211 protein-coding genes, 3 tRNA genes and 8 pseudogenes (1 of these 222 cut by a window edge) are annotated in these 224,716 nt (G+C 63.0%); 116 read left to right on the forward strand and 106 right to left on the reverse strand.

The window, feature by feature from the left end; genetic code table 11:
- A pseudogene (locus tag CFE42_RS15600) lies at window positions 1-96 on the forward strand (integrase core domain-containing protein); the annotation flags it as partial.
- 611 nt (window positions 97-707) lie between these two features.
- On the opposite strand, the gene CFE42_RS15605 reads toward CFE42_RS15600, so the two are convergent.
- The 4 genes and pseudogenes from CFE42_RS15605 to CFE42_RS15620 all read right to left on the reverse strand — a co-directional run.
- Window positions 708-1,349: a hypothetical protein gene (locus CFE42_RS15605; RefSeq protein ID WP_004631299.1), complete on the reverse strand. Its 642-nt coding sequence runs from the start codon at window positions 1,347-1,349 to the stop codon at window positions 708-710.
- Window positions 1,306-3,624 carry a hypothetical protein gene (locus tag CFE42_RS15610; RefSeq protein WP_004631298.1) on the reverse strand — a complete coding sequence of 773 codons (2,319 nt, stop codon included), beginning with the start codon at window positions 3,622-3,624 and terminating at the stop codon, window positions 1,306-1,308. The genes CFE42_RS15605 and CFE42_RS15610 overlap by 44 nt, the downstream gene beginning before the upstream one ends.
- 27 nt (window positions 3,625-3,651) lie before the next feature.
- Entirely contained in the window at window positions 3,652-5,559 is a 1,908-nt protein-coding gene (locus CFE42_RS15615) for a hypothetical protein (protein WP_004631297.1), read from the reverse strand.
- A 77-nt stretch (window positions 5,560-5,636) separates the two neighbouring features.
- A pseudogene (locus CFE42_RS15620) lies at window positions 5,637-5,954 on the reverse strand (peptidogalycan biosysnthesis protein); the annotation flags it as partial.
- A gap of 55 nt (window positions 5,955-6,009) precedes the next feature.
- On the opposite strand from CFE42_RS15620, the gene CFE42_RS15625 reads away from it, so the two are divergent.
- The 3 genes from CFE42_RS15625 to CFE42_RS15635 are packed head-to-tail and all read left to right on the forward strand — an operon-like array spanning window position 6,010 to window position 8,636.
- Entirely contained in the window at window positions 6,010-7,647 is a 1,638-nt protein-coding gene (locus tag CFE42_RS15625; RefSeq protein WP_004631295.1) for an NAD+ synthase, read from the forward strand.
- 9 nt (window positions 7,648-7,656) lie between these two features.
- Window positions 7,657-8,283: a class I SAM-dependent methyltransferase gene (locus CFE42_RS15630; protein WP_004631294.1), complete on the forward strand. Its 627-nt coding sequence runs from the start codon at window positions 7,657-7,659 to the stop codon at window positions 8,281-8,283.
- Between the two features lie 14 nt (window positions 8,284-8,297).
- Window positions 8,298-8,636: a P-II family nitrogen regulator gene (locus CFE42_RS15635; protein ID WP_004631293.1), complete on the forward strand. Its 339-nt coding sequence runs from the start codon at window positions 8,298-8,300 to the stop codon at window positions 8,634-8,636.
- A 44-nt stretch (window positions 8,637-8,680) separates the two neighbouring features.
- Here the strand turns inward: CFE42_RS15635 and CFE42_RS15640 are convergent, their stop codons facing one another.
- From CFE42_RS15640 to trxB, 3 genes are all read right to left on the reverse strand, one after another.
- Window positions 8,681-9,304: a trimeric intracellular cation channel family protein gene (locus tag CFE42_RS15640; RefSeq protein WP_004631292.1), complete on the reverse strand. Its 624-nt coding sequence runs from the start codon at window positions 9,302-9,304 to the stop codon at window positions 8,681-8,683.
- A 45-nt stretch (window positions 9,305-9,349) separates the two neighbouring features.
- Window positions 9,350-10,015 carry a Smr/MutS family protein gene (locus CFE42_RS15645; protein ID WP_004631291.1) on the reverse strand — a complete coding sequence of 222 codons (666 nt, stop codon included), beginning with the start codon at window positions 10,013-10,015 and terminating at the stop codon, window positions 9,350-9,352.
- 129 nt (window positions 10,016-10,144) lie between these two features.
- The gene (gene trxB / locus CFE42_RS15650) at window positions 10,145-11,101 is read right to left on the reverse strand and encodes a thioredoxin-disulfide reductase (RefSeq protein WP_004631290.1); all 957 of its coding nucleotides are present in this window, start codon (window positions 11,099-11,101) and stop codon (window positions 10,145-10,147) included.
- A 209-nt stretch (window positions 11,102-11,310) separates the two neighbouring features.
- On the opposite strand from trxB, the gene CFE42_RS15655 reads away from it, so the two are divergent.
- From CFE42_RS15655 to CFE42_RS15665, 3 genes are all read left to right on the forward strand, one after another.
- Window positions 11,311-13,656 (forward strand): DNA translocase FtsK, encoded by a 2,346-nt coding sequence (locus CFE42_RS15655; protein WP_004631289.1) that lies wholly within the window; start codon window positions 11,311-11,313, stop codon window positions 13,654-13,656.
- 109 nt (window positions 13,657-13,765) lie between these two features.
- Window positions 13,766-14,413 (forward strand): outer membrane lipoprotein chaperone LolA, encoded by a 648-nt coding sequence (lolA, locus tag CFE42_RS15660; RefSeq protein ID WP_004631288.1) that lies wholly within the window; start codon window positions 13,766-13,768, stop codon window positions 14,411-14,413.
- A gap of 35 nt (window positions 14,414-14,448) precedes the next feature.
- Window positions 14,449-14,874, forward strand: coding sequence for a hypothetical protein (locus tag CFE42_RS15665; RefSeq protein ID WP_004631287.1), 426 nt, complete (start codon window positions 14,449-14,451; stop codon window positions 14,872-14,874).
- 17 nt (window positions 14,875-14,891) lie between these two features.
- Here CFE42_RS15665 and CFE42_RS15670 read toward each other — a convergent pair whose 3' ends face one another.
- Complete coding sequence (locus CFE42_RS15670) at window positions 14,892-15,800, reverse strand: LysR family transcriptional regulator (protein WP_004631286.1); 909 nt, start codon at window positions 15,798-15,800, stop codon at window positions 14,892-14,894.
- Between the two features lie 26 nt (window positions 15,801-15,826).
- Between CFE42_RS15670 and CFE42_RS15675 the strand changes: the two genes are divergently transcribed.
- From CFE42_RS15675 to CFE42_RS15690, 4 genes are all read left to right on the forward strand, one after another.
- The gene (locus CFE42_RS15675; protein WP_004631285.1) at window positions 15,827-17,134 is read left to right on the forward strand and encodes a replication-associated recombination protein A; all 1,308 of its coding nucleotides are present in this window, start codon (window positions 15,827-15,829) and stop codon (window positions 17,132-17,134) included.
- 80 nt (window positions 17,135-17,214) lie between these two features.
- On the forward strand, window positions 17,215-18,531 hold the full coding sequence (gene serS, locus CFE42_RS15680) for a serine--tRNA ligase (protein ID WP_004631284.1): 1,317 nt from the start codon (window positions 17,215-17,217) through the stop codon (window positions 18,529-18,531).
- 82 nt (window positions 18,532-18,613) lie between these two features.
- A tRNA-Ser gene (locus tag CFE42_RS15685) sits at window positions 18,614-18,703 on the forward strand.
- A gap of 51 nt (window positions 18,704-18,754) precedes the next feature.
- A complete protein-coding gene (locus CFE42_RS15690; RefSeq protein ID WP_004631283.1) occupies window positions 18,755-19,345 on the forward strand; it encodes a recombinase family protein in 591 nt (196 codons plus the stop codon).
- On the opposite strand, the gene CFE42_RS15695 is transcribed toward CFE42_RS15690, so the two are convergent.
- Both CFE42_RS15695 and CFE42_RS15700 read right to left on the reverse strand, forming a co-directional pair.
- Window positions 19,296-19,853, reverse strand: a complete 558-nt coding sequence (locus tag CFE42_RS15695) for a DUF2726 domain-containing protein (protein ID WP_004631282.1) — start codon at window positions 19,851-19,853, stop codon at window positions 19,296-19,298. The genes CFE42_RS15690 and CFE42_RS15695 overlap by 50 nt on opposite strands.
- On the reverse strand, window positions 19,850-20,899 hold the full coding sequence (locus CFE42_RS15700; protein ID WP_004631281.1) for a hypothetical protein: 1,050 nt from the start codon (window positions 20,897-20,899) through the stop codon (window positions 19,850-19,852). Before CFE42_RS15700 ends, CFE42_RS15695 begins: the two co-directional genes overlap by 4 nt.
- A 672-nt stretch (window positions 20,900-21,571) precedes the next feature.
- Between CFE42_RS15700 and CFE42_RS15705 the strand changes: the two genes are divergently transcribed.
- Window positions 21,572-21,775, forward strand: coding sequence for a hypothetical protein (locus CFE42_RS15705; protein ID WP_238563801.1), 204 nt, complete (start codon window positions 21,572-21,574; stop codon window positions 21,773-21,775).
- Here CFE42_RS15705 and CFE42_RS15710 read toward each other — a convergent pair.
- The 7 genes from CFE42_RS15710 to CFE42_RS15740 form a co-directional block, all read right to left on the reverse strand.
- Window positions 21,740-22,894 (reverse strand): zonular occludens toxin domain-containing protein, encoded by a 1,155-nt coding sequence (locus CFE42_RS15710; RefSeq protein WP_004631279.1) that lies wholly within the window; start codon window positions 22,892-22,894, stop codon window positions 21,740-21,742. The two genes, CFE42_RS15705 and CFE42_RS15710, sit on opposite strands and share 36 nt — an antisense overlap.
- Before the next feature lie 10 nt (window positions 22,895-22,904).
- Window positions 22,905-23,222, reverse strand: coding sequence for a DUF2523 domain-containing protein (locus tag CFE42_RS15715; protein WP_004631278.1), 318 nt, complete (start codon window positions 23,220-23,222; stop codon window positions 22,905-22,907).
- The gene (locus CFE42_RS15720; RefSeq protein WP_238563800.1) at window positions 23,222-23,524 is read right to left on the reverse strand and encodes a virulence factor TspB C-terminal domain-related protein; all 303 of its coding nucleotides are present in this window, start codon (window positions 23,522-23,524) and stop codon (window positions 23,222-23,224) included. The genes CFE42_RS15715 and CFE42_RS15720 overlap by 1 nt, the downstream gene beginning before the upstream one ends.
- Before the next feature lie 1,273 nt (window positions 23,525-24,797).
- A complete protein-coding gene (locus CFE42_RS15725) occupies window positions 24,798-25,046 on the reverse strand; it encodes a major capsid protein (RefSeq protein WP_004631276.1) in 249 nt (82 codons plus the stop codon).
- Window positions 25,043-25,282 carry a hypothetical protein gene (locus tag CFE42_RS15730; protein ID WP_004631275.1) on the reverse strand — a complete coding sequence of 80 codons (240 nt, stop codon included), beginning with the start codon at window positions 25,280-25,282 and terminating at the stop codon, window positions 25,043-25,045. Before CFE42_RS15730 ends, CFE42_RS15725 begins: the two co-directional genes overlap by 4 nt.
- Before the next feature lie 100 nt (window positions 25,283-25,382).
- Window positions 25,383-25,535 carry a hypothetical protein gene (locus CFE42_RS15735; RefSeq protein ID WP_004631272.1) on the reverse strand — a complete coding sequence of 51 codons (153 nt, stop codon included), beginning with the start codon at window positions 25,533-25,535 and terminating at the stop codon, window positions 25,383-25,385.
- Between the two features lie 55 nt (window positions 25,536-25,590).
- Complete coding sequence (locus tag CFE42_RS15740; RefSeq protein ID WP_004631270.1) at window positions 25,591-25,944, reverse strand: hypothetical protein; 354 nt, start codon at window positions 25,942-25,944, stop codon at window positions 25,591-25,593.
- Window positions 25,945-25,994: 50 nt separating this feature from the next.
- Between CFE42_RS15740 and CFE42_RS15745 the strand changes: the two genes are divergently transcribed.
- Entirely contained in the window at window positions 25,995-26,369 is a 375-nt protein-coding gene (locus CFE42_RS15745) for a hypothetical protein (RefSeq protein ID WP_238563799.1), read from the forward strand.
- A gap of 355 nt (window positions 26,370-26,724) precedes the next feature.
- Here the strand turns inward: CFE42_RS15745 and CFE42_RS15750 are convergent, their stop codons facing one another.
- Window positions 26,725-26,880, reverse strand: coding sequence for a hypothetical protein (locus CFE42_RS15750; RefSeq protein ID WP_004631266.1), 156 nt, complete (start codon window positions 26,878-26,880; stop codon window positions 26,725-26,727).
- A gap of 113 nt (window positions 26,881-26,993) precedes the next feature.
- Between CFE42_RS15750 and CFE42_RS15755 the strand changes: the two genes are divergently transcribed.
- The 7 genes from CFE42_RS15755 (at window position 26,994) to gloB (ending at window position 31,829) form a co-directional block, all read left to right on the forward strand.
- Complete coding sequence (locus tag CFE42_RS15755; protein WP_004631264.1) at window positions 26,994-27,389, forward strand: c-type cytochrome; 396 nt, start codon at window positions 26,994-26,996, stop codon at window positions 27,387-27,389.
- 97 nt (window positions 27,390-27,486) lie between these two features.
- Window positions 27,487-28,095 carry a twin-arginine translocation signal domain-containing protein gene (locus CFE42_RS15760; protein WP_004631262.1) on the forward strand — a complete coding sequence of 203 codons (609 nt, stop codon included), beginning with the start codon at window positions 27,487-27,489 and terminating at the stop codon, window positions 28,093-28,095.
- Window positions 28,096-28,215: 120 nt separating this feature from the next.
- The gene (locus CFE42_RS15765; RefSeq protein ID WP_004631260.1) at window positions 28,216-29,784 is read left to right on the forward strand and encodes a GMC family oxidoreductase; all 1,569 of its coding nucleotides are present in this window, start codon (window positions 28,216-28,218) and stop codon (window positions 29,782-29,784) included.
- A 38-nt stretch (window positions 29,785-29,822) separates the two neighbouring features.
- Window positions 29,823-30,170 carry a ribbon-helix-helix domain-containing protein gene (locus tag CFE42_RS15770; protein ID WP_004631258.1) on the forward strand — a complete coding sequence of 116 codons (348 nt, stop codon included), beginning with the start codon at window positions 29,823-29,825 and terminating at the stop codon, window positions 30,168-30,170.
- Between the two features lie 3 nt (window positions 30,171-30,173).
- Window positions 30,174-30,569, forward strand: a complete 396-nt coding sequence (locus CFE42_RS15775; RefSeq protein WP_004631256.1) for a VOC family protein — start codon at window positions 30,174-30,176, stop codon at window positions 30,567-30,569.
- Between the two features lie 59 nt (window positions 30,570-30,628).
- The gene (locus CFE42_RS15780; protein WP_004631254.1) at window positions 30,629-31,042 is read left to right on the forward strand and encodes a glutamate--cysteine ligase; all 414 of its coding nucleotides are present in this window, start codon (window positions 30,629-30,631) and stop codon (window positions 31,040-31,042) included.
- A 13-nt stretch (window positions 31,043-31,055) separates the two neighbouring features.
- Window positions 31,056-31,829, forward strand: coding sequence for a hydroxyacylglutathione hydrolase (gloB, locus tag CFE42_RS15785; protein ID WP_004631252.1), 774 nt, complete (start codon window positions 31,056-31,058; stop codon window positions 31,827-31,829).
- A gap of 336 nt (window positions 31,830-32,165) precedes the next feature.
- On the opposite strand, the gene CFE42_RS15790 is transcribed toward gloB, so the two are convergent.
- The 5 genes from CFE42_RS15790 to CFE42_RS15810 form a co-directional block, all read right to left on the reverse strand.
- The gene (locus CFE42_RS15790) at window positions 32,166-32,549 is read right to left on the reverse strand and encodes a DUF3489 domain-containing protein (protein ID WP_004631250.1); all 384 of its coding nucleotides are present in this window, start codon (window positions 32,547-32,549) and stop codon (window positions 32,166-32,168) included.
- A gap of 211 nt (window positions 32,550-32,760) precedes the next feature.
- A complete protein-coding gene (locus tag CFE42_RS15795; protein ID WP_004631248.1) occupies window positions 32,761-33,318 on the reverse strand; it encodes a TlpA disulfide reductase family protein in 558 nt (185 codons plus the stop codon).
- Window positions 33,308-34,369 carry a hypothetical protein gene (locus tag CFE42_RS15800; protein ID WP_004631246.1) on the reverse strand — a complete coding sequence of 354 codons (1,062 nt, stop codon included), beginning with the start codon at window positions 34,367-34,369 and terminating at the stop codon, window positions 33,308-33,310. Before CFE42_RS15800 ends, CFE42_RS15795 begins: the two co-directional genes overlap by 11 nt.
- A gap of 129 nt (window positions 34,370-34,498) precedes the next feature.
- Window positions 34,499-34,885, reverse strand: coding sequence for a DUF2946 domain-containing protein (locus CFE42_RS15805; protein WP_004631244.1), 387 nt, complete (start codon window positions 34,883-34,885; stop codon window positions 34,499-34,501).
- A 510-nt stretch (window positions 34,886-35,395) separates the two neighbouring features.
- Entirely contained in the window at window positions 35,396-35,860 is a 465-nt protein-coding gene (locus CFE42_RS15810) for a hypothetical protein (protein ID WP_004631242.1), read from the reverse strand.
- A gap of 28 nt (window positions 35,861-35,888) precedes the next feature.
- Between CFE42_RS15810 and CFE42_RS15815 the strand changes: the two are divergent.
- Together CFE42_RS15815 and CFE42_RS15820 are read left to right on the forward strand one after the other, a co-directional pair.
- Window positions 35,889-36,314 (forward strand): annotated as a pseudogene (locus CFE42_RS15815) (M20/M25/M40 family metallo-hydrolase); the annotation flags it as partial.
- Complete coding sequence (locus CFE42_RS15820; protein WP_004631238.1) at window positions 36,287-36,940, forward strand: trimeric intracellular cation channel family protein; 654 nt, start codon at window positions 36,287-36,289, stop codon at window positions 36,938-36,940. The pseudogene CFE42_RS15815 and the gene CFE42_RS15820, both read left to right, overlap by 28 nt.
- Before the next feature lie 238 nt (window positions 36,941-37,178).
- Here the strand turns inward: CFE42_RS15820 and CFE42_RS15825 are convergent.
- Window positions 37,179-37,664: pseudogene (locus tag CFE42_RS15825) on the reverse strand (integrase core domain-containing protein); the annotation flags it as partial.
- A 16-nt stretch (window positions 37,665-37,680) separates the two neighbouring features.
- A pseudogene (locus CFE42_RS15830) lies at window positions 37,681-37,914 on the reverse strand (integrase); the annotation flags it as partial.
- Between the two features lie 260 nt (window positions 37,915-38,174).
- Here CFE42_RS15830 and CFE42_RS15835 point away from each other — a divergent pair.
- A pseudogene (locus CFE42_RS15835) lies at window positions 38,175-39,509 on the forward strand (molybdopterin-dependent oxidoreductase); the annotation flags it as partial.
- A gap of 526 nt (window positions 39,510-40,035) precedes the next feature.
- Here the strand turns inward: CFE42_RS15835 and CFE42_RS15840 are convergent.
- From CFE42_RS15840 to CFE42_RS15890, 11 genes are all read right to left on the reverse strand, one after another.
- Window positions 40,036-40,305, reverse strand: a complete 270-nt coding sequence (locus CFE42_RS15840; RefSeq protein ID WP_004631230.1) for a DUF2249 domain-containing protein — start codon at window positions 40,303-40,305, stop codon at window positions 40,036-40,038.
- 49 nt (window positions 40,306-40,354) lie between these two features.
- Complete coding sequence (locus CFE42_RS15845; protein ID WP_235201987.1) at window positions 40,355-40,960, reverse strand: hemerythrin domain-containing protein; 606 nt, start codon at window positions 40,958-40,960, stop codon at window positions 40,355-40,357.
- A gap of 677 nt (window positions 40,961-41,637) precedes the next feature.
- A complete protein-coding gene (locus CFE42_RS15850; protein ID WP_004631224.1) occupies window positions 41,638-42,396 on the reverse strand; it encodes a membrane protein in 759 nt (252 codons plus the stop codon).
- A gap of 16 nt (window positions 42,397-42,412) precedes the next feature.
- A complete protein-coding gene (locus CFE42_RS15855) occupies window positions 42,413-42,865 on the reverse strand; it encodes a hypothetical protein (RefSeq protein ID WP_004631222.1) in 453 nt (150 codons plus the stop codon).
- A 25-nt stretch (window positions 42,866-42,890) separates the two neighbouring features.
- A complete protein-coding gene (locus tag CFE42_RS15860; protein ID WP_004631220.1) occupies window positions 42,891-43,664 on the reverse strand; it encodes a membrane protein in 774 nt (257 codons plus the stop codon).
- 86 nt (window positions 43,665-43,750) lie between these two features.
- The gene (locus tag CFE42_RS15865) at window positions 43,751-44,086 is read right to left on the reverse strand and encodes a PepSY domain-containing protein (protein ID WP_004631218.1); all 336 of its coding nucleotides are present in this window, start codon (window positions 44,084-44,086) and stop codon (window positions 43,751-43,753) included.
- Window positions 44,087-44,412: 326 nt separating this feature from the next.
- Window positions 44,413-45,324: an acyltransferase gene (locus CFE42_RS15870; RefSeq protein WP_004631216.1), complete on the reverse strand. Its 912-nt coding sequence runs from the start codon at window positions 45,322-45,324 to the stop codon at window positions 44,413-44,415.
- 189 nt (window positions 45,325-45,513) lie between these two features.
- Window positions 45,514-46,644 (reverse strand): porin, encoded by a 1,131-nt coding sequence (locus CFE42_RS15875; RefSeq protein ID WP_004631214.1) that lies wholly within the window; start codon window positions 46,642-46,644, stop codon window positions 45,514-45,516.
- Between the two features lie 261 nt (window positions 46,645-46,905).
- The gene (locus tag CFE42_RS15880; protein ID WP_004631212.1) at window positions 46,906-47,835 is read right to left on the reverse strand and encodes an MBL fold metallo-hydrolase; all 930 of its coding nucleotides are present in this window, start codon (window positions 47,833-47,835) and stop codon (window positions 46,906-46,908) included.
- Between the two features lie 40 nt (window positions 47,836-47,875).
- Window positions 47,876-48,823, reverse strand: coding sequence for a quinoprotein relay system zinc metallohydrolase 1 (locus tag CFE42_RS15885; RefSeq protein WP_004631210.1), 948 nt, complete (start codon window positions 48,821-48,823; stop codon window positions 47,876-47,878).
- Window positions 48,820-49,596 (reverse strand): quinoprotein dehydrogenase-associated SoxYZ-like carrier, encoded by a 777-nt coding sequence (locus CFE42_RS15890; protein ID WP_004631208.1) that lies wholly within the window; start codon window positions 49,594-49,596, stop codon window positions 48,820-48,822. Before CFE42_RS15890 ends, CFE42_RS15885 begins: the two co-directional genes overlap by 4 nt.
- Window positions 49,597-49,881: 285 nt before the next feature.
- On the opposite strand from CFE42_RS15890, the gene CFE42_RS15895 reads away from it, so the two are divergent.
- From CFE42_RS15895 to CFE42_RS15920, 6 genes are all read left to right on the forward strand, one after another.
- Window positions 49,882-51,402 (forward strand): aldehyde dehydrogenase family protein, encoded by a 1,521-nt coding sequence (locus CFE42_RS15895; RefSeq protein WP_004631207.1) that lies wholly within the window; start codon window positions 49,882-49,884, stop codon window positions 51,400-51,402.
- A 248-nt stretch (window positions 51,403-51,650) separates the two neighbouring features.
- Window positions 51,651-54,272 carry a TonB-dependent receptor gene (locus tag CFE42_RS15900; protein WP_004631205.1) on the forward strand — a complete coding sequence of 874 codons (2,622 nt, stop codon included), beginning with the start codon at window positions 51,651-51,653 and terminating at the stop codon, window positions 54,270-54,272.
- Window positions 54,273-54,292: 20 nt separating this feature from the next.
- Window positions 54,293-55,366: a beta-propeller fold lactonase family protein gene (locus CFE42_RS15905; protein WP_004631203.1), complete on the forward strand. Its 1,074-nt coding sequence runs from the start codon at window positions 54,293-54,295 to the stop codon at window positions 55,364-55,366.
- Window positions 55,353-55,928, forward strand: coding sequence for a cytochrome b/b6 domain-containing protein (locus CFE42_RS15910; RefSeq protein ID WP_004631202.1), 576 nt, complete (start codon window positions 55,353-55,355; stop codon window positions 55,926-55,928). Before CFE42_RS15905 ends, CFE42_RS15910 begins: the two co-directional genes overlap by 14 nt.
- Window positions 55,929-56,142: 214 nt before the next feature.
- Window positions 56,143-57,897 carry a PQQ-dependent methanol/ethanol family dehydrogenase gene (locus tag CFE42_RS15915; RefSeq protein ID WP_004631200.1) on the forward strand — a complete coding sequence of 585 codons (1,755 nt, stop codon included), beginning with the start codon at window positions 56,143-56,145 and terminating at the stop codon, window positions 57,895-57,897.
- Between the two features lie 71 nt (window positions 57,898-57,968).
- A complete protein-coding gene (locus CFE42_RS15920; protein WP_004631198.1) occupies window positions 57,969-58,301 on the forward strand; it encodes a c-type cytochrome in 333 nt (110 codons plus the stop codon).
- A gap of 75 nt (window positions 58,302-58,376) precedes the next feature.
- On the opposite strand, the gene pqqE is transcribed toward CFE42_RS15920, so the two are convergent.
- From pqqE to pqqA, 5 genes are all read right to left on the reverse strand, one after another.
- Window positions 58,377-59,579 carry a pyrroloquinoline quinone biosynthesis protein PqqE gene (pqqE, locus tag CFE42_RS15925; protein ID WP_004631196.1) on the reverse strand — a complete coding sequence of 401 codons (1,203 nt, stop codon included), beginning with the start codon at window positions 59,577-59,579 and terminating at the stop codon, window positions 58,377-58,379.
- Window positions 59,551-59,823 (reverse strand): pyrroloquinoline quinone biosynthesis peptide chaperone PqqD, encoded by a 273-nt coding sequence (gene pqqD / locus CFE42_RS15930; protein ID WP_004631193.1) that lies wholly within the window; start codon window positions 59,821-59,823, stop codon window positions 59,551-59,553. Before pqqD ends, pqqE begins: the two co-directional genes overlap by 29 nt.
- Window positions 59,804-60,514: a pyrroloquinoline-quinone synthase PqqC gene (gene pqqC, locus CFE42_RS15935; RefSeq protein ID WP_004631191.1), complete on the reverse strand. Its 711-nt coding sequence runs from the start codon at window positions 60,512-60,514 to the stop codon at window positions 59,804-59,806. The genes pqqD and pqqC overlap by 20 nt, the downstream gene beginning before the upstream one ends.
- Window positions 60,511-61,428: a pyrroloquinoline quinone biosynthesis protein PqqB gene (pqqB, locus tag CFE42_RS15940; protein WP_004631190.1), complete on the reverse strand. Its 918-nt coding sequence runs from the start codon at window positions 61,426-61,428 to the stop codon at window positions 60,511-60,513. Before pqqB ends, pqqC begins: the two co-directional genes overlap by 4 nt.
- A gap of 143 nt (window positions 61,429-61,571) precedes the next feature.
- Window positions 61,572-61,646 (reverse strand): pyrroloquinoline quinone precursor peptide PqqA, encoded by a 75-nt coding sequence (gene pqqA, locus CFE42_RS15945; RefSeq protein ID WP_009277446.1) that lies wholly within the window; start codon window positions 61,644-61,646, stop codon window positions 61,572-61,574.
- Between the two features lie 103 nt (window positions 61,647-61,749).
- Here pqqA and CFE42_RS15950 point away from each other — a divergent pair, with 103 nt between their 5' ends.
- On the forward strand, window positions 61,750-62,694 hold the full coding sequence (locus tag CFE42_RS15950; RefSeq protein WP_004631188.1) for an alpha/beta fold hydrolase: 945 nt from the start codon (window positions 61,750-61,752) through the stop codon (window positions 62,692-62,694).
- Here the strand turns inward: CFE42_RS15950 and CFE42_RS15955 are convergent.
- Window positions 62,680-64,698 carry a sigma-54-dependent Fis family transcriptional regulator gene (locus CFE42_RS15955; protein WP_004631186.1) on the reverse strand — a complete coding sequence of 673 codons (2,019 nt, stop codon included), beginning with the start codon at window positions 64,696-64,698 and terminating at the stop codon, window positions 62,680-62,682. The genes CFE42_RS15950 and CFE42_RS15955 overlap by 15 nt on opposite strands.
- Window positions 64,699-64,965: 267 nt before the next feature.
- Here CFE42_RS15955 and pedF point away from each other — a divergent pair, with 267 nt between their 5' ends.
- Window positions 64,966-65,451 carry a cytochrome c-550 PedF gene (gene pedF / locus CFE42_RS15960; RefSeq protein WP_004631184.1) on the forward strand — a complete coding sequence of 162 codons (486 nt, stop codon included), beginning with the start codon at window positions 64,966-64,968 and terminating at the stop codon, window positions 65,449-65,451.
- Window positions 65,452-65,546: 95 nt separating this feature from the next.
- On the forward strand, window positions 65,547-66,428 hold the full coding sequence (locus CFE42_RS15965; RefSeq protein WP_004631182.1) for a transporter substrate-binding domain-containing protein: 882 nt from the start codon (window positions 65,547-65,549) through the stop codon (window positions 66,426-66,428).
- Between the two features lie 89 nt (window positions 66,429-66,517).
- Here the strand turns inward: CFE42_RS15965 and CFE42_RS15970 are convergent, their stop codons facing one another.
- Complete coding sequence (locus CFE42_RS15970; protein WP_238563796.1) at window positions 66,518-66,958, reverse strand: hypothetical protein; 441 nt, start codon at window positions 66,956-66,958, stop codon at window positions 66,518-66,520.
- Between the two features lie 327 nt (window positions 66,959-67,285).
- A complete protein-coding gene (locus CFE42_RS15975) occupies window positions 67,286-68,107 on the reverse strand; it encodes a MipA/OmpV family protein (RefSeq protein ID WP_004631178.1) in 822 nt (273 codons plus the stop codon).
- A gap of 222 nt (window positions 68,108-68,329) precedes the next feature.
- Here CFE42_RS15975 and CFE42_RS15980 point away from each other — a divergent pair, with 222 nt between their 5' ends.
- Window positions 68,330-70,057 (forward strand): alkaline phosphatase family protein, encoded by a 1,728-nt coding sequence (locus tag CFE42_RS15980; protein WP_004631177.1) that lies wholly within the window; start codon window positions 68,330-68,332, stop codon window positions 70,055-70,057.
- Between the two features lie 61 nt (window positions 70,058-70,118).
- On the opposite strand, the gene CFE42_RS15985 is transcribed toward CFE42_RS15980, so the two are convergent.
- On the reverse strand, window positions 70,119-70,391 hold the full coding sequence (locus tag CFE42_RS15985; RefSeq protein WP_004631175.1) for a hypothetical protein: 273 nt from the start codon (window positions 70,389-70,391) through the stop codon (window positions 70,119-70,121).
- Between the two features lie 410 nt (window positions 70,392-70,801).
- On the opposite strand from CFE42_RS15985, the gene CFE42_RS15990 reads away from it, so the two are divergent.
- The 3 genes from CFE42_RS15990 to CFE42_RS16000 all read left to right on the forward strand — a co-directional run bounded on the left by CFE42_RS15990 (window position 70,802) and on the right by CFE42_RS16000 (window position 72,096).
- Window positions 70,802-71,026: a hypothetical protein gene (locus CFE42_RS15990; RefSeq protein WP_004631173.1), complete on the forward strand. Its 225-nt coding sequence runs from the start codon at window positions 70,802-70,804 to the stop codon at window positions 71,024-71,026.
- A 139-nt stretch (window positions 71,027-71,165) separates the two neighbouring features.
- On the forward strand, window positions 71,166-71,723 hold the full coding sequence (locus CFE42_RS15995; protein WP_037044188.1) for a MerR family transcriptional regulator: 558 nt from the start codon (window positions 71,166-71,168) through the stop codon (window positions 71,721-71,723).
- A complete protein-coding gene (locus tag CFE42_RS16000) occupies window positions 71,626-72,096 on the forward strand; it encodes a carboxymuconolactone decarboxylase family protein (protein ID WP_004631171.1) in 471 nt (156 codons plus the stop codon). The genes CFE42_RS15995 and CFE42_RS16000 overlap by 98 nt, the downstream gene beginning before the upstream one ends.
- On the opposite strand, the gene CFE42_RS16005 is transcribed toward CFE42_RS16000, so the two are convergent.
- Window positions 72,036-73,352: a hemolysin family protein gene (locus CFE42_RS16005; protein WP_004631169.1), complete on the reverse strand. Its 1,317-nt coding sequence runs from the start codon at window positions 73,350-73,352 to the stop codon at window positions 72,036-72,038. The genes CFE42_RS16000 and CFE42_RS16005 overlap by 61 nt on opposite strands.
- A 484-nt stretch (window positions 73,353-73,836) precedes the next feature.
- On the opposite strand from CFE42_RS16005, the pseudogene CFE42_RS16010 reads away from it, so the two are divergent.
- The 9 genes and pseudogenes from CFE42_RS16010 (at window position 73,837) to CFE42_RS16050 (ending at window position 89,619) form a co-directional block, all read left to right on the forward strand.
- Window positions 73,837-76,675 (forward strand): annotated as a pseudogene (locus tag CFE42_RS16010) (bifunctional glycoside hydrolase 114/ polysaccharide deacetylase family protein).
- Window positions 76,662-80,693, forward strand: coding sequence for a tetratricopeptide repeat protein (locus CFE42_RS16015; protein ID WP_004631163.1), 4,032 nt, complete (start codon window positions 76,662-76,664; stop codon window positions 80,691-80,693). Before CFE42_RS16010 ends, CFE42_RS16015 begins: the two are co-directional and overlap by 14 nt.
- Before the next feature lie 82 nt (window positions 80,694-80,775).
- On the forward strand, window positions 80,776-81,336 hold the full coding sequence (locus CFE42_RS16020) for a hypothetical protein (protein ID WP_004631160.1): 561 nt from the start codon (window positions 80,776-80,778) through the stop codon (window positions 81,334-81,336).
- On the forward strand, window positions 81,336-82,811 hold the full coding sequence (locus tag CFE42_RS16025; protein ID WP_004631159.1) for a PelD GGDEF domain-containing protein: 1,476 nt from the start codon (window positions 81,336-81,338) through the stop codon (window positions 82,809-82,811). The genes CFE42_RS16020 and CFE42_RS16025 overlap by 1 nt, the downstream gene beginning before the upstream one ends.
- A gap of 26 nt (window positions 82,812-82,837) precedes the next feature.
- Window positions 82,838-83,824 carry a hypothetical protein gene (locus CFE42_RS16030; protein WP_004631158.1) on the forward strand — a complete coding sequence of 329 codons (987 nt, stop codon included), beginning with the start codon at window positions 82,838-82,840 and terminating at the stop codon, window positions 83,822-83,824.
- Window positions 83,821-85,434: a GT4 family glycosyltransferase PelF gene (gene pelF, locus CFE42_RS16035; RefSeq protein WP_004631156.1), complete on the forward strand. Its 1,614-nt coding sequence runs from the start codon at window positions 83,821-83,823 to the stop codon at window positions 85,432-85,434. Before CFE42_RS16030 ends, pelF begins: the two co-directional genes overlap by 4 nt.
- Window positions 85,434-86,804: an exopolysaccharide Pel transporter PelG gene (pelG, locus tag CFE42_RS16040; protein ID WP_004631154.1), complete on the forward strand. Its 1,371-nt coding sequence runs from the start codon at window positions 85,434-85,436 to the stop codon at window positions 86,802-86,804. Before pelF ends, pelG begins: the two co-directional genes overlap by 1 nt.
- Before the next feature lie 510 nt (window positions 86,805-87,314).
- Entirely contained in the window at window positions 87,315-88,583 is a 1,269-nt protein-coding gene (locus tag CFE42_RS16045; RefSeq protein WP_004631153.1) for a D-amino acid dehydrogenase, read from the forward strand.
- 112 nt (window positions 88,584-88,695) lie between these two features.
- Entirely contained in the window at window positions 88,696-89,619 is a 924-nt protein-coding gene (locus CFE42_RS16050; protein ID WP_004631150.1) for a glutamate/aspartate ABC transporter substrate-binding protein, read from the forward strand.
- 71 nt (window positions 89,620-89,690) lie between these two features.
- Here the strand turns inward: CFE42_RS16050 and CFE42_RS16055 are convergent, their stop codons facing one another.
- The 6 genes from CFE42_RS16055 to CFE42_RS16080 form a co-directional block, all read right to left on the reverse strand.
- Window positions 89,691-90,440, reverse strand: coding sequence for an amino acid ABC transporter ATP-binding protein (locus CFE42_RS16055; protein WP_004631149.1), 750 nt, complete (start codon window positions 90,438-90,440; stop codon window positions 89,691-89,693).
- Entirely contained in the window at window positions 90,437-91,129 is a 693-nt protein-coding gene (locus CFE42_RS16060) for an amino acid ABC transporter permease (protein ID WP_004631147.1), read from the reverse strand. Before CFE42_RS16060 ends, CFE42_RS16055 begins: the two co-directional genes overlap by 4 nt.
- Window positions 91,130-91,131: 2 nt before the next feature.
- Window positions 91,132-91,827, reverse strand: coding sequence for an amino acid ABC transporter permease (locus tag CFE42_RS16065; RefSeq protein WP_004631145.1), 696 nt, complete (start codon window positions 91,825-91,827; stop codon window positions 91,132-91,134).
- Window positions 91,828-91,875: 48 nt separating this feature from the next.
- Window positions 91,876-92,721, reverse strand: a complete 846-nt coding sequence (locus tag CFE42_RS16070; protein ID WP_004631144.1) for an ABC transporter substrate-binding protein — start codon at window positions 92,719-92,721, stop codon at window positions 91,876-91,878.
- A 356-nt stretch (window positions 92,722-93,077) separates the two neighbouring features.
- Window positions 93,078-93,656: a hypothetical protein gene (locus CFE42_RS16075; RefSeq protein ID WP_004631141.1), complete on the reverse strand. Its 579-nt coding sequence runs from the start codon at window positions 93,654-93,656 to the stop codon at window positions 93,078-93,080.
- An 89-nt stretch (window positions 93,657-93,745) separates the two neighbouring features.
- Complete coding sequence (locus CFE42_RS16080; RefSeq protein ID WP_004631139.1) at window positions 93,746-94,537, reverse strand: IclR family transcriptional regulator; 792 nt, start codon at window positions 94,535-94,537, stop codon at window positions 93,746-93,748.
- A gap of 324 nt (window positions 94,538-94,861) precedes the next feature.
- Here CFE42_RS16080 and CFE42_RS16085 point away from each other — a divergent pair, with 324 nt between their 5' ends.
- From CFE42_RS16085 to CFE42_RS16130, 10 genes are all read left to right on the forward strand, one after another.
- A complete protein-coding gene (locus CFE42_RS16085; protein ID WP_009277455.1) occupies window positions 94,862-95,551 on the forward strand; it encodes a 3-oxoacid CoA-transferase subunit A in 690 nt (229 codons plus the stop codon).
- A complete protein-coding gene (locus tag CFE42_RS16090) occupies window positions 95,548-96,210 on the forward strand; it encodes a CoA transferase subunit B (RefSeq protein ID WP_004631136.1) in 663 nt (220 codons plus the stop codon). The genes CFE42_RS16085 and CFE42_RS16090 overlap by 4 nt, the downstream gene beginning before the upstream one ends.
- A gap of 22 nt (window positions 96,211-96,232) precedes the next feature.
- A complete protein-coding gene (gene pcaF / locus CFE42_RS16095; protein ID WP_004631135.1) occupies window positions 96,233-97,435 on the forward strand; it encodes a 3-oxoadipyl-CoA thiolase in 1,203 nt (400 codons plus the stop codon).
- A 7-nt stretch (window positions 97,436-97,442) separates the two neighbouring features.
- Window positions 97,443-98,804, forward strand: a complete 1,362-nt coding sequence (locus tag CFE42_RS16100; RefSeq protein ID WP_004631133.1) for a 3-carboxy-cis,cis-muconate cycloisomerase — start codon at window positions 97,443-97,445, stop codon at window positions 98,802-98,804.
- A 22-nt stretch (window positions 98,805-98,826) separates the two neighbouring features.
- A complete protein-coding gene (pcaD, locus tag CFE42_RS16105) occupies window positions 98,827-99,639 on the forward strand; it encodes a 3-oxoadipate enol-lactonase (protein ID WP_004631131.1) in 813 nt (270 codons plus the stop codon).
- Window positions 99,632-100,030: a 4-carboxymuconolactone decarboxylase gene (pcaC, locus tag CFE42_RS16110; RefSeq protein WP_004631130.1), complete on the forward strand. Its 399-nt coding sequence runs from the start codon at window positions 99,632-99,634 to the stop codon at window positions 100,028-100,030. The genes pcaD and pcaC overlap by 8 nt, the downstream gene beginning before the upstream one ends.
- An 80-nt stretch (window positions 100,031-100,110) precedes the next feature.
- Window positions 100,111-100,980 (forward strand): branched-chain amino acid ABC transporter permease, encoded by an 870-nt coding sequence (locus tag CFE42_RS16115; protein WP_004631127.1) that lies wholly within the window; start codon window positions 100,111-100,113, stop codon window positions 100,978-100,980.
- Window positions 100,977-102,011, forward strand: coding sequence for a branched-chain amino acid ABC transporter permease (locus tag CFE42_RS16120; RefSeq protein ID WP_004631125.1), 1,035 nt, complete (start codon window positions 100,977-100,979; stop codon window positions 102,009-102,011). The genes CFE42_RS16115 and CFE42_RS16120 overlap by 4 nt, the downstream gene beginning before the upstream one ends.
- The gene (locus tag CFE42_RS16125) at window positions 102,008-102,781 is read left to right on the forward strand and encodes an ABC transporter ATP-binding protein (protein WP_004631123.1); all 774 of its coding nucleotides are present in this window, start codon (window positions 102,008-102,010) and stop codon (window positions 102,779-102,781) included. The genes CFE42_RS16120 and CFE42_RS16125 overlap by 4 nt, the downstream gene beginning before the upstream one ends.
- Window positions 102,774-103,475, forward strand: coding sequence for an ABC transporter ATP-binding protein (locus CFE42_RS16130; protein ID WP_004631121.1), 702 nt, complete (start codon window positions 102,774-102,776; stop codon window positions 103,473-103,475). The genes CFE42_RS16125 and CFE42_RS16130 overlap by 8 nt, the downstream gene beginning before the upstream one ends.
- 3 nt (window positions 103,476-103,478) lie before the next feature.
- On the opposite strand, the gene CFE42_RS16135 is transcribed toward CFE42_RS16130, so the two are convergent.
- Window positions 103,479-104,645 carry an ABC transporter substrate-binding protein gene (locus tag CFE42_RS16135; RefSeq protein ID WP_004631120.1) on the reverse strand — a complete coding sequence of 389 codons (1,167 nt, stop codon included), beginning with the start codon at window positions 104,643-104,645 and terminating at the stop codon, window positions 103,479-103,481.
- Between the two features lie 137 nt (window positions 104,646-104,782).
- Complete coding sequence (locus CFE42_RS16140; protein ID WP_004631118.1) at window positions 104,783-105,760, reverse strand: LysR family transcriptional regulator; 978 nt, start codon at window positions 105,758-105,760, stop codon at window positions 104,783-104,785.
- 119 nt (window positions 105,761-105,879) lie between these two features.
- On the opposite strand from CFE42_RS16140, the gene pobA reads away from it, so the two are divergent.
- Window positions 105,880-107,106, forward strand: a complete 1,227-nt coding sequence (gene pobA, locus CFE42_RS16145; protein ID WP_004631116.1) for a 4-hydroxybenzoate 3-monooxygenase — start codon at window positions 105,880-105,882, stop codon at window positions 107,104-107,106.
- Here the strand turns inward: pobA and CFE42_RS16150 are convergent.
- Window positions 107,084-108,193 (reverse strand): endo alpha-1,4 polygalactosaminidase, encoded by a 1,110-nt coding sequence (locus tag CFE42_RS16150; protein ID WP_004631114.1) that lies wholly within the window; start codon window positions 108,191-108,193, stop codon window positions 107,084-107,086. The genes pobA and CFE42_RS16150 overlap by 23 nt on opposite strands.
- A gap of 305 nt (window positions 108,194-108,498) precedes the next feature.
- On the opposite strand from CFE42_RS16150, the gene CFE42_RS16155 reads away from it, so the two are divergent.
- From CFE42_RS16155 to CFE42_RS16165, 3 genes are all read left to right on the forward strand, one after another.
- On the forward strand, window positions 108,499-108,792 hold the full coding sequence (locus CFE42_RS16155) for a hypothetical protein (protein ID WP_004631110.1): 294 nt from the start codon (window positions 108,499-108,501) through the stop codon (window positions 108,790-108,792).
- Between the two features lie 347 nt (window positions 108,793-109,139).
- On the forward strand, window positions 109,140-109,358 hold the full coding sequence (gene infA, locus CFE42_RS16160; RefSeq protein WP_004631109.1) for a translation initiation factor IF-1: 219 nt from the start codon (window positions 109,140-109,142) through the stop codon (window positions 109,356-109,358).
- Between the two features lie 471 nt (window positions 109,359-109,829).
- Window positions 109,830-110,825 (forward strand): hypothetical protein, encoded by a 996-nt coding sequence (locus CFE42_RS16165; RefSeq protein WP_009277459.1) that lies wholly within the window; start codon window positions 109,830-109,832, stop codon window positions 110,823-110,825.
- A 131-nt stretch (window positions 110,826-110,956) separates the two neighbouring features.
- Here CFE42_RS16165 and galU read toward each other — a convergent pair whose 3' ends face one another.
- Together galU and CFE42_RS16175 are read right to left on the reverse strand one after the other, a co-directional pair.
- The gene (galU, locus tag CFE42_RS16170) at window positions 110,957-111,829 is read right to left on the reverse strand and encodes a UTP--glucose-1-phosphate uridylyltransferase GalU (protein ID WP_004631106.1); all 873 of its coding nucleotides are present in this window, start codon (window positions 111,827-111,829) and stop codon (window positions 110,957-110,959) included.
- Window positions 111,830-111,862: 33 nt separating this feature from the next.
- Entirely contained in the window at window positions 111,863-114,739 is a 2,877-nt protein-coding gene (locus CFE42_RS16175) for a valine--tRNA ligase (protein WP_004631104.1), read from the reverse strand.
- Window positions 114,740-114,889: 150 nt separating this feature from the next.
- Between CFE42_RS16175 and CFE42_RS16180 the strand changes: the two genes are divergently transcribed.
- A complete protein-coding gene (locus CFE42_RS16180) occupies window positions 114,890-117,250 on the forward strand; it encodes a UvrD-helicase domain-containing protein (RefSeq protein WP_004631102.1) in 2,361 nt (786 codons plus the stop codon).
- A 24-nt stretch (window positions 117,251-117,274) separates the two neighbouring features.
- On the opposite strand, the gene CFE42_RS16185 is transcribed toward CFE42_RS16180, so the two are convergent.
- From CFE42_RS16185 to CFE42_RS16200, 4 genes are all read right to left on the reverse strand, one after another.
- Entirely contained in the window at window positions 117,275-118,072 is a 798-nt protein-coding gene (locus CFE42_RS16185; RefSeq protein WP_004631101.1) for a BPSS1780 family membrane protein, read from the reverse strand.
- Window positions 118,063-119,067: a homoserine kinase gene (locus CFE42_RS16190; protein ID WP_004631098.1), complete on the reverse strand. Its 1,005-nt coding sequence runs from the start codon at window positions 119,065-119,067 to the stop codon at window positions 118,063-118,065. The genes CFE42_RS16185 and CFE42_RS16190 overlap by 10 nt, the downstream gene beginning before the upstream one ends.
- A gap of 85 nt (window positions 119,068-119,152) precedes the next feature.
- Window positions 119,153-119,587, reverse strand: a complete 435-nt coding sequence (locus CFE42_RS16195; RefSeq protein ID WP_004631096.1) for a hypothetical protein — start codon at window positions 119,585-119,587, stop codon at window positions 119,153-119,155.
- 94 nt (window positions 119,588-119,681) lie between these two features.
- Window positions 119,682-120,635 (reverse strand): TIGR00730 family Rossman fold protein, encoded by a 954-nt coding sequence (locus tag CFE42_RS16200; RefSeq protein ID WP_004631094.1) that lies wholly within the window; start codon window positions 120,633-120,635, stop codon window positions 119,682-119,684.
- Between the two features lie 4 nt (window positions 120,636-120,639).
- On the opposite strand from CFE42_RS16200, the gene polA reads away from it, so the two are divergent.
- From polA to CFE42_RS16220, 4 genes are all read left to right on the forward strand, one after another.
- Window positions 120,640-123,453, forward strand: a complete 2,814-nt coding sequence (gene polA / locus CFE42_RS16205; RefSeq protein ID WP_004631092.1) for a DNA polymerase I — start codon at window positions 120,640-120,642, stop codon at window positions 123,451-123,453.
- Between the two features lie 207 nt (window positions 123,454-123,660).
- Entirely contained in the window at window positions 123,661-124,995 is a 1,335-nt protein-coding gene (locus tag CFE42_RS16210; RefSeq protein ID WP_004631090.1) for an NAD(P)/FAD-dependent oxidoreductase, read from the forward strand.
- 108 nt (window positions 124,996-125,103) lie between these two features.
- Complete coding sequence (locus CFE42_RS16215; protein ID WP_004631088.1) at window positions 125,104-125,982, forward strand: dienelactone hydrolase family protein; 879 nt, start codon at window positions 125,104-125,106, stop codon at window positions 125,980-125,982.
- A 149-nt stretch (window positions 125,983-126,131) separates the two neighbouring features.
- Window positions 126,132-126,938 (forward strand): ZIP family metal transporter, encoded by an 807-nt coding sequence (locus tag CFE42_RS16220; protein WP_004631086.1) that lies wholly within the window; start codon window positions 126,132-126,134, stop codon window positions 126,936-126,938.
- Window positions 126,939-127,009: 71 nt separating this feature from the next.
- Here the strand turns inward: CFE42_RS16220 and CFE42_RS16225 are convergent, their stop codons facing one another.
- The 3 genes from CFE42_RS16225 to CFE42_RS16235 form a co-directional block, all read right to left on the reverse strand.
- On the reverse strand, window positions 127,010-127,897 hold the full coding sequence (locus CFE42_RS16225; RefSeq protein WP_004631084.1) for a sulfurtransferase: 888 nt from the start codon (window positions 127,895-127,897) through the stop codon (window positions 127,010-127,012).
- A gap of 21 nt (window positions 127,898-127,918) precedes the next feature.
- Entirely contained in the window at window positions 127,919-128,908 is a 990-nt protein-coding gene (locus CFE42_RS16230) for a DMT family transporter (RefSeq protein WP_004631081.1), read from the reverse strand.
- A gap of 98 nt (window positions 128,909-129,006) precedes the next feature.
- A complete protein-coding gene (locus CFE42_RS16235) occupies window positions 129,007-130,104 on the reverse strand; it encodes an aromatic ring-hydroxylating dioxygenase subunit alpha (protein WP_004631080.1) in 1,098 nt (365 codons plus the stop codon).
- Between the two features lie 414 nt (window positions 130,105-130,518).
- Here CFE42_RS16235 and CFE42_RS16240 point away from each other — a divergent pair, with 414 nt between their 5' ends.
- From CFE42_RS16240 to folE2, 4 genes are all read left to right on the forward strand, one after another.
- Window positions 130,519-130,803: an exodeoxyribonuclease VII small subunit gene (locus CFE42_RS16240; RefSeq protein ID WP_004631077.1), complete on the forward strand. Its 285-nt coding sequence runs from the start codon at window positions 130,519-130,521 to the stop codon at window positions 130,801-130,803.
- Complete coding sequence (locus tag CFE42_RS16245) at window positions 130,800-131,711, forward strand: polyprenyl synthetase family protein (protein ID WP_004631076.1); 912 nt, start codon at window positions 130,800-130,802, stop codon at window positions 131,709-131,711. The genes CFE42_RS16240 and CFE42_RS16245 overlap by 4 nt, the downstream gene beginning before the upstream one ends.
- A gap of 56 nt (window positions 131,712-131,767) precedes the next feature.
- On the forward strand, window positions 131,768-133,678 hold the full coding sequence (dxs, locus tag CFE42_RS16250) for a 1-deoxy-D-xylulose-5-phosphate synthase (RefSeq protein ID WP_004631073.1): 1,911 nt from the start codon (window positions 131,768-131,770) through the stop codon (window positions 133,676-133,678).
- Between the two features lie 249 nt (window positions 133,679-133,927).
- Window positions 133,928-134,734 carry a GTP cyclohydrolase FolE2 gene (gene folE2 / locus CFE42_RS16255; protein WP_004631071.1) on the forward strand — a complete coding sequence of 269 codons (807 nt, stop codon included), beginning with the start codon at window positions 133,928-133,930 and terminating at the stop codon, window positions 134,732-134,734.
- Window positions 134,735-134,780: 46 nt separating this feature from the next.
- On the opposite strand, the gene tsaD is transcribed toward folE2, so the two are convergent.
- Window positions 134,781-135,824: a tRNA (adenosine(37)-N6)-threonylcarbamoyltransferase complex transferase subunit TsaD gene (tsaD, locus tag CFE42_RS16260; RefSeq protein WP_004631068.1), complete on the reverse strand. Its 1,044-nt coding sequence runs from the start codon at window positions 135,822-135,824 to the stop codon at window positions 134,781-134,783.
- A 95-nt stretch (window positions 135,825-135,919) separates the two neighbouring features.
- Between tsaD and CFE42_RS16265 the strand changes: the two genes are divergently transcribed.
- The 3 genes from CFE42_RS16265 (at window position 135,920) to dnaG (ending at window position 139,578) form a co-directional block, all read left to right on the forward strand.
- A complete protein-coding gene (locus CFE42_RS16265) occupies window positions 135,920-137,143 on the forward strand; it encodes an NAD(P)/FAD-dependent oxidoreductase (protein WP_004631066.1) in 1,224 nt (407 codons plus the stop codon).
- Between the two features lie 132 nt (window positions 137,144-137,275).
- Window positions 137,276-137,725 (forward strand): GatB/YqeY domain-containing protein, encoded by a 450-nt coding sequence (locus CFE42_RS16270; protein WP_037044215.1) that lies wholly within the window; start codon window positions 137,276-137,278, stop codon window positions 137,723-137,725.
- A 41-nt stretch (window positions 137,726-137,766) separates the two neighbouring features.
- On the forward strand, window positions 137,767-139,578 hold the full coding sequence (gene dnaG / locus CFE42_RS16275; protein ID WP_004631061.1) for a DNA primase: 1,812 nt from the start codon (window positions 137,767-137,769) through the stop codon (window positions 139,576-139,578).
- A gap of 108 nt (window positions 139,579-139,686) precedes the next feature.
- Here dnaG and CFE42_RS16280 read toward each other — a convergent pair whose 3' ends face one another.
- Window positions 139,687-140,067, reverse strand: a complete 381-nt coding sequence (locus CFE42_RS16280) for a hypothetical protein (protein ID WP_235201989.1) — start codon at window positions 140,065-140,067, stop codon at window positions 139,687-139,689.
- Between CFE42_RS16280 and rpoD the strand changes: the two genes are divergently transcribed.
- From rpoD to CFE42_RS16315, 7 genes and pseudogenes are all read left to right on the forward strand, one after another.
- The gene (gene rpoD / locus CFE42_RS16285; protein ID WP_232295854.1) at window positions 140,060-142,381 is read left to right on the forward strand and encodes an RNA polymerase sigma factor RpoD; all 2,322 of its coding nucleotides are present in this window, start codon (window positions 140,060-140,062) and stop codon (window positions 142,379-142,381) included. The genes CFE42_RS16280 and rpoD overlap by 8 nt on opposite strands.
- A 108-nt stretch (window positions 142,382-142,489) precedes the next feature.
- Window positions 142,490-142,577, forward strand: a tRNA-Ile gene (locus CFE42_RS16290).
- A 739-nt stretch (window positions 142,578-143,316) separates the two neighbouring features.
- Complete coding sequence (locus tag CFE42_RS16295; RefSeq protein WP_004631057.1) at window positions 143,317-144,912, forward strand: DUF2957 domain-containing protein; 1,596 nt, start codon at window positions 143,317-143,319, stop codon at window positions 144,910-144,912.
- 90 nt (window positions 144,913-145,002) lie between these two features.
- Complete coding sequence (locus tag CFE42_RS16300; protein WP_004631055.1) at window positions 145,003-146,262, forward strand: DUF2957 domain-containing protein; 1,260 nt, start codon at window positions 145,003-145,005, stop codon at window positions 146,260-146,262.
- Between the two features lie 74 nt (window positions 146,263-146,336).
- Window positions 146,337-147,161: an OmpW family outer membrane protein gene (locus CFE42_RS16305; protein ID WP_004631054.1), complete on the forward strand. Its 825-nt coding sequence runs from the start codon at window positions 146,337-146,339 to the stop codon at window positions 147,159-147,161.
- 112 nt (window positions 147,162-147,273) lie between these two features.
- Window positions 147,274-147,763: pseudogene (locus CFE42_RS16310) on the forward strand (hypothetical protein); the annotation flags it as partial.
- 214 nt (window positions 147,764-147,977) lie between these two features.
- Window positions 147,978-148,988, forward strand: a complete 1,011-nt coding sequence (locus CFE42_RS16315) for an MBL fold metallo-hydrolase (RefSeq protein ID WP_004631051.1) — start codon at window positions 147,978-147,980, stop codon at window positions 148,986-148,988.
- Window positions 148,989-149,004: 16 nt separating this feature from the next.
- Here CFE42_RS16315 and CFE42_RS16320 read toward each other — a convergent pair whose 3' ends face one another.
- The 3 genes from CFE42_RS16320 to CFE42_RS16330 are packed head-to-tail and all read right to left on the reverse strand — an operon-like array spanning window position 149,005 to window position 155,335.
- Entirely contained in the window at window positions 149,005-150,282 is a 1,278-nt protein-coding gene (locus CFE42_RS16320) for a branched-chain amino acid ABC transporter substrate-binding protein (RefSeq protein ID WP_004631049.1), read from the reverse strand.
- Between the two features lie 23 nt (window positions 150,283-150,305).
- Window positions 150,306-153,617 carry a carboxyl transferase domain-containing protein gene (locus CFE42_RS16325; RefSeq protein ID WP_251471160.1) on the reverse strand — a complete coding sequence of 1,104 codons (3,312 nt, stop codon included), beginning with the start codon at window positions 153,615-153,617 and terminating at the stop codon, window positions 150,306-150,308.
- Complete coding sequence (locus tag CFE42_RS16330) at window positions 153,614-155,335, reverse strand: AMP-binding protein (protein ID WP_004631043.1); 1,722 nt, start codon at window positions 155,333-155,335, stop codon at window positions 153,614-153,616. Before CFE42_RS16330 ends, CFE42_RS16325 begins: the two co-directional genes overlap by 4 nt.
- A gap of 202 nt (window positions 155,336-155,537) precedes the next feature.
- On the opposite strand from CFE42_RS16330, the gene CFE42_RS16335 reads away from it, so the two are divergent.
- Window positions 155,538-156,248 (forward strand): TetR/AcrR family transcriptional regulator, encoded by a 711-nt coding sequence (locus CFE42_RS16335; protein WP_004631041.1) that lies wholly within the window; start codon window positions 155,538-155,540, stop codon window positions 156,246-156,248.
- Here the strand turns inward: CFE42_RS16335 and CFE42_RS16340 are convergent.
- Window positions 156,232-157,047: an MBL fold metallo-hydrolase gene (locus CFE42_RS16340; protein ID WP_009277467.1), complete on the reverse strand. Its 816-nt coding sequence runs from the start codon at window positions 157,045-157,047 to the stop codon at window positions 156,232-156,234. The genes CFE42_RS16335 and CFE42_RS16340 overlap by 17 nt on opposite strands.
- Before the next feature lie 239 nt (window positions 157,048-157,286).
- Between CFE42_RS16340 and CFE42_RS16345 the strand changes: the two genes are divergently transcribed.
- A complete protein-coding gene (locus tag CFE42_RS16345) occupies window positions 157,287-158,783 on the forward strand; it encodes a DEAD/DEAH box helicase (RefSeq protein WP_037044181.1) in 1,497 nt (498 codons plus the stop codon).
- A gap of 39 nt (window positions 158,784-158,822) precedes the next feature.
- On the opposite strand, the gene gluQRS is transcribed toward CFE42_RS16345, so the two are convergent.
- Together gluQRS and CFE42_RS16355 are read right to left on the reverse strand one after the other, a co-directional pair.
- Complete coding sequence (gluQRS, locus tag CFE42_RS16350) at window positions 158,823-159,767, reverse strand: tRNA glutamyl-Q(34) synthetase GluQRS (protein WP_004631038.1); 945 nt, start codon at window positions 159,765-159,767, stop codon at window positions 158,823-158,825.
- A gap of 62 nt (window positions 159,768-159,829) precedes the next feature.
- The gene (locus CFE42_RS16355) at window positions 159,830-160,732 is read right to left on the reverse strand and encodes a LysR substrate-binding domain-containing protein (RefSeq protein WP_004631037.1); all 903 of its coding nucleotides are present in this window, start codon (window positions 160,730-160,732) and stop codon (window positions 159,830-159,832) included.
- Window positions 160,733-160,838: 106 nt separating this feature from the next.
- On the opposite strand from CFE42_RS16355, the gene CFE42_RS16360 reads away from it, so the two are divergent.
- Together CFE42_RS16360 and CFE42_RS16365 are read left to right on the forward strand one after the other, a co-directional pair.
- Window positions 160,839-161,537, forward strand: a complete 699-nt coding sequence (locus CFE42_RS16360) for a pirin family protein (protein ID WP_004631036.1) — start codon at window positions 160,839-160,841, stop codon at window positions 161,535-161,537.
- Window positions 161,538-161,615: 78 nt separating this feature from the next.
- Complete coding sequence (locus CFE42_RS16365; RefSeq protein WP_004631035.1) at window positions 161,616-162,188, forward strand: flavodoxin family protein; 573 nt, start codon at window positions 161,616-161,618, stop codon at window positions 162,186-162,188.
- Between the two features lie 186 nt (window positions 162,189-162,374).
- Here CFE42_RS16365 and CFE42_RS16370 read toward each other — a convergent pair whose 3' ends face one another.
- Window positions 162,375-163,223 (reverse strand): sulfurtransferase, encoded by an 849-nt coding sequence (locus CFE42_RS16370; RefSeq protein ID WP_024972423.1) that lies wholly within the window; start codon window positions 163,221-163,223, stop codon window positions 162,375-162,377.
- A gap of 150 nt (window positions 163,224-163,373) precedes the next feature.
- Between CFE42_RS16370 and dnaE the strand changes: the two genes are divergently transcribed.
- On the forward strand, window positions 163,374-166,892 hold the full coding sequence (gene dnaE / locus CFE42_RS16375; RefSeq protein WP_004631033.1) for a DNA polymerase III subunit alpha: 3,519 nt from the start codon (window positions 163,374-163,376) through the stop codon (window positions 166,890-166,892).
- On the opposite strand, the gene CFE42_RS16380 is transcribed toward dnaE, so the two are convergent.
- Together CFE42_RS16380 and CFE42_RS16385 are read right to left on the reverse strand one after the other, a co-directional pair.
- The gene (locus CFE42_RS16380; protein ID WP_004631032.1) at window positions 166,883-167,668 is read right to left on the reverse strand and encodes a glycosyltransferase family 2 protein; all 786 of its coding nucleotides are present in this window, start codon (window positions 167,666-167,668) and stop codon (window positions 166,883-166,885) included. The genes dnaE and CFE42_RS16380 overlap by 10 nt on opposite strands.
- Complete coding sequence (locus CFE42_RS16385) at window positions 167,619-168,914, reverse strand: O-antigen ligase family protein (RefSeq protein WP_296158745.1); 1,296 nt, start codon at window positions 168,912-168,914, stop codon at window positions 167,619-167,621. Before CFE42_RS16385 ends, CFE42_RS16380 begins: the two co-directional genes overlap by 50 nt.
- 269 nt (window positions 168,915-169,183) lie before the next feature.
- Here CFE42_RS16385 and CFE42_RS16390 point away from each other — a divergent pair, with 269 nt between their 5' ends.
- Genes CFE42_RS16390 through CFE42_RS16400 form a run of 3 tightly spaced genes read left to right on the forward strand, consistent with a single transcriptional unit; the run spans window position 169,184 to window position 172,525 of the window.
- Window positions 169,184-170,044, forward strand: coding sequence for a glycosyltransferase (locus CFE42_RS16390; protein WP_004631030.1), 861 nt, complete (start codon window positions 169,184-169,186; stop codon window positions 170,042-170,044).
- Between the two features lie 54 nt (window positions 170,045-170,098).
- Entirely contained in the window at window positions 170,099-171,874 is a 1,776-nt protein-coding gene (gene msbA / locus CFE42_RS16395) for a lipid A export permease/ATP-binding protein MsbA (protein WP_004631029.1), read from the forward strand.
- Window positions 171,875-171,925: 51 nt separating this feature from the next.
- Entirely contained in the window at window positions 171,926-172,525 is a 600-nt protein-coding gene (locus CFE42_RS16400) for a peroxidase-related enzyme (RefSeq protein WP_004631028.1), read from the forward strand.
- Between the two features lie 32 nt (window positions 172,526-172,557).
- Here CFE42_RS16400 and rng read toward each other — a convergent pair whose 3' ends face one another.
- The 8 genes from rng to CFE42_RS16440 form a co-directional block, all read right to left on the reverse strand.
- Window positions 172,558-174,027, reverse strand: a complete 1,470-nt coding sequence (gene rng, locus CFE42_RS16405) for a ribonuclease G (RefSeq protein WP_004631026.1) — start codon at window positions 174,025-174,027, stop codon at window positions 172,558-172,560.
- 141 nt (window positions 174,028-174,168) lie between these two features.
- Window positions 174,169-174,792, reverse strand: coding sequence for a nucleoside triphosphate pyrophosphatase (locus tag CFE42_RS16410; RefSeq protein WP_004631024.1), 624 nt, complete (start codon window positions 174,790-174,792; stop codon window positions 174,169-174,171).
- Window positions 174,789-175,259 carry a 23S rRNA (pseudouridine(1915)-N(3))-methyltransferase RlmH gene (gene rlmH / locus CFE42_RS16415; protein WP_004631023.1) on the reverse strand — a complete coding sequence of 157 codons (471 nt, stop codon included), beginning with the start codon at window positions 175,257-175,259 and terminating at the stop codon, window positions 174,789-174,791. Before rlmH ends, CFE42_RS16410 begins: the two co-directional genes overlap by 4 nt.
- A 21-nt stretch (window positions 175,260-175,280) precedes the next feature.
- Complete coding sequence (gene rsfS, locus CFE42_RS16420; RefSeq protein WP_004631022.1) at window positions 175,281-175,898, reverse strand: ribosome silencing factor; 618 nt, start codon at window positions 175,896-175,898, stop codon at window positions 175,281-175,283.
- Between the two features lie 71 nt (window positions 175,899-175,969).
- Window positions 175,970-176,680, reverse strand: coding sequence for a nicotinate-nucleotide adenylyltransferase (locus tag CFE42_RS16425; RefSeq protein ID WP_004631021.1), 711 nt, complete (start codon window positions 176,678-176,680; stop codon window positions 175,970-175,972).
- Entirely contained in the window at window positions 176,677-177,585 is a 909-nt protein-coding gene (hemF, locus tag CFE42_RS16430) for an oxygen-dependent coproporphyrinogen oxidase (protein WP_004631020.1), read from the reverse strand. The genes CFE42_RS16425 and hemF overlap by 4 nt, the downstream gene beginning before the upstream one ends.
- A gap of 155 nt (window positions 177,586-177,740) precedes the next feature.
- Window positions 177,741-179,009, reverse strand: a complete 1,269-nt coding sequence (gene purD / locus CFE42_RS16435) for a phosphoribosylamine--glycine ligase (RefSeq protein WP_004631019.1) — start codon at window positions 179,007-179,009, stop codon at window positions 177,741-177,743.
- Window positions 179,010-179,104: 95 nt separating this feature from the next.
- Window positions 179,105-179,830 carry a YebC/PmpR family DNA-binding transcriptional regulator gene (locus tag CFE42_RS16440; RefSeq protein WP_004631018.1) on the reverse strand — a complete coding sequence of 242 codons (726 nt, stop codon included), beginning with the start codon at window positions 179,828-179,830 and terminating at the stop codon, window positions 179,105-179,107.
- Between the two features lie 173 nt (window positions 179,831-180,003).
- Here CFE42_RS16440 and CFE42_RS16445 point away from each other — a divergent pair, with 173 nt between their 5' ends.
- Complete coding sequence (locus CFE42_RS16445) at window positions 180,004-181,566, forward strand: helicase HerA-like C-terminal domain-containing protein (RefSeq protein ID WP_004631017.1); 1,563 nt, start codon at window positions 180,004-180,006, stop codon at window positions 181,564-181,566.
- 69 nt (window positions 181,567-181,635) lie between these two features.
- Here CFE42_RS16445 and upp read toward each other — a convergent pair whose 3' ends face one another.
- Together upp and CFE42_RS16455 are read right to left on the reverse strand one after the other, a co-directional pair.
- Window positions 181,636-182,286 carry a uracil phosphoribosyltransferase gene (gene upp / locus CFE42_RS16450; protein ID WP_004631015.1) on the reverse strand — a complete coding sequence of 217 codons (651 nt, stop codon included), beginning with the start codon at window positions 182,284-182,286 and terminating at the stop codon, window positions 181,636-181,638.
- Between the two features lie 65 nt (window positions 182,287-182,351).
- On the reverse strand, window positions 182,352-183,830 hold the full coding sequence (locus CFE42_RS16455; RefSeq protein ID WP_004631013.1) for an NCS1 family nucleobase:cation symporter-1: 1,479 nt from the start codon (window positions 183,828-183,830) through the stop codon (window positions 182,352-182,354).
- A 184-nt stretch (window positions 183,831-184,014) separates the two neighbouring features.
- Here CFE42_RS16455 and CFE42_RS16460 point away from each other — a divergent pair, with 184 nt between their 5' ends.
- Genes CFE42_RS16460 through CFE42_RS16475 form a run of 4 tightly spaced genes read left to right on the forward strand, consistent with a single transcriptional unit; the run spans window position 184,015 to window position 187,195 of the window.
- Window positions 184,015-184,932 (forward strand): DMT family transporter, encoded by a 918-nt coding sequence (locus tag CFE42_RS16460; RefSeq protein WP_004631011.1) that lies wholly within the window; start codon window positions 184,015-184,017, stop codon window positions 184,930-184,932.
- Window positions 184,933-184,975: 43 nt separating this feature from the next.
- Window positions 184,976-185,767, forward strand: a complete 792-nt coding sequence (locus CFE42_RS16465; protein ID WP_004631009.1) for an SDR family oxidoreductase — start codon at window positions 184,976-184,978, stop codon at window positions 185,765-185,767.
- 10 nt (window positions 185,768-185,777) lie between these two features.
- A complete protein-coding gene (locus CFE42_RS16470; RefSeq protein WP_004631008.1) occupies window positions 185,778-186,218 on the forward strand; it encodes a methylglyoxal synthase in 441 nt (146 codons plus the stop codon).
- Window positions 186,215-187,195, forward strand: coding sequence for a quinone oxidoreductase (locus tag CFE42_RS16475; RefSeq protein WP_004631007.1), 981 nt, complete (start codon window positions 186,215-186,217; stop codon window positions 187,193-187,195). Before CFE42_RS16470 ends, CFE42_RS16475 begins: the two co-directional genes overlap by 4 nt.
- Window positions 187,196-187,204: 9 nt before the next feature.
- Here the strand turns inward: CFE42_RS16475 and CFE42_RS16480 are convergent, their stop codons facing one another.
- The 5 genes from CFE42_RS16480 to CFE42_RS16500 all read right to left on the reverse strand — a co-directional run bounded on the left by CFE42_RS16480 (window position 187,205) and on the right by CFE42_RS16500 (window position 192,452).
- Window positions 187,205-187,501 carry a YkvA family protein gene (locus CFE42_RS16480; RefSeq protein WP_004631006.1) on the reverse strand — a complete coding sequence of 99 codons (297 nt, stop codon included), beginning with the start codon at window positions 187,499-187,501 and terminating at the stop codon, window positions 187,205-187,207.
- A gap of 163 nt (window positions 187,502-187,664) precedes the next feature.
- Window positions 187,665-188,822, reverse strand: a complete 1,158-nt coding sequence (locus tag CFE42_RS16485) for a BMP family ABC transporter substrate-binding protein (protein WP_004631005.1) — start codon at window positions 188,820-188,822, stop codon at window positions 187,665-187,667.
- Window positions 188,823-188,901: 79 nt separating this feature from the next.
- Window positions 188,902-189,822: an ABC transporter permease gene (locus tag CFE42_RS16490; RefSeq protein ID WP_004631004.1), complete on the reverse strand. Its 921-nt coding sequence runs from the start codon at window positions 189,820-189,822 to the stop codon at window positions 188,902-188,904.
- 13 nt (window positions 189,823-189,835) lie between these two features.
- Entirely contained in the window at window positions 189,836-190,945 is a 1,110-nt protein-coding gene (locus CFE42_RS16495) for an ABC transporter permease (protein ID WP_004631003.1), read from the reverse strand.
- Window positions 190,938-192,452: an ABC transporter ATP-binding protein gene (locus CFE42_RS16500; RefSeq protein ID WP_037044209.1), complete on the reverse strand. Its 1,515-nt coding sequence runs from the start codon at window positions 192,450-192,452 to the stop codon at window positions 190,938-190,940. The genes CFE42_RS16495 and CFE42_RS16500 overlap by 8 nt, the downstream gene beginning before the upstream one ends.
- 487 nt (window positions 192,453-192,939) lie before the next feature.
- Here CFE42_RS16500 and CFE42_RS16505 point away from each other — a divergent pair, with 487 nt between their 5' ends.
- The 8 genes from CFE42_RS16505 (at window position 192,940) to pcp (ending at window position 200,532) form a co-directional block, all read left to right on the forward strand.
- Window positions 192,940-194,154 carry a multidrug effflux MFS transporter gene (locus CFE42_RS16505; RefSeq protein ID WP_037044177.1) on the forward strand — a complete coding sequence of 405 codons (1,215 nt, stop codon included), beginning with the start codon at window positions 192,940-192,942 and terminating at the stop codon, window positions 194,152-194,154.
- 275 nt (window positions 194,155-194,429) lie between these two features.
- On the forward strand, window positions 194,430-195,077 hold the full coding sequence (gene pxpB / locus CFE42_RS16510) for a 5-oxoprolinase subunit PxpB (RefSeq protein ID WP_009277474.1): 648 nt from the start codon (window positions 194,430-194,432) through the stop codon (window positions 195,075-195,077).
- Entirely contained in the window at window positions 195,074-196,123 is a 1,050-nt protein-coding gene (locus tag CFE42_RS16515; RefSeq protein ID WP_004630996.1) for a biotin-dependent carboxyltransferase family protein, read from the forward strand. Before pxpB ends, CFE42_RS16515 begins: the two co-directional genes overlap by 4 nt.
- Before the next feature lie 19 nt (window positions 196,124-196,142).
- Window positions 196,143-196,886, forward strand: a complete 744-nt coding sequence (gene pxpA, locus CFE42_RS16520) for a 5-oxoprolinase subunit PxpA (protein WP_004630994.1) — start codon at window positions 196,143-196,145, stop codon at window positions 196,884-196,886.
- Window positions 196,887-196,941: 55 nt separating this feature from the next.
- Window positions 196,942-197,679, forward strand: a complete 738-nt coding sequence (locus CFE42_RS16525; protein ID WP_004630992.1) for a DUF969 domain-containing protein — start codon at window positions 196,942-196,944, stop codon at window positions 197,677-197,679.
- A 3-nt stretch (window positions 197,680-197,682) separates the two neighbouring features.
- The gene (locus CFE42_RS16530; RefSeq protein WP_004630990.1) at window positions 197,683-198,639 is read left to right on the forward strand and encodes a DUF979 domain-containing protein; all 957 of its coding nucleotides are present in this window, start codon (window positions 197,683-197,685) and stop codon (window positions 198,637-198,639) included.
- Between the two features lie 141 nt (window positions 198,640-198,780).
- Window positions 198,781-199,806 carry a TRAP transporter substrate-binding protein gene (locus CFE42_RS16535; RefSeq protein WP_037044174.1) on the forward strand — a complete coding sequence of 342 codons (1,026 nt, stop codon included), beginning with the start codon at window positions 198,781-198,783 and terminating at the stop codon, window positions 199,804-199,806.
- Between the two features lie 78 nt (window positions 199,807-199,884).
- Window positions 199,885-200,532 carry a pyroglutamyl-peptidase I gene (pcp, locus tag CFE42_RS16540; protein WP_004630986.1) on the forward strand — a complete coding sequence of 216 codons (648 nt, stop codon included), beginning with the start codon at window positions 199,885-199,887 and terminating at the stop codon, window positions 200,530-200,532.
- A 25-nt stretch (window positions 200,533-200,557) separates the two neighbouring features.
- Here pcp and CFE42_RS16545 read toward each other — a convergent pair whose 3' ends face one another.
- The 4 genes from CFE42_RS16545 to CFE42_RS16560 all read right to left on the reverse strand — a co-directional run bounded on the left by CFE42_RS16545 (window position 200,558) and on the right by CFE42_RS16560 (window position 203,454).
- Window positions 200,558-201,283 (reverse strand): ribonuclease E, encoded by a 726-nt coding sequence (locus tag CFE42_RS16545; protein WP_238563794.1) that lies wholly within the window; start codon window positions 201,281-201,283, stop codon window positions 200,558-200,560.
- A 195-nt stretch (window positions 201,284-201,478) separates the two neighbouring features.
- Entirely contained in the window at window positions 201,479-202,111 is a 633-nt protein-coding gene (locus CFE42_RS16550; RefSeq protein WP_004630982.1) for a DUF2968 domain-containing protein, read from the reverse strand.
- A gap of 35 nt (window positions 202,112-202,146) precedes the next feature.
- A complete protein-coding gene (locus CFE42_RS16555; RefSeq protein ID WP_004630980.1) occupies window positions 202,147-202,554 on the reverse strand; it encodes a hypothetical protein in 408 nt (135 codons plus the stop codon).
- Between the two features lie 315 nt (window positions 202,555-202,869).
- On the reverse strand, window positions 202,870-203,454 hold the full coding sequence (locus CFE42_RS16560; protein ID WP_004630978.1) for a PAS domain S-box protein: 585 nt from the start codon (window positions 203,452-203,454) through the stop codon (window positions 202,870-202,872).
- Window positions 203,455-204,243: 789 nt separating this feature from the next.
- Here CFE42_RS16560 and CFE42_RS16565 point away from each other — a divergent pair.
- Window positions 204,244-204,561 (forward strand): hypothetical protein, encoded by a 318-nt coding sequence (locus CFE42_RS16565; RefSeq protein WP_080633382.1) that lies wholly within the window; start codon window positions 204,244-204,246, stop codon window positions 204,559-204,561.
- 281 nt (window positions 204,562-204,842) lie between these two features.
- On the opposite strand, the gene CFE42_RS16570 is transcribed toward CFE42_RS16565, so the two are convergent.
- Window positions 204,843-205,766, reverse strand: coding sequence for a hypothetical protein (locus CFE42_RS16570; RefSeq protein ID WP_004630974.1), 924 nt, complete (start codon window positions 205,764-205,766; stop codon window positions 204,843-204,845).
- 75 nt (window positions 205,767-205,841) lie between these two features.
- The gene (locus CFE42_RS16575) at window positions 205,842-206,129 is read right to left on the reverse strand and encodes a hypothetical protein (protein ID WP_152458813.1); all 288 of its coding nucleotides are present in this window, start codon (window positions 206,127-206,129) and stop codon (window positions 205,842-205,844) included.
- 205 nt (window positions 206,130-206,334) lie between these two features.
- On the opposite strand from CFE42_RS16575, the gene CFE42_RS16580 reads away from it, so the two are divergent.
- On the forward strand, window positions 206,335-206,547 hold the full coding sequence (locus tag CFE42_RS16580) for a hypothetical protein (protein WP_004630970.1): 213 nt from the start codon (window positions 206,335-206,337) through the stop codon (window positions 206,545-206,547).
- 3 nt (window positions 206,548-206,550) lie between these two features.
- Here the strand turns inward: CFE42_RS16580 and CFE42_RS16585 are convergent, their stop codons facing one another.
- Together CFE42_RS16585 and CFE42_RS23945 are read right to left on the reverse strand one after the other, a co-directional pair.
- Window positions 206,551-206,832 (reverse strand): excisionase, encoded by a 282-nt coding sequence (locus tag CFE42_RS16585; RefSeq protein ID WP_353057383.1) that lies wholly within the window; start codon window positions 206,830-206,832, stop codon window positions 206,551-206,553.
- Window positions 206,833-206,893: 61 nt separating this feature from the next.
- The gene (locus CFE42_RS23945; protein WP_353057384.1) at window positions 206,894-207,247 is read right to left on the reverse strand and encodes an AlpA family transcriptional regulator; all 354 of its coding nucleotides are present in this window, start codon (window positions 207,245-207,247) and stop codon (window positions 206,894-206,896) included.
- Here CFE42_RS23945 and CFE42_RS16595 point away from each other — a divergent pair.
- From CFE42_RS16595 to CFE42_RS16645, 11 genes are all read left to right on the forward strand, one after another.
- Entirely contained in the window at window positions 207,166-209,040 is a 1,875-nt protein-coding gene (locus CFE42_RS16595) for a hypothetical protein (RefSeq protein ID WP_004630968.1), read from the forward strand. The two genes, CFE42_RS23945 and CFE42_RS16595, sit on opposite strands and share 82 nt — an antisense overlap.
- Window positions 209,037-209,438, forward strand: a complete 402-nt coding sequence (locus CFE42_RS16600; protein ID WP_004630966.1) for a hypothetical protein — start codon at window positions 209,037-209,039, stop codon at window positions 209,436-209,438. The genes CFE42_RS16595 and CFE42_RS16600 overlap by 4 nt, the downstream gene beginning before the upstream one ends.
- A 3-nt stretch (window positions 209,439-209,441) precedes the next feature.
- A complete protein-coding gene (locus tag CFE42_RS16605; protein WP_004630965.1) occupies window positions 209,442-210,716 on the forward strand; it encodes a hypothetical protein in 1,275 nt (424 codons plus the stop codon).
- Between the two features lie 308 nt (window positions 210,717-211,024).
- Window positions 211,025-211,498: a hypothetical protein gene (locus CFE42_RS16610; RefSeq protein ID WP_004630962.1), complete on the forward strand. Its 474-nt coding sequence runs from the start codon at window positions 211,025-211,027 to the stop codon at window positions 211,496-211,498.
- 10 nt (window positions 211,499-211,508) lie between these two features.
- Complete coding sequence (locus CFE42_RS16615; RefSeq protein ID WP_004630959.1) at window positions 211,509-212,249, forward strand: hypothetical protein; 741 nt, start codon at window positions 211,509-211,511, stop codon at window positions 212,247-212,249.
- A gap of 21 nt (window positions 212,250-212,270) precedes the next feature.
- The gene (locus CFE42_RS16620; RefSeq protein WP_004630957.1) at window positions 212,271-213,707 is read left to right on the forward strand and encodes a N4-gp56 family major capsid protein; all 1,437 of its coding nucleotides are present in this window, start codon (window positions 212,271-212,273) and stop codon (window positions 213,705-213,707) included.
- Window positions 213,707-214,015, forward strand: a complete 309-nt coding sequence (locus CFE42_RS16625; RefSeq protein ID WP_004630955.1) for a hypothetical protein — start codon at window positions 213,707-213,709, stop codon at window positions 214,013-214,015. Before CFE42_RS16620 ends, CFE42_RS16625 begins: the two co-directional genes overlap by 1 nt.
- 20 nt (window positions 214,016-214,035) lie before the next feature.
- A complete protein-coding gene (locus tag CFE42_RS16630) occupies window positions 214,036-214,488 on the forward strand; it encodes a hypothetical protein (protein WP_004630953.1) in 453 nt (150 codons plus the stop codon).
- On the forward strand, window positions 214,488-214,868 hold the full coding sequence (locus tag CFE42_RS16635) for a hypothetical protein (protein WP_004630950.1): 381 nt from the start codon (window positions 214,488-214,490) through the stop codon (window positions 214,866-214,868). The genes CFE42_RS16630 and CFE42_RS16635 overlap by 1 nt, the downstream gene beginning before the upstream one ends.
- 1 nt (window position 214,869) lies before the next feature.
- The gene (locus tag CFE42_RS16640; protein WP_004630949.1) at window positions 214,870-215,559 is read left to right on the forward strand and encodes a hypothetical protein; all 690 of its coding nucleotides are present in this window, start codon (window positions 214,870-214,872) and stop codon (window positions 215,557-215,559) included.
- Window positions 215,560-215,562: 3 nt separating this feature from the next.
- Window positions 215,563-217,050: a hypothetical protein gene (locus CFE42_RS16645; RefSeq protein WP_004630946.1), complete on the forward strand. Its 1,488-nt coding sequence runs from the start codon at window positions 215,563-215,565 to the stop codon at window positions 217,048-217,050.
- Here the strand turns inward: CFE42_RS16645 and CFE42_RS16650 are convergent.
- The 7 genes from CFE42_RS16650 to CFE42_RS16680 form a co-directional block, all read right to left on the reverse strand.
- Window positions 216,955-217,215 (reverse strand): Arm DNA-binding domain-containing protein, encoded by a 261-nt coding sequence (locus CFE42_RS16650; protein WP_310722620.1) that lies wholly within the window; start codon window positions 217,213-217,215, stop codon window positions 216,955-216,957. The two genes, CFE42_RS16645 and CFE42_RS16650, sit on opposite strands and share 96 nt — an antisense overlap.
- 149 nt (window positions 217,216-217,364) lie before the next feature.
- Window positions 217,365-217,454: transfer RNA gene (locus tag CFE42_RS16655), tRNA-Ser, on the reverse strand.
- 74 nt (window positions 217,455-217,528) lie between these two features.
- Window positions 217,529-218,797 carry a radical SAM family heme chaperone HemW gene (gene hemW / locus CFE42_RS16660; protein ID WP_004630944.1) on the reverse strand — a complete coding sequence of 423 codons (1,269 nt, stop codon included), beginning with the start codon at window positions 218,795-218,797 and terminating at the stop codon, window positions 217,529-217,531.
- A gap of 7 nt (window positions 218,798-218,804) precedes the next feature.
- Window positions 218,805-219,410, reverse strand: coding sequence for an RdgB/HAM1 family non-canonical purine NTP pyrophosphatase (rdgB, locus tag CFE42_RS16665; RefSeq protein ID WP_004630942.1), 606 nt, complete (start codon window positions 219,408-219,410; stop codon window positions 218,805-218,807).
- 11 nt (window positions 219,411-219,421) lie between these two features.
- A complete protein-coding gene (gene rph, locus CFE42_RS16670) occupies window positions 219,422-220,138 on the reverse strand; it encodes a ribonuclease PH (protein WP_004630940.1) in 717 nt (238 codons plus the stop codon).
- Between the two features lie 96 nt (window positions 220,139-220,234).
- On the reverse strand, window positions 220,235-221,149 hold the full coding sequence (locus CFE42_RS16675; RefSeq protein ID WP_004630938.1) for a PP2C family serine/threonine-protein phosphatase: 915 nt from the start codon (window positions 221,147-221,149) through the stop codon (window positions 220,235-220,237).
- Between the two features lie 105 nt (window positions 221,150-221,254).
- Window positions 221,255-222,280, reverse strand: coding sequence for a serine/threonine-protein kinase (locus CFE42_RS16680; protein WP_004630936.1), 1,026 nt, complete (start codon window positions 222,278-222,280; stop codon window positions 221,255-221,257).
- A 151-nt stretch (window positions 222,281-222,431) separates the two neighbouring features.
- Here CFE42_RS16680 and CFE42_RS16685 point away from each other — a divergent pair, with 151 nt between their 5' ends.
- From CFE42_RS16685 to rpoZ, 3 genes are all read left to right on the forward strand, one after another.
- Window positions 222,432-223,367 carry a YicC/YloC family endoribonuclease gene (locus CFE42_RS16685; protein ID WP_004630934.1) on the forward strand — a complete coding sequence of 312 codons (936 nt, stop codon included), beginning with the start codon at window positions 222,432-222,434 and terminating at the stop codon, window positions 223,365-223,367.
- 22 nt (window positions 223,368-223,389) lie between these two features.
- Complete coding sequence (gene gmk, locus CFE42_RS16690; RefSeq protein ID WP_004630931.1) at window positions 223,390-224,055, forward strand: guanylate kinase; 666 nt, start codon at window positions 223,390-223,392, stop codon at window positions 224,053-224,055.
- 136 nt (window positions 224,056-224,191) lie between these two features.
- Complete coding sequence (gene rpoZ, locus CFE42_RS16695) at window positions 224,192-224,395, forward strand: DNA-directed RNA polymerase subunit omega (protein ID WP_004630929.1); 204 nt, start codon at window positions 224,192-224,194, stop codon at window positions 224,393-224,395.
- A 96-nt stretch (window positions 224,396-224,491) separates the two neighbouring features.
- On the opposite strand, the gene CFE42_RS16700 is transcribed toward rpoZ, so the two are convergent.
- On the reverse strand, window positions 224,492-224,662 hold the full coding sequence (locus CFE42_RS16700) for a hypothetical protein (protein WP_009277478.1): 171 nt from the start codon (window positions 224,660-224,662) through the stop codon (window positions 224,492-224,494).
- Between CFE42_RS16700 and CFE42_RS16705 the strand changes: the two genes are divergently transcribed.
- Window positions 224,661-224,716: the beginning of a bifunctional (p)ppGpp synthetase/guanosine-3',5'-bis(diphosphate) 3'-pyrophosphohydrolase gene (locus CFE42_RS16705; RefSeq protein WP_004630924.1), read on the forward strand. The gene runs 2,365 nt beyond the window's last position; the window shows 56 of its 2,421 coding nt (coding positions 1-56); the start codon lies at window positions 224,661-224,663; its stop codon lies off the right edge, out of view. The two genes, CFE42_RS16700 and CFE42_RS16705, sit on opposite strands and share 2 nt — an antisense overlap.

The raw sequence follows: 224,716 nt of genomic DNA on the forward strand, positions 1-224,716 counted from the left end.
CGTGCGATCGCCGACTGGATTCAGTTCTACAACCACCGACGGCCCCACCAAGCGCTGAAGATGAAGACCCCGGCTGAGGCATTCGCTTTAGCCGCCTAACCTGTGCAGGTTTCACTGGGTCATTACACCCCTTCGATTTCCCACGTCTCACCTAAGAACGGGATTGTGAGGGCAACATCGAAATCTGCGACTACCCTAGCTGAACGGCCCCGTCCGGCAAGCTTGAGGGCGAAGATGGTTCCGCCAGCCTGGCCGATAGACAGGACTCGCTCGATGGTTCCGCGAAGCTCGACGGTTGCCATGGATTCGTCAATCACCTAAAAGCATGCCAGTGTCTTCGAGATAACGAAGGCGCTGTAGCTTTGCCTCCACCTCGGCAGTTTGCTTCTTCAGGGCAATGTATCTAGCCTCAAGGTCGGCATAGTCCCCAGCGGCAGTTGCAGGTCTGGTGGTCGCCGGCACTCTTCCAGTATCGGAGTAGTGAGCGAGGACACTGGCGTCGAGTTGATGAAAGAGTGCGCTAATGGTTGAGTTGCTGTCGACTGTCGACCTAGTAATGCCTAGGAGGGCACAGATTCGCTGCCGCGACGCATATCCGAACTGGTTTATAGGTATCGAATCAAGCGCGGTTTCAGAAATCCAAGTGCGCAGTCGCTCGGAGTTCTCCTCTCCTATGGTTTTGGCCGATTTCACCTTACTATTAGCCATTATTTCTCCTCCCTCAAGGGCTTCACTTTCGCCAGACTTGCTGTAAGTTCAGCAACCCTCGCTTCGAGAGACGTTATTTCTCGTCGAGCTTCACTTTTGTTGCGCTCCAGTTGTCGGGTCATCTTAGCCAATTCCCTTTCTGCACTAGCTGCTCGGCGGCGTTGAATCACGATGTCGACTTGCTCTTGGTGCAAGGCTAGACTTTTCCAATAATCACGGTCTTTCGTTAGAGACTTGATAAGATTCGTTTTATTGGTGTCATGGATTTGTGATGCAGCCTTTGCAGCGAGCACCTTCAGAAGCGATTGGGTACGAAGTAAGAGGGTGGAATGATATGACTTCCCCAAAGTGTCGCGGCTAAAGCGCTGGGGTAAGGGAATGGATTTCTGACTGCAAAAGGCTTTGACACGTTGTGCAGTATGCTCGCAGTTTTTTGTAATATCCCATTCGCTGAAGGCTCTTACGTCGTCCGGATAGTAATCTATAGTCCGTTCCCCATCGCGGTCGCGGACAAAGTCACCAGCTTGGTCCAGCTTCCACGGGATGTTTGTCCGAGCCCATTCGTCAAGAATAAGAAGCTTGGCATCAATTAGTGATTCAACTCGCTTTCGAAGTGGTCCCTTTTCTACTTCTTTGGACATTTTGAGCCTCCTTGACGGCAAGTTCCCATGTGGCAATAAGTCTCTCGAAAAGAATTCTGTTAGATTCTGCCATGCTCTCCTCGCGCTCCATAATTGCACTCATGACTTCGGCATGTTTCGCAAATTCTCGCCGAACCGGTTTGGGTAGCGAAAAATCGGAGGACTTTTTTACCGCATAGTCACGGTCTTTCTCGAATTTTATGAGGGTATTTTGGGTAGTCATGAGATGTACACAGCCTTGGCACTTGCTAGGAGAGGCTAATTCCGTCCGCAAAGCTCCTGATTCGAAGCAATTTGCATGGCGCTTAGTATGCCTCGCAGTACCCGCCATACACGGCCCGTTGGGCTTTTCGCTTGGAAGGTAGCCACGTCCAAGGAGTATCGCGGTGACCTTGCTGGCTTTCTCGCCGACTGTGGAGGTGCGGAAATCGAGTGAGCTGTTCAAGCGCTTCGTAAGAGCCAAAATTAAACGAGGGAAAGCTCCGCCAAGCGGTCTGCCTGAAAAAAGGTCAAGAACCTTTTCGGCCAAATACGCTTTGCGCTCTTGAGTTAGCATCGCTCGAATCGAATTATTGCCTTCCTCAATTTTCCTATATAGACGCCCAATGCGCTGCGATGGTTCACGCTTATTCGGGTCGCGAAAATATGTTTCGGTAGCAGATTCGGTGAGGTGACCTACGTGATTCTCTAAAGCAAGCAAATCTGGGTGGTCATAGCGATAAATATGAAGTGTGATAAATGTGCGCCTAAACGGGTATGGACTCTTGTGAAACATCGCGGTGTCTACGCCCGCCAGTTCAAAAAACAGACTTGAATGACTACGCCAATGGAAGGGTATTGGTGGATTGGAAAATCCGATTGTGGTAAATGGACGCCATTCAAATAACTTCTGGAGGCGCGCCTCAGCGGTGTCAGATTTTCTTTCCAGTGGTGGTGTCTGAAAGGGCCTGTACCGTTGCGCAATCTCTTCCAAAAAATCAATGGCGTCTACAACAAGTCTATTGCACCATTGGACGCCCCAATCTTGTGGTGATTTTTCGCAATAAATGTCAAGTCGCCTTTCGGCGAGGGTGTCGGAGACTCTTGTTGTGCAGCCAAAATATAGTCCATAGGGCCGATGATGGCCTATAACCTCATTGGCTCGTCTACCTTGGTTTATCGTAATAAGTGCTGCCAGTGCACTGAAGACCGTATTGATTACGTTTGCGGATGTGTATCCGCGACCATCCTGATTCAATAACTGGTGGGGGAGTTTTCGACGGAAAACGATTTCTGCAATACGACGGTGAATCGTTGCTGCAAGGCCCGTATCATTCGGTCTATCTTTTTTCTTGTGCTCGTCCAGGGTAAGTCTCGCGGTATCTAATATTTCTAATACTGCGTCGTGAAAATCGTATAGCCAACGCAAGGACTCTTTAAAAATTGCGACTGCCGAATCCACGGATAGATTAACTGTCCGGCCATCGAAAGAGCCAAATTTCTCTTTGCACGCTGCTTCGACGATTGGGAATGGGAGGAATGAAATGCAGTCATTCTCGTCCGGGTGCAGGGCAAGACGATTTAATACGCGAAGCGTACTTCTGAATTCAGAATAGTTTCTGCCATGGGTTCCTGATTTGGATTCATTTGCAGAGTCGATTGTGGATGCGATTGATAAAATCTGTGTAATAAACGAACGAAAATAGCGTGGTACTGCGTTGCCTGAGACTGGAAGACCGATTAGTTTGCTAATTTCAGACGGACGTAAAGTCAGACTATTGGTATTTGAGCATCCCACGAGGTTGCGTGCGATTGTATCGTCGCGGCGAATCGCTTCCATAAGATTATGGAACGATTCGTCATACCGAAGAAGATTCCACCATCCCTGGTTGGACAGGTCATTTGCTAGCTGGGTAATGTCCTCTCTCGTGACGGTTCTAAGTGAATAATGCCCATTCCGTAAAAGCCAGACGAATATCCTTACCCCGTGATTAATGGTGAGGGAGATGGAAGCGGCCACATCTCCTTTGTCAGCTCCGTGCAGGGTCTTGTTTACTGCGAACTTGAGGGCGGTGATGATATTTGGGAACTTGGTCAGCGGTAATATTCCGGAATAAAGACTATTCGACTCGCCTATTGCAAGCGTATAGTTATTAAAATCATATATGGCCAAGCATTCGTCGCAAGCCTGATGGTGCGAAACGTCGATGACAACACGGTTGTCGTTCCACTCGGAGCGGAAGCGAGGGTGTTGGTCGTCGATTGGCACATCGAGTTTCTGCTTCCGGACTGGCATGGTGGTTCTCCAGGATTCTCGGAATTATTAAATCGCCTTCTCAAATTTTTTCATAGCCGCAACTAGTAGTCGTTTGAATGGGCTCTGTGATATCAGGCGATGTAGCGAAACGCAGAACAATATTCTTGGGAGATGGATGTGGATGAATCTCAAATGATTCTCTTCAATGAGTATCCGTATTGATTCTTTGTAGAATAAATATTGAATAGCTGTGTGTTCGATTTCTGATTCGGTTATGGTGAACTTAAAATATCCCATTGCTGAAAACCATGAGTCGGCAATGCACTCGGTGTCCGTGTCTTCCAAGGTGCTTACGGGAAAGAGTAGGAGGTTATTTTTTTTGACTAACTCTACCTCGTGCGCCAAGAGCATGTTGGTTCTTTTGCAAGCAAATATGGCCGAGGCTGCAAGGAGTCGGACAAAATGAAGTATATTTGCCTCACCCAGACAACGAATAATTGTGGAGTTAAGGTAGTGCGTTGTTGTCTCTGCTGAGGAATGGTTCAAGAATGCCTGGACTGAGTAAATGTCGCGGCGTAGTGATAGGAATTTTATATGCGCTGCCTGGTCACGAATATCCGTGTAGTTGAATCTTGGAATGCCAGTGTGCGAACAAAATAAATCGATGTTGTGAGCCCATTGGCCAAGAATAAAGACCTGCTGGGTTCCACGAGAGTATTTAAGATTTAGCGTTACAAAAACTGACTTTGATGTAGAGTGGGCATATTTGTCGATGTTTTTACGATGGGTCAGCAAGAGGCCTATGGCGCGGATTGCAATGGGGCTCTCAATTGCTTGGCCGATTTCGGTTCCACTTGATTCGTCTGGAACTGGTGAAATTGTTGCTTCCTCAAGTTGGTCGGATTTTGATTTTAGGCCGACTATGGTGTAGTTTCCGTTGTGAAATTTTATATTTTCAGATTTTAATGATAAAAGTGTATCCGGATTCCATCCCGTTTCGGCTAGCAAAATAATGAAACATGCAGTAAGTGCGAGACGAGGCAGGTAAAACTCGGATAACAAAGCCCCCAGAAGGTATCGGGCAGTATTTTCGCCACTAATCGTCACGAGGGCGGGTATGTCATAGAGAAATAGACGTCGTCGAGGGACAATCTTGTGATACTGGTGCTTTTTAGAGAGATAGAGCGTTGCTTTAAGACGAGTTTCGGGTGAGGCGCCTTCCAAAAAGAAGGTGGCATCATTATGGCCCTGCGCCTTCAACTCTTTTGCTATTCGAGGTGGCAGACCTGATAAAGGGTCTGATTTTCTGATTTCTCTGACTAGTTCAATGTAATTGTCGTAGTCATTCATTATGTGCGCGCAGCTGTCCATGACACGCTGCAGTCGAGAGACCAGATGGTGATTCGCGAGTGCGTCGGTCGTAGCTTGGTCGGTTTGCGGTACGGCAGTTAAGGGCTGCCGGAGGAATTCGTCGTCGAAGAAGTCGTCGTATGTCTCACTCAGGAGATTTACGCTCCCGCGCACAGGGACCCAACGAAATCTGGATGTAAAGCCGCACCTCTCTACTGTCTCGCCTGAGGAGAGGCGGGTACGGCAGTACAGAAAGATACGTCGAACGTGCAAGGAATGTTGTGCTTTATCGGCAACTTTTGCGTTGGCTACGAAGTCTTCGCAGGCGGAAAATAGGGAGTGGATATCGCGGACAGTGAGCTTGCTCGTTGGCGTGCCCAGGATTTCGCGGATATAGGGAGACTTGCAGAGCTGTGGTAACGCAGAGCACAGCGGATTGACGTAGTCGACAAGGAGAGGCGCATCCGCATCATTGATGGCTTCTTCGAAGAATCCCCCGCGCGCAATTTGCAGCGCGGCAAAGTCTAGTGTCTTTTTGCGTTCTTTGAGGACGCCATAGTGGCGTTGCCTAGTGGCAAGAGAGACAACTGTTTGTGCCCAAGTGTGCCTTTGTACACTAGCCATGGCTCACCGCTCCTTCGGCAGCGGCTTGACGGCTACCCGGTCAGTTGGTCACGTCTAGTTATAGTACATAGGTCACCGTACTCGCCATAGGAGTGACCTTTCACATACAGCGGCACAGCGGCGGCGAGCACTTCACCGTCGGGGCCGTCTTGCCATAGTGTCAGGTATTGCGGCGACCAGCCGGTGTCGGGCGACGCGCTGCCGCTCGCATGCAGGGCGTGCAGGAAATCGAAGCGCAGAAAAGGCGTTGCCTCGGGCTGCAGGGCGAGCAGGGCATCCCAGGCATCGCGGCCGATGTCACGCAGATCGGTCACAAGTCGCGTGCGATAATCGGTCAATTCGTGTCGCGAACCAGCGCGCGCTTGAGGCTCGGGAGCAAGGGGGCGAGAGGTCATGCCGCCGATTCTAATTCGAGCTTCGGATGCCGCGCTTGCAATCCACATTGCCCCCATGACCGTCTCTGTCGCTCTCGCCCAGATCAACTGCACCGTCGGCGATTTCGCCGGCAATGCTGCCCGCATTGTCGCCGCCGCGCGCGAAGCGCACCAGGCTGGTGCGCGCATCCTGCTCACACCGGAACTGTCGCTCACGGGCTATCCGCCCGAAGACCTGCTGCTGCGCCCGGCGTTCATCGACGCCAGCGCACGCGCGCTCGATGCGCTCATCGCCGAGCTGGCGGCATTCCCGGGCTTGCACGTGCTGATCGGGCACCCGCAACTCTCGCTGGAAGCCCCAGCGCCCGGCGTGCTGCCCAAGCCCACCAATAGCGCCACAGTGGCCCTTGACGGCCGTGTGGTCGGCCGGTACGACAAGCTTGAACTGCCCAACAACGAGGTCTTTGACGAGAAGCGCTACTTTCAGCCCGGCACCGAGCCCTTTGTGTTTGAAGTGGACGGCACGCGCTTCGGCGTCATCATCTGCGAAGACGCCTGGTACGCCACGGCCACGGCCTATGCCAAGGCCGCCGGCGCGCAGGTTGTGTTGATCCCCAACGCCTCGCCGTACCACCTCGACAAGGAAGACCTGCGCGAGCGGATCATCGGTGCCCGTGTGAAGGAATCGGGCTTGCCGCATGTGTATGCAAACCTCGTCGGCGGGCAGGATGAACTCGTGTTCGACGGGGGCTCGTTCGTGCTTGATGCCGAAGGCAACGTCGTCGTGCGGATGGGGCAGTTTGTGGAGGGCGTCGGCTACGTTCAGTTCGATGGCGGACGCGCCCTGCCGGGCACGATCGTCCCGGAGCCTCCGCTGGAAGCCCAGGTATACGAAGCGCTCAAGCTGGGCGTGCGCGACTACCTCGGCAAGAATGGCTTCCCGGGCGCAATCATCGGCTTGTCGGGTGGCGTCGATTCAGCGTTGGTGCTGGCGATTGCCGTCGACGCGCTGGGCGCGGATCGCGTGCGCGCGGTCATGATGCCCTCGCGTTACACGGCAGATATCTCGTGGGTGGATGCGCGCGACATGGCGGCCCGGCTGGGCGTGCAGTACGACGAAATCGCCATCAGCCCGATGTTCGACGCATTCAAGGGTGCCTTGGCGGAGGAGTTCCGCGGGCTGCCCGAAGATGCGACGGAAGAGAACATCCAGGCGCGCATTCGCGGCACGCTGCTGATGGCACTGTCCAACAAGAGCGGCCGGATCGTGCTGACGACCGGCAACAAGAGTGAAATAGCGGTCGGCTACTGCACGCTGTACGGCGACATGGCCGGCGGTTTTGCCGTCATCAAGGACATCTTCAAGACGCTGGTCTACCGGCTGTGCCGCTACCGCAATTCGTTGTCGGAGGTGATTCCGGAGCGCATCCTGACCCGCGCACCATCGGCCGAGCTGCGCGAGAACCAGACCGACCAGGACAGCCTGCCCGAATACGATGCGCTCGACGCCATCGTGCAGCGCTACATGGAGCAGAACCAGCCGGTGGCCGACATCATCGCGGATGGGTTTGCCGAGGCCGACGTACAGAAGATCGTGCGCCTCATCAAGATCAACGAATACAAGCGGCGTCAGGCGCCGGTGGGCATCCGCGTGACGCCGCGGGCGTTCGGGCGCGACTGGCGGTATCCGATTACGTCGCGCTTCAAAGAGTAAGCCCCCGGCATGCTCGATTACTACGCCAAGCGCGCCCCTGAATATGAGCGCATCTATACGAAGCCCGAGCGGCAGGGCGATTTGGCGCGGTTGAAGGCGCGCGTGCATGATCTGACGCGCGGCGCGCGGGTGCTGGATCTCGCGTGCGGCACCGGTTTCTGGGCCGAGCCGATGACCGATGCGCGCAGCATCGTCTGCGCGGATTACAACGACACCGTGCTGCGCGTTGCGCGTGGCAAAGGCATCGCCGGGGCGTCGTTTGTGCGCGCGGACAACGATGCGCTGCCGTTCGCGCCCGGCACGTTTGACGTGATGACGGCGGGCTGCTGGTGGTCGCATGTGCCGCTGCAGCATTTGCGCCAGCACGTCGAACGGCTGCATCGCGCGCTGGGGCCCGGCGTGCGTGTGCTGTGGTTCGACAACCTGTATGTGTTTGGCTCCAGCACGCCCATTGCCTACAGCGACCAACATGGCAACACGTGGCAGCGCCGCCCCTTGCGCGATGGCAGCGAACATGATGTGCTGAAGAACTTTCCCGACGATCCGACGCTGCTGCAAACGGTGGCCGGCATCGCCCAGGATGTGCGCATTAACCGGCTCCAGTATTATTGGACGCTTGAATACTTCACCAACTAGTGAGCGAGACACCCATGAAACAGATCACCGCCATCATCAAGCCCTTCAAACTGGACGAAGTGCGCGAGTCGCTCGCCGACGTGGGGGTGACCGGTCTGACCGTCACCGAGGTCAAGGGTTTTGGCCGCCAGAAGGGCCACACCGAGCTGTATCGCGGTGCGGAATATGTGGTCGACTTCCTGCCGAAGATCAAGATCGAGGTGGTGGTGGCCGAAAGCCAGGTCGAAAACGTGATCGACACCATCGTCAAGGCCGCCAAGACCGGCAAGATCGGCGACGGCAAGATCTTCGTGATGCCGGTGGAGCAGGTGATCCGCATCCGCACCGGTGAGAAGGACGAAGCAGCGGTCTGAAGCCGCTGCCCGTGGCCGGCGCGCTCGCGCCGGTCAGCGCCTGATCAACGCGGCAGGGTGATGTTCCAGCGCAGCGTCACCAGCCGGCCGATCACGATCGCCAGCGTGGCGATCACCACGGACACGCTTGGCAGCAGGTCCGTCTGCGTCAGCCCGACGTAGAGGAAGCACCCGAGAAACGCGCACGTTGCGTACGGGTGATTGTCCCGCAGCAGCATGGGGACTTCATTGCAGACCACATCGCGCAGCAGGCCGCCAAAGGCCGCCGTGATCACGCCCATCATCACCGACACAAAGATCGGCACGCCCGCATCAAGCGCCAGTTGCGTGCCGAGCACACCAAAGAGCCCCATGCCGATGGCGTCGGCCACGATCAGCACGCGATCGGACACCAGCTGGCTCACCAGCCGGATCACCCAGTTGGCGAACAGGCTCATCACGAACAGCGCGAGCAGGTATTGCTCGTGCTCGATCCAGTAGAAGGGCCGCCGATCCAGCAGTAGATCGCGCAGCGTGCCGCCGCCAAACGCGGTCAGGAACGCGACGATGAACGCGCCCACGGCATCGAGCCGGCGCCGTTTGGCCTCGGCCAGTCCCGAGATGGCAAACGAGAAGACCGCGAGGATCTCCACCCAGTGCATCACCAACTGCAGGCGGGTCACGTGCATGTGCGTGTTGTTCTTGTTGTGAGCAGGTGTAAGGAGGGCTGCGCGTCAGGAGCCGTACGGCTGGCGCAGCAGCACCAGCACCGCGCCCGCGCCGCCCGCCGTGTTGCGCGGCTCGACGAAGGCGATCACCTCTTCCTTCTGCACCAGCCACGAGCGTACCTTGCCCTTGAGCACCGGCGTTTTGTCGGGCGAGCCGAGTCCCTTGCCGTGGATCACGCGCACACACCGGATGCCACGCTGCACGGCACGGCGCAGGAAGGCGGCCAGCGCCTCGCGGGCTTCTTCGCGGCGCATGCCGTGCAGGTCGATCTGGTCTTGCGTGGCCCACTCGCCGCGGCGCAGCTTTTTGAGCACGTCGTCGCCAATGCCGGGGCGCCGGTAGGACAGCGTGTCGTCGGTCTCGAGTAAGTTGTCCACGTCGAATTCATCCGACAGGGAATCGCGCAGCACGGTCTGCTCTTCGGCGCGCGAGTGCACGGGTTCGGGCGCGGGCGGATTGCGCGGATGTTCGACGCGCTTGTTCTGGCGCAGCGCGCTGACCTCGCCGATGCTGGCACGGAACACGTTGGCTTCTTCGGCCGCCTTGCGTGCGGCGGCTTCGGCGCGCTGGCGTTCGGCTTCGCGTGCTTGCGTCTCATGCTTGAGCTGGTCACGCAGGCCGGCCAGATCGGTCAGGCTGAGCTTGTTGGCGGGGGAAGGGGCGCGTTTCATGGTGAAGGCAGGCGAGCACACCGGGGTGGGGCGTGTGTCGATTATACGAAGGTGCCGCACATGGCAACGCGGCCGATGGTCACCCATCGGCCGCGTTGTTTGCGCCCGGGAAACCTGGGGCGGTGCAGCTTATTCCAGGCTTTCCAGGTAGCGCTGGGCGTCCAGTGCTGCCATGCATCCCGTGCCGGCGCTGGTGATGGCCTGGCGGTAGATGTGGTCCTGCACGTCGCCGGCGGCGAAAACGCCCGGGATGTTGGTGGCCGTGGCCATGCCGTCCAGGCCGCTCTTCGTGCGGATATAGCCCGTGTCGTTCATGTCGAGCTGGCCGCGGAAGATGTCGGTGTTCGGCTTGTGGCCGATGGCGATGAACACGCCCGCCAGCTTGATCTCTTCGGTCTTGCCTTCGTTCTCGTGCGTGCCTTTCAGGCGGGCGCCCGTCACGCCGGATTCATCGCCCAGGATTTCATCGAGCACCATGTTGGTCTTGATCTCGATCTTGCCTTTCTTCTCCTGCTCATGCAGTCGGTCGATCAGGATCGGTTCGGCGCGGAACTTGTCGCGGCGGTGGATGAGCGTGACCTTGCTGGCGATGTTGGCCAGGTAAAGCGCTTCTTCCACGGCGGTGTTGCCGCCGCCCACCACGGCCACTTCCTGGCCCTTGTAGAAGAAGCCGTCGCACGTGGCGCATGCAGACACGCCGCGGCCCGCAAAGGCTTCTTCCGACGGCAGGCCCAGGTATTGGGCCGAAGCGCCGGTGGAGACGATCAGCGCGTCGCAGGTGTATTCGCCAGAATCGCCCACTAGGCGGATCGGCTTTTCCTTCAGATGCGCGGTGTGGATGTGGTCGAACAGCACTTCGGTCTTGAAACGCTCAGCGTGCTCCAGGAAGCGCTGCATCAACTCGGGGCCCTGCAGGTGTTCCTTGTCAGCGGGCCAGTTTTCCACGTCGGTGGTGGTCATGAGCTGGCCGCCCTGCGCCAGGCCGGTGACCAGCACCGGGTTCAGGTTGGCCCGGGCAGCGTAAATCGCGGCCGTGTAGCCGGCGGGGCCGGAGCCAAGGATCAGCACTTTTGCGTGTTTTGCCATGATGCGTTCTGAGTGTGCGCGGCACGAGGGGTGGAGCGCCGCCGTGCAGGCTAGGTAAGGGTGATGGGCGCCATTATAAAGTGGCACCCCCTCGTCCGCCCGGTTGTAAATTCCAATGGCGGTGATAGGGCCGCGTTACAATCGTTGGCATCGTATTTGTGCTGTCCCAAGCCGCGCGGCCTCGTCCAAGCGGCGCACCCGTCTCCCGCATGGCTCGAGCTTCCACCACTCCGACAACCCGCACCGATCCGTCCGCACTGCCGTCCCGCATTGGGCGGCTGCTGGGGGAGGTCCGCTGGTTCCTGTTGCTGGCGGTGACCATCGCCTTCCTGATCATTCTTCTGTCATACAACCGGGCCGACCCCGGTTTCACCCACGCCAGCCAGGTCGACGAAATCCGCAACCTGGGCGGCCGCGTGGGCGCGTGGCTGGCCGATCTGCTGCTGTTTGTCTTTGGCGCGTCCGCCTACTGGTGGGCGGTGCTGCTTGTGCGCAAGGTGTGGCGCGGCTGGCGCGAGCTGATGTCGGACGAACGCCTGCCGCGCGCCTCCATGCCGCGCGTTGATGCCAGTGTCACGTGGATCGGCTTTGCGCTCATCCTGGCTTCCAGCATGGGTTTGGAAGCCATTCGCATGTACTCGTTGCACATGAAGCTGCCGCGTGCGCCAGGAGGCGTGCTGGGCGATGTGATCGGCGGGGCGATGCAGCACTCGCTGGGCTTTACCGGCGGCACGCTTGCGCTGCTGTTCACGTTCCTGGTCGGGCTGTCGCTGTTCTTCCATTTCTCGTGGCTGAACCTGGCCGAGCAGATCGGCGCCGGCGTCGAGATGCTGTTCGTCGGCTTCAAGACGCGCCGCGAGAGCAAACAGGACCGCGCCATCGGCGAGGCGGCCAAGGTCGAGCGCGAGGAAGTGGTCGAAACCCGCCGAGTGCGCATTGAAGAATCGCCGCCGGTGCAGATCGTGCGCCCGACCGCCGTGGTCAAGAGCGAGCGCGTGGAGCGCGAGAAGCAGCAGCCGCTGTTTGTCGACATTCACGATTCCGACCTGCCCCCGCTCGCGCTGCTCGATCCGATTCCGCCGGTTGTGGAAACCGTGAGCGCCGAGACGCTGGAATTCACCTCGCGCCTGATCGAGAAGAAGCTCAAGGATTTCGGCGTGGAAGTGCAGGTGGTGGCGGCCTATCCGGGCCCGGTCATCACGCGCTACGAAATCGAGCCCGCCACGGGCGTCAAGGGCAGCCAGATCGTCAACCTGGCGAAGGACCTGGCGCGTTCGCTGTCGTTGGTGTCGATCCGCGTGGTGGAGACAATTCCAGGCAAGAACTGCATGGGCCTGGAGCTGCCGAACCCGAAGCGCCAAGCGGTGCGCCTGTCGGAGATTCTCGGCTCGCAGGTCTACAACGAGAGCGCATCGCAGCTCACGCTGGCGCTGGGCAAGGATATTGCCGGCAAGCCGGTCGTGGCCGACCTCGCCAAGATGCCGCACTGCATGGTGGCTGGTACCACGGGCTCAGGTAAGTCGGTCGGGATCAACGCGATGATCCTGTCGCTGCTGTACAAGGCGAAGGCCGACGCGGTGCGCCTGATTCTGATCGACCCGAAGATGCTGGAACTGAGCATCTACGAAGGCATTCCCCATCTGCTGTGCCCAGTCGTGACGGACATGCGCCAAGCCGGCCACGCGCTCAACTGGGCTGTGGGCGAGATGGAGCGCCGCTACAAGCTCATGAGCAAGATGGGCGTGCGAAACCTGGCCGGCTTCAACAAGAAGATCGAAGAAGCCGCCGCGCGCGAAGAAAAGATTCCCAACCCGTTCAGCCTGACGCCAGATGCGCCGGAGCCGCTCGACAAGCTGCCGATGATTGTCATCGTGATCGACGAGCTGGCCGACCTGATGATGGTGGTCGGCAAGAAGGTCGAAGAGCTGATCGCGCGGATTGCGCAGAAGGCGCGTGCCGCCGGTATCCACCTCGTGCTGGCAACGCAGCGTCCGTCGGTGGACGTGATTACGGGCCTGATCAAGGCCAACGTGCCGACGCGGATCGCGTTCCAGGTCAGCAGCAAGATCGACTCGCGCACCATCCTTGACCAGCAGGGCGCCGAAGCGCTGCTGGGCATGGGCGACATGCTGTACCTCGCGCCCGGTACCGGGTTGCCGGTGCGTGTGCACGGCGCGTTCGTGTCGGACGAGGAAGTCCACCGCATCGTCGACAACCTCAAGGCGCAAGGCGAGCCGAACTACATCGAAGGCATTCTCGAAGGCGGTGTGGCCGATGGCGAGGGCGGCGGCGATGGCTTGGGTGGCGGTGCTGGCCTTGTGGGTGCGGGCGGCGGCGAGGCCGATCCACTGTACGACCAGGCTGTCGATGTGGTGCTCAAGAATCGCCGCGCGTCGATCTCGCTGGTGCAGCGTCACCTGCGCATCGGCTACAACCGCGCCGCACGCCTGCTCGAAGACATGGAAAAGGCGGGGCTCGTGTCCGCCATGTCGGGCAACGGCAACCGTGAAATCCTGGCGCCCAACCGCAACGGCAACGTCGTCGAAGAGGAATGACGCTGCCCGCGCGCTGCGCGCATTTGCCGTTACATCGCGTTACCGCACGGGCGGAATGTTCCGTCGCTGCCGGCCACTAACAACAAGATCAACTGAAACCGGGATTCCTATGTTTGTGTTGAACGCGCGTCACCTGATGGCCGCCGGGCTGGTCTCTCTGGCGGCATGGTCTGCCGGCGCCTATGCAGGTGCGGTCGAACAGCTCAACGCCTTTGTGAGCAACGTCAGCACTGCGCGCGGCGAGTTCGTGCAACGGCAGGTGAAGGGCGGCACCAACGGCAGCCCGCTGCGCGTGGCCGGGACGTCCAACGGCGATTTTGTCTTCTCGCGCCCGGGCCGCTTCGTCTGGCGCTATGTGAAGCCGTACGAACAGCAGCTCTCGGCCGACGGCCAGATGCTGTACATCTTCGACAAGGACCTGAACCAGATCACGGAGCGCAAGCTTGATGCGTCGCTGGGCTCCAGCCCCGCTGCCATCCTGTTTGGCAGCAATGATCTGGCCAAAAACTTCACGCTTAAGGAAGGCGGCACCAAGGACGGCATCGACTGGGTCGAACTCACCCCCAAGGCAAAGGACACCCAGTTCCAGCGCATCGCCATCGGTTTTCGCAGCGGCGAGCTGCAGGGGATGGAGCTGCGCGACGCCTTCGGGAACACCACCTTGCTGACGTTCTCGAACATCCAGAAGAATCCGCAACTGCCGGCCAACGTGTTCCGCTTTACGCCGCCCAAAGGGGCCGACGTCATCAAGCAATGACGCGTGCAGGCCGGTTTTCGACCAGGAGACCGACCATGCCTTTGCCGTTCACCACGTCGCTGCACCGAGCAGCCGCTGTTGCCGTCGCTGCGTCAGCGGCGGCCGTCTTTGCGGGATGTGCCTCCACCGGTGCGTCCCGTTTTGACGTCGATTCCTTCCTCACCGCGCCAGACACGGTGCTGGCCGAGGCCTTGGTCAACAAGGATTTTCTGCACGCGACCGAGCTGCCCAGCGCCGAGTGCAGCGCATTGGTGAAGGGCCACGCCGGGCAGGTCGTGCCGATCCAGGCGCCGGCCGATCCGCGCCTGCCCGAGGCTTCGGCGCGTCAGCCGTTCGTGATTCAGCCGCCGGCCAGCGAGAACGTGTGGCTGCTGCTGCGTGCGTCCAACGGCGCGCAATCGTGTCACGGGCCGCTGCCCGCCAAGGCGTTCATGGGGCTGGTACAGCGGGCATCGAACTGACGGATTGCCCCGCCTTTTCAGGCGTGGGCCGCTTTCATGTCAGCGATGAAGGCGGCCAGCAGATCATTGCGCCGGGCGTCGCGGCGCACCGCCATGTCGAACGGCACCTCGTAGCGCATGGCAGCGGGTGCCAACGGCGTCAACAGGCCCTGGGCCACATAGGGCGCCGCAAAGTGCTCCGGCAGGTAACCCAGGTGCCGGCCGGACAGCACCAGCATTGCCACCGCTTCCATGTTGTCTGCCACCGCAGTCACCGGCCGCTCGGCCGGCGACCCCGCCGCTTCGGGCAGCGGATAGCTGCGCCACGCCCACGCGTGCGCCAGTGCCTGCGCGGGCGTCACGTCCCCAGCCTTGCGGAACAGCGGATGGCCGCGTCCCGCATACGCAAGCTGCGTCTCGTGGAAGATCGTCGTGTAGTCCAGCGCCGGCACACGGTGCCAGAAGTAGCCGATCGCCATGTGGATCTTGTTGTCGAGCAGCAGTCCTTCCAGCTCCCCGGGCGGGCGCACCGAGACCATGAAATGCATGGATTCATCGCGCTCCCGAAAGCGCTCGATGGCCTGACTGATGCGCGCATTCGCGTTGATGGGCGCATGACCGATCAATCCGAGATTCAACGTGCCGACCAGAGTACGCCCCACCTTGCGGGCCTCTGCGCTGACGACATCGAGCGCGCCCAGCAGCTTGCGTGCGGAATCGACGAAGCGTTCGCCGCGCGCGGTGAGCCGGAAGCCGCTGCGGCCGCGTTCGCATAGGCGGTAGCCCAGGCGGGTTTCGAGCGTGGACAGCTGCGTGCTGATGGTGGATTGGCCGGAGCAGCCCGGTCGCAGAGGAGCCGGCGTTGGACGCACGCGCTGCCTGACGTTGCCGTGGGAACCGGCCGGCGGGCGGATTCTGCGACAATCCCCGCATGAACGCTTCCGCATCTCTCTTCCCGGACGCGCCCGCCCACATGCCGCTGGCCGAGCGCCTCCGCCCCCATTCCGCCGACGATGTGATCGGCCAGCAGCATCTGCTGGGGCCGGGCAAGCCGCTGCGTGTGGCCTTCGCCTCCGGCGAGCCGCATTCGATGATCCTCTGGGGCCCGCCCGGGGTGGGCAAGACCACGCTGGCGCGGCTGATGGCCAACGCGTTTGACGCGGAATTCATCGCGCTGTCCGCCGTGCTGTCTGGCGTCAAGGACATCCGCGAGGCCGTGGAGCGTGCGGAGCAGTTTCGTGCCCACGGCCGCCGCACCCTTGTGTTCGTCGACGAGGTCCATCGCTTCAACAAAAGCCAGCAGGATGCCTTCCTGCCGCACGTGGAAAGCGGGCTGTTCACCTTCATCGGCGCGACGACGGAAAATCCCTCGTTCGAGGTGAACGGCGCATTGCTCTCGCGTGCTGCGGTGTACGTGCTCAAGAGCCTGTCGGACGACGAGCTGAAGCAGCTTGCCGAACGTGCACGTCAGGAGCTGGGCGGGCTGGAGTGGACGCCCGCCGCACTCGACGCCATCGTCGCGTCGGCCGACGGCGATGGCCGCAAGCTGCTCAACAACATTGAAATTGTGGCCCGCGCCGCGCGCGCGCAAGCGGATGGCGATGCGGTGCCCGCCGTTGACGAGGCGCTGCTGGCCTCTGCGCTGTCAGAAAATCTGCGCCGCTTCGACAAGGGCGGCGACGCCTTCTACGACCAGATCAGCGCGCTGCACAAGTCCGTACGCGGCTCCGACCCGGACGGCGCGCTGTACTGGTTCTGCCGCATGCTCGATGGCGGCGCGGACCCGCGCTATCTTGCGCGCCGCATCGTACGCATGGCGTGGGAAGACATCGGCCTGGCGGACCCGCGCGCCGGGCGCATCACGCTCGACGCCGCGGAAACGTACGAACGCCTGGGCTCGCCGGAAGGGGAGCTGGCGCTGGCCCAGGCGGTGATCTACCTGGCCATCGCGCCCAAGTCGAACGCCGGCTACAACGCCTACAACGCGGCGCGGGCCTTCGTCAGCCAGGACAAGTCGCGCAACGTGCCCGTGCACCTGCGTAATGCGCCGACCAAGCTGATGAAAGAACTCGGCTACGGCCATGCCTACCGTTACGCGCATGACGAGCCCGAGGCCTACGCCGCTGGCGAAACCTACTTTCCCGACGATCTGCCCGCGCAGAACTGGTACGTGCCGACGCCGCGCGGCCTGGAAGGCAAGATTGGCGAGAAGCTGCGGCACCTGCGCGAGCTGGATGCGCAGTGGCATGCCGAGCAGGACAAATCCTCCTGCAACAAATAATCCCTACGGGCCGGTACGATAAAATCGGCCTCTTCGGTCATTCAGATCGCTCGCAATCTTCGCTTTCCTTTTTCTCCACCATGCTTGATATCCAACTGCTGCGCAAAGACATCGACGCCGTCGCCGCGCGCCTCAAAGATCGCGGCTACGTGCTCGACGTGGCCGGCTTTGCCGCGCTCGAAGCGGAACGCAAGGCCATCCAGACCCGCACCGAAGAGCTGCAGGCCCGCCGCAACAGCCTGTCCAAGCAGATTGGCATGCTCAAGGGCAAGGGCGAGGACGCATCGGGCGTGATGGCCGAGGTATCGGGCATCGGTGACGAGCTGAAGGCGTCTGCCGCGCAGCTTGACGTGGTGCAGGCCAAGGTGCAGGACCTGATGCTGTCGATCCCGAACCTGCCGCACGAAAGCGTGCCGGCCGGCCGCGACGAGACGCAGAACGTGGAAGTGCGCCGCGAAGGCACGCCGCGCACGTTCGACTTCCCGGTCAAGGACCACGTAGACCTGGGCGCCGCGCTGGGGCTGGATTTTGACGCGGGCGCCAAACTGTCGGGCGCACGATTCACCGTCCTGAAAGGGCAGGTGGCGCGTCTGCATCGCGCACTCGCGCAGTTCATGCTCGACACGCACACGCTGGAGCACGGCTACACCGAGGCGTACGTGCCGTACATCGTCAACGCTGCTTCGATGCGTGGCACGGGCCAGTTGCCGAAGTTCGAGGAAGACCTGTTCCGCGTGCCGCGCAAGATGGGGCACAGCGCAGAAGAGGGAGACGGCGAGCGCGTCGAGAACTTCTACCTGATCCCGACCGCCGAAGTGCCGCTCACGAACCTCGTGCGCGACGAGATCGTGGCCGCCGATACGCTGCCGATGATGTTCGCGGCCCATTCACCGTGCTTCCGTTCCGAAGCCGGTTCGTACGGCAAGGACACGCGCGGCATGATCCGCCAGCACCAGTTCGACAAGGTCGAGATGGTGCAGATCGTGCAGCCTGAAGCCTCGGCCGCCGCGCTGGAGGCCATGACGAACTGCGCCGAGAACATCCTGCGCAAGCTGGAACTGCCGTTCCGCACCGTCGTGCTGTGCACCGGCGACATGGGTTTCGGCAGCACCAAGACGTACGACATCGAGGTGTGGATTCCGGCGCAGAACACGTATCGCGAGATCAGCTCGTGCTCCAACATGGGCGACTTCCAGGCGCGCCGGATGCAGGCGCGCTTCCGCAACGCGCAGGGCAAGCCTGAGCTGGTGCACACGCTCAACGGCTCGGGTCTCGCCGTGGGCCGCACGCTGGTGGCCCTGCTGGAGAACTACCAGAACGCCGATGGCTCGGTCACGGTGCCGACGGCACTGCGCCCGTATCTGGGTGGCCAGGAAGTGCTGAAGCCCGCAGTTTGATCGAGTGGCGCCGGGGCCCTCTTGATCTGGCCGGAAAAATTCTGTTATAGTCGCGGTTTCGCGATTCAGCGACCCAGTTACCGGAGAGGTGGCAGAGTGGTCGAATGTACCTGACTCGAAATCAGGCGTACCGGCGACGGTACCGTGGGTTCGAATCCCACCCTCTCCGCCATACCGCTAGGGCAATCGTACAATCCCAAGAAACAACAGTTTCAGGGGGTCTATGTTGTACGGGTACGCCCGAGTCTCAACGCAAGAACAAGAGACTCACGCACAAACCGACGCATTGGCGAAAGCTGGCGTCGGTTTTATTTTTTCCGAGAAGCGCAGCGGCGGAAGCATGGCCCAACGGCCACAGCTTGAAGCGCTGCTGCAAACCATAGGGCAGGGCGACACCGTAGTCGTCTACAAGCTCGACCGCATCGCGCGCTCGCTCAAGGACCTGCTCACCATCATCGAGCGCGTCGAATCCACCGGCGCACAATTCCGCTCGCTCACCGAGTCACTCGACACCAGCACGCCAGCAGGGCGCATGCTCTTTCACATGGTCGGCGCGTTTGCCGAGTTTGAGCGGGAATTGATCCGCGAGCGAACAAGGGTAGGGATGGCAGCCGCTGCACGACGCGGCGTAAAGTTCGGCAGACCCACGGCCATGACCGACGAAGAAGAAGCCGAGATGCTCCGACTATGGTTCACCGGAGCATGGACAAAGACGGCGCTAGCTCGCCGCTACAGCACCCACATCAGCAGCATCAAGCGTGCAATTAAACGCCATCACGAACGGCTTCAGCCGAGCTTGCTGGACGCGGCATAACAGGCTCTACCTGCGCAACCGACGCGGGACCAACAATCTCGATATGGTCACGCAGAATCACAGTGAAATCGATCTTAGATGACGTATACCGCCTCACCGGAATCCCCGCAGACGCCAACATCGCGTCACGCTCCGCATCCTTCGCCTTCGCTTTGACGGACCCGTGCGAACGTCCATCAAGCTCGATCACGTACAGAGGTCTAAAGGTGCGTCGCTCGCACACCAGAAAATCGACGTACTTCTGTGCGAACGCATTCCGACCACCATTGCGGCGCTCCGCTTCCCTCAAAAACGCCGACATGGCGACCTGCGGAAAAACGTGCGACGCCTTCAATGCAACGACGAGCCGCTCATACAACTCCGCTTCCCACTTATCCATCAACGCCGGTTTCGATGCCAACAACGCAGCCTGAGTTTTCGAAGCCAGCATCCCCCGCTTACTCTTGGCGATTGCAGCCAACACCGCAACTACAAGCACCACAATAAACAGCAGGAAAAGTACTCTCACGATGAACTCCGCCGAATAGGATCGGCAGATTCTATCTCGTCCAAATCCAGACCGTCCGGCTCAGCATCAACCACGAAGCCATCTTCCGCCAGGCTGAACCAGAAACACTTCCGACCATGCGACACGTAGGTACTCATGCCCTGCCAGTTGGCACCGCTCTCCACGAGGTAACGCATCGTTGCATCCATACCCTCGCGAAACGATGCATCATCCGTGTCAGCGCGAAACTGTCCAATCGTCTCGCGCTCCGGTATCTCGATACCCTTGCTTGACCAGTAGCGCCGCTCATTTAGCTTGTGGTGCGTTCCTTTCGTGATGTACTTGCTCAGGTACGCAGCAACGCGATGGACGCCCACGATGCGCCTACGGCCTTTGCTCTTCGGACCTTGGATATCGACATTGCCTTCGCCCTTGCCGACCACTGCATGCCACGCATCGCGCAGCGCGATGGCATCACGCCAACCGCGCACGCCCACGTGTATATGGATGCCTCCACTCTTGTGGTGTTCGATCACAGCAACGAAGTGAAACGCATCGCCCTCGCGCACCAAGCGTGAGTCTTTACGAACGCGACGGACGAAGGCTTTCCAGTCCCTTGCAGCACGCTCACGGTCGGCCATGAGGCCGCGATACGTCAGCGTCAAAAGATGATCGAGACGAGCCGTCTTTGCCAACTCACGGACCTTACGGCGTGCCCGCTGCATAGCCGACGCCATCGACTTTTCTTGATCCTCTGACTCACCACGCTTGGCGCGAGCCTTCGAAATCGAGATGCCGAACTTGCCTTCAAACGGGTTTTTGTAGTGACAGCGGACCGGGTAGCCAACCACCTCGCGTTGCCCATCGGGCCAGCGCCGAACGCGCACGATGATGTCGTCACGGATCGACTCTTCGCGGAAGCCTGCCGCTTCCAGCAACTCCGCCTTGCGTTGCTGATAGACGAGGGCGGGATGCTCTGGATCGCACATGCCCATCTGGCGCAGTTGTTCTGCGGACAAATGGAACTGACGATCATCATAGCTTTGTGCTATTGTGGTTTTCAGCATGACCGATGCCTGAACGTTTCCGGTTGTGCACACGCTCCGGGAGGTTTGCAGACCTCGCCGGGGCATTCTTTTTTTGGACCCTTCAATGTTGGTCCATCGTCCGCAAAGCCTTGCGGTTACTGCGTTGGTTCTAAAGTGTTAGTAATTCAAGTCTAGCGGCGCGCTGCGCGCGCCGCGTGCCCTCGCTGCCGCTCCGTCCCGCTGCGCGCTCAGCTCTCACGCACTACCCTCACTATCCCTTCCGTCGAAAAAATCGCCCAGCGGCCCGCCTGACGCGTCCAAGGACCAGTTAGAGGGCTTCGCCCTAGAGCGCGCTCGCCGCGCGCGGCCTCCCAGCTCGCTCACCAGGGTTGTCACCGTTCCGCCGAGTTCTCCGTCCCTTTCGCGAACATAGCGTCGTCTCTGTGGGCTTTCGCGGCATAAACGGCTGCCTCCCCACTGGCAAAAAACCGCCAGCGGGTCCCCTCCATTTATTCCACGTCCCACAGAGCCGCCGCTCTCATGTTCGCGGGACGAAGAACTCAGCGGAACGGTGACAACAGCAGCCCCGGGCAGCTCACCGAGAGAATCAGACGCCGGGACTCCGAATCTAGCGGCCCGGTAACTTTGAAAGGCGACCACCATGCAACAGCTTTCCCTCTCCCTGATCGGCGGACTCTGCAATGCACCCCTGTGGTTCGCCCCTGGGAGCAGCTCACGCTGCGCCTGCCCATCCGCCGCCTGATCCGCGCCGCCTCGCACTTCGTCTGGACCCGCCCGGACGGCAAGCAATTCGTCTGCCGCACCTTCCGCCAGCTCGTCGCACGCGTGTACGACTACGACGGCCATCTGCTACAGGGGCTACTCCGCTCGGTCACCGTCCGCAAACGCGCCTAGCTCGTCCACCCTGCGCGGCTTGCCCGACCCCACCACCGTGCGTTTTTTAGCTGCAGCTGCAGCTCGTTCTGACGGTCCGGAAACGTCAAGCGCGACGCGAACCTCCTGCGGGGGTGGCGGCGCAGTTGGAGCTAGCTGCGGGCGCTCGACATCCTTGGGCTTCTGGCCGTCTGGCTCGAACGCTTCGAAGAAACCACGCTTCACCACCTGGTCGCAGATCTGCACCGTGGTCTCCAGACGCGTGCCCTGCTGTGTCCAGCACTCGCACTCGCCCCGGATCCGCACGCAAGCCGCTGGCACCGGCACCCGCGTCGGTTTGGTGAGCTCGTCATAGGCCGGCGCCGTGTACTGCAGGCCAGCGACGCGCGGCGTGTAGCTCGCCATGTACTCCGCCGCCGTCACCGGCACAGCTCGCGTGCCCTGCACACCTGGCGCACCAGGCACCCCCGGAAGACCAGGCACACCACCAGCGGTCGCAACCTTCGGCGCCGCTCCAGCTGGATGCGACACCCTCCACAGCATGTAACCGCCCACCACCAGCGCCAGCACGACCATCACCGGCAACGCGAACAGCAGGTAATACTTACGCGGGATCGACTTCTTGTGCGTGTGCGCATCGGCGGACTTATACCACTCGAAAACCCGCTTCGGATAAGGAAACGTGCTATGCAACGCGCGCTTGAGATTCGCGTTCGTCGGGTCCTGCACCTTCTGCATCTTATACAAGTCCGCCTTCTGACGCCCCCACTGACGCACCAGGTGAATGTGCTCACCCGCAAGTTTCTTCAGATGGTTGTCGACCAGGCTCGGGTCCTGCGTCATGAAGAACAGATCGAAACCCTTGTGACGGTGCGTCTCCAACTCCGACACGTGCTGCGGCGGCTTCGAGCTGGAAGGCCGGGGCGGCATGACCTTCTGCACCTCATCGATCACGATGATCGATTTCTCGGGGCACTCGTGCCACTTCGTGGGGTCTTCCAGCTGCGACCACGGCAGCGAAAGCTCAGGGATGCCGTGATAAAAGACGGGGCGACTCTCCGCCTGGCGCTTCGCCTCCACGAAGGCGATGGTATACAGGCTCTTACCGTTACCCGGCTGGCCAGTGATGATCGTCAGCATCGCCCCGCCCTCACTTCTGAACCATCTTGCGCATCGAGCCGCCGCTCAAACCAGCGAGCGACGCGCGAATTGCGAGCGTGGTGAGGATCATGTTCATCGACGTGCCGACCTTCAGCACGCCGAGGATGCCCACCACGTTCCAGGGTAACGTTCCGGCACCGGCAACGTATTGCAGGAAAAGCCCCTTCATCCCGTCGAGCATCACCGAGAGACCGGTGTAGCTGACGAAACCGATACCGAGAGCGACCAACACACGGCCGACCAGCGAGACGCAGGCCTGCGCGAGAAAACCAACGATGGCCGAAGCCAACAGAGCAGCAAAAGGCATCAGAAACTCCCCTTAAGCATATAGACACACAGCATCAACGTGCTAAGCATGTTGAGATAGCCGAGCAGCTTGCCGATATCGCAAAGCGGCGAAGTCGAGATATGAAGCGTGGTGGCACCACCAGGCAGAGCCAACGGAATATTCAGATCCGGCAAGCACTGAGCAACGAACCCCATGTCATCAACGTTCGCGAACTTCGAGCTCATATCCACCTGATCGGCACCACCAGGCGTCGGCAACTTACCCGCCATCGGATCATTACCCGCCTGAATCTGCTGACCCAACTGAATCGACGGGTCCACACTCTTCTGCAGATCGCACCTGGTGTTCCACTGCTGACTGAGAATCGCGCAGCTGATCGCATCACCACTGCACGTCGGAGGCGCACTGCAATCAGCACCACCACTCGCACTGTCCTGCTTACACTGATCAGCACTCGGGTTCTGCTGGCAATACTGCTGTTGGGGCTGCTGAGTCGTCGTCGTACACGTCCCAGGTCCACCAGGCACAGCAGCACCCGTGCTAACTTGCGTACTCGAACACGGACTAGCTGCGACACCGCTCGCAGCTCCACCAGAACCCGACCCGCCACCACCTACACCACCACCGCCACCAACCACCACAGTCGTGGTCGTACAAGTGGTGCCATCACACGTTGTAGAGCTGTTGCTCGTACTGGAATTCGAGGCCGCAGGACTGCTGGCAGGAGCGTCCGTCGTCGTAGTCGACGTCTGACCGCCCGTGGTCTGAATCGGATAATCGATGCACACGTTCGCACCGTTGACCGTGCCGGAGTACTGCTTCGCACCACACTGCTTCGGTGGATCAGTCGGCGACGGTTGAGCAGCTGACGGCGTGCCAGTACCACTGCACGCACTGCCTGTTGAGCTCAAGCCCGTGTACTGCGCTGGATACCCACCAGTCTGACCAGGCGTCGCACCGGTCCAGTACGAGCTGTAGTTGTACGTGCACCCGCCCACGCATACCTGCGGGTTCAAAATCGTCTGCGTCGGGCTCGTACCGTTCGCTGTATTGCCACCTGGCGCGGACGCACCGGCAGCAGGACACGACGGAGGCGGAACGTACGGACCATTTCTGCCAATCCACGTGCCCGGCACCACGTTCCCATTGATCGTGAAATAACACATGGCCGCCGTCCCAGAATCGCCCAACCCAATCGACGACAAACTCTTCCCCGAAGCCACATCTCCATCAGTCAGCTGATTCATACAGGCCTGCTGCGCCGTGCAGGTGTAAGAGCTGCAGTTAGGTCCGCGACCCGAAAAATCAGACCAACCACTGGAACTGGGATCAACCACCGTAGCCTCAGAAACCGTACTCAGGCCACAGGCAAGCGCTACGACCAGTAGCGCACGAACCCGGAGGCCACGTGTCCAGATGCGCGCAGGATGCGAGAAAAACGACCAGGACATAGCTCACCACCCTCACGAGAAAAGAATCCATCCTGCCCCCGCCAGCGCCAGGATTACGAAGTAGCCTTCCATCACCGCCTCCAACGAAAACGGGGGCCGAAGCCCCCGCGTCTTGCCAGGCACAGGAGCGTGCCCCGCACCATCACTTGATCGGGCGCTTGACCCAGTTGTAGATCGCGATTGCGCCATACACGCCCAGCACGGCCAGACCGATCGCAGCGATCGCGGCGAGACCACCATTGATGGTCGACACCACCGACGACACGTCGACGGTCGTGCCCGACGTCTGCGCGTGTGCAGCACCGGCCAGGCCGACACCACTTGCAACCACCAGAGCCTTGCCGCAACCACGCGCCACCAGAGCCTTACCTGCGTTGAAAAACTTGTTCATTCTTCACTCCCATCACGTTGGAAAATGAGCCGACCAGCGGCCCGGAAAACGAAGGCGAGACCCCAACAACCAAGGATCGCGCCTCCAATCAGCGCACCGTCGCTCACCGACAGCGGCGGCAGCGCATGCAACAGCGCCACCTCGTCAGCAGTCAGCAGCAGATAACCCGTGCACGACGACGCAGAGGCGCTGTCGAGCTGAAACTGACCGTTGACGATTTGGACGCATTGAGCCATCACCGCCCCTTGATCGCGACCAGGTACTTGCGCGCGAAGCGCTTACGGTCGAGCCGGACAGCCGCCGACCGAACACCGAACCACGCCAGGATTGCCAGCATCACCACACCCCCATCAAGCCGCCGAGCTCACCGAGCCAATAGCGCGCGCAATCGCCACACTCCGCCACGACTTCCACAGAACCTTCACCGTGCGACAGACCGACCATCACCAGCAGCACAGACCGCAACGAACTCGCATTCACGTGTGACATCACGCCCTCCGTAAACTCATGAAGCCCTCCAAAGAGGGCTTCGCTTCACGCTGCATTACGACGCAGCAGCCTGCGACTTCGCAGCGTTGGCAGCAGGGCGCGGCGGCTCGACAGCGGCCTTTGCATCGACCGGCGTCAGGTCCACCACGCGCAACGTCAACTTCCCTTCGAACTGCCCCAGGCCCACCGTCGCCTCAAACTTCCCTGGACGAACCTGCCCGTTCAGATGCTTCGGCAGCATCACCATGCCCGGCATCGTCTCCGTTACCACCACACCCTCGGGATTGACGTACTCCGTCGTCGTCATGCACGCGCATTCCTCCATGTGGTACGGCTGCCCGTTCTTTTTCGAAACGCCCTCGCGAACGGTAATGGCGTGGATGTCGACAACAACGCGGTTCTTCTGCATGGCACTGCTCCTATTGGCGGACCGGTCCTTTCAGATGCCGGAAATGGTGTATGGTTAACGAACCGATAACTATCGGCACGAGCACTTCTCAGCATGAGAAGTGCTTCACCATGATAGGAGTTCGCAACATGAGAAGTACAATTGAAATACTTGATCGAGCAAGGGGATCCAATAGCGATTATTGGATTGCCAAACAAGTGGGCTCACAGCCGAGCGTAGTAAGCACGTGGCGCAAGCGCGGCCACGTAGGCCCCGACGCCATCGTGAAACTCTGCGAAATCGCCAAGGTTCCGGTAGCCAAGGGACTAGCGATATGCGCCTGGGAAACCATCACGGACAAGGACTTACGCGCCCGCGTGCAAAATGCCGTGTCTTTTAAGCGTCCGCTCAGGGCCTTGAAAAAGATGCTCCGGCTGGCTGCCTGAGCATTGCCCTAGCGGAAAGCTAGGGAGGGTTCGAAAAGGACCCTCTCCGCCAGCAAGTCCAGCGCCCCGGTCAAACGGAGCCTGGTTCGAACAAAGCCCCGCCATTGGCGGGGCTTTGTCGTTTACGCGTTCTTGGCAGTACCGTTAGCCGGTTTTGCTGCCGATATCGGTGATGAGTCAGGCGGGGATGAACCCGAGCAACTGGCGTTGGGTGGCCCAATCGATGGGCAATGGCACGTGCTGCCTGAGGGCATCCGAGGTCTGGACCGGCGTGCGTTTTCTCAGTGATCCTGGGCCGCAGCCTGGCGATCACGCCCCGTTTGTCGAAACACGAGCAACGGGGCGGCGTGGGGCGTTACTGCGCAACAAACAGAATGCCATGCGGATCTTGCAGGGCGGATGCGTTGCCCGAGGTGGAACGGTCATCGCGTGCGTTGAGACACAACAGCAGCGCAAGTTCGAACTTTAGTTCAGGCCCAGCCAGCCCATACTGCGCGCACGTTTGCGTCATTCCGACTCAATTGCTTCACAAGGGTTTCCCCTGTGAATAACGGGATGTGACCCGTGCCCTCATGCTTGCTCCTATAGTCCCATCAACTCCTTCATCAGAGAGGAGCCAGATCCATGATGGAGACGACACCCTTGAATATCCCGCCCAAGTCAAGTGAGGACGCGCACATGCAGACCCTGCGCGTCCTGTTCCGCAGCGCATTGATTGGCGCTGCTCTATTGGCGGCGAGCGCGTCGCATGCTGCACTGGATGTTGGCCGGGCCAAGGCGCTGCTCTCGCAGAATGCATGCCTTGGTTGCCACGCGGTCGAATCACGCGTGGTCGGGCCCGCCTACAAAGACGTGGCGGCCAAATACAAAGGCGGGAATCCCGTTGTCCTCGGTGCGCGCATCAAGTCAGGCGGGGCAGGAAAATGGGGTGAGATTGCCATGCCGCCTCAGGCCCAGTTGTCCGATGCGGATGCCAGGATTCTGGCTGCGTGGATTTTGGCCGACTGCCCCGATCAATGAGTTTAGCGAGCTGTCTTGCTGTTCGTGGTGACATTGTGAAAACGCGCGTCAGTCCGCCGCATGGCGACAAGCGCTGAACATTCTGGAGGTTACGCCTGTGAAAGTCATTCCCATTTCACATGATCAAGAACCGGGCGCGGCAGCTTCGAAGAAGGAACTGACGCTGACACGTAGAAGCATGCTCAAAGGTACCGGCGTGCTCGTGGGCACGTTGGCCATCGGCAGCCCGCTGGCGTTGCTGGCCCCGTCTACGGTGTGGGCTGTCGAGCTCAAGGCGCTGAGCAAGGCCGAGGGCGACACGCTGCTGCAGATGGGGCGTGTGCTGTTTCCCCACGCCAAGCTGCCCGACGCCGTTTATGCACTGCTCGTGAAAGACCTGGATGCAAAAGCCGCTCAGGACGCCCAGGCGGCCACGCAGTTGCACGAAGGTATTGCCGCGCTCGATAAGCTGGCTGGCGGCAGTTTCATCAAGGCCAGCGCAAAGAGGCGCCTGGCAGCGGTCAAGTCCATGGAAGGCAAGCCCTTCTTCAACACGGTTCGAGGCCAGTGCGTGACCTCGCTCTACGACAACGAAATGGCGTTTGCCACGTTCGGCTACCCGGGATCGGCGTGGGAAAAGGGGGGCTATATCACTCGCGGCTTCCAGGATCTGAAGTGGTTGCCAGCGCCGCCGGTGGAAGCGAGTCCGCCGCCGTTTCTGGGCTGATACGCGTCGCAACAACCCTCCGCTTCAAGCCCGTTAAGTGCTCGACGCAGAGCCGAGCCCGTTGACTGGAGCGAGACAAAAATGCCGGCGGCATGCTGGTGCGCAATACAGGAGACATGTATGGCAACGTTTGATTTCAGCGATGACTCGGTCGTCGTGATCATCGGTTCTGGCGCCGGCGGCGGCACGCTGGCCAACGAGCTGTGCCAGAAAGGCATCAAGGTCGTCGTGCTGGAAGCAGGCGGCAAGCAGTCGAATGCCAGCTTCATCAATGATGAATGGAAGGCCTTCAGCCAACTGGCTTGGCTCGACAAGCGCACGACCTCCGGAAGCTGGCGCATTGCCAAGGATTTTGCGGAACTCCCTGCCTGGATCTGCAAGACGGTTGGAGGTACAAGCACGCACTGGGCCGGCGCTTCTCTGCGCTTCCAGGAGCATGAATTTCAAGCCCGGACGCTCTACGGCGACCTCAAGGGAGCGAATCTGCTGGATTGGCCTCTCACGCTCAAGGAGCTGGAGCCGTATTACGCCAAAGCCGAAGACAAGATGGGCGTCACGCGCACCAATGGCATCCCGGGCCTGCCGGGCAACAACAACTTCAAGGTGATGTACAACGGCGCCACCCGGCTCGGCTATAAGGAAGTGCACACCGGCAGCATGGCCATCAACAGCAAGCCGCGCAAGGGTCGCGCACGCTGCATGCAGCTCGGCTTCTGCTTCGAGGGCTGCAAGAGCGGCGCCAAATGGTCGACGCTGTACACCGAGTTGCCCGAGGCAGACGCTACCGGCAATTTCGAGTTGCGCACGCAGGCGCATGTCACCCGCATCGAACACGATGACAAGGGGCGCGTGAATGCCGTCATCTATATGGACAAGGACGGCAAGGAACAGCGGCAAAAGGCGCGCATCGTCTGCGTGGCGGGGAACTCCATCGAAACACCGCGTCTGCTGCTGCTATCCGCTTCGAACATGTTCAAGGACGGTCTGGCCAATTCGTCGGGTCAGGTCGGCCGCAATTACATGCGCCATATGACCGGGTCGGTTTATGCGGCATTCAAGGAGCCTGTGCACATGTACCGCGGCACGACCATGGCCGGCATTGTGCGTGACGAGGCTCGCCACGATACCCGTCGTGGGTTCGTCGGCGGTTACGAACTCGAAACGCTGTCGCTGGGTATTCCGTTCATGGCAGCCTTTCTGAATCCGGGAGGGTGGGGTTCCGACTTCGCGTGGTGGATGGATCACTATACGAATTTGGCGGGTATGTGGCTCGTCGGTGAAGACATGCCGCGTGAGACGAACCGCGTTACGCTCAATACGAACGTCAAGGATCAATGGGGCAACTACGTGCCGAATGTGCACTTCGATGATCACGAAAACGACATCGCCATGCGCAAACACGCCTACACCCAGGCCGAGCGCATCTACGGTGCAGTCGGTGCGATCAAGACGTTCCGCACGCCGCCGTATCCCTCGACCCATAATCTGGGTACCGCCCGAATGAGCGCCCGCCCGCAGGATGGCGTCTGCAATAAATGGGGGCAGACACATGACATCGCGAATCTGTTCATCAGCGACGGCAGCCAGTTCACCACGGGCGGCTCGGAAAACCCGACATTGACCATCGTCACGCTCGCTATCCGGCAGGCTGACTACATTGCCAAGCAGATGTCGCAACGTTCGATCTGAGTGCCGCAGCGTCGGTTGACCCTCTGCAGGAGACTGCGATGTGTGAATTCTTCGTCACCGCTGATCCCATTCTTTATGAATCGCGTACGCGCTCCGTGCGCATTCATGGGGTACACACCAGCATCCGGCTGGAAAACTTTGTCTGGGATACCTTGGCGATCCTCGCCGCGGATGAAAACATGACCACCAACGCGCTGATCGTCCAGTTTCACGACGAGATCCTGCATCACAGGGGCGACGTTCAGAATTTCACGTCCTTCCTGCGGGTGACCTGTCTGCGCTACCTTCGTCGCAAATGCGACCAGCTCGAAGCTGCACGGCAGGCTGAGGGGGTGATGCAGGCACAGATGGCACCGCAGAAGAGAACACTACAGACTACCCACTGAAACATGGCCAAGCTCATCCATACGATGATCCGCGTGCGCGACCTGGACGCGTCGCTGAAGTTTTACCGCGAGGTACTGGACCTCACGCCCTCGCATACGCTCGATTTTCCGGACTTCGGGCTCGTCTACCTGCGCAATGCAGAGAACGATGTTGAACTGGAACTGACTTTGAACAAGGGCCGCCAGGAGCCCTACACCCACGGCGACGGCTATGGCCATGTGGCCGTGGTTGTCGACGATGTGGCCACCAAGCATGCCGAATTGCTCAGGGCGGGCTACGAGCCGCTGGCGGTCAAGGAATTCAAGGCAAACGATGCGTTGCTAGCCCGCTTCTTCTTCATCCAGGATCCGGACGGCTACAAGATCGAGGTGCTTGAGCGCCTCGGTCACTATCGCTGAGCGTGCCATCGCGCGGGCATGGCTCAGCGTGCCTGATCTGATCTCGGAAGCAACGCGCCATGATTCCTCATCTCTTCACCGCGCTCTCGGGCCCGCTTTCGGCTGTTACCAAGGATAGTCAGCCGCTTAGCCGCGTCATCATCCAGGAAGGGGTGCCGACGAGGGAGCGATTGCACGGCGCCGTGGCCGAACCTGTTGTCTACATGATCGGGCAGCACGTCGTGGGCGGTTTTTATCGGGCCAACGCCGGCAAGGGCGTGGACGAGCATCTGAATGCCCCGGGGGCGGTGTTTTCGCCCATGCTGCCGGTCGATCAATCCTCGCAATCGCGCTCGCTCTCGTTGTGCACTACGGATGAAGAGCCCAACCGCTTCTATCTATACGGAGTCGTCGGTCAACTGGCCGCGCTGGCGGCGAGCGATGAACTCAACGCCGCGCAAGCCGAGGCGCCGTCGGCGCTGGAATTTGCCTGAAGGCTGCCTCCCCATGTTGACACTTCGACCGTTGCCGGCGTTCGCTGACAACTACATTTGGGTATTGCATGATGAGCGACACGCTTGGGTCGTGGATCCTGGGGAGTCTGCACAAGTGCTCGACTATCTGCAGAAGCACGGTCTGGTTCTGCAGGGGATACTTCTGACGCACCATCACTCCGACCATGTCGGCGGAGTGCAGGCGCTGCGCCAGCAAACCGGTGCTGCTGTCTACGGTCCGGCGGGCGAGCCGATTCCCGAGCCTGCGCGCCGGCTGAGGCAGGGCGATCGGGTGGATGTCTTGGAGCAGCAGTTTGAGGTGATCGATGTGCCGGGACATACCGCCGGCCACATCGCTTATTTCAGTGCTGCCTGCCCCGATGGACCGCTCTTGTTTTGCGGGGACACGCTGTTTTCGGGAGGCTGCGGAAGGTTGTTCGAGGGCACACCGGAGCAGATGCTGGCATCTCTCGATACGCTCGCGGCCTTGCCGGCGCAGACGCAAGTGTGTCCCGCGCATGAATACACGCTAGCCAACCTGCGGTTCGCGCAGACGGTCGAACCATCTAACGAAGCTCTGGCCCGCCACGTGCGCTATTGCGAGATGTTGCGCGCGCAAGGATTGCCGACGCTACCGAGCCGCCTTGGGCTCGAGCGTCAGATCAACCCGTTCCTTCGCTCGCGCGAACCCAGCGTGCGGCAGTCGCTCAGTCAGTTGCCGTCAGCCAGTCTTGGTGATGTGCACGTCTTTGCCGCGCTTCGCGAATGGAAAAACAACTTTCAATGATCGCGCGCTGAGCGTGGCGCATCGGGTCGTTACGTGTCACAGGGTTCTGCTCGCCCCCTGCGCAGGCGGTTCTGTGGCGATATGACGGCGGCGAGGAACGCGTTCAGCAGGCTACAGGGTTGGGGAGTCACGTAGCGGTGACCTCGGATCGCTTGTCGGTGCGTCGCCAAGCGACCGCAGCTTTCGGTATACCCGCCGTGGGAGGCAACGGTGCTCCGCAGACATTGCTTGGCGTGGTGTACAAGTCCTCACTGCTGAACGCGTATTTCAGACTGAATCGGCCGGACGGCTGAGCGGCGTGCTGGGCTGTCTCAAGCCCCAGTTGGAAGGGCGCATTCAACGCGTCGAGTGATGACTGAACGCATCATTCCCCTCAACCGTTTCGCAGATCACCAGCAGTTGCAGGCGCTTGCGCAACACACCGCTGATCACGCCGCGCACGGAGTGGGCCTGCCATCCGGTGGCGCTCATCAGATCAGCCAGGCTGGCGCCGGAGGCTTGTTTGAGCAGGGCGATCGGTTGGGCCTGCTTGGTGGCGGGAGCCTCCACGGCTTCACTTGAAGCCGCAGCGGGAGGGGGCTTGGTGGCCCGGCGGCGACTGGCGGAGGCGGGGGCCTTGGCCTGAGTTGCCTTGAGGCCTTTACGGCTCTTCTCCGGACCGGTTGCAGACTTGGTCGTGGAGGCACGGCCGGGTGCCTTCGGGGTCGGGGATTTGTTCATCATGCGCTCCTGGTGTGGGCCGCCACGCTAGCCGCGGCGGTAACACCAGTAACGCTCTGAGGGGCGAAACATCCAGTCAATTTGCATAGCCGACGGTCGCTTCCCGACCCAAAACGGTCAGTCGCCCCTTCCCTGGCAGCGTCTGCCGATAGCAGGCGAGGCGGCATGCGCTGGATTTCTTGATGGGTGCAACGCCGCCACGATCGGCCCTTCAACGCAACAACGGTGTGACGATGCGATCAAGCCGTTCGGCCGTCCACGCGGGTTCACGCGAGTCCCAGCCGTTGTCGGCCAGCAGGCCGTTGCGGTCGATCGTGAAGTTGACCGGAATTCGCCAGATGCGGCCGTAGCCACCCGCATAGGCGCTAGCAAGCAGCCCCACGGGAAAGCTCCATGCCGCCGCCATTTCCCGCACCGCTGACAACGAGGCTGGCTCGTCCAGACTGAAGCCGAGGACGCGTAGACCCCGATGCGCGTGTTTCGCCGCGTAATCGGAGAGCAACGGTAGCTCTTGATGGCACGGCCCACACCATGTCGCCCAGAAGCTCAGGATCACGACATGACCGTGCAGGTCTTCGGTAGAGATGTTGCGGCCATCAATCGTGTGCAGCACCAGGGCAGGCGCCGGCCGCCCGACTTCAAGGCTCGCGGCATGTGCATCGTGAGATGGGCTACCCAGCCCGGTGCCCAGCGCCACCGTGCTGGCCGCTTGCAGCCACGTACGTCGCGACCATGCGCGCGGCGAACGGCACTCCGTATCAGAACGCATAGCTGGCTCCAACGGTGCCCGACCAGCGCGGGAAGAGCTGGTAACCCTGCAGGTTGCTGTACAGCGCCCTCTGCAGGAATGCGTAGATCTGCACGTTGTGCGCCACGCTCACCGTCACGCCCGGCGACAGGTAGATCACCGTGCCTGCGGTGTTGGTGGTATCCGCCAGTGCGCCCTTGTCGGCGTTCTTGCGCGTTACGTTGAACTGCAACTGCGGCACGACGTGCGGATTGGCCTCGTAGCGCACGCCAAAGCTCATGGTGGCGAGGTTGCCGGGGCGGAAGTCCGCGCCAGCCTCATTCAGCCGTTGGTGAACGGCGGCCTGGAATTGGCCGTTGATGAACGCATCGAAATCCTGGCTGACGGGCTGGTAGTAGTAGGCACCCAGGATCACGTCGGTGCTACCTGTACCGGGCTGCAGGCTGGTATCCAGAGCTTGCCCGCCCGTCGCGCTCGGGCCGCTGTTGAAGAACACCGGATTGCGCCCGACTGTATTGCCGGTCAATACGTTCTGCCCGCCGTAGCGGCCGGTCGGCAGCTTGACGCCCAGTTGCACGCCCAGATTGTGCGTGGGCAGGAAGCCCTGGTAGCTGGCGATCAGCTTGATGTCACCCAGGCCGCTAGCGGTGCCACCGCTGACATTGCCCGGGGTGAGCTGGTCGGACGTGGCCGCGCCGTACGTCGTGTGGCTGCGGTCCACGTACGGCACGATCGCGCCGAAGTTCCAGCTACTGTTCGGGCTGTAATTGATGCCGAGGTTGATGTAGCGATTGATGGTCTGGCGCTCGACTTCCTGGTTGCCGCCGGCATCGTTGATGGCGGCAGCCTGCGCTGGCGTGACCGCGTGAGTGCCGTTGCGCAACTGGTTCTGAGGAAGGTAGGTGTATTCGAAGCCGATACGCCAACCCGGGATGGCCGAGTAGCCCATCGCGGCGTCGGTGCTGAGTGAACAGCCACAGGTGGCGCAGGCATGCGCCGCGACAGGTGCAAACACGCCGACGGCGCAGGCGAGCAGTGCTGCGCGTCGGATCATGTTGGATGGTGTTGCCATGGAGATTCCTCGCTCTGATATGTACGTGCGCGCCCTGACCAGTGGTCGGTGCGTCGCACGGCGTCTTGTCTGAAAACGGCCCTGGCCGGGTGCGAGTGCGTTGCGCAATCGCTGCCCGGGTTGACGTGGTCAGAAGAGGAGGGGTGAATCGCGCGGCCGTCCGGCCTCGCGCGCTTGGTGCACGGCCAGGCGCCCGGGCTCCGGGGACCATGCCGTTGCATGGATTGGCGCCGGTGCCGCCATCGCTGGGATGATAGTTGGCACCAGCACGTGTTCTGCCAGCAGATCGCAGTAGCCGCATGCCGCATGGTGGCCGGCCGGCATGTCGTGCCCAGCGGGTAGATCGGTATTGGCGGAGGCAGACTGTTTGGCCTCGCAAAGCGGCGCGGCCTGCTCGAACGCCCGCAGCTCGTGCAATTCCAGCGCCTGGCTCACCATCGGCACAAAAAGCACAAGCACCATCGCCACCAGGCCAAGCCAGGCGGTCAGTCTTTTGCGGGTGCGAGCGAAATGCATGATGGGCTAGTGAAGCTGCCGGGCGGTCCTGGTGCGGACAATGTCCAGCATGTGCGGATGCGCAGTATTACACCGCAAAAAGAGCATCAGTATCCAGATCTGCGTCAAGACGACGTTGCCAATCGGTTTGCCGCATGCGTATCGATGATCCGCTTCAACTTGAAGCGGGCGTTCACGCGCGCCCTTCAGGGATGTATTTGCCAAGGCAATCTTTTGGCCGGCCTATGCGGCAAATTGTTGCATCGCTTGAACGACAGTTCCTGGCCGAATTCTGCCGCCGGACCACAAGCCCTCCGCGGAATTCGGCGATGAACCGAAAAAAAAAAGCATAAAAACGCAGCATCTAACCTGCCATCAGGTGGAGCGGGCTGCGTGGCAGGCGTCAGCCATTGCTATGACACAGCGGCGCGTTTTGAAACCGCAAATGGGCTTCACTCCTGCAATAGACCTGTCGCGGGAAAAGCGATTTGGCGCCAAGAGGCTAACGCTCAGAAGGGGCGAAACATCCAGTCAAGTTGCGTCGGGGTTGCCAATGGTGGAGCCGTCCACATACACGACCATCGTTGGCTGCATCTCTGCCGAGGACTGGCCGTCCTTCAAGTGCATCAAGTGGCGATCTTCATCGATGAACTCGTTGATCTTTCTGCTCCCCTTCCAGACGTATTCACCGCCGGGCGGGATCGCCTGCTCGATATTCAGATGCATCTTGGAGATGACCTCCCCGAAGGTATTCTTGAAGACGAGCTGCACCTTGATGCCCTTGATCGCTTTGGGACCAGAATTCCTGACGCCGATTTCGACGGAAAATTGATCGTCAATCCGTCCTGCCAGAACATCGCTCGGAATGTAGCGCTGTCCCATGAAGGTGAGCAGGACGGTCTTGCTGAGCTCGGCTGTCGTGGCAACCTGCTGTGCCTCAATCTTCTTCTTGAGCCGCTGCTCGGCGGACTTCCTGGCGTCCTGCTCGGCGACCACGCAGTTTCTGCTGTGTACCTGCTCCGGGTACATGCTGGCTTCTATCAAACGGATTTGCTGTGCGGAGTGCGATGCATCGAACGCCGAGCGGCCGCCGGAGTTCACGACCCTCAGCGCGTATCCACTCACCGAAAACGACGCGGCCGCCACGCAGCGGCTGGCAGAGGCTTTCAAGGCCCAGTTCGGCGACAAGGCTTACGAGACGAAGCCTGCGTCGGCCAGTGAAGACTTCAGCATCTTTGGGCGTGCCTGGAATGTGCCTTACGTCTTCTGGTTCATCGGCGGAACCGACCCTCAAATCTATGCACAAGCCGAAGCGGCCAGGCAGGTCAACAAAATACCGAGTAACCATTCACCCAAGTTCGCACCGGTCATTCATCCGACGCTGGAAACCGGCCTGCACGCGATGCTCACGGCGGCCTCGGCATGGCTTTGCACTTCTCCGGCAACATGATGGAGCACAACCTCTTTGTCCTGGTCGACTTGCTCGGCACCCTCGCCTTCGCGGTCAGTGGTGCCCTCGCAGCCGAACAGAAGCGGCTCGACCTGTTTGGCGTTCTTGCGATCAGCTATCTGACGGCGTGCGGCGGCGGCGTGATTCGAGACCTGTGTATCGGTGCACTGCCGCCGGCGGGCATTTCGGACTGGCGCTACCTCGCCACCTCAGCGCTCGCGTCAGCGATTGCGATCTGGGCACGCCCCATGATTGACCACCTCAAACAGCCGATCATCTTTTTCGATTCGCTCGGGCTGGGCTTCTTTGCCGTCGTCGGGGCGCATAAGGCGTTGGGGTTCGGCCACAACATTGAGGTGGCCATCCTTCTCGGCATGGTGACGGCCGTCGGCGGCGGCGTGGCACGGGACGTGGTGCTCAACCGCGTGCCGATCATCCTCGAGAAGGAAATCTACGCCGTGGCAGCGCTGGTCGGGGCGGCCATCCAGGTGCTTGGACAGCGCATGGACTGGACGCTCACGCTCACGCCGTGGTTTGGCGCCTTAATCTGCTTTGCTATCCGCACCCTCGCGCTGCACTACTCCTGGGGGCTGCCGGTGATCCGGCGCAGCGACGCCGCGCAGTGATTGGGCTGGGCAGCGACGGGCTGTACGTACGCAGTCAGTGATTTCACCGCCGTGGGCGACGCCCCAAACTCGGACCAAACCGCGCGATCCGTTTCTGAAACGTTCCCTAAACCCTTGCCGGCGGCAATCTGCCGTAAATTTTGGAGTTTGAACGCCACACCATCGGGATTTCGAAAAGACCCTTCCCTCGACGCCTCCGCGTGATATGGAAAGCGGCGGAGCACCTCGGGCAGCGCCTTTATCCAAGCGACGAATGCGGGCGCTGCGTGTTGTAGTGTTGGCGCCATTGTTCAATGACGACCTGCGCTTCCTTGAGGCTGTAGAACAGTTCGCCGTTGAGCAGCTCATCGCGCAGCTTGCCGTTGAAGGACTCGCAGTAGCCATTCTCCCACGGGCTGTCGGGTGCGATGAACAGCGTCTTCGCGCCCAAACGGCCCAGCCAGTCACGCACGATGTTCGCTGTCATCTCCGCACCGTTGTCCGAGCGCGCATGCTCGGGGATGCCATGTGCCAGCATGGCGTCAGCCAGTGTCTCGATGACGTCCATACTGTTCAAGCGTCGTCCTACCTTGATGGCCAGGCACTGGCGCGAGAACTCGTCGACGAGCGTCATCAGCCGCAGGCTGCGGCCGTCTTCGGTAGTGTGGTGCACGAAGTCGTAGCTCCAGACGTGATGTGGATATTCCGGGCGCAGCCGCACACAAGAGCCATCGTTGAACCATACCTACTGGGCCATTGGGCCGAATGGCGATACGCTCGCCATGGCAGACATCCCACACACGTAGCTTCGCGAGATCACACGCTCGGAGTTTGCTGTCAATGGCGAGGTTGAACGTCGCCAGATCACGCACGTTGGAGGAGAGTTGCAGGCGCACGCGGATCGCCCAGATCTCGCTGAGCTTGAGCGGCGGCTTCTGACCGGTCAATTTCCCTTTGTTCCACGGTACCCGCGGCGACCTCGGTTGGGTCAGGATTCGGTGCCAATCAACAACGTGCGCATGAGTAGCATCAAACTGAATCGCCTCGGCTTCGGGCGGTTCAGCAGGTGTGGCTAGATAGCATGCGAGGCATGGTCCATTGCCTCCGTCGAAACCCGGCGCGGCCTCTTTGCGGTGCACAACCGGGCCTGTGCAGAAGGGGGGCTACAGCTTGGCGCACAAGCCGGAGTTTACATATCGCCATTCTCTTCCTTTAATGGACAACGCTTGCCGATGCAAACCAGGAAGGGGTCCCCATGAGCCATTTCGTTGACAGGCTGCGCTTTTTCGTCACCGAGCGGCCAGTGTTCTCGGATGGACACGGGGCTGTCACAGACGAAGACCGCAAGTGGGAAGAGGCATATCGCCAACGATGGCAGCACGACAAGGTCGTCCGGTCCACGCACGGGGTCAACTGCACAGGATCGTGCTCCTGGAAGATCTATGTCAAAGGCGGCATCGTTACGTGGGAAACCCAGCAGACGGATTACCCGCGCACGCGCCCTGACATGCCGAACCATGAGCCGCGCGGGTGTTCGCGCGGGGCGTCGTACTCCTGGTACCTGTACAGCGCAAATCGGCTGAAATATCCGATGGTGCGCAGCGCGCTCGTCAAGCTTTGGCGCGAGCGCCGCGCGATCATGGACCCGGTCCAGGCCTGGCAGTCGATCGTTGAAGACGACACCGCGCGCCGCAGCTATCAGAGCCGCCGCGGCCTTGGCGGCTTTGTCCGTTCAACGTGGGACGAGGTCAACGAAATCGTTGCCGCCGCCAACGTCTACACCATCCGCAAGTACGGCCCGGATCGCGTGGTGGGGTTTTCACCGATCCCTGCTATGTCGATGGTCTCGTACGCGGCCGGCTCGCGCTATCTGTCGTTGATCGGCGGTGTGTGCCTGAGCTTCTACGACTGGTACTGCGATCTGCCGCCCGCCTCGCCGCAAACCTGGGGCGAGCAGACCGACGTGCCGGAATCTGCCGACTGGTACAACTCGACGTTCATCATGCTGTGGGGCTCGAACGTGCCGCAGACGCGCACGCCCGACGCGCACTTCATGGTGGAAGCCCGCTACAAGGGCACGAAGATTGTTTCGGTGTTCCCTGACTACGCCGAGGGCGCGAAGTTTGGCGACATCTGGCTGCATCCCAAGCAAGGCACCGACGCCGCACTGGCGCTCGCCATGGGGCACGTGATCCTCAAGGAATTCCACCTGGCGGGCAAGAGCGACTACTTCATGGACTACTGCCGCCGCTTCACCGACATGCCCTGCCTGGTGCGGCTTGTGCGGCGCGGCGACCAGTATGTGCCCGACAGGCTGGTGCGCGCATCGGATTTTGAAGGCGCGATGGGCGAGGCGAACAACCCCGATTGGAAGACCGTGATGATCGACGAGCTGTCGGGCAAGGTCGTCACGCCGGTCGGGTCGGTGGGGTTCCGCTGGGGGCAGAAAGACGGCGAAGACAAGGGCAAATGGAACCTCAAGTCGGAAGCGTCGTCAGGGGCGGTAATCGTTCCGCAGCTTTCGCTTGCCAAGGCATATGACGAAGTGGTCGACGTACTGTTTCCGTACTTCGGCAATCGTGAACATGCTTGCCGCTGGCGATACCGTCAACGCCAAGCGGGTCACCCGACAAGGCGATGCCGACGACCTGTTCGCCTCCTGTCCGATGGATCACGGTTTTGAAGGAGCCGGCACGGATGGCATAGATGCTTTGGAGGCTGCCGCCTCTGCGGTACAGCGCTTGTCCGCGCTTGATCATGCGGATGCCGCGCATGGACTCGTTGAGCCGCTCTGCGGCCGATGTGTCGACTGGCTCAGCGGTGCACAAGCGCGCCAATGCACAACTGTTGCAGGTGACGTTCGTCGCCTCAATCTCTTGGTGCGCCTGCGGCATAAGCGTCTCGCAACTGGTGTCAGGCGCGCGTGCGTTGTCGAGTTGGATTGTGGTCAGCATGTTGTCCTCTGTCCACGAGTATTCAGGTCACCGGCACGTGTCCGCACGTTTGCAAATGACCGAGTCATCTGCGCATCATGCATCCGTTATGCCGACCTGATCGACGATCGCGGCCGGCCACAAAACACGTTCGCCGGCATTGATGGCCGGCGCGGCAGACATTCAGCCTGCCGCTCTCACCGTAAAGTCGATCACGATGTTGCCCGGCTCGCGGGCGACATACCCGGCATCCACGCGCGGCCCGTAGTGCCGATCAATCTGCGCAAGGAGCGGGAGTGGATCATGATCATTGACAAAGCGCATCACCTCGCCTGGCTCCAGGGCGTCGAGCGCGCCGAAGATGGCCGCGTGCCGGAAACGCTTGGCAATGCCGCGCGCATCGAAAACATGATGCTGGGCGAAGATGGTGTGGATGTCTGTCAAAGTTGGCATGGAAGGTTCTCCTGGAAAGAGTGCCCTAGTGATGGGCTTCATTGGGGTTTCAGTGCGATGCCACAGCGCGTCGAGCAACCATCGCTGCGCTCAGCCTTGCGAGTTGCTGCCGATCTAGGCACGCTTGGGCGAACACCAGAACCTGGTCTTCTTCGACGGCGATGTGACGGCGGTATGCGTCAGCAAAGCTGTCCGTCCAGGCGCGCTCGATCGGCCGGACCTGGCCTTGGGCGATATCGGCAAGGACTGCTCGCAACTGCGCCCAGCTTGCTTCCAGAGATCGATGCTCATCGAGCAGCGACGCGATCACCTCGACCACCGGTGAACGCAGGCGCTGGCCCTCTACCATCAGCAACGGAAAGAGATCCTCTTCTTCGTCGGCATGATGATGAGGCCCGGCCACGTCGAAGTAGCGCATGATGTTTCGGGCCGCCTGCCGCGCCTGCTCGTCCGCACCGTGCGATGGCAGGTGTGCAGACAGTTTTGCGAGCGTGGCGCACTGCGCGGCAATACGCTCGTGACACGCCTTGAGCATTTCGAGCGGCTCGTCGAAAGAAGGCGTTGGTTTGGTCAGTAGGCCATCTAGTTTCACTTCGTGTCTCTCATCTTCCTGTTCGGCCTGTCTTGCCGTCGGCCGTGGGTGCGCGGTTTTCAACTTTGCCCGCAGCGATATAACATGCATCGACAATACATCATTTATTCCGGCCTTACAACTCCATCGATGCGTTCCCGTTTCGTTCCACATACCGCGGTCGCTTGGCGCAATGGGCTACCGAATTTCAGACACCTTGGGGGAGGACCGGATGTTTTAGATGAAGACGAACGTCTGCGGCCGCTGCGGGCGACAGTCTGTTGCGTCAACGTTTTGCCATGACGTGCCAGGCTGGAAAACCTGCCTGCTTCCCTGTTATTCGCTGTTCCGAGTCGGTCGTCGTGCCGAGCAACCTCTGGGCAGCCCGCGCAAAATCTGGGGTATGGCCGGATCAGGGGAAGGGAAAGTGCCAAACTCCCTGCAAATTTCCCTGTTAGCAGGGCGGTGCGCAGAGACGAATCAGCCCCAGACTCACTGCTCCGCCAGCAAGTCCAGCGCCCCGGTCAAACGGAGCCTGGTTCGAACAAAGCCCCGCCAATGGCGGGGCTTTGTCGTTTCCGTGTTCTTGGCGGTACCGTCAACCAACGTTTTCGTGGGTTTGGGACCGCCATTCTCAGGGCGCCAGTGCGGCCGTACCGATAGCCAGTTTTGCTGCCGATGTCGGCGCTGAATCGGGCGGGGATGAACCCGAGCAACTCGACAAGCAATACCCCCATGTGCCCTCCAGCCATTGCCCCCAGTCAATGGGCAACCCGAGCTGCGCGTTGCCTGAAGAGCAGCATGCCGGTCAGGATAAAGGCAAGCAGTGCGGCCGACGCGGAGTAGCGGCTCAAAGCGAGCCCACCCGCACTGTGTGGTTTGTCAAGAAAATCGCCGACCACGGCGCCCAAGGGGCGTGTCAGGATGAACGCGGCCCAGAACAGCAGCGTGCGGGAGACGCGGGTCCAGTAGTAGGCGACGATGATGAGGGCAAGCAGCGCCCCGAAGACCACGGCCGCCCCTGTATAGCCCAAGCCAGCCGTGTCGGCAGTCCAATCGCCCAGGGCTGTGCCCAGGGTCTGCGAAAACATGATGGTGACCCAATAGAACGCTTCAGCCCTGGGCGAGTGGACGGTGCTCACCGACACCGACCCCAACGTGCGGTACCACGCAAAAAGCGAGCCGAGCAGCAGCGCCAGCAGCAAGGTGGAGCCGCCTGCATATCCGATACCCAGGGAGCGATCCGCGAAGTCTGCCAGCGTCGTGCCGACCGTGGTCGTGGCGATGATGGTGGTCCAGTAGAGAAGCGGATGAAAGCCCTTGGCTTTTATTTGTGCGGCTACCGACACCAAGAAGACGGCGGCAAAGATGCCGGTGCCGACCAGATAGCCCAGGTTCATCGACATCGAGACAGCATCACCACCGGTTTCGCCCAGTGTGGTGGCCGCAATCTTGAGTAGCCAGAAGGCCAATGTGACTTCTGGCACTTTGGCCAGAGCGTGCTCTGTTGACGTCTTCATCATGCGTCCTCGCAAATCAAGTCCGACCTTGCAGCGTGTCGAAGGTTTTCAACAAATCGGTCAACGCAGCCTTGCAGTCGGGCTGCTTGGGTGTGTCGGCGCGCAATGCGGCCAGCGCACGGTCAATGGCCTTATCCAGTACGTGCCAATCATTGGCCGCCCGAGGCTTCAGGCCGGCTTCCGCCGCGTCCCAAGAGATCTCCAGATCTTTGATGCGTGCTTTGGCGGCCGCCAGATCACCTTTGTCTACCAGGTTGGCAACGTCCGTCGCAATGCTGCGAAACGCCGATAGATCACCAAGCTTCGACGCGGTTTTGGATTGGGGTGGTGATGCGGTTTGAGTCGATGTGCCCGGCACTGTCCCAGTCGCGGCTTGAGCCTCCGGTTTGGAGCAACCGGTGGCGATGCTCAGAAACAAGATGGCCGAGACTGTGGCAGTCGCCCGAACGAGTGTGTGTTGATGGAACATGGGGGTTCTCCTAAAAAACGAAGCGCTATTCGGTGGCCTCTACAGCTCGGCTTCTTCCCATGCCGAACTGCTCAGCCGCCACCAGTAAGACAATCACCGTGAGGAACAGGGCACTGGTCCACATGGCGCCCATGCCGAGACCGCCGTAGGTTTTTGCTTGTGTGAGCAAGTCGCCGAGCGCCGCGCCGAAGGGTCGGGTCAGGATGTATGCGATCCAGAACGTGAGCACGGCGTTGCCACCGATACGCCAGGCGGCGTACGTGACGCCGAGCAACGTGCCGAACACCACGGCTCCCCACGTGAAGCCAAGGCCCAGCGCTTCCGTCGCCAAATCGCCCGCCGCGGTTCCCAGTGCAAACGTACAGAGGATGGCGGCCCAATAGAACAGCTCCCGACGACGCGTGACGATCGAGTCGATCGAGAGCGTTCGTTCGACGCGATACCAAACGAAGAAGATGGCAGCGAGCAGCAGAGCAAACGCGGTGGTGCTGATGTAAAGGCTAATACCCAACCCATCCGTCAACAGATCCGTGATCTGCGTGCCGACCACGCTGACCAGGACGACCGTGAGCCAGTAGATCGACGGGATATAGCGGCGAGACCGCAGCTGCGCAAACAAGGCAGCTGCCAACAATGCGGCCATCACGGCTCGCGTTGCGGCTTGGCCCCACCCGGCATTCACGGCCAGGAAATCGGCTCCCGTCTCGCCCACCGTCGTGGACATGATCTTGACGATCCAAAACGACAGTGCAATCTCGGGCACCTTGTTCCATGCGTCACTTACCTGCCACCGATTCATGATGTGTCCTCGCTTTAGTGGGAACCTGAGGGCAGTTTGGTTGAGCGGACTTAGCCTCGACATAGACCCAGGGTTGCCGTACGCAATCAGTCTTGCTTGTCGTGAACGTCGTCGTGATCGGCCTTGTCCTCGACAGCAGAAATGACCGTGCCCTTGTCGGCATCGATCCGAACGTCGAAGACTTTGGCTCCGCTCACAACTTCCACGTCGTACACCCAGCCCTGTTTCGACTGCTCGTATTCGGCGCGTGACGCCTTGCCATTGGCGTGCTGCTCTGCAGCTGCGACAGCTTGAGTCAGCGGGATCTTTGCTTGTGTGACAGCGAGGGCGTCGTTTTGAATATGGGCTTTGGCGGCGTAGGCGGCCGCGCCCGTCATCGCAATGGCAATGGCGAGGAGGGAAAGCTTGGTGTAGCGGTACATGGTGCTTCTCCTGACATGCGCGCGGAGGTGCGCAATGGAGAAGCTACGCAGGCAGACTTAGGCGGCACTGAGACGATGCGAAATTCCCAGGGCCAAGCCGGTTCACCTGCTTGAGGCTCTCTGTGCACTGCTCGAACACGCGCCTCCGCTTGGCGCTGAGGCAGATCCACCCTGAATCGATTGGCAGGGAACGAGCTGAGACAGGCCCGCCCCAGACTCACCGCTCCGCCAGCCCGCCAGCAGTAGCAAAAGCCCCTTGGCTTTACGGCCAAGGGGCTTTTTGTTTGGCGCTTAGATCACCTAAAAAAAAAGCATCGACGCGAAGGCTACGCCACCCGGTTGGCTGCCTGCGCCAGCATGTTTTCGATCTGCTGGTCTTTCTCCTCCCAGAGTTCGGTGAGCCAGCGGTGGAAATCGCTGCGGAAGGCTGAGTCGGTGCTGTAGTCGTGCGTGCAGAAATCCGGCGGGATCGGCAGTTCGCGGATATGCACCATCACCCGGCCGGCCTGGCCGGAGGCCAGTTGCCAGAAGCTCGGTGTGCCGTCCGGATAGGCAATGCTGATATCGAGCAGCGACTGGAACCGGCCACCCATGGCGTTGAGCGTCAGGGCCAGGGCGCCGGCCTTCGGCTTGAGCAGATGACGATAGGGGGACGACTGCGTCCGGTGCTTTGCCGGGGTGTACCGCGTGCCTTCGGCAAAGTTCATGACGCTGGTCGGCACGTGCGCGAACTTGGCACAGGCGCGACGCGTGGTTTCGCGATCTTGATTGCGCAGCTCGGGGTGCTTGCGCAGCGCCGCCTTGGAGTGCCGCCGCATGAACGGAAAATCCAGCGCCCACCAGGCCAGGCCGATGACCGGCACGTAGATCAGCTGTTGCTTGAGGAAGAATTTGAGCAGTGGGATGCGCCGGTTCAACACCCGCTGCAACACGAAGATGTCCACCCAAGACCGATGGTTGCAATTGACGAGGTACCAACCCGCGTAGCGCAGGTTGTCGGCGCCTTCCACGCTCCACGGCTCACGTTGCAGCACGCCGATCCAGGCATTGTTGCAACTGATCCAGCGCGTTGCGACCCAGTTGAGCATCGGGTCGATCCGTCGGCGGACGGCCACTGCCGGCACCAGCAGCTTGAACGCTGACAGCGTGAACAGCGGCACGCTCCAGAACAGCGTGTTCAAGGCAAGCAGGATTGAGCTAAATGTGCCCAGTAAAAAGGCAGGCAGGACGCGGATCAAGGCACCTCCAATGAGTACCCGCCGGGTGGCCTGGGCGGGCAGGAATCGTGATGTTGAGGATACGTGAGCGTAGCGCGGATCGCCTGCCCAGACCATGCGCTGCGTCAGGATTCGTGCGTCGTCTTCGCATCCGAGGGGCGAAAAAAAACCCTTGGTGTTGGCCAAGGGTTTTTTCTGCTCAGGTACGGCTCAGAACGAATGCTTCAGCCCCACACCCGCCAGCACTGTCTTCGCGCCCGGCGCTGTGCCGCCCGCAACGATGGAAGTCTTGAGATTTTCCAGCGGGTCCACCGTGCCCACTGCGCCCGCATTGACGTACACAAGTTGCGCGTAAAGCGTGGTGCGTTTGGAGAAGGCGTAGTCGTTGCTCAGCACGACCGACTTGGTAGAGCTGTCGTGGGTGCTGCTTTCGTACTTGCTGTAGTAGCCCGCCAGCGTGGCGGTATTGGCGGGGCTCCACTTGTAGTCGAGCCCGGCACCGATCGATTTGACGTCTGACACACGTTGGCCGGTCGGCGCGTTATTGGTAACGCCGATGTAGTTCACGCGGCCCGTAAAGGCGCCGAACGGTACGGCCACACCTGCGCTCCACAGGCGGCTGAGGGTCTCGCCCGTGCCGCTGTCTGCCGTCGACTGATAGCCGAGGCCAACTGTGGCCGGGCCCGTGTAGGTGGCACCCAGCGAGAGTTCATTGCCGCGCCTGAAGCTGCCGGCAGTCTCTCCAAATGAATACGCAACGCCCAGCCACACGGGGCCGAAGTTGTTGGAGTACTGCAGTGCATTGCCGATGAACACGCCCACGTCGTTGCCGGGGTTGGTGCCCGCGCCCATTGCGTTGCCCGGTGCGGGGAGCTGGTTGTAGGCCCAGCCGTACAGGTTCGAGAACTGCTCCTTGAAGCCGCGCACTTCCGTGCCGATCGTACCGATGAGCGCCGGACTGTACTGGCGCCCAAGCGTGATCGCTCCCCAGTTGCCGCTGAGGCCAACGTTCGCTTGCCGGCGGAACAGCTCGGAGCTGAAGCCGGGGCCGGTGGTGAGCGTGCCGGTGTCGCTGCTGAAATGCCCTTCGAGGTTGAAGTTGGCCTTCAACCCACTGCCCAGGTCTTCCGACCCCTTGAGGCCCCAGATGCTCGGGCTGATGCCGCCCGAATGCACTTCGGTGATGCTGCCGCCGGCCGCACTGCGGTTTTGATACTGGAGGCCGGCATCGACCGTGCCGTAGAGGGTGACCGACGATTGTGCGATGGCGCCACTCGCTGCGCAGCCGAGAGCGGCTGCAATGGCGGTCAGGACGCAGGGTCGAAGGCGTGTGTTCTGCATGTTGTCTCCGTATTGTCGTTGTCTGATGCGTCGTGTGAATCGGCTCGGACGCATGGGGTGTTGGCGCTAAACCCGCGGGGGCGGGCTCAACGTCGGCGGGACTTTGCAATATGCGTACCACGACGTTTGCGGCGCATTGCACGGAGTTGCAGCGCGTTGATTAACGTTTGCGGATACCGGCGGCTGTGCGTGGGATGTAGCGTGGCGGGACAGTTGATGCAACACATGTCTGCCGTCTGTTCAGCCATGGAGCAGCTGCGATCAGGCGCTCGGCGCGCTTTGCATCCAGCGATCTTCGAGTTCGCGCCACGCACGTCCGACGTTCAGCGCATGGCGGGGATGAAAGTTGCGCCAGTCGCGATAGGCGTCGCCCGGGACATACGCGAGCGCGCGGGCTGCGTCGCCGCCGCCTTCAATGGCGCGCGTGACCGTGCTGTCGAGCATGTCGAGATAGGCGAGCGTCGGCCGCAGCATCTGCGCAGGCGTGCCGATGGCGGTGCCGACGACGATGTTGGCGGGCAGTTGCACAAGCGCATGCAATGCTTGGCGCCATCCAGCCAGCGAGCCGTCCTGCAGGTCCGGAATGCGCTGCAGATATGCCAGGCCGCCTGTGCACAGCACCCCGCGCTGCGGCGCGTACAGCACCGTGTCGGATGCGCTATGCGCGGCCGTGCAGACGTGGACTTGCCACGCAGTCTTGCCGGTGTGCAGCCAATCGCCATCGCGCAGTGCCGGTTCCGGATAGACGATCTCCGTTTCATGCATGACGCGCGCACCCAGCATGGCGGTCAGGCGCGCCAGACAGGTTTCGCAACGCTGGCGCATGAGGTCGGCGGTGGCGGCGGAGGCCAGGAAGGCAGGGCGCGGCTGCAGTTGTGCGAATGCGGCGTTGGCCAGCACATGCTCGGGATGCGCATGCGTGTTGACCACCCAGCGGATGGGTTCGGCCGTGATGTGCCGGATGGCCGCGATCAGGTGGTGTCCCCATCGCGCGTGCGGGCCAGGGTCCACCACGAGCACGCCGTTGCCCGTCGTGTGCACCAGCGTGGGCACGACTTCTCCGGCATTCGCGCGCGAGGCTTCTGCATTCACGGCGCGCGCCGCGTACAGGCCGTCCTGCAGGCGCAACAGCGTGACGCGCGCGGGGGCCGCAGACACCGTCGGGGCCGGACTGATCAGTGTCGTGAGCATGATGCGCATCCAGTGTCGCCGCGCGGGGTCTGGCGCCATGTCAGGGCGCCAGCGCGGCGTTCTCGTAACGTGGATAGAAGCGGGTCACGTTGCGCACGTACTCCGCGGGCATTCCACCCCACAGCGCGTAGGGCGCGTCTACCGGCATCGCAATCACCTCTGCCAGGTCGCGTCCTTCTGCCGCTGAGCGGCGCATACGCGCATCGAGCCACTGCAGGTACTGACGTGTCTGCGCGATGGCGTCCGCCTTGCCCAGCGCGGGCCCGTGGCTGGGGATCAACACGCGCGCGCCGCTGTCGGCAACGATCTTCTGCAACCGATCGAGACTGGCCAGCCAATGCGCAATGTTGGCGTGCGGCGTGGTGGGAATCCGGTCTCGAAAGGCAATGCCGCCTGCGAAGACCACACCGCTGGTCCGGTCCACCAACACAAGATCGTCATCGGTATGTCCGTCGAGGCGGATCAGGTCGATGCGATGGTGCCCCATGGTGCGTGTGCCAGGGGTCAATGGCGTGCCGGGCGGTGTCGATACCGTGTTCTGCATCCACGCGCCGCAGATGCGGTAAAGATTGTCGGCGTAGGCCGCGCCCTCGCGTTGCGCACCGGCGATGGTGCCGGGCAGCGCCTGGGCACCGACATCCGCATAGGCCTGGTTGCCGAAAAAATAGTCCGGGTGCAAGTTCAGGTTGAACACCCAGCGCACCGGCGCCGAGGTGACCGTGCGGATGGCCTGGCGTTGCTGCTCGCCGTACAGCATCGACGGCCCCGTGTTGATGACGAGCACCCCATCGCCGGTATCAATGAAGCCGGTGTTGATGATGTTGCAGCCGTTGCGCGCAGAGAAATCCGCGTTGGCGCCTTCGAGCACCCAGATGCCGGGCGCAACCGCGTGCGGTACGAGGTGGTAATCGGGGTTCTGCGCGCGCGCGATGGCTGTCAACATCGCAAGACACAGCAGAAGGCCCAACTGTTGGTGGCGTCGGCTCATCGTGTCACCTGCGCGCGGATGCGGTTGCCGTTGTTGTCGACGCCGGCCACGCTGATGCCGCGTCCAACAGGGCCATCCAGATCGAACGAGAAGATCGGGTTCTCGGCCACCGGCTCGTACAGCGCCAGTTCAAGCATGGGCTGACGCCGGGCATCGAGCAGGTTGAGCTGCTCGATATGGAAAGACGGGATGCCCGCCACCAGGCCGGTGTCCATCGGATGCATCACGCGCAGACGGATGCGGCTGCCTGCGCCGTTGAAGCCCGGAAACACGCGCGACTCGACCTGGTTCAGCGTGGTGCTCCAGGTGGCGTTCTGGCGTGTGGCGCCCGGCAGCGTGCAGCCACCGCCGGTGGCATCCACCTGCAAGGTGCCGACATGCCAGACACCGTCCGGCGTACGTGCGGCCACGCGCACCGCAGAGGCCTCCTGCAGCTTGAACCGGAACGACAGCGCCGGGCGGACGTGCATCGGCGCGAATTCGAGCACCTTGCGAATCGGGTTGCGGTCGACCGCGACGACGATGCGCTCCACCTTGCCGAGCGCCGATGCGTCGAACGCAATCGGCACCTGCATCGCGTCTTCCGCAAACGCCGGTCCGGTGATCTTGATGCGGCTGTCGAACGTCGTCCGCGCCGCGCCAAACACCTCCTGCTGAATCGTCGGCCAGAGCGGCGAGCCCGCTGGGTCGACGTTCGTATCGGCGCGGGCCGGCCCGGACAGGTACGCAACGGCCAGCGCAGCAGCGGCAGCATGGAGTGAAGCCGTTCTCATCGTGTGCCTTGGCAGGTTCAGATGAAAGGTCCACGTTGCGAAAGTCATGCCATGCAAGCGGTATGTCCGCACAAGCGTCCATCGGGTGTTCAGGTGATGGGGCGTTGAGCTTTGCAACACCTGTTGTTCCATTCTGGAACAGTCAGGCCGGCCGATCGGCGTGAACAAGCGATGGGAGTGGATCGAACATCCACCGCAGGGGATGGCCCGGGTTTTGCAGATGACGACCGGACACAGCGCAGACAACGACGCTGCGGTCATCACTCAAACATCAGGAGACAACCCATGCGTTACGCTCATCCCGGCACTCCCGGCGCCATCGTTTCGTTTAAGCCGCGCTATGGCAATTTCATCGGTGGCGAATTCGTGTCGCCGGTCAAGGGCCAGTACTTCACCAACACGACCCCGGTGACGGGCGAGGTGATCGGCGAGTTCCCGCGCTCGACCGCTGAAGACATCGACCGCGCGCTCGACGCCGCGCACGCCGCCGCTGATGCCTGGGGCCGCACCTCGGTGCAGGACCGCTCGCTGATCCTGCTGAAGATTGCCGACCGCATCGAGCAGAACCTCGAACTGCTGGCCGTGACCGAAACGTGGGACAACGGCAAGCCCGTGCGCGAAACGCTGAATGCCGACATCCCGCTGGCCGTGGACCACTTCCGCTACTTCGCCGGCTGCATCCGCGCGCAGGAAGGCTCCGCTGCCGAGATCAACGAACACACCGTGGCGTATCACATCCACGAGCCGCTGGGCGTGGTCGGCCAGATCATCCCGTGGAATTTCCCGCTGCTGATGGCTGCATGGAAGCTGGCGCCCGCACTGGCTGCCGGCAACTGCGTGGTCCTCAAGCCGGCCGAGCAGACGCCGCTGGGCATCTGCGTGCTGATGGAGCTGATTGGCGATCTGCTGCCGGCGGGCGTGCTCAATGTCGTGCACGGCTACGGCAAGGAAGCCGGCGAGGCACTGGCCACCAGCAAGCGCATCGCCAAGATCGCCTTTACGGGCTCGACGCCGGTCGGCTCGCACATCATGAAGTGCGCGGCCGAAAACATCATTCCGTCAACGGTGGAGCTGGGCGGCAAGTCGCCCAACATCTACTTCGAAGACATCATGCAGGCCGAGCCGAGCTTCATCGAAAAGGCCGCCGAAGGCCTGGTGCTGGGCTTCTTCAACCAGGGCGAGGTGTGCACGTGCCCGTCGCGCGCGCTGGTGCAGGAATCCATCTACAGCCGTTTCATGGATGCGGTGTTGACCAAGGTGGCCGCCATCAAGCGCGGTGACCCGCTCGACACCGACACGATGGTCGGCGCGCAGGCTTCGGAGCAGCAGTTCTACAAGATCCGCAGCTACCTGGAGATCGCACAGGAGGAAGGCGCCGAGTGCCTGGTCGGCGGCGATGTGGAAGTGCTGCCCGGCAATCTGTCGAAGGGTTACTACATCAAGCCGACGCTGCTCAAGGGTGACAACAGCATGCGTGTGTTCCAGGAAGAGATCTTCGGCCCGGTGATTGCCGTGACGACGTTCAAGGACGAAGCGCAAGCCCTGCAGATCGCTAATGACACCGACTTTGGCCTGGGCGCCGGTCTTTGGACGCGCGACATCAACCGCGCGTACCGCGTGGGCCGTGCCATCAAAGCAGGGCGCGTGTGGACGAACTGCTACCACCTGTATCCGGCGCACGCGGCGTTTGGCGGCTACAAGAAATCGGGTGTGGGCCGCGAGACCCACAAGATGATGCTCGACCACTATCAGCAGACCAAGAACCTGCTGGTGAGCTACGACACCAAGCCGCTGGGCTTCTTCTGATGGTGTAGCAGGACGGCTGGCGCCGGGGCATCGCGCCTGTGCGCCAGCCGCTGACCTGCGAGGCAACGACCCCGCAGGCAAACAAGAAGAGGAGACATGGCCGTGTGCCAACCATTTGCCCTGCCGCAACGCGCGCAGGTGTCACCCCCATTGCCGCTGATTCCCTGCCGGGATTAGCCACCGCCACGCCTGTTCTCTGGGATACGTATACCCGAGACCCGCGAGCGAGAACATCGGGGAGACACTTCGTGCATTCGCCTATCAGCCGTTCGGAGAAGAGCGCCAGCCGTGTGCGCAACGCCGCACCGTGCCTTGCAGGCGGCGTGGCTGCGCTCACTGCCTCGGCGCTTTACTCGCCCGCGTTTGCCGAAGACCAGATCGTGGCGGTGGCATTGCCGACCGCGCAGGTCGTCGGCTCGACCCCGATCGACAGCATTGGCGTGCCGCTGTCGCAGTTTCCTGCCAATGCGCAGCGTGTGAGCGCGAAGGATGCGCGCGAGCAACGCAATTCGAACCTAGCGGACCTGCTGAACGACAACCTCGGGCAGGTCAGCATCAGCAACGGGTCGGGCAATCCGTACCAGAACGACATCAACTATCGCGGGTTTCAAGTGTCGTCGCTGCTGGGCGTGCCGATTGGCGTGTCGGTCTACTTTGATGGCGTGCGGATGAACGAGCCCTTCGGCTCCATCGTGAACTGGGATCTGATTCCTATGAACGCGATGTCCAGCGTCAACATCCTGCCGGGCTCCAACCCGATGTTCGGCCTCAACACACTGGGCGGCGCGCTGGTCGTCAACACCAAGAACGGGAAGGACAACGCCGGCACGTCGATTGAGGCGCTGGGCGGGTCGTTTGGCCGCCGTGCGCTGAGCTTTGAGACCGGTATCGTCGACAAGGCTCACGGCACCGATTACTTCGTCGCCGGCAACTTCGACCGGCAGGACGGCTTTCGCGAACACTCGGGTTCGAACGTCAAGCAACTGTATGGAAAAGCGCGGTGGCACGGCAACGACGGCGCTACCCAGCTCGAGCTGTCGGCCGCACTTGCAGATACGTCGCTGAGCGGCACGCAGTCGTTGCCGATGGACATGATGGCGAACCGCAGCGCCGCCTATACGTGGCCCGACACCATCTCAAACCGGATGGCGCTGCTGAACCTGAAGGGCAGCCATTGGTTGAACGACACCAACCAACTGGCCGGCAGCGTCTACTACCGCAAGGCCAGCCTTCACAACGTCAACAGCAACGCACAGCTGGATGACGGCTGCTTCAACGACGACGGCTCGCTGGCAACGACCGCTGCAGGTGGCACCACCACGTACAAATGCGCGAACAAGGCGCCCAACGGCACGGCAGTCAATGCAGTGACCGGCGCGAATGCGCTTGCGCTCGGCTACGGCCGCTGGACCAACGCCATCAATACCAGCGTCGTCGATTCCGCCACGCATGAGGACACGGTGGGCACGTCCCTGCAGTGGTCGAACTTCAGCCAACTTGCGGGACACGACAATACGTTCACCTTCGGTGGTGCGTTCGATCATTCGCGCATCACGTATGACCAGACGACCTACCTGGCACGGTTGATCAACTATCAGACAGTGGTGAGCCCGAACCAGACATACGGATTCACCGCCAATGGATCGGCACCGTCGACATCGAACCCCGCGTTGTTCACGGGCAGCAACGTCATTGGCGCGGTCAACCTGTCGTCCAACGTCAACAACTTCAGCCTGTACTTCACCGATACGTTGAGCGTGACGGAGAAGCTGAGCGTGACTGCCTCTGGAAGCTTCAACTACACAACGCTCAACCAGGGCGGCGCCAACAATAAATACCTGAACGAAGACGGCGGTTACTCCTGGACGGACCAAGTATCGGGCGTGTCGTACTACAACCCCGGCTACGCGAATGCCTATCGGTACTCGAATGCGGGATCGGGCGCGGCAACCGCTCCGAACGGTGTCCCGCCGGGGGCGGTGGCCGGACCGGAAACCAACAGCCTGGCCGGCTCGCATCGCTATCGCCGTTTCAACCCGGCGCTCGGGTTCAACTACGACCTGGGCGCGGGGCAGGGCATCTTCGGCAGCTACAGCGAATCGATGCGCGCTCCGACATCGATTGAATTGTCTTGCGCCGATCCGAACAGCCCGTGCTCGCTCCCCACGGGGTTCAACGGCGATCCGGACCTGAAAGCCGTGGTAGCCAAAACCATCGAATTCGGCGGCCGCGGAAAGCTGGGCAAGTCCACCTACTGGAGCGCGGCTGTCTACGACTCGCGCCTGAGCAATGACATCCAGTTCATCGCCACGTCAAACACGTACGGCTACTTCGCCAATGTCAGCAAGACCGAACGGCGCGGCATGGAACTGGGCGCCAGCACGAAGATCGACAAGTGGTCGTTGTCGGCCAACTTTGGTTATGTCGATGCGATCTACAAGTCGGCATTCACCACGGCGAGCGGGCAGCACGTGGTCAGCGGCAACAAGATCCCGGGCATCCCCGCGAAGACGCTCAAGCTCGGCGCATCGTACGCCTTCAGCCCGAACCTGTCGATGGGCGGGAACGTGATCCTGGTCAGCAAGCAGATCGCACACGGCAACGAAAGCAATGCCGACCCGAACGGCGAGGTGGCCGGCTACGGCCTCGTCAATCTGAACCTGCACTACAAGCCGACGCGAAACCTCGAGATTTCCGCCTACGTCAGCAACCTGTTCAACAAGCGCTATTCCACGTACGGCCTGTCGGGCATGCGGAGCATCTACACGTTGGCGAAGCAGCAGTTCATGACGCCGGCACCGCCGCGCGCGATCTGGATTGGCCTGACGTATTCGTTTGGAGGCAAGGCCGCCGGTGCCGATGCGGACTGAGCCGCCCATAAGAGACCATCATGAAAGCACTGACCTACTACTTCCGGATCGCCACGTTGCTTTGCGTGGGTTGGGTATCGACCCTCCAGGCGGTTGCCGAGGTGTCGGATCCCGTCGCCTACGTCACGAATCAGGGCGGCGGTGTGACCGTGCTCAATGCACGCACGCTCAAATGGCTTGACGAGATTGCCGTGGGCAAGGATCCGCGCGGCCTCGCTGTCACGCCCGACGGCCGCTGGTTGCTGACGGCCAACCAGGGCAGCGCCGATGTGTCGGTGATTGACACAGGCACACGCAAGGAGATCAAGCGCATCGCAGTCGGCAGGAATGTCGAGTTCATGCGCATCTCGCCCGACGGCCGCCGGGCGTTCGTCACCTACGAGCCTTCGTCGGAAGGCGGGCCGCCGGGCAAGAACGACCGGGCCGTGAAAGACGAGAAGGATGAGAACGATGAAGCCCCCGCCGAAGTCGCGATCATCGACCTCAGCCAGTGGGCCGTGGTCGGCCGCATCAAGGCCGCCCGCGAGACCGAAGCCATCGAGTTTTCACCGGACGGAAAGTTGCTGCTGGTGGCCAACGAAGGTGACAACACGGTCGGCGTTTATGAGCTGTCGACGCTCAAGCAGATCCGGCGGGTGGATGTCGCGCCATACGGCAATCGGCCGCGCGGCATCAAGATCGCGCCGGATGGAAAGACCTATGTGGTGACGCTGGAAAACTCGAACAACCTGTTGCTGCTGGATGCCGGTTTCAAGCCGATCCAGACCGTGCCCACTGGGCAGGGGCCATACGGGATCGCGTTTGACCGCGAGGGCCAGTACCTCTGGGTGGCTGCCAGCCGCGCTGATCAGTTGCAGGTGTTCGATGCCCGCACCTTTGCGCAAGTGGCCGCCATTCCGGTCGGCAAGCGTTGCTGGCATTTCAGCTTCACGCCGGGTGATCGGAAGCTGCTGCTTGCCTGCGGCCGCTCGAACACTGTGCAGGTGATCGACCCGCAGAAGCGCGAGGTCGTCGATACGCTCCAAGGCTACAAGTTGCCCTGGGGTGTGGTGACGTATCCAACCTCGGTGGGCAGCCTCGATGCGCCGCGCTGATCGACCCGCCCACGCATCCGCGCCGGCCTACGCGGCCCTGCAGATCGCGTTGCATTGGGTGAGCGCCTCGTTGCTATGCGGCTTGTTCGCGCTGGGCTTCTACATGACCGGTCTGGCCAAGGGCGCACCGGGGAAGGCGGTCTTGGTAAATCTGCATAAATCGCTCGGGCTGACGGCGGCGCTGGTCATCGCGTGGCGCGTGGTGGTGCGCGTCAGCCGTGCTGCGCCACCGTCCATTCCGGGGCTGTACTGCTGGGAGACGGAGCTGGCGCGCACTACGCATCGCCTGCTCTACATGTGCATGGTCGTGATGCCTGTGTCGGGCTATCTCGGGTCTTCGTTCAATCCATACGGAACGCGCTTCTGGGGCGTGCCGCTGCCGCGCTGGGGTTGGGTCGACAGCGCACTGCAGCACATGTTCTACACGGTGCACAGCACGACGGCCGATCTGCTGCTCTGCCTGGTGGTGCTCCACGTTGCCGGGGTGATCAAGCACCAGTGGGTCGATGCGCGGAGGTGCGTGCAGCGCATGTTGCCGGGCCAGCGCACGCGCGCGCTGTAAGCCGCTGTCTTTGCTCGGGCTGCGTTCATTGCGCTGCTCCATTTCGCAACAGAACAAACGATGTGTTGCGGTATGGCACGCAACACCGCACTGCAAGTCGCGTGAAACCGCGATTTCACGGCGTTTTTCGATGGCACGGGATTTGCCCTGAGTCCGACCGGTGTGACATCACACTGCCGGACCTGGACCATAAAGAGAGGTAGAGGAGACAAGAATGAGGACACTACGAGTGATTGCACTTGCGGCTGCCATGGTGGCTGCAAGTGTTGCCGTGCACGCGGCAACGCCCCCCGTTACCGATGCCATGATCGAGAACGATGCGAAATCGTCGAACGACGTGCTGACCTGGGGCATGGGTACGCAAGGGCAGCGCTTCTCGACGCTCACCAAGATCAACACGAAGAATGTCAGCCAGCTTGTACCGGCATGGTCGTTCTCGTTTGGCGGTGAGAAGCAGCGCGGTCAGGAATCCCAGCCGCTGATCTACAACGGCAAGATGTTCGTCACGGCGTCGTACTCGCGCATCTATGCGATCGACCTGAAGACCGGCAAGAAGCTGTGGAAGTACGAGCAGCGTCTGCCGGAGGGCATCATGCCCTGCTGCGACGTCGTCAACCGCGGCGCCGCGCTGTACGACAACCTGGTCATCTTCTCCACGCTGGATGCGCAGCTGATCGCGCTCAATCAGGACACCGGCAAGATCGTCTGGAAAGACAAGATCGAGGACTACGCCGCCGGCTATTCAACGACCGCCGCACCGCTGATCGTGAAGGGCATGGTGCTGACGGGCGTGTCGGGTGGCGAGTTTGGCGTGGTCGGCCGTGTGGAAGCGCGCGATGCCAAGACCGGCCAGTTGATCTGGTCGCGTCCGACGGTCGAAGGCCACATGGGCTACAAGTACGACAAGGATGGCAACAAGACCGAGAACGGCATGACGGGCACGCTCAACGCGAGCTGGCCCGGCGAGACGTGGAAGACCGGTGGCGCATCGACGTGGCTGGGCGGCACCTACGACCCGCAGACCAACCTGGTCTACTTCGGCACCGGCAACCCGGGACCGTGGAACAGCCATCTGCGCAAGGGCGACAACCTGTATTCGTCTTCCACGCTGGCCATCGACCCGGACACCGGCAAGATCGTCTGGCACTACCAGAACACCCCGAACGACGGCTGGGATTTCGACGGCGTGAACGAGTTCGTGACGTTCGACATGGACGGCAAGCGCGTCGGCGGCAAGGCTGACCGCAACGGCTTCTTCTACGTGAACGATGCGAAAACCGGCAAGCTGCTCAACGCGTTCCCGTTCGTGAAGGTCAACTGGGCCACCAGCATCGACCTCAAGACCGGCCGCCCGAACTACGCACCCGACCACCGTCCGGGCGATCCGGCCCAGGCCGCGGGTGAAGAGAAGAAGGGCAAGTCGGTGTTTGCCGAGCCCGGCTTCCTGGGCGGCAAGAACCAGATGCCGATGGCATACAGCCCGCAAACCGGGCTGTTCTACGTGCCCGCCAACGAGTGGGGCATGGACATCTGGAACGAACCCGTGAGCTACAAGAAGGGCGCCGCCTACCTGGGAGCTGGCTTTACCATCAAGCCGCTCAATGAGGATTACATCGGCGCACTGCGCGCGATCAATCCGAAGACGGGCAAGATGGAATGGCAGATCAAGAACAACGCGCCGCTGTGGGGCGGTGTGATGACAACTGCCGGTGGCCTGGTGTTCTGGGGCACGCCCGAGGGCTATCTGAAGGCGGCCGATGCCAAGACCGGCAAGGAGCTGTGGCAATTCCAGACTGGCAGCGGCATCGTCGCGCCGCCCGTCACCTGGGAAGACAACGGCGAGCAGTTCGTGGCCGTGGTGTCGGGCTGGGGTGGTGCAGTGCCGCTGTGGGGCGGTGAAGTGGCCAAGCGCGTGAACTTCCTGGAGCAGGGCGGTTCGGTCTGGGTGTTCAAGCTGCACAAGAACTGACGTGCGTGGTTGAGCGCTGTGCGCCCTTTGCGGCGCGCAGCCTCTCGCACAGCTTCAAGGAGTTTCAGATCGTGATCATGCGCAATGGAGTGTTCTCGCTGCTGGCCGTAGTGTCTGCAGCAATCGGGGCGGCGCCCGCCCACGCCGCGCCGGACATGCAGGCCCTGGCCGACAAGAGCGGCTGTTTCTCGTGCCACAGCATGCATACCAAGATCGTCGGCCCCGCCTTTGCCGACGTGGCCGCCAAGTACAAGGGCGATGCCGACGCGCCCGCGAGACTGGCGCAGAAAGTGCGCGAAGGCGGCAAGGGTGTGTGGGGCCGCATCCCGATGCCCGCGCACCCCAACCTCAAGGAAGACGAAGCGAAGCAATTGGTGGCCTGGGTGTTGAGTTCAGGCTCCTAGGCTTCTACGTTGCTCGCCGGGGAAAAGGAAGAGGGCCGGCATTGTCCGGCCCTTTCTCTTCTCCAGGATTGCGTTCTATGGTTGCGTGAGCCGGCGCGAATTGGCATCGGTCCGGAACACGATGGGGACCTCGCCGGTGCGGGTGTCACGCATCTGTCCGAACCCGTTCATCGCAGCCATCCGGCCTTGCAGCACCACCTTCTGAAGCGCACCGTGATCCGCCGATTTTCCGCACACCGGGTCCGTGCGCGTCGCATCGCCCGTCAACAGATAGGCCTGACAGCGGCAGCCGCCCGCATCTTCTTCGCGCGACTCGCATGATTGGCACGGCTGCGGCATCCAATGCGTGCCGCGAAAGCGCTGAAAGGCGTCGCTGCTTCGCCAGATATCGCGCAGCGGCTGATTGAGCACGTTGGGCAGCTCCAGCCCCGGCAGCATGCGCGCAGAGTGGCAGGGCAACGCAACGCCATCCGGCGCGATGCCGAGGAATGTCGTGCCCCAGCCGTTCATGCACTTCTTTGGGCGCTGCTCAAAGTAGTCCGGCACGACGTAAAGCAATTGGCATCGGCTGCCGATGCGGGTCCGGTAGTCGTTCACGACGGCTTCGGCGTCACGCAGTTGCTCCAGGGTGGGCATCAGCGCCAGGCGGTTTTCCCATGCCCAGCCGTAGTACTGCGTGTTGGCAAGTTCCAGGTATTCGGCGCCGATCTCCAGCGCCATGTCGATGATGGCGCCCACGTGCGGCAGGTTATGCCGGTGCATCACGCAGTTCATCACCATCGGATAACCGTGGGCCTTGATCAGATCCGCCACCTGGCGCTTCAGGTCAAATGTGCGCGTGCTCGACAGAAAGTCGTTCAGCTCCCGCGTGGAGTCCTGGAACGACAGCTGGATATGGTCGAGCCCCGCAGCGCGCAATGCGCCAAGCCGCGCATCGGTCAGGCCCACCCCAGATGTCACGAGGTTCACGTAGAACCCGAGCCCATGCGCATGCGCGACCAGGGTTTCAAGATCCTTGCGCAACAGCGGCTCGCCGCCCGACAGGCCGAGCTGCACCGCGCCCAGCGCCCGCGCCTGGGTGAACACATCGCACCACTGTTCGGTGGAGAGTTCCTGATCGTGCCGCGTGTAGTCGACCGGGTTGGAGCAGAAGGCGCAATGCAGCGGGCAGCGATAGGTCAGCTCGGCCAGCAGCCAGAGCGGCGGACCGGGTATCGGCGTAGCTGCCGGCGCGAGCAGCGAATCGGCCTCAAACGAGCCAGCCGCGTTCGAATGCATGTTTGACAAAGGCGTGGACCTCCGGAGCGATGCCCTGCACGCCAAAGGCGGATTGCAGGTCGTCGATCAGCATGTCGAGGGTATGGGCACCGTCGCAGCGCTGCAGGATCGCGGCGGCGCTGTCATTGAGCGTGACCATGCCTTCGGGGTACAGCAGCACCCAGCTTTGCTGCATGTCTTCCCATTGCAGCCGGAAGGTCCGGTGCAGCGTGGGGTGGGCCGGATCAGACAAGGGAGGGCTCATGTGCGTGGGCCTGTTGGATGGCATCGAGCATCGACCAGAGGATGTCGAGCTTGAACTGCAGGATGTCCAGCGCACGCAGTTGCTGCTCCGGCGTGCGGAAGTAGTCGAGTGTCACGCGCAGGCCGTGCTCGACGTCGCGCGAGGCCAGCGGAATGCGCGAGCGGAAGTACGCCAGCCCCTCCGGCTGCACCCACGGATAGTGCTCGGGCCAGCCGGCCAGCCGTTCCTTGTGAATGTCCGGCGCGAACATCTCCGTGAGCGAGGAGCACACTGCTTCCTGCCACGGCGCGCGGCGCGCAAAGTTCACATACGCATCCACCGCAAAGCGCACGCCCGGCAGCAGATGCCGGTGAGACCACAGCGCGTCGCGCGTCAGGCCCACGGCAACGCCTAAGCGCACCCAGCTCTCGATGCCGCCCGGCTGCGCATCGTCGCCGTCGTGGTCGTGGATGCGGACGATCCACTCGCGGCGCGTTGCCCGGTCGGGGCAGTTGGACAGGATGGCCGCATCCTTGAGCGGGATGTTGACCTGGTAGTAGAAACGGTTCGCAACCCACGTGCGGATTTCCTCCGGCGTGCATTCGCCAGCGCGCATGCGCAGGTTGAACGGATGATGAATGTGATAGCCCGCCTGCTTCGCGCGCAGCCGTGCTTCGAACTCTTCGGCCGTCCAGGCAACAGGATGTGTCATAGCGAGATTTCCATGCCGTCGTAAGCCACCTCGATGCCGTGTGCTTCCAACTCCCGGCGCTGCGGCGAGTCTTCATCGAGGATCGGGTTGGTGTTGTTGATGTGGATCAGCACCTTGCGCGTGGCCGGCAGCTGGTCGAGCACGTCGATCATGCCGCCGGGGCCGGATTGCGCGAGGTGGCCCATGTCTGCTGCCGTCTTGGTGGAAAAACCGAGGGCGAGCATCTCGTCGTTGCGCCAGCAGGTGCCGTCCACCAGCACCACGTCGGCCGCGCCCATTTCGTCGAGCACATGGGGTTCGACACGGGCGAGACCCGGCGCGTAGAATGCACGCCGGCCGCTCTTGCGATCGACGATGCGCAGGCCGATGTTGTCGCCCACGCGGCGCGCGTTGCGGCTGGGCGAGTAGGGCGGCGCCTTGCTCTCCAGCGGGATCGCCGTCAACGCCACGTCGTCGAGCGGGGGCACCGAGAACGCCGTGCCGTCCAGCGCGAGCGCGCGCGTGTCGAGACCGCAGTAGTGCGACAGCATGCGGGTGAGCGGGAAGGCGGTGGACAGATCGCTGATGACCGCTGCGCTGGCATAGACGGGCAGCGCTTGCCGATGTTCACGCAGCATCAAGAGGCCCGTCACATGGTCGATCTGCGCATCCATCAGCACGACGCCCACGATGCCCGTATCACGCGGCGTGCGTGCCGGTTGCAGCGCTGGCGAACTGCGCAGTTGCGCGAGGATGTCCGGCGAGGCGTTCACCACGAGCCAGCTGTGTTGGCCGTCGCCGAGTGCGATGGACGACTGCGTGCGCGGCGTGGCGCGCACGGTGCCGCGCCGCACACCGTCGCAGTTGCGACAGTTGCAGTTCCACTGTGGGAAACCGCCGCCGGCGGCCGAGCCGAGAACCCTGAGTATGGTCATGATGCAAATCCAACGTGTCGGGGCGGATTGAGCAAGAAGTCGGCCAGGGGATGGCGGGAAGGCACGCGCGCCTCCAGGCGGAAAAAAGCCCGCCGTGAAGAACCGGCGGGCTCGTGGAGCCTTGCGTGCTCAGCCGCGCAGTGTCAGCGGTTGGCGATGTACATGGTGATCTCGAACCCGAGTCGCAGTTCGGTGTAGGCGGGGGTCGTCCAGTTCATGTCTCCTCCTTGAGGGTTGGCATAGTTAGTGAATGCACAGCGTTGTTCAGCGGCTGCACAGGCGTTTGCCGAACGCAGCCGCATCGTCATCAAGGCAACATCCATGCCCACCTCCGACTGGCCAACCACATCCGCCCGCTTTCACCTGCGCACGCCGGACGGCCACTGCCTGCATGTGCGCCAATGCGGCCCTGACAGCGGAGAACCGTGGCTGGTGCTGCATGGCGGCCCGGGCAGCGGCTGCGCGCCTTCGATGGCTGCGTGGTTCGATCCGCTGCGGCATCGCGCCGTGCTGCCGGACCAGCGCGGTGCCGGGCGCTCGCGACCCGCCGGCACGCTACGGCGCAATACGGTGACGGCGCTGCTGGCCGATCTGGAGCAACTGCGCATTGCGCTCGGCATTGCGCGCTGGGGCGTGGTCGGTGGGTCATGGGGCGCAGCGCTGGCGTTGGCCTATGCCGATCGCTTTCCCCATGCCGTATCGGCGCTGGTGCTGCGCGGCACCTTCCTGACCGGTTTCGACGATGTGCAGTCGTTGTTCAACGCGCGCGGCGCCGGTCGTGATCTCTTGCGAGGCGTCGGTGGGCGAGGTGAGGGTTTTCCTGCGGCCCGTGGTCGCCTTCGCGTTGCAACAGACATGTTGCAGCCTGGTACAACTGTTCAGAAATTGAACATTGCCACGGCATGGCAGCGTGCGGAACATCGGCTGTTGGGCCTGCGGCCGCTGGCACGTCGCCAAACCTGGCAGCAGCGCATGGCCCTCTTGCGCAAGTACCAGTTGCAGGCGCATTACCTGCATCGGCGAGCAGGGCTGGGGAAGGCAGCGTTGCTGCGGGCGGCCACGCGCATCGGGGCGAGGGGTTTGCCGGTGACGCTGCTGCATGGGCGGGAAGACAAGGTTTGCCGGCCCGGCAATGCGCTGCGGTTGTCTGTAGCGATCCCGCATGCGCAGTTGGTGTGGGTGCCGGGTGGGCACCTGGCGGTGGGTGAGATGGCGAAAGCGCTGGGCGCCGCCATCCGTGCGTCGGGGTGGTCAGTCGGTGTCTGAAGGCAAGCCGCCGGCCTCGTCGATCCGGCGGTAGATTGTGTTGCGCGAAATGCCGAGCGCTTTCGCAGCGGCGGAAATGTTGCCGTTGTGCGCCTGCACGGCCGCCATGATCGTCATGCTTTCCACATCGGCAAGCCGCTTGGGCTGCGTGCCGCCCACGTTTTGAGTGACAGGCGGTACAGCCGCTGCCGATGCCACCGCATTGTCGGGAGACGGCTGGTCGCCATGACGCGCCTGCCAGTCTTCAAGAAAATCGTCGGGCAGATGGTCTTCGGTGATTTCCGGAGCGCCTTCGGCCATCAGCCGGGCGGTGCGCAGCAGATTGCCGAGCTGGCGAATGTTGCCGGGCCAGTGGTAGCTGCGGAACATCTGCATCACGGCTTCGCTGATGGGGGGCGCGTCGGCTTGCTCGAGTTTCAACAGCTTGTCGGCCACCACATCGAGGTCGCTGCGCTCGCGCAATGCCGGCAGGCGCACGACCAGGCCGTTGAGCCGGTAGTACAGGTCTTCGCGGAACTGCCCGCTGGCCACCATCTCGCGCATGTTGCGGTGGGTGGCGCACACGACTGTCACATCCACCTGGATCAGCTTGTTGCTGCCCAGCGGTGAGACCGCACGCTCTTGCAGCGCGCGCAACAGGCGCGCCTGCAGGTGCAGCGGCATGTCGCCGATCTCGTCCAGGAAGAGCGTGCCGCCGTTGGCGAGCACCATCTTGCCGATGCCGCCCTTCTTGCGCGCGCCGGTAAAGGCGCCTTCTTCGTAGCCGAAGAGTTCAGATTCGATGAGCGCTTCCGGAATCGACGCGCAATTCACGGCGATGAAGGGGCCGGCGTGGCGCGGGCTGTCGGCGTGGATGGCGCGCGCAAGCAGCTCCTTGCCCGTGCCGGTTTCGCCCAGGATCATGACAGGGATATCCTTGCCGATAACCTTGCGCAGCTTGCCAATGACGGTCTGGATCTGCGCGTCGCCGGTGTCCAGCGCCTCCAGGCTGGCCGGCTGCCGGATCGGCTCGATGTAGGCCCGGCGCGGCGCCGCGTCGCGGTCAGTCGAGAGATCAGCGCCAATCGCGCCGCCCACCATGCGGTTGGCCGGCCGCTTCCATTCGACGCGCGCAAACACCTTCACGCCGCTGGGCAGTTGCAACTGCACGATACCTGCCGCTGCGGTGCGTTCGCGGTCGATCAACTGCGACATCGACAGCCCAAACAGCGACGAAAAGGTATGGGCATGCAGCGCGCGGATCGACAGGCCGAGCTGGAATTCGCCGCTGCGGTTGGCCGACAGGAAGCGCCCCGCCGGCGTGAAGGCCGCAATGCCCTCGACCAGTGTGCCGATGAATTCCGGGCGCGAGTGGAAGTGGATGCACACCACGTCCTGGAACGTGTTGGCAAACAAGTGATTCTCGATCATCTGCGCCGACATGCGCACCAGCGCCATGGTGTGCTTGTGGAAACCGCGATGGTCCCCCGTCACATCGAGCGCACCCACGGTGGCGCCGTACGGATCGAAGATCGGCGCACACGAACAGGTGAGGAACTGATTGGCCTGCAGGTAGTGCTCGGAGCCGTGGACCAGCGTTGGTTTAGCCTCGGCCAGCGCCGTGCCGATGGCGTTGGTGCCCCGGCTCGCTTCCGACCACAGCGCGCCCGGTTGAAGGGCCACCTTGCTCGCCTGGGCCAGGAAATCGTCGTCCCCCAGCGAATGCAGGATCAGGCCCGACGTGTCGGTCAGGATCACCATGCTTTGCGTGTTGACGATCTGGCTGTAGAGCGTCTCCATCACGGGGAGCGCGTGCGTGAACAGCGACTGGCTGCGCTCGATCTCGGTTTTCAGCTCGCTGTGCAGGACCGGGCAGAAGTCGGGCGACTCATACGGGCGCAAGCCGTAGGACTTGGATCGCTCGTGGGATTGCGCGATCAGTTCAGGCTGATCGTTCGGGGTGTCACCGAGCGTGGCCGGGGCGTTTTCGGAACCGCGCGGGTCGGCTGCCGCGTGAGGGGTCATGGTGTGTGTCTCCTTAAACCTCGCCCGCAATCTGTGTGCGGGTCGCCCGGATCGCCTGATTTAACCAGGGTGCGAACCGGAAGTGTTGCGCCATGAAGCAAGACCCTTGCCAGGGTGTTGCATTCCTGAGCACCTGTGCCAACCCTCGCATCGGATAACCGGCGCGCTTGGCGGATGCAGGCCGGGTTTGGCGGCAGGTTCGCGCCTTGGTATGGCTCTTGCAGAAATGGCTCCAAAAATCGTTTCAACGACAACTAGGAGACACTCTTGAAAACGCCTCGCAATTTGCTCGCGCTGCTTTCTGCCTGCGCACTTCTGGCCGGCGGATTGCCCGCAGCCGCATCCGCTCACGGCGATGTCACACCGCAGGCCGTAGACACGCACACCTTACCGCAACTCGGTGCCGATTGGCGTCAGGACAATCCATACCGGACGGGCCCCGCCCACGACGAAGCGCTGCGTATCGGCACCTCGGCGTTCAACCAGAACTGTGCGCGCTGCCACGGGCTGGAGGCCATCTCCGGCGGCATCGCCCCCGACCTGCGCAAGCTCGACACCGATTGCATGTCGCTGGCAAGCGCCAAGCAGAAGGAGGCTTGCTACGGCGAGGTGTCGCAGTACTTCACCGCCACAGTCCGCCACGGCCGCACCCGCGATGGCCGCGTCTACATGCCCCCGTTTGAAGGCGTGCTGACCCAGGAAGCGGTCTGGTCGATCAAGACGTATCTGGAATCGCGCCGCGTACAGGAGTAGTAGGTCGGCCTGCCCCCGTTGGCAGCTTTGCGAGCCGATGCTGTCCCTGCCTTCGTGTGCATCGGCTCGCTCATTTTTTTCACCAGGAGATTCTCATGAATGCCCGTATTCGGTTGACCGCGGTTGGGGCTTTCCGTCGCCTTGCCGGCCTCCTGCTTGCTGCGGCAGCCATGATGGTGAGCGCCGCGCCGGCACATGCCGACATGGCGAAGATCCGCCAGAGCGGTGCCCTGAAGGTCGCGCTGTACAAGGGCCTGCCGCCGTTCTCCGACAACGTCGGGGGCCAGTTCAGCGGCATTGACGTGGCGCTTGCCAATGCGCTTGGCAAGCAGATGGGGCTGTCGGCGTCGTTGCTGCCGTTTGATGCGGATGACGATGGCATGTCGGGCGACCTGCGCAACATGGTCTGGAAAGGGCACTACCTGGGGTATGGCCCGGCCGACGTGATGCTCCATGTGCCGGTTGACCCGAACTTCATTCGCCAGAACGACCAGGTGCTGATATTCGCGCCGTACCTTCGCGAAGGCTATGTGCTGGTGTACGACAGCGACCGCGTCCGCAAGGTCAGCAGTTTCGAAGACCTCGCCGGTCAGGCGACCGGCGCCGAGCAGGGATCGGGCGGGGCGAGTGCGCTGCTTTCCAGTGCCAACGGCGCGCTGCGCGACAAGGTGAAGATCTATCCGGAGGCCAACGAGGCGCTGCGTGCGCTGTTCTCCGGCCAGATTGCCGCGGCAATGGTGACGCGGGCGCAATATGAAAGTGCGCTGAAGATGCAGAATCAATCTGCCACACGGTTCGTGGCGACCGAATTGCAGTCGCCGCTGCTGCCGGCCCGCGGTTGGGCGATCGGCATGGCCGTCAAGGCGGATCAGCGAGAACTGGCGCAGGCGCTGGAGACCGCGCTCAATGCACTGCGCGCCAGCGGCGAGCTGCAACGCATCTTTGCGCAATACGGCGTGTCGGTGGTGGCGCCGTAGCCACCACCGCCAGCGCACGGAGCCGAACGTGTCGACGCACCTGACGCGGGGGCACTGCGGGCGGCTGGCCGCGCCGGCCAGCTCACGCGCTACGCCTTCTCCGCCGCGGCGTGCTTGGAGGGCAGCGCACTCACGTTGTCGTCGAACTGCGAATCCACGGGGATCTTCGAGAAGTGGTGGATCTTGGGCGCGTGCGAGTCGTCGGCCTGCGCGTCGTGCGGGTCGATGAACGACATCGCCGTGCGGCGCCGGAGCATATGCGAGTCGCGCGATTGCGATTCGCGCCACAGCTCGGCCGTGAACTTGAGACCGGCGCGCAATGCGTGGGCGCTTTCCTGCTTGCCCTTGCGCTGGTCGGACACGCGCTCGATGCCCTTCTTGACGACGTCTTCCAGGAATATGAGACGGGCGCGGTAGTAGTCCGCGTGCATTTGTGCATCCATCACGCGCTGCTCTGCCTGGTACAGCTCCATGCGCAATTCGCTTAGCGCGCGTTCGGCCTGCTTCTCGGGAGAGGGTGCGTGGCTCAAGGCCCAGTTTGCAATCCACCGCAACATGGTCAAGCCCTCCTGTCTTGCGGTGTCCGCCGCCGGTGGGAAGACACCGTTCACTGCCCGTGCATTGATCGGAAGTGATCGCCGCTTTCCAAACAGACTAGCAAAAAAAACAGGGCGATTGCGCTAGTCCAGCCGCATACCTGTTGTGAAAAGGAAGCATGGTCCTTTTGGCTGAGAGGCGCGCGGGCCAAGTTCTGGTCTCATAAGCGGATTGCCTCGTGTGCACAGGTTTGCCACGCGAATTTCACCTCCATGCGCAAGCGATTGCGCACATCACCGCGCCCGATTCTGGGCGCGCTGTCAGCGGAACCGGTACGTGAGCGAGGCCATGGCCGTGGTCTGCTGGCGGCGCTGGGTGATCGGACTGTCTGCCGCATCGCCACGCAGCCGCGCCACCGTGAGCGACGCATTCGCCGTCCACCGATCATCGAGCTTGCACGTGACGATGGCGTTGAAGTGGATGTCCCGCAGCCCCGCATGCGTGGCAAATACCGGCAGGCCCGAACGCGCGCTCTGCCCATCGTCCACGCCAAAGAACGTACGCGTGTACTGACCGTTCGTCCACGACACGCCGGTGCCAAGGCTGAACAGCCAGCGGCCGACCGGCGCGCTCGCGTAGGCATCGGCGTTGGCGATCAACCCCTGGCGGTTGCCGAGGATGTCCTGCTCCGCATCGGTGGACAGCGTGAGGAACGACACCGTGTACTGCGCGAACGCCTTCGCGCGCACCGTGGCGTTGACATTGCCCAGACCATTCAGGTGCGCGTCGTCATGCGCATGGCGCCACGTCGGGTCGAACTGGAAGTTGCCGCCCACCTGCCATGTGTCGTCGTTGGCGAGGTACACGCCTGCAAAGTCCATCCCCTTGGAAAAGAAGCGATGCCGGTATTCGATCTCCTGATCGATCCACGGAAACACAAAGCTGGATTTCGCGCCCGGATATTTGGGTGACATGTAAATCGCCGGGCCGACAGCTACGCTCCAGTCGCTGGCTTCGGCGTTGTTTTCCGCGTTGGCGGCAGGGGCCGTCTGTGCCTGGGCAGCGCTGATTGACAACGCGCTAACCAAGACCAAGGAAAGACGGAGCAGAAGGCGGAGCGGGGCACGCGAAGGCAGCGGCATGAGCGAACGGAACTGGAGAGAAAAGCGATCGGATGGAACGACGGGCACGCCATTCTAGTGGAACCGCCCGAACGGTTGATGATGGTGCAAACGTTGGCTCATCCCGCCGACGGGCCGACGTTACATTTGTCATGCAAGCGACACGGGTGGGTCGCCGCGCGGACATACAACGAGGCTAGCGTGACCGGGCCGCCTGATGGCGGCAATCCAGAGGAGAAACCCGTGTCCCCCCAGAAAACTCTTGCTGTTGCCGTGCTTTCCACGCTGGCATGTGGTCTGTCTACACACGCGTACGCCGATGACGATGATGCGCGCCACGCGCACGCCAAGCATGTCCTGCTGATCTCGGTCGATGGCTTGCATCAGTCCGATCTTGACTGGTACGTCGGCAACCATCCGGGTTCCACGCTGGCGCGCCTCGTGCGCCAGGGCGTGAGCTACCGCAATGCGCGCACACCGTTCCCGTCGGACTCGTTTCCGGGCATGGTCGGCCAGGTGACTGGCGGCAACCCCAAGACCACCGGCATCTACTACGACGACGCTTACAGCCGCGGCCTGCTTCCGGCCGGCACGACGGCCGCCAACTGCCACACCACCAAGCCGGGTGCTGAAGTTTTCTATGCCGAGGTCATCGCGAAAGACCCGAACCGCCTCGACAGCGGCCAGGGCATCCCGGGCCTGTATGCCGATCTTTCGAAGATCTCGCAACTGACGGGCCGCGCGCTGGACCTGATCGATCCGGCGCTTCTACCGGTATCGCCCGTCACCTGCGCGCCGGTGTATCCGCACCAGTATCTGAAGGTCAACACGGTATTCGAAGTGGCGCGCAAGCACGGCCTGCATACGGCATGGTCGGACAAGCATGCCGCGTACGAAATCCTCAACGGACCGAGCGGCCAGGGTATCGACGATCTGTTCGCGCCCGAGATCAACAGCTCCGTGACCGACCCGTCGCTGCCGGCCGGGCCCGGCGCCGACTGGACGAAAGACAATACAAACACGCAGCGTTACGACAGCTTCAAGGTGCAGGCCGTGTTGAACTGGCTCAAGGGTCACGACCACGCCGGCAACGGCTCGCCGGGCGTGCCTGCCATTCTTGGCATGAACTTCCAGGCTGTGTCGACCGCACAGAAGCTGAACAAGTCGGCGTATTACCCGGACCCATCCAACACTGCCAACAAAGTGTCGGGTGGCCTGGGTGGCTACACCAACAATGGCACGGTGCCGGGCGTGGTCCTGCAAAGCGCGCTCACCTTCGTCGACAACAAGCTGGGCGAGCTGGTCAAGGCTGCCGACCCATCCAACACGGTGGTGATCGTGTCGGCCAAGCACGGCCAGTCACCTAACAGCCGTGCAGACCTCACCATCATCAACGACGGCGACATGATCGACGCGCTCAACTGCGCATGGGAAAAGTACGCTGCAACGTGCAAGGACGCGACCAAGCCGCATCTCGTTGCGCACGCGATGGACGACGACGGCATTCTGCTGTGGTTGAACGACCGCTCACCGGCCGCACTGCACTTTACGAAGCAGTTCCTGCTGGGCTACTCGGGTACAGGGCTGGGTTCGGATGCGGCGGGCAATGCCGTCGCCAAGCCCTTTACGCAAGCCGGCGCGAGCCGCTTTGTGCTGGGCGAGGAAGTGGCTGACTTCTTTGGCGCGAAGCCCAGCGATGATCGCGTTCCGGATGTTGTCGGTATCGCGCAGCAGGGCACGGTATGGGCCGGCAGCAAGCTATCGAAGATCGCCGAGCACGGCGGCTTCCGTCCGGAAAATCGCCACGTGCCGATTGTGGTGTGGGGAGCAGGCGTCAACGCTGGCATCGTGGACGAACGCGTCGACACCAACCAGATTGCGCCGACCATCCTCGGCGAGCTGGGCCTCAAGCCGCACGAACTGCAAGCGGTGCAGATCGAGGGCACGAAGCGTCTGCCGCATCTGCACTGATTCGGCTCGCGCTAGAAAAAAACGCCGGGAGATTCCCGGCGTTTTTCATGGCGCGACTGCCTTATTGCTTGGCGGGCGCAGCGGCCTTCGGTGCCGAAGCGGCGTCGGTCTTGGCTTCCGACTTGGCTGCAGCCTTGTGGGCCTTCTTGTGAGCGTGCTTCTTCTCGTGCTTGGCTTCAGCCTTCGGTGCCGAAGCGGCATCGGTGGTCGTCGCTGCAGCGGTCGCGGCCGGTGCAGGTGCGGCGGCCGGTGCGGAGGCGGTGCCAGCAGCGAACACGGGGGCTGCGAAGGCACCAGCAACGATCAGAGCGGCCAGGGATTGAGCGACTTTCATGTGAGACTCCTTAATCAGATACAAGCGGGAAATTGGGACTCCAGATACATGGATCTCGTCCCATTTGCGATCCATGCCTCCAAAAACGTCCCACACTGAGGTCGCGCTGACCGCCGTTTGTAAGCGTTCTGCCCACGGTGTAAGCGCGCGTAACAAGGTGGGTTTCGCGGCTTCCGATGTCAGTTGCGATGGGTTGAGACACATCAAGGCAACGCCACGCGCCTCGGCGTACCGTCAGGCTTCAGGTGGACAACCGCCGGTGCCTACACCACACTGCGTGTGATGCGCGGGCCATTCCGATGTCGGGTCGCGCATTGCATAGCAGGCGCGGAGCGCATTGGGTCACGCTCCATCCGACACCGGAAGCGCTACAAACGCTACAAACCAGTCTCTTCTACAAGGACAAAGCGATGAACAAGCTCCTGGCTGCCCTCGTGGCTGCAGTCTTCAGCGCCGGCGCATTTGCGCAGGCATCCGCACCGGCAGCGGCTCCAGCACCTGCCGCGGCCTCGCCGGCCCCCGCCGCGTCGGCACCTGCCGCGGGCGAAAAGGCAATGCAACATCACAAGAAGAAAAAGAAACGTGACCATCGTCCGAAGCAGCAGGACAAGAGCGCGTACGGCGTGGGCGGTTGATCTGCGGTAGCCCGCCGATTTTTCTGCACACCCAGGCGCCGGCCTCCGAGAAGGGGCCGGCGCTTTGTTTTGTGCGGGCCGGAAGAGTTCGCGTAAAGTCGCTTGACTTAGAGTGCGCTCTAACTTCTAAGCTCCGTTCATGACCACATTCCTGACCATCGCCCAAGTTGCAGAAGCCACCGGCCTGTCGACGCATACGCTGCGCTATTACGAGCGCATCGGCCTGCTCGACAGCGTGCAGCGGCGCGAAAACGGCCATCGTGTCTTCCGTGCCGAAGACATGACGTGGCTTGAGTTCCTGCTGCGCCTGCGCGATACCGGCATGCCGATCGCGCAGATGCAGGCGTACGCCGCGTTGCGGCGACAGGGCGACAGTCTGGAGAGTGTGTCGGCGCGCCAACGCCTGCTGGAGTTGCATGCCGCGGCGCTGGAAGCGGAGCTGCGCGCGCGGGCCGAAACGCTGGCCGTGCTGCGCGTCAAACTCGTTGTCTACGACGGCATCCGGGCACGGATTGAAGCCGCGGAAGGCGCGAAGGGCTCTGCTTCCCCATCTGTCAAATCGAAGCACCAGCCAAAACGCCAACCGAACGAGGACGCACATGACCCCGACCACGCACACCGCACAAGCCGCAAACCACGCCAATCTGCAGGACGACCGCTACGCACGGGGCTGGCAAAAGCTCAAGGAAGTCGATGATGTTGCCGGCGAGCGCGTGGTCGAGGCCTTGGCCGACATTTCGCCCGACCTCGGCCGCTACGTCGTCGAGTTCGGCTTTGGCGACGTCTATAGCCGCCCGGGGCTGACGCTGCGTGAGCGCGAGATCGCCACCATTGCCGCGCTCACGGCGCTGGGCAACGCGGCACCGCAGTTGAAGGTGCACATTGCGGCGGGGATCCACGTGGGGCTCACGCGAAAGGAGATCACCGAGACGATCCTGCAGATGGCGCTATACGCGGGCTTTCCGGCGGCACTCAACGGCATGTTTGCCGCCAAGGAAGTGTTTGCCGCTCACGACGCCGAGGGCGCGGCCGCCGCGAGCGGATCGATGCGCCGCGAAACCAGCAACTGATCGATCCGGTGGTTGTCGATGTCGAGCACTTCAATATGCAGTGGCCCGATATCGACGGTCTCGCTTTTCTTGGGAATACGCTTGAGCGCGTAGATGACCAGCCCGGCGAGGGTTTCGACGTGGTGTTCGCCGGGCAGGTCGTCGAGGTCGAAGGCGCGCTTGACGTCGCCCAGCGGCGTGACACCGTCGATCAGGCAGGAGCCGTCATCGCGGCGCACGATCTGCTCGTCTTCGCCCAGGTACAGGATGTCGCCCATTACCGCGCCGACAATGTCGTCGAGCGTCACCACACCCACCACCAGCCCGTATTCGTTGACCACCGCGCCAAAGCGCTCGTGCATCTCGCGAAAGCGCGTGAGTGCCTGTGACAGGTTGAGCGTGTCCGGCAGTACGAGCAGGTTCTTGTCGTAATGCTTGCTGATGTTGCGGATCACGGCGGAGGACTCTTCCGACAGGATCTGCTGCAGGATGTCCTTGGACGCGATGAAGCCGAGCACCGAGTCGATGTCTTCGCGGCAGACGAGGTATTCCGCGTGCGGCTGCGCGATGATCTTCATCTTGATTGACTCCACCGGCTCGTCCACCGTGAAGTAGATCACCTCGTCGCGCACGGTCATCACAGAGGTGATGGTGCGCGATTCCAGCTCGAACACGTTTTCGATCATCGCCAGCTCGTGCTTGCGCAGCACGCCGGCTTGCGCGCCCGCGCCCACCATGGCGGCGATGTCTTCGGTGGTGATCTGGTCGACGCGGTGCGTCGGTACGCCAAACAGCTTGAGGAACATGTCGGCCGCGCCGTTGAACAGCCATACCACCGGCCGCAACACGCGCAAGCACGACTGCATCGGGCCGATGATCGACATCGCACAGCGCTCGGGGTAAAGCACGGCCAGGCGCTTGGGCAGCAGATCGGCAAAGAGAATGAACAGCCCCGTCACGATGACGAAGCCGGCGATGCTGCCGATACGTTCGGCGCGGGCGGCCGGCAGCCAGTCACTCAGCCCCGCGGCCAGCGGCCCCGAGATATGGCTGTCGCCGATGACACCGGCCAGGATGGCCACCGCGTTTACCCCGATCTGCACCACTGTGAAGAAGTTGCCAGGCATGTCCTTGAGCTGCAGCACGCGCAGGGCGCGGGTGTCGCCGTCGTCGGCCAAGGTTTGCAGACGCGTGCGCCGCGATGCCGTGAGGGCGATTTCGGAAGCGGAAAAAAAGGCGCTGATCAGGATCAGCAGGGCAAGGAGGAGGGCGGACATGATGGCGGGGGCCGTCCGGGCAAGTCGCGTCGTTGCGCAGCGACAACTGCTCGGGCGCGTGAAATGTGGCTTCGGCTGATCATGGTGCAGCCCCAATCGCTTTGTCAAACCGCGGCGTGCGCGGGTGATCTCAAACAATTGTTTATGTCCGAGGAGGGTACCCGGTCATCAAAAATGTGGTTTGCCGTGTACCCATGGCATCGGCGATACTTCACCTTCGGACACATTGTCTCGGGATGCCTTGCGGGGCCTGCGTTTGCGGGCGGCAACCGTGAAGAAAAATAGCAGTTCCGAACGGCGTCATCACAGGCGCCGATCTTCAGTGCCGGCGCAGATCGGCCCAATTGATGCACATAGTTGCATAGCGGAGTGCCAGTTCATGTGGGTTCTCAGCCGTTTACAGCGGCGCACCGGGGGGAAACGGGGGAATACGGCAGGGACGATCGCACGGTGGGCTGGGCTTCTTTTGGCCGCCACCGTTTCGATGCCTTGTGTGACGCTTGCTCAACAAGCGCCTGCCACCACCGGCTCCGGGGCGTCAGGGGTAACAGCTTCAGTTTCGGTCAACGCGCCGAACATCGCGTGGTTCTACGGCGACAAACCGCCCGTGGCGCAGTTGCGCGCGTTCGATGCAGTCGTGGTGGAGCCTGACCACGGGTTCGATCCATCGCAGTTCAAGACGCCAAAGACGCAGTGGTACGCCTACGTGAGCGTGGGCGAGGTCACGCCCGAGCGCCGCTGGTACAAGGATCTGCCCAAGACCTGGCTGCTGGGCCGCAACGAGGCGTGGGCGTCGCGCGTGGTGGACCAGACCCAGCCCGAGTGGCCGGCGTTTTATGTCGATCACGTTATCAAGCCGCTGTGGGACAAGGGCTACCGTGGCTTTTTCCTCGATACGCTCGACTCGTATCAGTTGGTGGCCAAGGACGACGCCTCACGTGCGGCCCAGGAAGCGGGCATGGTGCGCGTGATTCACGCCATCAAGGCACGCTATCCGGATGCCAGGCTGATCTTCAATCGCGGCTTTGAAATCCTGCCGCAGGTGCACGACCTCGCCTATGCGGTGGCGTTTGAATCGCTGTATCGCGGCTGGGACCAGGGCAGCAAGCAGTACAAGCAAGTGAACGATGCGGACCGCGAATGGCTGATGGGCCATGTACGCAAGATTCGCGACGAGTACCGCCTGCCGGTTATCGCCATCGACTACTGCCCGCCGACCGACCGTGCCTGCGCGCGGGAAACGGCCAAGCGCATCAAGGCGCAGGGCGTGGTGCCGTATGTGACCGATCCAGACTTGTCGACCATTGGCGTGGGGCGCATCGAGGTGTTGCCGCGCAAGGTGTTGATCCTGCAGGACCGCGACCCGCGGACCACCATTGACACCAGCGAGGGCGTGCGCTTTGTGGCCACGCCACTCAATTTTCTTGGCTACGACGTCGAGTACGCCGACATCAACAAGCCGCTGCCCGCTGCGGTACCGCCCGACCGCTACGCCGGCGTGGTGGTGTGGGTGAACACCAGTCCGATCAAGCAGGTGGCAGCGCTATCGTCGTGGGTGCGACAACGTATTCATGACGGTGTGCACATCGCCTTCCTGAACCAGTTCGGCCTGCCGGTGGACGGCAGCATGGCCGACATGTTCAAGCTGCAGCTCGTGCGTGGCCGTGCCACCGGGCCGCTGTCGGTGGTGTCGCAAGACAAGATGATGGGTTTTGAGATGGCGCCGCAACCGGAGCGCCGTGAGGCCCAGCCGATTCAGGTGAGCGCGAACGGGCAGTCGCTGCTGCGGCTGAAGTCGGGCAACTTTGAGTTTGATGCCGCTGCCATTACGGATTGGGGCGGCTACGTACTGAATCCGTATGCGGTGTTCTCGATGGACACCGTTGAGCAGGCGCGGTGGGTCGTGCAGCCGATCGAGTTCCTGCGCCGGGCGCTTGCGCTGCCTGACATGCCGATCCCCGACGTGACCTCTGAAAACGGCCGCCGGCTCATGCTCGTGCACGTGGACGGCGACGGCTTTGCCTCGCGCGCCGAGTTTCCCGGCCCCGAATATTCCGGCGAGGCGCTGCTGCAGGACGTGTGGGAGAAGTACCGCATCCCCACTACGCTGTCGATCATCGAAGGCGAGGTGGGCGCAAGCGGCCTTTACCCCAAGCTGACGCCGCGCCTGGAAGCGATTGCGCGCCAGATGTTCGCGTTGCCGTACGTCGAGCTGGGCACGCATACCTACTCGCACCCGTTTGATTGGAGCCGCACGGTGCCCGGCGCGACAGGAGATCGGACCAAGGAAGGCCCAGGTGCGGACAAGGGCGGCGGCGACACTGCATTCGCCCTGTCCATTCCGGGCTACAAGTTCAGTCTCGACCGCGAGATATCAGGCTCCATCAACTACATCAACGCGCGCCTGGCACCGCCTGGCAAGCGCGTGAAGCTCCTGCAGTGGTCGGGCGACTGCCAGCCCCCCCGAGATTGCCGTGCGCATGGCTTGGGATGCAGGCGTGCTCAACCTGAACGGGGGCGATACCACCATCACGCGCAGTTCGCCATCATGGACAGAGATTGCGCCACTGGGCATCGACAAGGGCCCAGGGGCTTACCAAGTGTTTGCGCCCAACCAGAACGAGAACGTCTATACAAACGATTGGACCGGACCGTTCTATGGGTTCGACCGCCTGATTGAAACGCTGCAGTTGACTGACACGCCCTATCGCTTCAAGCCGATCAACATCTACTACCACATGTATTCGGGCACCAAGCTTGCGTCGCTCAAGGCCTTGAAGAAGGTCTATGACTACGCGTTGTCGCGGCCCGTGTTCCCGATCTATTCGACCGAGTATGTGGTCAAGGTGCTGGACTTCCGCAACATGGCCATCGCCAGAGAAATCGGGGATGGCAACACTTGGCTGGTGCGCGGTGATGGCGACCTGCGCGAACTGCGCTGGATGGCCCGCGGCACGCCGCGCATGGCGGATGCCCAGGGGGTGGTGGGGTATGACAAGGCGGCGGGCGGTATCTATATCCATCTCGATGATGGGGCCGCACGCTTTACGCTCGCACCTGAAGCAGAATCGTCGAAGCCTGCATACATTGCAGAAGCCGCAGCCTTCGTGCGCAACTTCGCACGAAACGGCAATGCGTTGAGTTTCGAGGCGGGTGGCTACTACAAGCCGTTTGTTCGTCTGGCCAACGCAGGAGCCTGCCGCGTGAAGGTCAATGGCAACCCGGCGCGCACCGCCCGCGCACAAGACAATACCGTGCGCGTTGATCTGACAGGAGCCGCCGCGCAAACCGTGACCTACCAACATATCGATGTGGTCTGCTGACCTGACTCCGCGTGAACGGCTGCTGCCGGCCTGGCTGATCGGTACCCTGGGTGCGCTGATCGGGCTGGCGCTCGCCTTGATGTTCCCCCGCGAACGTCTGGAGGCTCGCCTGCTGGAGGGCGGCAAGGTCGATGCGCTGTCGGTGGCCTACCTGGAAGCCTGGTTGCGCGTGCGCCCGAACGATGGCGAGTTCTTGAGCGTGCTGGGTGCCCAGTATGTGCGCACGGGCCGGCTGGCAGAAGCCGAAGCCATGGTCGCTCGCATGCGTGCGCTGCACGACAAGACGCTCGACCGTGAAGCGCTGCTGCTTGATATCGCCATCCGGGAGCAACGCGCCTACGCGCTGCAGCCGAACGATCCGCAGCGCGCCGCCATGCTGGTTGACCTGCGTGGTCTGCTCAAGCAGGCGCTGGACTATCGCTGGACTGCGGCTGAGCTGGAGATGCTCGGCGCCAAGTCGCGTGGTTTGGATCAGGGCGCGATTGCCATCCAGTTCTATCAACGTCTGGCTAAACAGGACGTGGCGCGCGCCACGCAATGGCAGGCGCGTACCGCCGAGATTGCGCTGGGCGTGGGCGAATACCGCGCCGCTGCGGCTGCCAACTTTGCCGCGCAGGCCACTGCCACGTCGCGCGACGAACAGCGCCGCTACTTCATCGCAGGGTTGAAGGCACTGCAGGCCGGCAATCTGCTCGACGACGCCATGACGGAAGCGCAGCGCCGGGTTGGCCCGCTGATCGACGATACCGAAACGCTGCGCTTTCTCACGCGCCTGGCGATGGCATGCAACCGGCCGGATCTTGCCGATCAATATGCGCGCCGCTTGCTGCGACTGTCGTGGCATCAGGCGGGGGAGGACATTGCCCTGGCGGCCGGTGTCGCACGTCATGACTGGGCATTCGCCGGCCGGCCTGAGCCGCTGCCAGGCCCTGCAGACCTGGTGTTCATGGATGGCTGGGAAGGCCTGGCGCGTCGCCAGCGCCACGCTGCGCGCATTCGCCCGGTGGCGGATGGGTCGAACAAGGCAGACGATGCTACGTCGTCTTCAAAACCGTCGGGCGCACAGGCCATCGCACGCGGGATCGCCCCGTTCAATGCGGAAGACTACGACCTCGCATTCCAGGTTTTCATGGGCAGCGGCAATCTGAACGATGCCATGCGCGTGGCCGAGGCCGCCGTGCGCCAACGCCCCGATCTGAAAATCTGGACCGAACGTGCCGCGCAAGTGGCCGAGTGGAACCGCCAACCGATGGCGGCGTTGAACTACTGGCTGGCTTACGCGCAATCCACCGGCGATGACGCGGCCTGGCAGCATGTGCTGCGTCTGGCGCCCGCACTCAACGAAGACCACGCCTATCTGGCTGGGCTGCGCTACCAGGCAAGCCGCAACCCGGGCGACATGAAGTTGCTCGACCAGGTCATCGCGGCATACGAGCGCCTGGGCGAACCCGTGGAAGTGCTGGCGTATCTGAACAGCATCGCGCACGGTCCGCATCGGCAAGTGGTGCTGGAGCGCTATGCCAATCTGGCCGAGCGCGCCGGCAAAGATGATCAGGCCTACGACACCTACGCCCGTCTGCAGAAGGAGTTCGGCCCCAACCCGCAGTACGCGCTCAAGCTGGCGAACATCCTGTATGTGCGCGGGCAGTTCGCGCAGGCGCTCTCTGCCATGGAGGCCGCCAGCAAGGTGGCGTCGCCCACCGACGACCTTTACTGGCGGACCTTCGCCCAGCTCGCGCGCCTGAACCAGCGTGACGATCTGTCGCGTGAGGCGTATCGACAGTTGTTGATCGGCGGCAGGGCTGAGCCAGACGATCTGACAACGATGATCGACTTCTACGACGCCAGCCCCATCGATGCTGGCCGCCTGGCTGAACTCGCTTTCCGAAAAGACGGCACGATGGTCCACCTGCAGCAGGCCATCTACTACTACACGCGAGCGCGCGCCTTCCGACGCATCGACGGGTTGCTGGCCTCGCTCACGCCAGAACAACGCAAAGCGGCCGAGCAATCTGCCGGCGTGTTGGGCGCCCGCGCCGAGTATTTCCGCCAGAGCGGCCAGTGGGATGCCGCCATGCGTGACCTGCGGCGCGCCGTGTCGCTGCCTGATGCGGGCAGCGATGTGAAGGCGGCCTTCCTGTGGGGCCTGCTGGATTCCGGGCAGAACGCCGAGCTGAAACGCGCATTGGCGCTTTGGCGTGGCGAGGCCGAAAACGATTCCGCATACTGGGGAGCCTACGCTGCCGCCGGCCTGCAATTGTTTGACGCCAACCTTGCGCTGCGCTTCCTGGGTCGCCAGGGCAAGTCGATGCGGACCGATCCGCTCTGGTTGCTGGCCTATGCCGACGCACGCGAAATGGCCGGTCAGGCCGATGTTGCCTGGGCGCTGCGCCGCGAGGCGTGGTGGCTGCTGTGGCGCGCTGAAGACACGACAGGCAGCGGCAAGGCCAAGCCGCCCGCGGGCCGCCGCGTCGGCACGCGCGTCACGGTGGGGGATAGCGATGCTGCGCCGTTGGAAGAAGACGCACGCACTGAATTGCGCGCCCGGCGCGTCTCTCTGGCGCAAACATTCGGGTCCGGCGACCTGTCGCAGCGTCTGCTGATCGAGTTGCTGCGCGATGATCGCCGCGCCACGAAGCAGGCCCGCGAAGGTGGCCGCTCGGCGATGGATCGGTCCGAACTGGGCGATATCGACACGTTGCCGGCTGAGCCGCCACAGACCCCCACCGACAAACGCAAGCAGGCCCGCGTGAGCGATCAGCTGGTTTCCGCTGTGGCCAAGGAAGCGGCGCTGGGCTGGGCGCTTTCGCAGGAGGCGAACGATCTGGCGCGCGCGTGGCTGCTGCAGCAGTACACACGCCGCATGACGCGCCCGGCCTATGCCGAGATCTCCATCGCCCTGGCCGAGCGCGATTTGCAGACGCTCAACCGGCTGCTGGACGACACGCCCGACCGCATTCCGCTCTACAACAGCATTGATGCCAACCTGATGACGGACCGCCTCGGCGAAGCGCAGCGGTTGTCGTTTGAAGGGCTGACCACCGCACCCGATGACGAGCAACTGCACGAACGTGTGCGGGAGACGCTGCTGACCAATGCGCAGGCGCTGGAGCCGCGCGAGACGTGGTTCAAGCAGGCGCCGCTTACCTACTTCGAGTCCAGCGCCGCCGCTGGCATCCGCCTGACTGACCACTACAGCATGCTGGTGCGCGCCACGCAGCGAAACCAGCGCTCGACCGACGATACGCAGTTGACGGGCGTGCCCGCGCAGGATCGGCAGCTGGATTGGATTTCGCAATACCAGACGCAGAACGCCCAGTGGAAGGGCACGGTGGGTTGGCGCCAGGGGCTGGGCTCGCTCTACGCGTTCCGGCTGGATGGTCTGCTGGGGCAGGTTGGTCCACTGGCCACCGAGCTGTCAATTGGTCGCAACCAGCCGGCCAATGAAACGCCGCAACTGCGTGTGGGCGGCGTGAAGGATCTTTTTTCGATCGGCAACAACTGGCGGGTGACGCAGAACGAATACGTGCGCGCTCGCGTGGAAGGCAACCGTTTCTACGGGCAGGATCGCTCGTTCCTCGGCAGCGGCATGGTGTTCGATGGCGAAATTGGCCACCGCTTCCGGGTGGAGTATCCGGACTACACGATCCGCGTGGTGGGTACTGTCGCGCGCTACAACGCAACGGGCACGGTCAGCCCGTTGATGGCTCGCCTCCTTCCTTCGGGCGCTGCCCCGGACGTCGACCAGATCATGCCGCGCTCGTTCAACCAGTTCGGCATGCTGTTTGGCTTCGGCACGGATTATCTGGACCGCTACACGCGTGCCTGGCGGCCCTTTATGGACGCGGGCATGCTGCATGACAATCGCGAAGGGTGGGGCGTGCAGGCCCAGATAGGCGTGGCAGGCAGCGTGTTTGGCAACGACCATCTGGCGCTGTACATCGAACACCAGTCGATTACGCGGGCGGGGACATCGCCGCTGACGGAGATCGGGCTGCGCTACCGCTGGCTGTACTGATGATGCGCAAGCGAAGCAAAGGAATCGGACGAAACAACGGGGAATGAACAGCATGAAGAACAACGCAAGCAAGGAGAACGCGATGACACCCTTGATCAACAAGATGAAGGCCGGCCGCCGGCGCTGGCTGGCGATGGCAGCGGGCGTTGGTGCGGCACTTGCGTTGTCCGCCTGCGCGGTGGTCGACAGTGGGCGAGCGCCGGCAACCAGCGCCTCGGATGCATGGGTCGTGCTGCCCATCGTCAACTACACCGAAACGCCGCAGGCCGGCCTGCGCGCAGAGACGATTGCCGCCAGCATCCTCAAGGCGCGCGGCTTCTCCAACCTGAAGCAGTATCCGGCCAACCTGAACAGCGAATCGCTGTTCGAGCCCGCCGAGCGCGAAGCCGTGTCGCGTGCGCTGGATTGGGCGCGCGGCGAGAAGGCCCGCTACGCGCTGACCGGCGCCGTGGATGAATGGCGCTACAAGGTGGGCGTGGATGGCGAGCCTGCCGTCGGCATCACGCTGCAGGTAATTGATGTGCAGACCGGCAATGTGATCTGGAGCGCGGCCGGCAGCCGCACCGGCTGGAGCCGCGATGCCGTGTCGGCAGTGGCGCAGAAGCTGCTGCGCGAACTGCTCTCGCCGCTGGGCCGGGGCTGATGAAGACCGAGTCGACAGGTTCCGCCCAATCGGCCGGCCGCGCCGCCGCCGATGCGCGCGGCCAGGGTGGGCGAACCGAGCGCCGGCGCAACGCGCAAGGCATTGGCGCGTCGACCTGGTATGGGCGCCTGATTGCGCCCGCCGTGTCCAGCCCGAGCGCTGCGCTCGAAACGCTGGGCGCGGTGGTGGCGGCCATCGGCATCGTCTGGCTGTTCGCGCCGGACAATCCGCTGCTGCTCGGTTACGGTTTTCCGTGGATCTGGCTGGTGCCGCTCATCCTGGCGCTGCGCTACGGCACGCTGCTCGGCGCGCTGGCCGCGCTGGTGGTACTGGGCGCCTGGGCCGTGTTCTACGGACAGACTGCCGCCGCCGGCAGCTTCCCGCGCATGTACTTCCTGGGCGGCCTGATGCTGGTGTTGATTGGCGGTCAGTATGGCGACATCTGGGGCGCGCGGTTGTCGCGTGCCCGCACCGTCAATGGTTATCTGAACGACCGGCTGGCAGCGCTCACCAAGAATCACTTCCTGCTGCGCCTCTCGCACGAGCGCCTGGAGAACGATCTGCTGGCCAAGCCGACCACGCTGCGCGACACGCTCACGCAGCTGCGCAATATTGCGCTGGCTGCGCGCGAGCACGGCACAGCCGAGAACGCGCCTGACGTGGCGCAACTGCCTGGCGCCGAGCCGTTCCTGCAATGGACGGCGCAGGCCTGCCAGCTGGAAGTGGCGGCCATGGTGCGCGTGACGGGCAACCGCATCGACACCGAACCGGTGGCCCGCGTCGGCACGCCGTTCGACATCGTTGCCGATGATCCGTTGATCCGCCATTGCATCGACACCCACACGCTCGGTCACCCGCAGGCGCCCGAGCTGCGGAATGTGAACAACCCCGAAGAGAGCTCGCGCTACGTGGCGTGCGCGCCCGTGCTGTCGGGTGCGGACGAGCTGATCGGCCTGGTCGTCGTGCACCAGATGCCGTTCCTTTCGCTGTCGTACGAGAACCTGCAGTTCCTGCTGGTGCTGCTTGGCTACTACGCCGACGGCGTGCGCCATCTCACCGTCAGCTCCGAGATTCTGGATCTCGTGCCCGACGCGCCGTACGAGTTTGCGCTCGACCTCGGCCGGCTGGCGCGCCTGCATCGCGATACCGGCATCGATTCGTCGGTGGTGGCGCTCATCTTTGACCAGGAAGAGGCCAGCGATGCGCTGTTCGAGAGCGTGGTGCGTAGCCGCCGCGCGCTGGACGTCGTCTGGCAGGCGAGCGGCAAGGGCCGCCGCGCCATCATCACGCTGATGCCGCTGTCGGGCGCGGGTGCCGTGTCGGCCTATCTGGTGCGCATTGAAGACAGCCTGCGTGCGCAGTTCGGCGTCGATTTCGAGGGCGGGCACATCAGCGTGCAGACGTTGCATGTGACCGGCGAGCATCCGGGCGAAGCGCTGCAGCGCTTCCTCTCGCGCTGCCATCTCGATGCATAGGGGCGCATAGGCCATGCGGATCGACCATGTTTAAGCTCACGCTCGGCGGCATCTCGGCCCAGATTGCGGCAGTGGTGATGGCACTGCATGCCGGCAACAGCCTTGCGCTGCTGCTGTCGTGCCTGATGCTGCAGGGCACCGCCGCGGCGCTGATCGGGCTGGCTGCGTGGCGCTTGCTGCCGCGCCGTTATCGCGTGCCGTTCGTGTGGACGTATGGCTACCTGACGGCGCTGTGCTTTTTCGTGCCGGTGGCCGGTGGCCTGCTGGTGCTCGGCAGCCTGCTGCTCGGCAAGCTGTTCCCCAAGCCGGAAGACGACAAGGACATCGCCGAGATCGGCCTGCCAGTGTTCGTGGCGCATTTGATCTCGCGCGTGACGCACGGGGGCGGGGCGCGGCTGCGTGCGCAACTGAGCAACGAGCGCGCGCCGGTGCAAAGCCGCATGACCGCGCTGGTGGCCATGCAGTCGATGCCCACGCGCACCGCCAGCCCCGTGCTGCGCGACCTGCTGGCCGACCCGGTGGACGATATCCGCCTGCTGGCCTACGGCATGCTCGACAACGCCGAAAAGGTGCTCACGCAAAAGATCCTGGCCGAGCTGCCGCGCCTGGAAGAAGCCACCACGCCCGAGGCGCGCTACGAGATCAACAAGCGCCTGGCCGACCTGTACTGGGAGCTGATCTACCAGAACCTGGTGCAGGGCGACGTGTATCGCTATACCGCCGAGCAGGTCGAACGCTACGCCAGCGCCGCGCTCGACATCCAGCCCGACAACGCCGCCCTGTGGTACATGCGTGGCCGGCTTGCCCTGTCGCGCCGCGAGCCCGATGTGGCGGAGTCTCACCTGCGCCGCGCCGAATCGCTTGGCTTCCCGCGTGACCGCCTGCTGCCGCCGCTGGCCGAAGCCTGCTACCTGCGCCGCGACTATGCCGGCGCGCGCGCCGCGCTGGCGCAGTTCTCCAGCCGGTCTCCGCTGCCGTTGCTGCGCCCGCTGCTGCGCTACTGGACATCATGAGCAACGACCAATTTCCTCGCGCCCAGTCGGCCGACGTCGCGCTGCTGCTCGAAGGGACGTTTCCCTACGTGAGCGGCGGGGTGTCGAGCTGGGTCAACCAGATGATCCGGGCGTTTCCGGACATCCGCTTTGCCGTCGTCTTCATCGGCAGCCGCCGGGAGGATTACGGCAAGCCCGTCTACGCCATTCCCGACAACGTGGTGCACCTGGAGTGCCACTACCTGTACGACTTTCCACCGCCGCCGCTGGTGCAGGCCAGTGGTGGCGATGCCGCCGCGTTCGAGCGCTCGCGCAAGCTGCACGACGCGCTGCGCAATCCGGCCAACAAGGAAGAGACGGCCGACTTGATCCGCGCCTCGATCGCCGACCTACGCGACGATGGCCCGCTGGCCGAGGAACAGTTCCTCTACAGCCACCGCGCGTGGGACATGATGACGGACTACTACCGGCGCTATTGCACCGACCCGTCGTTCACCGACTATTTCTGGACCGTACGCATCATGCACAAGCCGCTGTGGCAGCTCGTGCGCACTGCTGAAAACCTTATCCCGGTGAAGGTGTTCCACACCATCTCGACCGGCTATGCGGGGTTCCTGGGCGCGCTCCTGCGCTACAAGCGCGGGCGGCCGCTGCTGGTATCGGAACACGGCATCTACACCAAGGAACGCAAGATCGACCTGTTCCAGAGCCAGTGGATCCGTGACAACCGCAGCATCTTCGAAAAGGACATCGCACAGATCAGCTACTTCCGCGACCTGTGGGTGCGCTTTTTCGAGACCATGGGCCGTGTCTGTTATGACGCGGCCGAAGACATCGTTGCGCTGTATGAAGGCAACCGGCAGCGGCAGGTCATTGACGGCGCGCCGGCCGAGAAGACGCGCAGCATTCCCAACGGCATCAACCTGCCGCGCCTGGCCGCGCTGCGTGAGAAGCGGCCGGCCAGCGTGCCGCGCGTGATGTGCCTGATCGGCCGTGTGGTGCCTATCAAGGACGTGAAGACGTTCATCCGCGCGATGCTGACCGTCACGCGCGAGATGCCCGATGCAGAAGGCTGGATTGCCGGCCCGGAAGATGAAGATCCGGAATACGCGCAGGAATGCCACAGCCTGGCCGAGAGCCTGGGCCTGGGCGACCGCATCAAGTTCCTGGGCTTTCAGAAGATCGACGACATCCTGCCGAAGGTGGGCGTGCTGGTGCTGAGTTCCATCAGCGAGGCGCTGCCGCTGGTGGTGCTGGAAGGGTTTGCCGCGGGCGTGCCGTCCGTCACCACGGATGTGGGTTCGTGCCGGCAGCTCCTGTTCGGCCTGGAGGGCGAAGACGCGGCACTGGGCGCGGCCGGCGCGGTCGTGCGCATTGCCGACCCTGCCGCCCTGGCCGCCGAAGTGCTGACGCTGCTGCGCGATGAAACGCGCTGGCATGCGGCGCAGGCAGCCGGCATCGCCCGCGTCGAGCGCTACTACACGCAAGAGATGATGGTCGGCAGCTACCGCGAGCTCTACACGCGTCTACAGACCTTGCCCGACCTGAGTACGGAGCACGGTGCCAAGGCTGCTTCCGCAGCCTGCCCGCACCACGCCCAGCAGAACAAGCCGCATGAGGGAGCCCGCTGATGGCCGGCATTGGTTTCGAGCTGCGCAAGATGCTCAAGCGCGACAGCCTGCTCGGGCTGCTGCGTGCCTACACCTACGCCGGCATCATCAGTTCCGGGCCGTGGATTCTCTCCATCGTCGGGATTCTGCTGATCGGTATCCTGAGCCTGCCGTTCGTCGTTCCCGGCTCGCTCATCACGCAGTTCCAGGTGTCGGTCACGTACCTGATTGCGGTCAGCCTGATCCTGACCGGGCCGCTGCAGCTTGCCTTCACGCGCTTTACGTCCGACCGTCTGTTCGAGAAGCGCGACGACCTGATCCTGCCCAACTACCACGCCGTGTCGCTTGTCATGACGCTGGTCGCGGGTGGGCTGGGGCTGCTCTTCATCGTGTTTGCGTTTCCGCAGCAGTCGGCCATCTACCGGCTGCTGATGCTGGCCGGTTTCGTGGTCATGGCCAACATCTGGATCGCGGTGATCTTCCTGTCGGGCATGAAGCAGTACAAGGCGATCGTTTGGATCTTCCTGGTCGGCTACACGCTCACCGTGCTGCTGGCACTGCTGTTCAACCGGCTCGGGCTGGAGGGGCTGCTGCTGGGGTTCGTGACGGGGCAGCTGTTCCTGCTGATCGGCATGGCCGCGCTCATCTACCGCAACTTCAGCGGGCGGCGCTTCCTATCGTTCGAGGTGTTCGACAAGCGGTTCGCGTATCCGTCGCTCATGCTGATCGGGCTGCTGTACAACCTCGGCATCTGGCTCGACAAGTTCATGTTCTGGTATGCGCCGGGCACGGGGCAGCAGGTGATCGGCCCGCTGAATGCCTCGGTCATCTATGACATTCCGGTGTTCCTGGCGTACCTCGGCATCATTCCCGGCATGGCCGTGTTCCTGGTGCGCATCGAGACGGATTTTGTCGAGTACTACGACGCGTTCTATAACGCGGTGCGGGGCGGTGCATCGCTCGAGCACATCGAAGACATGCGCAACACGATGGTGCAGACCATTCGCGCGGGCCTGTACGAGATCGTGAAGATCCAGGCCATGGCCGCGCTGGTGCTGTTTGCCGTGGGCGCTGCAGTGCTGCGGGCGCTGCAGATTTCCGAGCTGTACTTGCCGCTGCTGTATGTCGACACCATTGCCGCGAGCTTGCAGGTGGTGTTCCTGGGCGTGGTGAACATCTTCTTCTACCTCGACCGGCGCCGCGTGGTGCTGGCACTGACGGCGGCGTTTGTGGCCCTCAACGGCGTGCTGACCTGGATTACGTTGCAGCTCGGCCCGGCCTGGTATGGATACGGATTTGCCGTGTCGCTGCTGCTGGTGGTGATGGCCAGCCTGGTGATTCTCGATCGGAAGCTGGATCGGCTGGAGTACGAGACATTCATGTTGCAGTAAGGCTGGCCGATAGCCTCAGTCGCCGTTCGGAACCACGCCAGCGACGCATCAACCCCCGTTCATGACCCTTCAAGCCTCGCGCACCGCGCTCCAAGCGCCAGCCGTGAGGCTTTTTGCTTGGCGACTGCTGTTTTTTGCAGCAACACCATGACGCTTTTTGCCCGGTCATCGGGGCTTGGAGGCCGGCGCCCGGGGCTTCCTGCTCCACGGGTGAGGGTTCGAGCTCGGCACTCGGCGCTTTTTGCTCGAAGATTTCTAGCTCCGATCTCGACGGTCGGAGCTCTAAGCTCGGCGTCCCGAGCTTTTTACTCGACGGCTGGAGCTCTGAGCTGACTTTCTTTGGCAAGACAAAGAAAGTGAGTCAGCCCCGGCAGGGGATGAAACAGGGGATGGACCACCAGTCCCAAAAAGCCCATAGCTCCACAACATCCCTCCCAACAACTCCGCATTTGCCCAACCCCCGCCGGGCTCCTTAAGCTGCACCGACATTCCAAAATACGCAGCTTCTTCATGCAAATCGCAGTAGTCGGCGCCGGCATCATCGGCATCAGCACGGCCCATGCGCTGGCTCAGGAAGGCCATCAGGTCACCCTGGTCGAGCGCCATCCGGGCCCGGGCGAGGGCACCAGTTATGCCAACGGCGGCCAGTTGAGCTACAGCTATGTGGCGCCGCTGGCCGGCCCCGGCGTGCTTTCGCATGTGCCGGGCTGGCTGTTGCGTCGCGATTCGCCGCTGCGGCTGAAGCCATCGCTGGACCCGGCGTTGCTGCGCTGGGGGCTGCGCTTCATCGCGGCCTGCAATCGTGACCGTGCCGACCGCACCACGCGCGAGCTGCTTGCGCTGTCGTTCTACAGCCGCGCACGCATGGAAGCGTTGCGGGAGGCGTCGCCGGATCTGGCGTTCAGCTTTGCGCGCCGCGGCAAGCTGGTGGTGCATCGCGAGGCTGCGGCGTTTGAATCGGCCCGCGCGCAGGTCGGCTATCAGGCGACGCTCGGCTGCGAGCAGCATGCATTGTCCGCCGACGAAACGGTGGCCCACGAGCCCGCGCTTGCCGGCGCGCGTGACCAGATCGTGGGCGCCATCTACACGCCCGACGAAGACGTGGCCGATTGTCACCAACTCTGCGTCGGCTTGTTCAACCGGTTGCGCGCGATGCCAAACGTGACGCTGCGTTTCAATACCGGCGTAGATGCGTTGTGGACCGAAGGCCGCCGCGTGCGCGGTCTCCATCTGGCCGATGGCGAGCAGGTTGCCGCCGATGCGGTGGTGATGGCAGCGGGCGTGACGAGCGCCAGGCTGCTCAGCCCATTGCGCATCGACCCGGGGTTGTATCCGCTCAAGGGTTACAGCATCAGCCTGCCGCTGGAGGAGGGCGATGTTGCCCCGTTGATCAGCGTGACGGATGCGGCGCGCAAGATCGTCTATGCCCGCATTGGGCAGACGCTGCGTGTGGCGGGCATGGCGGATCTGGTGGGCTGGTCAACGGCGCTGGATACGCGCCGCGCCCAGACGTTGTATGACGAAACCCGCGCGCTGTTTCCGGGCGCCATGCGCGCCAATGACGCGGGTGCCGATGCGGCGCCGTGGGCTGGCATGCGGCCTGCAACGCCAACGGGCGTGCCCGTGGTGGGGGCGTCGCCGGTGCAAGGGTTGTGGCTGAACGTGGGCCATGGTGCGCTGGGCTTTACGCTAGCGCTGGGCAGTGCGGGCTTGCTGGCCGATCTGATTGCCGGCCGCAAGCCCGCGATTTCCCCAGTGCCCTATGCGCTGGCCGCGTGACACAAGAACGAGAATCAAGAGACCGAGCGCGCAGGTCCGATGATGGGTATCCGGCCCGCGCCGATTGGTAACCAAAGTAGTCTGGAGCGAACACACCCATAGGAGGGGAAGCATGAAGACCTTGCATTCGACCAAACGTATTCTGTGTGGCCTGACGCTGGCTGCGGCCGGTGCGCTGGCAATGCTGTCGACGGGCGCGCAGGCGGAGTCGAACGACACGCTGGCCAAGATCAAGCAATCGGGCGTGATCTCGGTGGGCTATCGCGAGTCGTCGATTCCGTTCTCGTACCAGGCTGACGCGAACACCATCACCGGCTATTCGCAAGAGATCTCCAACATGATCGTCGCCGGCGTGGAAAAGGCGGTGGGCAAGAAGCTGCAGGTCAAGCTCACGCCGATCACGTCGCAGAACCGCATCTCGCTGCTGCAGAACGGCACGATCGACTTCGAATGCGGCTCGACCACCAACAACCTCGAGCGTCAGAAACAGGTCGCGTTCTCGAACAACATCTTCATTTACGGCATGCTGATGCTGGTGAAGAAGGACTCGGGCATCAAGGACTTTCCCGACCTGAAGGGCAAGACCGTGGTGACCACCGCCGGCACCACCGAAGACCGCATCCTGCAGAAGATGAACGGCGAAGCCAAGGACGCCGACAAGATGAATCTGATCCTCGCCAAGGATCACGGCCAGGCGTTCCTGACGCTGGAATCGGGCCGCGCCGTGGCGTTCGTGATGGACGAACCGCTGCTGTATGGCGAGCGCACCAAGGCCAAGAACCAGGCCGACTGGGTGGTCACCGGCACGCCGCTGCAGACCGAAACCTACGCCTGCATGATGCGCAAGGACGATCCGGCGTTCAAGAAAGTGGCCGACGACGTGATTGCCGATCTGATGAAATCGGGCAAGGCGAACGACTTGTACAAGAAGTGGTTCCTGTCGCCGATTCCGCCGAAGGGCCTGAACCTGAACTACCCGATGACGGCCGGCATGAAGGACTTGTACGCGCACCCGAACGACAAGGCCATTCAGTAAGCCGCGTCGCCGCGCATCAAAAAAAAACGGGGGACTGAATCCCCCGTTTTTTTTGCCTGCTGCCTGAAGGTTCAGGCGGGTTCGCTCCACGGCGAGCGGATGTCGGCCAGGAAGCGCTGCGCACGCGGGTGCTGCGGGCGCTGGAAGAAATCTTCGGGCGTGGCGCGTTCCAGCACCTGTCCCTGGTCCATGAACAGGACGCGGTCGGCCACCTCGCGGGCGAAACCCATTTCGTGCGTGACGCACACCATGGTCATGCCGTCACGGGCGAGGTCCTTCATGACCAGCAGCACCTCGTTCACCATCTCCGGGTCCAGCGCGGAGGTCGGCTCGTCGAACAGCATCACGGGCGGCTTCATGGCCAGGGCGCGCGCGATGGCCACGCGCTGCTGCTGCCCGCCCGACAGCTCGCCGGGGTAGGCGCCAGCCTTGTGCGGCAGGCCCACGCGTTCGAGCAGGCTCATCGCAAAGTCCTTGGCTTCCTGCGGCAGCATGCGCTTGAGCTGCACTGGTGCGAGCGTGCAGTTCTGCAGGACGGTCAGGTGCGGGAACAGGTTGAACTGCTGGAAGACGAAGCCGATGCCGCTGCGCAGTACGTTGACGTCCACGCCCGGCGCATGCACCTCGTGTCCGTTCACAACGATGCGGCCTTTCTGAATGGCTTCGAGCCGGTTCAGCGTGCGGATGAGCGTTGACTTGCCCGAGCCCGACGGCCCGCACACCACCACCACTTCGCCCTTGGCAACGGTTTCGTTGATGTCGACCAGCGCGTGGTAATCGCCGTACCACTTGTCGACGTGTTCGATCGTGATCATGTTCATGGTTTGGACGGGGCACGCGCGGCAAGGCGGCGCTCCAGGTAAAACGCCACGCGCGTCAGGCTGAAGCACATGATGAAGTAGCTGATGCCGAGCAGGCCGTACACCTCGGCAGACTTGACCATCACGGCGGTGCTGATCTGCCCGGCCACGAACGACACCTCGGGCAGGCTGATGATGTAACCCAGCGAGGTTTCCTTGATGGTCGACACGAGCTGATTGACCAGCGAAGGCAGCATGTTGCGCAGCGCCTGCGGCAGGATCACGCGGCGCATCGCCTGCATGTACGACAGGCCGAGCGAGCGGGCACTTTCCATCTGCCCGCGCGGTAACCCCTGGATGCCCGCACGCACGATCTCCGCCAGATACGCGCCGTCGAAAATCACCAGCGCGGTCAACATGGTGCTGAACTGGTCCGTGCGCTGGCCAGTAACGGAGGGCAGCAGGAAATACGCCCAGAAGATCACCATCAGCAGCGGCGTACCGCGGACCACGTAGACGAGCGCCGTGGCCGGCCAGCGCAGCGCGGCAATCGGGCTGACGCGGCACAGGCCAAGGATGATGCCCGCCGGCAGCGCGAGCACAAGGCCGGCGGACGCCAGCAGGAATGTCAGCGCCAGACCGCCCAGCGGCCCATTCGGGTACTGGCCGATCAGGTAATAGATACCGTAGGTTTGGATGAGATCGAGCATGGCTACAGCGTTCGGACAGGGTAGCGATGCTGATACCAGGCGGAGAACACCGTGATCGCGATCGAGATGGTCAGATAGGCCGCGGTGGCAAACGCAAACGCCTCAAAGCCGCGAAAGGTGGCGGACTCGACCTGCTGCGCCTGGTACATCAATTCGGCCACGCCGATCACCATGGCGATGCTGGAGTTCTTCCACAGGTTCAACGTTTGGCTGACCAGCGGCGGGACGGTCACGCGCAGCGATTGCGGCAGCACCACCAGCCGCATGGCCTGCAGGAACGAGAGCCCGAGCGCGCGGCTGGCCTCAAGCTGTTCCTTCGGAATCGAGCGGATGCCGCTGCGGATGTCTTCCGCCATGTAAGCGGCCGTGTAGAGCACGAGCGCAATGACGGCGCTCGCGGCCTCGTAGTTCATGCTGTAGAGCCAGTCCCGGATGAACTCCGGCAGGATCTGCGGCGCGCCGAAATACCAGAACAGCATGTGGGCAAGCAGCGGCACGTTGCGGATGGCTTCGACATAGGTCTGGCCGATGCTGCGCAGCAGCGCGACCGGCGCCAGGCGCAGCAGCGCGACCGTGATGGCAAGCGGCAGCGCCAACACGAAGGCCAGTACGGAGAGCTTGATCGACAGGAAGAAACCGCTGACGAGCCACTGGTGATACTGCCCCGAGAGCAGCATCGACAAATCAAAATGGGGCATGGAGATTCACCGCCCAGAACGGTGTCTGGGCGGCCCGACCTTTAACGATTAATCGATCTTGTCGGTAGAAATCTTGAAGGTGCGCTGCGGGAAGGCCATCTTGGTGTTCGGGCCAAACCACTTGTCGAACAGCTTTTGCGCCTCGCCGCTCTTTTCCATGCCGAGCAGCACGTCATCAACCTGCTTCTTGAAGGCCGGCTCACCCTTGCGGATGCCCAGCGCCAGGTGTTCGGTCGACAGGTTTTGCGGCAGCAGCGCGTAATCCTTGGCTGCCGGGCCCATCTTGGCCATGTTGCCGATCAGGGTGGTTTCGTCGTTCACGTACGCGACGCCCTTGCCTTGCTGCAGGGCCAGCAGTGCCTGCGGGCTGTTGTCGAACGAGACAACGTCGGCGTTCTTGATGGTCTTGGCAATGTTGGCTTCCATGGTCGAACCCTTGACCGTCAGGAGCTTCTTGCCATCAAGCTGGGCGAGCGACGTGATGCCGCTGCTCTTCTTCACCATGGCTTTCTGGCCGGTGATGAACGTCGACACCGAGAAGTCGATCTGCGCCTCGCGCTCCTTGTTGTGCGTGAGCGAGGCGGCCAGCAGGTCCACGCGGCCTTGCTGCAGTTCGGGCAGGCGCGCCGCCACGGCCAATTGCTTGAGCACGGGCTTGACGCCCAGGCTCTTGGCGATGGCGTCGCACATGTCGACGTCATAGCCGACGATCTCGCGGCTCATCGGGTCCTTCAGGAAGCTGAACGGCTCGTCGGTGCCGAGCACGCCGCAGACAAGTTCGCCCTTCTTCTTGATGTCGGAAACTTGATCAGCGTGCGCGGTGGTGGCGGCCAGGGTTGCTGCGGCCAGGATGGCGGCCCCTGCAAATTGCGTCAGACGTCGGCTTGTTTTCATCGGATTTCCTCCTTGACGACTTGGGTGGTGAACAGTGTGCGAATCGGAATCGCCCGCGAGCATACCGGCGTATGCGCCGTTTGCATGCGCGGACTTCGGATAACCATATGACGCCGAGCGAAACGCCCAACTATAGTCCATGCCGACGCGGCACAGATGGCGGATAACAAGCAGGGCGGGAGTGCGGTGCACAGGCGGGATGTTGGGGTTGCCGGGTTGCGCGCGTGCAGCCCGGTTAGGCTGGCGCAGCAAGGCAGGAGCCCGGCAGACGTTGCGTGAAATGAGACTTCGTCTGTCATTAATGACATGGCAGCCGACTGCACTCCATCAGGGGATTCCCGGGGCAGAACGTGGGCTTAGAGCGCGCCGCAGATCGATTCGTTGATCGGCACGTCGCCCACGGTCTCGTGGTCGTTGCCGCGATAGCGGTAGACCAGGCTCAGGCCGAGGCGCGTGAGGATGCGCACGTCGCCGTTGTTGCAGATGTTCTTCTGCAGGATCGGAACGAAATTCAGCCGAAAGCCCTGCGATGCGGCCGAGTGCGCCGCGTAGTTGGTCAGCGTGATGACGAAGACGAGGTTCTTCTTCTGCGCCAGCGAGCATTGCGCCAGCGCGGTCTCTCGGTCGAGCGGGACGGGGGTGAAGCGGTTGATTTCGGCGCAGGCCTGGGCGAGGGCGCGGTCTGCATTGCGGGCAGGCCCCGTGAGGGCCGGTACGCCGGCAGCGGCCGTGCTGCGACCCGTCGCGGCGCCCACCAGCATGCGGGCCAGTGGCGTCAGTTCCTGCATGGCTGTCGCCAGCGGCGTCGATTGGGCCCATGCAAGGCTGGACAGCAACGGCAGGGCAAGCGCCAGGACGCACGAAGCACGCGCCCGGCGATGGCGGCCTTTCACATCCAGACCGGTGTGAATGGCGGTGTGTTGAGTCACAGACATCCTCTTTGCCCACGGAGCCACAATTTTATTGAAAAAACCGTCGGGATGCGAGGCGCGCAGCGCACTGACGCTGGCTCTTTTAACTCAGCTCAGGTCCGTACGCGCACCATGGCCGAAATGCGCTCGGCAGCCTGCTGCAGCGGACCGAGAAACTGCTTCGTCATCTGTTTGCCGGAAGTTCGGTTGGCCTGGCCGCTGATGTTCATGGCAGCGATGATGTCGCCCGCCCGATTGCGGATCGGTGCCGACAGCGAAATCAGCCCTTCCTCAAGCTCCTGGTCGACCAGCGCCCAACCCTGTTGGCGCACGCCGGCAATGACTTCTTTCAATGCGTCGACGTCTGTGATGGTGCGCTGCGTGCGTGCGCGGCGGTCCGACTCGCGCAGCGCAATGTCCAGCCGATCCTCGGGCAGACCCGACAGCAGCACGCGGCCCATCGACGTGCAGAACGCCGGCAGGCGGCTGCCGACCGACAGGTTCAGCGCGATGATCTTCTGCGTGGGCACACGCAGGACGTAGACGATTTCCGTCCCATCCAGTACCGAGGCGGAGCAACTTTCGTGCACCGTCTGGACGAGCTCTTCCATCACCGGCTCGGCGAGGTTCCAGAACGGCATCGAGGTGAGGTAGGCGAACCCGAGGTCGAGGATCTTGGGCGTGAGGCGGAAGAGGCGGCCTTCAAAGGTGACATAGCCCAGGCTGACCAGCGTGAGAAGGATGCGGCGGGCGCCGGCGCGGGTCAGGCCCGTCGCCTCGGCCACTTCAGAAAGCGTTTGCTCCCGGCGCTCGGCATTGAACGCGCGGATGACCGACAGCCCTCGTGCAAAGGACTGGACGTAGGAATCGCTGGGTTTTTCGGTGGGCAGTTCGGCAGCAGACATGCAAAGAAGGCAAAAGCGGTGCAGTGGCCTCAAGACTACTGACATTGCCTCGATTTCGCCACTCGAACAGTTGATCGGGATGCGTACGCCTTGACACGCTCTGGACGGGAGGCGTAGATTAGTTCTTGGATCGAACGTAGGTTCGTATAGCGAACAAATGAGCGAAAGCAAACGTGGGCCGGACAGCAAAGGCCTGTGTCGATCCAATCCTCAACAGGAGACTCGCAGGCCGCTCGGTTGCGGCTCGGCCATGTCCGGCCCCTCGCGATGCTCCGACCCGCGCCAGCCATCGAGAATGTGCGGCGCCCTTGCCGGAGAATGCACGTGATCAACAAGCTTTGTCCGTCTGTGGAGGCCGCCCTGGCCGATATCCCGGACGGTGCCACCATCATGATCGGCGGGTTCGGTACCGCCGGCATGCCCTCGGAACTCATCGACGGGCTGATCGCGCATGGCGCGCGTGAGCTGACCATCATCAATAACAACGCCGGCAATGGCGAGACGGGCCTGGCCGCACTGCTCAAGGCGCGCCGCGTACGCAAGATCGTCTGCTCGTTCCCGCGCCAGGCCGATTCGTATGTGTTCGATGCGCTCTACCGTGCCGGCGAGATCGAACTGGAACTGGTGCCGCAAGGCAACCTGGCCGAGCGCATCCGCGCCGCAGGTGCCGGCATTGGCGGTTTTTTCTGCCCGACCGCCTACGGTACGCAATTGGCCGAAGGCAAGGAAACGCGCATCATCGACGGCAAGCCCTACGTGTTCGAGCTGCCGCTGACTGCCGACTACGCTCTCATCAAGGCCCTGCGCGCTGATCGCTGGGGCAACCTCGTCTATCGCAAGACCGCGCGCAACTTCGGGCCGGTGATGGCGATGGCGGCCAAGTGCACCATCGCGCAAGTCAGCGAGACGGTGGAGCTAGGCGAGCTGGACCCAGAGCACATCGTCACGCCGGGCATTTTTGTGAAGCGCGTCGTCCAGCTCGCCGCCGCCCAACCCGCCAAGGAGGCCGCATGAGCGCCGAAACTACCGCCAAGATCCAGCGCTGGACGCGCGATCAGATCGCTACGCGTGTGGCGCGCGATATTCCCGATGGTTCGGTCGTCAACCTGGGCATCGGCCTGCCGACGCTGGTGGCGAACCAACTGCCGGCCGATCGCGAAATCATTCTGCACACCGAGAACGGCCTGCTCGGCATGGGTCCCGCGCCTGCGCCCGGGCAAGAAGACGAGGACCTCATCAACGCTGGCAAGCAGCCGGTCACCATCAAGCCTGGTGCATCGTTCTTCCATCATGCTGATTCGTTTGCCATGATGCGGGGTGGCCATCTCGACTATTGCGTGCTCGGTGCCTTTCAGGTATCGGCCACGGGCGATCTGGCCAACTGGCACACCGGTGCCCCGGACGCGATTCCTGCCGTGGGCGGCGCGATGGATCTGGCCATCGGTGCCAAGCGCGTCTTCGTCATGATGGAGCACCAGACCAAGCAGGGCGAAAGCAAGATCGTGCCGTCGTGCACGTACCCGCTGACGGGCATTGGATGTGTCGATACCATCTACACCGACCTCGCTGTGATCGACATCACGCCCGAGGGGCTGGTGGTGCGCGAGATGGCCGACGGCCTCGATTTCGATACGCTGCAGACGATGACGGCAGCGCCGTTGCGTCGTGCCTAGAATTAGTGGAGACAGAACAATCATGACCGAAGCCTTTATCTGCGACGCCATCCGGACGCCCATCGGCCGCTACGGCGGCAGCCTGTCCGCCGTGCGCGCCGATGACCTCGGCGCGGTGCCGCTCAAGGCGCTGATGGCGCGCAACCCGCAGGTCGACTGGTCGGCCATCGACGACGTGATCTTCGGCTGCGCCAACCAGGCGGGCGAAGACAACCGCAACGTGGCGCGCATGTCGTCGTTGCTGGCTGGCTTGCCCGATAGCGTGCCGGGCTCGACCATCAACCGCTTGTGCGGCTCGGGCATGGACGCCACCGGCACCGCGGCGCGCGCTATTCGCTCAGGTGAAACCGCGCTGATGATCGCCGGGGGCGTGGAGAGCATGAGCCGCGCGCCGTTCGTGATGGGCAAGGCTGCCAGCGCCTTCTCGCGCGACGCTGCTATCTACGACACCACCATCGGCTGGCGCTTCATCAACCCGCTGATGAAGGCGCAATACGGTGTCGACTCGATGCCCGAAACCGCCGAGAACGTCGCCACCGACTACAAGGTCAACAGAGAAGATCAGGACCGCTTCGCGCTGCGCAGCCAGGCCAGCGCCGCGCGAGCCCAGGAAGACGGCACGCTCGCGCAGGAAATCACGCCGGTGACGATCCCGCAGAGGAAGGGCGACGCTATCGTGGTGGACCGCGATGAGCATCCGCGTGCGACTAGCATGGAAGCGCTCGCCAAGCTCAAGGGCGTAGTGCGCCCGGACGGCACCGTTACGGCCGGCAATGCTTCGGGCGTGAACGATGGCGCGTGCGCGCTGCTCCTCGCCAATGAAGCGTCCGCCAAGCGCTTTGGCCTGACCCCGCGTGCGCGCATTGTCGGCATGGCCACCGCAGGCGTGCCGCCGCGCGTGATGGGCATTGGCCCGGCACCGGCGTCGCAGAAGCTGCTCAAGCAGCTCGGCTTGAGCATCGATCAGATGGATGTGATCGAGCTGAACGAGGCATTTGCCGCGCAGGGTCTAGCGGTGACGCGTCAACTGGGCCTGCGTGATGACGACCCGCGCGTCAACCCGAACGGCGGCGCCATCGCACTCGGCCACCCGCTCGGCATGAGCGGTGCGCGCCTGGTGACGACGGCGATGTATCAGTTGCAACGCACGGGCGGACGTTATGCGCTGTGCACGATGTGCATCGGCGTGGGCCAGGGCATTGCGCTGGTGATCGAACGCGTTTGACACGGCCATGACAAGCGGATTGCTCGATCGCGCCTTCTCCACGCCGGCCATGCTGGCGGTGTGGTCCGATGCGGCCACGGTGCGCGCAATGCTCGATGTGGAGGCCGCGCTTGCGCAGGCCGAAGGCGCGGTTGGCGTGATTCCGCCCGAAGCCGTCGCGCCGATTCGCGCGGTGTGCGCCAAGGCGACGTTGGATCTGGACGCGCTGGGCAACGCTGCTGCCACCGCAGGCAACCTGGCGATTCCCCTGGTCAAGCAACTGACTGCGGCCGTCGCACAGCACGATGAAAACGCCGCGCGCTACGTGCATTGGGGCGCGACCAGCCAGGACATCATCGATACCGGTCTGATGCTGCAGTGGCGGCAATCGGCGGACCTGATCGAAGCGGATCTGCTGAGACTGGCGGACGCGCTTGCTGCGCTGGCGCAACGTCATCGCAATACGCCGATGGTGGCGCGCACGTGGTTGCAGCAAGCCCTGCCGACAACGTTCGGGCGCAAGGTTGCGGGCTGGCTGGAAGCGGTGCATCGCGCGCAGGATCGCTTTGCCGCGCTGCGCGCGCATGCGCCCGTGCTTCAGTTTGGCGGGGCGGCAGGCACGCTTGCCAGCCTGGGCGACCATGCGCGCGCCGTCGCTCAAACGCTGACGCACGAGCTTGATCTGCCGCTGCCGGCGCTCTCGTGGCACGGCGAGCAGGATCGAATCGCCGAGATCGGCACGACGCTCGCGTTGCTGACCGGCACGCTGGGCCACTTCGCGCGTGATCTCTCGTTGATGATGCAGACAGAGGTGGGCGAGGTTTCCGAGCCTTCCGGTGCGGGCAAGGGTGGTTCTTCCACCATGCCGCACAAGCGCAACCCGGTCGGGTGCGCGACGGTGCTGGCGGCGGCCACGCGCATGCCTGGCTTGGCGAGCACGCTGCTCGCTGCGCTACCGCAGGAGCACGAGCGCGCGCTCGGCGGTTGGCAGGCGCAGTGGGCGACGTTGCGCGAGATGGCCTGCCTCGCGGCGGGCGCGCTCGATCGCATGCGCGACATCGTTGAAAGTTTGCAGGTCGACGCTGGTCGCATGCGCGCGAATCTGGACCTTACGCACGGCCTGATCCTCGGTGAAGCCGTGATGCTGGCGCTGGGTGCGGATCTTGGGCGTCTGCAAGCGCACCATGTGGTCGAAGCTGCCAGCCGCAAAGCGGTACAAGAGAACAAGACGCTGCATGACGTACTGGCGCAAGACGCAGCGGTCCTTCGCATCTGGGGCGCGACCACGCCTCAACGGTTGAGCACACTGCTTGAGCCCACCCACTACCTTGGCGATGCGGGCGCCGCCGTTGACCGGGTGCTCGCAGAACACGCCCACCGCCACCCCTGAACACGTATTCCACGGAGACACCATGCCCTGGCTTGAACACGATAACGTCCGCCTGTATCACGAATTCGATGACGGCCCCGCCACGGGTAAGCCGGTGCTGGTGCTGTCGAACTCCCTCGGCACCAACCTGGGCATGTGGGAGCCGCAGCTCGAAGCGTTGCGCCAGCATTTCCGCCTGCTGCGCTATGACCAGCGTGGTCACGGGCAATCGAGCGTGCCGGACGCGCCGTTTGGCGTTGCTCAACTCGGCGGTGATGTGCTCGCGTTGCTCGACCACTACAACATTGAGCTTGCGCTGTTCTGCGGTCTGTCGATGGGCGGGTTGACCGGCCTGTGGCTGGCCGCACATCACGGCGAGCGTTTCCCGCGCATGGTCGTGACGAATACCGCCGCGCTCATCGGCACGCAGCAAAGCTGGAATACGCGCATCGCACAGGTCGAGCAGGGCGGCATGGCGAGCATTACGGAAACGGTGCTCGAGCGCTGGTTCACGCAGGGCTACCGGGATGCCAACGCTAGCCGCGTCGACATCGTCAAGGCAATGTTGCTGTCCACGCCGGATGCCGGCTACAACGGCAACTGCGCAGCCATTCGCGATGCAGATTTGCGCGCGCAACTGCCGAACATCCGGGTGCCGATGCTGGTGATTGGCGGCACACACGATATCTCCACCCCGGCTGCGCAGACCAAGCTCATTGCCGACGGCGTGCCCGGCGCCCAGTACATCGAGCTTTCAGCCGGCCACCTCGCCAACTGGGAGCAGGCCGACGGCTATACCGAAGCGCTCGTCAGCTTCTTGACGACCGGCGTTGCACGTGAGGGCGCCCATGGATGATCGCGAACGCCACGCCGCAGGCATGGCGGTGCGCCGCGCCGTGCTGGGCGATGCCCACGTCGACCGTGCCAACGCCGCGCAGACCGATCTGACGGCTCCGTTTCAGGACCTCATCACGCGCTACGCCTGGGGTGAAATCTGGACACGCCCCGGCTTGCCGCGCCACACGCGCAGCTTGCTGACGATCGCCATGATGGTCGCGCTCGGCCGCGACGGCGAGTTGCGCCTGCATCTGCGCGCCGCTGCCAACAACGGTGTCACGCGCGACGAGATTCAGGAAACGCTGCTGCAGACCGCCATCTACTGCGGCGTGCCGGCTGCCAACCATGCCTTCCACCTCGCCCAGACGGTGTTTGCCGAGATGGATGCGGAGGGCGCTGCGAAAAAGTAATACCGCCGTCTCCGGGGAGACGCCACGCAACACACCGGGCAAACCGGCCGCCGAGCTGGAAAAACCCAAGGAGGAGACCCATGCTCAGCGCATTGGGTGTGTTGTTCGACGGGCTGGCCTACGGCAGCCTGCTGTTCCTGATCAGCATCGGCCTGTCGGTCACGATGGGCCTGATGAACTTCATCAACCTTGCGCACGGGGCGTTCGCCATGGCGGGCGGCTATGTGTGCGTGGTGCTGATGAACCGCCTCGGCGTGCCGTTTCTGGCGACGCTGCCCATCGCTTTCGTGGTCACCGCAATCATCGGCTTTGTGCTCGAATGCACGCTGTACCGGCGGCTCTATCGCGCGAGCCCGCTCGATCAGGTGCTGTTCTCCATTGCGCTCGTTTTCATGGCGATGGCGGGTGCGACCTACGTGTGGGGGCCGTCGCAGCAACCCGTTGAGCTGCCGGAGATGCTGCGTGGGCAATGGCCAGTGTTTGACAGTGGATTGGAAGTCGGGCGCTATCGCCTGTTCCTGATCGGGGTGGTGATTGCGCTGACGGCGCTGCTGGCATGGCTGATTGAGCGCACACGCTTTGGAGCGCAGGTGCGCGCGTCGGTGGATAACCAGCAGGCATCCGCAGGGCTGGGCATCAACGTAAGCCTGGTGTTCTCCGTAACGTTCGCGCTGGGTTCGGGGCTGGCAGGGCTGGGCGGGGGATTGGGCATCGATGTGCTCGGGCTCGATCCAGCCTTCCCGATCAAATACATGGTGTATTTCCTGCTGGTGGTGGCCGTCGGCGGTGCGGGTTCCATCAAGGGCACATTGCTGGCAGCGCTCGTGCTAGGCGTGTTCGACGTGGCGGGCAAGTACTACGTGCCGGACGTGGGCGCGTTCGTCATCTATGGGTTGATGGTCGTGCTGCTCGTGCTCTTCCCGGGCGGTTTGCTGGGGAGGCGCGCATGAGCGGGCTGCAGCAATTGAGGCGGTCTGCACGGCCTGTTGAGGGCTCTGCGGCGCATGGGTTGCCGCAAGCGCGTTGGTCGCCGTTTGAGATCGCGTTCTGGTGCGTGCCGATCGCGGTGTTCTTTCTTCTTCCCGATTACCTCGTCTTCGGCAGCCAGGTGTTGATCGTCGGGCTGTTTGCGTTGTCGCTCGACCTGGTGCTCGGCTATGCGGGCATCGTGTCGCTCGGACATGCAGGCTTCTTCGGGCTTGGCGCCTATACCGCCGGACTGCTCGCGGCACATGGCTGGGGTGAACCGCTCACCGGTCTGGCCGCGGGCGCTGTCGTCGCTGCGCTGGCCGGCTTCTGTGTGAGCTTTCTCGTCGTGCGCGGGCAGGATCTGACACGACTGATGGTCACGCTCGGCATCGGTCTGATGCTGTATGAGGCGGCCAACAAGATGGCGTTTCTCACGGGCGGTGTGGACGGCCTTTCCGGTGTGGCGATGCGCAACCTGCTCGGCACATTTGAGTTCGATCTGGAGGGGCGCACGGCTTACTTCTATAACTTGGTCGTGCTGTTTCTGGTGTTTGTGGGGTTGCGTCGCCTGGTGCGCTCGCCGTTTGGGTTGTCGCTGCGCGGCATTCAGCAGGGGCCGAAGCGCATGCCGGCTATCGGCGCGAATGTTCGCATGCGGCTGGTGGCCGCGTTCACCGTCAGCGCAGCGATTGCCGGTGTCGCAGGCGGGCTGCTCGCGCAGACCACGCAATTTGTCGGTCTGGATTCGCTGGGCTTCTCGCGCTCGGCAGAGTTGCTGATCATGCTCGTGCTGGGCGGTGCAGGCCGGTTGTACGGCGCGTTGATTGGCGCAGCGGTGTTCATGATTGCGCAGGACGTGTTGGCCGGCATCAATCCCGTCTACTGGCAGTTCTGGATCGGCCTGCTGCTGATGGCGATCGTGTTGTTTGCGCGGGGCGGCATTCTCGGTGGGCTGGAAACTGCGGTGTCTGCGGTCAGGGCGCGGCGCGCTCGCAAGGGAGGTGCTTCATGACTGCGCCCACGATCCATCCTCCGCCCACATTGAGCACGCGTGGCCTGTCCAGGCGCTGGGGCGGCTTTCACGCCAATTCCGATATCTCGCTGTCTTTTGCGCCCGGCGCGCGCCACGCGCTGATCGGGCCGAACGGCGCGGGCAAGACCACCTTCATCAATCTGCTCACCGGCACGCTCGCACCCACTGCGGGCCAAGTGCTGCTGGATGATGAAGACATCACCCGCCTGCCCGCACACCAGCGCGTCAAGCGCGGCATCACGCGCACTTTCCAGATCAACACGTTGTTTCCGGGATTGACGGTGCTGGAATCGGTGATGCTCGCCATCTTCGAGCGCACGGGCGCGTCGTGGCATTGGCATCGCACCGTTGCATCGCATAAGGACGCCCGCGACGAAGCGATGGCATTGCTATGCCGCTTGCAACTCGGTGCCGACGCGCTGGCGCCCACGCATGCGTTGCCTTACGGCAAACAGCGCCTGGTGGAGATCGCCCTGGCGCTCGCGACGCACCCACGCATCCTGCTTCTCGACGAGCCTGCCGCCGGTATCCCGAGCAGAGAAAGCACCGAACTGTTCGAGGTCATCGCCAGCCTGCCGCGCGACATCACGATCCTCTTCATCGAGCACGACATGAACCTTGTCTTCCGCTTTGCCGAGCGGATCACCGTGCTGCTGGCCGGCCGCGTGCTGACTGAAGGCACGCCGCAGGAGATCGCGGCCGACCCGCGTGTGCGCGAGGTCTACCTCGGGGAGGTTGAGCATGCGTGAACTGTTGTCGCTCGAAAATGTGACCGCCGGCTACGGCAATGCTGTCGTGCTGGACGATGTGTCGTTCGCGCTCGAAGCAGGCGGCAGCCTTGCGCTGCTGGGCCGCAATGGTGTCGGCAAGACCACGCTGCTCGCCACGCTGATGGGCTTCACGCGCCTGCACGGCGGGCGTATCCGCTGGCTGGGCGCGGATATCGCCAAGATGCCGCCACACCGGCGTGCCCGCGCAGGGCTCGGCTGGGTGCCGCAGGAGCGGTGGATGTTTCCGTCGCTGACGGTGGAAGAGCATCTGACAGCCGTGGCGCGACCCGGGGCCTGGGATGTGGCGCGCGTCTACAAGACGTTTCCGCGCCTTCAAGAGCGGCGCCGCAATCTCGGCAATCAGCTCTCAGGCGGCGAGCAGCAGATGGTCGCCATCGCTCGCGCGCTGATGACGAATCCCGCACTGCTGCTGTTGGATGAACCGATGGAAGGCCTCGCACCGATCATCGTGCAGGAGCTTGGCCGCGCTATCCGCGCGCTCGTTGAGGAGGGGGGTATGGCGGTGATCCTGGTGGAGCAGCATGCGCGTCTGGCGCTGCAGCTCACGCAGCGTGCGCTGGTGCTCGATCGAGGCCGCGTCGTGCACGCATCAGCCAGCGCCGATCTGCTGGCCGATGCGCCGTTACTGCAACGGCTCGTGGCTGTTGCGTAGTGCTTACTTGCCGGGATCCTTCACGTCGGCAAACTTGTCGAACTCGACGTTGTACAGCTCGTTGCCGACCTTTTCCACCTTGCGGATGTAGACCGTTTGCACCACATCACGCGTGGCCGGGTCGATGGTGATCGGCCCGCGCGGGCTGTCGATCTTCATGCCCTTGAAGGCGGCCATGGCCTTCTCCCCGTCGATCTTGCCGCCGAGCTTGTTGATCACGTTGTAGATCGCGCCGATGCCGTCATACGCGGCCACTGCCATGAAGTTCGGGCGGCCCGCGCCCGGATTGGCCTCCGCAAAGGCTTTCAGGAAGGTCTTGTTCTGCGGCGAGTCGTGCGCGGCGGAGTAATGGAACGAGGTGATGACACCCAGCGTCGCGTCGCCCATGGCCGGGAGCACGTGGTCGTCGGTCAGGTCGCCCGTTGCGATGACCTTGATGCCGGCCTGCGCCAATCCGCGCTCGCGGAAACCCTTCATGAATGCCACGCCTTGCTCGCCGGCCGGCAGGAAGACGAACACGGCTTGCGGCTTGGCATCTTTCACGCGTTGGATGAACGGCGCGAATTCAGGATTGCGCAGTGGCACGCGCACGGCTTCCACGACCTGGCCCCCGCCGGCGGTGAACGTTTGTTTGAATGCGTTCTCCGCATCGATGCCGGGCGCGTAATCGGCAACCACAGTAGCCACCTGCTTGATGCCGTTCTTCAAAGCCCACGAGGCGATCGGTGTGGAGATCTGCGGCAGCGTCATCGACACACGCGTCACATAGTCCGACTTGGTGGTGATCGACGACGATGCGGCATTGAAGATCACCATCGGTTTTTTGGCTTGCTGCGCGATGGGCGCCACCGCCAGTGCTTCCGGCGTGAGGCCAAAGCCCGCAAGGAAATCCACCTTGTCGCGTACCACCAGCTCCTGCGCAAGGCGCTTGGCGACGTCCGGCACGGGGCCAGTCGTGTCCTTCACGATAATCTGCACCTGCCGCCCACCGGCGGTCGTGCCGTGCAGCCTCTGATACGCCTTGATGCCGTCTTCCATCTGCTTGCCATAGTCGGCAAAGGGGCCGGAGAAGGGGGCGATCAGGCCAATCTTGATCGGCTCGTCCGCAAAGGCGGGCAGGCCGGTCATCAGCGTACCGGCAACGACAGTCAGCAGCACACGACGTCTCATGAAGGTCTCCAAAGGTTGATCGGCAAGCGTGAGCCGAAAAAACACAGTGGCGTCGCCTGCGCGTGCCGACGATCCTAAAGGCTCTGTGTTCGCATTGCAATCGAGTGTTCGGATTGTGAACACTTAAGCCGGGTCGGTTACTTCGTGTTCTTGCGTTTGGCGGGCCGATGGTCGGGCTCGCGCCATTCATCCGCCTCGTCGTTGAACAACGACGACACCAGCGCGCGAAACCACTGGCTGCGTGTGTCGTTATGGAACTTGCGATGCCAGTGTTGCTTGAGATCGAAGCTCGGCAGCTCCAGCGGCGGCTCCATCACGCAGATGTTGGCGTGCGATTGCATGAACGACAGGCCCACCGCGTGCGGCACCGTCGCAATCAAGTCCGTGCGCGCCAGGATGAACGGGATGCTCATGAAATGCGGTGTGAGCAGCGACGGCTTACGGCGGATGCGCTTGCGTTCAAGAAAGCGCTCATACAGTTCCTGACTGCGCCCCTCCGCGCGCACCACAGCGTGCCCGTATTCCAGAAACTGCGCCATCGATAGCTTCGTGTTGCCACCGCGCGTGACGGGATGATCGGCGCGCACGATGCATATGAAGTAGTGCGTAAACAGCCGCTGCTGGAAGAAGTTGTTCTTCTTCAGGTCGGGGAAGTAACCAACAGCCAGGTCGAGCGAACCGGTCTCCAGCGCGCGCTCGATCTGCGCGGGCGGCAGCGACACGGACTGCACCGACGCCCGTGGCGCGTGCCGAGCCATCGCCTCGACAATGCGCGGCAAGAACACCATCTCTCCCACGTCCGACAACGAGATCGAGAACGTGTGGGTGGTTGTGGCCGGATCGAACGCGCCAGTTTCCAGAATGCCCTGCTGCACACGCGCCAAGACATCGCGCGCCGCAGGAATGAGCGCCAGCGCCCGCGGCGTCGGCTCCATGCCGCGTGAGGTCCGGACGAACAGCGGGTCGTCAAACGCAGCGCGCAGCTTGCCCAGCGCTGTGCTCACGCCTGGCTGGCTCATGCCGAGTTGTTGGGCCGCCATGCTCACGCTGCGCGCGTCATGCAGCGCCAGCAGGATTGGCAACAGGTTCAGATCGAAGTTGGGCAGGGTGGACATGGCAATCGCACTATCTGAATCGGCGATAAAGTTTATCGCCAATATTTCATTGTGCGATATCAAGATGCACGCCAACAATGGTTGCCAGAACGATTCCAATCCATCCGGAGACAACCACCATGCGCACCCAGATCGCCATCATTGGCGCGGGCCCGGCAGGCCTGCTGCTCGGGCAGCTTCTGCACCGCAACGGCATCGACGCCGTCATCCTCGAAACCAGGAGCCGCGCGTACGTTGAAGAGCGCATCCGCGCCGGCGTTCTGGAGCAAGGCACGGTCGACGTGCTCAACGAAGCGGGCGTGGGCGAGCGCATGCGGCGCGAGGGGCTCGTGCACCACGGTATCGACCTGCTGTTCGGTGGCAAGCGCCATCGCATCGACCTGACGGCGATGTCGGGCGGCCGCTCGATCACGGTCTATGGGCAGCACGAGGTGGTGAAGGATCTGATTGCCGCACGTGTGGAGCAAGGCGCGCCGCTGTTGTTCGATGTGAGCGAGGTGTCGGTGCACGATATTGAGTCGGCCACGCCTTCGGTGCAGTTCGTCCACGAGGGTGTTCCGCAGACATTGCAATGCGATTACATCGCCGGCTGCGACGGCTTTCACGGCATCTGCCGGCAGGCGATTCCGGCACAGCGGCAAGCGGTGTTCGAGCGCGTCTATCCGTTTGCCTGGCTTGGCATCCTGGCGCAAGCCGAGCCGGCGGCGGAAGAGCTGATCTACGCAAACCATGATCGCGGCTTTGCGCTGTTCAGCATGCGCTCACCCAAGATCACGCGGCTTTACCTTCAGTGCAAGCCGGATGAGAACCTCGCCGAATGGTCCGATGCACGCATCTGGGATGAACTCCACACGCGCCTGGAGAACAACGACGGCTGGCACCTGAAGGAAGGCCCCATCCTGCAGAAGAGCGTCACGCCGATGCGCAGCTTTGTCTGCGAGACGATGCAGTACGGGCGCCTGTTCTTGGCGGGGGACGCCGCGCACATCGTGCCGCCCACTGGCGCCAAAGGCATGAACCTTGCCGTCGCCGACGTGCGCGTGCTGGCTCAGGCACTGACTGCACGCTACAAGCAGAGCGACACTGCCCCGCTCGCAAGTTACTCCGAACGCTGCTTGCAACGCGTCTGGCGCGCCGAGCATTTCTCGTGGTGGATGACGTCGATGCTCCATCGTTTTGACGACCACACGCCGTTCATGCAAAAGCTGCAGCGCGCTGAGCTGGACTACGTGACCGGCTCCCCGGCCGGCGCGCGCGTGCTGGCCGAAAACTACGTCGGCCTGCCGTTTGCCGACGCTCCCGCCGGCGCGTCGTTGAGCCTCGTCAGTAATTCCAGGGCGGCGTAGTGGTCGGCTTGGACAGCGCAATGCGTGAGACCAGCGGGTGGAAGCCTTGCCCGCGCGACGCCGTGTAGACCTTCTGCGCGTTGGCGGTCTGCAACGCATAGTCGATCGTAAAGACAGGCACGTTGCCGGCGCAGTATTTCTGCAACTGGTCGATGGTCCATTGCGTTTCATCGGCACTCGCTGCCCTGTCGCCCCCGGAGGCGCTGCCCCACGCGGCGCCCGAACTGCCGCCAAACCATGTGTCTTCCTGCGAGATGCCATCGATCGTTGCGAGCAGCACTGATCCACCACCGTCGTCAATCAACGAGGATGCGTTCTGCTGGATCACCGCAAACTGCGGGTTGATGGCGCGACCCGCCGCACGGATCTTGGTGATGAAATCGACCATGGCCTGTGCCGGATCGATGCCTGCCGCCTGGGCTGCGGCCGCCACCGAAGGCTCGGCATACGCCTCGACCCAATCCAGATAGACGCCATCGAATCCTTCGCGCGCCAGTTGTGCGACGGCGCCGTTCGGCCCGAGCCACAGCGCTTGCCAGCGCGGGTCCCAGAACGCGACAGGGTAGTCGCCGGCCCAGCCATCGGGGTCGGCCTTGATGATGAAGTCTGGCGTGCCGGGTCCGTTAGCCGTGGGCGCCTTCCAGCTTGACGTCCAATAGGTGCGGAAGTCTTCGGCTTCGCCAATGTCGATGTAGGCGAGCACTTTGCGCGCGGAGCCGTCAGGCTTGGTGCGCAGCTGCGCCACCATGTCGACGATGTTGAAGTTCTCCAGTCCTTTGACGGTGTTGTTGGCTTCGATCACCAGCATGTCGTATGGCTGCGCGTCAAGTGCATCGATCTGCGCGCTGGTGGTCATGCCCTGCAGCTGATACATCCACGTCTGCACGCCTGCCAGTGGCGAGGAGCCGTTGATTCCGCAAGCAGGTGTGGTGGTTGAGGTGGTTGCAGCCTCGGTTTTTGACCCGGTATTCGCTGTGTTGGGAGCAGCCCCGGTTTGCGGGCTCAACGACGAACCACCGTCGCCGCCACCGCAGGCACCCAGCATCAGCCCGGCACACACCAGGGCAATCGGAGAGATCAGGCGCATTGTCATCTTGAGAGGGGTAGGTGAGGAGTGCCTTGATCAGACGGAGCGCATCCGTTTGGATGCCACGGCAAGCACCAAACCAAGCTAGCACAATCGGATTACGCCGACATTGCCGTGAAATGGCGACGTTATGAAACTTCTTTAGACCAGCGTTCGTGATCGCTCCGAAGGCTTTGCTTTGGGTGATCGGCATGCGCATGTGGTGCCGTGCCCGAAGTCAAACGTTGCCGTCGCTTTCATCGCCATGCAAAACGCACGGGTGTATAGTCAGACAGCACTCGACGTTCAAGAAGGGGGCATTTCAGATGGACACTTCGCCGGCGGGCCAATACAAAGGCTTCGACATTTATCCGTTGGCTTTCCAACATGAACGCACGGCACGCTGGCCCGAGGCCAGGGAAGATCGCAGCTACAACGCAGCCGTGATGATCTGTCGGGCGGGGGAGTCGCCCGAACCCGGCCAGACCCAGGTCTTCCGCCTCTCCGGGGACCGGCAATTCAGCAATGTGGGTGCTGCGCGCATTGCAGCGCTGCGCTTTGCTGAGAGCATCATCGATGGCGACGTTCCTGAACTGTCGCTTCCTGCCGACGGCGCCTGAAACTGCGGAACCCGCCCGTGATAGAATAGCGGGCGAATCCGGCTCGCCGCCGCGCCAATCATGGCCGGTGGCGGCTGAGTCCAGCACCGGGGAATACCCCGCGCCGAGTCGGGCGGCGCGCATCTGCGACCGCCACCCATCCTCGCTCTCGCTTGCACGAAACGGCGCGCGCCATTGGCGGGCGCGATTTGTGTTCCGTGCAGCTCGGTACCCCCCAAGCCCGCTGTCCGGGCAGATGATCGCGGCGTACCGCTGCATGCCCTTCGAGGCGTGTGGCATGGTTCGGGTGGGTCATCACATCATTGCAACCATCGGCGCAGCCGCGTGCTGCATACAAAGGAACGAGTTTGGCCAAGGAAGAACTGATTGAATTTGAAGGGGTGGTGTCTGAAGCACTACCCGACAATCGTTTTCGCGTGCAGTTGGAAAACGGCGTGGAAATCTGGGCTTACGCATCGGGCAAGATGCAGAAGCACCGCATCCGTATTCTCGCGGGCGACCGCGTGAAGCTGGAAATGTCGCCGTACGACCTCACGAAGGGTCGCATCAACTACCGGCACAAGTAAAAACGGCTGTGCCGCCAAGACGTCCACCCCGTGGGCGTTTCGAAGAAACCGCGTGTCTGCTCGACCCGCGGTTTTTTTATTATTGTTGCGTAAGCAGCGTTAAATTTCGTTGATCTCCAGACAACATCCGGTATCATGCCGCTTGGCTGTCAACGGGGGGAACACAGTTGGCAGCCAGCTGAAGTGCAGGGCTTGTCGCATTTTTCAAGCCGCGTGCTGCCCTCGGGTGAGCGCGCGCCAGCTGTACCAGTCCATCAATAAGCGCACGGCCGCTGATCGATCCATCGACTCCGCAGGACCTCTAATCGCGCATCCATTCGCCGACCGGGGCGTCATCTGACGCTCGCACCCGTTCGGTGTTCAGTGTGTCACAAGAGTCACACCACATCGGGATACCGCACAGGTAGGACGGCGCTTGTCCATCGAAGTACTGGGCGTAACGTTTTGCGTCCGAGGGAATAGAAAACCACAATGTTGGAAACCAAAAAAGCAGCACAGAGGGCGGCGCGCATGAGCCTGCGCGCTTTGGTGGGTCTGACGGCGGCAACGATGCTGACAGGCCTGGGAATACAAACCGCCTCGGCGCAGGCCACGCGCCCGAAGGCACCTATCTACGGCGTCACGGTTGATGACGTCAGCAACATCAACGCGATCGTGGCATCGCTTACGCACCTGCCGTACAAGCCTACCGTGCGCGTGGTCTTTGACCCGGGTACGACGGCTGCGCAGTACTACCCGGCACTCGTCAAGCTTCATGCTGTCGCCTACGTGATGGGCGAGATCATGGACTCGTACTATTTCCCGAGCGATCTGCAGACGTACACCGACCGTACCAATGAGCTGGTGGGCACGCTGAAGAACGTGGTGGACGTGTGGGAGATCGCTAACGAGATCAATGGGGAGTGGCTGCGCACGGACCCGACCGGCCCGAATTCGGTGGCCGCGAGTGAGGAGCAGGACATCGGCAACATGGTGGCGGCGGCGCATGACATCGTCAAAGCTGCGGGCGGCCTGACTGCTGTCACGATGTACTACAACGACGACGGCAAGGGCACCAACTGCTACGAGCTGCCGATGGACTCGTGGCGTACCTGGGCACAGTCGTATCTGCCCGCACGTGTGCGCCAGGGTGCGGACTACGCACTGTTCAGCTACTACCCTTACCAAGACTGCCCCGGTTTGAACCCGACGTGGGCAAACGATTTCAAGTTGCTCGAAAGCATCTTCCCGGTCGCGAAGGTGGGCTTTGGTGAGATCGGTACGTCCAGCACTTCGGCTCCGGCCTCGGTGCAGCAGAACCTGCTCAAGTCGTACTACCCGATGGGTACCACCACGATGGCAGCGGATCGGCGCTTCATCGGTGGTTACTTCTGGTGGAACTACGCTGAGCAGATGCTGCCGTACAGCACCAGTTCATACTGGAGCCTGCTGAACAACACCATCAAGCCGCTGGCAGCTCCGCAATAAGAAGAGGCTGCAGCCTCTCCTTGCAAAAGGGTAGGACTCCGAGCCGGACGGACGAGACACGATCCGGCAACAAAAAACCCGCGTCAGCTCATGCTGCGCGGGTTTTTTCCATGGCGTCGTGCGTGTTAGGCTCAGCCGCGTGCAGCCAGATAGGCACGGAATTCGTCAGCAACTTCCTTGTGCTTGAGCGCCAGTTCCACCGTTGCCTTCAGGTACCCCAGCTTGCTACCGCAGTCGTAGCGCACGCCCTTGTAACGATAGGCCAGCACCTGCTCGGCCGACAGCAGCGACTGGATGGCATCCGTCAGCTGCAACTCGCCGCCGGCGCCCGGCTTGAGGTTGCGGATGTGTTCGAAAATGCGCGGCGTGAGGATGTAGCGGCCGACCACGCCGAGGTTGGACGGCGCATTTTCCGGTGCCGGCTTCTCGACGATAGCTGACATCTTGATCACGCTGCCGTCTTCTTCCCACGGGCGGCCATCGACCACGCCGTACGAGCGGCTCTGCACGGGGTCGATTTCTTCCACGCCGATCACCGAGCAGTTGTAGTGGTCGTACAGGTCGACCATCTGCTTCATGACGGGCGGGTCGCCGTCCAGCAAGTCGTCCGCCAGGATGACCGCGAAGGGCGCATCGCCGACGAGCTTTTCGGCGCATTGCACTGCGTGGCCCAGGCCCAGCGCTTCAGGCTGGCGCACGTAGAAGCAATCCACATGCGACGGCTTGATCGAGCGCACGACTTCGAGCAGCGCGGTCTTCTGCTTGGCTTCGAGTTCCGCTTCGAGTTCGTAGGCCTTGTCGAAGTGGTCTTCAATTGCGCGCTTGCTGCGGCCGGTCACGAAGATCATCTCGGTGATGCCGGCGGCCATGGCTTCTTCCACGGCGTACTGGATCAGCGGCTTGTCCACGACCGGCAGCATTTCTTTCGGGCTGGCCTTGGTGGCCGGCAGGAATCGTGTGCCGAGCCCCGCGACGGGGAAAACGGCTTTGGTGACGCGTTGCATCGTGGTTTCCTTGATATCGGTTGTTCAGGGCGCTCAGGCTGCCTGTACCGGCAGCCGTGCGATCTGGGCTTCCAGCTTGGCCAGCGTGGCTTTGAAATCGGCCACACGCTTTTGTTCCTGTTCCACCACGGCGGCCGGCGCGCGGGCGACGAACGATTCGTTACCGAGCTTGGCTTCGCACTTTGTGATCTCGCCGCGCAAGCGGTCGATTTCCTTCGACAGGCGCGCATGCTCGGCAGCCACGTCGATCTCGATCTTCAGCAGCAGCTTGTTCTCGCCGACGATGGCGACCGGTGCACCGGCGCCGTCCTGCTCCATGGCGGCAGCGTCCGTGTAGACCTTCACTTCGGACAGCTTGCCCAGCGCTTGCACGTACGGCGCCGCCACCTGCAGGAACTCGGCTTCGCCATTGGCGTACAGCGGCACACGTTGCGCAGGGGAGATGTTCATCTCGCCGCGAAGGTTGCGGCAGGCGTCTACCAGTGCCTTTAGCTGCTGCACCCACTGCTCGGCCTGCTCGTCGATCTTGGATAGCGCGGCGCGCGGGTATTCCTGCAGCGCGAGGCTTTCGGTGCCGTCGCCCTTGGCGCGGCCCGCCATTGGCGCAACCTTCTGCCAGAGTTCTTCGGTAATGAACGGAATGATCGGATGCGCCAGGCGCAGCACGGTTTCCAGCACGCGCAGCAGGGTACGGCGCGTCGCGCGTTGCTGGGCCGGCGTGCCGGTCTGGATCTGCACTTTCGCCAGTTCCAGGTACCAGTCGCAGTATTCGTCCCAGACGAACTTGTAGATGGCGTTGGCGATGTTGTCGAAGCGGTAGTCGGCAAAGCCTTTCTCCACTTCGGTTTCCACGCGCTGCAGCAGCGAGACGATCCAGCGGTCAGCCTGCGAGAAGTGCAGCGCGCCTTCGGGGCCGCAATCACCGACGCATTCCTGCATGCCGCAGTCCTGGCCTTCGGTGTTCATCAGCACGAAGCGCGTGGCGTTCCACAGCTTGTTGCAGAAGTTGCGGTAACCCTCGCAGCGGCCCGGGTCAAAGTTGATGCTGCGGCCCAGCGTGGCGAGCGACGCGAAGGTGAAGCGCAACGCGTCGGCGCCGAATGCGGGAATGCCGTCGGGAAATTCCTTGCGCGTGCGCTTTTCGACCTTGGGCGCATCCTTTGGGCGGCGCAGGCCGGTGGTGCGCTTGGCCAGCAGCGGCTCCAGCGCGATACCGTCGATCAGGTCCACCGGGTCGAGCGTGTTGCCCTCGGACTTGCTCATCTTCTTGCCTTCCGAATCGCGCACGAGGCCATGCACATAGACGGTGTGGAAGGGCACTTCGCCGGTGAAATGCAGGGTCATCATGACCATGCGCGCCACCCAGAAGAAGATGATGTCGTAGCCCGTCACCAGCACGGTGGAGGGCAGGAAGTGCTTCAGTTCCGGCGTATCGGCCGGCCAGCCTAGCGACGAGAACGGCACCAGCGCAGACGAGAACCACGTATCCAGCACGTCGTCGTCACGCGTGAGCGCGCCGGTACACCCCTTGGCGGCAGCCTGCGCTTTGGCTTCTTCTTCCGTGCGCCCCACGTACACATTGCCGGCTTCGTCGTACCACGCCGGAATCTGGTGGCCCCACCACAGTTGGCGCGAGATACACCAGTCCTGGATGTTGTTCAGCCACTGGTTGTACGTGTTGACCCACTGCTCGGGAACGAGCTTGATCTTGCCGCTCTGCACGGCGTCCAGCGCCACTTCAGCGATGGAGCGGCCCGGGAAGCGCGTGCCTTCCGGTGCCGGCTTGCTCATGGCGACGAACCACTGGTCGGTCAGCATCGGCTCGATCACGACACCGGTCCGGTCACCGCGCGGCACCATCAGCGTGTGTTTCTTGACTTCGGCCAGCAGGCCTTGCGCTTCGAGGTCCTCGACGATCTTTTTACGCGCGTCGAAGCGATCCAGGCCGGCATAGGCGGCGGGAGCATCGGCAACGATCTTCGCGTCGAGCGTCAGGATCGACAACTGCGGCAGCTTGTGGCGCTGGCCGACCGCGTAGTCGTTGAAGTCGTGGCCCGGGGTCACCTTGACCACGCCGGTACCGAACGCGCGGTCGACGTACTCGTCGGCAATCACCGGAATCTTGCGATCGGTCAGCGGCAGGTGGACGAACTTGCCGATGAGGTGGGCGTAACGTTCGTCCTCAGGATGCACCATCACGGCCGTGTCGCCGAGCATCGTTTCCGGACGGGTGGTGGCGACCGTCAGGTGCGTCAGGCCATGCACGGTATCCGGTTCGGCCAGCGGATAGCGGATGTGCCACAGCGAGCCCTCCTCTTCCTCGCTCACCACTTCCAGGTCGGACACTGCGGTGCCCAGCACCGGGTCCCAGTTGACCAGGCGCTTGCCGCGGTAGATCAGGCCTTGCTCGTAGAGACGCACGAACACGTCGCTGACCGCGCGCGACATCTTCGGGTCCATCGTGAAGTATTCTCGCTCCCAGTCGATCGAGGCGCCCATCCGGCGCACCTGGCGCGTGATGGTCGAGCCCGATTGCTCCTTCCATTCCCACACTTTCTCGACGAACTTCTCGCGGCCCATGTCGTGGCGCGATACACCCTGAGCATCCAGTTGGCGCTCGACGACGATCTGGGTGGCGATGCCGGCGTGGTCGGTGCCGGGCACCCAAAGTGTGTTGGCACCGGCCATGCGCGCGTGGCGCGTCAGGCCGTCCATGATGGTCTGGTTGAACGCGTGGCCCATGTGCAGCGTGCCCGTCACGTTCGGCGGCGGGAGCTGGATACAAAAGTCGGGCTTGCCGGCCTCGAGCGTCGCGCGGGAGACGCCCATTGCTTCCCAGGCCGCGCTCCACTTCTGCTCGATGGTGGCGGGTTCGAAACTCTTGGCGAGGGACTGGTTCTGATCGGTCATGCTGACGGGGCGCAATGGGCGCAAAAAGACGTTTGGCCCAGGAAAATGGCGGGCGAAAGCTTGGAATTATACGGCGTGTCGATGTCCGGCACGGGCGAAGCGGCGAATGCGGCCGGTATAATTTCAGGATTCTGCCGAGGCTCCTCCCGCATGTCCGACCTGCTCGCAAATCTGAACCCCGAACAACGCGCTGCCATCACGCTTCCCGATGAATCGGCGCTGATCCTGGCGGGCGCAGGCAGCGGCAAAACGCGCGTGTTGACCACCCGCATCGCGTGGCTGATCCAAAGCGCGCGGGTGTCGCCGTCGGGTGTGCTGGCCGTCACGTTTACGAACAAGGCAGCCAAGGAAATGACGGCCCGCCTGCAGGCCATGCTGCCGATCAACACGCGCGCCATGTGGATCGGCACGTTCCACGGTCTGTGCAACCGGTTGCTGCGCGCGCATTACCGCGATGCCGGCCTGCCGCAGACGTTCCAGATTCTGGATACGCAAGACCAGCTCTCCGCCGTCAAGCGCCTGCTCAAGTCGCTCAATATCGACGACGAGAAATTCCCGCCCAAGAACGTCCAGTACTTCATCAACGGGGCCAAGGAGCAGGGCCTGCGCGCGGGCGATCTGGAAATCGCCAACGAGTACGACCGGCGCATGGCCGATCTCTACGCCGCTTACGACGCGCAATGCCAGCGCGAAGGCGTGGTCGATTTTGCCGAGCTGCTGCTGCGCTGCTACGAACTGCTGCGCTACAACGACGCCATCCGTGCGCACTACCAACGGCGTTTCAAGCACATCCTGGTGGACGAGTTCCAGGATACGAACAAGCTGCAATATGCGTGGCTGAAGATTCTGGCCGGCCTGGGCGAGCCCGGCGTCACGCCCAACGCCATCTTTGCCGTGGGCGACGATGACCAGAGCATCTACGCGTTTCGTGGTGCCAATGTCGGCAACATGGTCGACTTTGAACGCGAATTCCGCGTCGAGCACCGGATCAAGCTGGAGCAGAACTACCGCTCGCATGGCCATATCCTCGATACCGCCAACCACCTGATCTCGCACAACACGCGTCGGCTGGGCAAGAACCTGCGCACGGACGCCGGCCACGGTGAGCCGGTGCGCGTCTATCAGGCCGCGACGGACGGGCAGGAGGCGGGCTGGATTGTCGATGAGATCCGCGACCGTATTGCGACCGGCATGTCGCGCTCGGAAATCGCCATCCTGTATCGCAGCAACGCGCAGTCGCGGGTGATCGAGCACGCCTTGTTCTCGGCTGGCATCCCCTACAAGGTGTACGGCGGCCTGCGTTTCTTCGAGCGCGCGGAAATCAAGCACGCGCTGGCGTATATCCAGCTGCTGGAAAACTCGGACAACGACGCCGCGTTTGGCCGTGTGGTGAACTTTCCGGCGCGCGGCGTCGGCGCTCGCTCGCTCGAGCAGTTGCAGGATGCGGCGCGGCTGTATGGCATTTCGCTCGCAGCGGCGGTGCCGTACCTCACGGGGGCAGCAGGCACCAAGTTGTCCGCGTTTGTGCGTCTGATCGAACAGATGCGTGCCGACACGCGCCAGATGACGCTGCCCGAAATCGTTCAGCACGTCATTCACGCCAGCGGGCTGATCACGCATTACCAGGGTGAAAAGGAAGGCCAGGACCGCATCGAGAACTTGCAGGAACTGGTGACAGCCGCCCAAGCTTTCGTTGCTGAAGAAGGCTACGGCGTGGATGCGATTGCGACCGCGCTGCCCGTGCGCCACGATGCCATGCTGCGCATCGAAGGCGGCGAGATCGATACCGCTTCTGAACTCGTCACCGACGAAACGCCTGCAGAGATGACGCCGCTCGTCGCGTTTCTGACGCATGCCTCGCTGGAGGCTGGCGACAACCAGGCCCAGGCCGGCCAGGATGCCGTGCAAATGATGACCGTGCATGCGGCCAAGGGGCTGGAATTCCACGTCGTCTTCATCACCGGGCTGGAAGAGGGCTTGTTCCCGCACGAAAACAGCCAGATGGAGAAGGACGGCCTGGAGGAAGAGCGCCGCCTGATGTACGTGGCGATCACGCGTGCGCGTGAGCGGTTGTATCTATCGTTCGCGCAAAGCCGCGTGCTGCACGGGCAGGTCCGCTACCACATTCGCTCACGCTTCTTTGACGAACTGCCCGAAGACACATTGAAGTGGCTGACGCCGCAGCACTCGGGCTACCAGGCGACGCGTCGTGTGCAAGGCGATACCGCATGGGGCAAGGATTGGTTCAAGCGCCCAGAGCGTGGCGATGACGACGCCTACACCGGTCGCCCGACCGGCGGCATGGACACCGGCAAGAACTACGCCGACGCCAAGCGCGCAGAGGCCACCGGCTTCCGCGTCGGCCAGTCGGTGTTCCATAACAAGTTCGGGGAAGGCGTCATCACGACGCTGGAAGGCGAGGGCGCCGAGGCGCGCGCCCAGATCAAGTTCAACCGCCACGGGGTGAAGACGCTGGCGCTGGGCATCGCCAAGCTGGACCCGATCAACTGAGCGTCGACCGGGCCATCGTGCCGGTCAGACCGCCTTGTCAGCCGTCTGGCCGGCCGCTTGCGTCACGTTGAAGCAGCCGCGGTAGGTGGCGTAGAACGAGCAGTACAGCACGGCCATCACCAGAATCCGGTACGGCGTGGCAATGATGGGGGCGATGTTGTTGGCACCGCTCGACGCGAACAACGCATCGATGAACAACGGCACCGCGATCAGCAGGATTGCCACCAGGACGCCGTACGCGATGAACGCGGCGCGGTTGCGCCACACGGCCATCCAGCTGAAGAACAGCGCCTTGCCCACCGGAATGCCGTGCCATGCCACCAGTAACGGCGCAAACCAGAACAGCACCGCCACCGGGATATACAGCACCGAGCCCATCACCATGGCGAGGTAGAACTCGCGGATGGCGTCAGCGGTGAGCGGTTTGTCGCTGACCACGGTCATCAGCGTGTCGACATCCACCATGGTCATCAGCACGCCGCTGACCACCAGCACCAGCACGCCGTAGATGCCGCCGAGCTTGAGCAGGCTGCGCATCGCATCCTTCCCGTATGCACGAAAGCCGGCGATGAGCGACGCAGGCCCCACGCGCTTGCCCGCGACCGTATCGCGGCAGGCCGACATGAAGCCCACGAAGATAGCCGGATTCACCAGCAGGATGGCAAAAACCCCAATCGGCGGCACCAGCAGCATCAGAAGGTTGACCGCGAACAGGTAGATGAACAGCAGTAGTAAGAACCCGATCGGGTTCTTGCGAAACAGCCACGCACCCTGGCGTAGCCAGACGTAGCCTTGCTTGGCCGGTACTTCAATCAGTTGCATGGTTGGGGAAGATCCAGAGTCAGGGCGCCCGCGCCAACCCGTTCGCGCAGCACGCGCTCGAAGTGGGTGGGGTCATGCGGCTTGAGCAGTTCGGCATCGCGCGGCAGATAGAAATCCCACAGGCGCGAGACCCAGAAGCGGTACGCAGCAGCGCGCAGCATATCTTGCCAGTGCCGCGTTTCGGCATCGGTGAACGGGCGCACAGCGTGATACGCATGGAGCATTGCACGTGTCCGCTCGGTGTCCAGCACGCCGGTGGCCAGGTCAATGCACCAGTCGTTGATGGTGACGGCCACGTCGAAGAGCCACTTGTCGACACCGGCAAAGTAAAAGTCGAAGAAGCCGCCAAGGCGTTCCGGCTGGCCGTCAGCGGCCGGCTCGAACAGCACGTTGTCGCGGAAGAGGTCGCAATGGCACGGGCCTTCGGGCAGCGCAGCGTAGTCGGCGCTGGCAAAGAAACGTTGCTGGTGCGCGAGTTCGTTTTCGAGCAGCGCGCGCGTGTCGCCGTGCACGAACGGTACGACGTCGGGCACGACTTCGTTCCACCACGGCAGGCTGCGCAGATTTGGCTGATGGCGCGGATAGTCACGCCCGGCCAGATGCATGCGCGCGAGCATGTCGCCGACGATGCCGCATTCCGACACCGTGGGCGCCAGGTTCGAGCGGCCCGCCAGACGCGTCACGATGGTCGCCGGCTTGCCGTTGAGCGTGCGCAGGATCTCGCCGTCGCGCCCCGAAATCGGCGCCGGCACGCTGATGTCGTGCTGCGCCAGATGCTGCATCAGATACAGGTAGAACGGCAGTTGCTCGAGCGTCAGCCGTTCAAACAGGGTGACGACGTACTCGTGCGTCTGCCCATCCTTTTCCGTGGTCAGGAAGAAATTGGAGTTTTCGATCCCGGAGGGGATGCCGCGAAATGCGCGCACGGCGCCCACATCGTATTGATCCAGCCAGAGAGCGATCTCGGCGTCGGAGACCGGGGTGAAAACAGCCATGCTTCAGGAATGGGAAACGGGTGGAGGGAAAGGCAGCCGGCTCACAGCGCGGCCGCCTTGCAAGCGCCGCGCTCGCGGCACAGGCTTAGAACTTCAGGACGTTGACCGAGGGCACCCGATCGATATCACCGCGCTCACGAATGCGCGGCGAGCTGTCTTCGGGCTTGCTCAGGTTGTACGACGTGCCCATGCCCGACTTGACATGGATGTCCGGCGCCTGGCCCTTCTGGAAGCGGTATTCCTCGACCTGCGTACCGTCGTTGTCGCGGTAATCGAAGCTCGGCTTGATGCGCTCGTTGTGGATCGCGCCGCGGGTCGGCTTGGAAATCGGCTGATTGTTGATGGCCTTGACGTCGGGCAGGTCCAGACCGGCGCTGTCGGAAGTCACCTCGGCATGCGCGGGCAGGGCGATGCCGAGGCAGAAAGCGGCCCCTGCCAGCAGCCCAGCGTGGCGCATCAGGCGCGCGGCATTGGCAAAGCCGGAGGGGACGGCGGCGGACGGGTGAAGCAGCGAATCCATCATGGACTCCGGCGGGTGATCTGGGACCCTACATTCTAGCAGTCCGGCCTCCCGCCATCGTCCGTTCGCGTGGCGCCGAATGTCACACCCGAGGTTACAGATAGAACATCTCTTCCTTGGGCGGAATCGGCGAGGTGCCTTCGCGCTTTTCGTAGAACTCGTAGACGGCATCCAGCGCATCCTTGGGTTCGTCGACGATGCGCATGATGTCGAGGTCGTGCTCGGCAATCAGGCCCATCGGCAGCAGCGTAAAGCGGAACCAATCCAGCAGACCCTTCCAGAAATGGCTGCCGAACATGACCACCGGCACACTGCGCGACTTGCCCGTCTGGACAAGCGTGAGCACCTCAGCGAGTTCATCCAGCGTGCCGAATCCACCTGGCATGACGATGAACGCATCCGAATTCTTCACGAACGTGACCTTGCGCGTGAAGAAATGGCGGAAGCGCATCGAGATGTCCTGGTATCGATTGCCTTGCTGTTCGTGCGGCAGTTCGATGTTCAGACCGACGCTGGCCGACTTGCCCGCGTGCGCGCCTTTGTTGGCCGCTTCCATGATGCCGGGGCCCCCACCGGAGATGACGGCGAAGCCCGCATCCGAGAACAGCCGAGCGATTTCGATGGTGCGTTCGTAGTACGGCGAATCCTCGCGCAGACGCGCGCTGCCGTAGATCGAGACGGCCGGACGGATCTCCGAGAGGTACTCGGTCGCCTCGATGAACTCTGCCATAATCGTGAACATCTGCCAGGAAGCGCGCGCTTTCTTTGCGGTAGCGCGTTCTTCGTCGGCGAGTGCCCGCAGGCTGGGGATCATCTTGCGATCGGTACGGCCATGTGCCAGGTCCGCTTTGGGCTCGTGTTCGACGCCCACCGTCACGTTGACATCCATGTCGGCCGTGGTGGCTTGGCGCGAGGGGCTCACCCCGGTCAGTTCTGTCGCCGAAACCTCCGACGCGGAAGCACCGGCAGCCTGCTTTGCCACGCCGCCTTCAGCGGAAGCGCCATTATCGGAAACGCCTTTTGGCGTTCCAGTCACTTTAGAGTCCATGGGAATGTCGGAAAGTCAAGAAACGCTGTTGCTCGTCGATGGCTCGAGTTATTTGTACCGTGCCTATCACGCACTGCCCGACTTGCGAAACGGGGAAGGGTTTCCTACGGGGGCCATCTACGGCATCGTGAACATGCTGCGCAAACTGCGCAACGACTACCCGGCCAAGTATAGCGCTTGCATTTTCGACGCCAAAGGCAAGACCTTTCGCGATGACCTCTATCCGGCCTACAAGGAGCATCGCGCGCCCATGCCCGATGACCTGCGCGCGCAGATCGAACCGATCCACGAAGCCGTGCGGGCATTGGGTTGGCCCATCCTGGTGGTCGAAGGTGTCGAGGCCGACGATGTGATCGGCACGCTGGCTGAACGGGCTGCTCGCGAAGGCGTCCGGACCATCGTCTCAACGGGTGATAAGGACCTCGCCCAACTGGTGAATGACCACGTTACGCTGGTCAACACCATGACCAACGAAACGCTCGATCCGGCCGGCGTGCAAGCCAAGTTTGGCGTGCCGCCCGAGCGCATCGTCGACTATCTTTCGCTGATTGGCGACACCGTGGACAACGTGCCCGGCGTGCCGAAGGTGGGCCCGAAAACCGCGGTGAAATGGTTGACGGAGTTCGGCTCGCTCGACAACGTCATCGCGCATGCAGGCGAGATCAAGGGCGTGGTGGGCGAGAACCTGCGCAACACGCTCGAATGGCTTCCCAAGGGCCGCGAACTGCTGACCGTGAAGCTCGACTGCAACCTCAGCAAAGAGGTGCCGACATTCGATGCACTGATCGACGGCGGCGAAGACAAATCCAAGCTCGTCGATTTCTTCTCGCGTTACGGTTTCAAGACGTGGCTGCGCGAGGCTTCCGGTGAAGCGCTGCCCGATACGCGCAGCGTCGGGGCCGCGCGCAAGGCCGCGACGCCCGTGAAGAATTACGCCGGCGAGGCCGCACAACTGCAAGCACAGGCCAACCTGTTCGACGTGGAAGCGCCGCCCGATGAGATCAAGTACGAGACAGTGACGACCGAGGCGCAGCTTGAATCGTGGATGCAGCGTCTGGATGAAGTGGACCTCGTCTGCATCGATACCGAGACGACGTCCATCGACCCGATGCTCGCGCAGTTGGTGGGGATTTCGCTGTCGGTCAAGCCGGGCGAGGCCTGCTACATCCCGGTGGCACATCGTGGCCCGGATGTGGCCGGGTTTGATGCGGCAGCGCAGCTCTCGCGCGACACGGTGCTCGCGCGCATGAAGCTGTGGCTCGAAGACGAGTCGCGCAAGAAAGTCGGACAGCATCTGAAGTACGACGCGCATGTGTTTGCCAACCACGGCATCGCGCTGCGCGGCATCGAGCACGACACGATGCTCGAATCGTACGTGCTCGAATCCCACCGCAATCACGGCATGGATGCACTGGCCGAGCGGGTGCTGCATTTGAAGACGATCACCTACGAAGCCGTGTGCGGCAAGGGCGCATCGCAGATCGGCTTTGACGAGGTGCCGCTCGATCGCGCGACCGAGTACGCAGCGGAAGACGCCGATGTCACGCTGCGCCTGCATCGCACGCTGTTCCCCAAGGTGGCCGAAGACGACAAGCTGCGCTACGTCTACGAGCAGATCGAAATGCCCACCTCCATCGTGCTGCAGAAGATGGAGCGCAACGGCGTGCTGATCGATGCCGACCGCCTGGCCAAGCAGAGCAACGAGCTGGGCCTGCGCCTGATCGATCTGGAAGCCGAGGCACACAAGCTTGCGGGTCAGCCGTTCAACCTCAGCTCACCCAAGCAGATCGGCGACATCTTCTTCAATCAGATGAAGCTTCCGGTCATCAAGAAGACCGCGAGCGGTGCGCCGTCGACAGACGAGGAGGTACTGCAGAAGCTGGCCGAAGACTACCCGCTGCCGAAGCTGCTGCTCGATTACCGGGGCCTGGCCAAGCTCAAATCGACCTACACCGACAAGCTGCCGAAGATGGTCAACCCGCGCACTGGCCGGGTCCACACCACCTACGGTCAGGCGACGGCGGTGACGGGGCGCCTGGCCTCGACCGATCCGAACCTGCAGAACATTCCAGTGCGCACGGAAGAAGGGCGGCGCATTCGCGAGGCATTCATCGCGCCGGAGGGCAGCGTCATCGTGTCGGCCGACTACTCGCAGATCGAACTGCGCATCATGGCCCATCTGTCGCAGGACGAAGGCCTGATGCGCGCATTCCGTGAGGGCCAGGACGTTCACCGCGCGACCGCTGCCGAAGTGTTCAACGTGACGCCGCTGGAGGTGACGCCCGATCAGCGCCGTGTGGCCAAGGTCATCAACTTCGGCCTGATCTACGGGATGAGCGCGTTCGGGCTGGCGAGCAACCTGGGCATTGGGCGCGATGCAGCCAAGCTCTATATCGACCGCTACTTCGCTCGCTACCCCGGCGCCGCGAGCTACATGGACGAAACCCGGCAGCGGGCGCGCGAGCAAGGCTACGTGGAGACCGTCTTTGGCCGTCGCCTGTGGCTGCCCGACATCAATGGCGGCAACGGCCCGCGCCGTCAGGCTGCCGAGCGCGCCGCCATTAACGCGCCGATGCAAGGCACGGCGGCTGACCTGATCAAGCTGTCGATGCTGGCAGTGCAAGGCTGGCTCGACGCGGAAGCGATGCGCTCGCGCCTGGTCATGCAGGTGCACGATGAATTGGTGCTGGAAGTCCCGCAGGACGAACTGGCCGTGGTGCGCGAGCGTCTGCCAGAGTTGATGTGCAGCGTCGCAACGCTGCGCGTGCCGCTGGTGGCCGAGGTCGGCGTGGGCGCGAACTGGGAAGAAGCGCACTGACGCAATCGCTTGCCCCGCCAGCGCCACACCGTGAAACAACGCGTGGCGCGAGTTTGCCTGCCGAGGCAGCCTGCGGATGGCCTTGGCATGCGGTTGCCATGATTCGCCGTATCCATGCGCCTGGGGTTGCGGCGGATTTTGCGTTGCAGCAGACTGCACCTGACAGATCGAGTGATCGAAAAGATTCAACGGCTCCAGGAGAGGCACATGGCAGGGCAGACGGGTGGCGCAGGCGGTACGAACGGGCCTCGCATTGTGGTGGTCGGCGGGGGCGCCGGCGGGTTGGAGCTTGCAACACGGCTCGGCGACAAGCTCGGCAAGCGCGGCGCGGCGCAGATCATTCTGGTCGACCGCAACCCCACACACATCTGGAAACCGCTGCTGCATGAAGTTGCTGCCGGCAGCATGGATCCGAACACGCATCAGCTCGAATACGCTGCGCAGGCGCGCTGGCATGGCTTCGAATTCCAGCAGGGCGAGCTGAGGGGCCTCGATCGCGTCGCCAAATCCATCATGGTGTCCCGATGCGTTGACGCGGACGGCACCGAGGTGCTTCCCGAGCGCGCCATTTCGTACGACACGCTGGTGCTGTCAATCGGCAGCGTGACGCATTTCTTCGGCGTGCCTGGCACGGCCGAGCACGCCATCGCCCTCGACACCGCATGGCAGGCCGAGCGCTTTCGCCGCAGGCTCATCGCAGCGTGCATGCGCGCGCAGAACGGTGTGGGCGATGCACGTCCGCAGGTGGATATCGCCATCGTCGGGGCGGGTGCCACGGGCGTGGAACTGTCGGCTGAGCTGCGCAACACCGCCCACGTGTTGGCGGCTTATGGGCTGCACAAGCTTGACCCGCGCCACGACATCCGCATCCATCTGATCGAAGGCGGTCCGCGTATTTTGCCGGTGCTCAAGGAGCGCATTTCGGCTGCGACCACGGAGCTGCTGCGCAAGCTCGACGTGGACGTCATCACCAGCGAACGCGTGACCGAAGTCACCGCCAGCGCCGTCAACACGGCCAGCGGCAAGTTCATTCCGGCGGATCTGACCGTGTGGGCTGCAGGCATCCGTGCACCGTCGGTGCTGGGCGAACTGGGGCTGCCGGTGAACAAGCTGGGGCAGGTGATCGTTTCGCGCACGCTGCAAGTAGAAGGCGATGATTCGATCTACGCGTTTGGCGATTGCGCAAGCTGCCCCTGGCCCGAGGCGTCGTCCAGCGTGCCGCCGCGTGCCCAGGCTGCGCATCAGCAAGCTACGTATCTGTTCGATGCGCTGCGCAAGCGCATGGACGGCAGGCCAGTCCAACCCTTCGCGTTCAAGGATCTCGGCTCGCTGGTGTCGCTCGGCCATTTCAGCGCGGTCGGAAGCCTGATGGGCGGGCTGATCGGCGGTTCGATGTTCATCGAAGGCTTGATGGCGCGGCTGATGTACACGTCGCTGTATCGCATGCACGTGCTGGCGCTGCACGGCTGGGTGCGCATGTCGGTCGATACGGTCATGCACTGGCTGCGCAGCAAGACGAATCCGCGCGTCAAGCTGCACTAGGCCCGTCCTCGTGGCCGAGCCGGATGTCTGGCTCGGCAACAATGCATTTGCTTCGGTAGACTAGTCGCTTCGTTCACCGTAACCGCCCGTGGGCGCGAGGAGAGTGCGATGCAGCTTGATGCAGAAGTGGAGAGTCTGGTACCCGGCCGCAGCTTTGATCGTCGCGGTTTCATGAAGACGGCGTTGGGCTCAGCCTTTGCGGCGGCGGTGCTGCCAGTGTCGGCGCAGACCGTCCATACCGATTTCAATGGGCTGACGGCCGGAGAGGTGACCGTGCCGGTGGGCGATTTCAAGATGCCGGCCTATCGGGCCCAGCCAGAAGGCAAGACGAAGCTGCCAGTGGTGATCCTCATCAGCGAGATCTTTGGCGTACACGAATACATTGCCGATATCTGCCGGCGCTTTGCCAAGCTCGGTTATCTGGCGATCGCGCCTGAACTGTTTGTGCGCCAGGGCGATCCGCGTGCTTATGGGACGGTGCAGGAAACCGTTGCCAACGTGGTTTCAAAGGTGCCGGATTCCCAGGTGGCGGGCGATATCGACGCCACGATCGCATGGGCCACCGAGAACGGCGGCGACGCGGCGCGTATTGGCATGACCGGCTTCTGCTGGGGCGGGCGCCAAGTCTGGCTGGCTGCGGAGCGCAACCCCGGCATCAAGGCTGCAGTAGCGTGGTACGGGCCGCTGAAGGGCAATCCGAATCCGCTGCAACCGGTTTCGCCCGTCGACAAGGTGGACGAACTGAAAGCGCCCGTGCTGGGTCTCTACGGCGCGAAGGACACCGTGATCACGGAAGACGTGCGCGACACGATGAAGGTCGCGCTGGAAAAATCCAGGAACCCCAAGGCGCATGCATCGCGCATCATCGTGTACCCGAATTCCGGCCACGCATTTCACGCTGACTACCGCCCGAGCTATGTGAAGGCGGATGCGGAAGATGGCTGGAAGAAGTGCCTCGCCTGGTTCAAGGATCACGGCGTGGTGTAGCAGCGCGACGCGCCGAACGCGAAAGGCTCTGGGGAGTCGCCCCGGGGCCTTTTCTTTTGCCTGCACTGGCAAAGGTTGGCAAAGCGGCATACAATCCGCCCTTCTTGCAACTCTGTTGCGTTTATTGGCTCCCGCTGCGTCACCTCCGCATGACCTTCGATACCACCCTGTTAGGCATTCTCGTGGCCACCGCGCTGTCCGGCATCGGCAGCATGGCGGGCGCTGCCGTGCTGTCGCTCACGGTGTTGTCGCGCATGGTCGATCGGATGGTCAGTTTTTCGGTGGGCGTGCTGCTGGCCACGTCGCTGCTGCATTCGTTGCCGGAGGCGTTCGAAGCCCATCGCGGCATCGAGCCCAATACGCATGCGTTGTTCGCCACGTTGCTCGCCGGGCTGCTGGGTTTTTTCCTGCTGGAAAAGATCTCATTGATCCGCCATTCACATCACCACGAGGGTGATGGGCACGGCCATCACCACGGCCATGACCGGCAGGAAGCCGGGCGCAGTGGCCTGATGATCCTCGTGGGCGATGGGCTGCATAACTTTTCGGACGGGATCGTGATTGCGGCGGCGTTCCTGGCGGACACCAAGGTCGGCATCGTCACGGCGCTGGCGATTGCTGCACACGAGATCCCGCAAGAGATCGGCGACTTCATGGTGCTGCTCAACGCCGGGTTTTCCAAGACGCGCGCCTTTGTCTACAACCTGATCTGCAGCGTTTGCGCGCTGGTGGGCGCGGTGCTGGGTTACTACCTGCTGGACCGCCTGACGTCGTGGATTCCATACGTGCTCGTGGTGGCGTCGAGCAGCTTCATCTACATCGCCGTATGCGATCTCATGCCGCAGATGAAGCGCCGGCCGCGCTGGCAGGAATCGGCGGTGCAGGTCGCATTGATTACGGCGGGCATCGCGATGATCTTTCTGCTGACCGAAGGTTTGCATGGTCACGCGCACTGAGGCGACGCATCCACCTCTAGAAGAAAAGCCCGGTCGATACCGGGCTTTTTGCTGCGCGCTGGATTCGCAGATTACGGATTCGGCCCCGTCGCCACCGGGCGCGACGGGTCGCTGCACCACTCGCTCCATGAGCCGGCATAGAGCGCGGCGCCCGTCAGGCCGGCGATCTCCATGGCCAAGGCGTTGTGGCAGGCGGTCACGCCCGAACCACATTGCAGCGTCGCGTCTTGCGGCCGGGCGCCGGCCAGTACGCCCGCGAAGTCGGCGCGCAATTGTTCCGCGGGCTTGAACGTGCCATCTGCCTGCAGGTTGTCGCGGAAGAAGCGGTTGCGCGCGCCAGGGATGTGGCCGCCAACGGGATCCAGCGTTTCATTCTCGCCGCGGTAGCGGTCGGGGGCACGTGCGTCGACGACGGGCTTGTCGGCGTGGCCCAGGTACTTCTGCACGATATCGGCCGTCACCATCTGCACGAGCGAGGGCTTGCGCGTGATGTTGCCGGGCGTGGCGTTGAGCTGCGGTTCTTCCGGGATGACCTGGTCGACGGGGAAGTACGCCGCTTCCCAAGCCTGCAGGCCACCATCAAGCACGGCCACGTCGGCATGGCCGACCCAGCGCAGCAGCCACCACAGGCGCGCGGCGTACATGCTGCCCTGGCGGTCATACGCGACGACTTGCGTGTCATCGTTCACGCCCAGCGCCTGCAGGCGCGCAATTAGTGCCTCTGCATCGGGCAGCGGATGGCGGCCGTTGGTGCCGGTTTTGGGGCCCGACAGTTCGTTGTCGAGATGCATGTAGAACGCGCCGGGCACATGGCTGGCGTGATACGCATCGCGCCCCGCAGCGGGATTGGCGAGGTCAAAGCTGCAATCGATGACCACCACGGCTTCGGGTGCGCTCTGCTGCAGTGCGGCCAGTTGCGGTGCGGTGATGAGGGTGGCGTAGTGAGCGCGTTCGCTCATGGCGGCAATCTCCTGGGTCGATCAAACTTCCGGGTGAATCTCGGCTTCCGGGCCCGACACGGCTGTCTGCGGCGTCGGATGCTCGGTGCCCGACTGGCGGGCGCGCATGACGGTGGTCACGATGCCGCTGCCGATGATGAGCGCCATGCCCGCCCACGACAGCGCGTTCAGGTGGTCATTCCACAGCAACATACCCCACCCGCTCGCAAAGACAATGCCGGTGTATTGCAGGTTGGCAGTCAGGAGCGTATTACCGCGCTTGTAGGCTCGCGTCATGGCGGTCTGGCCCAGCGTGGCCAGCAGCCCGACAGCCAGCAGCAGGCCGGCGCTATGCCACGTATGCGATTGCGCCCCGCCGATCAGCATCCACACGCCGCCGGCAATTGCGCTCACCAGGGAAAAGTAAAACACGATGCGTGCCTCGTTCTCGCCCAGGTCGCCCAGTTGGCGGACCTCTACATAGGCGAGGGCGGTGAACACGCCAGAGACCAGCCCGACCATGCCGCCGGCGAGCTGGGATGGCCCGCCGCCCACGCTCGGTTGCAGCAGGCACAGCACACCGACAAACGACATCAGGATCGCAGCCACCATCTTCTTGTCGGCGCCCGCGGCTTTGCCGGCCATTGCAGCACCCGCGCCGATGATCAGCGCAATCCACACCGGCGACATGTAGTTCAGCGTCATGGCTGTTGCCAGCGGTAGCAGGCTGATCGACGTGAACCACAGCAGAAGCGACGTTACGCCAAACACGCTGCGCTTGATGTGCGCCGTGAGATAGGGTGTGCGGATGCCCGCGCCTGTCTTGGCGAGGACGGCGCCCATCAGCGTCATGCCGATCACGCTGCGGTAGAAGACGATCTCGCCGGTGCTGTAATGCGCCGAGGCCAGTTTTACGCACACGCCCATTGCCGAGAAGGCGAAAGCGGCGAGGATCATCCACAGCGATTGGCGGGAGGAGCTTTCGACCGTCTGGGCGGCAGTCTGAGCAGCGGTGGCAGTATCGGCAGGCATGGCGAGGGAGAGGGGCGAAAAAAAACGGTGCGGCCCGTGGGGGCTGCACCGTTCCTATTGTGACGCGGAAGGCTGCGGATGCCTACCTCAGTCGTTGCTTAGTAGTGCATCGTGCGCCGATACCATTCGTGGAAGTGCTGCATGCCGTCCTCCATGGGCGACTGGTACGGGCCGACTTCGCTCGTGCCGCGTTTGAGCAGCGCTAGGCGCCCCGCGTCCATGCGCTCGGCAATCTCGTCGTCCTCGATGCACGTTTCCATATAGGCGGCGCGCTCGGCTTCAACGAATTCACGCTCGAACAACACGATCTCTTCCGGGTAGTAGAACTCGACCACGTTGCGCGTCTTGGTCGGGCCGAGCGGATGCAGCGTCGAAACCACCAGCACGTTCGGATACCACTCGACCATCACGTTCGGGTAGTACGTGAGCCACACCGCGCCGTACTTCGGCATCTCGCCGTTGTTGAAGCGAAGCACGGCGTCGTGCCACTTCTGGTAGGCCGGTGTGCCGGGTTTGCGCAAATTGGCATGAATGCCGACCGTCTGCACGCTGTGCCACTCGCCAAACTCCCATTCCAGGTCGTCACACGAGACGAACTGGCCGAGGCCAGGATGGAAGGGCACGACGTGGTAGTCCTCGAGGTACACCTCGATGAAGGTCTTCCAGTTGTAGTTGCAGTCGTGCACCTCGACGTGGTCGAGCATGTAGCCGGAAAAATCGAGATCGCGCGCCACGCCTAGGCGAGCGAGGTCTTCACGCACGTCACGCTTGCCTTCGAACAGCAGACCGTTCCAGTTCTGCAGCGGCGAGCGCGAAAGATGCACGCATGGTTGCTTCTCGAAGTGCGGTGCGCCCAGCAAGTCGCCCTGCAGGTCGTATGTCCAGCGATGCAGCGGGCAGACGATGTTCTGGGCATTGCCGCGCCCATTGAGCATGATTGCCTGCCGATGCCGGCACACGTTGGAGAGCAGCTCGACGCCGTTCGGGTTGCGCACCAGCACGCGGCCTTCGGCCTCGGCGGCAAGCGTGTGGTAGTCGCCAACTTCCGGGACCATCAGCTCATGGCCGACGTAACCGGGGCCATGTTTGAACAGACGTTCGATTTCAGTTTGATACAGCGCCTCGTCGAAGTAAGCAGAGACGGGCAACTGGGTTTCAGACGGCACCAGATTCAGTGCGGCGCTGAGATTGGACATTATCCCCACTCCCAATAACGGTGAAAGCAGTGAACAACCCAACCATCGACAAGATCGATTTGGGAAAGGACGCCATCGGCAGGTGGCCTAGGGTCTGTTGAGGTAGGAAACGAGCGCTTGCTGGCCCCCGCTTGGGCCAACGACCATACGTTCAATGGGCCAACAGACCCAAACCATCGTGCGGAGCGGCGTACACCGGCCCGGCCTTTGGAGGAAAGGGGGGGATTGTACCCCAGGGAAATTGATAAGTCCCTGATTTTCGACCGCTTTCTGCCGCCAGTCGCTCGGCGGCCAGGCTGACGATGCCCTGCCTTGCCGTTGCAAACCGCTACCCCACGCGTTGCGGGATGTGCGCAGAACGCACGCGGAATTGCCGTAAAATGCCAGATTGTCCTTTTCTGATTCGCAATCGGCATGCCCCGTGCCTCAAACGACGCCCCCAGCGCGTCCGCCACACCCTCCGCTACGCCGGCTTCCTATGAAGCGGCCATGGCCGAACTCGAAACCCTCGTCGCCAGCATGGAATCCGGTGAATTGCCGCTGGAGGCCTCGCTGGCGGCGTATCGACGCGGGGCGGAACTGGTCAAGTACTGCCAGCAGGTGCTGGAGCGCGTGGAGCAACAGGTGCGCGTGCTTGACGGCGATGCCCTGAAGCCGTTGGGCGACGATAGCAACACGAACGAACAGGGCGACGCATGAGCGATTTCGCCCAATGGATGGCGTCTGTGGTCGCGCGGACGGAAGTTGCGCTCGAGCGCGCGCTGCCGGCCGAAACCGTCTCGCCACAACGTCTGCATGCCGCCATGCGGTACGCCACGCTGGGTGCGGGAAAGCGTGTGCGCCCATTGCTGGCACATGCTGCCGGTGCGCTGGGCGACGCATCGCCGGAGGCGCTAGACGGCGTGAGTTGCGCGGTGGAGATGATCCACGCCTATTCGCTCGTCCACGACGACATGCCTTGCATGGACGACGACGATCTGCGCCGTGGCCGTCCCACCGTACATCGCGCCTATGATGAAGCGACGGCCCTTCTGGTAGGTGACGCCTTGCAAACGCAGGCGTTCATCGTGCTGGCAGAGCAGGGTGCGGTGCGCCCGGCCACGCGTGCAGTGCTGATGGGCGAACTGGCGCGCGCCTCGGGTTCGCAGGGCATGGCAGGCGGCCAGGCGATCGATCTGCAGAGCGTTGGCATTGCGCTGTCGCAAGTCGAACTGGAAGCGATGCACCGCATGAAGACCGGTGCGCTCCTGCGGGCGAGCCTGCGGATGGGCGCGCTCTGTGCTGAAGTGAATGCCGCTGCCTTGGAGCATGTCGATGCTTATGCGGGTGCTGTCGGCCTCGCGTTCCAGGTGGTCGACGACATTCTCGATGTGACGGCCGATACCGCCACGCTGGGCAAAACTGCGGGCAAGGACGAGGCCAACGACAAGCCGACTTACGTGTCCATCCTTGGGTTGGACAAGGCCCGGGCACTGGCCGATGAGCTGCACGCCGCGGCGGGAGCGGCGGTCGCGGAACTGGCCCGCGAGATCGGCTGTGAAGCGGGCCGAGCCCGTACCGTTCGATTGGCCGAGATGGCCGACCTGATCGTGCGGCGTGGCCACTGAACAACATTGCATCGACGTTAGAAGTCTTTGCCAAAACGCTTGAGCGGCGGTCCCACATGACGTACGAACTTCTGAACACCATCGACGATCCGGCCGACCTGCGCCGACTGGACCGCCGCCAACTCGGGCCGCTGGCCAACGAGTTGCGCGCCTTCGTGCTCGATTCCGTCTCGCAAACGGGCGGCCATCTATCGTCGAACCTGGGCACGGTCGAGCTGACCATCGCACTGCACTACGTCTTCAACACGCCGGAAGACCGCATCGTGTGGGACGTCGGCCACCAGAGCTATCCGCACAAGATCCTGACGGGCCGCCGCGACCAGATGGGCTCGCTGCGCCAGCTGGACGGCATCTCCGGTTTCCCGCGCCGCAGCGAGAGCCCGTACGACACGTTCGGCACCGCGCACTCGTCCACGTCGATTTCGGCTGCGCTTGGCATGGCCCTGGGCGCCAAGACCAAGGGTGAAGACCGCGTCGCCATTGCGGTGATCGGCGACGGTGCGATGAGCGCCGGCATGGCCTTCGAGGCGATGAACAACGCGGGCGTCTATAAAGACCTGCCGCTGGTGGTCGTGCTCAACGACAACGACATGTCGATCTCGCCGCCGGTGGGGGCGCTGAATCGCTATCTGGCGCGGCTGATGAGCGGGCAGTTTTACGCGGCCACCAAGAAGGGCGTGGAAAAACTGCTGTCGGTGGCGCCGCCGGTGCTCGAGTTTGCCAAGCGCTTCGAGGAACACACCAAGGGCATGTTCGTGCCAGCCACGATGTTCGAGGAGTTCGGCTTTAACTACATCGGCCCGATCGACGGGCACGATCTCGAATCGCTCGTGCCGACGCTGCAGAACATCCGCCAGCGCGCACGCGAAGGCGGTGGCCCGCAGTTTCTGCACGTCGTCACCAAGAAGGGCCAGGGTTACAAGCTGGCCGAGGCCGATCCGATCCTTTATCACGGCCCGGGCAAGTTCAACCCGCAGGAAGGCATCAAGCCTTCGGGGCGCCCAGCCAAGGTGACGTATACGCAGGTGTTTGGCCAGTGGCTGTGCGATATGGCGGCGGCCGACAAGCGCTTGGTGGCTATCACGCCGGCCATGCGAGAAGGCTCCGGGATGGTGGAGTTCGAGCAGCGCTTTCCCGACCGCTATTACGACGTCGGCATCGCCGAGCAGCACGCCGTCACCTTCGCCGGCGGTCTGGCATGCGAGGGGCTGAAGCCCGTCGTCGCCATCTATTCGACGTTCCTGCAGCGGGGCTATGACCAGTTGATCCACGATGTGGCGCTGCAGAACTTGCCGGTGGTATTCGCGCTGGACCGTGCGGGTCTGGTGGGCGCAGACGGCGCCACGCACGCGGGTGCCTACGACATTGCCTACCTGCGCTGCATCCCCAACATGATGGTGATGACGCCGGCCGACGAGAACGAATGCCGCCAGCTTTTGAGTACCGCGTTCGCGCAGGACTGCCCGACAGCGGTGCGCTATCCGCGTGGTGCCGGTACGGGCGTGGCGGTGCAGCCGACGCTGGAGCCGCTGCCTGTGGGCAAGGCCGAAGCGCGCCGCACGTCCACGGCTCCGGCCGGCCAGCGCGTTGCGATTCTGGCGTTTGGTTCGATGGTGGCCCCTGCTTCGGCAGCAGCTGAGCGTTTGGATGCGACCGTTGTCAACATGCGCTTCGTCAAGCCGCTCGACGTGGCCTGCGTGCTGGAAATGGCTCGCACGCACGATTTCGTGGTCACGGCAGAGGAAGGTTGCGTGATGGGCGGCGCCGGCAGCGCCTGCCTGGAAGCGCTGGCCGCCGCCGGTGTTGCAACGCCGGTATTGCAGCTCGGCCTGCCCGACCGCTTTGTCGATCACGGTGATCACGCGGCGCTGCTGGCGCAGTGCGGGCTGGATGCCAATGGCATCCTCGCTTCCATCCGCGAGCGTTTTGCCGTGCAGCCGCGCGCTGCAGCCCCGCGCGTCGCCTGAGGCACTTTGGCGCCGTGCCATAGGCAGAATCAATCACCCGCATTGCAGCCGCGGGTTTGAGTAGTTGACTGCAAAGGTAGGAAATTTCTTTTACACTCCGCCAGTCTTATTTTTGAATTGTGTGCGCAGTCGCGGGATGGGCAGATTGGATCACTTGAGGGGTGGTCACCGTCAGCCAAGTTCCGCGGTTTCACACTCGTTGCGTGCCGGCCGACTGCGATGGCCGGGCGACCGTAAAGGAAACCGATCATGAACGATATGAACCCGGCTTTCGCGATGCCGGACGTGCAGTCCAGCCACGATACCCGCCAGATTCCCATTCAGCGTGTTGGCGTGCGCGGCGTGCGTTACCCGATGTCGCTGCAAACCCCTTCAGGCGTGCTGAACACCGTCGGCACGTACAATCTTGACGTGCATCTGCCGGCCGACCAGAAGGGCACGCACATGTCGCGCTTCGTCGCGCTGCTTGAAGAAGAGCGCGAGCCGCTGAATCTGGCGCAGTTCCAGTTGCTGCTGGAAAAGATGCTGGAGAAGCTCGAAGCCGACGCCGGCCGCATCGAAGTCCACTTCCCGTATTTCGTCAGCAAGACGGCCCCGGTGTCGGGCGTGCAGTCGCTGATGGACTATGAAGTGACGATGATTGGCGAAGTGCGCGACGGCCACACCAAGGTCCGCGTCAAGGCGCTGGTGCCGGTGACGAGCTTGTGCCCATGCTCGAAGAAAATCTCGCAGTACGGTGCGCACAACCAGCGCTCGCACATCACGATCGACGCCGAGCTGGCGGCCGATACGCCGGTCGAGGCGCTCATTCGCATGGCCGAAGAAGAAGCGTCGTGCGAACTGTGGGGCTTGCTCAAGCGTCCGGACGAGAAGTTCGTGACCGAGCGTGCGTACGAAAACCCGAAGTTCGTGGAAGACCTGGTGCGCGATATCGCCATGCGCCTGAACCAGGACGATCGCATCGTCGCCTACACGCTGGAAGCGGAAAACTTCGAGTCGATTCACAACCACAGCGCCTATGCGCTGATCGAGCGCGACAAGCGCTCCGACAAGTAATCGGGCTGTGCCCCAAGAAAAAGCCGCTCAATCGAGCGGCTTTTTTTCATGCGTGCCGGATGCGGATGTCTTCGAGGTCCCAGCGTGGCGTGACGCCGTAGCCGTAGCCGTCCTGCACTTGTGCGGGGTCAGCCTGCAGCCGCATCGCGCCGGCAAAGGCGATCATCGCGCCGTTGTCGGTGCAGAACTGCAGGTCGGGGTAGTAGACGCGCAAGCCGCGCTTTTTGCCCTCGGCGTTCAAGCCCTCGCGCAACTGGCGGTTGGCGCCCACCCCACCGGCCACGACGATGCGCTTGAGGCCATGCTCGCGCGCGGCGCGCAGCGTCTTCTTGACCAGCACTTCGACGATAGCGTCGACAAACGCGCGCGCAAGATCGGCGCGCGGCTGATAACAGGTCTCGCTATCGGTCAGGTTGAGCTTGCGCACCTGGGTGAGCACCGCGGTCTTGAGGCCCGCGAACGAGAAATCGAAATTGCCCGAATGCAGCATCGGTCGGGGCAGGTCAAACACGCCCGGGTTGCCGAACTCGGCCAGGCGCGAAACGGCGGGGCCGCCCGGGTAGCCGAGGCCGAGCAGCTTGGCGGTCTTGTCGAAGGCTTCGCCGGCGGCGTCGTCGAGCGTCTCGCCGAGCAGCGTGTACTGGCCGACGGCATCGACGCGCATCAACTGCGTATGCCCGCCCGAGACGAGCAGCGCCAGGAACGGAAACTCCGGCCGGTCGGCCTCCAGCAACGGCGAGAGCAGGTGCCCCTCGAGGTGGTGCACGGCTACCAGCGGTTTGTCGAGCGCAAACGCCAGCGCATTGGCCACCGAAGCTCCGACGAGCAGCGCACCGGCCAGCCCTGGGCCTTTCGTATAAGCGATCGCGTCGATGTCGGTACGCGCCACACCGGCTTTGCCCAGCACCTCTTCCAGCAGCGGAATCACGCGGCGGATGTGATCGCGCGAGGCCAGCTCGGGCACCACACCGCCGTATTCGCGGTGCATCGCGATCTGCGAATACAGCGCATGCGCGCGCAGGCCGGAGTGGGTGTCATACAGGGCGACGCCGGTTTCGTCACAGGAGGATTCGATGCCGAGGACCAGCATGGCAGGCGGGGCGTGAGGAATGCAATGGGAAGGCCGCCGAAGATAGCACAAGTTAAAATGCGCGGTTTCTTCAAGAATAGGGCGGCGCAGCGATCATGATGCGGTGCGATGTAGCGGTGATCGGCGCAGGCGCGGCCGGGATGATGTGCGCGGCCGTGGCCGGGCAGCGCGGCGCACGTGTGGTGCTGATCGACCACGCGACGAAGCTGGCCGAGAAAATCCGCATCTCCGGCGGCGGCCGCTGCAACTTCACCAACGTCAACGCGGGCCCCGCCAACTACCTGTCGAACAACCCGCACTTCAGCCGTTCGGCGCTGGCGCGGTATACGGCGCAGGACTTCATCAGCCTTGTCTCCAGCTACCGCATTCCGTATCACGAGAAGCACAAGGGCCAGCTTTTCTGCGACGACAGTGCGGAAGACATCATCCGCATGCTCGAAACGGAATGCGAGCGGGGCAACGTCATCTGGCGCACCGGCTGCGCGATCGCTGAAGTCGGCAAGGACGGCGAGGCCTATCGCCTGTCGACCAGTGCGGGCGAGATCGTCGCCAACAAGGTGGTGATCGCCACGGGCGGCCTGTCCATCCCCAAGATCGGCGCGACCGATTTCGGGTATCGCATTGCGCGCCAATTCGGTTTGAAGATCGTTGAGACGCACCCGGCATTGGTGCCGCTCACCTTCAACGCCGAGCATTGGGCGCCGTTCTCGGCGTTGTCGGGCGTGTCGATGGAAGTGGACGTGACCGTTGCGCAGCCTCCCGGCAAGGGCGGTCGCAAAGGGAGCGCGACGATGTTCCGCGAAGACTTGCTGCTGACCCATCGCGGGCTGTCGGGGCCGGCCGTGCTGCAAATCTCCAGTTTTTGGCATGCCGGCCAGCCGCTTCTTATCGATCTGCTGCCGGACACCGACGCCGGGCAGTGGCTGTGCGATGAGAAAACCGGCTCACGCAAGCAACTCGGTACGGTCCTGGCGCAGCGCCTGCCGGAACGCGTCGCGCAGGCATGGTGCGCCACGCACGGCGCCAACCCGCAGGCGCCGATTGCCGAGCTGCCCGACAAGGTGCTGCGCACACTTGGCGCCGCACTCAACCGCTGGGAATTGACCCCGTCCGGCAGCGAAGGGTATCGGAAAGCCGAGGTGACGCGCGGCGGGGTCGATACGCGCGCGCTGTCATCCGCCACCATGGAGGCCCAATCGGCACCCGGCCTGTACTTCATCGGCGAGGTGGTCGACGTGACAGGCTGGCTCGGCGGCTACAACTTCCAGTGGGCGTGGGCTTCGGCCGTCGCGGCAGGAGAGGCTGCCTCGGCCCGTTGATCCCCCACGGATCTGTCCTGGAACTGTTCGGGTTCTGTGCTACGATCAGTGATCCATTTTTCAAAGTTTGCAACCCGCTGGGCCTACCGTCCAAGCGGGTTTTGCTGTTTATCGGAGTTCGGAATGTCGCAGTTGTCCCTCAAGGCACAGATCACGGAAGACATGAAGGCCGCCATGCGCGCCAAGGAAACGGATCGTCTGGGCACGATCCGCCTGTTGCAGGCTGCCATCAAGCAGCGCGAGGTGGACGAACGCATTGAACTGGATGACGCTGCCGTGCTGGCCGTGATCGACAAGATGCTCAAGCAGCGCAAGGATTCCATCACCGCATTCGAGCAAGCCGGCCGTGACGATCTCGTCGCCAAGGAAGCGGCAGAAGTCGCTGTGCTGCAGGTCTATATGCCCGCACAGCTGTCGGAAGCCGAAGTCGACGCTGCGGTGCGTGACGCCGTGGCCAAGGTCGGTGCCTCGGGCCCGCAGGACATGGGCAAGGTGATGGGCGTCCTCAAGCCGGCCCTGGCTGGCCGTGCCGACATGACGCAAGTCTCGGCACGCGTGAAGGCCGCCCTGACCGGCGCCTGAATCCCCCTCCACCCTCGCAGCATCCAAGGGGCGCACTCCGCGTGATCCCGCAGCCGTTCATTGACGACCTGCTCAACCGCGTCGATATCGTCGACGTGGTGGGCCGTTACGTGCAATTGAAGAAGGGCGGCGCCAACTTCATGGGGCTGTGCCCGTTCCATAACGAGAAATCGCCGTCGTTCTCGGTGTCGCCCACCAAGCAGTTCTATCACTGCTTCGGCTGCGGCGCGCATGGGTCGGCCATCGGCTTCCTGATGGAGTTTTCCGGGCAATCGTACGTCGAGGCCATCAAGGATCTTGCGCAGTCCGTGGGCATGGTGGTGCCCGAAGAGCGCGGTGGCCTGCCGCCCGCCGCGCGTGCGGAGCAGCAAGCCAAGACCGTCGCACTCGGCGACGTCATGGCCCGTGCCTGCGACCACTACCGCAAGCAATTGCGCAGCGCCCCCAATGCCATCCAATACCTCAAAGGCCGCGGCCTGACCGGCGAGATCGCCGCACACTTCGGCCTCGGCTATGCGCCGGACGATTGGCAATCGCTCGAAGCCGTGTTCGGCCCATACCGCGAAGACGCCACTGCCGCACCGCTCATCGAAGCCGGCCTCGTCATTGAAAGCGAGAAGACCGGCGCCGATGGCTCGCACCGCCGCTACGACCGCTTCCGCGATCGCATCATGTTCCCCATCCGCAATACCAAAGGCGTAGTGATCGGCTTTGGCGGCCGGGTGCTGGGGCAAGGCGAGCCGAAATATCTCAACTCCCCCGAAACGCCGCTGTTCAGCAAGGGCACCGAGCTGTACGGGCTGTTCGAGGCACGCAACGCCATCCGCGAGTTCGACTATGTGCTGGTCGTGGAAGGCTATATGGACGTCGTCGCGCTGGCGCAGCTGGGGTTTGCCAATGCGGTGGCCACGCTGGGCACGGCGTGCACGCCGACTCACGTGCAGAAGCTGCTGCGGCAGGTCGACACCGTCATCTTCTCGTTTGATGGAGATAGCGCCGGGCGCCGCGCCGCACGTCGTGCGCTCGAAGCCTGCCTGCCGCACGCCACCGACAACAAGACCATCAAGTTCCTCTTCCTGCCCGCCGAGCACGATCCGGACAGCTTCGTGCGCGAAGAGGGCACCGAGGCCTTCGCCCGTGAAGTGCACAACGCGATGCCGCTGTCGCGCTTCCTGCTCCAGGCGGTGACCGAAGATCTCGACCTGCGTCAACCCGAGGGCCGTGCCCGCGCCCAATACGAGGCCAAGCCGCTGCTGAGCGCCATGCCCGCCGGCGGCCTGCGCCTGCAGATTGTGCGCGGCCTGGCCGACATGACAGGCACCACGCCTGCCGACATCGAAGCGCTATGTGGCCTTCGCAGCGACCCGGCCCAAGCGGGCCGCATGACGCAAAAGCGGCCCCGCGTGGCGCGCACCGCACCTACGGCGCTTGAGCAGAAGGTGTTGCGCCTGCTGATGCGCTATCCCGCGCTGGCCGCTCGGCTCGACGCCGATGCCCGCGCCCAGTTGACAGCGCCGCAATTGCCCCAAGGTGAGGTATTGGCGGTGCTGCTGGGCGAATGCGATGCTGTGGGTCCGGAAGTGCACTTCGGCGCCTTTGTTGAGCGCTTGGGGCAGACGCCCTATGCCGAGGCCTTTGCCGGGCTGCGCACGGCTGTGCTCCAGGACGACATCGAACTGGAGCCGGCCATGTCCGAATTCGACACTGCCGTACAAAAGATGCTCGCCGAGCCGCTCAAGCGCGAGCTGGAGATGTTGCAGCGCAAGATGGAAGCCGGCCATGCCGGCGACGACGACAAGGAGCGCATGCGCTGGCTGGTGGGCGAAATCAGCCGCCGCCGACAGCTCGTGTAGCGCATGCGCCGCAGAGGCAAGCTCCAAGCGGGGCGGGCAATTGCGGGTAGCCCCTTGATTTCTCAGGCGAAAACCCGACTTTCGTTTAGACCGGCTTGGTCTGGCGTGCTAGAATAACCGGTTTGGATTGCAAGTCCTTTTTCCCATTTTTGGGGGAGTGAGCGTGCCCATGGTGAAGGTGAAGACCTCCGCGAAGGCCGGTTCCAAGGCCAGTCCTGCTTCTGTTTCTGCCAAGCGATCCTCATCGGCGCGCGGCTCGGGAGGAGGAAAGCCACCAGCGGGAACGGCGAAAGTCGCAAATGGTCGGATCCATATGGGGCAGGCAGGATCGACAGGGGTGAAGGCCACTGCGCCGGCAAAGACGGGGAAAACCCAGCCGCGCCAGACCGCCGATATCGCCGTCGCCGCCAAGACTGTCAAACCGACAGCGCGCACAAAGGGCGCGATCCAATCTTCAACCTCAGGCAAGGTCTCGACGTCGATGAGCACGAGCGCCAGACCTGGCGGCACAGCCGCTTCCGTCGCACTCAAGGGCAAGACAACCACCGTGGCGAAATCGAAAGTTACCGAAGTCGAGAGCAAGCAGACCCCTGCCAGCGCAAGCGCAACCAAGACGGGTACCGCTCGTACCAACACCGCAGCCAAGCCAGCCAAGGCGGCCGCGGAAGACACCAAGCGCACCGCCCAGGCAGAGGCCACCCCCACAACTCCTCCCGCGCCCCGCGCCGAGGCAGCAGCCGAGCCCAAGAAGCGCGGCCGCAAGCCCAAGGCAGAGACGCAGGCAGACGACAGCAGCACGGACGTGACTGAAGAATTTGACACCCCCGCCGCTCCGGCACCGAAAACCGAAAAGCTGAAGGCCCGTGACCGCAAGGCCAAGGAAAAAGCCCTGCTCAAGGAATTCGCTGCCTCGCAGCAAGGCGGTTCGGAAGAAGAGCTTGAGGCCCGCCGCCAGAAGCTCAAGGCGCTGATCAAGCTGGGCAAATCGCGCGGCTACCTGACCTACGCCGAAATCAACGACCACCTCCCCGACGACATGGTCGATGTGGAGTCGCTGGAAACGTTGGTTGCCACGCTCAACGACATCGGCGTTGCCGTGTACGAGCAGGCGCCGGACGCCGAAACGCTGCTCCTGAACGACAACGCACCTTCCGTGACCACGGAAGAGGAAGCTGAAGAAGAAGCTGAAGCCGCGCTGTCGACGGTTGACTCCGAATTCGGCCGCACGACCGACCCGGTGCGCATGTACATGCGCGAAATGGGCACGGTCGAGCTGCTGACGCGCGAAGGCGAAATCGTGATCGCCAAGCGCATCGAAGCCGGCCTGAAGGACATGGTCATGGCCATCTCGGCCTGCCCGGTCACCATCTCCGAAATCCTCGCCATGGGCGAGCGCGTTGCCAACGACGAAGCCAAGATCGACGAGTACATCGATGGCTTGATCGATCCGAACGCTGAAGCCGATGCAGCCGCTGCTGCTGAGGAAGAAGAGGAATTCGAGGAAGAGGAAGCCGAAGAAGAGGGCGACGAAGAGGAAGACGAGGACGATGAAGGTGCCGGCGCTGCCGCAGCTTCGGCCCGTCAACTCGAAGAGCTCAAGCAGGCTGCGCTGCTCAAGTTTGGTGTGATCGGCGAGCAGTTCGACAAGATGCGCCGTGCGTTCGAGAAGGAAGGCTACAAGTCCAAGCCTTACGTGAAGGCGCAGGAAGCCATCCAGGCCGAACTGATGACGATCCGCTTCACGGCACGCAACGTCGAGCGCCTGTGCGACACGCTGCGCGGCCAGGTGGACGAAGTGCGCAAGCTCGAACGCGCCATCCTGAACATCGTGGTGGACAAGTGCGGCATGCCGCGCAGCGACTTCGTTGCGCGCTTCCCGGGCAACGAGACCAACCTGAAGTGGATCGAGACCGTGGTGGCCGACGGCAAGCCGTACAGCACCATCGTCGAGCGCAACGTGCCGGCCGTGCACGAACTGCAGCAAAAGCTGATCGACCTGCAGGCACGCGTGGTGCTGCCGCTGACCGAGCTGAAGGACGTCAACCGCAAGATGTCGGAAGGCGAGCGCCGCGCCCGTGAGGCCAAGCGCGAGATGACCGAGGCCAACCTGCGTCTGGTGATCTCGATCGCCAAGAAGTACACGAACCGCGGTCTGCAGTTCCTCGACCTGATCCAGGAAGGCAACATCGGCCTGATGAAGGCGGTGGACAAGTTCGAATACCGTCGCGGCTACAAGTTCTCGACGTACGCCACGTGGTGGATCCGTCAGGCCATTACGCGTTCGATCGCCGATCAGGCGCGCACCATCCGTATTCCGGTGCACATGATCGAGACGATCAACAAGATGAACCGCATCTCGCGTCAGATCCTGCAGGAAACCGGCAACGAGCCGGATCCGGCAACGCTGGCCGAGAAGATGGAGATGCCGGAAGACAAGATCCGCAAGATCATGAAGATCGCGAAGGAGCCGATCTCCATGGAAACGCCGATCGGTGACGACGACGACTCCCATCTGGGCGATTTCATCGAGGACACGAACACGCTGGCCCCGGCCGAAGCGGCGCTGCATGGCTCCATGCGCGGCGTGGTGAAGGACGTGCTCGATTCGCTGACGCCGCGCGAAGCCAAGGTGCTGCGCATGCGTTTTGGTATCGAGATGAGCACCGACCACACGCTGGAAGAAGTCGGCAAGCAGTTCGACGTGACCCGCGAGCGTATCCGTCAGATCGAAGCGAAGGCACTGCGCAAGCTGCGCCATCCGAGCCGCTCTGACAAGCTGAAGAGCTTCCTCGAGGGAAGCTGATCCTGTAGCGAAGCAGGCGATTTTCCGAGTGGGCTCGCGCCCCCTTTCAGGTAAAATCCCGCATCGGGCCCGGCCTAAGCGCCGGGTCTCTTTTTTTCTCGTTTTACAGGGCCGGACGCCGTGCTGGTTGCAGGCAGCGGACTCATAATCCGCCTCCGAAAGGACACCGTGGGTTCGAATCCCACCCGGCCCACCATTCTTTCCCCTGCTGCCTTTTCTTCCCTTTCATCCGCGTTTGTTTGCCATTTCATGTGGCGGCTTTTTCTTTTTCTTACGCGCGTTATTGTTTCGGGATCGTATTTTGCTACCGCAGTTGCTCTCGGCGAAATATATTCATTTCGACATAATTAAATAAGCCGCATTGCGCGGGCATTCCCCCCAACCGGAGGGGGAGTTTAAAACGCTTCAAACGAAACGGTTTCATTTCCTCGTTTGAAAATCCGCGAAACCGCGCCGCGCCTGCTTGTGCGGGGGATTGCCGCCGCTGTTTTGAATGAAATCTCTATTTACTTCATACTCCGGGCGGACCATAGTTTCGGCCATAACGATAAGTAAATAGCCAGTAGCGTACCCTTCGGAGACACAGGATGTTACGCATTCAAAACGGGCCCTTCCAGCATTCCGCTTCTGCGCGTGCCCACGCGCGTCATCGCCATCGTCGTCACTGCAGCTGCAGTGGCGAGGCGCGTCCACGCTAGCACCTTTACCTCGATTCTCTTGGGATCGGCGCCCGGCCGATCTGCGTGATACCGGCTGACCGTCGGGTAACGCGACCCAAGCACGTCTGTCGTTTTTGTCGTTTGCAGGTCGATCTGCCGACGGGGCAGGTCGTGCGCTGTCGGCTGTCGTTTGCCGACAGGCGGGGGTATTGACCGGCCGTTGCACACATTCGCCGGCCCAAAACGCAACAAGTTCCAAAACATGAGGAGACAACCATGGGTAGCCGACGTCATCTTTTTGTTGTCATGGCAACCAGTTGCCTGGTGGCCACGCCGTTCATTGGCGGGTGCGGTGGGGCGGATGACCCCGGCTCGTCGGATGTTGCGCAGTGTTCGGGGAGTTCTTGTCCGCCTAGCGGAGCGAACACCACGCCCAGCACGCCAACCAGTCTGTGCCCGGCGGCGCTGGACTACACGACTACGTACACCGGCGGCTCGGGCAGCGGCGAGTACATCAAGGTCAAGTTCGACACGAGCAAGAACACGTACCAGATGCAGTTCCTCGAGTCGTCGGTGCCGACCTCGGCGGGCCAGGTCAATACGACGCGCAAGGGATTGATCATCGACGGTACGTTCGTGCATCCGGCCAACTTACCGACCCCCGAGCAGAACCGCTGCGCTTTCGTGCTGCAGTCGGGCAAGACGGCGGACAACAGCTACTCGATCACCGTCAATCCGCAGGATCCGCCGATGCTGTTTGTCGGTCAGGGCATCGTGGGGGGCGGCATCCCGGGGGCGACCATCCAGTTCGCAGGCATCCAGCCGATTCCGGGCGTCGTGATTGGCGCAGTGCCGTCGCGAACGTTCGATTTCTATCCGTTCCTGGGCTTCTCCGAGACGGTGACGGATTTCTCGCAGGTCGCGGGGCGCTACAACCAGGTCGGCGTGCATGTCACGCCCACGGGTTCGGGCAACCAAACCTCGGCGCCGCAAGGCTGGCAGCCCGATGCCGTCAACTGGACGCAAACGTTAAAAGCGGACGGCTCGTGTACGGCCGAAGGGATCGACTATTCCTGCCACACGACGGGCACGCCCTGGACGCTGCGTCAGAACACCGATGGCTCGCAGGACAACGTGTTTGTCAGCAACCCGACCAGCAGCAACGTGCCGTATCCGTATGTCGGCCAGGTCTCACCGCTGGTGCTGCTGGCGCCGAGCCAGGCCAAGGGCATTCTGATTGCCGGCAAGCTCAACGGACAGGTCGTGCCGGTGGTGATCCGTGTTGGCTATTCGCACAGCGATCCGACAAACCTGCTGGCTTCGGTGGCGGATGACCAGATCGGCATCTCGATCCTCTCGCCGGCAACGGCGATCCCGGCCAATGCGCTCAAGGGCGGTTTCGTTGGGGCGACCAGCGGCTCGGCTTGCGGCGTGGTCACCAACAACGGCCCGAGTGGTGCGCCTGCCAGCGGCAACGGCTTGAACGCTACGGTTGATCACCCGGAACTGTCCGGCTCCTTTAGTGGGGGCTTCTTCCACGCCAATGCCGGCAACTGCAGCGACGGGACGGCCGTGTCGACACTCGCCGCCAACTACACATCCACGTTGTTCCAGAACGGCACCGCGGCCTTCATCAACCCGCTCACATCGCGTGTGACAGCGCAGTTCGGGCTCGACTACACGCAAAGCGCGCCGGGCAAGCTGATCGTGACCGCGCAGAACGACTTCAACGCGCAAGGCGCCAGCGGCAACGTCGCGTTGTTCAAGGCCGGCGACACCGGCGTGGCCGTCAAGGTGGGCAACGTGTACGCAATGCTCATGAACAACAACAAGTACAACCCGTTCTTCACGGTCGGCGCATTTGTCCAGTGAGGCGCGCAGCAACGAAACCACATGCGGTGGCGTGCGTGACCTGTGCACGCTGCGCTGCCGCGGCTGAACAACAACATGGAGGAGACGCAAATGCAATGGCGTAAATGGTTGGTCGTGCTCGCGTGCGCACCGATGGTGACAGCGTGCGGAGGAGGCGGCGATGATCCGCCGCCCCCGGTGATCCAGCGCCTGTGTCCGCAGGCCATCGACTACAACACCGTGTTCACCGGCGGGTCGGGCTCAGGTGAACTCGTGAAGGTTCAGCTCGACACGACGAAGATGACGTACCAGATCACATATCTGGCCTCGCCGATTCCGGTCAAGACGGGCACGGTGGCGCCCACGCGCGATACGGCGCCCAACAACGTGCAGACCGGCACGCTCACGCAAGAGACGGCGCTGCCGACCGAGAAGCTGAACCAGTGTGCGTTCCGCCTGAACAACGCGAGCCTTGATCCGAGCCGTCCGGCGCGGTTCTTCCTGGGGCAAGGCGTGCTGGGCGGCACGATTCCGGGGGCGACGATCCAGTTCGACGGCATCGTTGGCGTGGGCAAGATTGCGCAGACCACGTTCCCGTATTACCCGTTCATCAGCTTCTCGAACACCGAGACTGATCTGACCAAGATCGCCGGCAACTACAACCAGCTCGGCTACCACCAGGTGCCGTCGCAGAACTTCTCGCAGCAGGCGGTCGATGCGCGTTTCACCATCAACGCTGACGGCACCTACACCGAGTGCGACAACCTGGGCGTGAAGAACGGCGGAGCCTGCCTGACGTCAAGCGCGACGGTCAACCAGAAGCTGACGCTGCGCGGCGACGCGCCGGCCTTCACCACGCTGAACTATCAGCCGCAGGTGCCGGCAACCGTGTCGTCGCTCGATCCGGCCAAGGCGGGCAAGGGCGTGATGATCGTGGGCAAGCTGTATGGCCAGCTCGTGCCGATCTTCATTCGCGTCGGTGCGGCCAATTCCGACTTGACGGCCGGCCCGCCGGTGGCAGACGACGAGTCCGGCATTTCGATCATGGCACCGGTCGGCAACATCGCGCAGGGCTCGCAAGACGGCGAATACACCGGTGTGGACAGCACGTTCAACTACCGTGCCACGGCGCTGGTGGGCGCGCAGGCCACGATGCTCGATCCGTTCAACGCGTCGCAGGCCGCGCTGGCGCGACCGCTGAACCTGGATTTCACGCAGACCGTCCCGGGCGTGATCCGGACCACGCAGACCAGCGCGCCGGCCGGCTCGGCCCCGACGGGCAAGCTGATCTTCACCGGCAAGACCTTCGGCTTCCTGGACATGAGCGATACGAAGAACCCGTACTTCACCGTGGGCGCCTTCGTGCAGTGACGTTTCCGGAAACACACGCCACGGGGCGCGGCACAGAGAACCGCGCTCCGCTCAGAACAACAGGAGGAAGCATCATGAAGAAACTGACTGTCGCATTGATGGCGGCCTGCGCATCCGCAGGCGCCATGGCGCAGCAGGCCGGTGACAACGTGGCGACGGTGGGCTGGTTCCACATCATGCCGCAGGACTCGAGCAACAACCTGACCACCAGCGTGATCAATGCGCCGATCAATGATCCGCTGCGCTTGCCCGGCAGCTTCACGTCGCCCAACAGCGGGCTGCGCGTAAGCAACGCCAACACGCTGGGCCTGACGCTCACGCACTTCTTTACCGACAACATTGCGCTGACCACGATTGCCGGCGTACCGCCCGAATTCAAACTGACCGGGCATGGCGTGATCCGGGCGCCGGGGCCCGCCGGCGCACTTGGTCACGTCGATCTGGACGATCCGTCCAATCAGCCCGCCGTGCGCAAGGCCCGCCAATGGAGCCCCGGGGTCATTCTGCAGTGGTACTTCGGGCACGCGCAGTCGACGTTCCGTCCGTTCGTGGGCGTGGGTGTGGTCTACAGCTTCTTCACCAACATCGAGCTGAATCCGTACTTTGCGGCGGCGGTGAACCGCGAACTGGGGAGCGTGCTGGCAGCGGGGGCGGGCAAGCCGGGGCCGACGTATGTCGAGGGGAAATCGTCTTCGTCGTGGGCGCCGATCTTCAACCTCGGTGCGAGCTACGCGATCAACAAGCAATGGGCATTGACGGCAACGGTCTCGTATCTGCCGCTCAAGACCGAGGCGGCGACCGTCATCAAAGCGTCGGATGGCACCACGCTGGCCACCACCAAGACCACGCTCAAGGCCAATCCGATCATCACGTTCGTTGGGGTGTCGTACAAGTTTTAGCCGGGTGTCGGCTGTCTGCGCCTGGCTAATCGGCGCGGCGTGATTCGAGCGGGAACCGGTTCGCGCCGCATTCTTAAGGCGGTTTCTACCGTCAGTTCTAGTGAGGCAATAAATGAGCACACGTAAAGTCGTATCTCTTGCAGTTGCACTCGCACTTGCCACCGTAGCAGCCACACCCGCACTTGCCGTCACCGTTTCGCGTGTCGATGGTCAACCGATGAACCCGAATGGCGAGCCGTTCTCGGTTACCGGGGCGACCACGCTGTCCAAAGGCGCCATCAGCGCCAATTGCACAGCGACCTTCACCGGCACGATCACGCCTTCGGGCATCGTCAACATCACGTCCACATCGTTTACCGGCGGCGGGACGTGCGGCCTCATCTCGGGCGCGACCCCGTGGACTGGCCAGGCCGACAGCACCACCCAGCTGTCGATCAACAACGCAGCCGTCAGCGTGTTCCTGCTGGGCAGCTGCGGCCCCAGCAAGGTCGTGACCGCCTGGAACGATCCGAACTCGTCGCTCACGTTCACCAACGCACTGCTCACGCCCGACTGCACGGTGCAGCGGCACGGTGGTATCGACGCCGAAGTTCCACGTGCAGTCAGCACGTACCTGGTTGACGGGCGGTTGCGCAGCCGCCGTCGATTGGTCTGAAGCATGGGCCCGGCCTGTCGGGCCTTGTTCTTTTCTGCGGGGCATGTTTCTCCCTGGGCAATACCCCTGTCGCCAATGGCGGCAACGCAATGTGCTGGGCGGTGGCATGATCCGGCTTTCGCCGCTGCACCGGGGCAGCGGTCTTTTCCAGGAGCCAAGACATGCGTTTGCTCACCTCTGCCGCCGTGGCTACCGCGATGGCGGCGTCCATCGGATTCGCCCACGCCCAACCCGCAACAGGCGCCGCCGGCCCTGCTGTCACGGCCGCCGCTACGCAGCAACGCACCCAGGTGCCCGGCTATTACCGCATGGCGCTGGGCGACGACGTTGTGACCGCGCTCTACGACGGCTACACCGATCTGCCTGCTAAGACCCTGCTTGGCCTGAACGCGCAATCGGTGCAGAGCCTGCTGGCGCGGATGTTTGTATCGAACACGCCGGGCATGCAGACGGCGGTGAACGGTTTCCTGATCGACACGGGTGATAAACGCATCCTCGTCGATACGGGTTCTGGCACGTGCTTTGGCCCGACGATGGGCGGCCTGGCCGGCAACGTTCGCGCGTCCGGCTACCAGCCCGAGCAGATCGACGCAGTGCTGCTGACGCACCTGCATCCGGACCATGCATGCGGCCTGTTGACGCCGCAAGGCCAACCGGCCTTTGCGAATGCGCAGGTGTATGTGGCCGCACCAGAAGCCGATTTCTGGTTGAGCGAAACGATCGCCGCTTCCAAGCCAAGCGACATGCAGCCGTTCTTCAAGATGGCGCGCGACTCTGTGGCGCCGTATGCGGCAGCGGGCAAGCTCAAACAGTTCAAGCCGGGCGACGAGGTCGTGCAGGGCGTGCGCTCGGTCGTCGCCAACGGGCATACGCCGGGGCATAGCGGCTATCTGTTTGCCTCGAAGGGACGCAGCCTGCTCGTCTGGGGCGATATCGTGCACAGTCATGCGGTGCAGTTCCAGCACCCCGAGGTCGCGTTCGAATATGACGTCGACAAGAAGGCCGCTGTCGCCACGCGCCGTAAGCTGTTTGCGGAAGCGGCGCGGGACAAGCTCTGGGTGGCCGGCGCACATCTGCCGTTCCCGGGCCTGGGCCACGTGCGCCGCGACGGCAACGCCTTCGCTTGGGTGCCGATCGAATACGGCCCGCTGCGCACGGACCGCGCTGATTGATTGTCGGCCTGATCGTTTAAGCGCCCGCCGGCCGCTTCATCTTGCAAGCGGTCGGCAGGTCCAGGTCTTTGGCTGCGGTTGTGCTCTCCGTCTTGTGGCCCCACTGGGTGCCGTCGTAGCCGACCTTCACGGTCTTTCCGTCCACCGGTGCGATCGTCGATACGACCTGCGGGAGCAGCAACTGGTGGTCGATCTTGCGCATCGTGACGTTGCCGAGGAAGCTCTGCTTCTGCATGCCTTCCAGCGCCAGCGCAATCTTCAGCGGATCGGTGGAATCGGCTTTGCGGATGGCGTCCGTCACGAGTTCGACAGACAACACGGTGCGCGGCGCGAAGTGCTCGCCGGCGGGTGTCTGCCGCACGCGCGCATCCATCTGCATCAGTTGCGCGTTGCCGTTGCCTGGCGTCCATTCCGACACCCAGGTCACCTTGCCAATCTTGGCCTGCGACACTGCCAGCACGGTGCCCGGGGCGCCTGCGCCGCTGTGGTTCAGATAGCGCACGTCGTAGCTCATGTCGCCGGCGGCCCTGACGAGCAGGTTCAGGTCTTGCCCCCAGTTGCCGGTGAGGAGCGTGTCCGCGCCCGTCGCCTTGGCCTTCGAGACGTAAGGCGCGAAGTCTTTCACCTTGCCGATCGGGTGTAGCGTCTCTCCGGTGAATTGCACGTCGGGTCGCGCGGCCGAGAGCATCTGCTTGCCCAACGAGGCCCACAGCCGGCCGTGCGCGTAGTCCTGGTTCAGCGAGTAGACCGTGCGGATATCGGGCTGCGTTTTTACGAAGTTGGCGAGCGCGCGCATCTTCATCGCTGTGTTGGCCTCGGTGGCGAAATGCCAGAAGCTGCAATGCGCGCCGGTCAGGTCGGGATCGATCGATGCGTAGTTGATGATCAGCACGCGGCTGTTCGGATTGCGCTCGTTGTGCTTGGTGGCAGCGTCCACCATGGCCGCCACCACGGACGAGCCCGACCCGCCAGTAAAGACGATCTTCGCTCCGGCATCGATGGCGCTCTGCAGCGCCGACAGACTGTCTTGCGCCGAGAGCTTGTTGTCGTACGTCGACAGTTCGTAGCGCGCGCCGTTCAGCACGCCCTGCGGCTGCGCGTTGGCATCGTCAATGCCGAGTTTCAGATTTGCCAGAAACTGCTCGCCCACATTCGAGAGCGGCCCGCTCAGCTGATCGATGAACGCCACCTTGATCGGCGACGGGTCGGCGGCGTACGTCGGCGGTGCGAACAGCAACGCTCCAGCGCAGGCCAATGCGGACAACGGACAGGCAAAGCGGATCACTGCAGGCATGTCTCCTCCTTGTGTGTTCTCGTCTACCACGTGTCGATGAAGCGGCGCGTGGCGGGGTCACGTGTGTGCCTTGGCGGGGCGGGCGGCGCCGATTGCAACCCACGCAACAGCCAGCGGCGCGTATCGGCCGGGTCGATCACCGCGTCGATCTCCAGATAGCTGGCGATGTTGAGCGCGCGGCCTTCATCGTAGGCGGCGTCAACCATCTTGCGGAACAGGGCCTCGCGTTCTGCCGGGTCTTCCACCGCTTCCAGTTCCTTGCGGTAACCCAGGCGGATGGCGCCTTCGATGCCCATGCCGCCAAACTCGCCGCTCGGCCACGACGCGGTGAACAGCGGCGCGTGAAAACCGCCTGCTGCCATGGCCATCGCCCCAAGGCCGTAGCCTTTGCGCAGCACGATGGTGAAGAAAGGCACGCGCAAGTTGCCGGCTGTCACGAACATGCGGCTGACGTGGCGGACGGTGGCGGTCTTTTCCGCCTCCGGCCCGACCATGAAACCCGGTGTGTCGCACAGTGAGACGACGGGCAGGTCGAATGCGTTGCACAGTTGCATGAAGCGCGACGCCTTATCCGCCGCCGGAGAATCGATAGCGCCGCCCAGGTGGCGCGGGTTGTTGGCAATGCAGCCGAAGGCGCGGCCTTCGATGCGGATCAGCGCGGTGATGATGCCCACGCCAAAGGCCTGGCGCAGTTCCAGAACGGAGCCCGTGTCGGCCAAGGCGTCGATCACGGCACGCATGTCGTAGCTGCGCAAGCGGTTTTCGGGAATCACGTGTCGCAGGTGGCGCACGTCGCCGGCTTCCCAGTGGGCGAGTGGCCCCTGGAAATAGCTCAGGTAGCGGCGCGCGGTGTCCACGGCTTCGGTCTCGTCTTCGACGACCACGTCGATCACGCCATTCGGCGCCTGCACGTTGACGGGGCCGACCTCCTCAGGCGCGTAGATGCCAAGGCCGCCGCCTTCGATCATGGCGGGACCGCCCATGCCGATGGTCGCGTCGCGCGTGGCGATGATCACGTCGGCGCAGCCTAGCAACGCGGCGTTGCCTGCAAAGCAGCGGCCCGAGACGATGCCCACGGTCGGTACCAGCCCCGAGAGGCGCGCGAAGTGGATGAACGTCGGGCAGTCCAGACCACTGACGCCGCGCTTTTCAGTGTCGCCCGGTCGGCCGCCGCCGCCTTCGGCAAACAGCACAACGGGCAGCTTCCATTGCTGCGCCAGCTCCAGTGCACGGTCGGTCTTCTTGTGGTTGAAGGTGCCCTGGGTGCCTGCCAGCACGGTGTAGTCGTACGCGAGCACCATGCAGCGCGCGTCGTGATCGGGGAAGTGCGTGCCGTTGACGGTGCCAATGCCGGTGATGATGCCGTCGGCCGGCGTCGAGCGAATCAAGTCATCGAGTGCGCGCCGCTGGCGTTGCGCTGCGATGGCCAGTGCACCGTACTCGATGAACGAGTCTGGGTCGCACAGGTGTGCGATGTTCTCGCGCGCGGTGCGCTGGCCGGTCTTGCGGCGGCGGGCAACGGCATCCGGACGGTTCGCGTCGAGACCGAATGCATGGCGGTCGATGACGGCTTGCAGGTCCGGGCGAATGTGGTCGAGATCGATCTCTGCGTCGGTTGCGTCGGCGTCGTGTTGCGCGTCGCCGGGCTGCAGCGCGGCCAGCGGCTGGCCCTCGCGCACCGTTGCGCCCGGCTGTGCGCAGACTTGCAGGACACGACCGGCCGCCGGCGCCGTGACGACGTGCTCCATCTTCATCGCTTCAATGACGGCCAGCACCTCGCCGCGCGCGACCGTGGCACCGGCTTGCGCATGGATCTGGATCAGCGCGCCATCCATTGGCGCGGTGAGCACTTCTGCGTCGTCAGGAAGCTCGTCGAGGAATGACGTAGCGGGCGTCAAGTCCGGGGTGGTGACCGACGTGGCGTGCAGTGCGGGATGCGCTTCACCGTTGCCTGCGGCCAGGTCGGCGAGCTTTGCATCGAGAAACTGCGTGTGCACGGCGTTGGTCTGCACGTCGGCATCGCGCAGCAGGTCTTGCAGCAGCCGCTTGTTCGTGACTACCCCTTCGATGCGGAATTCGCACAGCGCGCGGTACGTCTGTGTCAGCGTCTGCGCATACGTGCCGTGCGGCGCGTGGACGATCAATTTGGCCAGCAGCGAGTCGAAGCGCGGGTTCGGACGGTAGCCTGCATAACCGCAGGTGTCGACGCGCACGCCCGGGCCGTTGGGCGGCTCGAAGGCGGTGAGCATGCCGGTGGACGGGTGCGGCTGACCGCTTGCATCGAGGGTCTCCGCATTGATGCGCACCTGCACGGCGTGGCCGCGCGGCGCGATCGGCTGAGCAAGCCCGACATCTGCGAGCGACGCACCCTGCGCCAGCGCCAGCTGGGTCACGACCAGGTCGATACCCGTCACCATTTCCGTGACCGTGTGTTCGACTTGCACGCGTGGGTTGGCCTCCATGAAGTAGAAGGTGGCGTGCGGCGTGCCCGCGCCTTCCACGAGGAATTCGAAGGTGCCGATGCCGCTGTAGCCTGCCGCCTTGGCGAGCGTGACGGCAGCCTCTGCAATGCGTGCGCGCAGTGCATCGTCCAACGCGGGGCTGGGCGCGATCTCGATCAGTTTCTGGTGACGGCGCTGCAGGCTGCATTCACGCTCGCCGAGGTGCGTAACGTGGCCGTGCGCGTCTGCGACGATCTGGATTTCGATATGGCGCGGGGCGGGCACCAGCGCTTCCACATAGACGTCGCTGCCACCACCCGTGGCGGTCGCTTCAGATACGCAGCGCGCGTACGCGTCGGCAATCGCCTGCGCATCGTGCACGGCGCGCATGCCGCGTCCGCCGCCGCCGGATACGGCCTTGATCATCATGCCGTGCGAGGGCGGCAGCGCGGCGAAGAAGGCGCGCGCCTCTTCCAGCGTGGTCGCACCTTGCGTGCCGCTGACGACGGGAATGCCGGCCTCGTGTGCAAGGGCCCGAGCGCGTGCCTTGTCGCCGAAGAGGTCGAGCACACGCGGTGACGGCCCGATGAACTGCACGCCGGCCTGGGCGCACTGGCGCGCGAACGCGGCGTTCTCGCTTAGGAACCCATAGCCGGGATGGACGGCTTCGGCCCCGACGGCGCGTGCAGCGGCGAGGATGGCCGCGCCGTCAAGGTATGCGCGTGGGCCGGTCCCGGACAAGGGCACGGCTTCATCTGCGCGTAGTGGATGCAGCGCGTCGCGATCGTCCTCGGAATAGATGGCGACGGAGGGCAAGCCCATCGTGGCGGCTGCGCGGGCAATGCGAATGGCGATCTCGCCGCGATTGGCGATCAGCAGTTTGCGAAACGTCATGGAGCAGATGTGGGTTGGAGCTGTTCAGCGAGCGGCGCGAGATCCTGTTTGCGCACCTTGCCGGTGGCCGTGAGCGGCAGTGCATCGACGATGCGCACGATGGGCACTTTGTAGCCGGCCATGTTCTCGCGGCACCAGCCGGTGAGCGTGGCGCTGTCCAGCGTGCCGACGGCCTCGGGGCGCAGCATCACGAAGGCGACGGGAAGCTGGCCTCGGTGTTCGTCGGCGCGGCCTACCACGGCAGAACCCAGGATGGCCGGGTGCTTGCCCAGCATGGCCTCGATCTCCGCCGGGAACACGCTCATGCCGTTGACCTTGAGCATCTCCTTGCGGCGACCGAGATAGTGGACGTAGCCCTGTTCGTCGATGCAGCCGATGTCGCCGGTGTGGAACCAGCCGTCGCGCAGTGTTTGGGCGGTTGCTTCGGGCTTGTTCCAGTAGCCTTTGAGCAGCGTGGGCGTGCGTACGCAGAGTTCGCCTTCGGCGCCGATTGGCACTAGGTCGTGCGTGTCGAAATGGCAGATCTTGAAATCGGTGCCGGGCACCGGCAGGCCCACGAAAATCGGCTGCGAGCGCAGATCGAAATCATCGTCCTGCATGCCGACAGTGAAGCTGTTGCAAGTCTGTGTTTCCGTCATGCCCCAGGCGCTCTCGGCCATCGTCGAGCCGGTCAGTTCGCGCCACGCGCGGCGGTATTCGGGGTTCAGCTTCTTCACAAATGACGACACGCCCGTATGTCGCAGCGAGCGTAAGTCGTACGCATGCACGCGTGGATGCGCCATCACCTCGGCGGCGCTATCGACCAGCATCGAGCCGTTGGTCACGCGATAGCGCTGCACGCCAGCCATGAAGGCCTCCGCATCCCAACGCGCGAGCAACACCAGTGGCACGCCAAGGAAGGCAGGGAAGATCAGCCCGGTGTTTTCGCCCGCAATCCAGAACTGCGGATAGAAGCTGAGCATGACGGTGTCCGCATCCGCGCGCATCGACACGGTCGAGAAGGCGGCCGCCATATCGACCATGTCGCCCTGGGTGTGGATGCAGCCCTTCGGCAGCCCCGTCGTGCCGCCGGTGTAGTTGAGCGCGGCAACCGCATCGAGCGAACCCGCCGGCAGGGGGATCGGCGTGGTCTGTGCCAATGCGGGCAACAAGTCGATTGCATCGCCGCAGGCCAGCGGCGGTTCGGTCAGCATTGCCGGGAGCGGCAGCGTCGGCTCTGCGGGCAGCACGTCTGCGTAACGTGTGACGAAGACGTGCTCGATCGATGTTTCGGCGCGCACGTCACGCACGAGCGGCATGAGGCGGTCCAGCGTGACGATGGCGCGCGGTGTCGCGTCGCCCAGCGCATGCATCAACTCCGCGCGCTGCGACAGCGGGCTGATCGGCACATACACGGCGCCCAGCTTGAGGATGCCGAAGAACACTGCATTGAACTGCGGACAGTTCGACAGGAACACGGCCACGCGGTCGCCCGCGCCAATGCCGTGTTGCGCGAGCAGCGCGGCGACGCGGTCGGAGAGATCGTCAAGCTGGGCGAACGTCGTGTCGTGCCCGTAGAAATGGATCGCTGGCTTGTCTGGCGTGGTGCGCGCCCAATGCCGCAGATAGTCGGTAAGGGCAACGCGCCCGATCGGGTAATGCGGCTCACGTGGGGTATCGACCGGCCATGCGCGCGCCCAGAGCGCGCGAACGCGGCCGAGATACTCGGACTCGTCCATCGCCAAAGCTTGTCTCCGTTGGGTTGTGCAGTGCGTTCGCAAAGTGGCGCCGCACTATCTATACTGAAAAGTAATTTTTTATACCAACGGGTAAGAATATAGAAAGCGTTCTTTGATGCGTCAAGCATCGGGAAGCGAAGATGTCGCCAAGATGCGCGCATGCCCCCGGCGCATCTGCAGGCGACATGCGAAAATATGCGCCATGTCCACCGCCCGCAAATCTGCCGTTCCTGACGCGCATCCGTCTGCTGACATCGGGGCCGCCGACGCCCCCAGCATCACACCGCCGGCCACGCGCCCCCACATCGCCGAGCGGCAGGAGGCCCGCCGCCGGCAGATTCTCGACACGGCTGCGCAGCTCTTCTTCACGAAGGGCTATGCCGGCATGACGATGAGCGACCTGTGCAACGCGCTTGGGGTGACCAAGCCGGCGGTGTACTACTACTTCACCGACAAGTACGAGATTTTCGACATCCTGTGCCGCGAGGCCGCGCAGATCTGCCTGTCGGCCATCCGCGAAACCGCCAACCCGGCGCTGCCTGTGCGAGAGCGCTTGCAGGCGTGTCTGCTGGAAATGGCGCGTCGTTGCATCGACTGTCACTACGCCGCTGCGCTGACGTATCGTGACCGCCAATACCTGCGCCCCGAAACTGTGGAATGGCTGCACGGCATGTCGCGCGGTTACTACCGCGATCTCTATGCGCTGCTCGACGAGGGCAAGCGCGCCGGCGTGTTCGACTTTGGCGATGCGCGTGTCGCGGCGCACTCGATGGGCGGCGTCATGGGCTTCATGTACACCTGGCACGACCCGTCGCGCATCGATGCGCAGGTGCTGGCCGTCGAACTGTCGGGCGCCATGATGAAGATCATCCTGCCCGCCGCCCCGAGCCCGGCAGCTAAGCCCGCGCCCTGAGCGTCGCGCCCGCCGGTGCGTTCGGCAAGGCGGGCAGACGGAAGAGCTCTGGCGTCATCAGGTCGATGCCGCAGTCGAGCGTTTCCACCCAATCGATGAACCGGTTGACCATGGCCGACCCGCGGAAGGGCTGGCCGTGCTGCGGCACGATCCATTCGATCTGCAATCCGCGCACCATCTGCGCCCACAGCCGGCATACGCGGTTGCCGCTCATGTAGCGACGGTGGAAAGGTGCCATGAGCGGCAGGTGCGCATCAAAATCGTCCACGGGTTTGGCGGCCACGTTGGCGTGCACCATCGATGCTCCCAGATCGCCCGAGAACAGGATGCGCGACACCGGATCGTAGAACTGGAAATTGCCTTCCGAATGCAGGAAATGCGCCGGTACCGCCAGCAAGTGCGATTGCCCCAGCGGAATCGCCATGCCCGTATCCGGGATCGGCACGATGCGCCCCTCGGTCTTGCCGACGGCGCAGAAATGCGGCAGAAAGCGCTCCCACACGCGCGAGATCAGGATGTCGCAGCTGGAACTCGTGAGCCACCTTCCCGCCGACGCGACGATGTCCGGGTCCGCATGCGAAGCCAGCACGTAGTCGAGCTGCTTGGGCGGAAAGTACCGGTTCATGGCCAGAAATAGCGCGTTGTAGGTCATCTGGCCGCCCGGATCGATCAGCGCGCCGTGTCCGTGATCGACGATGAGGAACTGGTTGGTCTGCACTGGCAGGTCGTCGTGATCGTCGACCAGGTCGGAAAACATCAGGCAGGCATGTCCGGGCGATTCATAAAGCGTGGTGACCATGGGAGAGGGCAGGGCGCAGGTGGCAATGCCCGGATGGTGGCGCAGCGCGTGCCGGCCATACTTGATCCGTGTCAAGGCAGCTGTGGCGCCGGCATTGGCCTGGGTGGGCCCATCATCCGTCCCGGGTGGGGTCTCACGTGATAAACTTTTGATCTTTAACGCTTTGCGCGAGCCGCACGCGGGATTCTCCGCTTGGGTCTGGCGCGCCGCCATGCCAACCGGCATGCCGCATCTCCCCTATGAATACTGCAACGATGTCTGAAGCGTCAGAAGCGCCGGCCAATGAATCGGTGACATTCGACAGCTTCGGCCTGCATCCGGACGTCCTCCGCGCGCTGACCGAAAGCGGTTACACCAAGCCCACGCCCATCCAGGCCGCAGCCATTCCGGTGGTGACCGCCGGCCACGACGTCATGGGCGCCGCGCAAACCGGCACCGGCAAGACTGCCGGTTTCTCGCTGCCGATCATCCATAACCTGCTGCCCGACGCCAACACGAGCGCGTCGCCGGCGCGCCACCCGGTGCGGGCGCTGATCCTCACACCCACGCGCGAACTGGCCGACCAGGTGTACGACAACGTTGCCAAGTACGCGAAGTACACGGCGTTGCGCAGCGCCGTCGTGTTCGGCGGCGTCGACATGAACCCGCAGACCGAGCAACTGCGCCGCGGCGTCGAAATCCTGGTTGCCACGCCGGGCCGCCTGCTCGACCACGTGCAGCAGCGCAGCGTGAACCTGTCGCAGGTGCGCATGCTGGTGCTGGACGAAGCCGATCGCATGCTCGACATGGGCTTTCTGCCCGACCTGCAGCGCATCATCAACCTGCTGCCGGCACACCGCCAGACGCTGCTGTTCTCGGCCACGTTCTCGCCCGAGATCAAGAGGCTGGCCGCGAGCTACCTGCGTCATCCGCAAACTATTGAAGTGGCACGCAGCAACGCCACGGCAGAGAACGTCCGTCAGGTCATCTACACCGTGCCGGACAACCACAAGCAGGCCGCGCTCGTGCACCTGCTGCGCCAGCGCGCGGAGCAAGGCCTGCCGCGCCAGTGCATCGTGTTCTCCAACAGCAAGATCGGCTGCTCGCGCCTGGCGCGCGCGCTGGAGCGCGAAGGCATCAACGCCAACGCCATCCACGGCGACAAGACGCAGACCGAGCGCATGCAAACGCTCGAGGCGTTCAAGCAGGGTGCCGTTGATGTACTAGTCGCCACCGACGTTGCCGCGCGCGGTCTCGATATCTCGCAGATGCCGTGCGTGATCAACTTTGACCTGCCGTTCAACGCAGAAGACTACGTGCACCGGATTGGCCGCACGGGCCGTGCCGGTGCTTCCGGTGATGCACTGTCGCTGTTCGCCCCGGGCGATGAACGCCTGCTGGCCGACATCGAAAAGCTGATCAAGCGCAACCTGCCGCGCGAGCAGCTGGCTGATTTCGATCCGACCGGCGAACAGGCGCGCGACCGTGAGCGCCGCGAGCGCGACGAAAAGCGTGCCCGCAGCGAAGTCCGCCGCTCCCGCGAGCGGGAAGACCGCAACGGTACCCGCGTGCTCGATCACACGATCGTGCGCCCGGCGTTCCGCCCTTCCGACGACCCGTTCTTCAATCGCCCGTACGAATCGTCCGTGCCAGCGGAATCGGCGGAGGCTGCCAAGCCAGCGCAAGCAGCCGGTCACCCGCGCACCGCCAAGCGCCCGATCGCGGCGCTGCTCGGTGGCGTGCCGCGCAAGCGTTAAGTCAGTCGACTGAAAACGGCGGCGCTCCAGCCGCCGGGGTCAATCGCACCGGGCAGGTTGTGCCAGGCGATTGGCCCATGCCGGGACGGCGTCCCGGTAGAACCCCTCCACATCGCCCGCGCGAATGTCGAGCCCGAGGTGTTGGGCCGCTTCCGTCAACGCGGCCAGCGGTTGACTACGGTTGATGGCGCGCGCGCCCGTCTGCTTGCTGAGTTTTTCGCCGTCGGGGTTCACGACCACCGGCACGTGCAGATAGCGCAACGCGGGCAGCCCGAGCAGCTGCTGCAGATAGATCTGGCGCGGCGTCGAGTCGAGCAGGTCGGCGCCGCGCACGACGTCCGTGATGCCTTGCGTGGCATCGTCCACCACCACCGCAATCTGGTACGCCCACATGCCGTCCGCGCGCTTGAGCACGAAGTCCCCTACGGCTTCAGCCAGGTTCTGGCATTGCATGCCTTGCCAGCGGTCGTTGAAGCAGATGGTCGCGGCATCGGCATCCGGCACGCGCACGCGCCATGCGCGCGGCGGACGGCCGTGCAGTCCGTTGCGGCACGTGCCGGGATAGATGAGGGTTTGGTGACGCAGGTGCCCGTTGGCGTCGATGCTGGTGACGGAATCCGCAATCTCGCGGCGCGTGCAGCCACACGGATAGAGGTTGCCGTTGGCCTGCAACTGCTCCAGCGCCTGTTCAAAGCGTGACAGGTGCGTGCTCTGCCACTGCGGAGCCTCGTCGGGAATGAGCCCGAGTGCATCCAGTGTGGCGAGGATGTCGCGGTCGGCGCCGGGCACGTTGCGCTGGAAATCGATGTCTTCAATGCGCACCAGCCACGCGCCGCCGTAGACGCGTGCATCCAGCCAGCTGGTCAGCGCGGTGACCAGCGAGCCGATATGCAGCGGCCCCGTGGGAGAGGGCGCAAAGCGGCCACGGTATTGGCCGCGCGACGACGTGGTGGATTCCGGAAAATCGAGATTGGCTTGGGACAACGCAACGCTCCAGGCGCAGAGGTCGATGACGCTATTGTGCGCGATTTGTCCGCGCGAGGCGCCTATTGCATCATCAGGGCCTGCCCCAGGCGCGGGTCTTCCAGCTTGTCGACCCACCATTGCAGCGCCTTGCCGCGCATGTTGTTGCGCCAGGCAACCTGAAAGGTGGCGGCGCGCTTGTCTTCGGTGGTTTCCTTAGCGATCAGCACGCCAGAATCCAGATACGGTTGTGCCAACGGCACCGGCAACCAGCCGCAGCCCAGGCCACGAATCTGTGCCTGCACCTTGTCGGCCATGGATGGCACCACCAGCGTGTCCTGTCCAGCCATCACACCAATGGTGCGTGCAGGCAGATTGCGCGATGTATCCCCCACCGCAACGATACGATGCCGCGTGATGGCGGCCGCAGGCAACGGCTCCTCCATTTGCGCCAGCGGATGATGTGCCGCCACCGCAAACACGAACGGGATGTTGCCCACCGTGCGCGTCTGAATGCCCTGCACCTGCATCACCTGCGCCGGCCCGATCAGCAGATCTGCGCGGCCCGAAAGCAGTGCGTCCCACGTGCCGGCCAGGACCTCACGGCAGAAGCGCAAGCGCGTGGCGGTGTTTTCGGCGTAGAAATCCTGGATGACGGGCATGAGTGCGCGAAAGTGCACCAGATCGTCGACTACGATGGTCAACGTGGCTTCCCAACCGGTGGCGAGGCGTTTGACGCGGCGGGCGAGGTCGTCGGCGGCCTGCAGCAGGTGGCGACCTTCGTCGAGCAGCGCGCGGCCGGCGGGCGTGAGTTCGGCACGGTGGCGGCGTCGGTCAAACAGCAGCACATCGAGATCGTCTTCCAGCTTGCGCACCACATAAGTGAGCGCCGAGGGCACTTTGCCCAGTTCGTGCGCCGCGGCGGCAAAGCTGCCCTTGCGTTCAATCGCATCCAGCACTTCCAGAGATTCCAGCGATAGCGCCATGTTCAGAATTTTTGATGTATTGAATCAAAGCCTTGCCTCGCAACTATAGCCAATCTGCGTACCATTCACACATCAGCGCAGTAATTTGGATAGGAGATTCATCAAAATGATTGAAATCCGCCCCTCTCAAGATCGCGGTTACGCAGACCATGGCTGGCTCAAGTCGTATCACAGCTTCTCGTTTGCCGATTACATGGACCCGCAGCACGTTCAATTCGGACCGCTGCGTGTCATCAATGAGGACCGCGTCGCCGCCGGCATGGGCTTTGGCACCCATGGCCACCGCGACATGGAAATCATCAGCTACGTGCTCGACGGCGAGCTGGCGCACAAGGACAGCATGGGCAACGGCAGCGTGCTGCGCCGGGGCGACGTGCAACGCATGACGGCTGGGACAGGTGTGCGTCACTCCGAGTTCAACCACGCGCAGGACCAGACCACGCATTTTCTGCAGATCTGGGTGCTGCCGGCGCAGTTGAACCTGACGCCGGGTTACGAAGAACGCCATTTCGACGAGGCGGCCAAGCGCGGCAAGCTGGCCCTGATCGCCAGCGCCGACGGCCGTGACGGATCGGTGAAAGTGCACCAGGACATGGCCCTCTACGCCGGCAAGTTCGATGGAGCAGAAACTGCGTCCCTGCCGATCGCCGCAGGCCGCCGCGCTTATGTGCACGTCGTGCGCGGTAAGGTGAGCGTCAACGGTCGCACGCTGGTGGGCGGCGACGCCGCCAAGCTGACGCAAGAAGAGACAGTGATGCTGTCTGGCGGCGAAGACAGCGAAGTGCTGGTGTTCGATCTGCCGTAATGTTCGTGGCGCACGCTGTGTGCGCCATTTTTCTTTTCCGTTGTTCCCCCGCGGTACCCCAACCCCAAGAGGATTCCCATGGCACGAGTTGCAGTCGTTTATCACAGCGGTTATGGCCACACCAAGAAGCAAGCCGAGGCCGTGTTTGCAGGCGTGCAAGGCGCCGGCGCGGAAGCACATCTGATTTCGGTGACAGACGTCAATGACGACACGTGGGCCCTGCTGGCCGGCGTCGACACGATCGTCTTTGGCGCGCCGACCTACATGGGCGGCGTTTCGGGCGACTTCAAGAAATTTGCCGATGCGTCGTCCAAGGCATGGTTCACCGGCGCATGGAAGGACAAGATCGCCGCGGGGTTCACGAATTCCGCGTCGATGAACGGCGACAAGTACGCGTCGATCCAGTACCTGTGGACGCTGTCGCAGCAGCACGGAATGATCTGGGTCGGCACGGGCATGATGCCGGCCAACAGCAAAGCCGCCACGCGCAACGACGTGAACTACCTGGCGGGTTTTGGCGGCGCGCTGGCGCAATCGCCGTCGGATGCGAGCCCCGAGGAAGGTCCGCTGCCGGGCGACCTGGAAACCGCCAAGCTGTTCGGCGAGCGCATTGTTGCGATCACGAACCAGTTTGTGCGCGGCCGTCAGTAAAGCGGATCGCTCAAAGAAAAACGCCGGCATGTCCGGCGTTTTTTTGCTGGCACGCAATGAAGGATCAGAACCGCGTGCCCGCTCCGCAGAAGACGCCGCGGTTCGATCCGCCCTCGCAGTTCGTCGCGCAACCTCCCAATGCTGCAAGGCAAAGCGCGCTGACGAGGAGGAGGGCGGCGAGGCGCTTCATGCGGCGGCGCGCGTTTGGTTGCCTGCGCAATGCGGACAGCGCTGGCCGGGGATGTACTCGGCGGACTGCTGTTCTTCCGGCGTGACAACGGCGCGGCAGGCGAAGCACTGCTTCGGCCCTGCTGGCTGCAGTTCGGCATTGAGAGCGGTGCGGTGGTCGAACACGAAGCAATCGCCGTCGTAATGGGCGCCGCCCACTTCCTCGAAATACTTCAGGATGCCACCTTCGAGTTGATAGACGCGCTCGACACCGATCTCCTGCATGTGGATCGCCGCCTTTTCGCAGCGGATGCCGCCGGTACAGAACGACACGACCGTCTTGCCGACAAAGTCGTCCTTGTGCGCGGCAATGGCGGGAGGAAACTCGGTGAATTTCTTGAGGTTGTATTCGACGACGTTCTTGAACGTGCCGACGGCAACCTCATAGTCATTGCGCGTGTCGAGCATCACCACGGGGCGGCCCTCGTCGTCGTGGCCCTGGTCGAGCCACCGCTTCAGGTCGGGCGGCGCGACCGACGGCGCGCGGCCGTCTTCCGGCCGGATCAGCGGGTGGCGCATGGTGATGATTTCTTTCTTCATGCGCACCAGCAGGCGGCGGAACGGCTGGTGGTCGGACAGGCTTTCCTTCGGTGCGAGGTCAGCAAAACGGGCGTCGGCGCGCAGCCAGCCGACGATGCCGTCAATGGCCTCGCGCGAGCCGGCCAGGAAGATGTTGATGCCCTCGGGCGCCAGCAGCACGGTGCCCTTCAGCTCGCGCGCCTGGCACTCGGCCAGCAGGGTGGGGCGCAAGGTCTCGCGGTCATCGAGGGTGACGAATTTGTAAGCGGAAATATTGACGATCTGCATGTGCTGCCGCGCCATTTTCTGGCGCCTTGGGTAACCCGTTGATTCGTAAGCCGAAATTATAGCCGCCCGCGCAGCCGTGCGGGGTTGCTCCGGGTCAATCGGGCACGCCCGGAATGCTTTGCGGAAGGTGTCACCCGTTACAATACGCGGATGAATTCGCCGCGCTTCGTCCACCTCCGTCTCCACTCCGAATATTCCGTCGTCGATGGCAATGTCCGTCTCGACGATGCCGTCAAGGCTGCCGCCAAAGATGGCATGGGCGCCTTGGCGCTGACCGATCTCGCCAATGCCTTCGGGCTGGTGCGCTTCTACAAGGAGGCGCGCGGCAAGGGCGTGAAGCCCATCGTCGGAGCCGACGTGTGGATCACCAATCACGACGAGCGCGACAAGCCGACGCGCCTGCTGTTGCTGGTGCGTGACAAGCAGGGTTACCTGAACCTGTGCCAGTTGCTGGCCCGCGCTTGGCTCTCCAACCAGCATCGCGGCCGCGCGGAAATCGCGCCCGAGTGGTTCGACGAGCCGGGCGTTGAGAACGCGCCGCTGGCCACCGGTCTGCTGGCGCTCTCGGGCGCCATGGCGGGCGATATCGGCATGGCGCTGGCCAATGGAAACGATGCGCTGGCGCGCAAGCTCGCGACGAACTGGTCGCGCGTGTTTCCAGGCGCTTTCTACATCGAACTGCAGCGCGCCGGGCACGCCGGTACCGAGGCCTATATTCAGCAGGCCGTGAAGCTGGCCTCGGCCATGCAGTTGCCGGTGGTGGCCACGCATCCGGTGCAGTTCATGACGCCGGACGATTTCACGGCCCACGAAGCGCGCACCTGCATTGCAGAGGGCGAACTGCTTGCCAATCCGCGCCGCGCCCGTCGTTTCACGACCGAACAGTATTTCAAGACGCAGGACGAGATGTGCGCGCTGTTTGCCGACATCCCGTCCGCGCTGGCCAACTCAGTGCAGATCGCGCAGCGCTGCAACCTCAAGCTGGAACTGGGCAAGCCCAAGCTGCCGCTGTTCCCGACGCCCGACGGCATGTCGCTGGACGACTACCTCGTCCAGCTCGCCAAGGAAGGGCTGGAAAAGCGCATGGAAGTGCTGTTTCCCGACGAGGCGGTGCGCGAATCCAAGCGCGCTGAGTACTACGCCCGCCTGGAGTTCGAGACCGGCACCATCATCAAGATGGGCTTCCCCGGCTATTTCCTCATCGTTGCGGACTTCATCAACTGGGCGAAGAACAATGGCGTGCCAGTGGGGCCGGGCCGGGGTTCGGGCGCCGGCTCTCTGGTGGCGTACGCGCTGGGTATTACCGATCTGGACCCGCTCAAATACAACCTGCTGTTCGAGCGTTTCCTGAATCCGGAACGTGTGTCGATGCCCGACTTCGACATCGATTTCTGCCAGCACGGCCGCGACCGCGTCATCCAGTACGTGAAGGAAAAGTACGGCAAGGACGCCGTCTCGCAGATCGCCACCTTCGGCACCATGGCTGCCAAGGCCGCGGTGCGCGACGTGGGGCGTGTGCTGGACCTCGGCTACAACTTCGTTGACGGCGTAGCCAAGCTGATCCCGTTCAAGCCGGGCAAGCTCGTTACGCTCGAAGAGGCCAAGAAGGAAGAGCCGCTGCTGGCCGAGCGCGAGGCCAACGAAGAAGAAGTCAAACAGCTGCTGGAACTTGCGCAGCGCGTCGAAGGCATGACGCGTAACGTCGGCATGCACGCTGGCGGTGTGCTGATCGCCCCGGGCAAGTTGACCGACTTCTGCCCGCTCTACACGCAAGGCGGTGAAGATGCCGGCGTCGTCAGTCAGTACGACAAAGATGATGTGGAAGCTGTCGGCCTGGTCAAGTTCGACTTCTTGGGCCTGACCACACTCACGATCCTCGACTGGGCCGAACGCTACATCCGCATGCTCGATCCGTCCAAGGCGGATTGGAACTGCAGCCACATTCCGCTGACGGACAAGAAGGCGTTCGACATCCTGAAGACGGCCAACACGGTGGCCGTGTTCCAGCTGGAAAGCCGCGGCATGCAGGGCATGCTGAAGGACGCCAAGCCTGACCGCTTTGAGGACATCATCGCCCTCGTGGCGCTGTATCGCCCGGGCCCGATGGACCTGATCCCCAGCTTCTGCGCACGTAAGCACGGCCGCGAGAAGGTGGAGTACCCCGATCCGCGCGTCGAGCCGGTGCTCAAGGAGACCTACGGCATCATGGTCTACCAGGAGCAGGTGATGCAGATGGCGCAGATCGTGGGCGGTTACTCGCTCGGCGGCGCCGACTTGCTGCGCCGAGCGATGGGTAAGAAGAAGGCCGAAGAAATGGCCGAGCACCGCGCGCTGTTCCGTGCGGGCGCAGCCAAGGACGGGCTCTCCACCGAAAAGGCCGATGAAATCTTCGACCTGATGGAGAAGTTCGCGGGCTACGGCTTCAACAAGTCGCACGCGGCCGCGTATGCGCTGCTGGCGTATTACACGGCGTGGCTCAAGGCGCATCACCCGGCCGAATTCATGGCAGCCAACATGTCGCTGGCCATGGACGACACCGACAAGGTGAAGATCCTCTACGACGATGCCCGAGGCAAGAACGGACTGACCGTGCTGCCGCCGGATATCAACGCAAGCCAGTATCGTTTTGCACCGACCGACGCCAAGACCATCCGCTACGGCCTGGGCGGCGTGAAGGGCAGCGGCCAGGGCGCGATCGAAGACATCCTGCGTGCACGCGAAGACGGCCCGTTCAAGGACTTGTTCGACTTCTGTGAACGCGTCGACCGCCGCCAGGTCAATCGCCGCACGATCGAAGCGCTGGTGCGCGCCGGCGCCTTCGACAGCCTCAACGCTAACCGCGCGCAGCTGCTCGCTTCGATCGGCTTGGCCATGGAAGCCGCAGAGCAGAAGGCAGCCGCCGCCAACCAGGTGTCGCTGTTCGATCTGATGAGCGGCGACGATGCCGAGCAGCATCGCCCTGAACTCGTCGACGAGCCGGCCTGGTCGACCAAGCGCAAGCTGCAGGAAGAAAAGCAGGCGCTGGGTTTCTACCTTTCCGGCCACCTGTTCGATGAATGCCGTGACGAGGTGCGCCGCTTCGCACGCACGACGCTGGCCGATCTGGCGCGCGAAGTGACCGACAAGGGCAACGGGGGCGGCTACGGCAACCGCGATGCGCGCAACAAGACCGTGGCCGGCGTGATCGTAGGCCAGCGCACCCAGATGACGCAGCGCGGCAAGATGCTGATCGTGATGCTCGACGACGGCTCCGCCAGCGAAGCTACCGAGGTGACGGTCTTCAACGAAGTTTTCGAAGCGAATCGCGCGCTGTTCAAGGAAGACGAAGTGCTGATCGTTCAGGGCAGCGCCCGCCATGACATGTTCACTGGCGGCGTGCGCGTGACAGCCGAGTCGGTCATGGACATGACGCAGGCGCGCGCCAAGTTCGCGCGGGCGATCCGGCTGTCGATGAATGGCGATTCAACGGCGGCCAAGCTGCGTGATCTGCTCTCGCCGCATGTGGCGGCCGATGGCAATGGCGTCTCGGTACGCATCAACTACGTTTGTGAGCAGGCACGCTGCGAAGCGGTGCTCGGCGATGCGTGGCGCATTGTTCCGAGCGAAGCGGCGATCGCCGCGCTGCGTCAGGCGCTGGACGCAGACAATGTGGCAACCGTCTACGAATGAGCGTCTGATGCGCGCGGTTGTGCCGTCCGCGCCAGATGCCACAGCTTGATGTACTTGTAATAGCTGGCCTGCGCGTTCATGCATGCCACGCCAAAGCCTTGAGCTCCATCCAGTAGCCCCAGCTGCACGACGTAGGTACGCACGAACGCCCACACTCCATGGAAGAGGGCGCTGCTGGGCGTGGCCCGTTTGCCAGCCTGGAAGGCTTGGCGCGCTCCAGCGCTGGAATACGCTTCGATCTTGCGTAGCACGTCCGAGTAGTCGCGGTAGCTGTAGTGCAGCAGTGGATGCGCGAGCATGCCTGTGGCGCCGCTGAAGACGAGTTTCTCATGGACTAGGTCATCCGAGAATCGCGCCGCTCCGCGCCGGAATAATCGCATCACCGGGTCCGGATACCAACCCGCATGGCGGATGAATCGACCACAGAACTGCGATAGTCGTGGCATGGCGAAAACGGTTTGCGATGCCGAATGCATAGCCGCGAGGATGTCAGTGCGCAGTTGGGGCGTGATGCGTTCGTCCGCGTCGATGGACAACACCCACTCGCCCGTCGCATGGTCGAGCGCGCGGTTTTTTTGCGGGCCGAAACCTGGCCAAGTGCCATTATCCTCAATGACAATGGCACCGCGTGCGCGGGCGATGTCGCGGGTGGCATCTGTGCTGCCGGAATCGAGCACGATCACCTGATCAGCCAGATCGGCCAGCGAGGCGATGCAGTCGCCAATGTTATGCGCTTCGTTGCGCGTCAGGATGGTGGCCGTCAGTTTGCCGGACATGGTTGTGAAGAGGCTTGGTGGTCGGTGCGACGCCGGCGAGCAGTATGCCAGCCAGGAAGATCAGCAAGTGACCCTCGGGAAAATCCAACAGCAGCGAGTTTGCTGCACAGGCCGCGGCGAATGCGACAACATAACCGGCGCTGAACACGCCTTCCAGGCTCGGCGTGCGCAGGCTTGTTTGCCAGAGCTGCCACAGCAGCCACAGAAAGGCTGCAAGGCCGATGGCGCCAAGCTGCACGCTCATCATCAGGTATTCGTTGTGAGGATTCGCTGTCAGTATGCCTTGCGCTCCGGCATGGCCTGCCGTCATCTCTTGGAACTGCGATTCCACACTGCCCACGCCAGAGCCAAAGACCGGCCGCTGCGCGATCAAGTGCAGCGAGCGCTTGTAGAACTCCAGGCGCAGGCCCATTGAAGTGACTTCGCCATGATTTTCATAGTTCTGGATTTCCGTGTTGACTTCCGCCATGCGCGATGCCTTATGGTGCGACACATAGGCTAGCGCTCCGCCTGCGATGGCGATGGCGAAGCCAAGGGTCACTGCGATGCGGCCGAGCTGCAGGGGGCGACCACGGAGAAACGTCTGCCAGCTCCACAGCACCATCAGCGGCAGCACCAGCACTTGGCCTGTTCGCCCTTGCTGTATTAGGAAGAGATTAATGAGGGCCAGCGGGACGATACCCGCACACAGCGCGCGGACGCCCGCAGGCAAGCGGACACGCCCGGCCAGCGCCGGATTCTGGGGTAGCGTTGCAAGCGTCAGTGCCAGATAGACCAGCAGCGCGGTAAAGATGCCCTGGGTGATGTGGTGCTTGAACACCCAGCTCGAGCGGATCGGGTCCGGCGCGTACAACTGCCCCACATGTGTGAGCCCCAACCAGTTGGTGCATGAAAGTATCAGCACCAGCGTGAGCGATGCCAGCAGCACCAGCATGGCCAGCCTGCGCCACGCGGCGTCGTCAAATAGGATCAGGAGAAACGGCAGGTACAGTAACTTGCGGTATTTGAGCAGGATCGACATCGACTCATGCACTGGGGAAACATCCCACAGCAGGCTCATTGCCAGCAGCACGAACAGACCGGTCGCCGCCGCGGCAAGCTTGTTGTGGCGCAACGCGCCTGCCGCATCCCAGAACCGGCGACAGGTCAGCATGATGACCACCATGAGGGGCGCCAGTACATTGACGCCGGCGGTGGAGATCGGAATTAGGAACAGCGAGCAAACAGCGCACAGACGCGCCAGCATCCAACGGCTGGGCGCAAAAGACGGGAAAAATGCGGTCATCGCAACGGCGTGCAGGAATCCAGACGGGGTGGCGGATACTACGCCACGGGGCTACCTTCCGGGAGCCGACGTAGCCGGTTGTACAATACGCGATTGATTATTTTGATGGTCAATCGCCATTGCGTGCGCCCTGTGCCCGTCAGCAAGATAGCTGCACGGCACGGACGTTCAGGCCGGAGTATACCGGCAGCCGTCTGCATGCCCCGATTCGGCGGCCGACCTGTCACACTATGTTTTCCATCCTACTGCCGACCTGGAACAACCTCCCACTGCTCAAGTTGTGCGTGCACAGCATCCGCACGCATTCGGCGTACGGCCATCAGATCATCGTGCACGTCAACGATGGTTCCGACGGCACATTGGAGTGGGTGCGCGAGCAGGGTCTGGATCACACGCATTCACCGCAGAACGTCGGCATCTGCCTGGCGGTCAACGAGTCTGCCATGCTGGCCAAGCACGATTACATCGTCTTCCTGAATGACGACATGGTCTGCTGCCCTGGCTGGGATACCGCACTCGTGCGCCGTCTGGAGAAGCTGGATACCGATCTGTTCATGCTGTCCGGCTCCATGATCGAACCGGTCAACACAGGTAACCCATGTGTGGTCGTGGGCGACTACGGCCGTGATGCCGATACCTTTGATGAAGCCCGTCTGCTGGCTGACGCGCCGCGCCTGGTGCGCGGTGATTGGTATGGTGCCACGTGGCCACCGACCGTGGTGCACCGACGCTGGTGGTTCAAGCTCGGCGGCTACAGCAGCGAGCTCACGCCCGGCATGAGCAGCGATAACGATTTCTCCATGAAGCTGTGGCATGCCGGTTGCCGAATCTTCCTCGGGGTGGGCGACTCGCTGGTCTATCACTTCCAGTGCAAGTCGACCGGCAAGGTGCAGAAGAACGATGGCCGACGTCAGTTCCTCAACAAGTGGGGCCTGTCGCAGTCGACGTTCGACAAGTATTTCTTGCGTCGCGGCACGCCGGTCGGCTCCAACTGGCGATTGCCAGAGCCGGAACTGACCTCAAAGCTGCGCTGGGACTTGCGACGCAACGATCTGTCGCGGCGGCTGCGTCCCGCCGTCGACGTTCTCTGAGCTTTTAATGACACGAGGTCCGGATCGACTCCGGCTGATTTTCCCTTTGATTCTATGGCAGTGACTGATTCTTCAAACACCACAGCACCGGCGCCTCAGCCCGGCCATTTCAAGCGGTTGTGGGGCTACCTTCGCCCCGAATTGACCGCCTTCATCCTGGCAATGGTCGCCATGGGTGTGGTGGCGGCCACGGAGGGGATCATCCCCAAGGTCGTGAAGGATCTGCTGGATCAGGGTTTCGGCGGTGAGTACGCCGGCAAGCTGTGGCAGGTGCCGGCCATGCTGGTGGGTATTGCGGTGGTGCGCGGCATCGCGCAATTTGCGTCGACGTATCTGTTGAGCCTCGTATCGAACAAGGTGCTGCTGAATCTGCGGATGAAGATGTTCGAGCGCCTGCTGCAGGCGCCGGCCTCGTACTATCAGCGCAATACGGCCGCGTCGATCATCAACGCGGTCATCTTTGAAGTGAACCAGGTGCTGCAGGTGCTGACCGGCGTGTTCATCACGCTGGTGCGCGACTCGATGACGGTGCTGGCGCTGCTGATCTTCCTCTTCTATACCAACTGGCGTCTGACGCTGGTGGTGGCGGTGATCCTGCCGATCATCGGGCTGCTGATGTCGCGTATCAACCGCCGCCTGCGCTCGCTCAACCGCGAAAGCCAGAACTTGACCAACCAGGCCGCCTATGTGGTCGAAGAGGCCGTGGGCGGCTACAAGGTCGTCAAGCTGCATGGCGGCGAGGCGTATGAATCGCTGCGCTTCAATGCCATGACGAACCGCCTCCGTGGTTACGCCATGCGCGTGGCCGTGGCCGGCGGCCTGAACCAGCCGGTGACGCAGTTCCTGGCAGCGCTGGCGCTGTCTGTCATCCTGGCCATTGCCATGATGCAGGCGCAGGCCAATCAGACCACGGTCGGCGGCTTTACCGGCTTTGTGATGGCGATGCTGCTGCTGATCTCGCCGCTCAAGCACTTGACCGACGTGAATCAGCCGCTGCAGCGCGGCCTGACCGCCGCCGAATTCATCTTTGGCCTGATCGACACGCCGATCGAACCGCAAGAAGGCGGCAAGAAGATCGATCGTGCCCGCGGCGATGTCCGCTTCGACAACGTCACGTTCCGCTATGGGGAAGATGGCCGGGCGGCGCTCGATAATGTCAACCTGCACGTCAAGCCGGGCGAGGTCGTTGCGCTGGTCGGGCCATCTGGCAGCGGCAAGACCACGCTGGTGAACCTGCTGCCGCGCTTCTTCGATCCGACCTCGGGGACGATCTCGCTCGACGGCGATGCGCTGGCGGATTTGGCGCTGCACGACCTGCGCCGGCAGATCGCCTTCGTGAGCCAGGATGTGGTGCTGTTCAATGACACCATCGCCGCCAACGTCGCCTATGGCGCGCGCGACGCCTCCGAGATCGACATGGCCCGCGTGCGCCGTGCACTCGAAGCGGCCTACCTGACCGATGTGGTGGACAACCTGCCCGAGGGCATCGATACCAATGTTGGCGACAACGGCTCGAAGCTGTCCGGTGGGCAGCGCCAGCGCCTGGCAATTGCACGTGCGATCTACAAGGACGCGCCGATCCTGATCCTGGACGAAGCGACGTCCGCGCTGGATTCGGAGTCCGAACGCCAGGTGCAGGCCGCGCTCGAACGGCTGATGGAGGGCCGGACGACGCTGGTGATCGCGCACCGCCTGTCGACCATCGAAAATGCCGATCGGATCATCGTGCTCGAGCACGGCAAGATTGCCGAAGCCGGCACGCACCGCGAACTCATCGAGCGCGATGGGTTGTATGCTGGACTCCATCGCATCCAGTTCGCTACCCAGTAAGCCCTTCCTCGCGGGCGGCGTGCTCAGGATGCTCACATCAAAGGAGACATCGTGACGACCACCACGTCGCCCATCAGCCGGTTCCCCGTTCCTTCACTGGCCGACATTCCCGAAGACATCCGCGCGCGCATCCTGGAGGTGCAGGAGAAGAGCGGCTTTGTGCCGAACGTCTTCCTTGCGCTGTCGCATCGGCCCGACGAGTGCCGTGCCTTCTTCGCGTACCACGATGCGCTGATGCTGCGCGAAGGCAGCAGCCTCACCAAGGGCGAGCGCGAGATGATCGTGGTCGCCACCTCCGCTGCCAACCAGTGCCTGTATTGCGTGGTCGCGCACGGCGCCATCCTGCGCATTTACGAGAAGAATCCGCTGGTGGCCGACCAGGTGGCCGTCAATTACCGCAAGGCCGACATCACGCCGCGCCAGCGCGCCATGCTCGACTTTGCGATGAAGGTTTGCACCGCATCGCACACCGTCAACGACGCCGACTATGAAGCGCTGCGTGCGCACGGTTTCGATGATGAGGACATCTGGGACATCGCCGGCATCACCGCCTTCTTCGGCCTGTCGAATCGCATGGCGAATGTGATTTCGATGCGGCCGAACGAAGAGTTCTTCCTGCTGGGCCGTCTGCCGCGCGAGAAGAAGTCGTAGCCGTAGCCCAGCGCCGCTGGCCGGGTGTGGCGCTACATCAAGATGATGTCGTACTGCTCCTGGCTCGCCGCCGACGATTCCACCTGCAACGAAATCGGCTTGCCGATGAAATCCCCCAGCATCGCAAGGTGCTGGCTTTCTTCTTCCAGGAACAGGTCAATCACTGACTGCGACGCCAGAATGCGGAATTCGCGCGGATTGAACTGTCGCGATTCGCGCATGATCTCGCGCAGGATGTCGTAGCACACGGTGCGCGGTGTCTTGACCTGACCCTTGCCCTGGCACACCGGGCACTGCTCGCACAGCACGTGCGCAAGCGATTCCCGAGTGCGCTTGCGCGTCATCTCCACCAGCCCCAACTGCGAGAAGCTGTTGACGGTGATGCGCGTGCGGTCGCGTGACAGGGCCTTGCGCAGTTCCGCCAGCACCGCATCGCGATGCTCGGCCGACTCCATGTCGATGAAGTCGATGATGATGATGCCGCCCAGGTTGCGCAGCCGCAGTTGCCGCGCAATGGTGTGCGCGGCTTCCAGGTTGGTCTTGAAGATCGTGTCGTCGAAGTTGCGCGCGCCCACGTAGCCGCCGGTGTTGACGTCGATGGTCGTCATCGCCTCGGTCTGGTCGATCATCAGGTAGCCGCCCGATTTCAGGTCGACCCGGCGCGACAGCGCGCGCTCGACTTCCGCCTCGATGTTGTACAGGTCGAAGATTGGCCGTTCGCCGGTGTAATGCGTCAGGCGCTCGACCACGGCCGGCGTGTACTCCTGCGCAAACTCGACGAGCTTCTGATGGTTCTCGCGCGAATCGACCTGGATGCTGCGCGTTTCGTCCGTCACGAAATCGCGCAGCACGCGCTGGGCGAGGTTCAGGTCCTGGTACAGGATCGAGGGGGCGGGCAGGGTGGTTGCATTGTGGCGGATGGTCGCCCAGATCTTGCGCAGGTAAGCGACGTCGTTGGCGAGTTCTTCGTCGGTCGACTCTTCGGCGATCGTGCGCACAATGAAACCGCCGCGTTCTTCGGTGGGCACCATGGCGGTCACCCGTGCGCGCAGCGCTTCACGCTCGGCCTCATTGCCGATCTTCTGCGAGATACCGATGTGCGGGTCTTGCGGCAGATACACCAGCGTGCGGCCGGCGATGCTCACCTGGGTGGAGAGCCGTGCGCCCTTGGTGCCAATCGGATCCTTGATGACCTGCACCATCAACGCCTGGCCTTCGAAGAGCGTCTTCTCGATGGCGACCTGCGGTGTGGGCGGCGCGTCCTTCGCGTCGCGCGGGTGCCAAATGTCAGCCACATGCAAGAACGCCGCACGCTCCAGCCCGATGTCGATAAAGGCCGACTGCATGCCAGGCAGCACGCGCACCACCTTGCCAAGGTAAATGTTGCCGACCAGGCCGCGCGTCAGCGTGCGCTCGATGTGAAGCTCCTGAACGGCGGCTTGCTGGACGATAGCCACGCGCGTTTCTTGCGGCGTGATATTGACGAGAATGTCTTCGGACATGGAGAGGTACCAGGAGAGCGGGTTTCAGCACCCGCCTCTGGGCCGGACAGGGTTGCCCGAAGCGTGTCTTGAAACCGGCCCTCGCACGCTGTCCGGCGCGTGCATCGGTGGCCGGTCAGAGAGCGCGAGTTACAGCGTGATTCACAGCGTGATGCCCGCCTGTGCGAGCAGTGCGGCGGTCTCGAACAGGGGTAGACCCATGATACCCGAATAGCTTCCCGAAATATGGGCCACAAAGGCGGCTGCGCGCCCCTGGATGCCGTACGCGCCCGCCTTGCCAAAGGGCTCGCCGCTGGCGATGTAGCGGGCGATGTCGTTGTCCGTCAGCACGGCAAAGCGCACGTCCGAAACGGACAGCGCGTGCATCGGCGTGCCGTCGGCCTTGACGACGGTGACGGCGGTCAGCACGCGGTGTTCGCGCCCTGACATGCCGCGCAGCATGCGGTGGGCGTCGGCTGCGTCAGTAGGTTTGCCGAGGATCTCGCCGCCCAGGCACACCGTCGTGTCAGACGTGAGGATCGGCAAAGCGGGGAGGTTGCGTGCAGTGCGGCGACGCACAGCTGCCTGAGCCTTCAATGCGCAGACACGTTGAACGTAGTCGTCGGGCGTCTCGCCGGGGAGCTCGGCTTCCAGCCCTTCCGCATCTTCATCGTCGCTGGCGAGCAGCAGCGCGAAGCGCGCGCCGATCTGGCGCAGCAGTTCCTGTCGGCGCGGGCTTTGCGAGGCGAGATAGAGGTGAGGCGCGCCGTGTGCATCCATGGTCATACGCGGTGGTACGGGTGGTTCTGCGTGATGCTCCATGCGCGGTAGAGTTGCTCGGCCAGCAGCACACGCACCATGCCGTGGGGCAGCGTCAGGCTCGACAGGCGGATCAGCGTACGGGCTTTTGCCTTGAGTGCCGGGTCCAGCCCATCCGCGCCGCCAATCACGAACGCGATGTCGCCGCCTTCCTGTTGCCATCCGGTGAGCGATTCAGCCAGTGCGACGGTGGTGAGGTCCTTGCCCCGTTCATCCAGCGCGATCATGCGACAGCCCTTGGGCAGCGCGGCTTCAATGCGCGCCGCCTCAAGCTGCATGACGGTGGCGGCGGTGCGGCTGCCCGAGCGTTGCTCAGGCTTGATCTCGCGCAGTTCGATGCGCAGTTCGGGCGGCATGCGCTTGGCATATTCAGAGAAGCCTTCCTCGATCCAGGACGGCATCTTGTGCCCGACGGCAACGATCAGCAACTGCATGGTGAGACGGTCTGCCAGACGTTACGCCGCGCGCTTCTTGGCTGGCGCGCGCTTGGTGGCCGTCTTTGCGGCCGTCTTCGTGGCGGGCTTGCCTGTGCCGGGTGCGCGCTTGGTGGCCGGCTTCCTGGGGGCGGTCTTGGCAGGAGCCTTCTTGGCCGGTGCGGCGGCCTTGGTCGGGCGCTCACCAGCCAGCTTCGGCTTGGTGGTGCGGCGCTTGGCGGGCGTGACCTCTTCGGCCTCGTCTTCCTCGTCGTCGTAACCTTCACTGGCCTTGGGCAGGCCGCGCTTGCCGGTGCCGCCGAGTTCGATGCGCACCGGCTTGTCACCCCAGATCTCTTCGAGGTTGTAGTACAGGCGCAGCTGCGGCTGCATGATGTGGACCACGGCGTCGCCGCAGTCGACCAGCACCCATTCGCCCACGTCTTCGCCTTCCACGGCGATGATGTGGCCGCCGGCTTCCTTGACGGCGTCACGCACGGAGGCGGCGAGGGCCTTGGTCTGGCGGTTGGAGGTGCCGCTGGCAATGACCGTGCGGTCGAACAGTTCGGTCAGGTGCGTCGTATTGAAGACCTTGATGTCTTGCGCCTTGACGTCTTCGAGCGCGTCGACGATCACGCGTTGTAGTTTGCGAATATCCATACTGAGTGAGAAGAACGTTTAAAAGGCGAGAAAAAGGTCAAAAAAGCGCGTGAAGGCGGTCAATCACGCGGTCAGGCACTGACCGTGCCATTGGCACGGCGGTACAGCGAATGCGATTGGATCAGGTCGGCCACGCCGGCGGGCAGGTCGGTGTCACAGCGCGCGCCGGTGGCCAACTGCTGGCGCAGGCGGGTGGATGACAGGTCGACGGCCAGGGTCTGGTCGATCCACATATGGCCGGCGGGTGCGCATTGTATCAATGCTGTGTCGCCTCGGCGCACATCGAGCTCGCGCTGTACCGGCACATGCAGTGCCTGAAGGTCGAAACCCGGGCGTGTGGCGACGCACAAGTGGACGTATTCGAACAGGTCTTGCCAGCCGTGCCAGGTGTCCAGGCCGACGAGCTGGTCGGCGCCCATCAGCCACGCCATGGAGGTGTCCGGGCCGTAGACGCCGCGCAATTCGCGCACGGTGTCAATGGTGTAGCTGGGGCCGTGGCGGTCGACTTCCATGCCGCTCACATGGACACGGGCGCGGCCGCCGCGTACCGCTTTGGCGGCCAGTTCGGTCATGGCGAAGCGCAGCGGAGCGGGTGTGATGTCGGCGGCCTTCTGCCACGACATGCCGGTCGGAATCCACAGCAGCTCATCGAGGTCGAGGCGGGCAATGCACAGTTCGGCCAGGGCGATGTGGCCGACGTGTGGCGGATCGAACGTGCCGCCCAGCAAGCCAAGCCGGTAGGGGCGATCGAGAGTGGGGCGCACGAACGTGGGAAGCGTCATACCCAGTCGCGCGCCGGCAGGAAATCGGTGTATAGCGCGGCCTCCGGCGAGCCCGGTTCCGGCTGCCAGTCGTAGCGCCAGTTGGCCACCGGCGGCATTGACATCAGGATCGATTCCGCGCGGCCGCCGCTTTGCAGGCCGAACAGCGTGCCGCGGTCGAATACCAGATTGAACTCGACATAGCGGCCACGTCGATAGGCCTGGAAGGCGCGTTCGCGCTCACCATAGGGCGTCGCGTGGCGTTGTTCGGCGATGGGCAGCCACGCAGGCAGGAAGGCGTCGCCGACGGAGCGCATCATCTCGAAGCTGCGCTCGAAGCCCAGCTCCGCAAAGTCGTCGAAGAAGATGCCGCCGATGCCGCGCGCTTCCTTGCGGTGCTTCAGATAGAAATAGTCGTCGCACCATTGCTTGAAGCGCGGGTACAGCTCGTCGCCGTAGGGGGCGAGGGCGCCCTGGCAGGTGCGGTGGAAATGCGAGGCGTCTTCGGTGAAGCCGTAATAGGGCGTGAGGTCCATGCCGCCGCCGAACCACCAGACGGGGTCGGCATCGGGGCGCACGGCGACGAAGCAGCGCACATTCATGTGCACCGTCGGCACGTAGGGGTTGCGCGGATGGAAGACCAGCGACACGCCCATCGCCTCGAAACCCCGCCCGGCCAGTTCGGGCCGGTTGGCGGTCGCCGACGGGGGCAGGGTGTCGCCCATCACGTGCGAAAAACCGACGCCGCCGCGCTCGAGCAGCGCGCCGCCTTCCAGGATGCGGGTGCGGCCGCTGCCGCGCAGGCGCTCGGTGGGCGGCTTCTCCCATGCGTCGGTGACGAACGTGCCGCCGTCCAGCGCGCTGGCGGCAGTGGTGATGCGGTCCTGCAGGTCCAGCAGGTAGGCGCGGACGGCTTGGGTATCCATGCGATCAGGAGAGGCCGCTCGTCGGGGCGAGTCGGGCCGAGTCATACGGTTGTCACCATTGTAGCGGGCGGGCAGCCGGGGCAAGTCGGGGATCACCCGGGGTGACGGATGCCGCGCCTGCCCCATCGTGGGGCATCAGCGCGGCGGGCTGTCGCTCAATGGCGGATGGCGCGATGTCCGATATCGGTACGGTACTGGGCGCCGTCAAAGTGGATCTGCTCGATGGCGTTGTACGCGGCACGCTGGGCTGCCTTGACGGTATCGGCCAGGCCCACCACGCACAGCACCCGGCCGCCGTTGGTGGTCAGCACGCCGTCCTTGAGCGTGGTGCCGGCATGGAAGGTGACGCTGTCTTCGGTTTCCTTCGGGATGCCGGTAATGACGTCGCCCTTGCGCGGCGTGTCCGGATAGTTGTGGGCAGCCATCACCACGCCCAGCGCGGTGCGGCGGTCCCAATCCAGCTCCATGCCGTCGAGCTTGCCGTCGATGGCACGGTCGAGCACGTCGTACAGGTCGGTCTTCATGCGCGCCATGATGGGTTGCGTTTCCGGATCGCCCATGCGGCAGTTGAATTCGAGCGTCTTGGGATTGCCTTCGGCGTCGATCATCAGGCCGGCATACAGGAAGCCGGTGTACGGGATGCCGTCTTTTTCCATGCCGCGGATGGTCGGCATGATGATTTCGCGCAGCGCGCGGGCGTGCAGCGTGGGCGTGACCACCGGGGCGGGCGAGTAGGCGCCCATGCCGCCCGTGTTGGGGCCGGCGTCGCCGTCGAGCAGGCGCTTGTGGTCCTGGCTGGTGGCCAGCGCCACGACGTTCTTGCCGTCGCACACGACGATGAAGCTCGCCTCTTCGCCGGCGAGGAATTCTTCGATCACCACACGCGCACCGGCGTCGCCCAGGCGGTTGTCGGCCAGCATCATGTCGATGGCGCTGTGTGCTTCTTCGGTCGTCATGGCCACGACCACGCCCTTGCCGGCGGCCAAGCCATCGGCCTTGACGACGATCGGGGCGCCTTCCTGGTCAACGTACGCATGTGCCTGCGCAGCATCGCTAAAGGTCTGGTACTTGGCGGTCGGAATGCCGTGACGATGCATGAATGCCTTGGCGAAATCCTTCGACGATTCGAGCTGCGCGGCGGCCTTGGTCGGCCCGAAGATGCGCAGGCCCTTGGCGCGGAACAGGTCGACGATGCCGGCGGCCAGCGGCGCTTCCGGGCCGACCACCGTGAAGTGGATGCCCTCGCGCTCGGCAAAGGCGGCCAGCACTTCCGGATCCGTGATCGGGAGGTTCTGCAGGCGCTTGTCGAGCGCCGTGCCACCGTTGCCGGGGGCCACGTACACCACCTGTACCTTGGGCGAGCGCGCCAGCTTCCATGCCAGGGCGTGCTCTCGACCGCCCGAACCGACCACCATCACTTTCATGCTGTACCTACCTGAAATTGCAAAATCCGATTCGAAATCTGGAAAACAAAAACGGCGATCGTGAGGTCGATCGCCGTTATGCGCGTGTCCGGGGCTTACTCCCCGATGACCGCGTTGGTGAAGACTTCCTGCACGTCGTCCAGGTTTTCCAGGACGTCTAGCAGCTTCTGCATCTTGACCGCGTCTTCGCCGGTGAACACGACTTCGGTCTGCGGCTTCATGATGACTTCGGCCAGTTCGGCCTTGAAGCCGGCGGCTTCCAGCGCGGTCTTGACCTTGGCGAAATCGTGGGGCGGGCAAATGACTTCGAGCGAGCCGTCGTCGTGCGTGATGACGTCATCGGCGCCGGCTTCGAGCGCGGCGTCCATCAGCTTGTCTTCGGGCGTGCCGGGGGCAAAGATGAACTGGCCGATGTGGTCGAACAGGAACGCGACGGAGCCCGATGTGCCCATGTTGCCGCCGTACTTGTCGAACCCGTGACGGACTTCGGCCACGGTGCGCGTGCGGTTGTCGGTCAGGCAGTCGACGATCACGGCGGCGCCGTTGATGCCGTAGCCTTCGTAGCGGATTTCTTCGTAGTTTGCGCCTTCCAGGCCACCCACGCCGCGCTGGATGGCGCGGTTGATGTTGTCCTTGGGCATGTTCGCGTCGGTGGCCTTGTCCATGGCCAGGCGCAGGCGCGGGTTAGAGTCGGCATCGCCGCCGCCCAGACGGGCCGCCACGGTGATTTCCTTGATCAGGCGCGTCCAAATCTTGCCGCGCTTGGCGTCGGCAGCGGCTTTCTTATGCTTGATGTTGGCCCATTTGGAATGACCGGCCATGAAACTCTCCGAGCGGAATGCAGTGGAATCTGGCGCCCAGATGGCGGTTTGACGCCACCTGCACGCTCTATAATCGGTCGCGGATTTTAGCATGCTGCACACGCCCGCCGCCCCGTCCGTCTGGTCGAGTGGCCGGTGTGTTGCCCCCCCAGATTGATCCTCGTCCAAACGCCATGACCGATCCCATCCTGATTGCCAAGAACGCCAAAGCGGAGTTGGTGCTGTTGCCCCAGCTCGCCAACCGGCATGGCTTGATCACCGGCGCCACCGGCACCGGCAAGACCGTCACCCTGCAAACGATCGCCCAGGGCCTGTCGAAGATTGGCGTACCGGTTTTCCTGGCTGATGTGAAAGGTGATCTGGCCGGCATTTCGCAGGCCGGCCAACCGAACGACAAGCTCAAGGCGCGCCTGCAGGAGCGCGGCCTGGAAGAGCCGCAATGGGCTTGTTGCCCCGTCACGCTATGGGATGTGTATGGCGAGCGCGGCCACCCCGTGCGCGCCACCGTGTCCGACATGGGCCCGCTGATGCTCTCGCGCATGCTGGAGCTGAACGACATCCAGACCGGTGTGCTGAATCTCGTCTTCAAGATTGCGGACGACTCGGGCCTTGCGCTGCTCGACATGAAAGACCTGCGCGCGATGCTCCAGCACGTTGGCGAGCATTCTTCGGACTACACGAACAAGTACGGAAACATCTCATCGGCCAGCATCGGGGCCATTCAGCGCAACCTGATCGCGCTGGAAGAGCAGGGCGCCGACCAGTTCTTCGGCGAGCCGATGCTCAATATCAATGACCTGATGCAGACCGTGCGCGGCCAGGGCGTGATCAACATCCTGGCGGCCGACAAGCTGCTCAACGCGCCCAAGTTGTACGCGACGTTCCTGCTGTGGTTGCTCTCCGAACTGTTCGAGCATCTGCCGGAGGTGGGCGACGTGGACAAGCCCAAGCTCGCCTTCTTCTTTGACGAGGCGCACCTGTTGTTCAACGATGCGCCGCCGTCGCTGCTGCAGAAGGTGGAGCAGGTGGTGCGGCTGATCCGCTCGAAGGGCGTGGGCGTGTACTTCGTGACGCAAAACCCGGCCGACGTGCCGGACACGGTGCTCGGCCAGCTCGGCAACCGCGTGCAGCACGCGCTCCGGGCGTTCACACCGCGCGACCAGAAGGCCGTGAAGGCCGCGGCCACCACGATGCGCGCGAACCCGGAGTTCAGCATCGAAGAGACCATCGGCGAACTGGCCGTGGGCGAGGCGCTGATTTCCATGCTGGACGAGGGCGGTCGCCCGGAGATCACGCAGCGTGCGTTTGTCGTCCCACCCGCGTCGCGCATCGGCCCGATCTCGGACGACGAGCGCCGCGAGCTGATGACGAATTCGCTGGTGGCCGGCCGCTACGACACGGCAATCGACCGCGAATCGGCGTACGAAATCCTGAACGGCCGCGTGGCGAAGGGCGGGGCGACATCGGCGCCTGCACCGGGTTCCATCGGCACGGATTTCGGGGCATCGACTGGTTCAGCACCCGCATCGGCGCCCGCGCCCGCGCCACAGGAGAGCGGCGGCTGGCTGGGCGATGTGGGCTCGATCCTCACAAAGGGTACGGGCCGCAGCGGCCGTGGCGATTCGATTGTCGAAACGTTGGCCAAGTCGACGATGCGCACCATCGGTTCAACCGTCGGGCGCGAAATCGTGCGCGGCGTGCTGGGCAGCATTCTGGGCGGATCGAAGAGGCGCTGAGCGCTTCCGACGTACCAAAGACAACAGCCGGCATTGCCGGCTGTTTTTGCTTGCGCTGGGAGCGTGCGATCAGTTTTTCGTGCCGAACAGGCGGTCGCCCGCATCGCCCAGGCCCGGGATGATGTAGGCGTTTTCATCCAGGTGCGAATCGAGCGACGCCACAAACAGCTTCACGCCCGGATGCGCCTTCTGGAACACCTCCACGCCTTCGGGCGCCGCCACGAGTGCCAGGAACAGGATGTTCTCGTCGGGCACGCCGCGCGTCTTCATCACGTCGACGGCGTGGACGGCCGAGTAACCGGTGGCGACCATCGGATCGCACAGGATGAAGGTACGGTCCTCCAGGTCGGGCAGGCGTACGAGGTATTCCACCGGACGGTGTTGGTCATCGCGGTACACGCCGATGTGGCCGATGCGCGCCGACGGAATCAGCTCCACCAGCCCGTCGCTCATGCCCACGCCCGCGCGCAGCACCGGCACCACGGCCAGCTTGCGGCCCGCGATGACGGGCGCTTCCATCGGGCCCATCGGCGTGTCGATATGGCGGCTGGTCAGCGGCAGGTTGCGCGTGATTTCGTAGCCCATCAGCAGCGTGATCTCACGCAGCAACTCGCGGAACGTGCGCGTGGACGTGTCCTTGTCGCGCATGTGCGTGAGCTTGTGCTGGATCAGCGGGTGATTGAGGATGAACAGGTTCGGAAAGCGCGGATCTTGTTTCATGGCGGCAACGGATTCTCAGATGGGGCGCATTGTACCGGCGCGCCCCGGGTCGATTTTGGAAGCGCTCAACGGCGGCCGCGCATCAGGATCACATACACCACGGCGGAAATCGCCAGGCCCACGAACCACGCATACGTGTACAGCGCTTCGAATACGCCGGGCACGCTGGCGACGAATCCCGCCTGCTTGAAGAAGCCCGGCAGATTGGGCAGCACGCCGATGACCAGCGCGGCGATGGCGCGGCCGTTCCAGCCGTTGCCGTAACCGTACGGGCCGTCTACGCGGAATAGCTCGCCGGTCTTGAGCACGGTGCGGCGCACCAGAAAGTAGTCGACCATCATGATCCCGGCCACGGGGCCGAGCAGCGCGCCATAGCCGACCAGCCACGTGAAGATGTAGCCCTTGGTGGTTTCCAGGATCTTCCACGGCATCATCGCCAGGCCAATGCCTGCCGTGATGTAGCCGCCGGTTCGGAACGAGATGCGATGCGGCGCCAGGTTCGAGAAGTCATACGCCGGCGAGACCACGTTGGCGGCGATATTCGTCATCAGCGTGGCGGTGATCAGCGCCAGCAGCGCAACGATGACCGACGGGCCGGTCATCTTGCCGGCCAGCGTGACCGGATCCCAGATGGCCTGACCGTAGATGACCACCGTGGACGACGTGACGAGTACGGCCACCAGCGCCAGCAGCCCCATCGGCAGCGGCAGGCCGACTGCCTGCCCGACAAGCTGATCGCGCTGGCTGCGCGCGAAGCGGGTGAAGTCGGGAATGTTCAGCGCCAGCGTGGCCCAGTAGCCGACCATGGCGGTGAGCGACGGCCAAAAGAAGCCCCAGAACTCGCCGGCGCGCTTGCCGCCCGCCGCAAACGCCGACGGCGCCGACAGCATCGGGCCAAAGCCGCCCGCATTGGTATACGCCCACCAGACCAGGCCCAGCGCGGCCAGAATCAGCAGCGGGGTGGCCAGCGCCTGGAAGCGCTTGATCGATTCGAGCCCCTTGGTGATCAGCCAGATGTGCAGCGCCCAGAACAGCAGGAAGCAGAATCCCTGGCCCGGGTTGATGCCCAGCCCCGGAATATTGCTGCCGACCAGCATGTTGTCCGTGACGACGTTGAGGATCGTGTAGATCGCCTGGCTGCCCAGCCACGTCTGGATGCCGAACCAGCCGCACGCCACGATGGCCCGCAGAATGGCCGGCAACTGCGCACCGCGCACGCCGAACGAGGCCCGCACCAGCACAGGGAAGGGAATGCCGTACTTGGTACCCGCGTGCCCCACCAGCACCATCGGCACGAGCACGATCAGGTTGCCGAGAAACACCGTCAGCACGGCCTGCCACCAGTTCATGCCCTCACTCATCAGGCCCGAAGCCAGCATGTAGGCCGGCACCGACACCACCATCGACACCCACAGCGCGGCGTAGTTGGTGGCCGTCCAGGTGCGGGCGGCGGGCGGGGTGGGGTTGAGGTCTTCGTTCCAGAGGGTCGGGTCGGGTGCCCCGACGGCGTCCGCGGAGAACGCGGAAGAGGTGGTTTGGCTCATGTCGAAGTGGGATCCGTTGTCGTTGTAGATATTCGGAATGCAGGCGCGATTGTACGGCGGTCACCAGCATGCCCAAGCGAAAGCTGTGCCAAGTGCAGCGCACCCCGCGCCGGAACGTTTTGTTGAATTCCAATACAATCGACGACGCTCTCCAACACCGCCCGCATCTCTCTCTCGCCCCGTTGTGACCACAGCGTCTTCTGCGTCTACCACGCCCGCAAGAACTACCGACACCGGCGGTCTGCTGCTTGCGTCCGCGGGCGCCGTGCTGTTCTCCGCCAAGGCCATCGTCGCCAAGCTGATGTACCGCTATCAGGTGGATGCCGTCAGGGTCATCACCCTGCGCATGCTCCTGGCCGCACCGCTGTTCATGGCGATGGGGTGGTGGCAGTCGCGCCGTGCACAGCCCCTGGCCGTGGCAGACCGCTGGCGCATCGTCGGCTTGGGCCTCATCGGCTATTACCTCTCCAGCTTTCTCGACTTCCTCGGCCTGCAATACATCACGGCAGGGCTGGAGCGGCTGATTCTGTTTCTGACACCGTCGTTCGTGCTGCTGATTACGTCGACGGTATTCAAGCGGCGCATTACAGGCTTGCAGTGGGTGTCGCTGGCGCTGGCCTATGCCGGCATCGTGCTGGTGTTCGCGCACGACCTGAACCTGGGCGGTAACAACGTCTGGCTGGGCGGCGGATTGGTGCTCGCCAGCGCCGTCAGCTACGGTATCTATCTGCTGGCCAGCGGTGAGTTGGTCAAACGCGTGGGATCGATGCGGCTCGTCGCCTATGCGATGTGCGTGTCGACCGCGGCCTGTATCGTCCAGTTTCTGGTACTGCGGCCGGTGTCGGCGCTGGTGTTGCCTTGGCAGGTGTACGGGCTGTCTGCCATCAACTCGGTGTTCTGTACGGTGGCGCCGGTCACGATGACGATGATGGCGGTGGCGCGCGTGGGTGCGCCCGTGGCGTCGCAGGCAGGCATGATCGGGCCGGTGTCGACACTGCTGCTGGGCTGGTGGCTGCTGGGCGAGCCGATCACGATTTGGCAGATTGCCGGCAGCGCGCTGGTGCTTGCCGGTATGGCGCTGCTGTCACGCCGTCGCGCTTGATTGGCGGGACAGTCCAAATGACAATCACAAGGAGTCGGACAGGATGGACTTGGGGCTGAAAGGCAAGCGTGCGCTGGTGTGCGGCGCAAGCAAGGGATTGGGCTTTGCGTGCGCCGATGCGCTGGCTGCCGAAGGCGTGGACGTGGTGATCGTCGCGCGCGGTGCCGAAGCGTTGTCGGCAGCCGCAGAGCGCATCCGCACGGCGCACGGCGTGCGCGTGGAAGCAGTGGCGACCGACATCACCACGCCGGAAGGCCGTGCCGAAGCGCTGCTCGCGTGCGAGCGTCTGGGCGGCTCGCCAGACATCCTCATCAACAACGCAGGCGGCCCGCCGCCGGGCAACTTCCGCGATTGGGACCGCGACGTATGGAATGCCGCGCTCAACGCCAACATGCTCACGCCGATCGACCTCATCAAAGCCACCGTCGACAAGATGATCGAGCGCCGCTGGGGCCGCATTGTCAATATCACCAGCGGTGCCGTCAAGGCGCCGATCGACGTGCTGGGTTTGTCCAACGGCGCGCGCTCCGGCCTGACCGGCTTCGTTGCCGGCCTGGCGCGTGAAGTCGCCAAGCACGGCGTGACCATCAACAACCTGCTGCCGGGCCAGTTCGAGACCGACCGCCTGACCAAGACGCTGGAGGCAGGCGCCAAGGCTGCCGGCATCAGCGCAGAAGAGAATTTCGACCGCAAGCGGCAGGGCAATCCGGCTCGACGCTTTGGCCAACCGGCCGAATTTGGCGCCGTCTGTGCCTTCCTGTGTAGCCAGCATGCCGGCTACCTGAACGCGCAAAACATCCTGCTGGATGGCGGCAGCTTCCCTGGCACCTTTTAAGCCAATCGACATGACCACCCTTACGCCCGCTACGCCCGAAAGCGCAGTTCGCAAACGCCGCGTCGCCCTGATCGCACACGACCACAAGAAAGACGACATGGTCGCTTTCGCCCAAACGCACCAGGCCTTCCTGTCGCAATGCGACTTGCTGGCGACCGGCACCACGGGTGGCCGCCTGGAGAAGGAAGTCGGCCTGACCGTGCAGCGCATGCTGTCCGGCCCGTGGGGCGGCGACCTGCAGATTGGCGCGCAGTTGGCCGAAGGCCGTGTCGACGCCGTCATCTTCCTGCGCGACCCGATGACGCCGCAGCCGCACGAACCCGACATCAACGCGCTGGTCCGCGCCTGCGACGTCCACAACATCCCCTGCGCCACCAACCTCGCAACCGCCGACCTGGTGATGTCTGCCTTGCAACGGGTGGCGCCCGATCCGAAGGAGATCCACGCATGACACAAGCGAAAGCCATCCGCATCTTTGAGACCGGCGGCCCCGAAGTGATGCAATACGTCGATGTCGACGTGCCCGCGCCCGGCCCCGGCGAGGCCACCATCAAGCAGCACGCCATCGGCCTGAACTACATCGATGTGTATTTCCGCACCGGGCTGTATCCCCAGCCCCTGCCTGACGGCATCGGCATGGAAGCCGCAGGTGTGGTCGAAGCCGTGGGCCAGGGCGTGACGCACGTCAAGCCGGGCGACCGCGTGGCCTATGCCGGCCGTCCGACCGGCGCCTACGCTGCGTTGCGCACGATGCCGGCCGACATTCTCGTGCGCCTGCCCGATGCGATCGACTTTGAAACCGGCGCTGCGATGATGCTGCAGGGCATGACCGCGCAATACCTGATCCGAGACAGCTATCGCGTGCAGCCCGGCGATACGGTGCTGTTTCACGCAGCCGCTGGCGGTGTGGGGTTGATTGCGTGCCAGTGGCTCAAGGCGCTCGGCGCCACGGTGATTGGCACCGTTGGCAGCGATGCCAAGGCTGAACTTGCCTGCGCGCACGGTTGCGACCACACCATCGTCTACACCCGTGAGAACTTTACCGAACGCGTGCGCGAAATCACTGGCGGCAAGGGCGTGCCGGTGGTCTACGACGGCATTGGCAAAGACACGTTCACGGGCTCGCTGGATTGTCTCGCACCGCGCGGGATGATGGTCACCTACGGCAACGCATCTGGCCCAGTGCCACCGGTTGACCTCAGCGTGCTGAGCGCAAAAGGCTCGCTCAAGATCACGCGCCCGACGCTGATGACTTACACGGCCCGGCGCGAGCTGCTGGAACCGATGGCGGCAGAGTTGTTCGATGTGGTGAGCAGCGGCAAGGTGAAGATCGAGATTCACCAGCGCTACGAACTGCAGAACGCGGCGCAGGCGCACCGCGATCTGGAAGCGCGCAAGACGACCGGGTCGACGATCCTCTTGCCGTAAGTTGAGACGTTACCGCCCGGTGGGCTTCACCCGCCGGGCGGCGGCAAAGCGCGCATCCTCGCGCACGCGGTCGGGCAGGCGTCGCAGCAACATGTGCAGCGCGAACGGCACCAGCACGATGTCGTCCACCCAGCCGATCACGGGAATGACGTCCGGGATCAGGTCGACGGGCGATACCACATACCCCACCAGCAGCAGCGCAGCCGGCGCGAGCCACCACGGCTTGTCCGGATGGCGCAGCGCAAACCACAGCAGGCGCACGTCGTTGCGCACCACGCTCCACAGGCGGAAAAGTCGTCCGAACATCGTGGGCTCCTTGATGAAAAGCCGGCGTCACATGAGTCCGTTTGGCCGGCGGATCATCGTATCAGCTTGGGGAAACGGTCCGGTTTTCAAGAAGAGGCGCGATCGTCCATGAAAAAAGCCGGCCCTCTCGCGAGACGCCGGCTTTTGCCGAGACGGGTACGACTTAGCCTGGAATCTTGCCTTCCACGCCTTCCACGTAGAACTTGATGCCGTGCAGGAAGCCGTCGTCGGCGACCTTGTCGACGGGCAGGACTTCCTTGCCGGTGTTGTCCTTGAGCGGGCCCTTCCAGATCGGAGCCGAGCCGTCGATGATGCCCTTCTTGCGTGTCTCGACCAGCGTCTTCACGTCTTCCGGCACCACGGCGTTGTATGCGCCGAGGTCGATCGCACCTTCCTTCAGGCCCCACCACACGGTTTCCGGCTTCCACTTGTTTTCAAGCACATCACCGATGACCTTGGTGTAGTACACGCCCCATTTGTTGATCGAAGCCGCCAGGTGGGCCTTCTCGCCAAACTTGGTCATGTCGCTGTCCCAGCCGATCGCGTAGACGCCTTTCTCCTGCGCGGTCTGCACGACGGCGGCGGAGTCGGTGTTCTGCATCAGCACGTCGACGCCCTGGCCGATGAGGGTGGTGGCCGCTTCGCGCTCCTTGCCCGGATCGAACCACTTGTTGACCCACACCACGCGGGTGGTGGCCTTCGGGTTGACGCTGCGTGCGCCCAGCGTGAACGAATCGATGTTGCGGATCACCTCGGGGATGGGCACCGATCCCACTACGCCCAGCTTGCCCGACTTGCTCATCTTGCCGGCCACCACGCCTGCCAGATAGGCGCCTTCATATGTGCGCACGTCGTACTGGCCGAGGTTGTCGGCGGTCTTGAAACCGGTGGCGTGCTCGAACTTCACATCCGGGAATTCCTTGGCGACCTTGAGCATCGATTCCATGAAACCAAAGCTCGTGCCGAAGATGACCTTGTTGCCTTGCGTGGCCAGGTCGCGGAACACGCGCTCGGCGTCCGCAGCGCTTTCGGGCACGCTTTCGACGAAGCTGGTCTTCACCTTGTCGCCGAACTTGGCTTCGACTTCCTTGCGGCCGTCGTCGTGGGCGTGCGTCCAGCCTGCGTCGCCCACCGGGCCGACGTAGACGAACGCGATCTTCAGCGGTTCATTGGCCGGCGCCGGTGCGGCAGCGGCGGGGGCCGATGATGCGGCCGGCGCGGAATTGCCGCTAGCGTTGTCGTTGGACTTGCCGCAACCCCAGAGGGTCAGGGCAGCGCCGGCGGCCAGGGCGGCCAGCGTGATCCTGCGGGTAACGTTCATCGATTTCTCCTGTTGTGTGGCTCGTTGACTGTGTTGAAGCAAATAAAAGCGGAATGCAGAAGCTGACGCTGCATGCAGTTTAGGCAGCCCCCGGGCGGAACGGCTTGCCGAGCGATGCGGGCATGTTCAGGCGGATCCAATCCGGATTGCGCGAGATGATGGCCAGCACGACGATGGTGGCGGCAAACGGCGCCATCGACAGAATCTGCGACGGCACCGACACGCCCATCCCTTGCAGGTGAAATTGCAGGATCGTCACGCCGCCGAAGAGCAGCGCACCGAACAGAATGCGTAGCGGGCGCCAAGTGGCAAAGGTGGTCAGCGCGAGGGCAATCCAGCCGCGGCCGGCGACCATGTTCTCGACCCACATCGGTGTGTAGACCAGCGACAGGTAGGCACCTGCCAGCCCGCAGCACGCGCCACCAAACAACAGCGCGCCAAAGCGGACGGTGCGTACCGGATAGCCGAGCGCGTGAGCCGATTCCGGCGATTCGCCAATAGCGCGCAGCGTGAGGCCCGCGCGCGTCTTGAACAGGAACCACGCAATCGCGCCGCACAGCAGCAGGCTGAAATAGACCATCCAGTGGTGCGCGAACAGGGCGGGGCCGACAAACGGAATCGACTCCAACCCGGGGATGCCGTGCGCCTGCGCCGGCAGCGACATGCCGACAAAGCGCTGCCCCATGAAGGCGGACAGCCCGGTGCCGAAGATCGACAGGGCGAGGCCCGTGGCGACTTGGTTGGTGACGAGCACCAGCGCCAGCCAGGCGAAGAGGGCGGCCATCACCATGCCGGCAAGCGCGCCGGCGGCAAAACCCAGCAGCGGAATCTGCGTCTGGTAGCCGACCATGAAGCCGACCACGGCGGCCACCAGCATCATCCCTTCGGCGCCGAGGTTGAGCACGCCGGAGCGCTCGTTCATCAAGAGGCCCAGGGCGGCCAGCAACAGCGGGGTGCCGGCGTTGATCGACGCGGCGATCAGGGGAGCGAGACTTTCCATGTATGCGGCCCGATCAGTGATGTGCGCGCCAGCGCAGGCGGTATTCGATGAGCGTGTCGCAGGCGAGCAGGAAGAACAGCAGCATCCCCTGGAACACTCCGGTAATGGCCGACGGCAGGCCCAGGCGCGATTGCGCAAGCTCGCCGCCGATGTAGAACAGCGACATCACGATCGCACCCAGCACGGTGCCCACCGGATTCAGGCGCCCGACGAACGCCACCACGATGGCGGCAAAGCCGTAGCCGGGGGAAATGGACGGCAGCAGTTGCCCGATCGGCCCCGTGACCTCGAAGGCGCCGGCAACGCCTGCCAGGCCGCCCGACACCAGCAGCGCCGTCCACAGCGCCGCGCGCGACGAGAAGCCCGCATAGCGCGCGGCTTGCGGGGCCAGGCCACCGACTTGAAGGCGATAGCCCGCAAAGCTGCGGAAGACGAACAACGTCATCGCCGCCGTCATCACGAGCATGAACAGGAAGCCAACGTGCAGGCGCGTGCCGGCCACGAGCGTCGGCAGAACGAACGCGCTGTCGAACACGATCGATTGCGGGAAGTTCATGCCGTTCGGGTCTTTCAACGGCCCGTTGACCACGTACAGCAACAGCAACTGTGCCATGTACGTGAGCATGAGCGAGACGAGGATCTCGTTGGCATGAAAGCGATCGCGCAGCAGCGCAGTGATCGCCGCCCACAGCGCGCCGCCGATAAGGCCAGCAACGAGGGCCAGCACCAGCGCAAAGCCGCCCGGGATGGCGGGTGTCGGCGTATCGAAGTAGACGATCGTAGCCGCGGCGAAAATGCCGCCCAAGATCAGTTGCCCCTCCGCGCCGATGTTCCACACGTTGGCGCGATAGCACACCGACAAGCCCAGCGCGCACAGCACCAGCGGCACGGTCTTGAGCAGCACTTCGCCAATCGCCCGCTTGCTGACCAGCGGTTCGACCAGGAACACGCGCAGGCCGGCCACGGGGTCTTTGCCAAGCAGCGCGAACAGCAGCAGGCCGAACACCATCGTCAGCACCAGCGCGATGAGCGGCGAGGCATAGGCCATGGTGCGCGACGGGATCGCCCGCAGTTCCAGCGAAACCGGCAGCGCCAGGCGGCTGCCATGCATGACGTCAGCCATGGGCCACCTCCGAGGTCGCTGCCGCCGAAGCCGGGGCTTTGTCCCACATGCCGCTCATCCACAGACCAATCTGTTCGCGGTTGGTGGCGTGCGTGGGAGTGGAGGGCGAGAGGCGCCCGTTGGCGATCACGTGCAGGCGATCGCAAAGCGCGAAGAGTTCGTCGAGTTCTTCCGACACGATCAGGACGGCGCAGCCCCCCGCCTTGAGCGCGAGGATTTCGTTGTGAATCTGCGCCGCCGCGCCCACGTCCACGCCCCAGGTGGGTTGCGCGACGATAAGTACGCGCGGCGCGCATTCGATTTCGCGGCCGACGATGAATTTCTGCAGGTTGCCGCCCGACAGGCTCTTGGCCAGGGCATCCGGGCCGCCGGCCTTCACACCAAACCGGCTGATGATGGCGGCAGCCAGTTTGGCGGCGGCTTTCTTGTCGATGAGCCCCCCACGCACCTGTGGCGCACGCTGATGCGTCAGCAGCGTATTTGCGGCCAGCGACAGCGACGGCACGGCGCCGCGCCCCAGGCGCTCTTCCGGCACGAACGACAGCCCGCGCTTGCGGCGCGCCCGCGGGTCCAGCTTGGCGACCGGCTCGTTGCCGATGCTGATGGTCTGCGCCGACGCACGCGTGTCTTCGCCGGACAGGGCTGCCAGCAGTTCCTGCTGCCCGTTGCCCGATACGCCTGCGATGCCGACGATCTCGCCGCTGCGCAATTGCAGCGCGATGTCACGCAGCTCCGTCGCAAAGGCATGGGCCTTGGGCAGCGACAGTCCGGCCACCTCCATGCGCACGTCGCCCGGTGTGGTCTGCGGTCGCAATTCGCGCGGAGGCTCGCCGCCGATCATCATGCGCGACAGCGACGCCGCCGTTTCCTGGCGCGGGTCGCACACGCCCGTGACCTTGCCCATGCGCATTACCGTGGCGGTGTGGCACAGGGCCTGGATCTCGTCGAGCTTGTGGCTGATGTAGAGGATGCTCGTGCCTTCTGCCGCCAACTGGCGCAGCGTCACGAACAGCTTCTCGACGGCCTGCGGCGTCAGCACCGAGGTGGGTTCGTCAAGAATCAGCAGGCGCGGCTTGGTGAGCAGCGCCCGCACGATTTCCACGCGCTGGCGCTCGCCCACGGAAAGCGTATGCACATGGCGATGCGGCTCCAGCGGCAAGCCGTATTTCTCGCCCGTGCTGCGCACCTGATCAGCCACGTCGCGCAGATCCGTGCCCGAGGGCAGGCCGAGCAGGATGTTCTCTGCCACCGTGAGCGTGTCGAACAGCGAGAAGTGCTGGAACACCATGGCGATGCCAAGTGCGCGCGCCTGGTGCGGATTGGCGATCTCGACGCGCTGGCCGTCGAGCAGCATCTCACCGGCGTCAGGCTGCACGGCGCCGAAGATCATCTTCATCAGCGTCGACTTGCCGGCGCCGTTTTCGCCCAGTACGGCGTGGATCTCGCCCGGCGCGACGGTCAGGCTCACGCCGTCGTTGGCGACCACGCTTGGGTAGCGCTTGGTCATGCCCGTCAGCGACAGGCGTGGTGGGAGTTGTGTCACAACAGGTTGGCTCGTGGTTTCCGTGCCGCTCACCGTGCCGGTACGCAGCGGAGGCGGTCTCGTTTTTGGGTGTTGACGACACTTCACTGCAGGCAACGCCAACGCAGATTCGCGCCGACGCATCGCAGCAATCATCATGGTTGGGTGATGCCTGCCATCAACCGCGAATTATATCGTTCGGCTCCATGCCGAACGGCGATTTCGGCCGGCTTGGGACTGCCTCGTACGAGGGGTGGCGGAGTGCAAATCCCGTGCCGGCCCGATCGCGGCGATTTGTGGGGTACAGCTTGTCATGCCGATGTATGCAGGTGGCACGTGCAGCCCTCGGGTGGGGCGCGCATGCCGTCGTGCACCTGACCAGTGCGCGCGCGTGGCTCGCCGCTTTGCGCTACAGTTCCCGGTTTGCTCCGGCGCGGGCCTCCCGTCTGCCGCCGCGTCAAGTTCTCCCTTCATGACTGCTCCCGCTCCTGCACGATCCCGCATGCCCGGCCCGATCCCCGGCTGGCTCCTGCTGCTTGGCGCGCTCACGGCCATCGGCCCGCTGTCGGTGGACATGTACCTGCCGAGCCTGCCGACCATCGCGCGCGATCTGAATACGTCGTCGGCCGCGGCGGGGCTCACGCTGACTGTGTTCCTGATCAGCCTGGCGATCGGCCAGCTCATCTACGGCCCAGCCAGCGATCGGTTTGGCCGCAAGCCGCCGCTCTATATCGGTCTGGCGATGTACGTGGCGGCGTCCATCGGTTGCGCGTTCGCCAAAGACGCCACGATGCTGGCCGTGCTGCGCGGCGTGCAGGGGTTTGGCGGCTGCGCGGGCATGGTCATCGCACGCGCTGCCGTGCGGGATCGCATGGACCCGGCCGGCGCCGCACAGGCCTATTCCACGCTGATGCTGGTGATGGGGGTGGCGCCCATCCTCGCCCCGATGATTGGCGGCGCGGTGCTGCAGTTCACAACGTGGCGGGTCATCTTTGCCTTGCTGACGGCGTTTGGCGTGCTGTCGCTGGTGGCGGTGCACTACCTGATGCGCGAATCGCTGGCGCCCGAGCAGGCGCGCAGGCTGGCGGTCAGCCACGTGCTGCGCGACTACTGGGAACTCCTGCGCGATCACCACTACGCTGCCTATATGTGGTGCGGCGCCGTGTTTCTGTCGGGCATGTTCGCGTACATCACCGTGTCGTCGTTCGTGCTGATCGACGGTTATGGGCTGACGCCGTCGCAGTACGCCTGGGTGTTCGGCAGCAACGCCGCCGGGATGATCGCGGCCTCGCGCGTGAATGTGCGGCTGGTGCGCAAGTATTCGCCGGCGCGCGTGCTGCGACGGGCGCTGTGGGTGCCGGCCATCACCAGCGTGCTGGCTGCCGCTGCCGCCGCGGCCGGTTTTACGCCGCTGCCGCTCGTGCTGGCGGCGCTGTTCTGCTACATCGCCTCGATCGGCTGCATCTCTCCCAACACCGGCGCGCTGGCAATGGCGGGGCAGGGTGCGCGTGCGGGTACGGGCTCGGCGCTCATGGGCGCCATGCAATTTGGCCTCGGCATGGTGACCGGTACGGTGGTTGCCGCCGTCGGCCAGACGGCGCTGCCGCTGCTGGGCATGATGGCTGTCTGCGCCGTCGCCGCACTCGTTCTGGGTCTGCGCATCACGCGCGAAGAGCCCGCCGCCTGACCCTCAGTTCCGGTCTCGATCTACGCCTCTTGTTCTGGGGGCGTCTTCCTCCTTTCATATGACTTTGGCATAACATGCCTGTCACGCTAACCGCGTCCGGCACCTATGATGAGTGCAGCCGGACCGCGTTCAGCAGCGACTTGGCCCTGAACGACTAAGGGTTACTTCTTATACAGAATTTATCGACAATTTATTAACGTATCGCTTTTGTTTTCAAACGCGCGTCGTTTTGCAGGGATCTTCCCGCCAACGGCGCACACGAGACGGGGGTTAAGTTGCAGTGCACGATTCACCGGCTGGGCGAACTCGCGCTGTTGTGCGAAGTGCCGCCACCGGCCACCCTGAATTGCCAGCAGCGCATCTGGGCCATGGCTTCGCGCGCGTCCAATTGGGCGGGCGTGGTCGACGTGGTGCCCGGCATGAACAACCTCACGCTCGTGTTCGGTCCACTGGCCGATGCGCAGCGATTGACCACGCAGCTGCGTGAGGCCTGGGAAGAGAGCCAGGCGTTGGTGGCCGACGGCAAACTCGTCGACATCGAAGTCGCCTATGGCGGTGACGAAGGCCCCGACCTGCGCGAAGTCGCCAAGCACACCGGCCTCAGCACGGCCGAAGTCGTGCGCCGTCACACCGCGCCGGAATACATCGTCTATTTCCTGGGCTTCCAGCCCGGCTTTGCCTACATGGGCGGGCTCGACAAGTCACTCGCCACGCCGCGTCGCGCCGAGCCGCGCATGGCCGTGCCGGCCGGTTCGGTCGGCATCGGCGGCGAGCAGACCGGCATCTACCCGGCCGCATCCCCCGGTGGCTGGCAACTGCTTGGCCGCACAGACGCGGCGCTCTTCATGCCGCAGCGTAATCCCCCCACGCTGCTGGCGCCCGGAGACCGCATCCGCTTTGTTGCCTCGAAGGTGCGCGCATGAGTTCGAAACCCCAACCCATGATCGAGATCGTGCGGGCCGGCGTGCTGGCGTCCGTGCAGGACCTGGGCCGCACCGGCTATCGCCGTTTTGGCGTGTGCACGTCGGGCGCGCTGGATCCGCTGTCGCTGTATGTGGGCAACCGCTTGGTTGGCAACCGCAGCGATGCGGCGGGCATCGAGTTCACGCTGGGCAACGCCACGCTGCGCTTCCACGCCAATGGCCTGATCGCGCTGACGGGCGCCGATTGCCGCGCCACGCTCGACGGCGCACCGGTGCATGCTTGGCGCGCCATCCCCGTGCAACGCGGGCAGATGCTGACATTGCGCGTGGCGCAGGGCGGGGTGCGTGCGTATCTCTGCGTGGCCGGCGGCATCGATGTGCCCGAGATGATGGGCTCGCGCAGCACCGATCTGAAAGCCGGCTTTGGTGGTTTCGAAGGGCGCCCGTTGAAAGACGGCGACAGGCTGCCCGTGCTGCCTGCCGACACAACGTACGCCCCCGACATCAGCGGCGATACCGTTGCCGTGAAGGCCGCCCGCTGGACGTTCGACCGCGCGCAGAAGGACACGCCGGTCATGCGCGTGCTGCCCGGTCCTGAATACGACGATTTCGTTGCCGACGCGCAAGCCGCATTCTGGGAATCGGACTGGACGCTCACCCCCAACAGCAACCGGATGGGTTTTCGCCTGCAGGGGCCGGAACTCAAGCGCAAAAAGCAGCGCAGCGGCGATCTGCTCTCGCACGGCGTGGTGCCGGGCGTGATCCAGGTGCCGCCGTCTGGCCAGCCCATTGTGTTGATGGCCGATGCGCAAACCACGGGCGGCTATCCGAAGATCGGCTCCGTCATCCTGGCCGACCAATGGCGCCTGGCGCAGATTCCGCTCGGCACGCGCGTGCGCTTCGAGCGTGTCACGCTGGAAGAGGCCGAAGCCGCCCGCGCCGACGTGGCACGGTATCTGCAGCAAATCGAAACCGCACTGGATTGGCAGCGCCAAGGCATTCTGTCGAGCGCGCATCGCACCGCCAAGACGCGACTGAACGCCTGATGCACCGGAAGACAACACCATGACCGCAATTGATCTGAATGCCGACCTCGGCGAAGGCTGCGATACCGACGAGGCGCTCCTCGCACTGGTGAGTTCCGCCAACATCGCCTGCGGCTGGCACGCCGGCGACGTCAACACGATGCGCCAGACCGTGGGCTGGGCGCTGCGCCAGGGCGTGTCGATTGGCGCGCATCCGAGCTTTCCCGATCGCGAAAACTTTGGCCGCACTGAGATGCATCTGCAGCCCGATGAAATCTACGCGGGCGTGCTGTTCCAGATTGGTGGGCTGTCAGCCATCGTGCGTGCGCAGGGCGGCAAGCTGGCGCACGTGAAGGCGCACGGCGCGCTGTACAACCAGGCTTCGCGCGACCGGCCGCTGGCCATGGCCATCGTGCACGCGATCCGCGATTTCGATCCGTCGCTGGTGGTGTTTGGCCTGGCGGGAGGTGAACTGGTCAAGGCCGCGCGTGAACTTGGCCTGCAGGCCAAGGAAGAGGTGTTTGCCGATCGCGGTTACAACGCAGACGGCTCGCTCGTCAAACGCGGTACGCCGGGCGCCCTGATCGACAGCGAAGATGCCGCGCTGGACCAGACGCTGACGATGGTGCGCGAGCAGCGCGTGAAGGCCATCGACGGCACGTGGGTTCCGATCCGCGCGGAAACGGTTTGTCTGCACGGCGACGGCGCGCATGCGCTGGCGTTCGCGCGACGCATTCGGGAACGGCTTGGCAGCGAAGGCATCGCTGTTCGCGCCGGCGCCTGAGCCACGGCCCCGTCCTTCCAGCGGGGCTTTTTATCAACTTGGGGGGAAGCACCACATGGGTACGGCAGTGAATCTATGGCCGCTGATCGGGGTGGTCGTCATCATCGCGGGGTTCATCCTGCGATTCAATCCGATGCTGGTGGTGGCCGTGGCCGCCATCGCCACCGGTTTTGCGGCATCGATGTCCATCGAGCAGATCCTGACGGCGATCGGGACGGGCATCATCAAGACGCGGACGTTGCCGCTGATCATCCTGCTGCCACTCGCGGTGGTGGGTCTGCTCGAACGCCACGGCTTGCGTGAACACGCGCAGAACTGGATCGCGCGCATTCAATCGGCCACCGTTGGCCGTCTGCTGATCGTCTACCTCGCCGTGCGCGAGCTGACGGCAGCTGCCGGTCTGACGAGCCTCGGCGGTCATCCGCAGATGGTGCGTCCGCTGCTGGCCCCGATGGCCGAAGGCGCCGCCGAGAACCGTTTCGGCAAGCTGCCGGCGCCGGTGCGTGAACGCCTGCTGGCCTTCTGCGCCGCCACCGACAACGTGGGCCTGTTCTTCGGCGAAGACATCTTCGTGGCCTTCGGCGCCATCGCGCTGATGCACACGTTCCTGCTCGGCTCGGGCATCGACGTGGAACCGCTGCGTATCGCTGTGTGGGGCATCCCGACGGCGGTCTGCGCGTTCCTGATCCACTCGGTGCGCCTCAAGCGCCTGGACGGCTGGCTTGCCCGCGAGATGGGTAACCAGCGGGGCGCCGCCGGCAATACCAACACGGCCGCGGCCAAGCAGGGGTAAGCCATGATTCTGTCGATCAACTATCTGTACTGGCTGGCCGGGATCATCCTGACGATCACCGCGCTGATGACCTTTGCCGACAAGAACCACCCGCGTCGCTGGACCACGGGCCTGTTCTGGGCGATCTTCGCCGTCATCTTCCTTGTTGGCGACAAGATCCCACCGATCGTGGTTGGTGTGGGTGCCGTGGTGATGGCACTGCTGGCCGGCACCGGCGGCGTGACGCTGGGCAAGCACGGTGAACTGCCGGCAGAAGAGCGCCGCGCATCGGCCAAGCGCCTGGGCAACCGTCTGTTCATTCCGGCGCTGACCATTCCGCTGGTCACCGTCATCGGCAGCGTGTTCCTGAAGGACGTGAAGATCGGTGGCGACCTGCTGCTCGATCCGAAGAACCAGACCTTCGTCTCACTGGGCCTGGGCTGCATCATCTCGCTCGCGCTGGCGTGCTGGCTGACCCGCGACACGCCGGTGCAGGCCATGCGTGAGTCGCGTCGGCTGACGGAGTCGCTCGGCTGGGCGCTGGTGCTGCCGCAGATGCTGGCCATGCTCGGCCTGGTCTTCGCCGATGCCGGCGTGGGCAAGGCCGTGGCGCACCTGACCACCGCCTACATCAACATGGACTATCGACTGGTCGCGGTGGTCGTCTATTGCGTGGGCATGGCGCTCTTCACCGTCATCATGGGCAACGGCTTTGCGGCCTTCCCGGTCATGACAGGCGGCGTGGGCGTGCCGATCCTGGTGGGCGTGTTCCATGCCAATCCGGCGGTGATGGCGGCTATCGGCATGTTCTCGGGCTACTGCGGCACGCTGATGACCCCGATGGCGGCGAACTTCAATATCGTGCCTGCCGCGCTGTTGGAGTTGTCCGATAAGAACGCTGTGATCAAAGCGCAAGTCCCGACCGCGCTACTGTTGCTTGCAGCCAATATCGTGCTCTTGTACTTCCTGATGCTCCACTAATCGTGTTTAATGCGTCGCGTGCGGTGTGCGTCACGCTGGCGGTTCTTAGCCGGCGGACGCCACCCAGCGCGATCGCTGCCCGGGAGACAAGGGCATGCAGTCGTGTCGACCTCGCATCGTGCTCTTTCTCCGGGGGGATTCATGAGCAGCCAGATGACGAGCGGCCGTTCCATGTCGGGACGCCGCTTTTTTTGTGTTCTCGCAGCCAGCGCGCTGTCGTTGATTTCCGCCGCGCAAGCCAGCGCGGAAACGCTCCGAGTGGCCACGCCGTATCCGGCCGTCAATTTCCATACGCAAAACCTGCAGGCCTTTGCCACCGCAGTCAGCAGCGCCACCAATGGCGGGCTCAAGCTCGAGGTCTATCCGAACGGCACGCTGCTCAAGCCGGCCGCCATCTTTGACGGCGTCAAGGACGGCAAGGCGGAAGCGGGCGAAGTGATGCTCTCGACGCTGGCTCAGCGCGATCCGCTTTTCGGCGTGGATTCGATTCCCTTCGTGGTGTCGGGCTACAACGATGCGCGCCTGCTGTGGGATGCCTCGCGCAGCCACATCGAAGCGTTGATGAGGGCCAATGGTTTGCGCCTGCTGTACGCCGTGCCCTGGCCGCCGCAGAACCTGTATTCCGAAACACCGATCGCCCGTTTGTCCGACCTGAAAGGACATCGTTTGCGCACCTATAACGCAGCGCAAAAACGCATTGCCGAGCTGTACGGTGCGCAGGCTGTGCAGGTGGAAGCCGCTGATCTGACTGCCGCAATTGCCGGCGGCCGGATCGACACGATGGTCACCTCGCCGTCCACTGGTCTGGAGACGAAGGCTGGCCAGCGCATGACCTATTACTACAAGGTCAACGCGTGGATCCCAAAGAACGCCGTGTTCGTGAATGAGGCGCGCTTCGCCAAGCTCCCGCCCGCGACGCAGCAGACCGTGCTCAAACTCGCCAAGGATTACGAGGCGCGCGGTTGGGACTCGAGCCGCCAGACCTACGAGCGCGACGAAGCCGAACTTGCCAAAACTGGCGTGCGCGTGCTCAATCCAGACGTGACGCTGCAGGGCGACATGCGCCGCCTGGGCGAACGTCTGACGCGCGAATGGCTGCACACCGCGGGCACGGAAGAAGTCGACATCCTGTTGAACTTCGAGAACAAGCGCAGCAAGGCAAACTGACCCCGCAACGCGCTCGGGCATGATGTTCGACGGACGTTTATCATCGTTTTTGTCTTACGCAGCAAGCAGGAGAACGTCATGCCTACCGTCCTCGTCACCGGTTTCGATCCGTTCGAGAACGAACCCATCAATCCGTCGTGGGAAGCCGTGCGCACCCTCGATGGCCAGGGAATCGCCGGCGCCGAGATCGTCGCGCGACAGTTGCCGACCATCTTCGGCGAATCCAACAAAGTGCTCGGCAAGTTGCTGCAGACGCTGCAGCCGGAGGTGGTGATTGCCGTGGGGCAGGCTGGCGGCCGAGCCGAGATGGCCATCGAGCGCATCGCCATCAATGTTGACGACGCACGCATTGCCGACAACGCCGGCAAGCAACCGATCGATATCGCCATCGCAAGTGACGGTCCGGCCGCGTATTTTTCAACGCTGCCGATCAAGGCCATCGTGCGCGAACTGCGTGCGGGTGGCGTTCCTGCGTCGGTCTCGCAGACGGCGGGTACCTTCGTCTGCAACCACGTTTTCTATGGGCTGATGCATGCCATCTCCCGCCACAAGCTGCCCACGCGCGGCGGCTTCATCCACATCCCGTATCTGCCGTCGCAGGCCGCCAAGCACCCGGGGCAACCGAGCATGGCGCACGACACCATCGTCACCGGTCTGCGCATCGCCATCGAGACAACGCTGCGCACGCTGCACGACGTACGCGAAACCGGCGGCCAGTTGCACTGAGCCGGCGTGGCGGCACGCGCTCCGGTCAGTCCGTGAAGCGCGTATGCCGTTGCAGTTCGATATGCACCGGCGCGCCCGGCGCCGCATAGCCTGAAGCGATTGGCGCCGTGTCGATCGGTGCCGACTCGAATTCGATGAACGCAGATTCCTCGTCGAGCAGTGCGGCCGGCCGTTCCAACTCGTGCGTCGGTGCTGGCTCGACGGCCCGCACAAGCATGCGCGTCCGGATCGATTTCGCCGGCAATTGCGTCACCACCGGCGATGCAGCAGCGATGACCGGCCTAGTGACTTCCGCACCGTCCAACGTCATGTCGGGAGCACGCGCGACCGCCGTTGCGGCTGCGATAGCGGTTTCGGATTCCTTGGGCTCTTGGGTTTGCGCTGACGCGACGGGCTCGGCAGGAGGGTTCTCGAGCAGAACGATCGGTGTGGTCGGCTGGGCGATGGCGGCCACGGTTGCTTGATCAAACTCTGCGGCTGGCGGGCGATGCTGCCCGGTCTGCCAGCCAAGCAGCGCGGCCGCCAGCGTGCATGCCATGCCAATCGACAGCGCGGTCATGCGTTGAGGCCACTGCCTATGGCGGGCTGTACCGGCGCTACCGCACGTGTGGGCTGCTGGATCGATCGACGCGCTGACCTGTGTCGCGGCGCCGGGCTGCGCGCTGTCGAGTGCTGGCCCGAAAGGCGGCGGCATACGCACCAAGCCCGGTAGGCGCAGGTGTCCGTCGATGATGAAGTTGGGGGATTCCAAGTCCGTCTCCGCTGATGGCCGCAGCGCGCATCCAAGCCGGCTGCGCAAGCAGGCGCCATGCTAAGCGGCAGATGGACGGTGGTCGATCAGATTGCTCTTAAGTCGATGCGCGTTGGATCGAAGGAGCGGAGGTCGCTGGCCTGCCGCAGTTGCGCCAGGCCAGGAAGGTGAATGTCAAAGACCTTGACGAGACGTTTAAGGCGCGGGCGACCAGTGCGGATCGTTGAGCTGTTTTTCCAGCAAGCGGATCTGCTGCTGCAACGATTCAACCTGGGTCTGGTACGCGCGGCGCTCGATGTCCAGCGCCTTCGTCTCCTGACGCATGGTCTGCTGTTCAGTCAGCATTTTCTGGCGCTGCGCCTGCATGATGCGCACTTCCTGGCTCAGGGATGCGGCGCGCTGCTGCGCTGCCTGGGCTTCGCGCTCCAGTTGCGCCTTCTGGCCCGCCGTGACGGCGCGGCGCAGGTCATCTTCGGCCCACGTCCGGGTCTGACCGGTCAGCGTCTCGTATGCGCCTTCGGCTGGAGCGACCGACGCAAACTTGTACACACGCCACAGTTCCTTGCGATACGACAGGGCGACGTACGCTGTGGTGTCTTCGTTGACCAGCAGCAGGCTCGTGCCGTAGTCGCCGTTGTAAGTCGTGCGCAGTTCGGTCAGGCGCTTCTGCGCCAGCAACTGCTGCAGTTCAGCGACGGTGCCGCCCGACGCAGCCGTGGACATTGCCGGCGCTTGTGGTGCACTGGCTTGTGCGTGGACGAGGCCGGCGCCCGCAACCGAGGCTGCGGCAACGAACGTGAGGACGGTTCGGCGGAGTACGAGAGACATCGCAAAGTTCAGAAATCGGAGGCGACGCGACTATATCAGCTTTGTGCGCCCGGCCCCGCAGCGAGCGTACCGATTTGACCTTCCGTCGCCTTTGAATCATGGCGGCGTCGCGCCTCGGCCACGATGCACTGCCATTCGCTGAAAGACACGCGCTCGCGGAACATCTCGATCAGGAAGACGCCCACGTCCTGATGCCGCTTTGACGTGCCAAGCGCGGCTTTCAAGCGCCGCAACTCTCTCTGCAAACGCGTGACGCGGGCCCGCGCGTTGGCCTGTTGCAATGAGCCGATGGGAAATGTTCTTACGGATGCTTCGGCCGCTGCCAACGCTCGCACGAGGTCGGCACGTTGCTGCTGAAGCGATTCAATCTCGCGCTGGACTTTACGGCCGCCGTCTGGGGAGGGGGATTGCGATTGCTCGGGGCGAGCGATGGCATGGCGCACGTTGGGGCCTCCTGCGATGGGTTGGTATCCCGCTCCCTGACGCCAATCAGGGTGGCCGGGCACAAGGTAGAGTTGGCGTACCGGTATCGCAGGCAACCGGCGAGCGCGAGCGCTCCCCCACCAAGGCCCGACCATAGGAGGCGCTTGATGTACGGGCGTAAAAAAACCGCCAACCGGCGGTCATACCCGCCTGCGATATTCTCGGACGCCAATCCGAGGTCACGTTGTGTGCGTGACGGGCGGCAGTATAGCGCAGGGGGCACGCGCTATTTGTGCCAGATGGTGATGCGACGATGCTGTGATACAGGGCGGGTATCAGCGGCTTCGCATCTCTTTGAGCCACAGGCTCATCAGCCCAGCGCGGCCACGCACGCCGAACTTGCGATAGACGCCCGTAATGTAAGAGTGCGTGGTCGACGTGGCCAGACCGAGCTGTTCCGCAATCTGCTTTTCTGCGGCTTCAGTCAACAGCAACTGCAACACCCTGGATTCGTGAGGCGCCAGACGCGCCTGCAGTTGCGCCAGCGGACTGGGCTCCGCCAGCGTCCTCAATGCGGTGACATTGCGCGCCACGCCAATGCGCAGTCGATGCTCCACGTTCCACTGTGCCGACCATGACAAATGGACATCGGTGCCCGACTGGTGCCGATAGCGATTCTCGAATCCGCTGCACTTCACCCCCGCCTGAACCCGACCCGCTTGCATTTGCGTTCTGTCGCGGTCGTCCGGCGCCACGAGTTCGAGCATGGTTTGCCCCAGCAGCTCGGATGGCCGATAACCAAGAATGTCTTCCCACGCTGCATTGGCGTGACGAATCCGCCCACGCTCGTCGACCAGAAAGACGCCGTCTGGAAGACTATTGGCCAAAGCAATCGCGCTTACATCCTTGAGGACTTCCATGGTCGGCTGCAGTGGGTTGCAATACAAAGAACCGATGGCCAGGCGCCGAGGAGCATTACCAGGTGCGGTCGCCGTCTTCAGGCAGCGACAAGCGGTTGCACAAGGTTGTGATTACCGCGACTTTGCCCCATTGCCCGCGTGCTGGCTCGCGTGAACGGCGTGCCGGCACGTTCTTACCCTCTAATTAGCAGGGTGCCAGCCAGAATAGCGTCTGTTATCGTTCTCGACAATATTCGGCATCGGCATCACGCCTAATAAAAAAGTTCAGCGCCCGCGCGGTTCCATGGAGCCGACGCAGGGCGAGCAACGGGGAAAACAGCAGGTCGCTTGGCCTAGTCAGGCCAGGTCAGCTTCGGAGGAATGGGGTGAGCGGATTCACCCTGTTTTTTCGAGTTGGCATTTCGGCGATATTGCTCGGCGTTGATGCGCGGGTGATCACCAATAAGATGATTGGTGAACACCACATAATAACGAGTCACACCGACTTCGAAGAACGGGGAGTGTCTTGACGCGCTCGACCTGCCTCAAGCCCCCTCGGGGCTTGGGGTGGTGCTCGTGTCCCTGCTTTGCCAACGGGGCATGACGGAGCGCTGCCAGGTTATTTCATTCCATAAAACAATAAAAAATAAAACTATTTTGATTTAACGCTCAAATCATATGGATTTGATTTGCAAGGTCAGGTTGTACCAAGATCGCGGTAATTGTTTTGCGGTGTTGGTAGCGCCGGGCGCGATGTGCTCCAGCACCGGGCGAAACGTCGCCGAAGCGTTAGCAAATCTGGGTCGCTCCATGGCCGAGAATCCTCTTCCTCAATCGGTAGATCTTCCGATCAAGCCGAAAGAGCGCAAGAAGAGAAGTCCGGCAGGAGGACTGCCGTTGGATCCTCGTGAAGTTTCCCGCGCTGTCCCACTCGTTAAACGCCTCCTTGAAGAGCGTTTCGGGAAGACCACTCTGCGTGGGCTCTCGGAAAAACTGGGTTTGGACGACGTCACGCCGCAATTGCTGTCGTCTTCCATCGCGGGCAATGGAGCGAAGCGCGTTCGCCTCGCCATTGCCGAGGCGCTGGGAGAACACGCCGATGCGCTTTGGCCCACGGCGCGGCACTGACAAAACGGCACGGGCTGGAATAGAAATCGGCCCCATGCCGTTGCGACGTTGCTATTGGGGTGCGCGGAAGAGTGCGGGAGAAATCTGGAGCGCCTTGGAACCAGGGCCTGGCGGAAGCGGTGGGGGCCAAACATCTCCCGCAAGGCCTTGCTGTGTTTGGGTCTCCCATCGTCAGCCAATCCAGACCCCCATTCTGACCCCTGTTTTCAGAATTTCGACGCGTCTTGATCCCAGACTAAAATTGCTGCCGTCAGCGCCGCAGGGTCATCATCGCGCAGTAGTTACTTATTTGGTGGCAGAGCCTTGTTTTGATACATGCCCCCGATCTTCAGCGCCTCTTCTTTCCCCCCAGGCAGCATGTTTGCTTTGCTCAAGATGTATTTCGGGAATTTCGTAAGCAAATAGTCCTGCTTGAACCATTGCCGGAACATTGGGAGGGCCGCATCAGGATATGCATTGGCAGGTTGTGGGTTGCTGGCCGATTGAGGGTAGTAGTCGGGATAGTTGTGGTCCCATTGGATGCGCTTGCCGAACTGCGCTTCAAGGTTGTTGCTGGTCCAGTACTTCCCCCATGCGATGCCTACGCTTATGTCTGCGATGGTCTTATGGTTCACCGTCAGGTCGGCATTGATAAGGTCCACCACTAGGCCAGTGATTTCCTGAAAGATGATGAAGTGTCCCGGAGGAGCGCTGTCCTTAAGAAGCGACACGCGGTCGTGGTGGTACTTCCATTTGTCGCCGGGTGTGTAGTCCAGGGCCTCGTAGATGAACCTGCGCAGGCCAAACGCAGCGAACTTGCGGTAGTTCTCGAGTGCGATGGCGCTATCGCTCTTGGACTCGAAGGCGTAGTACTCCAGAAAAGCCATGCAGACGATGTCCGGGTATGCATAGTGCACTGTCCCGTTTTGCAAGGTTTCGATGTGAAGCGAGGGCTCATGGAAGCCCTTTTCGAAGAGATATTGCTTGAAGTACGAGATGCGATCTTTACCAATGACGTCGTCATGGTAATGAGCCTCCCACTCCTTGCTGATCGTCTGGATTAGGCTGCGCGCGACACCAGTGATTCCGGCTAGGCCGCGCTGAGTAAGATAGGGGATGCCGTTGTCCAGCACTCCCATCTCGATCCCGTTGATGTCTTTCTGAACCTCAATTCCGAGATCAAGCGGCATCTGTTTTGAGGCGGCCTGCTGTACGGCGAATTTCATATCTAAGACCTTGTTTTTATTGGGTTTATGGGCGGCCTGCTGAAGGCGATTGATGTGGAGCGTTAGCGGTTTACTCTACAAATCGTCCCATAGCTCGCCGCAGTGGTAGTCCTTGTAATATCGCCATCCACCCACCGCGAACGCGAGGACGAACAGTGCAAATGGAATCCAGAACATCCACAGCATTGTCGGTTCGCACACTAGCTTGGGACTGACCCCCTTCATGATCGAGCAGGGCAGCTCATTGACGAACCAGGCAAGAACCAAGCTTCCCAAGGCAATCAGAGCTACCTGGCCGCCCTCGGCTAGGTAACGGAACTGAGGCGGGACGCGATTTTTGGGGTTGCCGTATCGTCGTGCCATGATCATTAATCGGAAAATAGCAATGCGAAGATGTTGTCACATTGGTTGGGTGTGACATGCCCCTTTGGGAGGGGGTGGCGGTGAATTGTTTTTACATCTGGTTGTAATGGCGTCTTCTGTGTGCGTTTCCTGGCCCTACCTCAGGGGCACCATCGATCAATGACGGAACGCTACTACACTGGGTGGCAAACTGGAGGAGCGAGCTATGGAGCCTGATGAGGTGATTCTGGAGTTTGAGCGGCTGGCGCTCGACGAGCTGGTCGATCTTGATGTCGATGACGCTATCGCGGGCCTAGCCGCGTTTCTCACCGATGCCAATATCCATGGCAAAGAACGAGCTTTGTTGGAGCGGGTGGGTGCGACGCTCTATCGCGTCGGCTTGAACGAGCGGGTGGTAGCTGCCGTCAAGCGTCAGTAGGGCCTACTTCGGAAATTTCTCGAGGCCAAGTCGATGAACGAGTCTGGGACCTTGTTCGTATTCGGTGATATGAAGTGCGTCTTCTGCGACGTAGTATGTCCTTCCTACTTTCAACGGCGGAGGATAAATCTTCCCATCGCGTGCCCAAGCTCGTAGGGTGCTGATATGCGGAGGCGGGTCAAAATTCTGTTCCGCCCACTTGATCAGAGTGATCTTCATCCTGAGGTTCCCAATGACAGAAGCCCGCGCAAGCGGGCTCTGTGGTATTGCAACCGTGCCGACCATCAGCGTAACCCAGCCAGTGTAGGCGCTCGGGCTAAGGGCGCAAGGTCATCCACCGGCTTATTCAGGTTGTGCCACGCGCAGCTGCAATCCGTCCTTCAATCCAAGCCTGAATCTCGGACTCGATCCAGCCGGCTGATCGCCCCATTTTGATAGGGGTAGGGAAGTCCTTGGCCTGAATGCGGGCGTACACGGTGCTCCGGCTCAGGCCGACCACCTTGAGGACTTCCGGTAGCCGGAGGATACTGGAACATCTACAACGCGCAGCCGGACGAGAACCAGCAGTATTCGGGCAACTCCACCTGCTACATCCCCGCCGTGCGCGACGGCATCCACATGCGGATGCGTCGGGCGCTGAATCAGCTCTTCCCCACCAACCACAAGCACGTCGACGTGACCGGCCCCACCGGTGATTCACCGTGGGCGCAGATGGCGCTGCTCGAGCACTACATCCGCAAGTGCCGGCTTAAGGACGCGGTGCGCGCTGATCTGCTGGCTGGCGACGTGACGGGTCAGTGGAACCTGTACCTGGACTGGACCAAGAGCTACCGGCGCGTCACCGAGGTCATCTCGCAGCCGCCGACGCTCGAATCCGAAGACGGCATCGAGGCACAGGACACGGCGGGCGACGAAGAATTCGAGCTGAAAACCTCGGACGTAATCGATGAGGGCCCGGAGATCGTGCCCTTCGCCACCGAGGACCTGGCGGTTTATCCGCCCACGACCAACAGCATCGAGGAAGCGGAAGCCACCTGCATCCGCCTGCGCATGTCTTCCGACAAGGTGCAGCAGCTCATCGATGAGGGCGTGTTCGTCGGGGTTAGCGCGACTGAGCTGATGGAGCGCCTGGCCAAGCCCGACAACAGCCGCGAGAAGCACAATCCACCCAAGCGCCGCACGAGCGACGCAGGCGTGCGCACTGAGGGCACGTACAAGTACGCGTTGATTTTCGAGGCGCACACCGACCTGGATCTGGGCGAAGGCGTCAAGGAACCGGTGTACGTCTACTACGCCGGTCAGAACGAGATCCTGGGCATCATCCGCAATCCGCGATGGTCCGGCCGACGGCCGGTGCGCTCCGCGCCGATCGAGCGCGTGCAGGGATCGTTCTTCGGCATTTCGAAGATCGAGCCGGTCAAGTACCTGCAGTGGAACTTGAACGACTACTGGAACATGGGTCAGGACAGCGCGCAATACGCACTGCTGCCCATCGTCATGACTGACCCGCTGGCGCAGCCGAATTACCAGTCGATGGTGATGGGCCTGGCAGCCGTGTGGCTGGCCGACCCGAACAAGACCAAGTTCGCGCAGTTCCCCGCGCTGTGGAAGGACGCCATCGGCCTGTGCCAAGCAATCAAGGCGCAGATCATGGAGTCCCTGGAAGTCACGGAGGCCATGATGCCGGCGCAGGGAAAAGGCCGGAAGAACGCCGCGCAAATGGGCGCCATGGCGCAGCAGGAACAGCTGGTCATCATCGACTACGCCAAGCGTTACGAGGAGGTGATGCTCAATCCCCTGCTCGAAGACCTGTTCGAGCTCGATCGCCAGTTCCGCACCAAGGAGCTGACGGTGGCCACGATGGGCGAGACCGGCACGCAGAAGCGTCTCCAGGAGATCCCGCCCCAGGCCTTCGGTGAGCGCTATTTCTTCCGCTGGAGTGGCACGGCCTACGTGATGGGCATGCAGCGCATGCAGCAGATGATCGCGTGGATGAACGTGCTGCGCGGCGTACCGCCTCAGCTACTCAACGGCCGCAAGCTGGATGTCACACCGATCCTGGAGTTCGGCACCGAACAGATCTTCGGCGTCGACGTGGCGCCTCGGATCCTAATCGACGAGCGCAACCTGTTCACGATCGATCCCGAAGAAGAGAACCTCATGATGCACAACGGCCTGGATGCCATCGTGCACGAGGCCGACGAGGACGCCCAGCACATCCAGTCCCATCAGCGCGGCGCCGTGATGACAGGAGATCCGGTTGGCAAGTTCCGGGCCCACATCATGGAGCACATGAAGGCGATGCAGACCAAGCTGCAAAAGCAGATGGGCGCGCAGCAGCCTCAAGGAATGCCCGGCGTACCGGGTGGAGCCGGGCCAGGCGTGGCAGGTACGCCGCGCCTCGGTGCGCAACCGAGTATGCCGCGGCCGCAGCAGCCCCCGGGCGCCATCCACCCGGACCATATCCAAGATGCAATGGCGGGGCCGCGATGAAGATCGTCTACAGCGAGAAATCCCTGTTCAACGATTCGGCGCAAGTCGGTCCTCCGTTCGTCGCGGAAGCGATCGCGTTCGGCCCACTGGCATGCGTGCGCGTGGGCCCCGGCTTCATGGGCCGGCCGGCTGATGAGAAACGCGCCATCCTCGCGCACGAGGAAGGCCACATCGCGCATTGGCATGGTGTGACCCGCATGCTCTGGGCTCTGATCGGCGCGCCGCTGTGGGCGCCGAAGGCCACCCGCGCCCTGGTGTTGTCCCAGGAACTGGCTGCCGATCGCTACGCATGCGAGCGCGGCCATCGGAAGTCCTTGCTGCGCGTGCTGCGCGGCATGCGCGGTCGATACAACGATGCAACGCTCGAGCCGCGCATCGCGCGCCTGGCGAAGGGGTGAGCCATGGCAGACGAATTCACCCTAGCCCCGCCAAAAGCCCAGTCGAACGGCACTGGTGTCACGTACGAGAGCGTCCAGAACGGCTTCAATTACCTGACCAAAAGCTTCCTGGTCTTCGTCAACACGCTGTCGACGCAGCCACCATCCGGCGCAGCAGGCGGAGATCTGTCCGGCACGTACCCCAATCCGACCGTCGCCAAAGTGAACGGCCTGGCGGCTGGCACGATGGCGAACCAGAATGCCAATGCTGTTGCCATTACAGGCGGGACGATCGACGGCGCTGTGATTGGAGGGACGACTCCAGCGGCTGCCACCGTTACCAGTTTGGCAGCGACAGGAGCGGTCAACTTCACCGCCAATCCCCTGGGGATCACGTCCGGTGGTACGGGATCGGGCACGGCGGCCGGCGCGCGTACGAACCTAGGTTTGGGCACAATCGCCACGCAAAACGCGAACAATGTTGCGATCACCGGCGGCACAGTCGACAACACGCCGATCGGGCAAACCACTGCAGCAGCTGGGTCGTTCACGACGCTTAGCGCGAGCAGCAGCGTCAGCGGTACGGGCTTTTCTAACTACCTGGCTTCCCCACCGGCCATCGGAGGTACGGCGCCCAATGCCGGCGCGTTCACAACGTTGACGGCCTCCACTGCGATAGGGGTGGCCTCTGGCGGCACAGGTCGCTCGACTCTGACAGCGCACGGCGTCATTGTCGGCGAAGGAACTGGGGGCGTTGCGACAGTCGGGCCGAATGCTTCAACCGGTGTGCCCCTTGTTTCTCAGGGCTCCTCCGCAGATCCGTCGTTCTCCACTACGGTAGCTGGCCTTACCTTCACTGGGGCAATCACTCCGCAGTCAACGGGAGGCATTGTCGGGACAACTACCAACGACAACGCCAATGCCGGGAGCGTCGGGGAATATCAAACCGCGACCTCAGCCAGTACAGGGATGACGTCGGGCGTCAACACAAACCTTATATCCCTCAGTTTGACGGCTGGCGACTGGGATGTAAGTGGCGTTGCTCAACTGGCCCCTTCGGGAGCCACGGTACTCAGCTCATGGGTTGTCGGTATATCCACGGTATCAGGGACTTTCGGGCCAATTGGCAGTTACGTATCTCCCGCTTATTCCACAACAGGGACGGGCCAGACCACGGCAAGCCCCGTCGTAAGGGTTTCGTTGTCCGCGACAACAACAGTCTATTTGGAAGTCATCGCAAATTTCACGACCAGTACGCTCAACGCCACTGGATTCATTCGGGCGCGGAGGATTAGGTAATGGCAACAACTACGGCAACCGCAACGATCGTTAAGGCAAATTTCAGCGGATCCACAACCAAAGGGGCTGTTAGCGTCGCGGGCTTAAATGTGGGCGATGTCTTGGTCCGTTGCGTACCTGACGGCTTTACAGACGGATTCGAGTCAGTAGTTTCGGCGTCTGGACAGATCCAGCAAAACGCGAATTTGGATTGGTCCAGTGTCCAGTTCACCGCATATTTTTTGCGCGGCGTTTAACGGTCTCCCATAGATCATTGAATCGCTCAGGAAAGATTGTTAGAACGGCAAGTAATTTTTAGGAGTCCAGCCATGGGCCTCAGCGCAGGGCAGCAAGTCAACCAAGTGTTCTTGGGCGGCATACCGGATCAAAGTTCTCTCGTCGGCAACCTGAACGCGATCACGCCGTTGACAAACGAGCAGTACAACACCAACGCTGCGACGACCGCTACGACGGCAACCGTTTCGCAGATGGCTGGTGCGAATGACTGTGTGCTCAACATGACCGGCACGCTCGGTGCCGGCGCGAACCTGACCACACCGACAGCGACCGCACTCATTAGTGCCCTGTTTGGTCCGAATTCGCCCGTCATTGGATCAAGCTGGAAAGTACGCATCCTGAACACGTCGGGCGGCGCATTCTCGTGGACCCTGGTGGGCGGCACTGGCGTCACCGTCAACGGCACCGCGACCATCGCGCAGAACACCTGGCGTGAATTCCAAGTGACGGTGTCTTCGGCCACAACGCTGACGATGCAGAACATCGGCGGCGCTGCCACGGTTTAAGGACACGGCCATGAAGAAATACGCCTCCAAACTGTTGCGCTTTCTGCTGGCTCGCGTTGTTGATGACGATGCAGGCGATCCTCCTGTCGATCCTCCTGCCGACATTGGCGCTCTCGGTGACGGTAGCGGCGATGATTTGGATGATCCGATCGGCGATCTTGTCGATGATGAGCCCACCCCGCCGGTAAGCGCACGTCGCGGCGACGACTCGCGTGAGCGTCTCGCTCGCCTAGAAGCCGAAGTCGAGGCCGCCAAGCGCTACGCGGACAATCTTCGCAACAGTCAACCGGCACCGTCACCGCAGGCCGACCCAGAGTTTCAGCGCGAGGAAGAGCGCCTGCGCGCGTCCGACCTGACGGACCTTGAGCGCTGGCAGATTCAATCCAATCGCACACTGCGTGAAAACAAGCGCCAGGCCGAAGAGGCTCTGCGTCATGCGCAGGACGTGAGCGATCGAGCGCAATTCCAGTCCAAGTTTCAATCGGATCCGCGTCGCTCAAAGTACGCCGATCGGATTGAGCAGGAGCTGACGACCCTGCGTCAGCGTGGGCAAAACGCACCGCGCGAAGCTCTGTATTACTTCATGCTCGGCAAGGACATCGCGGAGGGAAAGCTGAAGGCCAAGCCGAAAGCGCCGCCAGCTGACCTGCCGCGTGGACGCACACCTGGCGCAAAGACCGATGTCACGGCGCGCGGCGGGAAAAACGAACACCAGAAGCGCGCTGAGCGCCTGGCGAACATCAACATCTAAAACCCCAAAAGGAGGGGCAACATGAAAGCTCGAGGTCTCTTGATCTTCCTGCTGGGGCTGCTGGTCGGTGGGTTCGGCCGGTTCCTGCTTCCTGGCGTCACCAACCAGTCGAGCAGCTTCACCTCGGATGTCGAAGCCTACATCCAGGAAGAAGTCGAGCCGTTGTCTCGCCGTCAACTGGTTGCGTACCAGTTCGGCAAGCCGCTGAAGTTGGACACCAACCGCGGCACGACTTACACCGCATCGCGCTATGTGCGTTTGCCTCTGCCGTTTGCACCGCTGCAGGAAGGCGTGGCACCTCCGGGCGAGGCCATGACCCTGCAGCAGGTGACGGCCACCGCTCAGCAGTGGGGCGACCGCGTCATCATCACTGACGTGGCCAACCTGACGATCAAGCATCCGCTGTTCCAGCAAGCGTGCGAACTCGTTGCACTTCAAATGCCGGAAACGCTGGAGCGCAACACGCTCAACACCCTGTTGTCGGCCACGCAAGTAAACTTTGCCGGCAACGCTGCCAACCGTGCGGCTCTGTCTGGTTCGAACGTCATGAGTCCGCATGAGGTCAACCGCGTGGTCGGCTCTATGCTCACGTTCGGCGTGCCGCGCTTCAACGGCGACGAGCGCGAAGACATGATGATCGAGGCCGGCGCGTATCGCGACCCGTCACGTTCGCCGGCTATGACGCAGCACTACGTGGCGCTGATCCACCCGCTTTCCGCGCAGGACATGCGCGAGAACAGCTCGGTGCAGCAGGCCTGGGCGTACAGCGACGTGAACCGCCTGTACAACAACGAGCTGGGCCCGTTCAACGGCGCGCGCTTCGTTGAAACCAACATGATGCCGTACTGGACCGGCGTGGCCGCCATCAACGGCACTGCTTCCGCTTCTGGCGGCACGCTGGCCACTGGCACCTATTACGTCCAGGTCACTGCCTCGCCGGCTCAGACATCGGTTGAACAGCAGATCTATCAGGTCTCCACCTCGATTTCCGTGACTGGCCCGACCGGCTCCATCCAGGTTGCCCTGCCGCAGTTGGTGGGATACGTGTTCAACGTCTACGTTGGCACGTCGGCTAACCCTGCCAACTTGGGTCTGTCGGCCTCCGGTCCGACCACTGGCCCGCTGGCTGGCCAAGCCACGCAGCTGGCGCCCAACCAAACCGTGACGATCACGGGTATCGGGAATGCGCAGACGCCTCCGGCTGCTCCGGCTACAGGTGTGACCGTGTTCCCGACCATCTTCATCGGCAACCACAGCTACGGCCAGGTGCTGCTGGAGAACCCGGAGTTCCACTACCTGACCGGCGCCGACAAGAGCGATCCGCTCAACCAGACGCGTGTCGTGTCGTGGAAGGTGTTCTACGGCTCGATCATCCTGAACCAGTCTTTCCTGGCTCGGGTTGAGGCATCGAGTGCGTTCGCTCCGGGTTATCAAGCCGGCACGGCCAACCAAGGCTGATGATGGCAACGGAATTCGTTAAAGCGATGCAGGTCGCTTCGGTTGTTCCAGGCGTCCTGCAGTCGAACGGCACCCAACCTTCTACGGTCAACCTCATCGCGGTGGACGGCACCGGCTTTGCGGCCGCGATCACTGTCGACCTCGCCGATGCTCTCGCTCAGTACGCGGTCGGCACGCCGATGTGGTTGCGCCTAGATGACACGCAACCTGTCATGACGATTCCGCCTCTCGGCGGGGCTGCTTCGGAAAATACGGCGGCGGTGATTACCGCGACGGTGGAGAACGTGGACGCGCCTGCGGCGCAATGATTTTTAGCAAGGAGATAATTATGGCTGCACGAAATGGCGAGGGCGGCGCAGACCGCCCCGAAGATAAGAACGACATCGATCCGCGCAAGCGTATTGCCGAGCTCGAAGCTGAGTTGGCGATTGCTCGGAGCGGCGAAGAGAAGGCGCGAGCCGAACTGGCTGAGAACGCCGCTGCCGCGCAAAACGCTCTGCTGTTCAACGCCGCCGTGGAAGAAGTATGGGTGGGGAAGAACGATGACGGCGTCGACATGTACAAGTTCAAGATCGACCTGGCGCCCTCTGGTGGCACGGACATCAAACTGAACGGTGTGCCGTACTACCACGGCGAGGTGTATTCGTTCGACACGAACACGCTGCGCACGATCAAAGAGATCGTTCAACGCACGTGGGACCACGAACGCAGCATCAACGGCAAGAACGAAAACGTCTATCGCCGTGAGATGAACACCACTCTTTCCGGCCGGGGTCGCTGATGGATCAACAGAACGCTACGCCCGTACTGGGCAATTTCTCGATCTCGTTTCCGGCGCCCAACGGCGCGCAGCTATCGATCAGCGGCTATGTCTACGCCGATGAGTCCATCGAATCGCTGAACGACCGCATGGACACGTGCAGGGAAGCGTTGCGCCGGCAGCAGGACATCCTAGAGCGGCCTGTGCTGCAGGAAAAGCTGGACATGCTGGTGCGCACCGAAGCGCAGATCGAGAAGGCCTATCTTGACCTGCTGGAGCAGGCCAAGCGCAAGACGCTGCCCAGCGCTCAGAAACAGCACCTCGACAACTATCCGGTCCAGCTCAAGCAGCTTCGCGACGAGATCGCGAAGGCGCGCGTCAAGATGGGCATGGAGGCCTGACATGGCACTGACCGCCGCGCAGATCGTCGCGTACGCCCTGCAGATTGCGAAGTGCCCCGGCTTCACTTCGCAAGGCGGTCAATCGCTCAATCTGGTGCTTCAGGATCTGTGCCTGCACCGAGACCTGAAGGTCAATCGCAAGACGCAATCGATCGTCGTCCAGGCCAACAGTAACGGCCCGTTCAATCTGGAGGCGGACTACAACCGCACCTACGATCTGTTCTTCTCGCAAAACAACCTGCCTTACTTTCTCCACCCTATTTCGATGGAGGAGTACGACCAGGAGTTTAAAGACCCATCCATCGCGAACTATCCGTATGAGTTCGCAACCGACCTGTCTCCTGTCGCGTTTGGTGGCGTGGGTCTCCTTTACATCTACCCACAGTCGTCAGGGCAGATTACGCTGACGCACCGTTACATGGTGCAGCAGGCTGACATTCTCACGCCGGAAACGTCGGCTACCGTGCCGTGGTTCTCGGACACTGACTATCTGATTCATGCCACGGCGTATCGCATGATGAGGATTACCGACGACGAGCGGCACGACCGCTTCGTCAAGGAAGCCGAGGAGATGCTGCGCACGCATCTGATCATGGAAGGCGACGAGCAAGCCGTGGTCAAGCAGGTCCGCCTGGACCCTCGCAGGTTTCATACCAATCGGGCGCTCAAAGCAACCAAAGTCACGGGGTGAGCCATGGGCATCACCCGGTCATATCCCGTTCGCTTCACCCCCAAGGGGTTGTGTGATGCGCTTGATGCCACGGACGCGTTCCCTGGCGCTTGCGTGTTGTTGCGAAACTTGGTGTTCGATCAGGGTAATCCGGAACTGGTGGTGCCGCGTCCTGGCGTTGGGGCGGCACTAACTACGTTTTCTGGTTTTACGTCGCCGACTTTCGTTTCGGTGTTCATCGTGCTGGGCAACATTGTGTACGGCATGGTGTCCAGCGGGCGCACGGCCGGATTCGACGAGCCGTTCGCTTACAACGTCGCCAGCAACAGCTTCGTCACGATTTCTGGCGTGACAGCCGGCAACGTGCCATCCTCCCCCGCGACAAGCGGCCCCTGGACACCGCCCACCATGGCGGTGATCGGCACCAAGATCATCGTCACTCACCCTGGTTTCTCGGGCAGCGGATCGAATTTCTTTGGAGTCATCGACATCAGCAACCCGGCCACGCCCGCGTGGAGCTCGTCGAACACAGCCACGAACGGTTTGCCTGGCGTGCCCACGGCAGTCGCCAACTTCAACAACCGAGCATATTTTGCGATCGGCAACGTGGCGTACTTCAGCGATGTTCTGGCAGCGACGACACGGACTAATGCGTCTCAATCGGTGACGCTCGGTGACACCACCCCGATCATTGGGTTCTCTGGGCTGCCGACCCAAACCACCTCTGGCGGGGTGGTCGCGGCGCTGATCGCTTTCAAGGCCTTTCAAATCTGGCAGGTCACGGGCGATACCGCCACCAGCAACTTGGCGGTGAACTATCTGTCGCTGACAACCGGGACTTCCGCGGCGCGCAGCATCACCCAAAGTCCAATGGGTACGTATTTCGCGGGCTCGGACGCACCGTACGTCATCAATCCCCTAGGCGCGGTCCAGCAGATCGTCAACGACGGCAAGTCAACTTCGGACGTACAGACGCCGTTCCTGAATACGACGCAACCTTCCCGCATGGCGGGAGCTTATTCCGGAAGCGTCTATCGAGTGTGCGTGCCGACGCTATTGTCTGGTCAAAACCAGACCAATGACTACTGGTTCGACTTGCGCCGTCGCCGCTGGAACGGCCCACACTCGTTCGTTTATGACTGCGCTGGCCAGTACGGAGCGGGTTTCATACTGTCCGGAGCTGGTGCGGGTGCGGCGCTGTTCTTCAGCTCACCAGTTGCTACAAGTAGCAGCACATATCTCGATGCAGGTGCTTCGTATATGTGCCAAGTGCGCTCGTCGACGTTTCCAAAGAACAACGAGATGCTGCAGCTGCAAGTGGTCGAATCCAACATTGAGTTGTCATCCCCATCGGGATCGCCGATCACGTTCAACCTCACCGCTCTGAACGAGAAGAACTCCACTCTGGCGTCTACCTCACTGCAAAAGGTGGGTACCTTCTTTCAGAAGAGCTCTGCACTTTGCGGCTTCCGCTCGAGCCGCGGCCAGCGAGATAAGCGAAAGGGGGCCTAACCCCATTTCTCGTGATCGACGGCGCAGCGTGAACTTGAAAATCCACGAGCGGGAGCCTGTCTCTGAAATCTGGAAATAAAGGTTGCCGCCATCCGGGTATTGACCCGGTGCGTCCAACTTGCCGATCTTGAGTGCTGTCAGCCGCTGAAGCTGTCGCGTCGCCATTTCCGACCCCTGTTCTCACCCCTGTTTGATGGGTGGATTGTGTCGGAGCGGGCGGGACGCTGCAAGAAGAGAAATACCCCCAAAACGGCGTCGCTACGCGGTTCTTTCGGTCGTTCTAGGAACTTGGCGGACGCCTGCGGATGGCTAGATGGCGGAAGCGGTGAGATTCGAACTCACGGATGGGTCACCCCATCGGCAGTTTTCAAGACTGCTGCCTTAAACCACTCGGCCACGCTTCCTTCGTACTGCGCTGCTCGTTGCGAGCAAGGGCGCCATTGTAACGGTACCTGGCGCAACTTGGCACCGGGTACCGTCAGTTTTCGTCGTCGGCCAAGAACAATTCCTGCAAATCGTTGAGGAATCGCTGTCCCAGTTCGGTCGGGCGGATGGCGACATGGTCGCGCGTCAGTAGGCCGCGCTGCTCGGCGGCGTCGAGTTGTCGCTCAATGGAGCGCAGCGGCAGGCCCGTGCGTTCCTGGAACAGCGTGACGGGAAAACCGTCCGTCAGTCGCAGCGCATTGAGCATGAACTCGAACGGCAGGTCGGCAGCGTCGACTTCGCGCTGCTCCTGCATGACGGCCGCACCGCCCGCAGTCTCGGCCTGGCGCAGATACGTGTCCGGATGCTTGTGCCGCATCTCGCGGATGACCCGGTGCGGAAAACTGAGCTTGCCGTGTGCGCCCGGGCCAATGCCGAGGTAATCGCCGAATTGCCAGTAGTTCAGGTTGTGCTTGCAGCGCTTGCCGGCCTTGGCGTATGCCGACACCTCGTAGTGCTCGTAGCCTGCCGCTGCCAACCGCGCGTGAATCCAGTCCTGCATTGCAAACGCCGCGTCGTCATCCGGCAGCGCGGGCGGGTACTTGGCGAAGTAGGTGTTCGGCTCCAGCGTCAGGTGGTACAGCGACACGTGATTCGTATCGAACGACAACGCGGCCTCAACATCGGCCTCGCACTCGGCAAGTGTCTGGCCCGGCAGCGCGAACATCAGGTCGAGGTTGATGTTGTCGAAATGCGCGCGGGCGATGTCGATGGCGGCGCGCGCTTCGGCGGCACTATGGATGCGGCCCAGGGCCTGCAGGTGCGCATCGTTGAAGCTTTGGATGCCGATCGACAGGCGGTTCACGCCGCTGGCGCGGTAGCTACGGAAGCGTTCTGCCTCGAACGTGCCCGGGTTGGCCTCCATCGTGATCTCGGCGTCGGCGTCAACTGGCAGCAGCATGCGGATGTCCGACAGCAAGCGGTCCAGCCCTTGCGCCGACAACAGGCTCGGCGTACCGCCCCCGATGAAGATCGTGTGCACATGCCGGCCCCACACCATCGGCAGCGCGGCTTCCAGGTCTTGCCGCACGGCAGCCAGAAAGCGCTCTTCCGGGATGCCCTGTTCCGGCTCCGCATGCGAGTTGAAATCGCAGTACGGACACTTGCGTACGCACCACGGCACGTGCACGTACAAGGACAGCGGCGGCGAAGCGGGCAGGCTGATCTTGCCCGGCTGCAGGAAGACGGAGGTGACCTTGTCACCGGTCTCAGCGGCAGTCGCGGTAGGCGTCTTGGCTGCGCCGGCGGGGTAAATCGGGATCATTGGAACGTCAGGCGTTTTCAAAGGTGCGCAGCCGTTCGACGAGCTGCGCGAGGGCTTGTGCACGATGGCTCACGCTGTTCTTCTCGGCCTTGGTCAGTTCGGCGGCGGTCTTGCCGAGATTGGGCAGCAGGAAGTGTGGGTCGTAGCCGAAGCCGCCGTCGCCGCGCGGTGTGTCGATCACCTCGCCAAACCAGTTGCCTTCGGCAATGATCGGCTGCGGGTCATCGGCATGGCGCACGTAGACAAGCACGCAAACATAGTGTGCTCCGCGATCGGCTTTGCCGACCAGTTCGCGGACGAGGCGGGCGTTGTTGGCGGCGTCCGATTTGGGCTCGCCCACCAGTTGCGCATAGCGCGCGGAATACACGCCAGGCGCGCCGCCCAACGCATGCACGCAGATGCCGGAGTCGTCTGCCAACGCAGGCAGGCCCGACGCACGGCTCGCGTGGCGCGCCTTGGTGAGCGCGTTTTCAACGAACGTCGCATAGGGCTCTTCCGCCTCGGGAATGCCGAGCGCGCCTTGCGGCGTCACGTCGAACCCGAGGGTGCCCAGCAGCGTGTTGAACTCGGCCAGCTTGCCGGCGTTGTTTGATGCGAGAATGATCTTGCGCATGGCCGTGTCGATCACAGGCCCAGCGCCTGCTTCTGCAGGCTGATCAGCGTGCGGATGCCTTGATCGGCCAAGCCCAGCATTGCATCCATTTCGGCACGCGAGAACGGCGTGCCTTCCGCGGTGCCTTGCACTTCCACAAAGCCGCCACTGCCGGTCATGACGACGTTCATGTCGGTATCGCAGGCGGAGTCTTCGGGGTAGTCCAGATCGAGCACCGGTACGCCGTCGACCACCCCGACCGATACGGCTGCCACGAAGTCGCGGACCGGGTCGCCCACCAACTGGCCCTTTTCGCGCATGACCGAGACAGCGTCATATGCCGCGACGAACGCGCCGGTAATGCTGGCCGTGCGCGTGCCGCCATCGGCCTGCAGCACGTCGCAGTCGAGATGCAGCGTGTGCTCGCCCAGCGCGCGCAGATCGAACACTGTACGCATCGCGCGGCCGATCAGGCGCTGGATTTCCTGCGTGCGGCCGCTCTGCTTGCCGCGTGCGGCCTCGCGGTCGGAGCGCGTGTGCGTCGAGCGCGGCAGCATGCCGTATTCGGCTGTCACCCAGCCCTCGCCGCTGCCCTTTTTGTGCGGCGGCACCTTGGGCAGCACGCTGGCCGTGCAGAGCACTTGCGTGTCGCCAAAGCACACCAGCACCGAGCCTTCGGCATGGCGCGTGAACTTGCGGGTGAGGGTGACAGGGCGGAGTTGGTCGGGCTGGCGGCCGCTGGGTCGCATGTGGGGTCTCGCTTAAGAAACGGATAGCCCGACATGATACCGGCCCGCGCTGCGCTCAGCAGGGCGGGCCGGAGGAGGGGGTCTGCGCTGTGGCGCTTAGCGCGTCAGATTGCTCGTCTTGTCAATGGCGGCGCGGATTTCAGCGATGGAGCGCTCGATTTCCTCTTCCGACATCAGCCCCGATTCGCTTTGCGGCGCGTCCAGGATGGACGTGGTGAAGGCGTTTAGCGGGAGGGTGTCGGTCTGCACCGAATCCTGCGTAGTGGTCACAGCGTCCAGCTCCCACATCATGGAGATGGCGGTGGTGTTGTCTGCCGAGTCGCCGGCATTGCGCAATGCGCGGGCAATCAGCTCAGGAATCGCCTGCGTGACCGAGAAGCTTGTGCAGGTGTCGATCAGTTCGTCTTCCTGCACGCTGCCCCACAGTCCGTCGGAGCACAGCATGGCGACGTCGCCTGGCTCAAGGTTCACCGGCCCGCCGATGTCGATCAGCGGCAGATTGGGCGAGCCCAGGCAGTTGTAGATCTTGTTGCGCTCGGGGTGGTTCGCGACCTGCATCGGCAGTACACGGTCTTGTTGCAGCAGGTTCTCGATCTTGGAGTGATCGCGCGTGCGCGTCACCAGTTCACCCTTGCGCATCAAATACATGCGCGAATCGCCGGCGTGCGCCCAGTGCAGCGAGCCGCGCTGGGCGAGCGCGCAGACGATTGTCGTGCGCGGCGCATCCGGCAGGCCGTTCGTCTCGGCATAGCGGTGGATGTCGCGGTGCGCGAGCATGATGCTCTCGTGCAGGAAATCACGCGGATTGCGGATCGACGGACGTGCGTGGCGCTGGAACTGGCGCGCCATGGTCTGCAGCGCCTGCTGGGCAGCAACTTCGCCCAGCGAATGCCCGCCCAGGCCGTCGCAGAGCACCATCAGCATGGCGTCGCGCGTGAAGCAGTAGCCCATGCGGTCCTGGTTGACGCGTCGCGCGCCTTTCTTGCTTTCCTGATAAACCGAGAATCGCATTGCGGCTAGATGAGTATTCGGTGAGGGGATGCGGTGCAGCGGCTAGTCCCGCCGAGTGTTGCACCTTTTGGAATCATACTCCGCCTATGGGTGGCGGCTTGGCGGTCAACTGTCCCGGCGGCGCAACAGCCGGCTCATGAAACGCGTTGTCAACGCCTCTTTTTCTTCCGGCACCGGGCCACCCTGTGTGATGGCGGTCAACGCTTGCAACTCGGTCAGCGCGTTGCTTTCTTCACGCAGCACCTTTTGCAGGCGGAACACGCTCTGCGGGCGCTCTTCAGGCTTCATCTTCAGGCACCAGCCAACCAGATCGATCAGGCTGGCTGTGTAGACCTTGCGCAGGCGCTCCAGGCCTTCTTCCAGCTTGTCGTCTTTCTCGCGCTGCGTGGCTTCCTGGGGCGGCGTGCCGGCCATGCAGGCATAGATGGTGGCGCCGATGCTATAGATGTCCGTCCACGGGCCCAGCTCGTTGTGCTTGCGGTACAGCTCCGGTGCGGCAAAGCCCGGCGTGTACATCGGCTGGAAGCGCGAGGCTTCGGCGGTGAGCGTCTGCCGTGCAGCGCCAAAATCGAGCAGGATCGGCGAAAAATCTTCGCGCAGGTAGATATTGCCGGGCTTGATATCGAGGTGCAGCAGCTTGTGGATGTGGACTTCGCGCAGCCCGCTCATCAGGTCATGGAAGACCTGGCGGATGAAGCGCTCGCGCAGCATCTTCAGCTTGCCCTGCTGACGCGCGGTGAGGATGTGCTCCTGCAGCGTCTTACCCTGCTCATACGTCATCACCATATAGACGGTGCCGTTTTCCCGAAAGAAATTGAGCACGCGCACGATGGCAGGGTGGGAAATCTTGGCCAGTGACCGGCCTTCTTCAAAAAAGTACTTGAGCCCCAGGCGGAACGCACTCGCGCTTTCTTCGGGCACGACAGGAATCAATTCGCCGGGCGCGCGACGGGCCAGCGAAGACGGCAGGTATTCCTTCACGGCCACCGGCGTCCCATGTTCGTCGGTGGCGAGATAGACGAAGCTGAACCCCCCGCTGGCCAACTTCTTTACAATACGATAATTGGACAGCAAGGTGCCGACCGGCAACGGTGCACTGCGTGGCTGTCCTGAGCCTTTTGACTCTGTCATGGGTTTGTGTGGCGAAATGGCTGTCGGATTCTCCCTGACCAGTCCACACGTTGTAAAGCGACAAAAGGTGGGGGATTCCCCGCCAATTCCGGGCGTTAAATAACCGCCGCCGGATTTTCCGACTCGATCAAGAACAACACACCACGATTCCATGATCCACAGCATGACCGGCTACGGCGTTGCCACACGCCAGGCAGCCTTTACCGATGCCCATGGCGCACCCAGCGGGAGCGTCGCCACCGTCTCGGTCGAGTTCCGCACCGTGAACTCGCGCTTCCTCGATCTGCTGTTCCGCGCGCCGGAAGAGTGCCGTGCCTTCGAGCCGGCCCTGCGCGAAATGCTGATGGGCGCACTGTCGCGCGGCAAGCTGGAGTGCCGGATCAACCTGCAGCGCCAGGAAGCCGCCAGCGATGTCGCAGCGCTCAATGTGGAACTGCTGCAACAACTGGCCAAGCTTGAGCAGGCGGTCACGCCCCACCTGCCGGCATCGGGTTCGCTGCGCATGGGTGAAATCCTACGCTGGCCCGGCGTGCTGGCCGAGCCCCAACTGACACAGGACGCGTTGCGCGACGCCGTGATCGAGGCAGCCAAAGAGGCGCTCAAGCAACTTCTGGAATCGCGCCGTCGCGAAGGCGATGCGCTCAAGGCCGTGCTGCTCGACCGTGCTGACGCAATGCTCGCCATCGTCGACAAGCTCACGCCGATGGTGCCGGTCCTGATCCAGCAGCATCAGGACAAGCTGACCGAACGCCTGCGCGAGGCGTTTGGCCTGGCCGCGCCCGAAGGCACGCCGGCACTGACGCGCGACGAGCTGTCGGAGCGCATCCGCCAGGAAGCTACCGTCTACGGCATCCGCATCGACATCGCCGAAGAACTTTCGCGCCTCCAGGCGCACCTGCGCGAGACGCGCCACATCCTGGAGAAGGGCGGCCAGATCGGCAAGCGCCTCGATTTCATGATGCAGGAGTTGAACCGCGAGGCGAATACGCTCGGCTCGAAGGCCGCCGCCAAGGAACTAGCCGATGCATCGATGGAACTCAAGCTGCTCATCGAGCAGATGCGTGAGCAGGTCCAGAACCTCGAATAACTTGAAACGATAGAACCAGAACATGCCATCCTCTCAAGCGCACTCTGCCGTTGATACGCCCATCGAGAATCATTTTCCCGGCAGCCTGTTCATGGTCGTGGCACCGTCCGGCGCCGGCAAGTCGACGCTGGTGAATGCGCTGCTGGCGCAGGATTCGTCGATTCGCCTGTCGGTCTCAGCTACGACGCGCAAGCCGCGTCCGGGCGAGCAGCACGGCCGCGAGTACAACTTCATGACCGTCGAGGAGTTCAAGGCTTGTCGTGATCGCGGCGAGTTTCTCGAATGGGCCGAGGTACACGGCAACTACTACGCCACTTCGCGCGTGTGGATCGAAGAACAGATGCGCGCCGGCACCGACGTGCTGCTCGAGATCGACTGGCAGGGCGCTCAACAGGTGCATCAGCGTTTTTCCAATGCCGTCGAAATCTTCATCCTGCCGCCATCGCTCCCTGCGCTGGAAGAACGTCTGAAGAAGCGCGGACAGGACGAGCCGAATGTGATCGTGCGCCGCCTGCTGGCGGCGGGCTCCGAGATGGCGCACGCGCCCGAGGCCGACTACGTGATCATCAACGAAGTGTTCGATACCGCATTGGCCGAACTGCGCACCGTGGTGCAGGCCACGCGCCTGCGCTTCGGTGCCCAGAAGGCGCGCCACGGCGAGTTGTTCGTCGAGCTGGGCATTCACTGAGCACGCAGCGCAATCACGTTTTCCAGCGCGATTGCGAAAGTGTGGTAGCGCCTGCGCCCAAGAGCTGTCCGAAGGGAGTGCTGCGCTGCTGCTAAAATATCGAGATCAACTAGATTTGCCACCAGGTGGAGTTTTCATGGCGCGTATTACCGTCGAAGATTGCTTGAAACAGATTCCGAATCGCTTCGAACTGGCATTGGCCGCAACGTACCGCGCCCGTCAGTTGGTGCAGGGCCACACGCCCAAGGTCGATGCCAAGGACAAGCCAACCGTGACCGCATTGCGCGAAATCGCATCGGGCCAGGTTGGCATCGAGATGCTCAAGAAGGTTCCGTCCTGAGCTGACACGCGTTACCTGGCATTACCTGGCGTGGTACGCTGCCTCGGTCACTGATCGTTCTTGCGATCTTTCGTGGATGTGAAAGCCGCGAACGCACTAGACCTCCGGCATGCCTACCTCGCCCGTTTCTTCTTCGCCCAGGACCCAACATTCCGCCACGCACGAACACAACGTGCCGTCGGTGGAATCGTCCGCGAGGTCGTCCGGTCCTGAGCCGGGCGCTTCCACGGTCCCTTCCGGGTCTTCCACCGCTTCCATCGTTTCCATGCCGTCATCCGCTTCCGGCTCCGGCCCCGCGTCGCCTCGTACGGGTGCGCCGAA

Source organism: Ralstonia sp. PBBBR1, from assembly GCF_002256165.1.
GTDB lineage: Bacteria > Pseudomonadota > Gammaproteobacteria > Burkholderiales > Burkholderiaceae > Ralstonia > Ralstonia thomasii.

Excerpts from the sequence above, each read along its gene's own strand:
- CFE42_RS15750 (WP_004631266.1), bottom strand. The coding sequence starts at position 26,880 with ATGACGCAAACGTGCGCGCAGTATGGGCTGGCTGGGCCTGAACTAAAG.
- CFE42_RS16645 (WP_004630946.1), top strand. The coding sequence starts at position 215,563 with ATGGGCATCACCCGGTCATATCCCGTTCGCTTCACCCCCAAGGGGTTG.
- CFE42_RS16190 (WP_004631098.1), bottom strand. The coding sequence starts at position 119,067 with ATGGCTGTTTTCACCCCGGTCTCCGACGCCGAGATCGCTCTCTGGCTG.
- CFE42_RS16180 (WP_004631102.1), top strand. The coding sequence starts at position 114,890 with ATGTCCGACCTGCTCGCAAATCTGAACCCCGAACAACGCGCTGCCATC.
- folE2 (WP_004631071.1), top strand. The coding sequence starts at position 133,928 with ATGAACGATATGAACCCGGCTTTCGCGATGCCGGACGTGCAGTCCAGC.
- CFE42_RS16070 (WP_004631144.1), bottom strand. The coding sequence starts at position 92,721 with ATGAAAACAAGCCGACGTCTGACGCAATTTGCAGGGGCCGCCATCCTG.
- CFE42_RS15700 (WP_004631281.1), bottom strand. The coding sequence starts at position 20,899 with ATGCTGAAAACCACAATAGCACAAAGCTATGATGATCGTCAGTTCCAT.
- CFE42_RS15765 (WP_004631260.1), top strand. The coding sequence starts at position 28,216 with ATGGCAACGTTTGATTTCAGCGATGACTCGGTCGTCGTGATCATCGGT.
- CFE42_RS16220 (WP_004631086.1), top strand. The coding sequence starts at position 126,132 with ATGACCTTCGATACCACCCTGTTAGGCATTCTCGTGGCCACCGCGCTG.
- CFE42_RS16240 (WP_004631077.1), top strand. The coding sequence starts at position 130,519 with ATGCCCCGTGCCTCAAACGACGCCCCCAGCGCGTCCGCCACACCCTCC.
- CFE42_RS15800 (WP_004631246.1), bottom strand. The coding sequence starts at position 34,369 with ATGGCAACACCATCCAACATGATCCGACGCGCAGCACTGCTCGCCTGC.
- CFE42_RS16210 (WP_004631090.1), top strand. The coding sequence starts at position 123,661 with ATGGCAGGGCAGACGGGTGGCGCAGGCGGTACGAACGGGCCTCGCATT.
- CFE42_RS16600 (WP_004630966.1), top strand. The coding sequence starts at position 209,037 with ATGAAGATCGTCTACAGCGAGAAATCCCTGTTCAACGATTCGGCGCAA.
- CFE42_RS15780 (WP_004631254.1), top strand. The coding sequence starts at position 30,629 with ATGATTCCTCATCTCTTCACCGCGCTCTCGGGCCCGCTTTCGGCTGTT.
- CFE42_RS16230 (WP_004631081.1), bottom strand. The coding sequence starts at position 128,908 with ATGCCTGCCGATACTGCCACCGCTGCTCAGACTGCCGCCCAGACGGTC.
- CFE42_RS16140 (WP_004631118.1), bottom strand. The coding sequence starts at position 105,760 with ATGTCCACCCTGCCCAACTTCGATCTGAACCTGTTGCCAATCCTGCTG.
- CFE42_RS15770 (WP_004631258.1), top strand. The coding sequence starts at position 29,823 with ATGTGTGAATTCTTCGTCACCGCTGATCCCATTCTTTATGAATCGCGT.
- CFE42_RS15950 (WP_004631188.1), top strand. The coding sequence starts at position 61,750 with ATGCCCACCTCCGACTGGCCAACCACATCCGCCCGCTTTCACCTGCGC.
- CFE42_RS15790 (WP_004631250.1), bottom strand. The coding sequence starts at position 32,549 with ATGAACAAATCCCCGACCCCGAAGGCACCCGGCCGTGCCTCCACGACC.
- CFE42_RS15755 (WP_004631264.1), top strand. The coding sequence starts at position 26,994 with ATGATGGAGACGACACCCTTGAATATCCCGCCCAAGTCAAGTGAGGAC.
- CFE42_RS15840 (WP_004631230.1), bottom strand. The coding sequence starts at position 40,305 with ATGCCAACTTTGACAGACATCCACACCATCTTCGCCCAGCATCATGTT.
- CFE42_RS16130 (WP_004631121.1), top strand. The coding sequence starts at position 102,774 with ATGCGTGAACTGTTGTCGCTCGAAAATGTGACCGCCGGCTACGGCAAT.
- lolA (WP_004631288.1), top strand. The coding sequence starts at position 13,766 with ATGTTTGTGTTGAACGCGCGTCACCTGATGGCCGCCGGGCTGGTCTCT.
- pqqE (WP_004631196.1), bottom strand. The coding sequence starts at position 59,579 with ATGCATTCGAACGCGGCTGGCTCGTTTGAGGCCGATTCGCTGCTCGCG.
- CFE42_RS16200 (WP_004631094.1), bottom strand. The coding sequence starts at position 120,635 with ATGGACTCTAAAGTGACTGGAACGCCAAAAGGCGTTTCCGATAATGGC.
- CFE42_RS15910 (WP_004631202.1), top strand. The coding sequence starts at position 55,353 with ATGCGCCGCGCTGATCGACCCGCCCACGCATCCGCGCCGGCCTACGCG.
- CFE42_RS15640 (WP_004631292.1), bottom strand. The coding sequence starts at position 9,304 with ATGCACGTGACCCGCCTGCAGTTGGTGATGCACTGGGTGGAGATCCTC.
- CFE42_RS16570 (WP_004630974.1), bottom strand. The coding sequence starts at position 205,766 with ATGAAATTCGCCGTACAGCAGGCCGCCTCAAAACAGATGCCGCTTGAT.
- CFE42_RS16215 (WP_004631088.1), top strand. The coding sequence starts at position 125,104 with ATGCAGCTTGATGCAGAAGTGGAGAGTCTGGTACCCGGCCGCAGCTTT.
- CFE42_RS16090 (WP_004631136.1), top strand. The coding sequence starts at position 95,548 with ATGAGCGCCGAAACTACCGCCAAGATCCAGCGCTGGACGCGCGATCAG.
- CFE42_RS15745 (WP_238563799.1), top strand. The coding sequence starts at position 25,995 with ATGGTTAACGAACCGATAACTATCGGCACGAGCACTTCTCAGCATGAG.
- CFE42_RS16525 (WP_004630992.1), top strand. The coding sequence starts at position 196,942 with ATGGGTACGGCAGTGAATCTATGGCCGCTGATCGGGGTGGTCGTCATC.
- polA (WP_004631092.1), top strand. The coding sequence starts at position 120,640 with ATGTCGGAAAGTCAAGAAACGCTGTTGCTCGTCGATGGCTCGAGTTAT.
- CFE42_RS15710 (WP_004631279.1), bottom strand. The coding sequence starts at position 22,894 with ATGCTGACGATCATCACTGGCCAGCCGGGTAACGGTAAGAGCCTGTAT.
- CFE42_RS16700 (WP_009277478.1), bottom strand. The coding sequence starts at position 224,662 with ATGGAAACGATGGAAGCGGTGGAAGACCCGGAAGGGACCGTGGAAGCG.
- CFE42_RS16445 (WP_004631017.1), top strand. The coding sequence starts at position 180,004 with ATGACCGATCCCATCCTGATTGCCAAGAACGCCAAAGCGGAGTTGGTG.
- hemF (WP_004631020.1), bottom strand. The coding sequence starts at position 177,585 with ATGGATACCCAAGCCGTCCGCGCCTACCTGCTGGACCTGCAGGACCGC.
- CFE42_RS16495 (WP_004631003.1), bottom strand. The coding sequence starts at position 190,945 with ATGGCTGACGTCATGCATGGCAGCCGCCTGGCGCTGCCGGTTTCGCTG.
- CFE42_RS16425 (WP_004631021.1), bottom strand. The coding sequence starts at position 176,680 with ATGACGCTTCCCACGTTCGTGCGCCCCACTCTCGATCGCCCCTACCGG.
- CFE42_RS16380 (WP_004631032.1), bottom strand. The coding sequence starts at position 167,668 with ATGTCCGGCAAACTGACGGCCACCATCCTGACGCGCAACGAAGCGCAT.
- CFE42_RS15915 (WP_004631200.1), top strand. The coding sequence starts at position 56,143 with ATGAGGACACTACGAGTGATTGCACTTGCGGCTGCCATGGTGGCTGCA.
- purD (WP_004631019.1), bottom strand. The coding sequence starts at position 179,009 with ATGAAAGTGATGGTGGTCGGTTCGGGCGGTCGAGAGCACGCCCTGGCA.
- CFE42_RS16580 (WP_004630970.1), top strand. The coding sequence starts at position 206,335 with ATGGAGCCTGATGAGGTGATTCTGGAGTTTGAGCGGCTGGCGCTCGAC.
- CFE42_RS16505 (WP_037044177.1), top strand. The coding sequence starts at position 192,940 with ATGACTGCTCCCGCTCCTGCACGATCCCGCATGCCCGGCCCGATCCCC.
- CFE42_RS16005 (WP_004631169.1), bottom strand. The coding sequence starts at position 73,352 with ATGTCCGCCCTCCTCCTTGCCCTGCTGATCCTGATCAGCGCCTTTTTT.
- dxs (WP_004631073.1), top strand. The coding sequence starts at position 131,768 with ATGACGTACGAACTTCTGAACACCATCGACGATCCGGCCGACCTGCGC.
- CFE42_RS16050 (WP_004631150.1), top strand. The coding sequence starts at position 88,696 with ATGAAGACCTTGCATTCGACCAAACGTATTCTGTGTGGCCTGACGCTG.
- CFE42_RS16650 (WP_310722620.1), bottom strand. The coding sequence starts at position 217,215 with ATGGCGACGCGACAGCTTCAGCGGCTGACAGCACTCAAGATCGGCAAG.
- CFE42_RS16595 (WP_004630968.1), top strand. The coding sequence starts at position 207,166 with ATGCGGATGCGTCGGGCGCTGAATCAGCTCTTCCCCACCAACCACAAG.
- rph (WP_004630940.1), bottom strand. The coding sequence starts at position 220,138 with ATGCGACCCAGCGGCCGCCAGCCCGACCAACTCCGCCCTGTCACCCTC.
- CFE42_RS16000 (WP_004631171.1), top strand. The coding sequence starts at position 71,626 with ATGACCCCGACCACGCACACCGCACAAGCCGCAAACCACGCCAATCTG.
- CFE42_RS15995 (WP_037044188.1), top strand. The coding sequence starts at position 71,166 with ATGACCACATTCCTGACCATCGCCCAAGTTGCAGAAGCCACCGGCCTG.
- CFE42_RS16055 (WP_004631149.1), bottom strand. The coding sequence starts at position 90,440 with ATGAACATGATCACGATCGAACACGTCGACAAGTGGTACGGCGATTAC.
- CFE42_RS16330 (WP_004631043.1), bottom strand. The coding sequence starts at position 155,335 with ATGGACGAGTCCGAGTATCTCGGCCGCGTTCGCGCGCTCTGGGCGCGC.
- gloB (WP_004631252.1), top strand. The coding sequence starts at position 31,056 with ATGTTGACACTTCGACCGTTGCCGGCGTTCGCTGACAACTACATTTGG.
- pqqB (WP_004631190.1), bottom strand. The coding sequence starts at position 61,428 with ATGACCATACTCAGGGTTCTCGGCTCGGCCGCCGGCGGCGGTTTCCCA.
- CFE42_RS16365 (WP_004631035.1), top strand. The coding sequence starts at position 161,616 with ATGGCACGAGTTGCAGTCGTTTATCACAGCGGTTATGGCCACACCAAG.
- CFE42_RS15975 (WP_004631178.1), bottom strand. The coding sequence starts at position 68,107 with ATGCCGCTGCCTTCGCGTGCCCCGCTCCGCCTTCTGCTCCGTCTTTCC.
- CFE42_RS16175 (WP_004631104.1), bottom strand. The coding sequence starts at position 114,739 with ATGACCGATCAGAACCAGTCCCTCGCCAAGAGTTTCGAACCCGCCACC.
- CFE42_RS16020 (WP_004631160.1), top strand. The coding sequence starts at position 80,776 with ATGACACCCTTGATCAACAAGATGAAGGCCGGCCGCCGGCGCTGGCTG.
- CFE42_RS16155 (WP_004631110.1), top strand. The coding sequence starts at position 108,499 with ATGGACACTTCGCCGGCGGGCCAATACAAAGGCTTCGACATTTATCCG.
- CFE42_RS16125 (WP_004631123.1), top strand. The coding sequence starts at position 102,008 with ATGACTGCGCCCACGATCCATCCTCCGCCCACATTGAGCACGCGTGGC.
- CFE42_RS15795 (WP_004631248.1), bottom strand. The coding sequence starts at position 33,318 with ATGCGTTCTGATACGGAGTGCCGTTCGCCGCGCGCATGGTCGCGACGT.
- pcp (WP_004630986.1), top strand. The coding sequence starts at position 199,885 with ATGCCTACCGTCCTCGTCACCGGTTTCGATCCGTTCGAGAACGAACCC.
- CFE42_RS16305 (WP_004631054.1), top strand. The coding sequence starts at position 146,337 with ATGAAGAAACTGACTGTCGCATTGATGGCGGCCTGCGCATCCGCAGGC.
- CFE42_RS16675 (WP_004630938.1), bottom strand. The coding sequence starts at position 221,149 with ATGCGATTCTCGGTTTATCAGGAAAGCAAGAAAGGCGCGCGACGCGTC.
- CFE42_RS16485 (WP_004631005.1), bottom strand. The coding sequence starts at position 188,822 with ATGAACGTTACCCGCAGGATCACGCTGGCCGCCCTGGCCGCCGGCGCT.
- CFE42_RS15895 (WP_004631207.1), top strand. The coding sequence starts at position 49,882 with ATGCGTTACGCTCATCCCGGCACTCCCGGCGCCATCGTTTCGTTTAAG.
- CFE42_RS16225 (WP_004631084.1), bottom strand. The coding sequence starts at position 127,897 with ATGAGCGAACGCGCTCACTACGCCACCCTCATCACCGCACCGCAACTG.
- CFE42_RS15675 (WP_004631285.1), top strand. The coding sequence starts at position 15,827 with ATGCCGCTGGCCGAGCGCCTCCGCCCCCATTCCGCCGACGATGTGATC.
- CFE42_RS16465 (WP_004631009.1), top strand. The coding sequence starts at position 184,976 with ATGGACTTGGGGCTGAAAGGCAAGCGTGCGCTGGTGTGCGGCGCAAGC.
- CFE42_RS16150 (WP_004631114.1), bottom strand. The coding sequence starts at position 108,193 with ATGCGCCTGATCTCTCCGATTGCCCTGGTGTGTGCCGGGCTGATGCTG.
- CFE42_RS16475 (WP_004631007.1), top strand. The coding sequence starts at position 186,215 with ATGACACAAGCGAAAGCCATCCGCATCTTTGAGACCGGCGGCCCCGAA.
- dnaE (WP_004631033.1), top strand. The coding sequence starts at position 163,374 with ATGAATTCGCCGCGCTTCGTCCACCTCCGTCTCCACTCCGAATATTCC.
- CFE42_RS16120 (WP_004631125.1), top strand. The coding sequence starts at position 100,977 with ATGAGCGGGCTGCAGCAATTGAGGCGGTCTGCACGGCCTGTTGAGGGC.
- CFE42_RS16030 (WP_004631158.1), top strand. The coding sequence starts at position 82,838 with ATGTTTAAGCTCACGCTCGGCGGCATCTCGGCCCAGATTGCGGCAGTG.
- CFE42_RS16575 (WP_152458813.1), bottom strand. The coding sequence starts at position 206,129 with ATGGCACGACGATACGGCAACCCCAAAAATCGCGTCCCGCCTCAGTTC.
- rpoD (WP_232295854.1), top strand. The coding sequence starts at position 140,060 with ATGAGCACGAGCGCCAGACCTGGCGGCACAGCCGCTTCCGTCGCACTC.
- CFE42_RS15730 (WP_004631275.1), bottom strand. The coding sequence starts at position 25,282 with ATGGCTCAATGCGTCCAAATCGTCAACGGTCAGTTTCAGCTCGACAGC.
- pcaC (WP_004631130.1), top strand. The coding sequence starts at position 99,632 with ATGGATGATCGCGAACGCCACGCCGCAGGCATGGCGGTGCGCCGCGCC.
- CFE42_RS16335 (WP_004631041.1), top strand. The coding sequence starts at position 155,538 with ATGTCCACCGCCCGCAAATCTGCCGTTCCTGACGCGCATCCGTCTGCT.
- CFE42_RS16340 (WP_009277467.1), bottom strand. The coding sequence starts at position 157,047 with ATGGTCACCACGCTTTATGAATCGCCCGGACATGCCTGCCTGATGTTT.
- CFE42_RS15645 (WP_004631291.1), bottom strand. The coding sequence starts at position 10,015 with ATGAAACGCGCCCCTTCCCCCGCCAACAAGCTCAGCCTGACCGATCTG.
- CFE42_RS16640 (WP_004630949.1), top strand. The coding sequence starts at position 214,870 with ATGGCACTGACCGCCGCGCAGATCGTCGCGTACGCCCTGCAGATTGCG.
- hemW (WP_004630944.1), bottom strand. The coding sequence starts at position 218,797 with ATGATCCCGATTTACCCCGCCGGCGCAGCCAAGACGCCTACCGCGACT.
- serS (WP_004631284.1), top strand. The coding sequence starts at position 17,215 with ATGCTTGATATCCAACTGCTGCGCAAAGACATCGACGCCGTCGCCGCG.
- pobA (WP_004631116.1), top strand. The coding sequence starts at position 105,880 with ATGCGCACCCAGATCGCCATCATTGGCGCGGGCCCGGCAGGCCTGCTG.
- CFE42_RS15860 (WP_004631220.1), bottom strand. The coding sequence starts at position 43,664 with ATGAATCGGTGGCAGGTAAGTGACGCATGGAACAAGGTGCCCGAGATT.
- CFE42_RS16610 (WP_004630962.1), top strand. The coding sequence starts at position 211,025 with ATGGGCCTCAGCGCAGGGCAGCAAGTCAACCAAGTGTTCTTGGGCGGC.
- CFE42_RS16370 (WP_024972423.1), bottom strand. The coding sequence starts at position 163,223 with ATGCAGATCGTCAATATTTCCGCTTACAAATTCGTCACCCTCGATGAC.
- CFE42_RS16625 (WP_004630955.1), top strand. The coding sequence starts at position 213,707 with ATGATGGCAACGGAATTCGTTAAAGCGATGCAGGTCGCTTCGGTTGTT.
- CFE42_RS16245 (WP_004631076.1), top strand. The coding sequence starts at position 130,800 with ATGAGCGATTTCGCCCAATGGATGGCGTCTGTGGTCGCGCGGACGGAA.
- CFE42_RS16065 (WP_004631145.1), bottom strand. The coding sequence starts at position 91,827 with ATGCCCCATTTTGATTTGTCGATGCTGCTCTCGGGGCAGTATCACCAG.
- CFE42_RS15715 (WP_004631278.1), bottom strand. The coding sequence starts at position 23,222 with ATGCCTTTTGCTGCTCTGTTGGCTTCGGCCATCGTTGGTTTTCTCGCG.
- CFE42_RS16015 (WP_004631163.1), top strand. The coding sequence starts at position 76,662 with ATGTGGTCTGCTGACCTGACTCCGCGTGAACGGCTGCTGCCGGCCTGG.
- galU (WP_004631106.1), bottom strand. The coding sequence starts at position 111,829 with ATGCAACGCGTCACCAAAGCCGTTTTCCCCGTCGCGGGGCTCGGCACA.
- CFE42_RS15635 (WP_004631293.1), top strand. The coding sequence starts at position 8,298 with ATGAAACAGATCACCGCCATCATCAAGCCCTTCAAACTGGACGAAGTG.
- CFE42_RS16075 (WP_004631141.1), bottom strand. The coding sequence starts at position 93,656 with ATGTCTGTGACTCAACACACCGCCATTCACACCGGTCTGGATGTGAAA.
- rpoZ (WP_004630929.1), top strand. The coding sequence starts at position 224,192 with ATGGCGCGTATTACCGTCGAAGATTGCTTGAAACAGATTCCGAATCGC.
- CFE42_RS16680 (WP_004630936.1), bottom strand. The coding sequence starts at position 222,280 with ATGACAGAGTCAAAAGGCTCAGGACAGCCACGCAGTGCACCGTTGCCG.
- CFE42_RS16515 (WP_004630996.1), top strand. The coding sequence starts at position 195,074 with ATGAGTTCGAAACCCCAACCCATGATCGAGATCGTGCGGGCCGGCGTG.
- upp (WP_004631015.1), bottom strand. The coding sequence starts at position 182,286 with ATGAAACAAGATCCGCGCTTTCCGAACCTGTTCATCCTCAATCACCCG.
- CFE42_RS15820 (WP_004631238.1), top strand. The coding sequence starts at position 36,287 with ATGGCTTTGCACTTCTCCGGCAACATGATGGAGCACAACCTCTTTGTC.
- CFE42_RS15990 (WP_004631173.1), top strand. The coding sequence starts at position 70,802 with ATGAACAAGCTCCTGGCTGCCCTCGTGGCTGCAGTCTTCAGCGCCGGC.
- gmk (WP_004630931.1), top strand. The coding sequence starts at position 223,390 with ATGCCATCCTCTCAAGCGCACTCTGCCGTTGATACGCCCATCGAGAAT.
- CFE42_RS15905 (WP_004631203.1), top strand. The coding sequence starts at position 54,293 with ATGAAAGCACTGACCTACTACTTCCGGATCGCCACGTTGCTTTGCGTG.
- CFE42_RS16295 (WP_004631057.1), top strand. The coding sequence starts at position 143,317 with ATGGGTAGCCGACGTCATCTTTTTGTTGTCATGGCAACCAGTTGCCTG.
- CFE42_RS16390 (WP_004631030.1), top strand. The coding sequence starts at position 169,184 with ATGTTTTCCATCCTACTGCCGACCTGGAACAACCTCCCACTGCTCAAG.
- CFE42_RS16135 (WP_004631120.1), bottom strand. The coding sequence starts at position 104,645 with ATGAGACGTCGTGTGCTGCTGACTGTCGTTGCCGGTACGCTGATGACC.
- CFE42_RS16455 (WP_004631013.1), bottom strand. The coding sequence starts at position 183,830 with ATGAGCCAAACCACCTCTTCCGCGTTCTCCGCGGACGCCGTCGGGGCA.
- CFE42_RS15625 (WP_004631295.1), top strand. The coding sequence starts at position 6,010 with ATGACCGTCTCTGTCGCTCTCGCCCAGATCAACTGCACCGTCGGCGAT.
- CFE42_RS16410 (WP_004631024.1), bottom strand. The coding sequence starts at position 174,792 with ATGACCATGGATGCACACGGCGCGCCTCACCTCTATCTCGCCTCGCAA.
- CFE42_RS16165 (WP_009277459.1), top strand. The coding sequence starts at position 109,830 with ATGTTGGAAACCAAAAAAGCAGCACAGAGGGCGGCGCGCATGAGCCTG.
- rdgB (WP_004630942.1), bottom strand. The coding sequence starts at position 219,410 with ATGCGCAAGATCATTCTCGCATCAAACAACGCCGGCAAGCTGGCCGAG.
- CFE42_RS15805 (WP_004631244.1), bottom strand. The coding sequence starts at position 34,885 with ATGCATTTCGCTCGCACCCGCAAAAGACTGACCGCCTGGCTTGGCCTG.
- CFE42_RS16325 (WP_251471160.1), bottom strand. The coding sequence starts at position 153,617 with ATGACGTTTCGCAAACTGCTGATCGCCAATCGCGGCGAGATCGCCATT.
- CFE42_RS15985 (WP_004631175.1), bottom strand. The coding sequence starts at position 70,391 with ATGAAAGTCGCTCAATCCCTGGCCGCTCTGATCGTTGCTGGTGCCTTC.
- pelG (WP_004631154.1), top strand. The coding sequence starts at position 85,434 with ATGGCCGGCATTGGTTTCGAGCTGCGCAAGATGCTCAAGCGCGACAGC.
- CFE42_RS15735 (WP_004631272.1), bottom strand. The coding sequence starts at position 25,535 with ATGTCACACGTGAATGCGAGTTCGTTGCGGTCTGTGCTGCTGGTGATG.
- CFE42_RS16605 (WP_004630965.1), top strand. The coding sequence starts at position 209,442 with ATGGCAGACGAATTCACCCTAGCCCCGCCAAAAGCCCAGTCGAACGGC.
- CFE42_RS15610 (WP_004631298.1), bottom strand. The coding sequence starts at position 3,624 with ATGCCAGTCCGGAAGCAGAAACTCGATGTGCCAATCGACGACCAACAC.
- CFE42_RS16440 (WP_004631018.1), bottom strand. The coding sequence starts at position 179,830 with ATGGCCGGTCATTCCAAATGGGCCAACATCAAGCATAAGAAAGCCGCT.
- CFE42_RS15890 (WP_004631208.1), bottom strand. The coding sequence starts at position 49,596 with ATGAGAACGGCTTCACTCCATGCTGCCGCTGCTGCGCTGGCCGTTGCG.
- CFE42_RS16620 (WP_004630957.1), top strand. The coding sequence starts at position 212,271 with ATGAAAGCTCGAGGTCTCTTGATCTTCCTGCTGGGGCTGCTGGTCGGT.
- CFE42_RS15690 (WP_004631283.1), top strand. The coding sequence starts at position 18,755 with ATGTTGTACGGGTACGCCCGAGTCTCAACGCAAGAACAAGAGACTCAC.
- CFE42_RS15605 (WP_004631299.1), bottom strand. The coding sequence starts at position 1,349 with ATGTCCAAAGAAGTAGAAAAGGGACCACTTCGAAAGCGAGTTGAATCA.
- CFE42_RS16115 (WP_004631127.1), top strand. The coding sequence starts at position 100,111 with ATGCTCAGCGCATTGGGTGTGTTGTTCGACGGGCTGGCCTACGGCAGC.
- CFE42_RS15965 (WP_004631182.1), top strand. The coding sequence starts at position 65,547 with ATGAATGCCCGTATTCGGTTGACCGCGGTTGGGGCTTTCCGTCGCCTT.
- CFE42_RS16060 (WP_004631147.1), bottom strand. The coding sequence starts at position 91,129 with ATGCTCGATCTCATCCAAACCTACGGTATCTATTACCTGATCGGCCAG.
- CFE42_RS16345 (WP_037044181.1), top strand. The coding sequence starts at position 157,287 with ATGAATACTGCAACGATGTCTGAAGCGTCAGAAGCGCCGGCCAATGAA.
- msbA (WP_004631029.1), top strand. The coding sequence starts at position 170,099 with ATGGCAGTGACTGATTCTTCAAACACCACAGCACCGGCGCCTCAGCCC.
- CFE42_RS16500 (WP_037044209.1), bottom strand. The coding sequence starts at position 192,452 with ATGACCAAGCGCTACCCAAGCGTGGTCGCCAACGACGGCGTGAGCCTG.
- CFE42_RS15850 (WP_004631224.1), bottom strand. The coding sequence starts at position 42,396 with ATGAAGACGTCAACAGAGCACGCTCTGGCCAAAGTGCCAGAAGTCACA.
- CFE42_RS16185 (WP_004631101.1), bottom strand. The coding sequence starts at position 118,072 with ATGCAACTGATTGAAGTACCGGCCAAGCAAGGCTACGTCTGGCTACGC.
- pqqC (WP_004631191.1), bottom strand. The coding sequence starts at position 60,514 with ATGACACATCCTGTTGCCTGGACGGCCGAAGAGTTCGAAGCACGGCTG.
- rng (WP_004631026.1), bottom strand. The coding sequence starts at position 174,027 with ATGTCCGAAGACATTCTCGTCAATATCACGCCGCAAGAAACGCGCGTG.
- CFE42_RS15885 (WP_004631210.1), bottom strand. The coding sequence starts at position 48,823 with ATGAGCCGACGCCACCAACAGTTGGGCCTTCTGCTGTGTCTTGCGATG.
- CFE42_RS16315 (WP_004631051.1), top strand. The coding sequence starts at position 147,978 with ATGCGTTTGCTCACCTCTGCCGCCGTGGCTACCGCGATGGCGGCGTCC.
- CFE42_RS16195 (WP_004631096.1), bottom strand. The coding sequence starts at position 119,587 with ATGGATTCGCTGCTTCACCCGTCCGCCGCCGTCCCCTCCGGCTTTGCC.
- CFE42_RS15880 (WP_004631212.1), bottom strand. The coding sequence starts at position 47,835 with ATGCTCACGACACTGATCAGTCCGGCCCCGACGGTGTCTGCGGCCCCC.
- CFE42_RS15855 (WP_004631222.1), bottom strand. The coding sequence starts at position 42,865 with ATGTTCCATCAACACACACTCGTTCGGGCGACTGCCACAGTCTCGGCC.
- CFE42_RS16045 (WP_004631153.1), top strand. The coding sequence starts at position 87,315 with ATGCAAATCGCAGTAGTCGGCGCCGGCATCATCGGCATCAGCACGGCC.
- CFE42_RS16235 (WP_004631080.1), bottom strand. The coding sequence starts at position 130,104 with ATGTCCAATCTCAGCGCCGCACTGAATCTGGTGCCGTCTGAAACCCAG.
- CFE42_RS16550 (WP_004630982.1), bottom strand. The coding sequence starts at position 202,111 with ATGTCTCTCGTACTCCGCCGAACCGTCCTCACGTTCGTTGCCGCAGCC.
- CFE42_RS15725 (WP_004631276.1), bottom strand. The coding sequence starts at position 25,046 with ATGAACAAGTTTTTCAACGCAGGTAAGGCTCTGGTGGCGCGTGGTTGC.
- pcaD (WP_004631131.1), top strand. The coding sequence starts at position 98,827 with ATGCCCTGGCTTGAACACGATAACGTCCGCCTGTATCACGAATTCGAT.
- CFE42_RS16355 (WP_004631037.1), bottom strand. The coding sequence starts at position 160,732 with ATGGCGCTATCGCTGGAATCTCTGGAAGTGCTGGATGCGATTGAACGC.
- pelF (WP_004631156.1), top strand. The coding sequence starts at position 83,821 with ATGAGCAACGACCAATTTCCTCGCGCCCAGTCGGCCGACGTCGCGCTG.
- CFE42_RS16100 (WP_004631133.1), top strand. The coding sequence starts at position 97,443 with ATGACAAGCGGATTGCTCGATCGCGCCTTCTCCACGCCGGCCATGCTG.
- CFE42_RS16530 (WP_004630990.1), top strand. The coding sequence starts at position 197,683 with ATGATTCTGTCGATCAACTATCTGTACTGGCTGGCCGGGATCATCCTG.
- CFE42_RS15665 (WP_004631287.1), top strand. The coding sequence starts at position 14,449 with ATGCCTTTGCCGTTCACCACGTCGCTGCACCGAGCAGCCGCTGTTGCC.
- CFE42_RS16470 (WP_004631008.1), top strand. The coding sequence starts at position 185,778 with ATGACCACCCTTACGCCCGCTACGCCCGAAAGCGCAGTTCGCAAACGC.
- CFE42_RS15865 (WP_004631218.1), bottom strand. The coding sequence starts at position 44,086 with ATGTACCGCTACACCAAGCTTTCCCTCCTCGCCATTGCCATTGCGATG.
- CFE42_RS16560 (WP_004630978.1), bottom strand. The coding sequence starts at position 203,454 with ATGGAAGTCCTCAAGGATGTAAGCGCGATTGCTTTGGCCAATAGTCTT.
- CFE42_RS16490 (WP_004631004.1), bottom strand. The coding sequence starts at position 189,822 with ATGGAAAGTCTCGCTCCCCTGATCGCCGCGTCGATCAACGCCGGCACC.
- CFE42_RS16635 (WP_004630950.1), top strand. The coding sequence starts at position 214,488 with ATGGATCAACAGAACGCTACGCCCGTACTGGGCAATTTCTCGATCTCG.
- pxpA (WP_004630994.1), top strand. The coding sequence starts at position 196,143 with ATGACCGCAATTGATCTGAATGCCGACCTCGGCGAAGGCTGCGATACC.
- CFE42_RS15955 (WP_004631186.1), bottom strand. The coding sequence starts at position 64,698 with ATGACCCCTCACGCGGCAGCCGACCCGCGCGGTTCCGAAAACGCCCCG.
- CFE42_RS16615 (WP_004630959.1), top strand. The coding sequence starts at position 211,509 with ATGAAGAAATACGCCTCCAAACTGTTGCGCTTTCTGCTGGCTCGCGTT.
- CFE42_RS16385 (WP_296158745.1), bottom strand. The coding sequence starts at position 168,914 with ATGCTGGCGCGTCTGTGCGCTGTTTGCTCGCTGTTCCTAATTCCGATC.
- CFE42_RS15630 (WP_004631294.1), top strand. The coding sequence starts at position 7,657 with ATGCTCGATTACTACGCCAAGCGCGCCCCTGAATATGAGCGCATCTAT.
- CFE42_RS15615 (WP_004631297.1), bottom strand. The coding sequence starts at position 5,559 with ATGGCTAGTGTACAAAGGCACACTTGGGCACAAACAGTTGTCTCTCTT.
- CFE42_RS15740 (WP_004631270.1), bottom strand. The coding sequence starts at position 25,944 with ATGCAGAAGAACCGCGTTGTTGTCGACATCCACGCCATTACCGTTCGC.
- CFE42_RS16320 (WP_004631049.1), bottom strand. The coding sequence starts at position 150,282 with ATGCCTGCAGTGATCCGCTTTGCCTGTCCGTTGTCCGCATTGGCCTGC.
- CFE42_RS15875 (WP_004631214.1), bottom strand. The coding sequence starts at position 46,644 with ATGCAGAACACACGCCTTCGACCCTGCGTCCTGACCGCCATTGCAGCC.
- rlmH (WP_004631023.1), bottom strand. The coding sequence starts at position 175,259 with ATGCAGTTGCTGATCGTTGCCGTCGGGCACAAGATGCCGTCCTGGATC.
- CFE42_RS16685 (WP_004630934.1), top strand. The coding sequence starts at position 222,432 with ATGATCCACAGCATGACCGGCTACGGCGTTGCCACACGCCAGGCAGCC.
- CFE42_RS16080 (WP_004631139.1), bottom strand. The coding sequence starts at position 94,537 with ATGTCTGCTGCCGAACTGCCCACCGAAAAACCCAGCGATTCCTACGTC.
- CFE42_RS16265 (WP_004631066.1), top strand. The coding sequence starts at position 135,920 with ATGATGCGGTGCGATGTAGCGGTGATCGGCGCAGGCGCGGCCGGGATG.
- rsfS (WP_004631022.1), bottom strand. The coding sequence starts at position 175,898 with ATGGATATTCGCAAACTACAACGCGTGATCGTCGACGCGCTCGAAGAC.
- CFE42_RS15655 (WP_004631289.1), top strand. The coding sequence starts at position 11,311 with ATGGCTCGAGCTTCCACCACTCCGACAACCCGCACCGATCCGTCCGCA.
- CFE42_RS15670 (WP_004631286.1), bottom strand. The coding sequence starts at position 15,800 with ATGCGGAAGCGTTCATGCGGGGATTGTCGCAGAATCCGCCCGCCGGCC.
- CFE42_RS16480 (WP_004631006.1), bottom strand. The coding sequence starts at position 187,501 with ATGTTCGGACGACTTTTCCGCCTGTGGAGCGTGGTGCGCAACGACGTG.
- CFE42_RS16300 (WP_004631055.1), top strand. The coding sequence starts at position 145,003 with ATGCAATGGCGTAAATGGTTGGTCGTGCTCGCGTGCGCACCGATGGTG.
- CFE42_RS15775 (WP_004631256.1), top strand. The coding sequence starts at position 30,174 with ATGGCCAAGCTCATCCATACGATGATCCGCGTGCGCGACCTGGACGCG.
- pcaF (WP_004631135.1), top strand. The coding sequence starts at position 96,233 with ATGACCGAAGCCTTTATCTGCGACGCCATCCGGACGCCCATCGGCCGC.
- CFE42_RS16585 (WP_353057383.1), bottom strand. The coding sequence starts at position 206,832 with ATGGTCGGCACGGTTGCAATACCACAGAGCCCGCTTGCGCGGGCTTCT.
- CFE42_RS16565 (WP_080633382.1), top strand. The coding sequence starts at position 204,244 with ATGGCCGAGAATCCTCTTCCTCAATCGGTAGATCTTCCGATCAAGCCG.
- CFE42_RS16630 (WP_004630953.1), top strand. The coding sequence starts at position 214,036 with ATGGCTGCACGAAATGGCGAGGGCGGCGCAGACCGCCCCGAAGATAAG.
- pqqD (WP_004631193.1), bottom strand. The coding sequence starts at position 59,823 with ATGAGCCCTCCCTTGTCTGATCCGGCCCACCCCACGCTGCACCGGACC.
- trxB (WP_004631290.1), bottom strand. The coding sequence starts at position 11,101 with ATGGCAAAACACGCAAAAGTGCTGATCCTTGGCTCCGGCCCCGCCGGC.
- tsaD (WP_004631068.1), bottom strand. The coding sequence starts at position 135,824 with ATGCTGGTCCTCGGCATCGAATCCTCCTGTGACGAAACCGGCGTCGCC.
- CFE42_RS16360 (WP_004631036.1), top strand. The coding sequence starts at position 160,839 with ATGATTGAAATCCGCCCCTCTCAAGATCGCGGTTACGCAGACCATGGC.
- CFE42_RS16535 (WP_037044174.1), top strand. The coding sequence starts at position 198,781 with ATGAGCAGCCAGATGACGAGCGGCCGTTCCATGTCGGGACGCCGCTTT.
- CFE42_RS16025 (WP_004631159.1), top strand. The coding sequence starts at position 81,336 with ATGAAGACCGAGTCGACAGGTTCCGCCCAATCGGCCGGCCGCGCCGCC.